The sequence below is a fragment of the Photobacterium sp. GSS17 genome (assembly GCF_028621875.1).
GTDB lineage: Bacteria > Pseudomonadota > Gammaproteobacteria > Enterobacterales > Vibrionaceae > Photobacterium > Photobacterium ganghwense.
Map to the genome: position 1 here is coordinate 1268497 of NZ_CP117518.1, position 230686 is coordinate 1499182.

General features: G+C 49.0%; 181 protein-coding genes, 2 tRNA genes and 1 pseudogene (2 of these 184 running past the window's edge). 87 read left to right on the forward strand and 97 right to left on the reverse strand.

Going from position 1 to position 230686, the window contains the following annotated elements; genetic code table 11:
- The 3 genes in view from PGW97_RS22215 to PGW97_RS22225 are tightly spaced (at most 35 nt apart) and all read right to left on the reverse strand, a layout consistent with a single transcriptional unit that may run on beyond the window.
- Positions 1-260, reverse strand: the 5' end (the start) of a protein-coding gene (locus PGW97_RS22215) for a GntR family transcriptional regulator (protein WP_047886126.1). 436 nt of this gene lie to the left of the window's left edge; only the first 260 of its 696 coding nucleotides appear in the window; its start codon is at positions 258-260; the stop codon falls past the left edge of the window.
- A gap of 35 nt (positions 261-295) precedes the next feature.
- Entirely contained in the window at positions 296-1768 is a 1473-nt protein-coding gene (locus PGW97_RS22220) for a chlorohydrolase family protein (RefSeq protein WP_273859856.1), read from the reverse strand.
- Positions 1765-2961, reverse strand: a complete 1197-nt coding sequence (locus tag PGW97_RS22225; RefSeq protein WP_273859857.1) for an amidohydrolase family protein — start codon at positions 2959-2961, stop codon at positions 1765-1767. The genes PGW97_RS22220 and PGW97_RS22225 overlap by 4 nt, the downstream gene beginning before the upstream one ends.
- Before the next feature lie 369 nt (positions 2962-3330).
- Here PGW97_RS22225 and PGW97_RS22230 point away from each other — a divergent pair, with 369 nt between their 5' ends.
- The 5 genes from PGW97_RS22230 (at position 3331) to PGW97_RS22250 (ending at position 8855) form a co-directional block, all read left to right on the forward strand.
- The gene (locus PGW97_RS22230; RefSeq protein ID WP_047886129.1) at positions 3331-4905 is read left to right on the forward strand and encodes an ABC transporter substrate-binding protein; all 1575 of its coding nucleotides are present in this window, start codon (positions 3331-3333) and stop codon (positions 4903-4905) included.
- 20 nt (positions 4906-4925) lie between these two features.
- Positions 4926-5891 (forward strand): ABC transporter permease, encoded by a 966-nt coding sequence (locus tag PGW97_RS22235; RefSeq protein WP_217391308.1) that lies wholly within the window; start codon positions 4926-4928, stop codon positions 5889-5891.
- 99 nt (positions 5892-5990) lie between these two features.
- A complete protein-coding gene (locus PGW97_RS22240) occupies positions 5991-6881 on the forward strand; it encodes an ABC transporter permease (RefSeq protein ID WP_047886387.1) in 891 nt (296 codons plus the stop codon).
- Positions 6882-6886: 5 nt separating this feature from the next.
- On the forward strand, positions 6887-7873 hold the full coding sequence (locus PGW97_RS22245) for an ABC transporter ATP-binding protein (RefSeq protein ID WP_047886131.1): 987 nt from the start codon (positions 6887-6889) through the stop codon (positions 7871-7873).
- Position 7874: 1 nt separating this feature from the next.
- Entirely contained in the window at positions 7875-8855 is a 981-nt protein-coding gene (locus PGW97_RS22250) for an ABC transporter ATP-binding protein (protein ID WP_273859858.1), read from the forward strand.
- Between the two features lie 169 nt (positions 8856-9024).
- Here PGW97_RS22250 and PGW97_RS22255 read toward each other — a convergent pair whose 3' ends face one another.
- Genes PGW97_RS22255 through dsrO form a run of 3 tightly spaced genes read right to left on the reverse strand, consistent with a single transcriptional unit; the run spans position 9025 to position 14132 of the window.
- Positions 9025-12153 carry a tetrathionate reductase subunit A gene (locus PGW97_RS22255; protein ID WP_273859859.1) on the reverse strand — a complete coding sequence of 1043 codons (3129 nt, stop codon included), beginning with the start codon at positions 12151-12153 and terminating at the stop codon, positions 9025-9027.
- Positions 12154-12165: 12 nt separating this feature from the next.
- Positions 12166-13323 (reverse strand): NrfD/PsrC family molybdoenzyme membrane anchor subunit, encoded by a 1158-nt coding sequence (gene nrfD / locus PGW97_RS22260; RefSeq protein WP_273859860.1) that lies wholly within the window; start codon positions 13321-13323, stop codon positions 12166-12168.
- Positions 13320-14132 (reverse strand): sulfate reduction electron transfer complex DsrMKJOP subunit DsrO, encoded by an 813-nt coding sequence (dsrO, locus tag PGW97_RS22265; protein ID WP_273859861.1) that lies wholly within the window; start codon positions 14130-14132, stop codon positions 13320-13322. The genes nrfD and dsrO overlap by 4 nt, the downstream gene beginning before the upstream one ends.
- A gap of 322 nt (positions 14133-14454) precedes the next feature.
- Between dsrO and PGW97_RS22270 the strand changes: the two genes are divergently transcribed.
- The gene (locus PGW97_RS22270; RefSeq protein WP_443147142.1) at positions 14455-16536 is read left to right on the forward strand and encodes a sensor histidine kinase; all 2082 of its coding nucleotides are present in this window, start codon (positions 14455-14457) and stop codon (positions 16534-16536) included.
- Positions 16533-17135 (forward strand): response regulator transcription factor, encoded by a 603-nt coding sequence (locus PGW97_RS22275; protein ID WP_217391314.1) that lies wholly within the window; start codon positions 16533-16535, stop codon positions 17133-17135. Before PGW97_RS22270 ends, PGW97_RS22275 begins: the two co-directional genes overlap by 4 nt.
- A gap of 34 nt (positions 17136-17169) precedes the next feature.
- Here PGW97_RS22275 and PGW97_RS22280 read toward each other — a convergent pair whose 3' ends face one another.
- Entirely contained in the window at positions 17170-17472 is a 303-nt protein-coding gene (locus PGW97_RS22280) for a putative quinol monooxygenase (protein ID WP_047886137.1), read from the reverse strand.
- A gap of 126 nt (positions 17473-17598) precedes the next feature.
- Between PGW97_RS22280 and PGW97_RS22285 the strand changes: the two genes are divergently transcribed.
- Positions 17599-18477 carry a LysR family transcriptional regulator gene (locus tag PGW97_RS22285; protein WP_273859863.1) on the forward strand — a complete coding sequence of 293 codons (879 nt, stop codon included), beginning with the start codon at positions 17599-17601 and terminating at the stop codon, positions 18475-18477.
- Positions 18478-18618: 141 nt separating this feature from the next.
- Here PGW97_RS22285 and PGW97_RS22290 read toward each other — a convergent pair whose 3' ends face one another.
- Positions 18619-19266, reverse strand: a complete 648-nt coding sequence (locus PGW97_RS22290) for a glutathione S-transferase family protein (RefSeq protein ID WP_217391316.1) — start codon at positions 19264-19266, stop codon at positions 18619-18621.
- Positions 19267-19378: 112 nt separating this feature from the next.
- On the opposite strand from PGW97_RS22290, the gene PGW97_RS22295 reads away from it, so the two are divergent.
- Positions 19379-20221, forward strand: a complete 843-nt coding sequence (locus PGW97_RS22295) for a LysR family transcriptional regulator (protein WP_273859864.1) — start codon at positions 19379-19381, stop codon at positions 20219-20221.
- A 235-nt stretch (positions 20222-20456) separates the two neighbouring features.
- Here PGW97_RS22295 and PGW97_RS22300 read toward each other — a convergent pair whose 3' ends face one another.
- On the reverse strand, positions 20457-21656 hold the full coding sequence (locus PGW97_RS22300) for a type III PLP-dependent enzyme (protein ID WP_047886140.1): 1200 nt from the start codon (positions 21654-21656) through the stop codon (positions 20457-20459).
- A gap of 780 nt (positions 21657-22436) precedes the next feature.
- On the opposite strand from PGW97_RS22300, the gene PGW97_RS22305 reads away from it, so the two are divergent.
- Positions 22437-24365: an ATP-dependent nuclease gene (locus PGW97_RS22305; protein ID WP_273859865.1), complete on the forward strand. Its 1929-nt coding sequence runs from the start codon at positions 22437-22439 to the stop codon at positions 24363-24365.
- The gene (locus tag PGW97_RS22310) at positions 24362-26008 is read left to right on the forward strand and encodes a UvrD-helicase domain-containing protein (protein WP_273859866.1); all 1647 of its coding nucleotides are present in this window, start codon (positions 24362-24364) and stop codon (positions 26006-26008) included. Before PGW97_RS22305 ends, PGW97_RS22310 begins: the two co-directional genes overlap by 4 nt.
- A gap of 328 nt (positions 26009-26336) precedes the next feature.
- On the opposite strand, the gene PGW97_RS22315 is transcribed toward PGW97_RS22310, so the two are convergent.
- From PGW97_RS22315 to PGW97_RS22325, 3 genes are all read right to left on the reverse strand, one after another.
- Positions 26337-28934 (reverse strand): family 20 glycosylhydrolase, encoded by a 2598-nt coding sequence (locus PGW97_RS22315; protein ID WP_273859867.1) that lies wholly within the window; start codon positions 28932-28934, stop codon positions 26337-26339.
- 291 nt (positions 28935-29225) lie between these two features.
- Positions 29226-30473, reverse strand: a complete 1248-nt coding sequence (locus PGW97_RS22320; protein WP_273859868.1) for an MFS transporter — start codon at positions 30471-30473, stop codon at positions 29226-29228.
- On the reverse strand, positions 30466-32043 hold the full coding sequence (locus PGW97_RS22325; RefSeq protein ID WP_273859869.1) for an ABC-F family ATP-binding cassette domain-containing protein: 1578 nt from the start codon (positions 32041-32043) through the stop codon (positions 30466-30468). The genes PGW97_RS22320 and PGW97_RS22325 overlap by 8 nt, the downstream gene beginning before the upstream one ends.
- A 625-nt stretch (positions 32044-32668) precedes the next feature.
- Between PGW97_RS22325 and PGW97_RS22330 the strand changes: the two genes are divergently transcribed.
- The 3 genes from PGW97_RS22330 to PGW97_RS22340 all read left to right on the forward strand — a co-directional run bounded on the left by PGW97_RS22330 (position 32669) and on the right by PGW97_RS22340 (position 36441).
- Complete coding sequence (locus PGW97_RS22330; RefSeq protein ID WP_273859870.1) at positions 32669-33604, forward strand: LysR family transcriptional regulator; 936 nt, start codon at positions 32669-32671, stop codon at positions 33602-33604.
- A 220-nt stretch (positions 33605-33824) separates the two neighbouring features.
- The gene (locus PGW97_RS22335; RefSeq protein ID WP_273859871.1) at positions 33825-34934 is read left to right on the forward strand and encodes an NAD/NADP-dependent octopine/nopaline dehydrogenase family protein; all 1110 of its coding nucleotides are present in this window, start codon (positions 33825-33827) and stop codon (positions 34932-34934) included.
- A gap of 100 nt (positions 34935-35034) precedes the next feature.
- The gene (locus PGW97_RS22340; protein ID WP_273859872.1) at positions 35035-36441 is read left to right on the forward strand and encodes a YfcC family protein; all 1407 of its coding nucleotides are present in this window, start codon (positions 35035-35037) and stop codon (positions 36439-36441) included.
- 278 nt (positions 36442-36719) lie between these two features.
- Here the strand turns inward: PGW97_RS22340 and PGW97_RS22345 are convergent, their stop codons facing one another.
- The gene (locus tag PGW97_RS22345; RefSeq protein WP_273859873.1) at positions 36720-39089 is read right to left on the reverse strand and encodes an FdhF/YdeP family oxidoreductase; all 2370 of its coding nucleotides are present in this window, start codon (positions 39087-39089) and stop codon (positions 36720-36722) included.
- A gap of 401 nt (positions 39090-39490) precedes the next feature.
- On the opposite strand from PGW97_RS22345, the gene PGW97_RS22350 reads away from it, so the two are divergent.
- From PGW97_RS22350 to fdhD, 4 genes are all read left to right on the forward strand, one after another.
- Positions 39491-39622 carry a hypothetical protein gene (locus PGW97_RS22350; protein ID WP_273859874.1) on the forward strand — a complete coding sequence of 44 codons (132 nt, stop codon included), beginning with the start codon at positions 39491-39493 and terminating at the stop codon, positions 39620-39622.
- Between the two features lie 371 nt (positions 39623-39993).
- Positions 39994-40893, forward strand: coding sequence for a bestrophin family protein (locus PGW97_RS22355; RefSeq protein ID WP_273859875.1), 900 nt, complete (start codon positions 39994-39996; stop codon positions 40891-40893).
- Between the two features lie 143 nt (positions 40894-41036).
- A complete protein-coding gene (locus tag PGW97_RS22360; RefSeq protein WP_273859876.1) occupies positions 41037-41933 on the forward strand; it encodes a LysR family transcriptional regulator in 897 nt (298 codons plus the stop codon).
- A 47-nt stretch (positions 41934-41980) separates the two neighbouring features.
- Positions 41981-42844 carry a formate dehydrogenase accessory sulfurtransferase FdhD gene (gene fdhD / locus PGW97_RS22365; RefSeq protein WP_273859877.1) on the forward strand — a complete coding sequence of 288 codons (864 nt, stop codon included), beginning with the start codon at positions 41981-41983 and terminating at the stop codon, positions 42842-42844.
- A 248-nt stretch (positions 42845-43092) separates the two neighbouring features.
- Here the strand turns inward: fdhD and PGW97_RS22370 are convergent, their stop codons facing one another.
- A complete protein-coding gene (locus tag PGW97_RS22370) occupies positions 43093-43971 on the reverse strand; it encodes a mechanosensitive ion channel domain-containing protein (RefSeq protein WP_217391331.1) in 879 nt (292 codons plus the stop codon).
- A gap of 524 nt (positions 43972-44495) precedes the next feature.
- Here PGW97_RS22370 and PGW97_RS22375 point away from each other — a divergent pair.
- A complete protein-coding gene (locus PGW97_RS22375; protein WP_273859878.1) occupies positions 44496-45776 on the forward strand; it encodes a mechanosensitive ion channel family protein in 1281 nt (426 codons plus the stop codon).
- A gap of 263 nt (positions 45777-46039) precedes the next feature.
- Here PGW97_RS22375 and PGW97_RS22380 read toward each other — a convergent pair whose 3' ends face one another.
- Positions 46040-46606: a 4Fe-4S binding protein gene (locus PGW97_RS22380; protein ID WP_273859879.1), complete on the reverse strand. Its 567-nt coding sequence runs from the start codon at positions 46604-46606 to the stop codon at positions 46040-46042.
- On the reverse strand, positions 46606-47187 hold the full coding sequence (dmsD, locus tag PGW97_RS22385) for a Tat proofreading chaperone DmsD (RefSeq protein WP_047886156.1): 582 nt from the start codon (positions 47185-47187) through the stop codon (positions 46606-46608). Before dmsD ends, PGW97_RS22380 begins: the two co-directional genes overlap by 1 nt.
- A 409-nt stretch (positions 47188-47596) precedes the next feature.
- Between dmsD and PGW97_RS22390 the strand changes: the two genes are divergently transcribed.
- Genes PGW97_RS22390 through PGW97_RS22400 form a run of 3 tightly spaced genes read left to right on the forward strand, consistent with a single transcriptional unit; the run spans position 47597 to position 51522 of the window.
- Positions 47597-50050 (forward strand): DmsA/YnfE/YnfF family dimethyl sulfoxide reductase, encoded by a 2454-nt coding sequence (locus PGW97_RS22390; RefSeq protein ID WP_273859880.1) that lies wholly within the window; start codon positions 47597-47599, stop codon positions 50048-50050.
- A gap of 10 nt (positions 50051-50060) precedes the next feature.
- Positions 50061-50675: a DMSO/selenate family reductase complex B subunit gene (locus PGW97_RS22395; RefSeq protein WP_047886158.1), complete on the forward strand. Its 615-nt coding sequence runs from the start codon at positions 50061-50063 to the stop codon at positions 50673-50675.
- Position 50676: 1 nt separating this feature from the next.
- Positions 50677-51522, forward strand: coding sequence for a DmsC/YnfH family molybdoenzyme membrane anchor subunit (locus PGW97_RS22400; RefSeq protein ID WP_273859881.1), 846 nt, complete (start codon positions 50677-50679; stop codon positions 51520-51522).
- A gap of 178 nt (positions 51523-51700) precedes the next feature.
- Here the strand turns inward: PGW97_RS22400 and PGW97_RS22405 are convergent, their stop codons facing one another.
- The 6 genes from PGW97_RS22405 to PGW97_RS22430 form a co-directional block, all read right to left on the reverse strand.
- On the reverse strand, positions 51701-52300 hold the full coding sequence (locus PGW97_RS22405) for a hypothetical protein (RefSeq protein WP_273859882.1): 600 nt from the start codon (positions 52298-52300) through the stop codon (positions 51701-51703).
- 276 nt (positions 52301-52576) lie between these two features.
- Complete coding sequence (locus PGW97_RS22410) at positions 52577-53335, reverse strand: carbon-nitrogen hydrolase family protein (RefSeq protein WP_273859883.1); 759 nt, start codon at positions 53333-53335, stop codon at positions 52577-52579.
- 105 nt (positions 53336-53440) lie between these two features.
- Positions 53441-53890 (reverse strand): GNAT family N-acetyltransferase, encoded by a 450-nt coding sequence (locus PGW97_RS22415; protein ID WP_053061890.1) that lies wholly within the window; start codon positions 53888-53890, stop codon positions 53441-53443.
- Positions 53891-53908: 18 nt separating this feature from the next.
- On the reverse strand, positions 53909-54538 hold the full coding sequence (locus PGW97_RS22420; protein WP_273859884.1) for a LysE family translocator: 630 nt from the start codon (positions 54536-54538) through the stop codon (positions 53909-53911).
- Between the two features lie 205 nt (positions 54539-54743).
- Positions 54744-55754 carry an NAD-dependent epimerase/dehydratase family protein gene (locus PGW97_RS22425; protein WP_273859885.1) on the reverse strand — a complete coding sequence of 337 codons (1011 nt, stop codon included), beginning with the start codon at positions 55752-55754 and terminating at the stop codon, positions 54744-54746.
- A gap of 396 nt (positions 55755-56150) precedes the next feature.
- Positions 56151-56966, reverse strand: coding sequence for a substrate-binding periplasmic protein (locus PGW97_RS22430; protein WP_217393487.1), 816 nt, complete (start codon positions 56964-56966; stop codon positions 56151-56153).
- Between the two features lie 468 nt (positions 56967-57434).
- Here PGW97_RS22430 and PGW97_RS22435 point away from each other — a divergent pair, with 468 nt between their 5' ends.
- Together PGW97_RS22435 and ppsA are read left to right on the forward strand one after the other, a co-directional pair.
- A complete protein-coding gene (locus PGW97_RS22435) occupies positions 57435-58961 on the forward strand; it encodes a YfcC family protein (RefSeq protein WP_273859886.1) in 1527 nt (508 codons plus the stop codon).
- Between the two features lie 198 nt (positions 58962-59159).
- Positions 59160-61727: a phosphoenolpyruvate synthase gene (gene ppsA / locus PGW97_RS22440; protein ID WP_273859887.1), complete on the forward strand. Its 2568-nt coding sequence runs from the start codon at positions 59160-59162 to the stop codon at positions 61725-61727.
- Between the two features lie 180 nt (positions 61728-61907).
- Here the strand turns inward: ppsA and PGW97_RS22445 are convergent, their stop codons facing one another.
- From PGW97_RS22445 to PGW97_RS22460, 4 genes are all read right to left on the reverse strand, one after another.
- Complete coding sequence (locus PGW97_RS22445; protein WP_047886165.1) at positions 61908-62816, reverse strand: iron-sulfur cluster-binding protein; 909 nt, start codon at positions 62814-62816, stop codon at positions 61908-61910.
- Positions 62809-63870: a 4Fe-4S dicluster domain-containing protein gene (locus tag PGW97_RS22450; protein ID WP_047886166.1), complete on the reverse strand. Its 1062-nt coding sequence runs from the start codon at positions 63868-63870 to the stop codon at positions 62809-62811. The genes PGW97_RS22445 and PGW97_RS22450 overlap by 8 nt, the downstream gene beginning before the upstream one ends.
- 1 nt (position 63871) lies before the next feature.
- The gene (gene fdhF, locus PGW97_RS22455; RefSeq protein ID WP_273859888.1) at positions 63872-66037 is read right to left on the reverse strand and encodes a formate dehydrogenase subunit alpha; all 2166 of its coding nucleotides are present in this window, start codon (positions 66035-66037) and stop codon (positions 63872-63874) included.
- A gap of 94 nt (positions 66038-66131) precedes the next feature.
- The gene (locus tag PGW97_RS22460) at positions 66132-66974 is read right to left on the reverse strand and encodes a formate/nitrite transporter family protein (protein WP_273859889.1); all 843 of its coding nucleotides are present in this window, start codon (positions 66972-66974) and stop codon (positions 66132-66134) included.
- A 334-nt stretch (positions 66975-67308) separates the two neighbouring features.
- Between PGW97_RS22460 and acsA the strand changes: the two genes are divergently transcribed.
- From acsA to PGW97_RS22485, 5 genes are all read left to right on the forward strand, one after another.
- Entirely contained in the window at positions 67309-69096 is a 1788-nt protein-coding gene (gene acsA / locus PGW97_RS22465; protein ID WP_273859890.1) for an acetate--CoA ligase, read from the forward strand.
- Positions 69093-70076: a pyruvate dehydrogenase (acetyl-transferring) E1 component subunit alpha gene (gene pdhA, locus PGW97_RS22470; RefSeq protein ID WP_047886169.1), complete on the forward strand. Its 984-nt coding sequence runs from the start codon at positions 69093-69095 to the stop codon at positions 70074-70076. Before acsA ends, pdhA begins: the two co-directional genes overlap by 4 nt.
- A 115-nt stretch (positions 70077-70191) precedes the next feature.
- Positions 70192-71199 (forward strand): alpha-ketoacid dehydrogenase subunit beta, encoded by a 1008-nt coding sequence (locus PGW97_RS22475; protein WP_047886396.1) that lies wholly within the window; start codon positions 70192-70194, stop codon positions 71197-71199.
- Positions 71199-72614 (forward strand): dihydrolipoamide acetyltransferase family protein, encoded by a 1416-nt coding sequence (locus PGW97_RS22480; RefSeq protein WP_273859891.1) that lies wholly within the window; start codon positions 71199-71201, stop codon positions 72612-72614. Before PGW97_RS22475 ends, PGW97_RS22480 begins: the two co-directional genes overlap by 1 nt.
- Positions 72611-72865 carry an acyl carrier protein gene (locus PGW97_RS22485; protein WP_047886171.1) on the forward strand — a complete coding sequence of 85 codons (255 nt, stop codon included), beginning with the start codon at positions 72611-72613 and terminating at the stop codon, positions 72863-72865. Before PGW97_RS22480 ends, PGW97_RS22485 begins: the two co-directional genes overlap by 4 nt.
- Positions 72866-72907: 42 nt before the next feature.
- Here the strand turns inward: PGW97_RS22485 and PGW97_RS22490 are convergent, their stop codons facing one another.
- Positions 72908-75631 (reverse strand): cation-transporting P-type ATPase, encoded by a 2724-nt coding sequence (locus PGW97_RS22490; protein ID WP_273859892.1) that lies wholly within the window; start codon positions 75629-75631, stop codon positions 72908-72910.
- A 665-nt stretch (positions 75632-76296) separates the two neighbouring features.
- On the opposite strand from PGW97_RS22490, the gene PGW97_RS22495 reads away from it, so the two are divergent.
- Positions 76297-77358, forward strand: coding sequence for a linear amide C-N hydrolase (locus PGW97_RS22495; protein ID WP_273859893.1), 1062 nt, complete (start codon positions 76297-76299; stop codon positions 77356-77358).
- Between the two features lie 690 nt (positions 77359-78048).
- Here PGW97_RS22495 and PGW97_RS22500 read toward each other — a convergent pair.
- Positions 78049-79221: a phospholipase D-like domain-containing protein gene (locus tag PGW97_RS22500; protein WP_273859894.1), complete on the reverse strand. Its 1173-nt coding sequence runs from the start codon at positions 79219-79221 to the stop codon at positions 78049-78051.
- Between the two features lie 381 nt (positions 79222-79602).
- On the opposite strand from PGW97_RS22500, the gene PGW97_RS22505 reads away from it, so the two are divergent.
- Entirely contained in the window at positions 79603-80736 is a 1134-nt protein-coding gene (locus PGW97_RS22505; protein WP_273859895.1) for a hypothetical protein, read from the forward strand.
- A 220-nt stretch (positions 80737-80956) separates the two neighbouring features.
- Here the strand turns inward: PGW97_RS22505 and PGW97_RS22510 are convergent, their stop codons facing one another.
- The 3 genes from PGW97_RS22510 to PGW97_RS22520 all read right to left on the reverse strand — a co-directional run bounded on the left by PGW97_RS22510 (position 80957) and on the right by PGW97_RS22520 (position 89629).
- Positions 80957-87346: an ATP-binding protein gene (locus PGW97_RS22510; protein WP_273859896.1), complete on the reverse strand. Its 6390-nt coding sequence runs from the start codon at positions 87344-87346 to the stop codon at positions 80957-80959.
- A 349-nt stretch (positions 87347-87695) separates the two neighbouring features.
- Positions 87696-88430, reverse strand: a complete 735-nt coding sequence (locus PGW97_RS22515; protein ID WP_273859897.1) for a hypothetical protein — start codon at positions 88428-88430, stop codon at positions 87696-87698.
- Between the two features lie 782 nt (positions 88431-89212).
- Positions 89213-89629 carry a hypothetical protein gene (locus PGW97_RS22520; RefSeq protein WP_273859898.1) on the reverse strand — a complete coding sequence of 139 codons (417 nt, stop codon included), beginning with the start codon at positions 89627-89629 and terminating at the stop codon, positions 89213-89215.
- A 552-nt stretch (positions 89630-90181) separates the two neighbouring features.
- Here PGW97_RS22520 and PGW97_RS22525 point away from each other — a divergent pair.
- Together PGW97_RS22525 and PGW97_RS22530 are read left to right on the forward strand one after the other, a co-directional pair.
- A complete protein-coding gene (locus PGW97_RS22525; protein WP_273859899.1) occupies positions 90182-90427 on the forward strand; it encodes a hypothetical protein in 246 nt (81 codons plus the stop codon).
- Positions 90428-90505: 78 nt separating this feature from the next.
- Positions 90506-90889, forward strand: a complete 384-nt coding sequence (locus PGW97_RS22530; RefSeq protein WP_273859900.1) for a hypothetical protein — start codon at positions 90506-90508, stop codon at positions 90887-90889.
- 477 nt (positions 90890-91366) lie between these two features.
- Here the strand turns inward: PGW97_RS22530 and PGW97_RS22535 are convergent, their stop codons facing one another.
- From PGW97_RS22535 to PGW97_RS22550, 4 genes are read right to left on the reverse strand one after another with little or no spacing between them, the layout of a single operon-like run.
- The gene (locus PGW97_RS22535) at positions 91367-94282 is read right to left on the reverse strand and encodes an AAA family ATPase (RefSeq protein WP_273859901.1); all 2916 of its coding nucleotides are present in this window, start codon (positions 94280-94282) and stop codon (positions 91367-91369) included.
- Complete coding sequence (locus tag PGW97_RS22540; RefSeq protein WP_273859902.1) at positions 94282-94737, reverse strand: ABC-three component system middle component 1; 456 nt, start codon at positions 94735-94737, stop codon at positions 94282-94284. The genes PGW97_RS22535 and PGW97_RS22540 overlap by 1 nt, the downstream gene beginning before the upstream one ends.
- Entirely contained in the window at positions 94730-96052 is a 1323-nt protein-coding gene (locus PGW97_RS22545; RefSeq protein WP_273859903.1) for a hypothetical protein, read from the reverse strand. The genes PGW97_RS22540 and PGW97_RS22545 overlap by 8 nt, the downstream gene beginning before the upstream one ends.
- Positions 96049-97005, reverse strand: coding sequence for a ComEC/Rec2 family competence protein (locus PGW97_RS22550; RefSeq protein ID WP_273859904.1), 957 nt, complete (start codon positions 97003-97005; stop codon positions 96049-96051). Before PGW97_RS22550 ends, PGW97_RS22545 begins: the two co-directional genes overlap by 4 nt.
- Positions 97006-98088: 1083 nt before the next feature.
- Here PGW97_RS22550 and PGW97_RS22555 point away from each other — a divergent pair.
- From PGW97_RS22555 to PGW97_RS22560, 3 genes are all read left to right on the forward strand, one after another.
- A complete protein-coding gene (locus PGW97_RS22555) occupies positions 98089-98724 on the forward strand; it encodes a recombinase family protein (RefSeq protein WP_273859905.1) in 636 nt (211 codons plus the stop codon).
- A complete protein-coding gene (locus PGW97_RS25230) occupies positions 98725-99057 on the forward strand; it encodes a recombinase family protein (protein ID WP_443147128.1) in 333 nt (110 codons plus the stop codon).
- A gap of 75 nt (positions 99058-99132) precedes the next feature.
- A complete protein-coding gene (locus PGW97_RS22560; RefSeq protein WP_273859906.1) occupies positions 99133-99570 on the forward strand; it encodes a hypothetical protein in 438 nt (145 codons plus the stop codon).
- 89 nt (positions 99571-99659) lie between these two features.
- Here the strand turns inward: PGW97_RS22560 and PGW97_RS22565 are convergent.
- Positions 99660-99750 (reverse strand) — tRNA-Ser (locus PGW97_RS22565).
- Positions 99751-99964: 214 nt separating this feature from the next.
- On the opposite strand from PGW97_RS22565, the gene PGW97_RS22570 reads away from it, so the two are divergent.
- A complete protein-coding gene (locus PGW97_RS22570; RefSeq protein WP_053061894.1) occupies positions 99965-100312 on the forward strand; it encodes a hypothetical protein in 348 nt (115 codons plus the stop codon).
- A 138-nt stretch (positions 100313-100450) separates the two neighbouring features.
- On the opposite strand, the gene PGW97_RS22575 is transcribed toward PGW97_RS22570, so the two are convergent.
- A complete protein-coding gene (locus tag PGW97_RS22575) occupies positions 100451-101374 on the reverse strand; it encodes a DUF808 domain-containing protein (protein WP_047886173.1) in 924 nt (307 codons plus the stop codon).
- 336 nt (positions 101375-101710) lie between these two features.
- On the opposite strand from PGW97_RS22575, the gene PGW97_RS22580 reads away from it, so the two are divergent.
- Genes PGW97_RS22580 through PGW97_RS22600 form a run of 5 tightly spaced genes read left to right on the forward strand, consistent with a single transcriptional unit; the run spans position 101711 to position 106427 of the window.
- Positions 101711-102862: a cytochrome c oxidase subunit II gene (locus PGW97_RS22580; protein ID WP_273859907.1), complete on the forward strand. Its 1152-nt coding sequence runs from the start codon at positions 101711-101713 to the stop codon at positions 102860-102862.
- Positions 102862-104664: a cytochrome c oxidase subunit I gene (gene ctaD, locus PGW97_RS22585; RefSeq protein ID WP_047886175.1), complete on the forward strand. Its 1803-nt coding sequence runs from the start codon at positions 102862-102864 to the stop codon at positions 104662-104664. The genes PGW97_RS22580 and ctaD overlap by 1 nt, the downstream gene beginning before the upstream one ends.
- Positions 104664-105308 (forward strand): cytochrome c oxidase subunit 3, encoded by a 645-nt coding sequence (locus PGW97_RS22590; RefSeq protein ID WP_242551915.1) that lies wholly within the window; start codon positions 104664-104666, stop codon positions 105306-105308. Before ctaD ends, PGW97_RS22590 begins: the two co-directional genes overlap by 1 nt.
- An 11-nt stretch (positions 105309-105319) precedes the next feature.
- Positions 105320-106015 (forward strand): heme-copper oxidase subunit III family protein, encoded by a 696-nt coding sequence (locus PGW97_RS22595; protein WP_273859908.1) that lies wholly within the window; start codon positions 105320-105322, stop codon positions 106013-106015.
- Positions 106016-106064: 49 nt separating this feature from the next.
- Entirely contained in the window at positions 106065-106427 is a 363-nt protein-coding gene (locus PGW97_RS22600; protein WP_273859909.1) for a cytochrome C oxidase subunit IV family protein, read from the forward strand.
- A gap of 297 nt (positions 106428-106724) precedes the next feature.
- Here the strand turns inward: PGW97_RS22600 and PGW97_RS22605 are convergent, their stop codons facing one another.
- Positions 106725-107282, reverse strand: a complete 558-nt coding sequence (locus PGW97_RS22605; RefSeq protein ID WP_047886177.1) for a hypothetical protein — start codon at positions 107280-107282, stop codon at positions 106725-106727.
- Positions 107283-107482: 200 nt separating this feature from the next.
- Here PGW97_RS22605 and PGW97_RS22610 point away from each other — a divergent pair, with 200 nt between their 5' ends.
- Positions 107483-107674, forward strand: a complete 192-nt coding sequence (locus PGW97_RS22610; protein WP_047886178.1) for a hypothetical protein — start codon at positions 107483-107485, stop codon at positions 107672-107674.
- A 191-nt stretch (positions 107675-107865) separates the two neighbouring features.
- Here PGW97_RS22610 and PGW97_RS22615 read toward each other — a convergent pair whose 3' ends face one another.
- The gene (locus PGW97_RS22615; RefSeq protein WP_047886179.1) at positions 107866-109122 is read right to left on the reverse strand and encodes a D-amino acid dehydrogenase; all 1257 of its coding nucleotides are present in this window, start codon (positions 109120-109122) and stop codon (positions 107866-107868) included.
- Between the two features lie 197 nt (positions 109123-109319).
- Here PGW97_RS22615 and PGW97_RS22620 point away from each other — a divergent pair, with 197 nt between their 5' ends.
- Complete coding sequence (locus PGW97_RS22620) at positions 109320-110258, forward strand: LysR family transcriptional regulator (RefSeq protein ID WP_217393416.1); 939 nt, start codon at positions 109320-109322, stop codon at positions 110256-110258.
- A 216-nt stretch (positions 110259-110474) separates the two neighbouring features.
- Here the strand turns inward: PGW97_RS22620 and fhuB are convergent, their stop codons facing one another.
- The 4 genes from fhuB to PGW97_RS22640 all read right to left on the reverse strand — a co-directional run bounded on the left by fhuB (position 110475) and on the right by PGW97_RS22640 (position 116503).
- Positions 110475-112460, reverse strand: a complete 1986-nt coding sequence (fhuB, locus tag PGW97_RS22625) for a Fe(3+)-hydroxamate ABC transporter permease FhuB (protein WP_273859910.1) — start codon at positions 112458-112460, stop codon at positions 110475-110477.
- Positions 112460-113380: an iron-siderophore ABC transporter substrate-binding protein gene (locus PGW97_RS22630; protein WP_443147143.1), complete on the reverse strand. Its 921-nt coding sequence runs from the start codon at positions 113378-113380 to the stop codon at positions 112460-112462. Before PGW97_RS22630 ends, fhuB begins: the two co-directional genes overlap by 1 nt.
- 119 nt (positions 113381-113499) lie before the next feature.
- Positions 113500-114282 (reverse strand): ABC transporter ATP-binding protein, encoded by a 783-nt coding sequence (locus PGW97_RS22635; RefSeq protein WP_273859912.1) that lies wholly within the window; start codon positions 114280-114282, stop codon positions 113500-113502.
- Positions 114283-114394: 112 nt separating this feature from the next.
- A complete protein-coding gene (locus PGW97_RS22640; RefSeq protein ID WP_273859913.1) occupies positions 114395-116503 on the reverse strand; it encodes a TonB-dependent siderophore receptor in 2109 nt (702 codons plus the stop codon).
- Between the two features lie 341 nt (positions 116504-116844).
- On the opposite strand from PGW97_RS22640, the gene PGW97_RS22645 reads away from it, so the two are divergent.
- The gene (locus PGW97_RS22645; RefSeq protein ID WP_047886183.1) at positions 116845-118689 is read left to right on the forward strand and encodes an ABC transporter ATP-binding protein; all 1845 of its coding nucleotides are present in this window, start codon (positions 116845-116847) and stop codon (positions 118687-118689) included.
- Positions 118690-118821: 132 nt separating this feature from the next.
- On the opposite strand, the gene PGW97_RS22650 is transcribed toward PGW97_RS22645, so the two are convergent.
- The 4 genes from PGW97_RS22650 to PGW97_RS22665 form a co-directional block, all read right to left on the reverse strand.
- Positions 118822-119844: a phosphotransferase gene (locus tag PGW97_RS22650; protein WP_273859914.1), complete on the reverse strand. Its 1023-nt coding sequence runs from the start codon at positions 119842-119844 to the stop codon at positions 118822-118824.
- Between the two features lie 768 nt (positions 119845-120612).
- On the reverse strand, positions 120613-121182 hold the full coding sequence (locus tag PGW97_RS22655) for a nucleotidyltransferase family protein (protein ID WP_273859915.1): 570 nt from the start codon (positions 121180-121182) through the stop codon (positions 120613-120615).
- A gap of 163 nt (positions 121183-121345) precedes the next feature.
- Positions 121346-121771 carry a bifunctional diaminohydroxyphosphoribosylaminopyrimidine deaminase/5-amino-6-(5-phosphoribosylamino)uracil reductase RibD gene (locus PGW97_RS22660; protein ID WP_273859916.1) on the reverse strand — a complete coding sequence of 142 codons (426 nt, stop codon included), beginning with the start codon at positions 121769-121771 and terminating at the stop codon, positions 121346-121348.
- 218 nt (positions 121772-121989) lie between these two features.
- Positions 121990-123549 (reverse strand): methyl-accepting chemotaxis protein, encoded by a 1560-nt coding sequence (locus PGW97_RS22665; RefSeq protein WP_273859917.1) that lies wholly within the window; start codon positions 123547-123549, stop codon positions 121990-121992.
- Between the two features lie 386 nt (positions 123550-123935).
- Here PGW97_RS22665 and PGW97_RS22670 point away from each other — a divergent pair, with 386 nt between their 5' ends.
- Entirely contained in the window at positions 123936-124406 is a 471-nt protein-coding gene (locus PGW97_RS22670) for a Dps family protein (RefSeq protein WP_273859918.1), read from the forward strand.
- Positions 124407-124710: 304 nt separating this feature from the next.
- Here PGW97_RS22670 and PGW97_RS22675 read toward each other — a convergent pair whose 3' ends face one another.
- The 4 genes from PGW97_RS22675 to kdgR form a co-directional block, all read right to left on the reverse strand.
- On the reverse strand, positions 124711-124881 hold the full coding sequence (locus PGW97_RS22675; RefSeq protein WP_273859919.1) for a hypothetical protein: 171 nt from the start codon (positions 124879-124881) through the stop codon (positions 124711-124713).
- A gap of 65 nt (positions 124882-124946) precedes the next feature.
- A complete protein-coding gene (locus tag PGW97_RS22680) occupies positions 124947-125660 on the reverse strand; it encodes an exonuclease domain-containing protein (protein ID WP_047886190.1) in 714 nt (237 codons plus the stop codon).
- A 5-nt stretch (positions 125661-125665) separates the two neighbouring features.
- Positions 125666-127531: a DUF294 nucleotidyltransferase-like domain-containing protein gene (locus PGW97_RS22685; protein ID WP_273859920.1), complete on the reverse strand. Its 1866-nt coding sequence runs from the start codon at positions 127529-127531 to the stop codon at positions 125666-125668.
- An 83-nt stretch (positions 127532-127614) separates the two neighbouring features.
- Complete coding sequence (gene kdgR, locus PGW97_RS22690; RefSeq protein WP_207103816.1) at positions 127615-128397, reverse strand: DNA-binding transcriptional regulator KdgR; 783 nt, start codon at positions 128395-128397, stop codon at positions 127615-127617.
- A gap of 259 nt (positions 128398-128656) precedes the next feature.
- On the opposite strand from kdgR, the gene kduD reads away from it, so the two are divergent.
- The 8 genes from kduD (at position 128657) to PGW97_RS22730 (ending at position 136076) form a co-directional block, all read left to right on the forward strand.
- Entirely contained in the window at positions 128657-129418 is a 762-nt protein-coding gene (gene kduD, locus PGW97_RS22695; protein WP_047886193.1) for a 2-dehydro-3-deoxy-D-gluconate 5-dehydrogenase KduD, read from the forward strand.
- A 27-nt stretch (positions 129419-129445) separates the two neighbouring features.
- A complete protein-coding gene (locus PGW97_RS22700; RefSeq protein ID WP_207104259.1) occupies positions 129446-129964 on the forward strand; it encodes a YgjV family protein in 519 nt (172 codons plus the stop codon).
- 14 nt (positions 129965-129978) lie between these two features.
- A complete protein-coding gene (locus PGW97_RS22705) occupies positions 129979-130299 on the forward strand; it encodes a cupin domain-containing protein (RefSeq protein WP_047886195.1) in 321 nt (106 codons plus the stop codon).
- Between the two features lie 172 nt (positions 130300-130471).
- Positions 130472-131113 carry an RpiB/LacA/LacB family sugar-phosphate isomerase gene (locus PGW97_RS22710; protein ID WP_047886196.1) on the forward strand — a complete coding sequence of 214 codons (642 nt, stop codon included), beginning with the start codon at positions 130472-130474 and terminating at the stop codon, positions 131111-131113.
- 340 nt (positions 131114-131453) lie between these two features.
- A complete protein-coding gene (locus PGW97_RS22715) occupies positions 131454-132383 on the forward strand; it encodes a sugar kinase (RefSeq protein ID WP_273859921.1) in 930 nt (309 codons plus the stop codon).
- Positions 132384-132610: 227 nt separating this feature from the next.
- Entirely contained in the window at positions 132611-133249 is a 639-nt protein-coding gene (locus PGW97_RS22720; RefSeq protein ID WP_047886198.1) for a bifunctional 4-hydroxy-2-oxoglutarate aldolase/2-dehydro-3-deoxy-phosphogluconate aldolase, read from the forward strand.
- Positions 133250-134035: 786 nt separating this feature from the next.
- Complete coding sequence (locus tag PGW97_RS22725; protein ID WP_217393327.1) at positions 134036-135013, forward strand: DUF1852 domain-containing protein; 978 nt, start codon at positions 134036-134038, stop codon at positions 135011-135013.
- A gap of 28 nt (positions 135014-135041) precedes the next feature.
- Entirely contained in the window at positions 135042-136076 is a 1035-nt protein-coding gene (locus tag PGW97_RS22730) for a methionine synthase (protein ID WP_047886200.1), read from the forward strand.
- 198 nt (positions 136077-136274) lie between these two features.
- Here the strand turns inward: PGW97_RS22730 and PGW97_RS22735 are convergent, their stop codons facing one another.
- Together PGW97_RS22735 and PGW97_RS22740 are read right to left on the reverse strand one after the other, a co-directional pair.
- Positions 136275-136802 carry a hypothetical protein gene (locus PGW97_RS22735; RefSeq protein WP_047886201.1) on the reverse strand — a complete coding sequence of 176 codons (528 nt, stop codon included), beginning with the start codon at positions 136800-136802 and terminating at the stop codon, positions 136275-136277.
- Between the two features lie 296 nt (positions 136803-137098).
- A complete protein-coding gene (locus tag PGW97_RS22740) occupies positions 137099-137986 on the reverse strand; it encodes a LysR family transcriptional regulator (RefSeq protein WP_273859922.1) in 888 nt (295 codons plus the stop codon).
- A 134-nt stretch (positions 137987-138120) separates the two neighbouring features.
- Here PGW97_RS22740 and PGW97_RS22745 point away from each other — a divergent pair, with 134 nt between their 5' ends.
- Positions 138121-138639 carry a lactoylglutathione lyase family protein gene (locus tag PGW97_RS22745; RefSeq protein WP_217393324.1) on the forward strand — a complete coding sequence of 173 codons (519 nt, stop codon included), beginning with the start codon at positions 138121-138123 and terminating at the stop codon, positions 138637-138639.
- A gap of 105 nt (positions 138640-138744) precedes the next feature.
- Here the strand turns inward: PGW97_RS22745 and PGW97_RS22750 are convergent, their stop codons facing one another.
- The gene (locus PGW97_RS22750) at positions 138745-140502 is read right to left on the reverse strand and encodes a sodium:solute symporter family transporter (RefSeq protein ID WP_273859923.1); all 1758 of its coding nucleotides are present in this window, start codon (positions 140500-140502) and stop codon (positions 138745-138747) included.
- A gap of 127 nt (positions 140503-140629) precedes the next feature.
- Here PGW97_RS22750 and PGW97_RS22755 point away from each other — a divergent pair, with 127 nt between their 5' ends.
- Both PGW97_RS22755 and PGW97_RS22760 read left to right on the forward strand, forming a co-directional pair.
- The gene (locus PGW97_RS22755; protein ID WP_047886204.1) at positions 140630-141325 is read left to right on the forward strand and encodes an oligogalacturonate-specific porin KdgM family protein; all 696 of its coding nucleotides are present in this window, start codon (positions 140630-140632) and stop codon (positions 141323-141325) included.
- Positions 141326-141338: 13 nt separating this feature from the next.
- Complete coding sequence (locus tag PGW97_RS22760; RefSeq protein WP_273859924.1) at positions 141339-143564, forward strand: right-handed parallel beta-helix repeat-containing protein; 2226 nt, start codon at positions 141339-141341, stop codon at positions 143562-143564.
- Here PGW97_RS22760 and PGW97_RS22765 read toward each other — a convergent pair.
- Complete coding sequence (locus PGW97_RS22765; protein ID WP_273859925.1) at positions 143545-143796, reverse strand: hypothetical protein; 252 nt, start codon at positions 143794-143796, stop codon at positions 143545-143547. The two genes, PGW97_RS22760 and PGW97_RS22765, sit on opposite strands and share 20 nt — an antisense overlap.
- Positions 143797-144333: 537 nt before the next feature.
- Between PGW97_RS22765 and PGW97_RS22770 the strand changes: the two genes are divergently transcribed.
- Positions 144334-146112, forward strand: coding sequence for a sodium:solute symporter family protein (locus PGW97_RS22770; protein WP_047886206.1), 1779 nt, complete (start codon positions 144334-144336; stop codon positions 146110-146112).
- Positions 146113-146175: 63 nt separating this feature from the next.
- Positions 146176-147342, forward strand: a complete 1167-nt coding sequence (locus PGW97_RS22775) for an oligogalacturonate lyase family protein (protein ID WP_207103822.1) — start codon at positions 146176-146178, stop codon at positions 147340-147342.
- 180 nt (positions 147343-147522) lie between these two features.
- Here the strand turns inward: PGW97_RS22775 and PGW97_RS22780 are convergent, their stop codons facing one another.
- The 5 genes from PGW97_RS22780 to PGW97_RS22795 all read right to left on the reverse strand — a co-directional run bounded on the left by PGW97_RS22780 (position 147523) and on the right by PGW97_RS22795 (position 152368).
- Positions 147523-148779, reverse strand: coding sequence for an aromatic amino acid transporter (locus PGW97_RS22780; protein ID WP_047886208.1), 1257 nt, complete (start codon positions 148777-148779; stop codon positions 147523-147525).
- Between the two features lie 127 nt (positions 148780-148906).
- Positions 148907-150373 (reverse strand): tryptophanase, encoded by a 1467-nt coding sequence (tnaA, locus tag PGW97_RS22785; protein WP_273859926.1) that lies wholly within the window; start codon positions 150371-150373, stop codon positions 148907-148909.
- 345 nt (positions 150374-150718) lie between these two features.
- Entirely contained in the window at positions 150719-150793 is a 75-nt protein-coding gene (gene tnaC, locus PGW97_RS25235) for a tryptophanase leader peptide (protein WP_084712641.1), read from the reverse strand.
- A 436-nt stretch (positions 150794-151229) separates the two neighbouring features.
- Entirely contained in the window at positions 151230-151733 is a 504-nt protein-coding gene (locus tag PGW97_RS22790) for a YgjV family protein (RefSeq protein WP_207103825.1), read from the reverse strand.
- A 167-nt stretch (positions 151734-151900) separates the two neighbouring features.
- Positions 151901-152368, reverse strand: a complete 468-nt coding sequence (locus PGW97_RS22795; RefSeq protein WP_273859927.1) for a YpsA SLOG family protein — start codon at positions 152366-152368, stop codon at positions 151901-151903.
- Positions 152369-153274: 906 nt separating this feature from the next.
- Here PGW97_RS22795 and PGW97_RS22800 point away from each other — a divergent pair.
- From PGW97_RS22800 to PGW97_RS22815, 4 genes are all read left to right on the forward strand, one after another.
- The gene (locus PGW97_RS22800; RefSeq protein WP_207103827.1) at positions 153275-154357 is read left to right on the forward strand and encodes a YkvI family membrane protein; all 1083 of its coding nucleotides are present in this window, start codon (positions 153275-153277) and stop codon (positions 154355-154357) included.
- Positions 154358-154532: 175 nt separating this feature from the next.
- A complete protein-coding gene (locus PGW97_RS22805; RefSeq protein ID WP_047886214.1) occupies positions 154533-154769 on the forward strand; it encodes an RNA recognition motif domain-containing protein in 237 nt (78 codons plus the stop codon).
- A gap of 367 nt (positions 154770-155136) precedes the next feature.
- Positions 155137-155349 (forward strand): transcription antiterminator/RNA stability regulator CspE, encoded by a 213-nt coding sequence (gene cspE / locus PGW97_RS22810; protein ID WP_047886215.1) that lies wholly within the window; start codon positions 155137-155139, stop codon positions 155347-155349.
- Positions 155350-155743: 394 nt separating this feature from the next.
- A complete protein-coding gene (locus PGW97_RS22815; RefSeq protein ID WP_273859928.1) occupies positions 155744-155875 on the forward strand; it encodes an adenosine deaminase in 132 nt (43 codons plus the stop codon).
- 400 nt (positions 155876-156275) lie between these two features.
- On the opposite strand, the gene PGW97_RS22820 is transcribed toward PGW97_RS22815, so the two are convergent.
- Both PGW97_RS22820 and PGW97_RS22825 read right to left on the reverse strand, forming a co-directional pair.
- Positions 156276-157541 carry a RidA family protein gene (locus PGW97_RS22820; RefSeq protein WP_217393317.1) on the reverse strand — a complete coding sequence of 422 codons (1266 nt, stop codon included), beginning with the start codon at positions 157539-157541 and terminating at the stop codon, positions 156276-156278.
- 771 nt (positions 157542-158312) lie between these two features.
- Positions 158313-158403 (reverse strand) — tRNA-Ser (locus tag PGW97_RS22825).
- Between the two features lie 308 nt (positions 158404-158711).
- On the opposite strand from PGW97_RS22825, the gene PGW97_RS22830 reads away from it, so the two are divergent.
- The 7 genes from PGW97_RS22830 to PGW97_RS22860 all read left to right on the forward strand — a co-directional run bounded on the left by PGW97_RS22830 (position 158712) and on the right by PGW97_RS22860 (position 167992).
- A complete protein-coding gene (locus PGW97_RS22830) occupies positions 158712-161156 on the forward strand; it encodes a M9 family metallopeptidase (protein WP_273859929.1) in 2445 nt (814 codons plus the stop codon).
- Between the two features lie 443 nt (positions 161157-161599).
- Positions 161600-162322 carry a YebC/PmpR family DNA-binding transcriptional regulator gene (locus tag PGW97_RS22835; RefSeq protein ID WP_047886218.1) on the forward strand — a complete coding sequence of 241 codons (723 nt, stop codon included), beginning with the start codon at positions 161600-161602 and terminating at the stop codon, positions 162320-162322.
- A 291-nt stretch (positions 162323-162613) separates the two neighbouring features.
- Entirely contained in the window at positions 162614-162946 is a 333-nt protein-coding gene (locus PGW97_RS22840) for a hypothetical protein (RefSeq protein ID WP_273859930.1), read from the forward strand.
- A 247-nt stretch (positions 162947-163193) separates the two neighbouring features.
- Positions 163194-164840 (forward strand): diacylglycerol kinase family protein, encoded by a 1647-nt coding sequence (locus tag PGW97_RS22845; protein ID WP_273859931.1) that lies wholly within the window; start codon positions 163194-163196, stop codon positions 164838-164840.
- Positions 164841-165159: 319 nt separating this feature from the next.
- Complete coding sequence (locus PGW97_RS22850) at positions 165160-165357, forward strand: hypothetical protein (protein ID WP_047886221.1); 198 nt, start codon at positions 165160-165162, stop codon at positions 165355-165357.
- Between the two features lie 157 nt (positions 165358-165514).
- Positions 165515-165949 (forward strand): thioredoxin TrxC, encoded by a 435-nt coding sequence (gene trxC, locus PGW97_RS22855; protein ID WP_047886222.1) that lies wholly within the window; start codon positions 165515-165517, stop codon positions 165947-165949.
- Between the two features lie 207 nt (positions 165950-166156).
- Complete coding sequence (locus tag PGW97_RS22860) at positions 166157-167992, forward strand: hybrid-cluster NAD(P)-dependent oxidoreductase (protein WP_273859932.1); 1836 nt, start codon at positions 166157-166159, stop codon at positions 167990-167992.
- Positions 167993-168108: 116 nt separating this feature from the next.
- Here the strand turns inward: PGW97_RS22860 and PGW97_RS22865 are convergent, their stop codons facing one another.
- Together PGW97_RS22865 and PGW97_RS22870 are read right to left on the reverse strand one after the other, a co-directional pair.
- Positions 168109-168705 carry a copper resistance protein NlpE gene (locus tag PGW97_RS22865; RefSeq protein WP_273859933.1) on the reverse strand — a complete coding sequence of 199 codons (597 nt, stop codon included), beginning with the start codon at positions 168703-168705 and terminating at the stop codon, positions 168109-168111.
- A 155-nt stretch (positions 168706-168860) separates the two neighbouring features.
- Complete coding sequence (locus tag PGW97_RS22870) at positions 168861-170267, reverse strand: tryptophanase (protein WP_047886225.1); 1407 nt, start codon at positions 170265-170267, stop codon at positions 168861-168863.
- Positions 170268-171025: 758 nt separating this feature from the next.
- On the opposite strand from PGW97_RS22870, the gene PGW97_RS22875 reads away from it, so the two are divergent.
- Both PGW97_RS22875 and mepM read left to right on the forward strand, forming a co-directional pair.
- Entirely contained in the window at positions 171026-171226 is a 201-nt protein-coding gene (locus PGW97_RS22875) for a hypothetical protein (RefSeq protein ID WP_047886226.1), read from the forward strand.
- A 759-nt stretch (positions 171227-171985) separates the two neighbouring features.
- The gene (gene mepM, locus PGW97_RS22880; protein ID WP_047886227.1) at positions 171986-173299 is read left to right on the forward strand and encodes a murein DD-endopeptidase MepM; all 1314 of its coding nucleotides are present in this window, start codon (positions 171986-171988) and stop codon (positions 173297-173299) included.
- Between the two features lie 81 nt (positions 173300-173380).
- On the opposite strand, the gene PGW97_RS22885 is transcribed toward mepM, so the two are convergent.
- From PGW97_RS22885 to PGW97_RS22910, 6 genes are all read right to left on the reverse strand, one after another.
- Entirely contained in the window at positions 173381-173632 is a 252-nt protein-coding gene (locus tag PGW97_RS22885) for a hypothetical protein (protein WP_273859935.1), read from the reverse strand.
- 11 nt (positions 173633-173643) lie between these two features.
- A complete protein-coding gene (locus PGW97_RS22890) occupies positions 173644-175218 on the reverse strand; it encodes an ATP-binding cassette domain-containing protein (RefSeq protein WP_084712630.1) in 1575 nt (524 codons plus the stop codon).
- Between the two features lie 62 nt (positions 175219-175280).
- Entirely contained in the window at positions 175281-176792 is a 1512-nt protein-coding gene (locus PGW97_RS22895) for an aldehyde dehydrogenase (RefSeq protein ID WP_273859936.1), read from the reverse strand.
- Between the two features lie 11 nt (positions 176793-176803).
- Positions 176804-177679 carry a 4-hydroxy-tetrahydrodipicolinate synthase gene (gene dapA / locus PGW97_RS22900; protein ID WP_273859937.1) on the reverse strand — a complete coding sequence of 292 codons (876 nt, stop codon included), beginning with the start codon at positions 177677-177679 and terminating at the stop codon, positions 176804-176806.
- Positions 177680-177836: 157 nt separating this feature from the next.
- Positions 177837-179282 (reverse strand): Na+/H+ antiporter NhaC, encoded by a 1446-nt coding sequence (gene nhaC / locus PGW97_RS22905; RefSeq protein ID WP_273859938.1) that lies wholly within the window; start codon positions 179280-179282, stop codon positions 177837-177839.
- A gap of 159 nt (positions 179283-179441) precedes the next feature.
- Positions 179442-180701 (reverse strand): NAD(P)/FAD-dependent oxidoreductase, encoded by a 1260-nt coding sequence (locus tag PGW97_RS22910; RefSeq protein WP_273859939.1) that lies wholly within the window; start codon positions 180699-180701, stop codon positions 179442-179444.
- 177 nt (positions 180702-180878) lie between these two features.
- On the opposite strand from PGW97_RS22910, the gene PGW97_RS22915 reads away from it, so the two are divergent.
- Positions 180879-181880 carry a 4-hydroxyproline epimerase gene (locus PGW97_RS22915; protein ID WP_273859940.1) on the forward strand — a complete coding sequence of 334 codons (1002 nt, stop codon included), beginning with the start codon at positions 180879-180881 and terminating at the stop codon, positions 181878-181880.
- 56 nt (positions 181881-181936) lie between these two features.
- Positions 181937-182587: a GntR family transcriptional regulator gene (locus PGW97_RS22920; RefSeq protein ID WP_107193894.1), complete on the forward strand. Its 651-nt coding sequence runs from the start codon at positions 181937-181939 to the stop codon at positions 182585-182587.
- 125 nt (positions 182588-182712) lie between these two features.
- Here PGW97_RS22920 and PGW97_RS22925 read toward each other — a convergent pair whose 3' ends face one another.
- The gene (locus PGW97_RS22925) at positions 182713-183342 is read right to left on the reverse strand and encodes a DsbA family protein (protein WP_273859941.1); all 630 of its coding nucleotides are present in this window, start codon (positions 183340-183342) and stop codon (positions 182713-182715) included.
- Positions 183336-184202 (reverse strand): MBL fold metallo-hydrolase, encoded by an 867-nt coding sequence (locus tag PGW97_RS22930; RefSeq protein WP_273859942.1) that lies wholly within the window; start codon positions 184200-184202, stop codon positions 183336-183338. The genes PGW97_RS22925 and PGW97_RS22930 overlap by 7 nt, the downstream gene beginning before the upstream one ends.
- Before the next feature lie 143 nt (positions 184203-184345).
- Here PGW97_RS22930 and PGW97_RS22935 point away from each other — a divergent pair, with 143 nt between their 5' ends.
- On the forward strand, positions 184346-185233 hold the full coding sequence (locus tag PGW97_RS22935; RefSeq protein ID WP_273859943.1) for a LysR family transcriptional regulator: 888 nt from the start codon (positions 184346-184348) through the stop codon (positions 185231-185233).
- 306 nt (positions 185234-185539) lie between these two features.
- Positions 185540-186478 carry a bile acid:sodium symporter family protein gene (locus PGW97_RS22940; RefSeq protein ID WP_273859944.1) on the forward strand — a complete coding sequence of 313 codons (939 nt, stop codon included), beginning with the start codon at positions 185540-185542 and terminating at the stop codon, positions 186476-186478.
- 225 nt (positions 186479-186703) lie between these two features.
- On the opposite strand, the gene PGW97_RS22945 is transcribed toward PGW97_RS22940, so the two are convergent.
- Both PGW97_RS22945 and PGW97_RS22950 read right to left on the reverse strand, forming a co-directional pair.
- The gene (locus tag PGW97_RS22945) at positions 186704-187465 is read right to left on the reverse strand and encodes an SDR family NAD(P)-dependent oxidoreductase (protein ID WP_047886238.1); all 762 of its coding nucleotides are present in this window, start codon (positions 187463-187465) and stop codon (positions 186704-186706) included.
- Between the two features lie 178 nt (positions 187466-187643).
- On the reverse strand, positions 187644-188192 hold the full coding sequence (locus PGW97_RS22950; RefSeq protein ID WP_273859945.1) for a TetR/AcrR family transcriptional regulator: 549 nt from the start codon (positions 188190-188192) through the stop codon (positions 187644-187646).
- A 387-nt stretch (positions 188193-188579) separates the two neighbouring features.
- Here PGW97_RS22950 and PGW97_RS22955 point away from each other — a divergent pair, with 387 nt between their 5' ends.
- Entirely contained in the window at positions 188580-188810 is a 231-nt protein-coding gene (locus PGW97_RS22955; RefSeq protein ID WP_273859946.1) for a hypothetical protein, read from the forward strand.
- A 56-nt stretch (positions 188811-188866) separates the two neighbouring features.
- Here PGW97_RS22955 and PGW97_RS22960 read toward each other — a convergent pair whose 3' ends face one another.
- The 5 genes from PGW97_RS22960 to PGW97_RS22980 all read right to left on the reverse strand — a co-directional run bounded on the left by PGW97_RS22960 (position 188867) and on the right by PGW97_RS22980 (position 194559).
- A complete protein-coding gene (locus PGW97_RS22960) occupies positions 188867-189961 on the reverse strand; it encodes a class I SAM-dependent methyltransferase (protein WP_273859947.1) in 1095 nt (364 codons plus the stop codon).
- Positions 189962-190390: 429 nt separating this feature from the next.
- Positions 190391-191194 carry a 2,5-didehydrogluconate reductase DkgB gene (gene dkgB / locus PGW97_RS22965; protein ID WP_273859948.1) on the reverse strand — a complete coding sequence of 268 codons (804 nt, stop codon included), beginning with the start codon at positions 191192-191194 and terminating at the stop codon, positions 190391-190393.
- Between the two features lie 120 nt (positions 191195-191314).
- Positions 191315-192424 carry an alkene reductase gene (locus PGW97_RS22970; protein ID WP_273859949.1) on the reverse strand — a complete coding sequence of 370 codons (1110 nt, stop codon included), beginning with the start codon at positions 192422-192424 and terminating at the stop codon, positions 191315-191317.
- A 27-nt stretch (positions 192425-192451) separates the two neighbouring features.
- Positions 192452-193576, reverse strand: a complete 1125-nt coding sequence (locus PGW97_RS22975) for an alkene reductase (protein ID WP_273859950.1) — start codon at positions 193574-193576, stop codon at positions 192452-192454.
- A 101-nt stretch (positions 193577-193677) separates the two neighbouring features.
- A complete protein-coding gene (locus tag PGW97_RS22980) occupies positions 193678-194559 on the reverse strand; it encodes a LysR family transcriptional regulator (RefSeq protein WP_217392344.1) in 882 nt (293 codons plus the stop codon).
- Between the two features lie 205 nt (positions 194560-194764).
- On the opposite strand from PGW97_RS22980, the gene PGW97_RS22985 reads away from it, so the two are divergent.
- Entirely contained in the window at positions 194765-195283 is a 519-nt protein-coding gene (locus tag PGW97_RS22985; protein ID WP_217392345.1) for an outer membrane beta-barrel protein, read from the forward strand.
- A gap of 408 nt (positions 195284-195691) precedes the next feature.
- On the opposite strand, the gene PGW97_RS22990 is transcribed toward PGW97_RS22985, so the two are convergent.
- The 3 genes from PGW97_RS22990 to PGW97_RS23000 form a co-directional block, all read right to left on the reverse strand.
- Positions 195692-196069 (reverse strand): hypothetical protein, encoded by a 378-nt coding sequence (locus tag PGW97_RS22990; protein WP_207103845.1) that lies wholly within the window; start codon positions 196067-196069, stop codon positions 195692-195694.
- A 742-nt stretch (positions 196070-196811) separates the two neighbouring features.
- Positions 196812-198158: a lyase family protein gene (locus tag PGW97_RS22995; protein WP_273859951.1), complete on the reverse strand. Its 1347-nt coding sequence runs from the start codon at positions 198156-198158 to the stop codon at positions 196812-196814.
- A gap of 80 nt (positions 198159-198238) precedes the next feature.
- On the reverse strand, positions 198239-199744 hold the full coding sequence (locus PGW97_RS23000; RefSeq protein WP_273859952.1) for an aldehyde dehydrogenase family protein: 1506 nt from the start codon (positions 199742-199744) through the stop codon (positions 198239-198241).
- A gap of 238 nt (positions 199745-199982) precedes the next feature.
- Here PGW97_RS23000 and PGW97_RS23005 point away from each other — a divergent pair, with 238 nt between their 5' ends.
- Positions 199983-200861: a LysR family transcriptional regulator gene (locus PGW97_RS23005; protein WP_261603575.1), complete on the forward strand. Its 879-nt coding sequence runs from the start codon at positions 199983-199985 to the stop codon at positions 200859-200861.
- 115 nt (positions 200862-200976) lie between these two features.
- Here PGW97_RS23005 and PGW97_RS23010 read toward each other — a convergent pair whose 3' ends face one another.
- The 8 genes from PGW97_RS23010 to PGW97_RS23045 form a co-directional block, all read right to left on the reverse strand.
- Positions 200977-201993, reverse strand: coding sequence for an aldo/keto reductase (locus PGW97_RS23010; protein ID WP_273859953.1), 1017 nt, complete (start codon positions 201991-201993; stop codon positions 200977-200979).
- Between the two features lie 12 nt (positions 201994-202005).
- A complete protein-coding gene (locus PGW97_RS23015; protein WP_261603571.1) occupies positions 202006-203595 on the reverse strand; it encodes a BCCT family transporter in 1590 nt (529 codons plus the stop codon).
- A 648-nt stretch (positions 203596-204243) separates the two neighbouring features.
- On the reverse strand, positions 204244-204684 hold the full coding sequence (locus PGW97_RS23020) for an SAM-dependent methyltransferase (protein WP_273859954.1): 441 nt from the start codon (positions 204682-204684) through the stop codon (positions 204244-204246).
- A gap of 6 nt (positions 204685-204690) precedes the next feature.
- Positions 204691-204885, reverse strand: a complete 195-nt coding sequence (locus PGW97_RS23025; protein ID WP_273859955.1) for a hypothetical protein — start codon at positions 204883-204885, stop codon at positions 204691-204693.
- A gap of 522 nt (positions 204886-205407) precedes the next feature.
- Entirely contained in the window at positions 205408-206133 is a 726-nt protein-coding gene (locus PGW97_RS23030) for an amino acid ABC transporter ATP-binding protein (RefSeq protein WP_157038327.1), read from the reverse strand.
- A gap of 19 nt (positions 206134-206152) precedes the next feature.
- Positions 206153-207100 (reverse strand): amino acid ABC transporter permease, encoded by a 948-nt coding sequence (locus PGW97_RS23035; protein WP_047886251.1) that lies wholly within the window; start codon positions 207098-207100, stop codon positions 206153-206155.
- Positions 207101-207173: 73 nt separating this feature from the next.
- The gene (locus PGW97_RS23040; protein WP_373689514.1) at positions 207174-207950 is read right to left on the reverse strand and encodes a transporter substrate-binding domain-containing protein; all 777 of its coding nucleotides are present in this window, start codon (positions 207948-207950) and stop codon (positions 207174-207176) included.
- Positions 207951-208789: 839 nt separating this feature from the next.
- Positions 208790-209122: a tRNA-binding protein gene (locus tag PGW97_RS23045; protein ID WP_047886253.1), complete on the reverse strand. Its 333-nt coding sequence runs from the start codon at positions 209120-209122 to the stop codon at positions 208790-208792.
- 183 nt (positions 209123-209305) lie between these two features.
- Between PGW97_RS23045 and PGW97_RS23050 the strand changes: the two genes are divergently transcribed.
- Entirely contained in the window at positions 209306-210310 is a 1005-nt protein-coding gene (locus PGW97_RS23050; RefSeq protein ID WP_273859956.1) for a substrate-binding domain-containing protein, read from the forward strand.
- 381 nt (positions 210311-210691) lie between these two features.
- On the opposite strand, the gene PGW97_RS23055 is transcribed toward PGW97_RS23050, so the two are convergent.
- Together PGW97_RS23055 and PGW97_RS23060 are read right to left on the reverse strand one after the other, a co-directional pair.
- Positions 210692-212041: an MFS transporter gene (locus PGW97_RS23055; RefSeq protein ID WP_443147144.1), complete on the reverse strand. Its 1350-nt coding sequence runs from the start codon at positions 212039-212041 to the stop codon at positions 210692-210694.
- Between the two features lie 108 nt (positions 212042-212149).
- A complete protein-coding gene (locus PGW97_RS23060; RefSeq protein ID WP_273859958.1) occupies positions 212150-213220 on the reverse strand; it encodes a cellulase family glycosylhydrolase in 1071 nt (356 codons plus the stop codon).
- A gap of 274 nt (positions 213221-213494) precedes the next feature.
- On the opposite strand from PGW97_RS23060, the gene PGW97_RS23065 reads away from it, so the two are divergent.
- Positions 213495-214535 carry a LacI family DNA-binding transcriptional regulator gene (locus tag PGW97_RS23065; protein ID WP_273859959.1) on the forward strand — a complete coding sequence of 347 codons (1041 nt, stop codon included), beginning with the start codon at positions 213495-213497 and terminating at the stop codon, positions 214533-214535.
- Positions 214536-214676: 141 nt separating this feature from the next.
- Here the strand turns inward: PGW97_RS23065 and PGW97_RS23070 are convergent, their stop codons facing one another.
- The 4 genes and pseudogenes from PGW97_RS23070 to galE form a co-directional block, all read right to left on the reverse strand.
- Positions 214677-215798: a galactose-1-epimerase gene (locus PGW97_RS23070; RefSeq protein WP_273860648.1), complete on the reverse strand. Its 1122-nt coding sequence runs from the start codon at positions 215796-215798 to the stop codon at positions 214677-214679.
- Positions 215799-215985: 187 nt separating this feature from the next.
- Positions 215986-217149: pseudogene (galK, locus tag PGW97_RS23075) on the reverse strand (galactokinase); the annotation flags it as partial.
- A gap of 125 nt (positions 217150-217274) precedes the next feature.
- Positions 217275-218366, reverse strand: a complete 1092-nt coding sequence (locus tag PGW97_RS23080) for a UDP-glucose--hexose-1-phosphate uridylyltransferase (RefSeq protein ID WP_273859960.1) — start codon at positions 218364-218366, stop codon at positions 217275-217277.
- 79 nt (positions 218367-218445) lie between these two features.
- A complete protein-coding gene (gene galE / locus PGW97_RS23085) occupies positions 218446-219456 on the reverse strand; it encodes a UDP-glucose 4-epimerase GalE (RefSeq protein WP_273859961.1) in 1011 nt (336 codons plus the stop codon).
- Between the two features lie 389 nt (positions 219457-219845).
- Here galE and ebgR point away from each other — a divergent pair, with 389 nt between their 5' ends.
- The 6 genes from ebgR (at position 219846) to PGW97_RS23115 (ending at position 229384) form a co-directional block, all read left to right on the forward strand.
- The gene (gene ebgR, locus PGW97_RS23090; protein ID WP_047886259.1) at positions 219846-220832 is read left to right on the forward strand and encodes a transcriptional regulator EbgR; all 987 of its coding nucleotides are present in this window, start codon (positions 219846-219848) and stop codon (positions 220830-220832) included.
- A 596-nt stretch (positions 220833-221428) separates the two neighbouring features.
- Positions 221429-224704: a beta-galactosidase subunit alpha gene (locus PGW97_RS23095; protein WP_273859962.1), complete on the forward strand. Its 3276-nt coding sequence runs from the start codon at positions 221429-221431 to the stop codon at positions 224702-224704.
- A gap of 2 nt (positions 224705-224706) precedes the next feature.
- Positions 224707-225195: a beta-galactosidase subunit beta gene (locus PGW97_RS23100; RefSeq protein ID WP_207103855.1), complete on the forward strand. Its 489-nt coding sequence runs from the start codon at positions 224707-224709 to the stop codon at positions 225193-225195.
- Between the two features lie 256 nt (positions 225196-225451).
- Positions 225452-226888, forward strand: coding sequence for an amino acid permease (locus tag PGW97_RS23105; RefSeq protein ID WP_273859963.1), 1437 nt, complete (start codon positions 225452-225454; stop codon positions 226886-226888).
- A gap of 318 nt (positions 226889-227206) precedes the next feature.
- Complete coding sequence (locus PGW97_RS23110; RefSeq protein WP_273859964.1) at positions 227207-228280, forward strand: S66 family peptidase; 1074 nt, start codon at positions 227207-227209, stop codon at positions 228278-228280.
- Positions 228281-228901: 621 nt separating this feature from the next.
- The gene (locus PGW97_RS23115; protein ID WP_273859965.1) at positions 228902-229384 is read left to right on the forward strand and encodes a peptide-methionine (S)-S-oxide reductase; all 483 of its coding nucleotides are present in this window, start codon (positions 228902-228904) and stop codon (positions 229382-229384) included.
- A 120-nt stretch (positions 229385-229504) separates the two neighbouring features.
- On the opposite strand, the gene PGW97_RS23120 is transcribed toward PGW97_RS23115, so the two are convergent.
- On the reverse strand, positions 229505-230686 hold the 3' portion of the coding sequence (locus PGW97_RS23120; protein ID WP_207103858.1) for a DEAD/DEAH box helicase. The gene runs 297 nt beyond the window's last position; 1182 of the gene's 1479 nt are visible here — the last part of the coding sequence; the start codon falls outside the window, past its right edge; it ends in the stop codon at positions 229505-229507.

The window sequence follows — 230686 nt, forward strand, 5'->3', positions numbered from 1 at the left end:
TCAAGAATAAATCGCATATCCATTATGTCGCGCGCTTCATCACGGGTTGGCGAAGCAACCACGGCCCCCTTATTGGGCTGTATTTCAACGAGCCCGACCAGAGACAACTCACGTAGCACATCACGAACCGTTGCCCGGCTGGTTGATAAAGCCTGAGCCAGACGGGTTTCTACCATTCGAGTTGATGGAGGCAGTTTTAAAGTAACAATGGCGGTATAAATGTCAGAATATACACGTTGCTTTTCGTCTGTCTGGCGCACGTTAACTCCTCGCATGGTAATGTCCATGATTGCTTTTATTGGCGGCGATGAACGGGCAGTGAAGGAGGAAAAATTTCATCCAATGACTGAGAGCCAAATGCCCGTTCCGGGTAGGTCGATTTAAAGTAATCAAACTGATGCTGAGCTTGCTGGTGCAATAAGGCCATGTCCCATTCCTGATGGGTTAATTTGCCATCCCACACTCGGCGCACACCGTTGACTATGACTCCCTTAATATCTCGCCCATTCCCGTTGATCACCATGGTTGTGATTGGGTCAAAATTTTGACCAGTATATATGTTATTGAAGTCAAAGATAATCATGTCGGCGGCACTCCCTTCACAGAGCCGTCCCAGATCATCCCGCCCCAGCGCTTTCGCTCCGCCCAAGGTGGCCATATTGTAATAATCAAGGGCCGAAGCCTCAGTAATGTTGCTCTCATTAACCCGGCTGAGAATACAGCCAATGTGCATGTTCTGGATCATATCGACCGGGAAAGTGTCCGTTCCGAGCGATAAATTAATGCCGTGTTGCTTAAAGCGGGAAACACCTGAAAAGTATTTACCATGACGCCCTGCAACCAGCGGACAAATCACTGCACTGGCACCACTTTCACCAATCAGCGCCAGCTCATCATTGACCCTTGCGTCTGTCGGTGTCAGCCCCCCCAGAAATTGCAGGTGAGGCAATAAAAGATGCCTGCTGAGCAAGCCCGCTTCTGCCATATATTCAATGGATGATTTCCCCTGATGGAGACGATCAATCATTTTCAGTTCGAACTCGCCCTGACAGCTATGTAACCGCACCGGGCACTGTAAATCTCGCATGGCACGGGCCGTTTCCTGCAAAAGCGCAGGCGTACAGCCTTCAATTCTATCCGGCGCTAACACCCCCTCAATTGTCTCCGGGTAATCGGCACGCAGACGCTCGATATAGTGAATTGCCTGACGCAGGCCGGAGAGCCCCTTCGCTTCGTCAAACATCATGCTGACGCTTTCGTCCGGGTTGACCACCCCATAACCGGACATATACGCAGGGCCGAGAAAGGCACGGATGCCTGCCTCAACGGCAATATCCGCCGTACGCACAAACTCGTCATACGTCTCTGCCCATTCCCGGTACAAAATCGAAGTGATCGGCATTACAGTCGTAATGCCGTTGAGCAGCAACATGTTGAACGCGTACCGCTTATTAAAATCCAGCTGCGCATTACTGTAGGTTTCGCGCCGCTGCCAGGCAGACGAAGGCAAACGTCCCTTCTTCCAGCCGGGTTGGTGGTCAAAAGCCAACACCGTGGAGTCAAGGTCGACAATGGCATCCAGATCGATAAACCCGGGGCCAATCAAGACATTGCCCAAATCGATAGAGTCATCCACGACGCCCGGATAGTCATGGCCCACAAACAGAACCTTGCCGCCCTGCTCATAGACAATCTGGGCATCTTCGTAGAGACAATGGGCACCGTTCTGATAACCGACAATCCATTTCGCACTCAGCCGGGTGATCATTGTGCCCCTCCTACCCACTCGCCATTATTGACAACACAGCGTCCTTTTCTGAAGACGGTTCGCTGCGCTGGCTGGGAGACAATTGCTTCGACAAAGTTCTGACCTTTAACCAGGACAAAATCGGCATCAGCCCCTGGGCGCAGACCGTAATTTTCCAGACCCATTAATTGAGCCCCACCCTCAGTGATGGCGTACAATGCCTGCTCCAGCTCCTTATCTTTTCGCCAGCGGTATTTCAGCCCCAGAAACATTGCCCGTTGTAATAAGTCGGCATTGCCATACGGGCTCCAGGTATCTCGAATGCCATCATTGCCCGCACTGATAATAACCCCATGCTCGCGCAGCAGCTCAAATGGCGGGACTGTTCGATTCGATGGTGCAGTGGTGGCAATACGAATATCGTTTTGCCCCAGCAACGCAGCAAGTTTTCGCTGATAACCGTCATCAACCTCGCCAAGGCAGAAAGCATGGCTGATCGTGACCATGCCCTGCATTCCCGTCGCCTGAACACGTTCTGCCACCAGCTCCACAGAAAAGGCACCTAGCTCACCCGCTTCATGAAGGTGTAAGTCGATACCTTTGCCATGCTTCTGGGCTAACTCAAATAAACAATCAATATGGCGAACCGGATCGCGTTCAAAAGAGGAAGGATCAATCCCGCCTACCAAATCGCACCCCATCATCATGGCTTGGTCCATCACATCATAAGTGCCTGGTCGACCTAACATCCCGCTTTGAGGAAAGCACACGGTTTCTATCTCAACTAAACCACGCAGCTTTTTTTTGGTGGCCAGCACGCCTTCTACATGCCGGCACCCCATTTCCGTGTCCACGTCAATGTGGGTGCGGATATGGGTTGTTCCCAAACGCAAGTATTCTTTTGCAATGCGCTCCGACTGTTGCTGCGAGTCAAAGGGCGTTTCTGCTCTGAACCGCCGTTCATTTTCTACAATTGCCTGAAGATCTCGAGGAACATCGTTTTCATACCACTCCATTCCCCACAGCGTTTTATCAATATGTGCATGCCCGTCAATCAAGCCCGGCAGCATAACCAGCCCATCGGCATCCAGCACAGTGTCTGCTTCGACATTGATCAGTGATGCTATCTCAGCAATGCTGCCGTCTTTCACCAGCACATCACTTTTGTGCTTGGCCGTCCCTAGTTGTGCTTGTTTGAGTAGTAAAGTAGCCATCGAGATCCTTCCCTTCTGAATTGTTAACTTTTAATCATCATATTGCCAACAATCCTAGATAGTCAATCAAACAAAACAACAAAATAAAACGCATTGTTAACAATCAGGAAATCCATTGCATCTTAGAAGACATTAAACCAAAGAATACAAAAACAATATAAATCAATTAATTAAATAAAAATCAGATACCCAAAAAGAATCCGACATCTCTTATTGATATAAAAAATCATTATTTATTGTTGATTGTTACAGCATCCATTGCTAACAATATTATTACAAGCAAAAAACATTTCGTGTTGAGCTTGCTACAAAACATCCCGCTCAGAGGTAAGGGAACTCTCAGCTAACCAGCGCTATAAGGATATTGCGATGAAAAAAACGATGCTTACTCTTGGCCTTACTGCACTTTTCAGTCAGGCCGCAATGGCAGAAAATTCACTGGTCTGGACCCAGTCCATTGATATCCCGACCCTGGATCCCTACGCATTCGCGTCTACGTCAGCCTTAGCATTTCAAAACCACATCTATGAAGGGCTGGTGCAGTGGGATGACAACTTCAACATTGCCCCGGCACTGGCAACAGCCTGGACACAGGTGGATAACGAGACAATTCGCTTTACCCTGCGCAAGGGCGTCACGTTCCATAACGGCAACCCGTTTAATGCTGATGATGTCGTCGCGTCGATTGAACGCGTCACCCACCCTGATTCCGGGATCCGCGGGAATGCCTCATCTGTCGTCAGCGCCCGAAAACTTAGCGACTACGAAGTGGAAATCAAAACCACGCCTTCATCACCGATTGTGCTCAATGAACTCACCGGCGTGCTCATCATGGACAAAGAGTGGCTGACCGCCAATAACGCATTGATGCCAAGCAGCATGAGCCTCGGCACTGAGAGTTTCGCAACCAACAACGCCAATGGTACCGGGCCGTTCATTCTGGAAAGCCGTCGCCGCGATGCTCAAATGGTGTTGAAAGTGAACGAAAAATGGTGGAACAACGCTCAGAAGCAGCACAACATCGATAAGGTGGTGTTCAAACCCGTCTCTTCGGATGCCACCCGCCTGGCCGGATTAATGTCTGGCGAGTTCGATATCACCACCGATGTCCCTCTGCAGGATCTTCCTCGGCTGGAAAAAGATCCGAAGCTGACCGTGAAAATTAAGCCGTCTTTGCGGGTGGATTACCTGAGTTTCAACATGGCAGATTCACTCAATGCAAAAAATGACTTTGACGCAAATCCACTGAAAGACATTCGCGTCAGACAGGCGTTGGTTCAGGCGGTCAATCGCGATGTGATCGTGAAGAAAATCATGCGAGATATGACGGAAGTCGCCAACACCTATGTCGCCCCTGGGATTGCCGGCTACGATGCCTCTTCTCAGCTTGAATTACCCTACGATCCGAACAAAGCGAAGCAGCTATTAAAAGAAGCGGGATACCAGGATGGCTTCAATATTGCCTTCGATTGTGTTCAGGGGGCGTATATTAATGCTGAGCAATGGTGTCAGGCCGTGCAGCGCTATTGGGCAAAAGTGGGCATCAATGCCAGCCTGAACATGCACCCTCGCAGCACCTACTCCACCATCCGCGACCAGGGTAAAACGGACATTGCCGTGCTGGGATGGGCCAACCTTCCGTTAATTGATGCGTACAGTATCAACCAGCAACTCCTGCACTCCAAAGACAACGGCATCTATGGCGCTTTCAACATTCCGACTTACCGTAACGACGTAGTCGATACCTACATCGAGCAAGCCTCTACCGAGCTGGACAAAGACAAACGTGTAGCCCTGATGGCTGCTGCGCTGAAACAAGCACAAAACGATTTGCCTTATATGCCACTGCATTTTGAACCGGTTGCCTGGGTAACGTCGAAGAAACTGTCCATTACGCAGCAGTCGGACAACGTTGTTCGCCTGTGGAAAGCACAGATCCAATAATCTAGATAGGGTAATTGCTTATGATTGCTTTCCTGATCCAGCGTTTTTTACAGGCCTGCGGACTAATGATGTCCGTGGCACTGATTGCTTTCGTGATGTTCCAGTTTGTGGGCGATCCGGTAGACGGCATGCTGCCGGAAAACGCCACCCAGATTGAAAGGGACGAACTGAGAAACAAGCTGGGGCTAAATGACTCGGTGCTCACTCAGTACACCCGATTTGTCGGAAATATCGCCCAGGGTAACTTCGGGATTTCCTACTACAACCAGAGTGATGTGTTTTCACTGATTGCCGAGCGGCTGCCCGCCACACTGGAACTGGTGTTTGTCGCTGTGGTGATGTCACTGGCTATAGGTATCCCCTTGGGCGTGTGGGTCACTTTCTCGAAAAATCGCGTGATGACTTCGCTGGTGCAAACCTTATCACTGGTGGGTGTTTCATTACCCAGCTTTGTCGTTGGGATCCTGCTAATCATTGTCTTTTCTGTCTGGCTGGGCTGGTTCCCATCACATGGCCGCGGGGAAATTACCGAGATTGGCGGTTGGTCTACCGGACTTCTGACGGTCACCGGCTGGCAATCCATCATCCTGCCGGCAATGTCACTGGCTCTGTTTATGATAACCATGGTGATGCGCCTGCTGAAAAGTGAAATGCAGGAAACCCTCCGCGCCGATTACATCAAATTTGCCAAAGCCCGCGGCATTAAACAACGCAGCATCCGTTACAAGCATGTTCTGAAAAACTCTCTGCTGCCCGTCATTACTGTTGTCGGACTGCAGATTGGCGGTCTCATTGCCTTTGCCGTGGTGACAGAAACCATCTTTCAGTGGCCGGGAATGGGGCTGTTGTTTATCCAGGCGGTCAACTATGTCGACATTCCGGTGATCTCCGCCTATCTGGTTTTTATCTCGCTGATTTTTGTCACGATCAACACCGCCGTCGACATTATTTATCAATTTGTTGACCCGCGAATGAGAGCGAAGTAAGGGAGCGTTATCATGGAAAAGATTCACTCTGGTACCGCGGCTGCAGAACAACGCTCACCGCATTGGTTCAGCCGGTTCAAAACACAATGTCACACCTTTATGGACAGTGATTTTGTGTACAGCTTCACCCAATCCAAACTCACGATGTTTGCCGCCGCATTGCTGTTAGTGTTACTGCTGGCCGGGAGCTTTGCGACACAATTGTCGCCTTACAATCCGTTTGATACGACCGCGTTTGATCTGCTGGATTCTGAGCTGCCGCCAGCCTGGGAAAGCGAAGGCGATCCGCGCTTCACTCTGGGCACGGATATTCAGGGGCGTGATGTGTTATCCCTGATCCTTTATGGGCTGAGAGTGTCCCTGATTGTGGGTGTGATCAGCGTCTTTTGTTCCATGCTGCTGGGCGTCAGCCTGGGGGTCATCAGCGGTTACGTCGGCGGAAAAACCGATGCCCTCATTATGCGGGTAGCCGATGCCATGCTGAGCTTTCCGACCATTATGTTTGCCCTGCTGGTCAGTGGTGCGGCACGCGGTATTTTTCCTCAGGACATGCATGGCGACATTGCGGTTTATATCATAATTTTCTCCATCACTCTGACGGGCTGGATGCAATACGCCCGTACCGTCCGGGGCTCAACCCTGCTCGAAGGCAACAAAGAGTATGTACAGGCTGCGAAAGTGATGGGCAGCAGCACCGCCCGCATCATGTTTCAGCACATCCTGCCGAATGTGGTCAGCCCGGTTCTGGTTATTGCGACACTGCATCTGGCACTTGCGGTCCTGACCGAAGCCACATTGTCATTTCTTGGGGTTGGTATGCCACCGAACCAGCCTTCTCTGGGCACATTGATCAATGAGGGCAATCAATATCTCTTCTCCGGCCAATGGTGGGTTGTCGCGTTTCCTTCCCTCACTCTGGTGCTGATTGCCTTGTCCGTAAACTTAGTCGGCGACTGGTTGCGCGATGCACTAAACCCAAAATTGAGGTAAGCGTTATGGAAGACAGACAAACCATTTTATCGATCCGGAATTTAAGTATCGAGTTTGTGCACCGAAAAGGAAATTTGCAGGCCATTCGCGATGTGTCCTTTGATATGTACCAGGGGGAAATTTTAGGGGTAGTCGGCGAGTCCGGTGCCGGTAAATCGCTTACCGGTTCGGCGATTACCGGTCTTCTGGAGCACCCAGGCCGGATTAAATCCGGCTCTATCCATGCCAACGGGCGACGCATTGATAACCTTGACGAAGAAGCCCGCCGTCAGATGCGGGGAAAAGAAATCGCCGCGATTTTTCAGGATCCGCTCACCAGCTTGAATCCGGTGCTGACCATTGGCGAGCAGCTGATAGAAACGATACAGACTCACCTTCCGCTGAGTGAAAACGAAGCCAGGGAAAAAGCCGTCAACCTGATGAAAGAAGTTGGTATTCCTGCTGCCGAGCAGCGGATTGACCAATACCCGCATCAGTTTTCCGGAGGGATGCGTCAACGGATCGTTATTGCCCTTGCCTTATGCGTCGATCCTCAAATCATCATTGCCGATGAGCCGACCACCGCGCTGGATGTTTCGGTTCAGTCGCAAGTACTGCAACTGCTCAAACGTCTGTGTAAGCAACACGGTGCGACTGTCATGCTGGTCACCCATGACATGGGCGTGATCGCGGAAGTGTGCGATCGAGTGGCGGTAATGTATGCCGGAAAACTGGTTGAGTTAGGTTCAGTACGGGATGTGTTAAAACGGCCTCAGCATCCCTACACCATCGGGTTGATGAATTCTATTCCTCGAATTGGTGAGAAAAAACGCTGGCTGGAACAGATTCCCGGCGCAATGCCACGTTTGAATGCCTTACCTGACGGATGCAAGTTCCATCCGCGTTGTACGCATTGTCAGGCTGGATGCCTGTCCAGTGAGCCTGAGTTAAACCTCACTGGCGCGTCGGCTGTTGCCTGCCTGTTTCCACAAAACCAGCATGAGGCCGCATGATATGAGCAATGCTTTGATTGAAGTACAAGATCTGCAAATCAAATTCGATATTTCAGCGCCTCTTCTTACTCGCCTGTTGCAGAAGAAAAAGAAAACATACGTACACGCGGTGCGCGGCATTGATTTCGAAATCAACCCGGGCGAAACCTTCAGTCTGGTGGGTGAGTCCGGCTGTGGTAAATCCACCGTCGCACGGTTATTGTCGGGGTTGTATGAGCCATCCGGCGGCCGGATCCACTTCAAGGGCCATGACATGGCAAAAGTGGACAAACGGACAATGAAGGAGCTGAGAAAAAGCTTTCAAATGATCTTTCAGGACCCGTTCGCCAGCTTGAATCCTCGCTGGAAAGTTGAACGCATTATTGGCGAGCCCTTAGAGCTGTTTGGGCTCTTACCGGACAAGCAGGAACGCAAACAACGGGTTGGCGAACTGCTACGCCAGGTGGGGCTGAGCGAAAATGACATGACTAAGTTTCCACACGAATTTTCAGGTGGCCAGCGCCAGCGGATCTCCATTGCACGCGCTTTGGCGAGTGAACCAGAGTTTCTGATCTGCGACGAGCCGACTTCCGCTCTCGACGTGTCTGTCCAGGCTCAAGTCCTGAACATCATGAAAGAGTTGCAGGAAAAACTGGGGCTGACCTATTTATTCATCAGCCACGACATGTCGGTTGTCTCCCATTTTTCTGACCGTGTTGGGATTATGTATCTGGGACAGCTGGTTGAGGTCGGCAACGTCGACGAGATTTTCGAGCAGCCCAAACATCCGTATACCAAGATGCTGATGGACGCGATCCCGTCGATGGATGAAATCAACAAAGAGCGAACACCGGTCACTGGTGAAGTGCCCAACCCGTTAAATCCACCGTCAGGGTGCGCATTCCACCCGCGCTGCCCGAATGCCACTGCGCAGTGTTCTCAAGAAGCGCCGGTGCTGGTCAAAAACACCAGCGGGCATGCCGTGTCCTGCTTTAATGTTTAATCTATAGCTGGATGTAGCAGAATATAGCGGACGCGTCGTGAAACAATAAAAGCACTGAAGCAAACCACTTCAGTGCTTTTTTCTGCCCTATGACCGCATTCGAACTTTATAGCCATCGCTTTATGGCAGCAATGTTATGGCATCGGCTTTCTGACCGCCGACTTAAGCGTCAAGCTCTGCGGATTCGTGCCGGCAGCGCTTGTCGGGCTGCTGCACCAACCACCCAGTCAAGCAAGACACCCGGCCCTTCTCGGGTGGGATCGATCAACCCTATATCGTTGATATTCACGCCGTCCGCACTTTTCATTTTCACCGGTTGCTGCTTATCCCCGATCCAGTGCGCCCGTTGGCCCAGCTCGGTGTGACCAAAACCATGTTCAAACCCCAGCGTTCCCCGGCCAATCCCATCCACTACCATCGCTAACGCTGTCGTGCTGGCTCCCGGTGTTTCAATCACGAAGGTATCTCCGGTCTGAATACCGGCCTGCTCAGCATCTGTCGGATGCAGGTAAACCGGATTAACACCTTTGATTGAATTCAGGCGTGGCGACAAGTTTGACACCGCACTGTGAATGTTCGATTTAAAGTTCGTCAGCCTGAACGGCCATTCAGAGGTCGGGTATTGCGCCTCCAGCGGCGTGCCGTCGCTGAGCTTTTGCGGATACCAGGCCGGGCAACCACTATAGAACTCTCCAGTGAGGGTATTACGCGATGTACCGACTTTTTCGTTCCAGATCGCAACCGGATTCTGCCATTTGTGCTTCATGAGTGATTCATTGTAGGCTTGATCGGCATTTTCAAATCGCCCACCGCGTGACAGCACAAAGGCCACTTTTTTCAGCTCCTCCGGTTTGAGCGTATTCTGCATTGCCGGCAGCAGGCGCTGCAGCCCTGACCAGAGCACATCTTCCGCGCTGACATCCGGCACCCCGCCCTTCACATACGCCAGATTGGCCGCGGAGCGCAAATAAAAATCTTCCGCATTGTGAATGTCATGCCACTCCCCCCGTGCATCCACAATCGCCTTGTCACCAAACCCGCCCAAGGCCATTTTTTTCGCCACATCAATGATGAAGTTTTCCAGATTGATAGGGCGGCCATCTGGTGTTTTGTCCGTTTTCGCATCAACAATCGGCCAGCGGGCCGTGACGGCTTTGGTCGGTACACCATGCCAAGGCACGGTCATCCCCCAGCTTTCGTAAGTTACCGTATCCGGCACGATGTAATCCGATAATGCAGTGGTTTCATTAATAAACGCATCGACAGAAACAATCAGGCCAAGCTGCTGCGAATCTTTGAGCTTTGCCTCCAGCAAGGTTTTCAAACCGGGCACCCCATAAATCGGGTTCGCCATATGGTTGATCCACGCCTTGGCACGATACGGATACCCGTCGATAGCCGCCGATAAATGTTCGGTCAGCAACGGCGCTGAGATCGGGTACCAGGGCGCACGGGTGGGATAAGGGGACTCCCCTGCCGCGACCCGACGCTTGTACTCGCTGGTTTTGTGATACGGAAATTTACTGCGGGACAAAAACACCCCTTTAGGCGCGACTTTGCCGTCAAAACGGGTGAAATCATAACGCGGCCCCGCCGCGGAAGTCGGATAGCCGCCGGCTTTGGCCATCGCCCCGCCTTTGCAATTGATATTACCGATCAGCGCGTTGAGCATGACGATGGTGAAGGCATTGTAAAACCCGTTGGTGTGCATGTTCCCGCCATGAGTATCGACGACGGCCTTCGTGCCATGACTGGTGAACCGTTCTGCCAGCTCGATAATTTGTGCTTTGGGAATGCCACATTGCTCACTATAAAAATCCAGATCGTATTTAAATGCCTCTTCTTTTAAACGCTGCAACGACGACTTCACCCGGACTTCGCCCTTGGTTGTCATGACTGTCTGATCGACAAACAGTGCCGCTTCTCCGTGTTGGGTATGAGCAGACAACGTACCAGTGTGCGCATCAACCACCACAAACGGATCGGCCTCCGAACGAGGCTCGCCGTCAAACGGCAGGCTCAGCGCGGGCGAAATCTTCAGGTCAGGCAACGTAGCCAGATCAGATACGCGCAGGAAACTGCCATGCCGAGGATGAGACTCATCGCTGATCACCAGGTGAGTCGCATTACACCAATGTGCGGTACCGGCCCGCTGCATGGCATTTTCCCCCGGCTGCGCCAGAAACTGATGGTTATATCGGTTGTTGGCAATGATCCACTGCATCATCCCCAGCACCAGCGCCGAATCCGTGCCGGGCTTGATCGGAATCCAGTGGTTATTGTCCCCGGCCGCCAAACTTGAAGATCCGGCAGGCAAGCTTGGCGTGATCACCGTGTATTCGAACTTACCGCTGGTGCGCGCCTGCGTCAGCTGACGTGCCTGCCGTTTGAACGGGTTCCCGGCCTGCGCCGGGGACATGCCAATAAACATCACATATTCCGCATGCTCCAAATCCGGTTTCAGGTGGGAAAACTTGTCGAGATCGTTCATAAACGCCCCTGAACCGGCGCGAAAGGCGTAGCCACAGTACGAGCCATGATGACCAAAATTTCGGGTGCCATAGCTGTTAAACGCAAAACGTTTCAGGATATCGTCCCGTCCTTCGTTGCCGGCATTGGTCACCAGCAACTGGTTCGCCTTAGGACCGTATTCCGGGTTATCCGCATCCACTGGCGTGTCGAGGTCGCGAATGGCCCGCAGGCCGTCCACGTGCCCTTCCCCAAATAAATCTCCACCCTCAACAATTTCAGTGATCAACTGCTCATAGCTGATCGGCACCCATTTGCCCTCGCCCCGTTTCCCGGCACGTTTCAGCGGCTGAGTGATCCGATAAGGACTGTTGCGGATTTCGATCATCCCGTTACCCCGGGCACAGGCAGTAGAACGGCCTTCAAGCCCGGCTTCTCCTGCCAGTCCGAGATAGGCGTCTTTAACCGGTGTCTCAAACGGAATCTGCTGATGATGCGAAAGCGGGTGATACGGGTTCCCACCAATACGCAAAATCTCATCCGTGTGGTTATCGATCCTGACCCGCAACCCACATAGCGTCCAGCAGCCAAAACACATTGACGGTGCCACTCGCTGGTTAGGGTTCGCGATCAGATTGCCTTCTTTCGTGGTGTGGTATTCCGGCTCCAGTGAGTTACCGTGATGGTCATGATGGGTTTTCTGCCCTGCCGTACCTTCAATCGCCCCTTCCACCATGTGTTTGGCCGTGGTTGCGTAACCGGCAGCAAAAGTGCCTAGCCCACCGACCGCCAGGCCCGATTTCAATAACTGACGACGTTTGTTATCCATAATCACATCCTCTTACTTCTGATCCGGGGAGACGGGCACGGGTTGACGTGGCTGAAGCAATTCAGAAGCCAGTAAAGCCAGGGCCAGCCACAGCCCGAACATACCGGCAATCCCCAACAGGCCATTCCCGTCCAGCGGTAAATGGTAGGGATAAGGGCCCACATCGGCTTTTGGGATCGTCTGCACCTGCATCATGGTTACCCAGCGGGTGAACCACCCGGCCAGCAAACACACCACAGCGACCAGCCACAGACGGCCTTTTTCATAAAAACGACAGGTTTGTCGCTGTCCTTCCATTACTTGTCTTGATGCTGGGCTTGTTGCTGAAGCACCTGTTCGTAACACACCCAGCGCCAGAATCACACAAGCAAACAATGCGGCAGCCAGCACAATCAGGCTGGTGAGCCAGTGCGGGTCTGAAAAGAGCGAAAAGGCGGGATTGTTCGATGCCCAAATAGGCACCAGTAACAACGCCAGCAGGCCACTTAGCATCATTGTCTGGCGGTAAAGACGCAGATCTGAACGGGTCAGCTCATCTCGTCCGGCGGAGGGAAACAGCAGCCAGATAATCAGCGAAAAACCGACCGCCCCCAAAAATGCCGTCACAAACCACAGTACCGGTGACGCCGGTTGGTGCCATAACGGCCGACTGGTCACCACAGCAATTTCAGCGCCGGTATACAAGGCAATAGACAACCCTGACAACACTGTGCCGCCAGCACTGAACAGCATGACTGAACGGGAAGTCTGCCACTGTCCCAAAGCTAACTTGCCACACTGAGCCAGAACCTTATTCGAGTTGCGTTGCAGGGCGATCAAATCCGGTCGCAGATATAGCCAGGTGGTGACAATGGCCAGTCCGGTAAACAGTGGAAGTAGTACCGCTCCCAACGACATCCATGACCAAGGGGTAAAGTGGGGGTAGAAATGCCAGGCACGCCCCGGCTGGTGCAAATCGCCGGTTAACGCAAGGGGACCAACAATCGCCCCGATCGCCATCGTCAGTGCCAGTGCGGCGCGCAGACGGTGACTGGTATGATTCTCAAAGGCCAGTGCAATAAAAAACATGATGGCGGCAGCATACGCCGAGCCGATATAGAAAAAATACTGCACCGCCCACGGCAACCAGGCAATGGCCTGTGGTGGCACCAAGATTTCGGTGATATTCATACCTGATCTCCTTGTGCTTGTTCTTGCGCTGCGTGTTCTTTCGCAGGCGCATTGTCATAAACCCGAGGCTCATAAATCGCCGCCCTGCCATGGATGTGACTGGTAAAGCGCTCATTCATCCCGAGATAGAACACATGCGGCTTGGTGTTTTCTTCTGGCTTGAGCACCTTTAGATCATCTTTATGGGAAGAAAGCAGGCGGCTGACGGTACTGTTGGGGTCGTTCATATCTCCGATGATCCGTGCACCACCTACACACGTTTCCACACAGGCGGGTAACAGCCCTTTTTCCAGACGATGAGCACAGAACGTGCATTTGTCCGCAGTCAGGGTCTCTTCATTGATAAAACGGGCATCGTAAGGGCAAGCCTGAACACAATACGCACAGGCCACACAGCGCTGGTTATCGACCATCACAATGCCGTCCTCTCGCTGAAACGTGGCCTGCACCGGACACACCGCGACACAAGGGGGATTGTCACAATGGTTGCAAAGACGAGGCAGCATGAACGACTTCACGTTTTGGGTGATGGTAGAGCCATCATCCAGCGTCACCTCATACTGTTTGACTGTGGTCCGGAACTGGCCAATGGGTGCCTGATTTTCAATACTGCACGCCACCGTACAAGCCTGACAGCCGACACATTTACGTAAATCAACCACCATTGCGTAGCGTTTCCCGACCATGCCTTTACGATCGGGCTGGTTGTTATTGCGAATAACAGTGGTGGCCGCCGAGGCCCCAGAGATCGGTATCAGTGCCGCCCCCGCAGTCAGAGCACTGAGAAAGCGTCGTTTGGTGGAATCCATACATCACCTGCCTGAAAATACGTAGAGAGTTCAGGGGTATTGTCGGCCTTCCATCACTGGGCTGATATTGTGGTTTTCCACATACCCGAAGCAAACTTGATCCAAAACAAATGAGGTTTTCACGGTACTGCTGGTATCCTAACGCCAAACCCAAAACATCCCGAAAAAGCGGGATGCAATAACAGGTTACCTGTTTAAAAAGCGATTGCAGTTCAAGATCATGGAGTGATGGATGACAGTCTGGAGGGCAAATGGTTTCTCTGCCAAAAGCCAGCATCAACAACCGGCTACGCGCTTTTCAGCCAGGCGCATTCTTGCCTCGCTGTCGTTCGTGTCGGTCTTTTTATTCAGTTCTTTCTGTTCGCTTTTAGCCGTTGCGGATACCTCCGATGTTTCTGCCATTCACTCATCAGAGCCAGAATTTGAGTCAAAAGCTGAGTCAAAGCGGATAATCGAAGTCGGCGTGCTGGCAATTCGCGGACACCTCTACGCCGAGCAGCGCTGGCAACCCACACTCGACTGGCTGGAATCGCAGATTCCTGACACCCGGTTTGTGCTACGCCCGCTGGATCTGCCGCAAATGGCTGCGGCCGTTGAAAGCCAGCACATCGACCTGGTACTGACCAACCCGGGACAAGCCGTCCGACTGGGCCGACAATATGCCCTGTCGTGGCTGGCGACCTTATCCAGCACAGCACCGGTGAGCCAGAACCACGGTATCGGCTCTACACTGGTGGTACGCAATGACTCCCCCTATCAACGTTGGGAAGACATTGCTGGTCACCCTGTTGCGGCCGTTGCTGAGAATGCTTTTGGCGGGTATCTGACCCTGCGTTACCAAATCACTCTGTCTGGCGGTAATCCGGATGAGTTCTTTGCCGACGTACACTTCCTCGGATTTCCCATTGATGCCAACCTTTACCAGCTTCGTGATCACACGGTCGAGGCCGCAGTGGTACCTGCATGCCTGCTAGAAAACATGGTAAAAGACGGGTTACTTGAGCCTGATGCTTTTCGGGTGATCAACAATCGTGCGCCCGATGGCTTCCCTTGCCAGGTTTCAACGGCGCTTTACCCCAACTGGTCGTTCGCCAAAACAGAGCGCACTTCTGCCAGTCTGGCAAAACAAGTTTCCCGTGCTCTCTTGGCGATGCCTGCAGACAGCCACGCGGCGATTGCGGCCGGCGCTTCCGGGTGGACGTCCCCCGTCAGCCTGCTGGCTATCGACAAGCTCTATCAGGAACTGGATATTCACCCGCTTCAGCAGCCTTGGTGGCAGGAAGCCCTGCGCTGGCTAAAAGCACATCAGGAATGGGGATGGGGGCTGATCATGTTGATCGTGTTCCTGAACGCCTACCATTTCTGGCTGGAATACCGCTTCAGCCGCAGTCAGAAGTCGCTGGAAACCGCCCAGCTTCGTCTGAAAGAAAAAAGTGATCTGCTGGAACATGCCCAGCGGGTCGCGATTGTCGGCGAGTTGGGTAGCAGTTTGGCCCACGAGATCAACCAGCCGCTGGCCGCTATTCGCAATTACAGCGAAGGGGGAATGCTGCGGCTGCAAAAACACAAGCCACATGAAGAAATTATTCCGGTGATGGAGAAAATTCAGGAGCAGGTAGATCGCGCCGATGCCATCATTCGCCGCCTGCGTACGTTGATCCAAAAACGCAGCGTCGATAAAACGTCCTGTGATATGGAATCGCTGATCCACGACACGGTTGCCCTGCTGGCATTCCGGTTGAACAAACAAGGGGTGACCGTGTCACGCACCTGCCAGGGAGCTCCCCGCGCGCTGCTCATCGATGCGGTAGGCATTCAGCAGGTGCTGGTTAACCTACTCAACAATGCGATGGATGCCTGTGAAGAAGCGACTTCAGAAACAATGATGACAAGCGATACCGTCACCTATACAAACATTAATACCAATATTGAACCATATATCGATGCAGTCATTGATAAGAAAAATGACACGAAAAAAGGCACAAATAACGGCGCAGTGCTTTCTGTCATCACTGAGGGCGTCCAATCAGGCGATGCTCTGTATTACAGAGCCCAAATCGAAGTGTGCACTAACTATATGCCTACCGCACTACGCATTCAAATCATCGACAACGGCACAGGGTTACGGGCAGGAAGTCAAGAGAACATTAGTCGCGCCTTTAACAGCAGCAAGCCAGACGGACTGGGGCTGGGACTGGCTATTTGCCGTGACATTATTGAAGCACACGGTGGCGAACTGACACTGGCTAACCGCGAGCATCAAGCCCCCTCGACGTTTCAAGCAGAAAGGGCAACTCAAACAGATCAGGCGCCTCAAGGCTGTATCGCCACGATCACCCTACCCTATGACGGAATTGCTATGGCTGCCACCCATTCCACCTCACAAACAAGGAGTGTTTCATGACCACAACATCCTCCGTTTTGCCCGTGTACGTTGTCGATGACGATGAGTCAGTTCGGGATTCGCTGGCTTTCATGCTGGAAGAACACGAGTTCAAGGTCACGACCTTCGAAGACGGTCAGGCATTTCTGGATCGCGTTAACCTCGCTCTGCCAGGCTGCGTGATCCTCGACAGCCGCATGCCTAAGCTCAAAGGCCAGCAGGTCCACCAGCTGCTACGTGAGAAAAACAGCCCTTTGGCGGTGATCTACCTGACCGGTCACGGTGATGTGCCAATGGCCGTAGATGCCATGCAGGCTGGCGCGATTCACTTTTTCCAGAAACCGGTCAAAGGCAGTGAACTGGCACAGGCAATACGGCACGGCTTTAACGTTTCGCAAACCAGTCAGGATATGACCGACGCAAAATCGGCCTATCATTCCCTGACTGAACGCGAAAAAGATATTCTGCGGCTGATCATTGAGGGCAAGCGCAATCAGCGAATTGCCGATGAACTGTGTATTGCGGTCAGAACCGTGGAAGTCCATCGCGCCAGTTTGCTGAAAAAGTTCTCCGCCAAAACCGTCGCCGAGCTGGCTTACCTCTATGGCCAATTAGTGTGAATCTGCACGGTGAGATGGAAACATGAAGAGATAGTTAGATCGTCACGTGCCGACAACCTTCGGAGTCAATAAACAGCACGTCAAAGATGCCGCCGACAACACAAGCTCTCAGTTGAGGGACATACTCTTTGACGTGTTCTGCTGCCAAGTGCTGGTTTAGGTGCGCTTGATCAAGCCAGCGCTCAATCGTGACAAACTGTTCACCGTCTATATAAGACTCATACTGTAAACAACCGGGTTCATCAGGTGCGTATTCATATTGCAAAATAGCCGCAACACGCCGAATGTCACCCATTTTCTCTTCAATAACTCGCGCTTTTACGATTGCTGTAATCATCTCGCCACCTTAATTAATTTATATAAAAACAACTCATTACGTAGCGACAATAACAACACGGGACACCTGTCATGAAAATCGAAAAAAAGATATAGTCGGTATTCCAGACCGGAATAGGCTGACACAATGAAACCTCAACTCCCCTCCACCTCAGCACTGCAAACTTTTGTCGTTGTGGCACAAAGCCTCAATATTTCGGCGGCGTCTAAAACATTGTTTCTCACGCAAGGAGCCGTCAGCAAACAGATCAAAAATCTGGAAACACAGCTCGATAAACCGTTATTTCATCGGGAGGCGCGTGGGCTTCGGCTTACGGCGGCAGGACATGAACTGTTACCCATCGCACAAGAAGTAATTAAAACGCTCACGGCATTCGTGGAACCTCCATCAACGACCATCAACCACATCAACCTGTGCGCGCCGGGGTGTGCCACGTCCTGGGTCCTGTCAAAAATTGGCACGTTTAATACCGAACATGCTGATATCTTCGTGAATCTGACGTCTAGCTATCAGCATGACGACAGTAAAAGCTTAGATGACTTTGACGCCAAAATTGTTTTCGGCAAAGCGTTATCATCAGAACTCTATGACTATCAATGTCTATTTGAAGAGTGCCTGATTCCGGTCGTAAGTCCCGTGTATTTAGCCGCCATGTCCAAACCGTCTCCGGCTCCCCGCGTGTTCCTGCACGCCCACAGTAAAAAGGATGACTGGGCGCGTTGGCAGAAAAAATATGGTGATGGCATAACCGGCGCAAATACCTACTTCTCGACATTAGAACAAGTCACGCAGGCCGCGTTGAAAGGATTCGGGATTGGGTTATGCGATTGTCGGCTGATACAAGAGGAGCTGGAAAGCCAGCGCTTAGTGATTTATTCACCCGAGACACTTCTCACGGGCAACGAGTATTATCTGATGACGGAGAAAGTCACCTCCCAGTCAGACAGAAATGAACCAATCCAGCAGCTGTGTAACATTTTGATGGCTCCTTCAGCGAACCAATGACGCTTCATGCCATCACCACAGCCACAACCACAACTACAACTACAACGACAACCGTATCAATGGCAGGCCATAAAGATGAACGGCTCATCACTGAGCCGTTCGCGGTAATACCAGTTGAAGCCTTCTACTGGCTCTCTGGTTTTATACCGGCTCGCCGGCTTCATCCTCAGCGACAATATCCGTCTCCAGGCTGGCTTCCGCTAACCAGCGCTGTATCGCCTGACTGTTGAGTACCCTTTGCTGATACGCTTTGGCCTGAGCAGACAACGGAATACCGTACGTTTGCATGCGCAATGCAACAGGGGCATACATCGCATCTGCGATAGACCACTCACCAAACAGCCAACCATCAGGATAGAGCGCCATTTGCTCTGACCAGATCGCATCAATGCGAGCGATGTCATTGAGTGCCTCTTGGCTCAGTTCAACTTTTCGGCTTGCCCGGCAGTTCATCGGTAATTCATTACGCAGACTGAAAAAGCCTGAATGCATTTCTGCTGAAACAGCACGCGCCTTGGCTCTGTCTTTGGGTGAACGTGGCCAGGCTTTGCCCTCCAGGTAGGCTTCATTAACGTATTCCAAAATGGCGAGTGAATCCCATACCACCACCTCATCGTCGATCAAGGCAGGGACTTTAGCGGTTGGGGTAACCTCGGCCAGTGATTGATAAAACCCCTCACTGAACAGTTTGAGCTTCACCACCTCTACGTTTAGATCATTCTGTGCAAAAATAAGCCAGGCACGTAACGACCAGGTTGAGTAATTTTGGTTTCCAATAAAAAGTTGCATCTGAGCTCCCTGCGTATTGTCTGAGTGTTTGCAGAGTAAGGGATTGTTTTCATAAGCACTAACGGATAGTTTTAATAGCACATATTAATAAAAACGATGGATTGCCGCCTGAATGGACATTGATGCACTGAGAAGCTTTCTTGCTTTTGTTGAAACCGGCAGTTTTACTCGCGCAGCGAAGCAGATTCACCGCACCCAATCTGCATTCAGTGCACAGATGCGAAAACTGGAAGATGAGCTGAGCGTCAGCCTGTTTGTGAAAGAAGGCCGAAACCTCGTCTTAAGCGAAGCGGGTTTGGCGCTGCGTACCCATGCCGAGCAGTTAGTCGCATTGCACAATAAAACCCTCAAGCAAGTAAAACGCTACGAGAACAAACGCTCGCTTCGGCTCGGTTGTCCGGAAGACTACAACGATATCATCCTGCCTAAAGTGATTCGTGTGCTTAAGCAAGCCGAACCCACCTGCTCTATTAAGGTTTACAGCCAGCCGAGTGTGACGCTGAGAGAATGGCTCGATGAAGGCAAAATCGACGCCGCGATTCTCACCCGAGCACCCGGTAGCGAAGAAGGCCATTGGCTGATGCACGATCAGGGGGTCTGGATTGCAAGCAAAGAGTATGCATTGGATGACTCCAAGCCTGTGCCTCTGGCCTTGTTCCAGACAGACTGTAAGTATCACGCCGCCGCAATCGACGGCTTAACCAAGCGGGGCACGTCCTATTTGTTGCTTGCCTGCTGCAACACCGCATCCGCCCAACGGGCGATTGTCAGGGAAGGATTGGCGATTGGTGCCATGGGCAGGCTCAGCGTCACTGACGATTTGCGCATTCTCGACAACATGCCCCCTCTTCCTGCGGTAGATATTGCGCTGGTATCCGGCGTCTATCCCCATCCTTTGCTGGATAAAGAGTCTCTTGAAAGAATGACTTTAGACTTATCGTCATCTGTTATCTGAAAACAACATCGGAATTTAGCGCATGAAGGCAGTACATAAATGCTGTGCTTAAAGGCTGTGCTTAAAAGCCGGGACAAGTTCAGCATGAAAACGGGTCAGCTAAGCGCAAAAGCAATCACACACAAAAAAAGCCCTCACCAAGGTGAGAGCTTCTCTGGATTCGTTAGCCGATTAATCAGTCACTGATCTGCAATCAGGCTTAGCAATAATCCGTTGCAATCAGCTATTGATTGACTCAGCCAATCATACGTTCGCTGTTCTCAGCATGCTCGTTCAGCAGTACTGTCTGCGCACGTTTGAAGAAATTAAAATCGGTCGCTGTCGCACTGGTGTAAGCCCCCATCATACGGCCAACCACCAAATCACCATTATCCAGTTTCGGCAGCATGATATTTTCAGCAATCACATCAATGCTGTCGCAGGTTGGTCCGGCCAGCACGCTTGGTACATACTCGCCTTCCTGTTTCAGCACCACCAGCGGGTACTGAGCATCATCAAACATCAGCCCGCTGAACGAGCCGTAAATACCGTCATCCAGGTAGTACCACATCTGACCTTCACGCTCGGCCTGTCCCATAACGGACGCCACACTGGTGACAGACTGCGCCACAATAAAACGTCCTGGTTCAGCCAGCACCTGAACAGTCTCAGGCAACTCGTTCAGCGCTTCGTTGATTGGCACGCAGAACTGATCAATAGGCATCACCTGCTTAGAGTAAGAAACAGGGAAACCGCCACCGATATCCAGCGTACTCAGTGCTGGCAGACCACGTGCAACCACTTGCTCCATCACCGTTTTACAGGTGCGAATGGCTTCAACATATTTTTGTGGATTCGTGGTTTGTGACCCGACATGGAATGACAGGCCTTTAATGCGAATATTCCATTCTTTCGCCATTTCGATAATGGTCAGCGCCTGTTCTGGTGAACAGCCAAACTTTTTCGACAAATCAGCAAACGATTCTGAGTTACGGAAGCTCAGGCGTACCAACAACTCAACGTCATTTTGATACGCTTTGAACTTCGCCAGTTCATTAAGGTTATCGACAACAAACACATTGCAGCCATAAGCCAGCGCATCACGAATATCAGCGTCACGCTTAATAGGATGTGTGTGAATTGTGCGTTCGGCAGGTACACCTTCCTGCGCGACCAACTCAACTTCACCACTGGTTGCCAAATCAAAGCTTGCGCCTTCATCCAATAGCGTTCTGACTACTGCCGGATGCGGCAGAGGTTTTAACGCAAAGTGAAGAGTCACTCCCGGCAACGCATTGTGCAGCGCACGGTACTGCTGGCGAATCACGTCGCAATCAAGCAGAAGTAACGGTGCACCAAATTGCTCTACCGACGATGTAATTAATTGTGTTTCGTCAGCAGAAAGCGCCTGAGAAGAAAAAGATTGGAAATCCAGAACAGAATGAGCGTGAGCCATTGCAAGTCTCCAGTACATAAGCACTTTTCATTTACATAGTGATGAAAAGTGGAGCGTCAAAAAAAGCGCAGTTGCGCAGTCAAAGTCACTCTTGGATAGTTGCTCTATCGCCTTGCCACAAAACATGATGTGATGTACTCGGATTGGCTATCATCAAGAAGCAGCGCGATAGTAAGGTCATAAAGTTACTGGTGCAATAAAAAATTAGGGCAATGAAATCAAATTTTTTTTGTTGTGAAGATTGGGTAATTTTATGGTTTGGTCGGAGAGCTTTACTCACATGTTGATGTTGTTTTTAGTTGATGAAATCACATCACTTTATCAAGCTTTGTATGTAATGAAACTGCGGTGAAGCTTTATCAGTAATTGGGATAAGGTGTCGGAAAGTAATGATAACATCCTTCTTCATCGCTTCGGATTATTAATGCAAATGAATAAGGTAAGCATACTTTTAATGGGACGAATAAGTACGCTTGTTAAAGGCTATAAGGAATAATTTGGATTAGTCTGAACTCAAGCTGTCAGAGTTCAAATTACGATGAATTTGAATCCGACAGGTTGCTCTAACTTGCATCTGCCCCATTGCGAGTCAGCATCATAAATTTAGGCTAGGTGTGATACACACTAATTGACCAAATTTTAGTAATGCTACAGAGTGTCTATAAAAATCAGGCCTTACCAGTTTTGTTCTGAGCCTGATAATATCGTAGAGCTAAAAGATGGAAAGCCATTCCAGATCTTTATAGAAGAAACTCAATAAATTCGGAGTTGGGGACAAGGATGAAACTGCACAGTATTCGGATATCAAATTTTCAAAGTTTTGGTGCAGAACCAACAGAACTGGCACTGGAAGATATTACTTATCTGATTGGCCCCAACGGCTCAGGTAAGACTGCTGCACTCCAGGCTTTGTGCCGACTGTTCGCATTTGATCCATCATTACGCCGTATTCAGCGCTCAGACTTCCATGTCCCGCACGATGAACAAGAAGCACCCGAAGAAAGGCAGTTATGGATTGAGGCGGACTTTGTGTTCCCCGAGTTGGAGGGTGAAGAAGATAACTCAACCGTTGCTCCCCATTTCAGTCACATGCGCCTTGATGACCCTGATGGAATTCCTCGGGTACGGTATCGCCTAAGTGCCACTATGGGCCTAGATGGGGATATTGATGAGACTTTTGTGTATGTGCTTGAAGCTAACCCGGACGGTTCACCTCTAAATCCCGAAGCAGTTCCCAGATCAGAACGAAATCACATACAAGTCCACTATCTTCCTGCAAGAAGAGACCCTACAGACCACATTGCATACGGAACGAGCGCGCTGCTTGGCCGATTGCTACGTGCCGTGAACTGGGAAAATGAACGAGAAAAGGTCAAAGGGTTCACCGACCAGATTAGCGAGAGTTTGGCTGCTAATCCATCGGTCAATGCTTTAAGTGCCCACCTGAAGAAAACATGGATCACCCTTCATAAAGGTAGCTACTTTACAGATCCCAAGATTACTTTTGTGGCATCTGAGATCGAGGCGTTGCTTCGTCATTTGTCCGTATCATTCTCGCCTGGACATGATGACAATCTTGTCGATTTTTCTCGACTCAGTGACGGTCAGAAGTCGATGCTCTATCTATCGTTGGTTCTCTCATCTCAAGCTGTTGGTCGTGCTGTCCTTGCCGGTGAGGACGACTCTTTTGACCCTGAAAAGTTGCGTCCGCCAGTCTTCACTTTAATAGCCCTTGAGGAACCCGAGAACAGCCTCTCACCTCACTATTTGGGAAGAATTGTTAGCGCTCTTAACTCAATGACGAGCAACGAAGATGCTCAGGCCCTAATTGCTACGCATGCTCCGTCGATGTTGCGACGTGTCGATCCGGAATATATTCGATATCTTCGACTTACCGAAACTCGGCAATCAAAAATTACGAAAATCCAATTGCCCTCTAGAAAAGATGAAGCGCACAAGTTTGTACGTGAGGCTGTCCAAGCATTCCCTGAAATCTACTTCTCACGTTTGGTTGTTTTGGGTGAAGGGGATAGCGAAGAAATAGTGTTACCACGTATTTTCAGTGCGAAAGGGGTACCTGTTGATGAATCTGCGGTGACGGTTGCTCCCTTGGGAGGACGACATGTTAACCATTTTTGGCGTCTGCTATCTGCACTTGAGATTCCATACATAACGCTTCTGGATCTCGATGTATCAAGACATAATGGTGGTTGGGGGCGTATTAAATATGTAAATGACCAACTGAAAAAGTTGACCCCAGCTCATGCATTACCTGATAAATGGAGAATTTCAGCTTGGAATGATGAGTCTATACCTATCCGAACTCACTTTTTTTTTGAAGATGGTACAAAGGATCTATTTAAAGAGCTGGAAAAGAAATATATATTTTTTTCTGAGCCGTTAGATTTAGATTTTTCAATGTTATTAGCCTTTCCTGAACAGTACTCTAAGGAAAACTACAAGGCACCTACTGTTTCAACTGTTAAAGCGGTTCTTGGAAACTCTCATCATAATCCTAAGCAATATTCTCTAAAAGAAAGAAAGCTATTTAATACTTACCATAAGCGATTCAAATTGGGCAGCAAGCCCACTGCGCATATAGATGCTTTGGCTCAAATTAGTGACAAGAATTTACTGTCTAATATGCCAAAATCATTTGGGCGGCTCGCTGATGCCGTTATTGCCAAGCTCGCGGAGCTTCCGGAGTGATATCTATAGATGCATGGAAGCCAGCTGATGGGCTAACGCTTGAACCCAATGCATTGCTGGCTGCGAAGGAACAAGAGAACTGTCTTGCTCTGACGGCGGGGCCAGGCGCGGGCAAGACGGAAATGCTTGCACAGCGAGCTGACTTTCTCCTACGAACCGGGACCTGCCCTTATCCGAAAAGAATACTCGCTATATCTTTCAAAGTTGACGCCAGCAAAAATTTGAAGGAGCGAATCCAGCGACGCTGTGGACAAGTACTAGCTTCCCGTTTTGATAGCTACACATTTCATGCGTTTGCAAAGCGTATTATTGACCGTTTCCGAGTAGTGCTTACTGGTAATGATGCTCTGGATATGGATTATTCGATTGGCGAAAGAAAAGTCACAAGAAGGCAAATTACATTTCATGATCTTGTGCCGCTAGCAATTCAAATTCTCAAGGCCTCTGCTGTCGCAAGAAATGCCATACGCCAAACTTACAGCGATGTTTTCTTGGATGAATTCCAAGACTGCACGGATCAGCAATATGAACTCGTTAAGGTAGCCTTCCAAAGTACAAGCATTCGTCTTACCGCTGTCGGTGACACCAAGCAGAAAATCATGGGATGGGCAGGAGCTTTGGACGGAATTTTCCAAACGTTCGCTAAGGATTTTTCTGCCGTACCACTAAACATGTACCGAAACTTTCGTTCAAAACCACGCCTGCTTCGGATGCAGAACGAGATAATTCGTGTGCTTGATCCAGCTTCCGTTATGCCTGATCACCAACTTGCTGGTGAGGAGGGAGAGGTTTTCGCATGGCAATTCGAGAATGCACAGGGGGAAGCTGAGTATTTGGCCGATTTGATTGCCGGGTGGATAAGAAATGAAAAGGTTCCGTTGTCCGAAATCGCCGTATTAGTGTCCAAACAACTAGATCTTTATGCCAACCACTTGATGACGGCATTGGAAGTTAGGGGAATACCGTACCGGAACGAGCAGGATATGCAGGATATTACTGTCGAACCTGCCGCAAGGCTTGTTGTTGACTATTTGTCCTGCCTCTATGGCCAGCGAGAGCCCAAAGCTTGGATTCGGCTTATGAATCAATTGATTCCCTTTGCTGATGATGAGGTGCAGTCTAGCGCTAGGCAAAGCTTCCAACGCTTCTTCAAGGAGCAGAGAAAAATCATCACCATGACCGAGCTGTTGGATGAGCCGTTTTCGGGATGGTGGGATTCTGTGTGTAGGTTTCTGAAGAAAATAGGAATGGAGAATCTTGTAGCTCTCTCGCCTGACTATGAGTCACATGCTAGGTTAGGTGAAGTTGTGAGAGATACCAAAGCGCACATTGAAGAATTGCTTGAACTTACCCCCGATTTGCCTCAAGCCTTGACTCGTTTCTCTGATGATCAGGCTGTGCGTATTCTGACTATCCATAAGAGCAAAGGATTGGAGTTCGACTCAACGATAATTATGGCCGTTGAGAACGAAATATTCTTTGGGGATCAAGATGCTAATCGGTGTGCTTTCTTTGTTGGTGTATCCCGTGCCAAGCGTCGGCTTGTTCTTACATACGCAAAAGAGCGGGATAGACCTGCTAATTATCAAAAAAGATGGGATAAAACGCGAACTCCTCAAGTCGAATATTTTGGCTACGTATAGCCATTCTGTAGTGGTCAAGTAAAACTGACCACAGGTTTAGAGCTTTTCCGTGCTTTTGGTAATCTGAAATCCTTTCATTAGAGCAAAAGTCCTAACATGCTTTTGTCCAAATGTGAGTTACGTGATGTTAAGTGCAAATTGTACGATTAGGTCACGCTACATAAACAATATTGTCTGATCGGGTAATTTAGTAAATATGATTGTTCATTGTTAATGATAACTATCTACTCCTACCCCCATATTGAGCGCTACCTACGCAGCTTCCTCTATGTATCAAAAAGCCCGAACGTATGTCCGGGCTATTTCGTTTCAACTAATAAAACGAACCTCAGTGCAGTTTCGCAATGCGGCTGCTGCGTTCACCAGATACAGTGCGAAGCCATACACGGCCAGTGACTGACGGTGGATTCTGGCTGCTGTAGGCTTGCCAGCTTGCTCCCTGATCCGTGGAGTACTGGATCGCCAGCCCCGGGAATGGGGAGTTGGCCAATAGCACACCCTGCTCTAACTTCGCTCCCGGTACTGGCAGGTTAAAAGCAATACCGTCTTGCTCAAGCATCGGGAACAGACGTTGGCCCAGCAGGTTCGCAAAGCGGTTATAGTCCTGGTCACGATAAGTCACATCTGCCGCCTTGCCTGCACGATCATCCGCTTCCCAACCGGCTTCGTGCCAGGCACGCTCGGCCATCGCAATCAGGCGCGGGAAGACCATACCTTCATACTGAGATTCTGTGCGCACGGTTTCAGCCCACAGTGAGCTTTGGATTCCTACGACATTTTCCGGATGAACCAGCTTTTTCGCATCATCCGCGGCCGATGCCAGCACTTCTGCTTTACTGATCGCGACACCAGCGCGGGTGAAATCAGCATTGGCATACACGTCATCAGGCATGTAACCGAATGTCTTACGGGTGTCGATAAAACGTGGTGCCCAGTAATAACCACGTTCAGCCGGATCCGGCTCATATGGATGGTCAAAGTACAGGTGAGTGGCGTGGTTGAGTATTACGTTAAAGCCGTTATTCGCCAGCTTGTAAGCGCGATCGGCCACACCCCATTCCCAGATATTCTGCCAGGCATTTCCGGTCACTTCCGCATTTACCATCGCGCTGCGTGGATACACTTCGCCATGCATCAGGCCATCTTCCCAGCCACCTAAGTTGAGGCCGTATCCGGCGGTAATCGCAGAGATACGCTCAACAAAATACTGGCTTAACTGATCAGCGTTGGTGATTCCTTTGTCATTGCTGGCAAAGAAATCTGCACAGGCCGGGGAATTTTTCCATGCTCCGGCAATCTCATCGCCACCAAAGTGGAAGGTTTTTAACGGCTGGATACCGTCATGCAACGCAACCAGTTCTTTAACGACCACATCGGCAAAGTTAAAGCCGGATTCCAGACACACGTTGATGGCGTTATCGGTGAACATCTGAACAGACAAATACTGCGTGGTATCCTGCGGATCACTCAGCAGGAACTCCGCCGCTTCAGCGGGTTTGTTTTCTGCCATCAGGCGATGATAACGAGCTTCCATCGCTTTGATTGCGGCATGGGCGTGGCCCGGCATATCAATTTCCGGAATCACGGTAATATTGCGCGCTTTAGCGTAGGCGAGAATCTCACGATAGTCCGCTGCGGTGTAGAAACCGTCTGATTCTGGGGTGCCTTCCGGCCCTGCGCCAAGGAATGGCATCAGGCAGGTACGCTCATCCGGGTCGTGACAGCGTTTTGCGCCAATGTCCGTTAACTCCGGCAGTGCCGCAATCTCAATTCGCCAGCCTTCGTCATCGGCCAATCGTAAATGAAGCGTGTTCAGCTTAAACCGAGCCATTTGATCCAGCAGGCTCAGGATATTGTCTTTACTGCGGAAGTTACGCGAGGTATCAATCGAAAAGCCTCGGTAATCAAAACGTGGGGCATCGCTGATTTTCACGGCCGGAACGATCCGGTTATCAACCAACTGCAACAGTGACTGAGCGGCATAAAAGGCACCGGCGGCATCGACAGCATGAATCTGAATGTGATTTTGTGCCGCATTGACATTCAACTGGTATGCTTCACGCCAGCGAAGTTTATGGTCTTGCAACACCTGCCCCCAGCCGACTTTAATGGTCTTGGCTGTTTGTGGTGACCAGGGCACTGCGTTGAGACCCAATTGTTTGGCAAGGTATTCCGCTTCCACTTCATAACCCGCGTCATAAACAACGCTCCAGCTGTCATCCAGGCTGACCTGCCCTTCACCCAACACCAGCTCAGTCGGTGCGGGCACAATGCCTACCGGGTTAACCAGCGCCGTGAGTTCTGCGTTGCGTTCAAAACGTTGTGCTGGGGTAAAAGGATCATAGTGGTCTGTCAGGCTCGCGGAGTCGTAACGTTTCCATTGCTTGGCACTGGTAAAATCCGCCACAAACGGTAATTCTTCATCCGGTTTCACCGGTACCGAACCGGCTACCGAGTTACTGGTGCTTTTAATCAGTGCCGTCACCTGTACCCCCTGATGCTCAGAGGCAAAATACCAGTTTGGCATGACATCCGTTTTTGCTACTGCCCAGTCTGAGCCGTCAAAAACGATATCCAGTGATTGTCCGGCTGCCAATCCTTTAAAAGCTGATGTAGGCGACAGTTTGAAGATATCGCCGTTAATATGACTGATAGTGAACTGGTCACTGTACACAGTCGGGATTTGGCGGATATGGCTGAACCAGATAGACCAGCCAGAGGCCGGCAGTTCGGTTTGTCCGGTATTATTCAGCGTGATTTTGCCGCGGAATGTACGCCATTCATCTTGCGTGTTATCCAGAACGTGATACGAAAGATCAACGGTGTCACCTAACTGATTGATTTGCTGTTGAGTCAAAGCCAAAGCATGGGAAGAGCACAACGCAGCCCCAACGGTGAGCGCGATAGCAGAAGCAGTCCAGTTCATCTTTTTTCCTTATTTATTTCACACAGTGAAATAAGAATATGACTCCATAGACATACATCAACTTCGACAAGCATACGCAATTTGTTTTTTATACAGCCTTCGAGTCGCTACAAGAAATGGCCTGCCATTTCTTGTGATGGTTACAATTCAGAGGGCAAAAGATCACACTCTTCAGTTCAGCGAAGAATCCGATTCAGCACATATGGCAAACCTGCACCTAATAAAAAGGCGGCTGTCTTTGCAGAAAGCCGCCTTGGACGTTATCGGGTTATGGATTCGCTCTGCTGTCGTTTATTCGGTGGCCGAGGTCTCCATTGGCCGCTCTGCCGGTTTCAATGCAATAATGGCGACAGAAAACAACACCGCAGACAAAGCGGCGACCCATCCGGCCCCTTGCGTGTAAGCAAAACCAGCAGTGCCCGACCAAACGGCAACGCCAAGGTGCATCATACTCATGCCCAATGCCATCAGTGCACCTCGGTGGCGTTCAGAAAGCTGCGAAATATGATTTTGCAGGGCCGGAGAGCCAACTCCCCCAGCCAGTGACCACGCCACCAGCAACAAGGTAATAGCCCACCAACTCGTCTGTTGCTCACTACTGAGTTCCCCGAGCGGACTAAACAGGCAAACACTGCTGAACATGCACACCATCAGCGCACTCCGCATCACAGCACGACCGCTCCCCAACCGCTTCATTGCATGAGATGTGCCCATGTTCCCCAGTACACTGACGACCCCAAGTCCCGCGTACATCATGCCTGTCCATCCGACAGTCAGCCCTTCTGTATCTCGCAAGTGTTGCCCTACCAGATTAAAGACCCCGATGCCGCCGCCAAGGCCAAACCCCATGGCCAGCAATGCACCCAATGCTCCCGGAATCAACAGAGGGCGGAAGCTGGCTTGCCTAGGTACTAACAGATCGGGTACTAACAAATCAGGCACAGAAGCCGTTGCAGATAACGCCGATACGGGCGGTGTTGCTTTCCGACTGACCAACAACAGTAACAGCGTGACCAACCACGCCGCACAGCCCAGCCCAATGAACGCAAATCGCCAGGAATGAAACGCCGTCAGTAATGCGCCGATCCCCGGGCTAGTGATCATTCCCAGCGTCAGCCCCGCCTGTACCAGCACGATCTGTTTCATTGATTTTGATCCCGGCTGATCCCCGGCCAATGCGAACGCAATCGGCAGCATGCCTGCACTGGCTAATCCGGTCATAACCCGTGTCGCCAGCGCCAGACCAAAGTGATCCGTCAATCCGGTCGCCACCGACGACAGGCCAAACAAAGCACAAGCCGGCAGGATTACCTGTATGCGGCCAATCTTGTCTGACAATCGACCAAAGAACGGTGCCGCAAAAACAATGGCCAGGCTGTAAGCCGTAATGAACAAGGTGATCCGCTCCGGTGCAACGCCGAGGTCGTCCCCGACAGGTGCCAGAATCGGCCCCAGCAGCAACTCGTCGGCCCCCACCAGAAACGCCACCATAAACAATACAAAAGGCATTAATTTTTGGTTATGGTGACGATTAACCATGAGTAGCCTCCTGATGCTCACTGATCTGGTGCTTATGCCCCAGCCGCGAAATATCCAGCACCCTGTCCGGCCAGCCGCTGACAAACTCAGACTCGTGGGAGACAATAACCACAGTACCTTGATAACGGATCAGTGCCTCTTTCAGCGCCGATTTCACATCCACATCCAAATGTGTAGTCGGCTCATCAAGAATCAGCACATTGGTGTTGGTCACGGCCAGACAACACAGTTTGACTTTGGTCTGCTCCCCGCCGCTCAGCGTTGCCAGCGCTTGCTGTGCTTTGCGGCCAGAAATCCCGAACTGCGCCAGTTTCTGACGCGCCGTTTTATCATTCAGTGCCAAACATGCCGCCCGTACAACCTGCAGCGGTGTGCTATCGGGATAACGCCAATTCAAATCCTGGGCAAAATAGCCCCACTGGATCCCTTTGGCGGTTTCTACCTGTCCCGCCAGCGGTGTCACTTCCCCAATCAGGGTTTTCAACAATGTCGATTTTCCCAGGCCATTGAAGCCGGTGATCGCAATCTTCTCACCACGCTGAACATGCAGATTAATAGCGGGTAACAACGGATGCTGATATCCAATGTGCAGGTTGTGAGCCACAATAGCGTGCTGGGCATTGAGCGGCGCAGAGGCAAAGTTCAGCACCGGAGTCAGTTTGTGCCCAGGCCTGTCCAGACGCTCAATTTTCGCCAGTTGCTTCTTACGTCCGTTAGCCATTTTGGCATTCACCCCAGCACCATTTTTGGCAATATACTGCTCCAGTTTTTGGATCTCGCGTTGCTGCGCATCAAACTGTTTGGCCTGATTGCTCAGCTCATGTGCTTTCTGCGCCATCGCCTTGGCATAATGCCCCTTGTATTTGCGGATTTGCCTGAAGTCGATGTCGCAGATGCCATTTGCAATCTTGTCGAGAAACGCCGTATCGTGCGACACCACCATGAAAGCTCCCCGATACTGACTCAGAAACTCACCCAGCCAGGTGACGTGATCGGTATCGAGGTAATTGGTTGGTTCATCCAGCAGCAACACATCCGGTTGTTGCAGCAAGAGTTTCGCCAGCATCACCTTATGGCGCTGGCCACCGCTCAAATTTCCCATAAGCGTACTCAGACCGAAGCAGTCGATCCCGAGCCCATTTGCCACTTGCTCAATGCGGTGATCCAGACTGTAGAAATGCTCTTTCTCCAGCAAAGACTGCAACTGCGCCGCGCGGTTCAGCAAAGATGCCGAAGCATCCGTCGCCATATCGGCATATAAGGCCATCAGCGCCTTTTCAGCCTCAAATAACGTTACAAATGCCGAAGCCAGATAAGCGTGAATCGACAGGGTCAGATCAACCTGCGCATGCTGATCGAGATACCCGACGATCACGCTGGGTTGCCAGCTAATGTCGCCCTGATCCGGCAAATACTCCGCCTGCAGCAATTTCAGCAAAGTACTTTTTCCTACCCCATTGTTTCCGGTTACACCAAGGTGCTCACCAGGATGAAGCGAGAAATTTGCCTGCTGATACAACAGTTTGTCTGCCACCTGATAAGTCAGATTTTTAATAGTTAATAAGCTCATGTTTTTAAACCATAAAAAAGGGGCCGGATGCATGGAATGCACCGGCCCCGAGGTTACTCTTTCGATTAAACCTTGTACCTGAATCGCTCACTGACGAATTTCAGATACAAAAAAGCCGGTGATGAAGCATCACCGGCCGACTCTCTCTACCTGTTTCTCTTACTGAAATCAGATGTTGTCGTACAGGTAACCGACAGGTGCTATAACACCTGCGCCCAATACGCACATGACATCTGATGAAGATTCAGGTTTATCAAGCTCCGAGCAACACTTCATCGTGTATCTGCGCGGAGCGACGTCTTCTAAGGAAGTTCTTAAAAAGAATGTACAACATGGTAGAGAGCTGTTTAAAAACAATTGGCGGCAAATTAGCCTAATGACGATAGTGATGTCAATACTTAAGGCGGTAATGATAAGTGGGTACAGAGAAGTCACCGAAGCTCATGAGTACATCACAAATCAAGCGTATACGTGCGGATCAGCCCAGTCTGTCCAATTCAGAGGTTGATGACACAGGCAAATTGGGGAGGCAATCACTAAAAACCATTGCCCCTTACGGTGTTACTGCTTATAACTGACCCTTTATTGTGTTGCGGCCAAAGCTCGGCCGCTTTTGTGGCAAAGTATGAAGTTAGCTCAGCTCAATGCGTTTAAAGCCGTCGTGGAATGCCAGACCGTAACCGCCGCCGCAACGCGTCTTAATCTTAGTCAGCCCGCCGTCAGCAGATTGTTAGCCGCCCTGGAAGAAAGGCTGGGGTTCAAGCTGTTTATCCGCAAAGGTAACCGGCTTGAACTCAGTGATGAAGGGGAAGCATTTTACCTGGAAGTTGCCAAAGTTTTCGACGCCGTATCCGGGCTGGACCATGCCGCAAATTCCATCCGCTCCCACCATTTCGGCAGCCTGAATATTGCTGCCATGCCGCTGCTGTCAAACGCGTTTCTGCCCCGTATCTTGGCGAAACTCCTGACCAATGCACCGCAATTAAAAGTTGGCTTTAAAACTTACCGCTCAGAGGAAGTCATTCGCCGGATACAAAGCCAGACGACCGATATCGGCTTTGCATTTGTGGATGAATCTCTTGCCGGTGTGAAAGCGCAGAGAGTGGAAAGTGAATGTGTTTGCCTGCTACCTGCCGATTCACCGCTGGCCTTGCTTGCGGTGGTCGACATTACCGACCTGGCCGGGCACATTCTTATCCGCCATGAAAAAGATGTTACCCAGCGTCGGATCGACGCCCTGCTCCGCCGGTACGATTTGGCGACCAGAGAACAAATCGAAGTCTCGCTGGCCAGCACGGCGGCGGCACTGGTTCGGGAAGGCGTAGGAATTGCCATCACTGACCCCTTTACGGCCTACATGGAAGATGAGCATCCGCAAGTCGTGATGCGGCCGCTGGCTTTCAGCCTGCCGTTTGAGTTCGATATTCTTTACCCGGCGCTCAAGCCTATCCATCGCCATGCGGAGCAGTTTGTTGAGCAGTTCATGCTGCAGGCTGATCAAATGGACATTCGCCTGAAAATTGGTCCAATGCGTGATCTGAATGAATACCACCCCGGCTAGGTCTTAAACAGACCTTGGCCGCTTCACTTCACACTAACGCGCCTGTGGGTGATAGCGGCCTCACTCAAAGCAATTATCAACAAATCAAATAGTTAAGAACATGTCACACACAGAGTATTACTTTTTTGCATAGTGGTCGCCACCTTGCTCATTGGCGGCTGAATACGGTTCTTCCCTAGTCTGGAACACGGATAAACCAGATAACAAAAAGGAAGAACCTATGAACCCTCGTGTCTCTGTCATCGGCTCAGGTAATGCCGGTCTGACTGCGGCGTATCACTTCTCTCTGCAGGGTGCGAATGTGTGCCTGTATGGTGCGCCGGGCTTTGATCAGCCGCTACGGGACATCGAACAGCAGGGCGGCATCCGTGCGCTGTCCCGCTACAACGATGTGCCACTGACCTATGCTGGCTTTCAGCCGATCCACACCATCAGCCGCGATCTGGCCGAAACCATCGCCTTCAGCGATTTGCTGATTTTACCCGTCCCTTCCTTTGCCCAGGAGCCCCTGTTCACTGAGATGCTGCCACACCTCAGGGATGGCCAGATTATCATGCTGATGCCGGGCAACTATGGCTCACTGGTCCTGAACCGCATTAAGCAGGAGCAAGGTTACGGCAGCCTCAACATCACGTTTGTCGATGCCATTTCAATTCCGTGGGCAACCCGAATTGTCGGCCCTGCTGACATCGCGATTCTCGGAATGAAAGAATTTCTGCCTGTGGCGGCTTTTCCTGTCACACAAACCGAAGCGGCGATAACTAAGCTGCAACCTGTTATGCCTCTGCCTTTGAAACCCTTGGGGAACGTGATAGAAGCCGGGTTAGAAAACATTAACTTTGGCGGCCACCCCCTGTTGACCACCCTCAACATGGGATTGCTGGAGAACTTTGACGGCCAGTTCAATTACTATAAGGACTGCTGCTCCGTCTCGACGGCAAAAGCAGCGGCAGTGATGGAAGCTGAACGGCAGGCCGTGGGCCAAGCACTTGGTCTGACGCTGCAACCGGAACTGGATGCCATGAACGCCCTGTACAACATGGCGTGTGAAAGTGTGTACGAAGTGAACCGCACGTCAGAGACCCACGGTAAACTCAACAGCGCGCCGAATTCCGCCAGCAACCGCTATATCACGGAAGATGCGGCTTATTTGCTGGTGCCGTGTTATGAGCTGGGACAGTTGGTAGGGATCGATACCCCCATGGTGACCTCATGCCTGCACATCGACAACGCCTATAACGAAACCAACTATTTCGAGACAGGCAGAACGCTGAAAAAAATGGGACTGAATAACCTGTCTGCACAGGAAATCATGGATTTCGTCGCGTAAACGCATCAACAACATGCGACGGATAAGATTGCACAACAAGAGGCGAGCAACGCCCGCGTGATGGGGCTACGGCCCCATTGAAAGATAAGAGGACACCCTTATGACAAAACTCAAATTTCCCTCTGCCTACACCATTCTGATGATACTGACCGTCCTGATGGCGGTGCTGACCTGGGTCATTCCGGCCGGACAGTATCAGATGGAGAAAAACGAAACGCTCGGGCGCATGGTGCCGCAGGTTGGTACGTACCAGATCGTCGATGCGAATCCGCAAGGCATGGTCGAAGTACTGATGGCTCCGATTCAGGGTTTCTATGACCCGAGCAGCTATGCGGCACGGGCCGTCGATGTCGCCCTGTTTGTGCTGGTGATCGGCGGCTTTCTGGCGGTGGTTACCAAAACCGGCGCCATTGATGCCGGTATCTCAGGCACCATGAAACGACTGGCCGGGCGGGAAAAATGGATGATTCCGATTCTGATGGGGCTGTTTGCGCTCGGCGGCACCGTATATGGCATGGCAGAAGAAACCATTCCTTTTTATGCCCTTCTGATCCCGGTCATGATTGCAGCCGGGTACGACAGTATTGTCGGGGTCGCAATCATCATGGTGGGGGCCGGTATCGGCTGCCTGGGCTCAACAATCAACCCATTTGCGACGGTGATCGCTTCTAATGCCGCTGAAATCAATTTTATGGATGGCTTTGCCCTGCGTGCGCTTATCCTCGTGCTTGGCTGGCTGGTCTGTGTGATTTATGTCATGCGCTATGCCGAAAAAGTCAAACAAGATCCTGCACAGTCTATTGTCGCCCACCAGCGCGAAGACAACCTCAGTTACTTCCTGCACAGTAAGCAGCAACAAACACCTGAGCTGACGACAACCCGCAAAGCGATTCTGGCAATTTTCGGCCTGACGTTCGCCGTCATGATGTGGGGTGTCTCAGTTGCCGGTTGGTGGATGGCCGAACTGTCGGCGCTGTTTATCGGCGCGAGTATCGTAGTCGGCTTTGTCGGCCGGATGTCAGAAGTAGAAATCACGGACAGTTTCGTCAACGGCGCAAGGGATCTGCTGGGTGTGGCATTGATCATCGCAATTGCCCGGGGGCTGGTGGTCGTCATGGATAACGGGAATATCACCCATACCATCTTGCACTATGCCGAAGGTCTGTTGGGCGGGCTGAATGATATTGCGTTCATCAATGCGATTTACTGGGTGGAAGCGGTGCTTTGTCTGGTGGTGCCATCATCCTCCGGTCTGGCGGTACTGTCGATGCCGGTACTGGCCCCACTGGCCGATTTTGTCGGGGTCGGGCGTGAACTGGTAGTAACGGCTTATCAGTCTGCTTCCGGATTACCGAATCTGGTGACACCAACCTCCGGCGTCGTGATGGGCGGCCTGGCAATCGGGCGGGTGGCTTACTCTTCCTGGCTACGCTTTATTGGCCCACTGATTGGTATGCTGACCGCTATGGTGATGGCATTGCTCAGTATTGGGGTTGTTATTAGTTAGTCGCGACGAATAAATCGCTTGTGGTTAATCGCTTTTGAAAAATCACGCTCGGATAAAGCTCTTGATCAAACATGCGCAGTTAACAGCGCGCGGTAACCTCAGTCCGGACGGTTTGATTCCAAGCTAAAACGTAAACGTTAATAAACAAAAAGCCTCCGTTATCTGAGTCGATAACGGAGGCTTTATCACAAAGTGCTTTACCACAAAGTGCTTTACCAGCGCATTTTTTACGCTAAAGCATGCTGTAGTAAGCAAACCGGCTTCAGTAAGAAACGGGTTTACGCTGCTGTGCCGGGTTCTGCTTTTGTCGGGGTAGCCGTTTCAAAAGTAGCCGTGGTTAAGATGGTCTGGCTGGGTTTCGCTTTCTCAATCTTGATTGCGATAAACTTCGAAGTAGGTGTAAAGGTACGGTCCCCGTAACTTTCCAGTGGTACCAGTGGATTCGTTTCTGGATAGTAGGCCGCCGCCTGCCCTGCCGGGATATCGTAAGCCACCAGCACAAAATCAGACACTCGACGCTCACGCCCGTCGTCCCACAGCGAAACCAAATCTACTTTTTCGCCCGGCTCAAAACCTAAGCGGCGAATATCCTCTTCATTGACAAACACCACCTCACGCAGACCAAACACGCCACGGTAACGGTCATCCAACCCGTACAGTGTGGTGTTGTACTGATCATGCGAACGCATGGTTTGCAGGATCAGATCCGGCTTGTCGCCTTTTTCCAGTACACCTTCGTTGACCAGCTGTGTTGGCAGTGCCGCTGCACTGAACTGCGCCTTACCGCTCGGCGTGTTCCAGATCCGGTTAGCCGCCGCGTTACCCAAGTGAAAACCGCCCGGATGCTTTAATTTTTCATTAAAGTTATCAAAACCGGGGATAGTCTCCGCGATCAAATCACGGATCCGGCTGTAATCGGCAATGGCCCAATCCCAGTCAATCGGATGGTTACCCAACGTCGCCTTGGCGATACCGGCTAAAATTGCCGTTTCAGAACGCAGCATCGGCGAACGCGGTTTTAGCTGACCATAAGAGATATGAACCATGCTGAAGGTATCTTCGACTGTCACGCCCTGCGGCCCTTCCGCCTGCATGTCGATTTCAGTCCGTCCCAGACAAGGTAAAATCAGCGCATCGCGCCCGGTCACCAGGTGAGAGCGGTTCAGCTTGGTTGCAATATGGACCGTCAATTCACAGCTGCGCAGCGCACGGTGCGTTCTTGTCGTATCCGGCGTGGCCTGTGCAAAGTTTCCGCCCAGTCCGATAAAGACCTTGGATCGTTGCTCTTCCATAGCCTGAATCGCCTGAACCGAATTGTGGCCATGCTCACGTGGCACGCTGAATTTGAAACGTTTTTCCAACGCATCCAGCAACGCTTTTGGCGGATGCTCATTAATGCCCATGGTACGGTCACCCTGCACATTACTGTGGCCTCGAACTGGCGACAAACCCGCGCCCGGTTTACCGACGTTACCGCGCAGCAGTTGCAAATTCACCACTTCCTGAATAGTCGGTACAGAGTGACGGTGCTGAGTCAGTCCCATCGCCCAGCACATCACCACTTTGTCCGCCCGGCGGTACATCCGAGCCAGCACCTCAATCTCTTCAATCGTTAAGCCTGATTGCTCAACAATGTGGCCCCAACTGGTTGCATCCACAGCGTTCAGGTATGCATCCAGCCCTGTGGTGTGCTTGTTAATAAAGGCGTGATCAAAAACCGCAGGCTCCCCGTTTTCCCGCGCTTCCCGATCCCAGTTAAGCAGGAATTTCGCCATACCACGGAAAACAGCCATGTCGCCGCCAAGCGCCGGACGGAAATACGCCGTATTGGTTGGCTCTGAGCCATTGCGCAGCATTTCAATCGGATGTTGTGGGTGCTGGAATCGCTCCAGGCCACGCTCTTTCAGCGGGTTCAAACAGATCACCTGAGCACCGCGTTTTACCGCTTCACGCAGCGGATCCAGCATTCGCGGATGGTTAGTACCCGGGTTCTGACCAATCACGAAAATGGCATCGGCCTCTTCGAGGTCTTTAAACACCACCGTGCCTTTACCTACCCCAATAGTCTCCGACATGCCAAGGCCACTGGCTTCGTGGCACATATTTGAACAATCAGGGAAGTTATTGGTGCCGAACGCACGGACGAATAGCTGATAAATAAAGGCGGCTTCATTGCTGGCTCGACCCGATGTATAGAACTCGGCTTGATCCGGAGAGTCAAGATGATTCAAATGCTGAGCGATCAGTGCATAAGCCTCTTCCCATGACGTTTCTACATAGCGATCAGTTTCTGCGTTGTAGCGCATTGGGTGAGTAAGCCGTCCTTGATATTCCAGCCAGTAGTCGGTCTGGTTGGCAAGCTCGGACACACTGTATTTCGCGAAAAAGTCCGGGTCCACCAGACGGCCGGTGGCTTCCCAGTTCACCGCCTTGGCACCGTTTTCACAGAAGTTAACCATGCCATTTTCAGGCGATTCACCCCAGGCACAGCCCGGACAATCAAACCCGCCATTCTGGTTCGTTTTTAACATAGTTCTGAGGTTACGGAATGCGTTCTCACTGCCCAGCCAGCTTTTCGTGACACTTTTCAGGGCTCCCCAGCCACCAGCCGGTGCGTTATAATCCCTGATATGTTCTTTTTGACTCATGAAGTTGCTCCTCAGTGGGGAAGAACAATGAACGAGACAGCAAGTATTCTGAACCTGGTACAGACACCGGGCGTTTGAATAAAAACGGGTTATCAGAAAACGGGTTTTTCTCAAACGAGCTGTGAATCGCTCATTGATAGTTCGGTACAAACAATTGCGACAAAAATGCAGACATGCAATTACATTGATCTGCATCAAAGATTATTGAGTTTGTGAATAACCGTCCAATTGAAAACATTTACCCCATCATAGATATCATCTATCACGGCGTTTTAGTCCCTTTAAAATCCATACCCACACTGATTAATAACCTTATTATTTTCAATTAGATATCTAAGTCCGCCCCTTGGGCGGGCTAACGACTTACTCCATCTTCGCTCCCGCTTTGAACAGGACTCAAAATGGCGTCAGGCACGTTTCTCCTTTTCATCATCGATATGGCTTATCACTTATCTAAAATTATTGATGTCTTACTAGAACAAGCGACTGATGGCCGCGGAGAAATCCCGCAAAACATCCTGTCAGACCTGTAAATCAACGGACTTAATCGTCAATAGATGATATCTATCACACCATAAAAACAACTGATTTGACCGAGGATATAGCCATCCCTATTCTTGATTTAGATCAAAAATACAACGCGTTTTTCACCGACTCTGCAAACGACGTGTAAGAAAGTATTTCAGCGCGGTCAAGAAAACATCGAGCAGCTGCAAAGCTGCAAAGCTGCAAAGCTGCAAAGCTGCAAAAAAGCATACTCGATAATCCTACTTCGTACTTTCTTTCTGTGTGCACAGTGATAAACAGAATTTATCCAGAACACTTTTTATTTAGATTATTTAGACACGACCTAAAAGAATAAATAACTGCCTGAAGCAAGAGTACAGCCGAGAACGAAACAGATATGATTGTTCATTCCAAACCCAACTTATTCAATATCCTGTTCTCTCTGAAAGGCTCGATTGCGAAACGTATTGCCCTGCGCAGTTTTATGGTGACGGTATTAGCCGCATTGATTGTGCTGGTTGAAGGCTTGCTACCGGCATTTTTTACCCATGTGAACGCAACACCGTTCACCTTATTGGGTATCTCACTCTCTATTTTTATGAGTTTTCGCAACAATGCCTGCTACGGGCGCTGGTGGGAAGGACGTCAGGCGTGGGGTCATGTGATCACCGAAGTTCGCTCCTTTTCGCGGGCCAGCGCCGTGATTCCAGACAAGGCATTACGTGAAACATTACTCAAAGAGCTGTGCGGTTACACCCATGCACTCAGCGCCAAGCTTCGCGGGGATGATGAATTTGAAGCAGCACGAAACTGGCTGTCGCAACCCCGGCAACGATACGGCCACAACCTGTGTGACGGCATTTTACGGGTGATCAGCGAGCGCTGTTCAAAACTGGCCACGGATCAGATTATCAGTGACTGGCGCTATGTCACGCTTGAAGAGCGACTGCAGAAGTTATCGGAAGCCCAGGCAAGCTGTGAACGAATCAAAACAACCCCGTTGCCGTTTCCGTATACGCTGTTGTTTCATCGCACCAACTATATCTTTTGTATCTTGCTGCCGTTTGCCATGGCAGAGCCACTTGGCTGGATAGCCCCGATTTTTACCACCATCGTCAGCTATACCTTTTTTGGTCTGGACGCTATCGGGGATGAACTTGAAGATCCGTTCGGCCGTGAAGAAAACGATCTGCCGCTGGATGCCATGGTGCGCACGATAGAACGCGATATTCTTGATGCCCTGGGCGCCACAGATCTGCCACCTTCGCTTCAACCGGTGGACTATGTACTCAGCTGAACCTGAACACAGGTGCCATATGTACATGTACAGAAATAATAAAACGAATAAAGATCCGAAGTGATTTAAGTCAGCTCTCACAAGATTGAAGAAATAAAGCGCCTGAGCCTAAGCACAACAAGACGCTGAAAATAGGAAGTTTCATGGATATTAAACAGCTTAAGTATCTCATCGCGCTCGATAAGACCCGACACTTCGGGCAAGCCGCCGCATTGTGCCATATTACGCAGCCGACCCTGTCGATGCGCATCAGAAATCTGGAAGATGAGCTCAACTTGGTTCTGGTCGAACGCGGTCAGCGTTTTGAAGGTTTTACCGAGGCCGGTGAAAGAATCCTGGCCTGGGCTCGTACCGTACTGACAGCACATGACGGCCTTCAGGCAGAAGCGGCTAACTGCCGCGGTCAGTTGGTCGGTAGCCTTCGCCTGGGTATGGTTCCACTGGCAAGCCAGAATCCGATGCAACTCCTGAAACCGCTGTCCCAACGCTATCCCGAGTTGCGTTTTCAACTGTTATCGATGACTTCTGAACAGGTGATAGATGGACTGAATCGTAACCAGCTGGACTTAGGGCTTTGCTATCTGGATCAGGTCGATACCACGCACTTTGACGTCATCAAACTCTCAGCCACCAGCATGGGGTTACTGCATGACGTCCGACATTTTGCGTTTCCTGAGTCCGAGCTCACCTGGGACGGTCTTGACCAAATCCCTCTCGGCTTGCTGACCAAAGGAATGCATTACCGCCATTCCATTGATATCCGATTCAGCAGTAAAGGGCTAACCCCCAATATCGTTGTCGAGGGTGATTCTACATTCCAGCTTATTCAGGCCGTTAGCGCGGGTATGTGCTGCGCCATTATGCCGCTTAACAGCGGGCTGGAGGATCTGAATGATTACCTGCGAATCGTGCCCATTGACGGTGCCATTGTGCAATCGCCCATCGGCTTGCTGATGCGGCGTTCTGAGCCTCGCTCAGCGCTGGCCGAAAAATGCTTTGCAGAAGCACAGGCCATTTTTGCCGCTGACTGCACGCTGTAACACTCAGGCGTTTCCCGTTACGACCAGGACTTAAGGAAAACATCATCATGACTGATTCTGCGATAAACCTCATCGATATACCGGACGTCAATTCTGCCCCGCCCTCGCCAGATACGTTCAGCTATCAAACGCTGGGGGATGAAAGCAGCGTTGGCCATTTTGCGCTGGCGAGTGAATCAGCACTGTCTATCAGCTACAACGGTATCAATCAGGCCGTCATGATGGTGACACCGGGAAATATCGAAGATTTTGTCAAAGGCTTCAGTTTAAGCACCGGTATCGTTAATTCTTTCAGTGAGATTTACGATATTCAGTTATCGGCCGCCTGCGAGTCACACCACGCCGCCGTTGAGATTTCCAATCGATCCTTCTGGGCACTTAAGAGCCACCGTCGTCAGTTAGCCGGTACCAGCGGGTGTGGTATTTGCGGCGTAGAAGCGTTGGAGCAAGCCCTGCCGGATCTTGAACCCTTGCAGCCGGTCACTCCGCCGGATGCAACGTTGTTTGCCGGTTTGCGGGATCGTATCAGCGAAGCCCAAATTGTTGCGCGTAAAAGTGGCGCTTTGCATGCGGCCCTGTATGCCGATCGGAGCGGTGATATTGTGCTGTGCCGGGAAGATATCGGCCGTCACAATGCACTGGATAAACTCATTGGCGCCATGGCAACGGAGCGGATTAATCCCCGCGAAGGGTTTGCTGTGATGACCAGCCGGTGCAGCCTGGAGCTGATCCACAAGGCCGTGCGCGCCCGTATCGGGACGCTGGTCACCCTCTCAGCCCCTACGGCGCTGACTGTACAATGGGCACGCAGGAACCACCTGAACCTGATCCACCTGCCGCAACATACTGCGCCCCGGCTCTACAGTCCGGCGCCCGAAATGCTCAATCGAAATGTGGTGTCATTCAGGTAAGCGAGAGGGTTATTCAGGGTAGATGACTCAGCCAATACTGCGGCCAGAGCTATGCGTTTAATGCCGTGATGCTTTCTCAGGTACGCACATGAATGTTACTTTTGAAAGTGCCCCGGTGACATAGCCCAAAGATTAAATAAAACACTGGCTTTTTAATATTTGGAAAAAAGGCAGATATAAAAAAGGCGACAACTGCCGTTGCCGCCCGATGATCGTAAACCTTAAACTTTTAAAGCCTGACGTCAGTATTAGGCGTTTTTAGTCAGGGGTTGAGGCTCAGTGTTTAAGTGAACATCCATTTGTGGATATGGAATCTCGATACCGTTCGCTTCCAGTGCTTCCTTAACCGCCATATTCAAATCCCAGGTAACCGGCCAATAATCCGAGCGCTGTACCCAAGGACGTACCACCAGGTTCACTGACGAATTTGCCAACTCTGTTACCCCGATCACCACCTCAGGATCTTTCAAAACACGAGGATCGCTTTCCACTGTTTCTTTCAGAATCTGTTTCACCTTCTGCAGATCCGCTTTGTACGATACACGGAACACGAAGTTGATGCGGCGGGTGTCGTATTTAGACACATTGGTAATCGGCCCGCGCATGATAGAAGTGTTTGGCACCACTACCATTTTGTTGTCCGATGTTTTCAGTACTGTCTGAAACAGCTGAATCGATTGAACCGAGCCAGCAACACCACCCGCTTCAATGAAATCTCCGGATTTAAAAGGACGGAAAACAACAATAAGTACACCGGAAGCAAAATTAGACAGCGATCCTTTCAGGGCCAGACCAACCGCCAGGCCTGCGGCCGAAATAACAGCAATAATGGAGGCAGTCTGAATACCGACTCGGCTTAGTACCGCGACCAGCACCATGCTAAACAAAGCGTAACGAATAATGCTGCAAATAAAGGCGCTGACGGCATCATCAATTTTGTTTTTTTGCAAAATTTTGGCAACGTTATTCGAAATTACTTTCGTTACCATGTTGCCCAAAAACAAAATGATGATGGCAGAAACAATATTCACACCATATTGAATAAACAAGCCAGAATGCCCAATCAACCAGTCATTAACCTGATTAATATTTTCAGCAAGCGGAATATTTTTTGACTCGACAGTCATCCTATCTCTCCCGAATAAACCGGATAGTTGTTAATATTATGTTTATCTTTCACTGCGGTAATTACATTACAAATACATGTGTCAGATTTTTCGCACGATATAGTAGTTTTGATTAATGTCAAAGAGGTTAAATGTAACTTGCGATGAAAAATTGACACTCACCTGACAGAAGAGCCATCCGGATGGATACAGGCCAGCGTCCCCTGTTCCCGCAGTCTACCAGCTTGCATTTTTCCGCTGGCATATACCCGCATTTTTAACATGTCTACTGACAAATCACTGGGGTGACACGGAGTATTTCAAGATTGTTAAAAACAAGCAAGAACCGCCTCAATTCATATATAAACATTGCTATATAATTATTGGGTAAATATCTCAACTTTGAACATTATTTAATTTCACTTATTACATTCCATGCTTTCTATAAATAATGTCAGGGGTTGTGTCTGATATATACGCGTAGTAGTCTTTTCCCTAGCATAAAATCAAACCTAAACGATTACTCTTATAATCTGGAGACAATTATGTTGCAGTCAATCGAAGACTGGTTCAGTCAATATAATATTCAAATGTCGCAGCTTACCCAACTTGCCGAAGCGTTGGGGTTGATTGTTCTTATCGCGGTGATCATTCACCTTGTTCTGCACCGTGGTGTAGTGTCATGGCTTAAGCGACGCGCTGACAAATCACAGGCCATCTGGCACCACGCGTTATTTAGCGGCAACCTGTTCAGTCGTATTGCTTTGCTGATTCAGGGGATCGTGATTGGGATTCAGGCCAACCTGTGGTTGTCCCAAGACAGCGCCGTACGGGAAGTTCTCCTGACGTTAGTTAACCTCTGGGTGGTCATATACACCTTGCTGACGTTGTATTCTTTGCTCAGTGTGCTGGAAACCCTGCTTGGGCGTACTCAGGTAGGCCGCAATCTGCCGTTGCGAGGCATTATTCAGAGCATCAAGATTGTCCTATTCGTTATTGCGGCCCTAATGTTCACCTCGATTTTAATCGGGAAATCACCGGTGATTCTGCTCAGTGGTTTAGGTGCAATGACCGCAGTCATTATGCTGGTGTTCAAAGATCCTATTCTGGGGCTGGTTGCCGGTGTTCAGCTATCAGCCAATAAAATGCTGAGTGTTGGGGACTGGCTGGAAATGCCGAAATACGGTGCTGACGGTGACGTGATTGATATCAGCCTGACCACAGTGAAAGTCCAGAACTGGGATAAAACCATCACCACCATCCCTTCTTATGCGCTGATTTCAGATTCCTTCAAAAACTGGAAAGGCATGACCGAGTCCGGCGGACGACGCATTAAACGCCATGTACTGATTGATGCCACCAGCGTGCATTTCCTAAGCAAAGAGGAAATAAGCCATTTAAACCGGGCACAGTTACTGGAACCTTATATCAAACACAAAGTGAAAGAGATCACTGACTACAATGCTCAACACCATGTGGACGAGAGCTGTTGTATCAATGGCCGCCGTCTGACGAACCTCGGCAGTTTTCGAGCTTATCTGGAACGTTACCTGCGCGCTCACCCTGAAATTCGCAAAGACATGACGTTAATGGTTCGCCAGCTTGCTCCTAGCCATGACGGTATCTCCATGGAGATTTACTGCTTCACTAACACTACGGCCTGGGTAGAATACGAACGCATTCAGGCCGATATTTTTGACCATTTATATGCGGTTATGTCGGAGTTTGATTTACGTGTGGCGCAAGCCCCTACCGGCAGCGATTTCCGCCACTGGCACCAAGAGAAAGCCCAGACCAGCACACTGGCCAAAGTCAGTAATGGCTAAAAATTTCATCACGGTCATCTACCGACTCAAAGATTAATTTCTAAGCGGCTCACACATCCCTCTGCTCACCCCGAACAGAGGGATGTTTTTTTAAGCACTTAATGTTTGAATAGCAGAGAAAAATTAAATCCAATGGATTATCCCAATAGAACCATAAAGCAAAGATATCGCAGAGTTATAACAGAGAGCATTTAGTTAAGTGAGTAAAGCATTGGCGTTTAAAATACTCTCTTTTTAATCATTAAATTTATTACGCTTTAAATTTAGTACGCTTTGAGGCGCAACTGAATAGCCCCCTGATAACACGCAGTACGGCATTGCCCGCAACCATCACAAAGCGAGTCATCAACCTGGGGGATCTGGCCATAAGATATGCTGATCGCCTGCTGCGGACACTGTTCAGCACAGGCATGGCATGCACCAGACATGCGATTTGCGCACCCATCAGAAAAGTACGGTCTTACTCCGATATCCCGACAGGCAGAAGATAACGCGGGGGTCGGACACACTCGTTGGCAGGCACCACACTGACTACAGTCATTATATTCCAGGTTAAGCTGAGGAAATTCCTTCTCCTTCTCAATCACGCCATTAGGGCACGCTTGTTTGCACAGGTCACAAGACTCACAAAACTCAAGGAACAACACTTCATCGACCGCCCCGGGAGGGCGAGGTACCGTCCTGATCACCAGCGGCACCTCATTATGCTTTGATGCTTTGCGCGCACCGGCGAACAGCCCCCGAAACAAACCACGCCGGCTGACGGTGTAATGCTCAAGACACGCCTTGTAATACCGCTCGTCCCTGCCGGGATCAGGATGATTGCTCATCAGAAATACACCTTCAGGTTCTCCGCAGTAATACCCCGTTCTTCCTGAACCAGCTGTAGCCACTGCCGGGCAATATCCGCTAACAAGCAATAAGTCTGAGTCCGGGCATGTTCCTGCACCAGCGTCAGATACCGGTAAGCCCAAGGTAACAGGTGGGTTTGCAGCAACCTATCCACCGACAGGCCATCCTGCTCATCAGCCAGCTTTGCCAGTGCCATCAGCATGAGTCCGAACTGGTCTTCCGGCTCTCGCATACCCGTATCCAACGCCAGTTGGTTATCTTTTAAAAAGTGGCGGAATCGGATGGTCGATTCCCCGAAAATTACCTGCTCTCGGTCCAGATACACAGAGCCCCATGGCGGTGCTGGCATCACGTCACAGCCTTCAAACAGCTGCTGAAAATCGTCGGCCAGTTGCGCTGCCGATTCCTGTTCAATAGCCACCAAGACGGGGGCAAAAGGACTCTCCTGCCATCCTTCACTCTGCCGTAACGTATGGCACATCAACTGATTATTTTTGTGTGTAACCGGATAATAAAACAGGCTGCCAAGCAGTTTTGCAATGGTGGCAATATGCTCCATAAATACAGGCTCTCCATCCCCAGGTTTGTGTCGCTTGTAATTGTCACCCGGCCTTATCAGGCAGTGTAATCAAGCAAGTTATCAGCTAATAACTTAGCCTAAGAGACCCGACAGTAACTTGTTTTAGAACAAAGTTAGCCTTTTCACGCGACGACTTTCCTTTTCCCGATAACCTTCTTAAACAAGGAAGCAAACACGAACGGTTATCACTTATAACACATTGATGTAGAGGCACTATTTTTCTTCTATCAGTGATCGGTTTCACATTACTTATTGATACCTGCCCGGTATACGTACTTTCTGTATGGTTTATTGACAAACAACAAGGTTAAACGTTTTCCCTTAACGACAATCGATAACAGGAACTACCACCAAAGTGGTGTGTGTGCGTTGCAAAGAGTGTCGTGTCATGAAATCAAAACTAAAACAGCTATTGGCACCTAAGTTCACCCGGCGGGACTTCGTCAAATCAAGTTCAGCGCTGGGGAGCCTGGCCGCCGTAGCCAGCAGTATGAGCCTGCCATTCAAGTCCAACCCTGCCCTGGCCGCATCAGAGCCTGCCTCTCCTCAATCTGAAGAAAAAGTCGTTTGGAGTGCCTGTACGGTTAACTGCGGCAGCCGTTGCCCGCTACGTATGCATGTTGCGGACGGCGAAATCAAATGGGTCGAAACCGACAATACCGGGGATGATACCTACGGTAGCCACCAGATTCGGGCCTGCTTGCGAGGCCGGTCAATGCGCCGCCGTGTCTATAATCCTGACCGCCTGAAATACCCGATGAAACGGGTTGGCAAACGCGGAGAAGGAAAATTCAAGCGGATCACTTGGGAAGAAGCGTACGACGACATCGCGAACAGTCTGAACCGAATCCGCAAAGAATACGGCAGCGAAGCCATTTACCTGAACTACGGTACCGGCACACTGGGCGGGACTGTGACCAAATCCTGGCCGCCGGGCGGCACCCTGATTGCCCGGTTAATGAACCTGACCGGTGGGTACCTTAACCACTATGGCGATTATTCCACGGCGCAAATTGCGGCCGGTCTGAACTACACCTACGGTGGTTGGGCAAACAACAACAGTTTTTCTGATTTAGAAAACACCAAACTGATTGTGCAGTTTGGTAACAATCCGGCTGAAACCCGCATGTCAGGTGGCGGGCTGATCCACCACCTGATGGAAAGCAAAGCGCGATCCAACGCCAGAATGATCATGATCGATCCGCGTTACACCGACACGGCTGGTGGCAGGGAAGATCAATGGATCCCAATTCGTCCCGGTACCGATGCCGCGCTGGTTGCAGCCATCGCACACGTGCTGATCACCGAAAATATGGTCGATCAGCCGTTTCTGGACACATACTGTGTCGGCTACGATGCGAAAACCCTGCCGGCTTCCGCCCCTGCCAATTCAGACTATAAATCGTACATTCTGGGCCAAGGTGAAGACGGCATTGAGAAAACGCCGCAATGGGCCTCGCCGATTACCGGTATTCCGGTCGACATCATTGTCAAACTGGCCCGCGAAATCGGTCAGGCTAAGCCATGTGCCATTTTCCAGGGCTGGGGACTGCAGCGTACCGCCAATGGCGAGCTGGCATCCCGCGCGATTGCCATGCTGGCACTGCTGACTGGTAACGTAGGCATCAATGGTGGCGGCACCGGTGCCCGAGAATCGGACTACAACATCCCGTTTGTCCGCTTCCCGATCCCGGAAAACCCGGTCAAAACGGCCATTTCTATGTTCCTGTGGACTGACGCCATCATTCGTGGCCCGGAAATGACGGCCATCCGAGATGGGGTTCGTGGTAAAGACAAACTCGATGTGCCAATCAAGTTTATCTGGAACTACGCCGGGAACTGCCTCATTAACCAGCATTCAGACATCAACCGCACTCACGAAATCCTTCAGGACGACAAAGCCTGTGAAATGATTGTTGTGATCGATAACCACATGACGTCGTCCGCTAAGTACGCCGACATTGTGCTGCCGGATTTAACCACCTCCGAGCAGGCGGACTTCTGTATGGATGGAAAAGCCGCCAACATGCCTTACTTCATTTATGCCGATAAAGCCATTGAGCCGCAGTTTGAATCCAAAGGAATTTACGAGATTTGTACCGAGCTGGCCAAGCGGCTTGGCGTAGAGCAGGCCTTTACTGAAGGGCGTGATCAGGAAGGTTGGCTACGTCATCTGTACCAGTTGACCCGCGAAAAAGATCCGTCGCTACCTGACTTTGAGACTGTCCGTAAACAGGGCATCGTCAAACGTCGCGATCCGAACGGCCATTACGTCGCATATAAAGCGTTCCGTGAAGACCCTCTGAATAACCCACTGAGCACACCGTCCGGGAAAATCGAAATCTATTCTGAGCGGCTGGCTGAAATCGCCAAAGAGTGGGAGTTACCGGAAGGTGATGTGATTCACCCGTTGCCGATTTATGCGTCAACCGCTGAAGGCTGGGATGATCCAGCGCGCAGCCAATTCCCGCTGCAGCTGACCGGTTTCCACTACAAATCACGCTGTCACTCAACCTACGGTAACGTCGACATCCTGAAAGAAGCCGCCCGGCAAGAGATGTGGATTAACCCGATGGATGCCGACTCCCGCGGGATCAAAAACGGCGATCTGATCCGTATTTTTAACGATCGCGGCGAAGTGCATATCAATGCCAAAGTTACCCCTCGGATGATGCCTGGCGTTGTCGCCTTGGGTGAAGGGGCATGGTATGCGCCGGATGGTAAGAAAGTGGATCACGGAGGTTGTATCAACGTTCTGACAACTCAGCGTCCTAGCCCACTGGCAAAAGGCAATCCACAGCACACCAACCTAGTGGAAGTGCAAATGGTGCAGAAAGCATAAGGTTTAAGCCATGAAACAATACGGTTTTTATATTGATTCAAGTAAATGCACCGGCTGCAAAACCTGTCAGCTGTCGTGCAAAGACAACAAAGATCTCAATGTCGGCGTTAACTACCGCCGTGTTTATGAATACAACGGCGGCAACTGGGTCAAAGAGGGAGACACTTTCCGCCAGGATGTGTTCTCGTACTATTTATCAATTGCCTGCAACCACTGTGATGAGCCAGCCTGCACCAAGGTGTGTCCGTCCGGTGCCATGCACAAGCGGGAAGACGGCTTCGTGATCGTCGATGAAGATGTCTGCATCGGCTGTAAATACTGTTCAATGGCCTGCCCTTATGGTGCGCCACAGTATAACGAAGAAAAAGGCCACATGACTAAGTGTGACGGTTGCTACGAACGCGTGGCTGAAGGGTTGGAGCCGATTTGTGTCGGTTCATGCCCACTGCGAGCCCTGGAGTTTGGCCCTATCGCCGAACTGCGAGCCAAATATGGTTCCAATGCTGACGTGGCACCATTGCCGTCGTCACTGAAAACCAAACCAAATATTGTCATCAAACCGAACCGCCATGCGCGCCCGACCGGCGATCAAAGCGGCTTCCTGGTCAATCCGAAGGAGGTATAACATGGCTTGGCATGAATGGCCGTTGATTCTGTTCACGGTACTGGCACAAACCGCTGTTGGCGCATTTTTGCTGCTGGGGGCGGTGATTCTGGGCAACAAGCTCTGCGTCGGGGTTACTGGCCGCCTGCACAAAGGCATGTTCTTTATTTGGGTATTAATGGGGCTGGGATTTATGGCCTCCACCATGCACCTTGGCAGTCCATTGCGTGCTTTTAATGCCCTAAATCAGGTCGGTAGTTCCTGGTTGTCGAATGAGATTTTCACCGGCAGCCTGTTCTTTGCCCTGGGGGGTGGCTACTGGCTGTTGGAAATCCTCGATAAGGGGGCACAAAGCCTGCGTAAAGTTCTGCTTCTCGCAGCAATGACCGTTGGTATCGTCTTCATGTATTCCATGATTAAGGTGTACCTGATTGATACCGTGCCTACCTGGAACACAGTGTACACCCCACTGGCTTTTGTGCTGACCACCATCATCTCGGGGCTGATTTTTGGTCACCTGATTCTGGCAAGCGCGCAGCACAAATTAGCAAGGCTGGATAACGCGCTTCCGCTGTTTGGGGCAATTGCCGTGGCAGTCAGTCTGGTGGCAATAATCAGTCAGATGCTGAGTCTGGATGCAATTCACAGTGCCGTCGTCAGCGCTTCCGAGCTGATCCCGAATCTGGCTCAGTTACAGATCCTGCGGGTCGGCTTACTGATTGGAGCCCTCGCAGTGTGGTTTATTCCTCGTCTGATGAATAGCCGTCCGGGAGTTGCGATCATCGCGCTCAGCTTTATCTTGGTGCTGTGTTCAGAACTGATTGGCCGCGGGGTCTTTTATGGTCTGCATATGACGGTTGGCGTGTAAGACGTGATTGATGACAGGCCCTTATAAATAGGGCCTGTTTTTAGAATAAATATGGGCGGGTATTTACGTATTTATCCTTCCAGACTTTGCCTTCGTCTCTAATGCTTCTTCCTAACTCTTCATTCCTAATGCTTCATACCTCACTTCTTTAATTGATATCCGTTGCAACATTCATCCTTTAAATTGAATGCTTATAAAACAGAAGATAAGGCGCAAATGACAGTAGTTTTATTGGGAATATCACCCCATCAATGATCACAGTCACCGGAGTGATTGATATTTTTCCTGCTTTCACTATTGCTGAATCTGGAACTACGTTCTTTATATTAACGACAATGGGTTTTTCCAACACGTCAAAGGGGAAATCGCCTTCAATCTCATATCGCTTAGCTTCAAAGTTGAAGCCTTTTGACTGATACTTTATTTCGCCTTTATCGTTGGTTTCCAGTACATTTAAGTCTATATATTTATTGATAAGCTCTTTGTCAGAAAAGTCTGAATAATGTGGCGTTGGGTAAGTAGAATACGGTTTAATTAAAAGCTTGCCTTTAACCAGACCGCCTTCGACTAGCTTTAAGTCAAAAATTTCAAGATTAATATCAATCTCTCTGCTTGCTTTCGCATAGTCACACAGCAAGTCATCACAATTAATCACATAGCTAAACTGTTCTCCCAGAATGAGCAACATTGACGCTTTCTCATCGACATAGAATCCCTTGATCTTCTCCTGATAGGATGACTGTTCCCATACAGATTCCGTAAGCGACTTAGATTCCAAAAATTCCCTGTGGGAACAACCCGCTATAAGAAATATGAAAACGCATACCATTACTTTACGAAACAATCCCACTTTTATTTTTCCTTTCAAAAACGACTTTTTAGAATTAAGAGCGAAACAATCAAACCACGCACAATGCACAATGCACAATGCACAATGCACAATGCACAATGCACAATGCACAATGCACAATGCACAATGTTTCAGCAACAGAATGCCGAAGCAACCGAATTACAAGGAAAACACAAGCAAAACCGGTTACACGTACCAACCCTTTTAGGTACTTTGCTGAACTTGAGCGGCGTAAACCTCATGTCCGTTTATTGAACACATGACCAAACAGTACTCTTTTGATGCAGAACTCAGTACAACGTCACCGCTAGCATTCCAAATGGTGTTGTTCCCACATGCAGACCAACCGCCTGTCGAAGATATATGATTGCTTAACAGAACCGGAAAACGGTGTTTTGATGCAATGTGGGACAATATTTTGGCATCAGCCTCAAAGCCCGAGTCCGAAATTAACGCACTGGCGATGTAAATGTCGGCACCCAACATTCGAGCGTTGAGTGAATGCGCTGTTGATGAGAAATCAGCACATATGGCAAGCCCAATTCGATGACCTTCGACATTGAAGACATAGTCCTCGGAACCTGACGCGCAAAACGTCCCTTCCCCTTCATGCAAATATTGCTTTGAATAAAACTCAATGGTTCCGTCGGGAAAGCAAATAACCGCGCCAATTGTCGGTTTGGCTGAGATTTTTATGTTAAGAGGACAACCGGCAATCACTACGATGTCATTTTCAATTGAAGCTCGGGATAACGTAGAAAAATGCGGTGATTGCGGGCTAAAAGCCAGTTCTTGAGCCAAATCAAGTTCATATCCAGTTAATGATAATTCTGGAAATACGACGACATTCGCGCCGTACAATGAAGACTGCGCAATCATAGTTAGATGGTTGGAAAGATTTTCAACCACATTTCCTTTTACGACCGGAATCTGAGCCAAACTTATCCTGATGCCAGTTTTCAACATTTATCCTTACTTTGTTGCCGTGACCATTCAATGAAAACAGTGCATTCCCCCGTCCACGGGTTCAAGTCTGTTAAAGAGTAAAACAACATAAAAGCCGCCACATTACAGCGGAATGAAATACGAGGTAAAACAACCTCCGTGTATTTGCCTGATTTCCACTTTACTCGCCCGACGTACCAGACTGTCATACTTTGGACGCGTACTTAGCAGGTTCAACACCACTTCTTTGTGTCCCATACTTTTCGCCTTGTCGAGCAACACCCTGAAAACCGAAATACCAGCCCCCCAATAACGCTGCCGCAATACAATGGCGACTTCGTAGTCATCACCGTCTGGCTGGATTCCACACCATCCGGCTAACTGACCGTCAACGTCAATGGCGCGGATATAACAGCCTTTGATGGCATTCATTTCAGCTTTACGGCTTACCCACTCGTAAGCCGTCTGAACCGTAAACAACTCATGTTTGATTAAATGCGCCCTGACCTCACACTCATTCAGCATGGCGACAAGTTCTTTTGGTGGAACATCACACAGATCAATAAATGTCACACATTGCCTCATACTCTGTTAACCACGATTCACCGACGCCAGTAAAGCACCCGCCCCGATAAACCCACCTCCCGTAATACGGTTAAACAACCTCGCCTTACCTGAACCGAATACCCAGGACGATGACTTTGATCCCAGATAGGCATACGTCAGTAACCAAGAAAGTTCTAACGTCACGAAGGTCGCCGCAAAGACCAGATACTGAGTCAGCATCCCCGCAGAAGGATTAATAAATTGTGGAAACAATGCCGTAAAAAACAGGATAGCTTTGGGATTACTGGCACCGACAATAAAGCCACTGACGTAGTGCTGCGTAAATCGAGTTTGGCTGTCACCGCACATCGTGACCGGCTCATAACTGTCCTGGGATGATGTCAGTGCTTTCACTCCCAGATAAACGAGGTAAGCCGCCCCAGTCCATTTCACGATATTGAACACCAGTTCAGATGAAGCAATCACCATCCCCAGCCCAGTAAAAGACAAAGTCATTATGGCTGTGATAGCAGTTAAGCTGCCCAAAGCGGTATATGCCCCCGCTTTCCAGCCCGAGGTCACGCCTTTGGTCATGCATAAAAGAGAACTGGGGCCGGGTGAAGCCGTTAAAACCAACACGGCTAATGCATAAACCATCCATATTTCAAGTGTCATCTGGAAACTCCTTTTCCATAGATAACCCACTAACCTGTGAGATATTCAATAACGTGATACTAAAGCCAATGAACCTCTGTTTACAGCCTTTAGCACTGACTTTTTTCGTTTGTTAATTGTTCTCTTAAAAAGGTCTTTTGAATAAGTCCTCTTATTCGCTCCTTTTCAATAGTTTTTTGTGAATGGCCATCTCCGAATTGCCCTATCAGAACAACTGTTCACTGATGAGCTGTGCTTCCGCTTCCGGGCTTAATTGCTCATGTTGAATATCATCGGGAATCATCTTCGTAATATCAGTGTGACCTATCCAGTCCATTATTCTTGATATTGTGTCACTCATTTCACTGATCCTGAAACCACATGACACGGCCTTGTCGTGAGAGATATTCATGTAAGACGCTTCATTACTACCTTTGGGCCGAAACAGTGGCAGCTCCCTGAACGTTAAGCCTGCGTTCTTGATTATTTGATTGTTTACCCACACACCGTGTTGAATACCCAGCAACTGCGAAAACGCTCGCCAGCTTATTTTATGTCCCGCCAGATTAAATTCACCGAGATACCTGTTTTCACTGACTCGTACAATAAAGCTGGCGACATCGGTAACATCAACAACCTGAAGAAAATCATTGCCATCACCGGGCAACATCACTGGCTGATTCTTGGCACGTAACAACCAGTAGGTCATTCTTCCGGATAGATCGTTAGGGCCAACCATCACCTGAGGACGAAGTATGGTATTTCGGCCCTCAAATATTTCATGCACAATAGACTCGCAAGTCACTTTCAACGGGCCATACGTTTCATTGTCGACACGTGTGATATTTTCATCGATCAGTGAATATCTCTCACTGCTTTCATTAATCATGTGCTCAGGGGATGGCAAAAATGCACGAACGGCACTGATATAAATGTAATGCCGGACTCTGTCACGCAACCAAGTAGTGCTTTCCCGTACCTGTGGTGCGGTGTAGCCGCACAGATCAATACAGACATCCCAGCAGTCGTCTAACACCTTTAGAGCGTCAATGCCCTTATTCCGATCGCCATAAAAATGCTGCACATGCTTCAGGGTAGCCATGCCAGCAAGGCGATAGCCTGGTGATTCGGCGAATAACCCGCGGCTAAAAACGCTCACATTATGGCCCCGAACAAGGCACTGCTGAGCGACTTGCGCACCTAAAAAACCGGTGCCGCCTAACACCAAAATGTTCAATTGACCTCCTTGTCTTGCTGACGTCTCATACCTGAGCCGCTTATGCATAGCACGTAAATAACTTGAATGAGTGGCTCAAATATCTGACTCGATATTCGGTTTTTTCATGAACCAAAGCAGGCCACAAACATAGCTAAGATTTAAGCGCCGCTCACTGAACCCATTTATTTTCTGATAACCCAACATTTCACCGAAAAATAGGCTGTTTTCTGAGGAAGATTTTGCATCGATAAAATCTGTGTCATCAATAAAAAGCTGTGTCCTCAATAAAAAGCTGTGCCATCGATAAATACCATGTCACCGATGAAAGCCATATCACCAATGAAAGGCATGTCATAATTAAAAGCCATGTTGCACACACTGCATAACCTACAGTGTGTGCTTACGCTTTAAAAATCACTTATCGCCGCAGACCGTCGTTTCTAATTGAACCTCATACTCTTCCAGCAGTTTACCGTACTCTCCGCTTTGGCACATCGCTTTGAGTTTACTGTTGAAAGCTTTCATCGCAGATTCGTCTTTAAAACTGGCAGAGAAATTAGTTACAGCGGGAAACAAACTGTGGTGGACAACCTCACCGTCAGACGGTTTAAGGGCTTTAGTGAAATAAGCAAAGATATTTCGATCGATAATCGCTACCTGTTGGCTCTCTTTCCAAAAATGTGCCACCTGCTCCGCCTGATCGGAGAATTCATGGTAATTTTTCCGGTATTCAGACTCTGGTGAAAACAGCTTTTTAAATTCATCACCCAATTCAAGATAAGCGTTTTGCCAGGTCAACACCTGATATTTTTTTAGATCGTCCATGTTGTTTATATCAAGGTTGTCAGATTTTTTACTGATGGCAAAGTTTGCAAACGAGATGAGCGGGTCGGAATAAAACACATCACTGTTATCCGTGTTATCCGCAACCACGCCAATAGATACATCCGCCTTTTGCTTTTGCACCGCGTCTTGCAGTTGACTGTACGGCATCTGCACAAACTCAACAACATACCCATCAAGGGCTTTTTTGACGATATCGACTTCCAGCCCAGTCTTTGCACTGTCTGAGACATAAGGTGGCATATCCGTTGCGATAGCCACCGTCAGCTTGTGGTGATCAGCATAAGCATAGGAGGCAGAAAGCATGGCGAGAGCCGTCAGTGAACAGAGCAGAAGTGGTTGATTAGCATGTACCCGTCCGGCTGGTTTTGCTGTTCGAGTTTTCATTGTGAATAACCTCAAAACCTAAAAGGTACTTTCAAGTGTAACAGTTAGCAGTCAGCCTGCTGGATTTTGAGGCATCCTGCCAGCGATATGCCGGCAGGTCATTGATTATACGTCTATCTTGATTTTCTTTTTTACTTTTATTTATTTTTTATTACATGAAAACAGTATTGATATCCGATACGTATATTTTTAAATATACGTATCAATAAGAATCATTATTTTAATTTCACATTACAATTTTTTGTTTATATATATTCACACCACAATAAAAAAACTGTAAACGAGAATATAGTTATCATGCTTTATTCAATCCATGGATATTTAATCGGAATAATTAGCTAATTTATTCCTATTTTCATCTTGTTTAATTTGTGATCACCGCTGTGTTATTACAATTTGCAACATAATACTTTAAGTGAATAGGTTGAATGATTTTTTATCTAGCTATTCGGCTTAGAGGAAATTCTTATGCTACTAACAAAAGAAAGAACCAGAACATTTCAATTCCCTACTGCATTCACCATTTTATTTGCGATCACGCTTTTTGCTATCGGTCTTACCTGGATTGTCCCGGCAGGATCCTATTCCAAACTGTCTTACGATGCTTCTCAAAATACTTTGCTGGTCGAGAACCCTCAGGGCGACGTCACCATCGTACCGGCCAATCAGGAGGAACTAAAAAAACGACAAATCAATATCGGTATCGATCAATTCGTTAACGGAACAATACGCAAGCCTATCGCTATTCCCGACACTTACGAAAAGCTGGAGCAATCCCCCAAAGGCCTCAGTGACATCGCTATCTCCATGGTGGAAGGGACGGTGGAAGGTGCCGATATTATTGTGTTTATTTTGATTCTCGGGGGCATGATAGGCGTCATCAACAGAACCGGGGCATTTAATGCCGGACTGGTCACCCTGTCAGAGAAAACCAAAGGCAGAGAGTTCCTGTTTGTCGCATTGGTTTGCATCGTCATGGCGCTCGGGGGCACGTCCTGTGGCCTGGAAGAAGAAGCCGTGGCTTTCTACCCCATTCTGGTTCCGATTTTCCTGACCTTAGGGTTTGATTCGATCGTGTGTGTCGGCGCCATTTTTCTGGCTGCCTCTATCGGTACGGCATTTTCAACCATCAACCCATTCAGCGTTGTTATCGCATCCAACGCCGCGGGGATTTCTTTCACCGAAGGGATTGGCGTACGGACGTTCGGCTTAGCCGTGGGTATGGCCGTTGTCATTGGCTACTTGTACTGGTATTGCAAGAAAATCAAAGCGGATCCGTCATTTTCTTATACCTATGAAGACCGTGACGCTTTCAGAGAGCGTTTCCTCAAAGGCAAAGATCTCAACGAGAAAGTCCCTTTTACCCTGCGCCGCAAAATTATTTTAACCCTTTTCGCCATCGCCTTCCCGATGATGATTTGGGGCGTGTCAACACAGGGTTGGTGGTTTGGCCAAATGGCGGCTTCTTTCCTGGCTATTGCCATTGTGATCATCTTCATTTCCGGTTTGAGAGAGAAAGAAGCCGTTGAAGCCTTTACCCAGGGCGCTTCAGAACTGGTTGCAGTCTCCCTGATTATCGGGATGGCCCGCGGCGTTAACATCATTCTTGAGCAAGGCATGGTGTCCGATACCATCCTCGCCTGGGCATCTGAGCTGGTTGCGGGTATGCATGGCAGCGTGTTTGCCGTGTCTCAGATGTTTATTTTCTTCCTGCTGGGTCTGGTGGTTCCGTCATCATCCGGGCTGGCGGTACTGTCGATGCCGATCATGGCACCGTTAGCCGATACCGTGATGATTCCGCGTGACATCGTTGTCTCTGCTTATAACTGGGGGCAATATGCCATGTTGTTCCTGGCGCCAACTGGGTTGGTACTGGTGACCCTGCAAATGCTCGATATTCCCTTTAACAAGTGGGTGAAGTTCGTATTGCCTATCGTGCTCTTCCTGCTTGGCTTTGGTTCATTGCTGCTTATCGCTCAGGTAATGATGCTGTAAAGCAGACTGCGACTTAGCTGCCAGATGCTTAGAAATAGCAAGCCGCAGGCAGCCCATCAAAAACACTAAAAAAGCCCACGTTTAATGTGGGCTTTTTGCACGATTAAAAAAAATTGCACCTAAAATAAATGAGTCCCTGTCGACGAGTCCACGCCCCGGGTTATGTATGAGCGCCAGAGCGACCTGAAGGAGAGCAGCATGGCATCTGATCATCAAGCTTCTGAACATCAATCCCCAGAACAACAATCTCCAGAGCAACAAAATCCGGAGTCTCACGCTTCCGCCATTCAAAGTACCGCCCAATCAGCCATTTATTGGTATCACCAGTTGCGTACCACCGACATTCCTTATGTCGGCGGTAAAAATGCCAGCTTGGGCGAAATGATCAGTCAATTAAAAGACGCCGGTATCAGGGTTCCCATTGGCTTTGCCACCAGCGCCCAGCTGTATCGCGATTTCCTGGCACAAAATGGCCTCGATGAGCCCATCTCACGGCTTCTGGCTGATATGGATACGGGGAATGCAACGCTGGCAGAGACAGGGGCTAAAATCAGGATGCTGATCGCCGAGGGCACATTCAGCGACGAGCAACAACATGCCATTACTGAAGCCTATCAGCAGTTGTGCGAGCAATTGGAGATACCCGATGTCAGTGTTGCCGTCCGAAGCTCAGCTACCGCGGAAGATCTGCCTGACGCCAGCTTTGCCGGGCAACAGGAAAGCTATCTCAATATTCGCGGTCAGGCGGACGTTCTGTTGGCCTGTAAACACTGTTTTGCCTCGCTCTATACTGACAGAGCCATTGTCTATCGTCAGGAAAAAGGGTTTGCACACCAGCAAGTGGCACTCTCCGTCGGGGTGCAGCAAATGGTCGAATCCAAAGCTGCCGGGGTGATGTTCAGTTTAGATACCGAAAATGGTTTTCCTGACGTTGTGATGATTAACGGCGCATGGGGACTGGGCGAAACCATTGTACAGGGGAGCGTCACACCGGATCGGTTCATGGTGTACAAACCGCTGCTTGAGGTGGCAGGAAAACGCCCCATTATTGAAAAACAGCTGGGGGATAAGCTGCAGAAAATGGTGTATGCCCCTGAAAGCCATGCGGAACGCCACACTGAAAGCCAAGATAACAACCAAGCAATCAGTAAAGTGACTACTGAAACCTTCAGCAACATCACGGGTGCAACCCAAACACTAGCCACGACAGAACAAGAGCAAAACACGCTCGTGCTCACCGATGATGACGTACTGCAGTTGGCTCGCTGGGCGGTAATCATTGAACGCCATTACGGTTGTCCGATGGATATGGAATGGGCAAAAGACAACCACGGACTGTATCTGGTTCAGGCCCGCCCCGAAACAGTGGAGTCACAAAAACGCCAGGCCGTGCTGGTGAACTACAGCCTGAAAGAAACATCGACCCTGTTGCTGGAAGGGGCCAGTGTGGGTAGTGCAATCGCCACCGGGAACGCATTTCTTATCACAGATCCGCGTGATGTCGACCAGTTTCCGGACGGAGCCATTCTTGTCACCGAACGCACCGATCCGGACTGGGTGCCCTTAATGCGAAAAGCCGCAGGGATTATTACCGATACCGGCGGCCCCACCAGTCATGCCGCCATTGTCAGCCGCGAGCTCAAAGTACCTGCAATTGTGGGAACGGGATGCGCGACCCAAACGCTGAAAACCGGTCAACCCGTCACACTGAGCTGTGCCGGTGGTGCCGTCGGAAAAGTGTATAACGGCATCCTGCGTTATGACACCCAACAGGTCAATCTGGATGACATCCCCCGTACCAACACCGCCGTCATGATTAACGCGGCAATGCCGGATGGCGTGTTTCGCTGGTGGCAGTTACCGGTTGCCGGCATCGGCCTGACCCGTATCGAGTTCATCATTTCAAGCCAGATCCGTGTTCACCCCATGGCCTTGATCCATCCTGAAAAAGTCACAGACCCAACCATCAGCCAGACAATTGCCCAGCTCACCCATGGTTACCCCCATCAGCCGGATTACTTTATCCATAATCTTGCCATGGGAGTCGGAAAAATCGCGGCCTCACAATACCCGCGCCCGGTCATTGTCAGAATGTCTGATTTTAAATCCAATGAATACCGAGGCCTGCTGGGGGGAGAGTTTTTCGAACTGAACGAAGAAAACCCGATGCTCGGCCTGCGCGGTGCCTCTCGCTATTACCATCCGCTTTACCGTGAAGCGTTCAAGCTCGAATGCCAGGCCATTGTCGAGGCCCGCGAAGTGATGGGCTTTGACAATATCATTGTGATGATTCCGTTTTGCCGAACCACAGGTGAAGCCGACAAAGTGCTGGAAGTCATGGCGGAAGCGGGGCTGAAACGCGGAAAAAATGGCCTGCAGGTGTATGTAATGTGCGAAATCCCTTCGAACGTCATTCTGGCTGACCGTTTCGCCCAGCGTTTCGACGGGTTTTCCATCGGCAGTAACGACCTCACTCAATTGGTCCTGGGCATTGACCGGGATTCCGCTGAGCTGAAACCTCTGTTTGATGCCAGAGACGATGCGGTCAAAGACATGATTGCTCAGGTCATCACCGTCGCGCACCAGTATGGCTGCAAAGTGGGCATCTGTGGGCAGGCACCGTCGGATCATCCTGAATTTGCGGAGTTTTTGGTAAACTGCGGCATTGATTCGATTTCCCTGAATCCCGATTCCGTCGCCAGAGGCTGCCAACAAATCGCCTTGGCGGAAAGCAAACGCCAAAACGTCAAACCACCAGAAAATTAAGCCACCACAAACATAATCACGGCAATAAACAAGACAATAGACAGGACAATAGACAGGACAATAGACAACACAATAAACAAAAGCTGAGTCACAACATGATAGCGGTTATACACATCGGGTCACTTCGTGATAAAACCGCTATCATTGATTACTTGTTAGTTATTAGCTATTCGCTATTCGCTAATAACTGTCAGGCAGGTGCTGCTTCAACTGATCCCAGCGGAATGTAGGGCCATCCGTGCAGACGTACTTATCTTTCAGGTAACAGTGCCCGCAGGTCTGCAGGCCGCAGTGCATGCGACGCTCAATCGACAAATAGATCGCCGATTCCGCAATACCACCGGCAGTCAGCTGTTTAGCTACTGCGAACATCATCGCCTGGGGGCCTGCCAACAGTACCACATCCGGCGTTTCATCAAACTGACTGAGCACCATCGGCAGAATATCAAGCGGAGTGCCAGCATACTCATTCTCACCGGTATCGATATCGCCGTCCTCAATGGTATTGAACACCTGAACAACCTGCTGCCAGTGTTTACGCTCCGGTGTCAGCATCTTCGCCTGACGGCTTCTGGCACCATACACCACCATCAGTTGGGTGTATTCCTGTTGCGCGATCAACTGATTCACCACGCCGACCAGCGGTGCGAGGCCACAGCCGCCTCCCACAACGAGTACCCTTTTATTTATCACCTCTGCCATCGGCCAGCCCTTGCCATAGGGCCCGCGGGCGCCCAGAATCTGCCCCGCTTCAAGTTGAAACAAGGCGGAGGTGACGCTGCCCATTTTTCTGACCAGCGCACGAAATGTCCCCTGCTGATCCGGAAGCTGAGTAAAAGTAAACGGCGCTTCGCCAACCGCAGGCAGACACAACATAAAAAATTGTCCTGTCTGGGCTTTCATCCAGTCACTTTGCCGCGCCGATACTGGAGATTCAGTTCCTGCTTCTTCAGATTCGGCTATTCCAGAAACCTGAGATTCAGGATTATCAGGCTCTGGATCTAACAGACGAAAAGTGAAATGGCGCGTGTGCTCGCCATCCTCATAGAAATCAAGCAGACGAATAGCCATTGGCGTTAGGTTATGCATCTTTGACGATCCTCTTCATGACCGAGTGAACCCCAATCACTCCCGGACAAGTTTGCTCGCAGCGTCCGCAACCGATACACCCATACCGCCCGAATTCCGGCACAAAATCATGACTGAATTTGTGATACCAGAAGCGTTTTACCCGATCACCCGCCTGTTCCGACGGGTTATGAAAACTGGCTTCGCGCTGAAACCCTTCGTACAGGCAGGAATCCCAGAATCGCACCGTTGAGGATTTCACCCCGTTGGGTTCCCCACCTTCAGTTCCCGTCTCAGGTGAGTTGATGGCGGCTGCCGGCACCATCACCTTTGTCTGGGTTCCGTAACAAGAGCATGTCGGGCACAAGGTCGTACATCCGGAACAGGCAATGCACTGCACCGCCACCTGCTGCCAGAATGCATCAGACGGCAAATCGCGGTTCAGTTTATCAATGCCTTCCAGAATATAGGAATGATCGCCAAACTGATGCTCGCACTGACTCAGGTTATCCCAGCGCTGCTTTTTGTCATCGCTCGAGGCGGGTGTCAGCGTCAGCCCATGCAGGGCAGCGTTCCCCCGCTCAGACACCACAATCAGTAACCATTGGCTGTTTTCAAGCGGGTGCAGAATCAGATCAGCGGTGGTATCCCTGACACCCGGCCCGGCATTCACCAGATAGCAAAACCCCTGCTGGCAAGGTTGCACACAATCTATGCCCACCAGCAATGCCTGTTGCCGTCGAGCCTGATAGTAAGGGTCTTCTTCAAAAAAGATATCCTGATAGTGGATAGCCATCAGGTCGCAGCTTTGCACTCCGAACAACACAAAGGGTTCCGGTTGCGGAATGGTTTCGCGAAAATACTGCCCGTCGAAAACATACAGGGTTTCCTGCTCCGTAAAGAAAAAGCCCTTGGCTGAACTCTGCGGCAGCTTTGACACCAGTTCCCCGTAAGGTGCTTGCACCACATGCTGCCAGCTGGTATCACCGTCGTTGTCGATGACCTGATAAAGTTGGTAGGACTGAGCTAAATGCGCTTGCAGTTCATGAAGTGAGTCGAGCAAATACTGCTGCATATTATGGCTCCTCCAATAACCGATCGATGTCTTTGGGCTCCTGTCCCGGAGGCAGAGGCTCGACCGATACGGCACATGCTTTGAGTTCCGGCATCTTAGTGACAGGATCCTGAGCGGTGTTTGTCAGCTGATTCGATGGCGCTTCCCGAAAGTGGTATGGCATGGCCACCAAGCCAGGTGGTACATCGTCAGTGATCATCGCACGTGTCTCGATATAGCCACGACGCGAGCGCACGCCAACCGGCGAGTAGCGATGTATGAGCAGGTTTCGGGCATCTTGCGGATTGATAAACAAGAGACCGGCCGGGGTTTCCCGTTCCAGAAGTGGCGATTTTCGGGTCATGGATCCGCAGCCGTAGTGAAAATGCAGCCGGTTGGTGGTCAGAATAAGCGGATACTGGTCGTCAGGGGGCTCATCCACCGCAATCTGGTGTACCGGAATCAGTCGGGCTTTGCCAATCGGAAACGTAGTTTGATGCAAAATGGCCGTCCCTTCCGGCGCACTCTGATTGCAGGGCCACTGCAGACCGTGTGCCTGCTGAAGGTGCGAATAGCTCATGCCCTGATAGGACGGAGTCAACGAGGCCATTTCGTCAAACACCGCTTCACTGCAGCTCCAGCTCAGGGCCTGACTCCCCAGTTTTTCCGCCAGCGCTTTCAGCCATTGCCAGTCACCCATCGCAATTCCGGGAGGCGACAAGGCCGGAGCAATATGCTGAACCCGCCGTTCACAGTTGGTAAAAGTCCCCTCTTTTTCGGCAAAAGAGGCAGCCGGTAAAATATAATCGGCCAGTCTGGCGGTTTCGGTCATGGTCAGCTCTGCCACCACCAACAGCTCCATCTTTTTCATGGCGGCCCGGACATGGTTCTGATCCGGATCCGTTACCACCGGATCTTCACCAAAAATGATCAGACCACGAAATGCCCCAGCCAAGGTTGCTTTGGTCATTCCCAGTGATGTCAGACCGGGTTGTAACGCAATTAGCTGGCCCCAGCCTTGTGCAAATTTACGCTGCGCCGTGGCATCGGTAACTGCCTGATAACCGGGGTATACATTCGGCAGACAGCCCATATCACACGCGCCCTGCACATTATTCTGTCCGCGGAGTGGATTGATCCCGGTGCCGGGGCGGCCAATCTGGCCACAGACCAACGCCAGATTAGACAGGGCAATCACGTTCTGGGTCCCGCTGACAAACTGGGTAATGCCCATTCCATACAGAATCATGGCTGTTTTGGCCTGACCATACAGTTCAGCCACGGCTCTGATCTGCCGGGCACTGACCCCGGTACTGTTTTCCACCGACTCCGGCGTAATGGTTTCCACGCTGGCCGCCAGCCCCTCAAAACCTTCACAGCGCTGATGAATGAAAGAGGTATCACACAGTTTCTGCTCAATAATCACATGCAGCATGGCATTAATGAGTGCGATATTACTGCCGGGTTTCAACTGCAGATGAATATCGGCCACTTTTGCCAACCGGGTTACCCGGGGATCAATCACCACCAGCTTTGCTCCGCGCTGCCGGGCATCAAAAATTTGCCCGCCCAGCACACTGTGATTTTCTGTGGGGTCGGCACCGATGACAACAATCAACTCCGTCTCGAAGATGTCTTTCGTGCTGTTGGTCATCGCCCCTGAGCCTAAAGTCTGTTTTAATCCGGCCACCGTCGGGCTGTGGCAAATGCGGGCGCAGTGATCGATGTTATTGGTGTTGAGGACGGCGCGGGCAAATTTCTGCGCGGCATAATTGTCTTCATTAGTGGCGCGGGCACTGCTGATGACACCCATGGCATCATTGCCCGATTCCGCCTGAATATCGCGGATCGCTTCGCTGATCTCACTCAGGGCCTGATCCCAGCTGATAGGATAAAAGCGATCCTTTATGCGTTTGAGCGGTTCCGTGATGCGGTTGTCCGGCCGGATAGCATAAGCCGTGCTCCAGCCTTTTTCACACAGTTTTCCGCGGCTGATGGGATGGCTCTGCTGGGGCTCAACCCCAACCAGATTGCCCCGCGCATCCACTTTCAGGTTGATCCCGCAACCGACGCCACAAAAGGGGCAAACGGTTTTCACTATGGAAGTGGCCGTCGTCGCACAAGCCATCGTTGAAGCCGCTGCCTCAGAGACAATCGCTTTAGATGAAGCCGCCTTAGAGAAAACCATGGTCGCTCACAATCAATCAGTGGATTCTGACATTGAGTATAGCCACACAGTTCTGAGGGAATTGCCGCCAATACCCGCGTTTACCCTGAAAACATTACGTCTTATCTGACGGTAATACCGGTTTTCTCAGGTAAATCATGTAATAAACCAGCCCCACCAGCACGCTTCCGCCAACCAGATTTCCCAGAATCACCGGAATAAGATTACCGATAAACCCCAGCCAGCCTACAGCGTCAGTAGCCGTTGCTGCCGCCGTACCAGAAAAAGCCTTGATACACATGGCCAGTGGAATGAAAAACATATTCGCGATACTGTGCTCAAACCCGGCAGCAACAAAAGCCGAAATCGGAAAAACAATGGCAACCGCCTTATCCACCACACTTCTGCCAGCCATGGCCATCCAAATCGCCATACAAACCAGAATGTTACACAGCACGCCGCGAAAAAAAGCGGTCCAGAAAGGTAAGCTGCATTTTGCCTGTGCGATTTGCAGATAACGCTCGGCAATCACGCCGTGGTTCAGCTCGGTGTGTCCCGACACATAAACCAGCACGGCCAGCCCTGCCGCCCCAATGAAATTTGAGCAAGCAACCACCAGCCAGTTCCTGAGCAACTCTGTGGTCGTGATTTTGTTATCGGCCCAGGCCATCGCAAGCAGGTTATTACCGGTAAATAACTCCGCACCGGCTACCACCACCAGCAACAGGCCCAGTGAAAACGCCAGCCCGCCGAGCATTTGACTGGTGCCAAACCCCAAATTAGCGTCCGACTTTATCAGCACAAAATACAGCGCCCCTAAGCCGATAAACGCCCCCGCCAGAACCCCCAGCATGACCATCGACAACAGCGGCAGACGCGCTTTAGTCACGCCTATGTTGTCAACCTTTTCGGCAATTTGCTTTGGAGAAAAAGCATCAAAGCCATAAATATCTGCCATCTTTCATTCTCGCTTCAGTCATGAGAGAGCGATTTACTGGTCGCTGTTCAGGTTGACTCTCCAGGTTGCAATGAGCAGCGGATACCCCTTCGCATACAGAGTGTAGCCTCCCGGCAGGTAATGCCATGTCTTAACAAGAAAGCCGGCTCAATTCTCGACGAAAACATTCCAGATAAATCAATTGGTTGACCTGACCGATTATTTTCTGTCTCACCGAATCCACGTATTCTTGCAGCGAAACACACTATTCTTATACCCAGCAGTGAAAGTGACACCTGCAGCAACACCGATTGCCAGCGTGAGATCAGCATGTCGTGAACAGGGGGAAACTGGAATGGCGGTACCAATCATCAAAAAATCCGCTGATGCGGCCTCTGCCAATTTATCCGACTATTTATCCTACTATCAACGTGACTGCCTCGACACAGATTTCACCCTCGAGCCTGATGACTCAACAGGCAGTAAACCCACGCTGAAACACCTGCCGGATGGCGGGCTGAATATCTGTTTCCAGGCACTGGACAGCCATCTGACTACCCATGTCGCAGATAAACTGGCACTCCGCTGGATCAGCAAAAATGATGAAATACTGGAATACAGCTATCGTGACCTGTGCCAACTGACCAGTCGGTTCGCCAGCGTACTGCACCGTTTAGGTTTACCGCCCGGAGCACGTATTTTCAGCCTCTCCGGGCGACGGCCAGAGCTCTATATCGCCGCGCTGGGCACCTTAAAGGCAGGTTGTGTGTTTACCCCCTTGTTTTCCGCCTTTGGCCCCGAGCCTATCCGCTCAAGGATGGAAATCGGCGAAGCGCAGGTCCTGCTGACCACGCAAAGCCTTTATCAAAAGAAAGTCAAAACGTGGTGTCACGAACTGCCCCACCTCAAAGCCATCCTGTTAATTGATGGTGAACCAGAGCCCGACTCAGGCTGCTATCGCCTGTCCGACCTCATGCAACAGGCCGATCCCGCCTTTCCCTGCGTCAGCACGCAGCCGGAAGAGATGGCACTGCTGCATTTCACCAGTGGTACAACCGGCAAGCCCAAAGGGGTGATTCATGTCCATCAGGCGGTAGCCTATCACCAGCTGTCGGCGTACTGGGCGCTGGATCTGAAACCGTCCGATATCTACTGGTGTACAGCCGACCCGGGCTGGGTAACCGGCACCTCCTACGGCATTATCGCGCCGCTCTGCCTGGGGGTGACGATGATCATTGATGAAGCCGAATTTGACGTCGAACGCTGGTACCACATCCTGCAACACCATCAGGTTACAGTGTGGTATACCGCCCCGACCGCCATACGTATGCTCATGAAAGCCGGGGCGGCGATTTGCCGGAATTACGACTTATCCGCCCTGCGGTTTATCGCCAGCGTGGGCGAACCGCTCAATCCTGAAGCCGTTTTATGGAGCCAGACAACGCTTCCGATCCCGTTCCACGATAACTGGTGGCAGACCGAAACCGGCGGCATCATGATCGCCAATACCGCCAGTCAGGACATCAAACCCGGCTCGATGGGCCGGCCGCTACCCGGCATTGAAGCGGCGATTCTGGGACAGAACGACGATGGTTCCCGGTCCGTCATCACCACGCCGATGGAAGTCGGCGAACTTGCACTGAAGCCGGGCTGGCCCTCCATGTTCCGCGGCTATCTGCATCAGGAAGACAAATACCGCAGCTGTTTCAGTAACGGCTGGTACCTGAGCGGCGATTTGGCCATGTGCGATGCAGACGGCTACTTTTGGTTTGTCGGTCGCAAGGATGATCTCATCAAATCCTCAGGCCACTTAATCGGCCCATTTGAGGTTGAAAGCGCCCTGATGGAACACGAAGCGGTCGCCGAAGTCGGGGTCATCGGCAAACCCGATCCTGTCGCAGGTGAGATAGTTAAAGCCTTTGTCACCCTCAAAACCGGGTTTGAACCGGACGAGGCGATGCAAAAAACGTTGCTGGGTTTTGCCCGCAAACGGCTGGGAGCGGCAGTTGCGCCAAAAGAAATCGTTTTTCGCCGCAGCCTACCAAAAACCCGAAGCGGAAAAATCATGCGCCGGTTGCTCAAAGCCCGGGAGCTGGGGCTGCCTGAAGGCGATACCTCTACACTGGAGTGCGATGAACAATGACCAGCAGACTCCATATCAACCGAGCCCATTTACTGCAGCAACTTAAGCAAATGCTGCGCATTCGCCGTTTTGAAGAAAAATGTGCCGAGCTTTACGCTCTGGAGAAAATTCGTGGTTTTCTTCACCTTTATATCGGCGAGGAGGCCATTGCTGTCGGCATTATGAGCGCACTCAGCCGCGATGATCAGGTCGTGGCCACCTATCGTGAACACGGGCACGCGCTCGCGCGCGGCGTCAGCATGGGCAGTATTCTGGCTGAAATGTACGGTCGCACCGCCGGATGCAGCCGCGGACGCGGAGGCTCCATGCATCTGTTTGATCGGGCAACCCATTTTTACGGCGGCAACGCCATTGTTGGTGGCGGCCTGCCGTTAGCAACCGGACTGGCCATGGCCAATAAACAAATGCAACGGACAGCGCTGACAGCCTGCTTCTTCGGTGAAGGTGCGGTAGCCGAAGGGGAATTTCATGAAAGTCTTAACCTGGCAGCGTTATGGCAACTGCCGGTACTGTTTATTTGTGAAAACAACCGCTATGCCATGGGAACTGCCCTTGCCCTGTCCGAATCTGAAACCAACATCGCTCAAAAAGCGCGTAGCTATGGTATCGCAGCCGCACAGGTGGATGGCATGAATGTGGTCAATGTAGAAGCAGCCGCCCTTGAAGCCTGCGACTACATTCACAAAGAACAGAAACCCTATTTTCTGGAATGCCAAACGTATCGCTTTCGCGGTCACTCCAGTTTTGATAGCCAGCTCTATCGCGAAAAAGAAGAAATCGCACTGTGGGAAGAAAAAGGACCGGTGAAGCAACTGGTGCAATGGATGAGAAACAACAGCCACCTGCTGGATAACGAACTGGATGAGCTGGAAAAAGATGTGGAACAAGAAATTCAGGCCGCCGTCCAATTTGCTGAAGCCGGAGCCTGGGAACCGATAGAAGACTTGGCTCGGGATGTCTATAGCCCACAAAGAAAGTGATGACAGGGCACCAGCAAATGCTCACAGCCCGTACAGAACGTGTTGATGAACGTGCTGACGAACTAGCTGCCGAGTTAAAGACCACAACAGCAGACCGGAATACAGGGGTAAACCCATGCTCTCAGACACAAATCCAGAGACAAGCTCAGAAACCATGAGCTACCGTGAGGCATTGCGGGCCGGACTGGTCGAAGCACTCACACAGGATCGGCGGGTTTTCCTGATGGGTGAAGATGTCGGGCGCTATGGGGGCTGCTATGCGGTCAGCAAGGGGTTGCTTGCTCAGTTTGGTGCTGACCGCATCATCGATACTCCGCTGTGCGAATCCGGTTTCGTCGGGGTCGGCATTGGCGCGGCTCTCGGCGGGATGCGACCCATTGTCGAAGTCATGACCGTCAATTTCAGCCTGCTGGCGATGGATCAGATCGTCAATACCGCAGCCACCCTACGTCATATGTCAGGTGGTCAGTTTAATGTTCCTCTGGTTATCCGCATGGCTTGCGGTGCCGGCAGACAGCTTGCCGCCCAGCACTCACACAGCTGGGAAAATTTCTACGCCCATATTCCCGGCCTGAAAGTCCTGAGCCCGGCGACGCACGGTGATGCGCGGCATATGTTAGGGCAGGCGCTGGCTGATCCGGACCCAGTGCTGATTTTCGAGCATGTCATGCTGCTCAATGAACCCGGCGCCGTGCCGGATTCGCCGGATGCCCCGATGGAAAAAGCCCTTATTCGACGTCTGGGCTCCGACATCAGCCTCATCAGCTACGGCGGTAACCTGCACAAAGCCTTGACGGCCGCCGAGCAACTGGAACAGGATGGCATTTCAGCCGAAGTGGTGGATCTGCGCTGCCTGCGCCCGCTGGACAAATCAACGCTGCTGGAAAGCGTTCGCAAAACGCACCGAGCTGTCATCATTGATGAAGGCTGGAAAACCGGCAGCCTGGCAGGCGAAATCAGTGCCATCATCATGGAGGACGGATTCTGGAGCCTGGATGCCCCGGTCAAAAGAATCTGTAGCGCGGAAGTCCCTATCCCCTATCCTCAGCATCTGGAGCAGGCGGCCCTGCCTCAAGTCGAACAGATTGTTGCCGCCGCCTTAGCGACGATGGATGGCCGCTGATGAGCAGCCAGTCATTTGATATTGTGATGCCTTCACTGGGTGCTGACATGCGAGACGGCACCCTGACGGAATGGATGGTGGCCGAAGGTGACCATGTCAACAAAGGTGACAGCATCGCCGTCATTGAAACCAGTAAAGGCGCTATTGAGATGGAAAGCTACCACAGCGGAACCATCAGCAAAATTCTGGTGCAGCCGGTCATCAGTCTGCCGGTCGGATCCATCCTAGCCCGCATAGAGGCTGACACGACAGAGGCTGGCACGCTGCCGACCGCCGAACCGGTTATGGCGCCGCCCGATATACCTCAATCGGAGACGTCTCAACCGGAAATACCGGAACCGCTTTCACCGCAGGCTTACGTCTCTGAAGCCAGCATCTCTGGGCCCAACGTTTCTGAACCCAGCATCTCCGAGTCCTCCGTCTCTGGGCCTTGCGTCTCCGGGCCTATCATGGCACAACCTGCACCATCAGAGATCAGAATTTTGGCCTCCCCCGCAGCCAGAACACTGTCCCGTCAGCACGATCTGGATTTAGCAAGCATCGTCGGCAGCGGGCCGATGGGGGCCATCTTGCTGCGGGATCTCAACACCGCACATCAAGTGGCATCGGGCTACAACGTCGAACCAACCGCTTCTGCTCAGCAAACTGCCGTGCCTGCTGCGATGGCCACCGCAGCAGGCCCTTCAACCCAGAGTGTTGAAAACACCGCCTCCCGTGACCGCCGCGACAACCGGGATCCGGCCGCGATGCGAGCAGCAATCGCCGCAGCAATGGAAAAATCGAAACGGGAAATTCCCCATTATTACCTGAGCCTGGACGTGGATCTTACCCGTACTCAACAATGGCTGAATGAACAAAACGCCGGGCGTGATCCCGAACACCGTCTCCTATTGCCTGCTTTACTACTCAAAGCCATTGCAACGGTTCTGCCTAACTTCCCATCTTTAAACGGTTATTTTCAAAATGGTGAGTTCAAACCTGAGAAAGCGGTGCACATCGGGACGGTAATCAGCCTGCGTGAAGGTGGGCTTATGGTGCCAGCTATTCATGATGTCAGCCGGCTCTCGGTCGATGACACCATGCTGGCACTGCGCGATATCAGCAACCGGAGCCGTACTGGTCGCCTGCGCAGCTCTGAGCTGACCGACGCCACAATCACCCTGACCAGTATCGGTGAGAGGGGCTCTGACAGTGTGTTTGGTGTGATTTACCCACCGCAAGTCGCGATTCTGGGCGCGGGTCGTTTACGCCAGACGCTCCAGGTCAGAACCGATGACAAGGGTTACAACCAAATCGCTATCTGCGACACCATGACGGTCACGCTCAGTGCCGACCACAGGGTCAGTGACGGCATACAGGGGGCGAAGTTTTTACATGCCCTGTCGCAGCAATTACAAAAACCGGAGCAGCTATGACAACCAACGGCAATAACGACAACATCAGGGACCTGGTCATGCAGGCTATCCAAAACATTGCGCCGGAAATCACCGAAAGCGATATTGATCCTGATGAAGATCTGCGCGAGGAATGCGACCTCGATTCAATGGACTTCCTCAATCTGCTGGATGCCCTGAAACGAAGCTGCGGCGTCAGCATTCCGGAGTCTGACTACCCGCAAATCAGATCGTTCTCCGCTTTGGTGAATTATCTGAACGCGCGCACCTGAATACGATTCTCTGAAAAAATGAGAGTTACTGGACGCAGCCAATCAAGATCTCGGCGGAAGAAAGCCGGTACGAATATCATGCAACAGCAAACGAAGTCGCTTTTCAATTTCGATGATTGCAAAAAACACCACTCCGACAACGACAATGATCACCCCGTCCCAGAACGGCACGGCCTCGGTGGCAAAGAGCGCCTGCAATGGCGGCAGATACGTCATGGAAAACTGTGCCGCCGTGACACACACGATTGTTGCCCAAACCACTTTGGTTCCGACAATCAACTCCCATTTCAATGACGTGCCATAAATATTTCGGATAAAAAACAGATGGAAGATTTCCATCACCACAAGCGTATTCAGGGCAATGGTACGCGCCAATTCGACGGAATACGCCTGCTCAACAGCATAGGCGTACATCCCGAACACTCCACCAAGCAACAAGAGTGACACAAAAATAATTCGCCATGCCAGCTCACCATTCAGAATGGGCTCATACCGCGGTCGCGGCGGTCGTTGCATGGTGTTCTTTTCTGTCGGTTCAAACGCCAGTGCAATCCCAAGGGTGATCGCAGTGATCAGGTTCACCCAGAGGATCTGGATCGGGGTAATCGGCAGCGTCATACCAAACAGCAGCGCAACCACGATCGTCAGCGCTTCACCGGCATTGGTAGGCAAGGTCCAGCTGATGACTTTCTTGATGTTGTCATACACCGTTCGCCCTTCACGCACAGCGGCAACGATTGATGCAAAATTATCATCAGCCAACACCAGTTCCGCCGCTTCTTTCGCGGCTTCACTGCCTTTTCGCCCCATGGCGATCCCGGCATCGGCGCGCTTGAGTGCAGGTGCATCGTTGACGCCGTCGCCGGTCATCGCAATCGTCAGGCCATGCGACTGCAGTGCCATGACCAACCGCAATTTGTCTTCCGGACTGGTGCGGGCAAAAATGTCGGTTTCCGTCACTGCCGCCGCCAGCGAGCTATCGTCCATGCCAGCCAGATCAGCACCGGTTAACACCTTGTCAGGGTTCTGCAGCCGGAGCTGTTTGGCAATGGCCGCCGCGGTCCCTTTGTGATCGCCGGTGATCATTTTTACGCGGATCCCGGCGGTTTGGCATTCAGCGATCGCAGCAATGGCCTCCGGGCGCGGCGGATCAATCAGCCCGACCATACCAATGAAAACCAGATCCTGCTCAACATCGGTAAATTCCAGCACGGTATGCTCCGGCGGTACCGGTTTGACCGCAAAGGCAAGTACGCGCTGTCCCTGCGACGCAATATCCTCTGCCTTCTCATGCCAGTAGCCAGGGTCAAACGTTTCACTGTCGCCCGCGACCGTCCGTTGCCGGGTACACATCACGAAAATCTGCTCTGGCGCTCCTTTCACTGCAATAAACGCGTGGTTCTCGTGGTCATGAATCAGGGTCGCCATAAAGCGGTGTTTGGCATCAAACGGAATCACATCGGTTCGCATCCATCCTGACAGTTCGTCGGTGAGATCAAGACCGAGCTTGCCACTCAGTGCCAGCAAAGCGCCTTCCATCGGGTCACCCAATACCGCCCATGCACCGTCACTGCAATGCAGGGTCGCGTCATTACACAGCGCCGCCACTCTGCCAATTTCATCCAGAATAGCGTGCTCGCTCGCACTGACTGCCACCTCATTTAAGCGGATTTCTCCTTCCGGCTCGTACCCCACACCATCCAGGGAAAAGACGTGCGATTCCGTTACTACGCTCACCGCCATCATCTCATTACAGGTCAGAGTGCCGGTCTTGTCCGTGCAGATCACCGATACTGCGCCAATGGTTTCAATCGCAGGCAAACGCCGGACAATCGCATTGCGACGCGCCATGGCCTGTACACCTACGGCCAGCGTGATAGTCAGTACCGCCGGAAGCCCTTCCGGGATAGCCGCAACGGACAAGCCAACCACAGCCATGAACATATCGGAAAATGCAAAGTTTTCGACAACATACCCAAAAACCAGCAGCACGGCGGCAAGCAGCAAAATGAGGGCGGTTAACCAACGTGCGAACACATCCATTTGCCGGAGCAGCGGGGTGGTTAAGGTTTCAACGGTGGAAAGCATACCGCTAATCCGGCCAAGCTCAGTGCTAGCACCGGTGGCCACCACCACTCCCCATCCCATCCCGCTGGTCACCAGTGTACCGCTGTATGCCATGCATACCCGATCACCAAGCGGCGTGCTGGGCGCAACGGCATCAGTGTCTTTTTTCACGGGAACAGACTCACCGGTCAGTATCGCTTCCTGAATTTGCAACCCGTTGACCTGCACAAGTCGCAAATCGGCAGATACCTTGTCACCGGCTTCCAACAGCACAATATCACCCGGCACCAGTTCTTCCCCATCTATGGAACGGCGGATACCCTCCCGTCGCACCGAGGCTTTCAGCGCCAGCATATGGCGGATGGCATCCATTGCCTCTTCGGCCTTCCCCTCCTGAAAATACCCGATAACCGCGTTCACAATAACAACAGCCAGAATAACGCAGGTATCGGCAATGTGACCCAGCACCGCCGTCATCGCCGCAGAGCAGAGAAGCACGTAGATAAGAATATTGTGAAACTGACGCAAAAAGCGGAGAAAGGGATGCTGTCGAGGAGGAGCCGGTAAGCAATTGGGACCATAGGTATTGAGACGCTTCGCTGCTTCATCAGAAGACAGCCCGTCTCTGTTTGCGTTCAGGGCATCAATCGCATCTTCCGATGCCATCTCATGCCATAACTGGTCAGCTTTATTTTGCATCTCTTCAGTAATGATGTATTTCGGCGCTTAGCTCACCTGATAATCATGAACCAAATCGTGAAGTCACATCATTCCTTTCTTGATACACCTGGCTGTTGAGTCACCTGGCTGAGACACAACACAACTAACAAACACCCAGCAAGCATTTGAAAAAACAGAAAAGAGGGTGTATTGCAAGAGAATCTAAAATTCACTGTCTCACCCCAATAACGGCAGGCACGGTTGAGCACTCAAGTGAAATAACTGTAGTACTGAGGTAGAGATAGAGGCAGCAACACCGTGAGATCACAGATAAAGAAAGACAGCATCCTTTCCTCACTCCCGATCCATACCACGAAGACTGCTTTTCATTGGACGGGTACGGTTTTATTGACTGACTTTCCTAAAATGACTTAATTGAAATCATTTTAATAAAAATGATAGATCACTAATTTATATTTCTTTTTTAAAAACAAACCCACTTTAAAAAACAGGTATCAAGCCATATTAAATAACTGACTATTCTCATATTTATTTTATACCGTAAACATCTATCAAATTAGGAAGATAAATTAAAATCAATCTTCTTATTTCAGAGAATTAAATCTCCCATTTATGAGTTTGGTTCGATACTCTAATATATGTAAAAAGCTGCCCTCAATTCACAATTCTTGCCAGAGGATACAATGAATAACATCAGAAAAGTCCTGATGGGCATTGCCCTTACCCTAGGGACAGGAGCAATAATTAATACGGCTCAGGCCTGTACCCGGGTGATCTACAAAGGAACAGAGAACCTGGTCATGACAGGAAGAAACATGGATTTTAGCCTGCCCATTCCGGCCAATCTGTGGCTGTTTCCAAAAGGAATGGATAGAGACGGTAGTGTGGGCCCGCATTCTGTTCAATGGAAGTCAAAATATGGCAGTCTGATCGCCAGTTCTTGGGATATAGCCACAACAGACGGAATGAATGAGAAAGGGTTAGTCGCGAATTTGCTGTGGTTACTGGAAAGTCGCTATCCGGAGTCAGCACCTTCGTCAACTCATCCTGGTTTGGCTATTTCGATGTGGGCGCAATATGTGTTAGATAACTTTGCAACAGTTGCTGAGTCAGTAGAACAATTATCAAAAGAGTCATTTGTTGTCGTCACTGACATGATTCCGGGCACACAGAAAATGACTACGGTGCATATGTCTATCTCGGATGCCACGGGTGACAGTGCCATTTTGGAGTATATTGACGGGAAACTGGTGATTCATCACACCCCCGATTATCTCGTCATGACAAACGATCCTCCATACTCTGAACAATTAGCAATTCAGAAGTACTGGCAAACCGTTAGCGGCTCTGATTTTATGCCGGGTACGGTAAAATCATCCGATCGATTTGTCAGAGCGAATTACTTTATAAACAATACCCCAAAAACGGATGATGAACGCGTGGCGACAGCTGTTCTCATGAGCATCATGCGTCATACCTCAGTACCGTATGGCTATTCCATCGCGGGCCATCCGAATTTATCCAGCACTCAATGGCGGGTCGTCGCCGATCAGACAAATTTACGATATACCTTTGAAACAGTTCTCTCACCCAACACTTTCTGGGTAGATTTGAAACAGTTGGATTTTTCCGAAAGCAGTTCGGCAAAAATGCTGGATGTCTCATCCGGCCAAATCTACGCGGGCGAAGTCTCAGCACATTTTCATGACGCCAAGCCCTTTAAATTCCAAGGACTGGCTCTCTAAGAGCTCAGAAAAATTGGATTTGTATGGGTTGGATGAGCCAAATTTCAGATACAAAAAAGCCGCTGTTAAACAGCGGCTTTTTTTAAATGTGGCGGAGAGAGTGGGACGAGTATGGGCACTGGGAATACACAGTGCAACTTAAATAAAACATTATGAATCAATAATTTAAATCATAATTGTATTGATAATATTAAGTCTTTTTAACATTTCATCATTCCTTTACACCCTCAAATCTGCCAGAGGGTGTTTTTACTTTAACGTAACACAATGTACTTACCAATAGCCAAAAGGACTATGCAATAAATACTATCTATACTCGAGTAAAATAATTAAGTGCGCCATAGGAAGTGGTTTGCACTCGTCATGGTGCTAGAGTTCGTTTTCTTCTACTTCCTACAGCTTCATATATTTATTATTTACCCGTATAACTTTGTCCAAAAAATTGGCTACACCCCGAACTTTTCTTTGGTCATTGAAACGGCCTATTCAATGATCTCTAAGTTCTGGTCGGTAGGCGGGTAAACATAGTCTTCATTGATGCCAAAACGTTCATCAAGAATCTTTAGGATTTTGACTTTAATTCTTTGGCGATTTTATATATACGACGACCTCGGTAATAACTATCGCTAGAGGCTGTGTTGAACTTTAAATGTGGATGCCCCTATTTTAGGGTAGGTTTACAAGTCGATCTTATCTGACAACCCAAACAGGAGCATTGTCAAATTCTAGAAGCTGGATTTGATTAACTTTTCCTTGTAGTTGCTCTCCAATTAGGTCAAATTCACCATGGATCTTCTTTGGTTTAAAGGCTTCCAAGATATAGTTCATCAACGAAGAACTTTGACTGTTTTTGGGAGCTTCTATAAAGTTCTGTAGCTCTTCTCGTAACTCCTTTGTCACCCTGCGATCAACCCACTTTATAATGTTACTTCGCCAAGGAACAAACTCAGGCTCTCCACCATAGAAAGATAGCTGCAGTTGTGCTTTATAATCTCTGCCTCTATCATTTATAGATATCTCCAGCAGTACATTGAATTTATTGGAGACTTCGCTAATTACTCGAACTTTGTAGTATCTAGTAGAAATATTAGATGGAATAGTCATCTCCAACTCACTAAAAGCAAGTGAAAGACTTCTCTCATTCATGCGAACAAAGTATAATTTATAGTTATTATTCGCATCTAGCAAAGTCATCCATTCAGTTTTTGATGCATCAAGACCTTTTGATTCGACTAGTTCAGACAAATTACCACCATCAGCCAGTTTTATATAACCAGAATCAATTCTGGCATCTTTCCACCCTTCATGTTTAGAGCGCCTAGCAATGTTCTTCTTTCTCCGCCTATGATTCTTTTCTTTGCAATATGCTTTGTATTTTTCCAAATTTTCTTCAATAAATTTGAGCTCAACACAATCAATATCAATTGCCTTTTTTTCCCATGAGCTTAACTCTTTCTTAGCATTTTGAAACTCCAATTCAACAAGGTCAGTATTATCAAAAATTGCTGTGATTTCCTTCATAGTAAAGTGACTATTATTTGTAAAATTCTGAGAGCCACAGGATATAATACGCCCATCTACGACAAGCACCTTGGCGTGAAGGTCATCAATAGCTTTAACTCTATACTTATTTTCTTCCACTACCTTTTTTAAAGCTTCAAATGCACCTCTTGATGTATAATACTTTCGCTCATCAAGAGTTGTTACGATTGTGACTATTAGCGCTGAGTTATCACGGTCACAATTATCCAATATATCAAGTAGAAAACTATCCCAATAAGGAGCAAAAATCGTAACCGATTTTTTCGCTTCTTTTACCGCTTCGCTCCAGTTTACATAAACACTTTCTGCCTTTAGTTGCATTAATATTCCTTTCAAATCCTCTATAGCTCTAATATAGATTGAAAAATTATCACAAGGTATTAAAACCAATATATATTAAACTGCAAACCATATTTCATTTTAATACGCATAACTTTGCTCTATAACTCAGATATACTTGGATATCAATATAACCGAAAGCGCTAATAAAATCTCGAATTAGATACCAACTTTGAGCGTATCCACTGCAGTACAAAGGCTTTAAGCACAAAAAATGAACATAAGTAAGCGATGACGTTCTATGTTAATACTTAGAAAAGTCGAAAATAAGCATTCTTACAAAAAAATACACATTTGAACTATGATCGCAATGGTGCATTGCAAATTGGATGCCTTTACATTAACTGTACAAAGGGTCATACCATGAACTATAAATTTAAAGGATTAATACTTATAGCAACTGCAAGCGTAGCTTTCACTAGCAACGCCAAGGAAATCAAAATAACTACTTGGAATACTGAGCACCTGATGTCTGAAGCTCGTTTTTTAGAGTGGAAAAAATTTTGCGAACCACTTGGCTGGCCAGACTCAAGAGACAAATCACTAACTGATGAAATCAAGGCCAAACTCAACTCAAAACCATCATATTTAACATACTGTAATGCTCTAAACGGATTACATTGGGGCAAAGTTCAATCCAAACCTGTTCATGATATTGCAGCTCATAAAGCAAAAGTGCAGGCGTTAGAAGAAGCATCAAGTAAATTGCAATCAGATATTTACTTCTTTCAAGAAGTTTCTGATGCAATTGCAATAAAAGAACTATTAAACAACCCAAGCTATGAAGTCATAAGCTCATTTGAGCTTCTTAAGAACATATCACTTCCCCAAAATGTTGGAGTTGCCTACAAGAAGGAGCTGTTTGATGCTCGCCCCCAAATAACTTTGAATAAAACTCTTATGGTTGAGCATAATGACCGAAAAGTACGCCCTGGAATTGAATTGCAGGGCGTCATCGGAGGTAAACCGGTTGTATTCCTTAATGTACATATGAAGGCTAGCTGCCGATGGAACCCTTTAGATGATAAAAAGGCAGATTGCGAAACATACGCACGCCAAGTACCAAAGTTAGAGACATGGGTAGAGGCACAAACTAAGGCTGGAAATTATTTTATACTGCTCGGAGACTTTAATCGTCATTTTGTTAGGGATATGACTTTCGAAGCTAGATCAGACGGTGGCTCAGCTTCGAATATCCCGTCCGGCACATCTAAAACCCGCTCGATGCTAAAAGAAATAAATGACAGTGTTCCGAATGGCACAAACTTATACTATACAGCCAACCATTTTGATCCTCCATATAAGTCTTGGGATTGCCATAAAGATATTGATAGATTTATGATTAATGAGAGCTGGGCCCGTTTGCTTTCGGTGAGTTACATTTTCGAAACTACAGACCTAGGTCTCGGATCCTATGGATATAATTATCCTGGACATGACAAGAATAAAGTTCAACCTTCAGATCATTGCCCTATCACACTTAAAGTTGCACTGTAAAAGCTGAGGGGGGGCTTTGCCCCCCTCAATTCGCTTAACTGTACTGGTGTGATTACCTAGATTAGTCAGCATGCAATCTAGCAACTATCAAAGTACAACACTAACGCAATCAAAAGTAACATTAGATTTTGTATAGAAGGCTAAATTGCTTTCTATCTATACTCAATCGATGTTCTCCATATATATCACGTCGAGAATTGAGCGCATACGTTTAATCAATTCAGAAAACTTTAACCAAGCAAATTTTGTCGTGCCAATCCATGTCATATTCCGGCTTATATTTATCAATTGTCCGAGATAACTTTATCCGTGCAAACACATCAAGATTGAGTTCAGATGCTAACTGCCGTAGAAGGTTGACATCAACTTCTAAAAGAAAACCCGTAGATTTTGGTTCGTGTCTCCTTCGACCTTGATCGAACTCTTCTTGCCATTCAGTCGCGCGACTAAATATGGACTCTCCTAACTGAGCCCCTAAGTAATCAAGAGTACTTTCCGCATCAGGAAAACAATCCTTCCAAATTCCAGAAAGGGCTGCAATTTCGCAGGTGCGTCTACCTCGAAAGTTACGAGATGAGGAAGAGACTAAAGGCATGCTCAATTGTGAGCGAGGGCTTTCACGCCAAGGCAGCTCAAATCGGTAAGCATTGCGGTCACGAATCCGTGAATGCTCAAAGAGATAATCAAGCATATCTTCGGGAATTTTCGCCCCAGCTTGGATTCCGAACAATTCGCTTTGGACAATACATGCTCTTTGAGATTGACTGCCTATCTCACCACCACTACGTTGCTCTGTGTACTCAAACAGTCGGATAAATCCATCCTCAACCCTAAGAGCGGCCTCAACGCTAGCATTAATATCAATGAAGTTGATGAAGCCTGAGTCATCATCAGTTCGACTCAACCAGTCTACCCTTGTGGGGCGGGAGAACGATTTTACTAAACTATCAGTGGGATCTCTATGCCTCAAGATATCTGCATCTCCTGTGAGATACTCCGGATCAATCTCATGAGCTGCTATTAGCCGAATAATAGCCTTATTCACAGATGATCGGCATGCTTCATCAAAAGATGCGGCTATCTCAAGATTATCAAAGTTTGTGTTAATATTATGCTCTCTATGTACGGAGTATTCCTGTTCCAACCCTTGTTGAGCATTGTTGTAGATATCATCCAGAATTCTTAATGCTTCTGAATGTAGTAAGCGTGGATCGTCGCAGCCTTCCGAAAGAAGATTTAGTACCCAATTCTGGTAAGGGGTTAAACGAACTCTCGGGAGCTCATCGCCAACGATTTGAGGCTTAAGAGGAAGGACAATGCTAGGGCGATCGAGCAATGCCCATGCTTTACTAGCCAGAGGATGTTCTGGACGGTTTCTAAGTTCATCTCGGCTAAGTGCCAACGCAACAGTTGTGCTAAGGTTGTAATGTTCTTCTTTAGTAGCCTCTTCCTGCAACCACGATGCCCAAAGTTCTACGAGATCAGGACGTAATCTGCCCAACGAGTCAAGCATTGAGGCCACATACTCACGCTGCCCACACGAGAGTGTTGGCCAATGCCTTTGTAAACTTTCGATTAAATCAGCTCTTTTACTAAGCAATTCTACCAAAGCTTCGACGCTCAAAAGTCGAACATCTATCTCTGGATATCGAAGAAGGGCCAAAAGATAGCTAATAGCCTCTTCCTCAAAACGCAACTCTTCATCAGCGGTTATCCAGCATGATCCCAAAGGTTTTGATGTCAGTCCATCTGTAAGGCGTCTATTATGCAAAGCCCATGTTTCATATAGTACTACTCCATCGATAGCCATCGCTGTAGACATAGTTTTAACTAGGCTTCCGAGCCTATAAATCAGTGATACAGGATATTTATTATACTGCTGTCGGAAGCTATTAAGAATCAGGTGACAGGCTTTGTCGGTATCAAGGGAAAGGGCGAGATTACATATGTCATTTTTCAGTTTCCCGTGTTCGAAGAAAATAGTTGCTATACAATCAGTAGCTTCTTCAAGTAATTCAAAAGCTAATGATGGATTTGCAAACTTGTAACGTTTAGCTACTTCAACTAGAGCAAGCGCACGTGCATCTGATGTCAAATTTTTGCGAGCAAAACTCAGCCAATCAGATAATTGATTGAAAGACGTATCCTGAATCCACTCTGGGAGTCTGTCCTCTAATTGACGTTCAATGGAATAACCAAGACTTGATGGTCGAAATAGGCTGTCAAGCCAGGTATCAAGATCAAACCCCTCTTCAATAGGCGCAATAGTCTCCTTTTTCACACCAATAAGTAATGCGAACTCATGGACTGTATCATGAACCAGTTCTTCAACTGCTCTGCGCGAATGGACTTCATCAGCACTCAAAAGTTCAACTATTCTTTGCTCAAACGATTCGAGAAAGTTATCAATATATTGCTCAAATTCTGATGGAATTGAATTCAGCGATGTGACATTGAGTAATGCTTGTAGCCAATCATTTCTCTCCTGAGTCAACTTTCTCGCTATTTTTTTCTTTCGCTCTTCTAGTGCTAGGTCTTCCAAACACCTTGTAACTTCCGAAATGTTGTCTGGAGCCAGTTTTTCTAACACAGACTTAATGCTATCTCTGGAATCATCAAAAACATCCTCTATCTCTTGACACTCTGCTTGTTTTTCATCTTCGCGAAACGTCTCCTCATCTTGTTTGGCAAGTTCATTGTCAGAGTGATTAGCATTTCGCATGATGGCCAAGTCGCTAAGTAGGTGTGGAAGCTGCTTTTCTACTAAGAAAACTTGTCGAGCAAATTGATAAGTCTCATCAGCTATCTGGTATTCCTTCTGCTCTAGCAACGCTGCAAAGAACTCTTTCATAGCTGGAGCTGTTTCATCATTGAAATGGTTGTGGTTTTCCCAACGGGACATCGTTTTCAGGATGGCGAGCAATAGCTGTTTATCTAATGATTTGTTTGTGACAAGCTTTAATAGCACGCCTCGAAGCGCACGTTCACGAAAGATCAACGACTCCTCTTCGACTAATCCCCTAAATACCAAGGCGGGCTTCCATTGCGCTACCAACTCTAAAAGCCCTTCTATAGCAATAGCTACTTGCTTACCTGCTCCTGTATCCTCAAGATGGTGAGCTAATTCGAGCTGTTCATTAAGACGCCGAAGACTTCCTGATGGATCCTGATTATGCGCAATCTCTAACGGAAGGAATATTTCACTGAACTGATAATCTTTGCGGTAGCCTACACCACATGCGATTTTAGAAATTTCACTCCAAAGCCTAACCGCTTCGTCTCTAAAACCGCAGATTCCCCACGCCTTGGCAGACTCTATAAATGAAGACGTGAGAACCATCGTTTCTTCGTCTTTTCTAGCTACCGTTTCGACGACTTCAAGGAGTTTGCGCTTCGTTTCATTAATACCATCCGCCGAGTTTTTTGCCAGCGACCTCACCAAATTACGAGTTGCTATTGAAAAGCGCTCACACATACAGCCATCTTCCGCCCCCAACCAGTAGATTGCCAATGCTATTTGACTCTTATGGTCAAGAAATTCTACAGCATAGTCCCATAAATGCTGGTATAGCTCATGCGCATGGTCATAATAAAGGTAACTATGATAATCATTAGTTGTAGCGAAACTATCTACGCTTATCGATAGTTGGTTACATAAAGATTTGAGTCTTTCCAGGTTATTAGCCGAAGGTGGATTACCAACTGATTGTACCCAAAGTTCAGCCAATGAAATTAAAGCATGGTTAATGTCCGCAACAGGCCCTGTTAATCCTACGCACCGAGAACGAAGTAATGTTGTTCCATCCGTTCTGTTTAATAAGAAACCTCTATATTCAGAGAATGCTTTAACCAACGCCATGTTGAACTCGTAGTTTTTGTCCAACTTTTTTGGCGCTGCAGGAATGGAAATGGTCTCAACCATTGCAAAAGGAATGCGATGTCGTGCAAGCTGAACCTGAATCCAGAACAAGAAGCCTTTAGGAAGGCAATCTAGCTGAAGGTTTTGTGAAGTGCTGATTGCATCTGTTACGGATTTAGCCTTTGCAAAGGCTACTGTAAGTGCCGCTTCAATTGCAACGTGAAGAATGCTATCTGAAAGTTTCAGGCTAGCCAAAGCTATCAGCTTGTCAATCAAGCAGTGTTCTGCGAGACTTTTAATCACTTCCAACTGCAAATTGAGATTGAGTTTACTATTCTCAGTGTCGTCGGCTGCGTCTATCAAATGACTTGTTTCAGTTGTTGTTTGCCAGCGTAATTGGCTGATTTCTTTTAATAGTTCAGCTGGCTCCACAACCAAACTGACTATGCGATAAATTTTGGCTGTTGCCTGGTAACTATTTCTTTGTCGGTTAGAAAGTGCTTCTCGAACGACTGAGGCTGGCAACAAACGACCAAGTCGACTCTCATAATGTGCTGCAAAAATTGCAAAATCTGAGGGTGAAATTAACGAGCGCTCACCGTCCCATACAGTATTGAGTGCAGCATCCGATAGTCCAACATCTAAAAGTGTCGTCGCAATATCAATAGGTTCAAGATCAATATTTTGTTCTATCAAGCCTGCCTGCTGCTTCAGCAAACCAATTCGAATAAATGAATGAAGGTCTTGGGCTTGAATGCTCGCTTTCCAAACGAGATCTAGATTTTTTTGGATCTCGGGTAAAGGTCGATAGAACTGCCAAGCTCGATTTACCCAATCGTTGTCACAAGCCTGAAGTGCCTCTTCATATAGCCCTAGCTCCAATAGATGGCGAAATCTATTACGCCAGGATTCGTCAGTTGTAGGTTCGCTTCCATACCAGTCCAATATTGCTCGTGTGATCTCAGGTCTTAGTTCGGAGGTTCGTTCACTGACAAACTCTGTAAGACTAGCGTGATTTATCGTAAATCCTTTTGCTTCCGATTCTTTAAGTACATAGCGGATAGCTTGTAACTTGTGTTTAATTTCACCGAGGGCTAAAGGGCGGTTGACGCTTGCAAGTAGAATTTGAAGAAGCTCAGCTGTTGTATATTCTTCACGCACAGCCAATATAGCCAGCAAATACTTTGTATCTAAATCTGAAGTCCACTCTTGCCACATGTGGTCGTGATAGTGGTCTATCTTTTCACCACGAAGAGTAGGTGTTTGCTGCAAATATCTATCCTGCTCAGTGGCTGTCATGTCGAATAGTTTTTTTGCTAAATACTCGAGATAGATTGGAACCCCTGCAGAAATAGTGACTATTTGATCTAATAATGAGTCGTTATGCTCAACACCTCTAAGTGCCATGAATTTAGATATTTGCCATCGTTCGAATCGCTTGACTTCTATTCGTCTAGTTGGTTGCTGCTTGAGATGGCTAATGATGGCAGGGGGAAGAGCCTGCTCATATCTAGTTGAGAGTATAATCAGGACGTTGTCTGGTAGGTGTCCATCCAAAACGCTTGTCAAAGGCTTAGACAACAGAGATTGGCGAGTTTTTCTATCCACATGATCAATGCCATCGACAAGAAACACGACCCTTTGGCTACTTTCAGAAAGCTCTTTCAGCCAAATGTTCAGTAATTGAACCGATGCCGTCGAATAGGGTTTTGAGAATTTAAAATCCGGGAAAGCATCTTTAAGCCCTAAACATACTGAACGGACGAAAGCCTCTTCTTGTAGTCGGTCGTTTCCTATTACTTTTTCATTGGGAATAAAGCAATAGTATCCAAACTTGATGCTTGAATTGGCATTAAGATATTTTGTGAGGGCTGTTGATTTCCCTGCTCCAGGTTCACCAATTACAGCAATGAAGCCTGAAGATAGGCTATCCAATGCATTATCTAAAGCCTGAAAGAGATTGGGAGTAGGAACCCATAAAGCGTCGTCGACAGGATACCTATGATTCAGGCGCTCTGCAAAGCGATCCTCAAGGCCTAAAGCCTCCAAGACAAGAGACGCGGTTATCTGTCGGCTTCCTATTGACCAGTTCACACATCTATCCAGCAAGGTTCCGAATTGTTGTTGCTCAATGCCTAGTTGATGAAGTCTAGCCTTTACGCGGTGGGCGACAGTGTCAATATCATCTTGCCCTAAAGTGAATCGCATTGATTTCAAAAACGCAGCAAAAACTTCTCCGTCGGTGATACCCGATGCACCCTTTAGCTTTTGGATAATCTGCTTGTAGTCAGAATACGAATGAATAGCGTCAATCTTCGTACCTGGAGGACTTAATATGTATGGAGTGTGAAATTCAGTGATGAATTGCTTTAAACTGCGTTCAAACCCTTGTCCAGGTTGCTTCTTGATACCTTCTCTACGAGTGGACAATAACTCTACAATTTTCTCACCATGTTCGGAGCTAATTTGCTGGTATCCACGTGCCAACTTTAACCACAGAGAACCACCTTCCTCTTCTGCTACCAAATTTGCGAGAGTAAATGAAGTTTCCTGCTCTTTTGTCCACTTGATTTGGATGAATCGGGAGCCTGTGTCTGTGTCGATGATAATGTCATCAATGTGTGGAGCTCGGTCGGGATTTTCTAAAGTGATACTTCGTATGTTTGAGCCAATATCAATCAACTCAAGAAGATGTAATGCAGCAACTAGGTTCTGATAATAAAAGCCTGCCTGCGCCTCACTTCCTGCCATAAATACTCCCAAAATCATTCAACAATACAATGCAACTGGCTGATTATAATACAGTCATATTATGAATCGTTATTTTTTATGTGATGAAGATGTATTAAATGACCGAAGGAATGCCATGAACGACATGAAGGCTAAGTTTGATGGAGAATTGTGTCGAGAGAACTCCCAAGGTCAGGTTCAACATCCTCTAGAATCACTTCCCTCTCAAACACTTTTTTACATAAGAAATTATAATCAAAACGCAATATTACCACGCAAATAGGCAATACCAGCAAATAGGCTGTACGTTTTGTTCGTGACTCATCTGCGAACCTGTCATTTTGAGTATGAGTCACTACACCTAAGTACTCTAACTTGGTTCGTTCGGGTTAGATAACTTTCGACAAGTCCATCCCATTGCTCTGCACGCATTAACGATGTGCTTTGGCTGTACCTCATTTTCATCAGGAACTTTTGGTGAAAGTCCCCCCGCAAGATCTCTATCAACTAGCAGGACAAGTCGTGAGCAAAACATATCGTGCTTCTTGTTAACTAGGTATCGACCAAACCGTGTCTTACAGTATATTTTTTCTGTCATAGCGACACCTAACTTTGTTCGGTTAGCCCATATATTAGCTACCGCCCATAAGCAGATAAAAATGATGGTCATCGCAAGTGCAATAAAATAGCTTTTTAAGCTCGCCCCTAGCTCTCTATTTATCGAGAACAGTTCGATGGACGAAGCCAAGATTAAAAGCGTGGCTAGAGTCCAAATAAATCCTGGAAAAATCGTGAACCCTGCATGAACAACGGTGTATCTTTTAGACTTTAATGATTGAACAAAACTTTCGAGCTGTTTACTTTGCATCAGTGAAAGTGACCCAGGCTTTTCTAGGAGTATGACTTGATCATTTGCATCAATAAATTCAGCTAAGGAAATTTCCCTTACTTCATCTGATGTAGTAGCGGTGCTTTTTGTTGCTTCTAATACCGTATTATGACTAGTTGCGATTGCAACATGGCTCCAGTCGCTCCTTGTAAGCATACAAATAATGCGACTTCCTAAAGAGTCACTTCTTGATGCAAGAATGTCACCTGCTTTCACCTTAACTCCTTATTATCAAACTCCACCTATTTTGATCGCTCCAGATCAGCAACTCAAGCTATATTATCAGGTTAAGGCTCAAGGAGCACAACAATAGCTTTATACCGCCTTCAACCAGGCCGCTCACTGGCGCTTGAACCCGAAATTTTGCTGCTTGATAAACCTGCGGCCTCATTGGATCCTGAAACGACAGCACAAATAGAGGAACTCATTATCCAACTGGCTACACGGTATACCATAGTTATGGTTTCCCATTCAGCACAGCAAACAAAAAAGCTAGCAGATCACATCAGCTATTTTGAACATGAAAGAATTGTATGACCAATATAAACACTCCCGCTAAAAGTAATACTTGTAGTGTTTTCCTACAGTCATTATTCATTTCCGACTTCTAATGTACATCATTTGCAAATACCATCGGGTAGAGAACTCAACCATTTGAGTCTCTAAGTGCACTTAATTGCTCAACCTTGGTGCCTGATGAAAAATAAACTTGTGGGTTACAAATGACACTATGAAGAGTCCGGTCACCGTTCAAGCCAACAAAACCTTGAGCGTGAGGCAAGAGTACATATGTTGAACCAGATGCCTGTGGCCATACGAAACAGCCATCATCTCTTTTGATCATTTCGTCCAGATTGTCAGTTCCCGATGACATACGACATTGATCTTGAAACCCATATTTTCCACGCCATGATACGAAAAGCCGGTATGAAACCTCCCCCCTCTGGGTAAGCCGCAAAATTATCCATGCATCTGGCTTATGAAGCCTCGATTCAGAGTCAGGTGTAATAACTATCATAGCTATCTACCTCATCTAAGATCTCCACAGGATTAATAACCAATCCATCCTCACTAACCTTCAATTTCAGCAGAGAAACCTCTAGTCCAGAAGGCGCCATATCAAAAGAATTGATTGTTCTTTGGAGAATAGCTGCCCCGTAGACATTGTGACGCTGATACCCAAATCGACTGAGGTGGTACGTAGAACCGCTCAACTGCTCTGATACAAACAAGCCGATTGTTGCATCATATATCAGGTTAAAGTCTTCAGCACCAGGTGAAAGGCGCCACGAATCGCCATCAAGATACCCGCCACTCCATATACACAACACTTTATAGGAATGAGCACCGTTGTTGTTAATATGGAAGATCGTCCATCCATCTGGTGTATACACACGCCCGTCAGGTTTAATCATAATGCGCCTCGCACCCATCCTTTATAAGTAGTAGAAAGAGCATTCATTTGATAGCCTTTTTATATCTCTACCTTCTTTAAGTTTTCCAGACATTTCACGTGCTTTAACAGCTGTTTCCAAAACACATAAATTGTTTCTCGTGCATCATCGACATCAACAAATAAATACGAAATCTGGATTCGAGAAGGCTGAAAACGACCACAGCAAGTCTGATGTACACACAATTGAAATGATAATTGAAGATCAAATAAATCAGATTGCTTGGGTAAGGAGTAAACCAGCCTCCGAGCTTGCCCTTGCTGGGAAAAGACTATTACCAGGGCTAACAATCGAAAATCATACCAATTCGTTACGAGCTGACTTTGGCTGACGTAAAGGCCATATTCATGCATCACAAGTGTTAACTCAATACCATCTGGCACAGTGAGCGTATGTTCAAGGTTTAACACATTTGGTGTATGCATATTGGCTGCCTCCAATTGCGATTCTTCAATTTATGAACCTATACTGTATGAAAATACAGTATAGAGTAAATTATGAGGTTGCACAGAAATGGCTAGATATCACAATCTGAAAATCAAGCTGACTCCACGATACATTGAAGCCCTCCATGAACTGATGGAAGCTGAACTCGAAATGATGAAAGATCAAGATAAAGACTACAGCGAGTGCTGGGCCTGGGGCATCTGCACCGTCGGCAACTTTTCAAAACCTAACCACCTCAACCTTAAATTTGGTGATGAGGCCTCTAAGCCGAAAGGTATGAAAAAGAGAACATGCGTCCGGGAAAACTGTTAGCTCCCCCGTACAAGGGGGCGCGAAGGCATCCGATTCCACAATTATCGAAAAAGTTAGCAATAATAACGAGGTTCTCACATGAAACATATCGTTCTAAACCGAATTAAAACACCAGATGGCACAGTTTTGATCAGCAGGCATCGACACGACTATGTCACTCACATTGATGCAAACGGCGAAACCTACATGGTCGATGGAGGAACTGACTATCTACGACGAAACGTTAATACCGAGCCATTTGAAGAGCAATCCATCTACACTGATGCACCTCACGATGAAATTCGACAAGGATTTTTCTGGGGTACCAGAGGCAAAGATGGTAATCAACCGGTCGAATTCAAACCTTTAAAGGAACTAGATACTGCTCACATTGAGGCCATTATTCAAACACAATCACACTTACCTAGTTGGAGAATTGAAGTTCTCAAAGCTGAATTGGCATTTCGCAAGAAGAACAGCTAGGCGTCACGCCTGATTGTTCGCTCGACGTTGTTAAATTATCCTTGTAAACCCAGGCTTTGTCCCAATAGGCTTTGTTTTGTCCCCAAACAGCGGGTTAAGGGCACAGCAATTTAAACATATAGTGTGCACGCTAAGCCTCAATTTAATGTTCCCAGAGGCATTATATTGAGCTCAGCAAATAATTGTGCTTTGTACTCAGTCTGTCTATTTATGCCCTTTTACAGGTATCGTAACTCATACTTGGACATTTTCGTGTTGGCAGATTTACTAAATTAGTGAAAGACGGATTAGCTAGCCTATGGCAAAACATAACTAGCAAAAGGCAAGACCTGACCCCATTCCCTTTGCAATAGGAGGGGGAAGAACGCTGCGTGATAAAGTTGCGAAATATTTCATTAAACTAGTTGAAGAAGAGCGCATGAACCAATGACTTGGCTTTGTTCAGCGCTCTAGCAATGAGAAATTAAACTATAGCATTTACAGGCTTATATATTTTGTTGGATAACGTATCTCAGGTAACTTCTCTCTAAACAAATTGAAAAAGCTACGATTATGAGTTGTAATTATTATTTGCTTTTTAAATCGTCGTGCAAATATTTTACACAAATCTATTAGAGCATAGCTGTTTAAGTCATCCATACTTTGCACTGGATCATCAATTACTATTGTATTGATAGCATTGTCGTCGAATTCTCTCGCATGATCCGCAAGGAAGATGCATATGGATAGTATGTTTATTTGCGCTTCGCTCAAATAATATATAGGAGTATTGTTATCATTAATTGAATTAGCCCTTGCTTGGATATATATCCCTTTGTTATTTCCGTTCAAGTCTACTTTGAAAGAAATCTCATCATACTTTAGGTGAGGTTCAATATACATAAACATATCATTAAGAACCTCACTATTAATGCTTTCACTAGCAAGTAGAGAGAAATATCCCATTGTATCATCTAAAGCACTATTAACTTTTCCTAAATTTACTATACCAGCGCTCAACTCTTCTCTTTTTGTAGCAAGGGATTTCTGACTTTCTACAATACTCTCTCTAATCCCACTTACTTTTTGAGATGTCATTATGTTAGATAAATATGAATCAAACTTATCTTGAAGCAAAGAAATTTGGTCTATAAAACAAGGTGTTTCACTAATTTTGTAAGAACTAATTCTTGATTTAATATGATTATAATTAGATCTAATTTCTTTTTTATTATTTGTAGTTCGACTTAGAACCTCTTGCATAGAGTTGTCTTGAGTAAAACCTGCACCTATCCTAAGTTTTAAAGTAGCATCTTCGATCTCTTTTAATTCAGAATCTGCAACAGAGATTTTTTTGCCTAGATTATCTAAACGACCATTAAGGTTATTTTTCCTAAACAAGTAAACATGGTTTAGCTCTGATATATGAAGAAGCTCTTCAATATTACAACCAAACTGACTTAAGCAGTTCTTACTTAACGCTTGAATATTAGAGTTATTATCATCCAACTCACTTTTCTTTTCAGAAATCAAGTTATCAACTTTAGCAGACCAGCGTTTATATTTATTATACCTTTTTGATTTCAATGAAATCCTTATTTCTAGATTTTTTTTGATTTCATATACCTGTTGTAATACATCATTGATATTAACGCCTTCATAATTAACATTAAAATCACTCAGCAGTGAATATAAATTAGAAAGTTGATTTCTTCTATCTGTAAGCTTTGAAAGCTTTTCATTGATAGCTATTTTTTGTTGAGAAACTTTATAATCAATATTCTTTTTAATGTTATCAATTTGTTCTACCAAGAGTAACTTTTGATTGTTCAGAGTACTTATAGCACCTTCAACTAAGCTTTGGGATTCTGATTCTAAACTTTCAACTGACTCAATTAACTCATCAATACTACCGTACTTTGTTCCACAAGCAGGACAGCTACTTAACTGCTTTTCATTTATAACTTCAATAACATAAGATTTAATTAGCCCAAGTTTTTCTTCAAACGTTGTTATCTTTTTCTTTTCTGATTCCAGATCAGTAATTTTAGAGTTTAAATTAGCTAATTCCAAAGACTTAGTTTTAAGGCTAGTTACATCGATATCATCTTTGTTTTTTTCAATATAAGACGCTCTTGTGAGCGATACTTGCTTTTCATTCTCAGACTCAATTTTACTATTTACCTTAGCAATAAAAGAGTCTCTGCGAATTATTTTCACTTCATTTTTATCACAACCACCAAAAACTGATGAAATAGAACTAATTACTAGCCCAATATTATTCTGCTTTTCAATGAGTATAGAGGGTTCATTCAATCCAAGTGCAAACTTTATCTCTGCATTAAGATCTACAAGTTTAGATATATAACTAGTACAATAGCCTAAGTTGAATTTTAACTCTGAGTATGATTTTAATTTACTGTTTATAGCAGCTATATTGCTAGGCTCTAGAAACAAATCAGTACTTTCTTTCTTATTCGTTAACTCACTTCGGCTTCTTTCAAGAACTCTGATTTCATTTTTTTTCTCAAGTGCCTTACCATCAAGATGCATTATCTTAGAAGCTAAGATTTGCTCTTTTACTGCTCGCTTGAAATCTGACACATCAAATGAAATAAGTTTTTCCTTTAAAGATACAAAGGATGAAGATAATTCAGTAAAGTATGAGACAATCTCAGTAAAAGTCTTATTTGATAAGTTCTGATATGAGCTATAGTTAGCCTTAAATAATTTATACTCTTCAGAACTAGTGAAGTTTTTGTCTTCAATAAAGTCATATTCTAATTCTTTAATATCATTTTCGTATGACTCTATCTGTTCCTCTATATAAACAATCTGATTTTTATTTTTTGTATTAGAGTTTTCAATCTTATTTTTAAGCTCATTCAGCTTGTCGTATACTTCAATATCCTTAGGGTTACTTTTGTTACTTACTAAAGATTTAAATAGTGCACCACTACTCGCTCCATACGAAAATTTACTGATAGTACCTTGACTTAGAATATTATCTACAAACTTATCTGAATTATCTATAGTACTTTCTTCTATACCTTCACAATAATCGTTATTTCTATTTTGCTTAGGTTTCGTTTTTCTCTTAATAATAGAACCATTCTCTAATTCTATGGAAACTGTAGCATTTTTCTTCGTACTTTGCCTATTTTTTAAGATATTACCTTCTTTAGGGTTTTTATTACGAGCGTTATTTTTAGATATGATACTATCCAGTCTGGAGATCTTGCCTGTAGTTGCCCATTCAATACCTTCAATTGCGCTCGTCTTACCAGTACCATTAGGAGCATAGATCACTACAATGTCTGCAACGTTGTTGTCCACTTCAAAATCTAGCTCTAGACTTCCAGAGAATGCCCTGAAGCTATCAAAAGAAACCTTCTTTATTTTATTTGTACTCATTATTTTACGGCCATTAAATCAAATACTTCAGGGTGTTTTTTCTTAATTAACTCTATTAACGATAATGAACTAACCTTTCGTTCATTCTTTGTGTTATAGAAAACTAACTCTTTTATACTTGACTCAATATCACTTACGTTACTTCGAGCTATTTTCCTACAACAATAAGTATCAGATTGAATTTTCTTTCTTGTTTCAATGTCAATTTCATCAGTAGAACAAAAAACAAGAAGTAAGTTACTAGCAGAAACTTCATCTAGGAGATTAGATTGAAAATACAATGCTGTTTGAGTTGTTATATCACTCCAGTTACACTTTATATTTTCAGAGTTTGATTGATAACAGAGAATTATATCTCCTTCATCACTGAACAATAATATGTCATTGTCTATAATAAAGCTCTTTGCTGCATCCTTATCTTCAAAATCCAAAGAACTATAGTCAATATTATTCATACTTTTTAACCACCTCGATGATTTCATTTTTAATCAAAGATTTATCATATTCCTCATCATAAAATTCATTTTCAATATGGCTAACGATCATTTCAACTAGAAACTTAATGTTAATCACTGAGAATTTCATCCTGGATTTTTTTATAGGCTCTAAAAAGTTTCTCAATCTACCTTTTTCCAGAACAGATGCAGATGTATCATAAAGCTCAGGTATTCTACCTTCAGCGTAGTTCGATATAACTCTTGAGACCCTTTTTTTTGTTAAATATTTCAAATCATTATTATCATTAGAATATATAATTAGAACTATAGAGTTTGAATACTCGAAGCTATTCTCTTGTCTTATTAAATTGGCAACAAGTTTATGCTTTTCTTTAAAGTCAGTAACATGAATTGTAAATATCCTTTCACTTTCGAAGTTAGTAGGATTCAACAAAACATCTGACAACTCTTCATCCATAATCATGGATATTATTCTTGTATGAATATACGACTTAAGAGATTCTAAGTTTCTTAATAAAGATAAATGTTGTGTGTTTTTCGGTTGATCATCAGGCAAATAAAAATACTTACACTTCTGAAGCTCTTCTAGGTCTAGATACTTTAATTTTTCTAAAAAATCACCATCCAATATATATTGAATAATTTTCTCATCTAAGACTTCACATGATTTCTCGACAATTTCATCTATGGTGTTTTTACATTTTATCTCTTCTTTTATTAAACTAGGTAATGAATCAATGACTTTAATGAGTTTTGTTCCTAGTATTCTTTGATATGAGAAACTTTCATCAAACGAATCAGTAATTATTCCTTTTAAATATATGGTATCGTTAGTAACTTCGAAAATTGGCCCACCGGAGAAACCTTCTATATTATCCTTATCTGAATAAGTTGGAAGATTTTCATCAATCCTAAAGAACATTTTTTCTTCTACATTTAAAATGGTTCCTTGATGCTCAATAGACTTATGTATCGATGTTTTAACCAAAGACTTTGGATAACCTAATATCCAACACTTTGAATCATGATTCATTTTTATTTTTTCATCTATACACAATTCGATATTATTGTTGCACGCTATATTTATCTTAATGATTGAGACATCGAACTCTTCCAACGAACAAACAAATTCAGAATCAAGTAGCTTTTTATTTGAGTCATACACCTCGATGTTGTCTACATCAATATTATGTGTAGCTGTGAGCACATAAGAATGTTCTGTTAACCCTAAATTTAGCCAAACTCCACTTCCTTTTAGCTTTGACTTAACTTGCACAAGTGCAGCGTGCAAATTACTAAGATCAACATTCATAGATTAATCCTCGTCCCAAACTCATACTCAACGAAATCTAACTCAATGTCTTTATTCATACGCTCACTGTGTACCCAACTTCCCTTTGGTACATAAACTTCTGAATTCTTGAAGTTATTTTCAATCAGCGCGATAGTGAAATAGTTCGGGTATGAGGATTTGTTTCCAGGTATCAAGTATTTGTTTGATGGAAAGCTTGTTAACAGCTCTCTGTTGATATTGAACTTACTTCCGTGATGGGGAACTTTGAAAATATCTACGGGTGTTTCGCCTAAGCCATCCTTAATAATTTGGCTTGGAGTACTGTCACCACAAAATAACATTTTCTTCTCATCGCATGTAATTAAGCACACGATGCTGGACAAATTTTGTGGTTTGCGATCTTCCTTGTGTTTCTCCTCAATTAGTTTTTCTTTGTCATACTCTTCATCTTCGTCATGACCAATATTCGTTTTTAACCAATTTTCATGATCTAGTTCCAAAGCACACTTCGTAGGAGACAATATATCTATAACAATGCCCTCGCCAAGGTTGAACTGATCACCCTCAACGGCTTGAGTAAAGTTGATGCCTTTTTTGATAATCAACTCTAGAAGTTGGTTCCCTTCCTTGTAGCCACACTGAGTTTTCTTATCTTTAACTAACTCTGGCTCGACAATGCTGTTCGGAACATTGAACAAGACACGCCTCACATTGTCAGCGTTAACATTATCGCTTTCGAAGAACGCTAATAAGCCATTTACATGGTCTATATCGACGTGAGTCAACACTACAAGGTCAATAATGTCCCCTTGTTCGAAAATTTTTTCTATCAGCTTAAGTGCTTGTCTACCATCTCTCTTAAGACCTCCGTCTATTAATATGTGCTTGTTCTGATTCTGGCTACGAAAAGTCAAAAGAAATGAGTCTGCATTGGACTCTGTTAGAGTAGTTAGTTCTATGTTGATAGTCATGGTCACTGTATAGCTTTTGAAAACACTATCAGTAATTTACCACAGTTGCATATTACGTGTGTATCTAAAACCACACCATGTGTGTTGAATAGCACGCGGTAGACATAAAGAAATCGACCAACGCTAGCCTTCATTTCTTTACAAGCAAGGAACCTTGGGGTCAGGTCTTGCTTTTTGCCTGACATTAGTTCAAATATTGCAAAAAATCGCGTATTCGAATCCGGGTAAGGAGCGGTGCTGACATGTTTTGGGGCACAAGCTTCTCAGAGCATCGAAAACCTATTTGGCCCTAATAACCTGACTCATTTATTGTGACAAATATGAATCAGCCTTTGCTCGACGATTCCATCATAGGTGAGCTAGATATATTGCTCTAGCTATGGTGTTGAGAACAATGAAGTCGAGATGAACAGCTATTGTATGCCCCAAAACCTATAGACCTATAGACCTATAGACCTATAGACCTATGAGCATTAATTCCTCAAAAAATTCCGCAATGCTTATAGAAAATTTTCCACTAATAAAAAACCAAACCATAACTAGTAATTATAAGCATGGTTAAATAAAAAAACCAATATATTAAAAAGTTAAATAACTAATACATAATTTTATATTAGTATTGATATATTTAATGCTACAGAAACCATAACCTAATTTATCACATTAGTCCACAACAAATTAATTATTGAACAAACATATACCACATCTACAGTTATTAGATATATCCCGAACGATACATGAGGTTTCAAATGAAAAAAGACTTTGTATTTGAAAGCAAAGAGTTAAGAGTTAAGAGTTAAGAGTTAAGAGTTAAGAGTTAAGAGTTAAGAGTTAAGAGTTAAGAGTTAAGAGTTAAGAGTTAAGAGTTAAGAGTTAAGAGTTAAGAGTTAAGAGTTAAGAGTTAAGAGTTAAGAGTTAAGAGTTAAATTTATATTAACCAGCACTTACAACAAAGCAATTATTGACACTGTTAGAGACAATTTTGACGATTTTCAGAAGATTCTTTTAACGAACATTAATGACGACAACTAATGATTTATTCATAGTTTCCACAATACAAACATCCAGTAAAAAGAGTGAAAAATGAAAGTAATAGCTTACATTAGAGTATCATCAAAGCACCAAGTTGAGTACGGTGATTCTTTAGCAGGTCAGGAAGAAAGTATAAACAAATGGGCAAAGAACAATGGACACACCATTGTTAGAAAATATATAGACGCCGGTTCTTCTGCTTATGATGATAGTCATCGACCACAATTTAATTTGATGTTGAGAGAAATTGATAAACAGAGCTTTGATTGTGATGCGATAATCGTATATGGCCTATCTCGCTTTTCAAGAAGTACCATTTCGCAAGCATCAGCTCTCTCAATCTTAGAGAAATATAAGATTAGAATTTTTTCTATTGTTGAACCACTTCCTGAAGACTATATGACATATAAGTTATTGCTTACTATATTTGGTTTAATAAATGAAATGCAGAGCAAAAATAACTCAGACACTGTTTGCGATCGTCTACAAGGTACGGCTGATAAAGGGTATTTCACTGGAGGAACTATCCCTTATGGCTATGAATCAGTACACGTTACAGATGAGTCGGTGTTCAGAAAAAAACTTGTAATCAATGAAGAAGAAGCAAAAGTCATAAGGAAAATCTATGAATTAGCAACAAAAGGTAATACCGGTAAAGGATGGGGGTTGAAAAAAATAACATCATAATTGAATGATAATGCCATCCTCAATCGAGGTAATTATTGGAAAACGAGCACTATTCATCGAATTCTCCACAATACTATTTATTACGGGGAAAGGATTTATGGAAGAAAAAGAGTTGAGCGCCGTGGAAAGATAAACCCACCACCTACTATAGTAAAATCACCTGCGATTATATCAAGAGAAACATTTGACAATGTTAATCGCAAATTAAAATCTAGAGATCTCAAAAACAACAAGGATAAGTCTATAAGATCTAACTCTCTTTTAACTGGAATAGTCAAGTGCGGAATATGTAATTCAAACCTTGTTATTACCACAGGTAAAAGTGGTAATTAAAAATACTATACATGTGGTAATAGAATAAGGAACAGTGTAAATTCTTGCCGTTGTAAAAACATCCCAAAGCATAAGTTGGAAGATATTGTAAAGCAATCACTATTAGATAACATTCTTATAGAGAGTGTCATCATAAAAATCCTTCATGATCTAAAAAGAATTATACGTGCAAATGACACAAATGAAAAAGAATTAAAGAAACTTAACGCTCAATTAAAAAGCAAACAAAACAACTTAAATGTTTTTTATGATAATTTACTTTCAAACAAGGTTGAATTTGATGAAACAATAAGAATTTTTATCAACTCTGAACAACAGAAACTAAATGATATAAAAAATGAAATTGACAGAATCGTTTGTTCAAAGCAAATTACTTATAAAAACTTTGGCATCAATCAAATTAGAAATTTTATTAAATCGGTTAGAGGCTTGCTCATTTCTACCGACTCAGAACTCACTAAGTCATTTTTAATTTCACTAGGGATGGAGGTGATAGTATACCCAAAGAGGTGAAGGTGAAGGGAAGCCAAGTTGCTCTTCTTCATCTTGTATCAAGCACAAAAAAGGGCACCTCTGATGAGGTGCCCAGATTCGTTACTGTTTGGCGGAGAGATAGGGATTTGAACCCTAGATACGCTATAAACGTATGCCGGTTTTCAAGACCGGTGCTTTCAACCACTCAGCCATCTCTCCGTAAGTGCAGGCATAGTAATGGAGTCCGTTCAGGTTGTAAAGGCACATAGAAACCAAGTGATTACTTAGCCGCCACCAAGGGGACATTTGTTGATTTTTGCTTCATTTTGTAAATAGACACTGGCAAACAGTGACCAACATAGCGCATATTAATTGAAACGAATCATGCTTGTTATGCCAAGATGACGGATAAATTCAATGATAAGGAGGAACAATGTCCCTCGTTCAAGCGACTCTGACGCTCCCTGCACATCTTTTGCCTGGCGGCATTGAACCGGAGGCGTCCGTATTTGGCTTCCGTGAAGTCAGCAGACACCATCTTGAAGCCGATATAAAGTCCGGTCTGACGCGATTTATTTTTATGCATCCCATTCCAGAGCTGGACGAAAAGCAATTTGATCAGGCCGCAGAGCAATTTATGTGGAGAATGGCGAAAGGCACGCCTTATCAGGTTGATAAATCATTTACCAAGCCAGCACGCCATGAATGCCGCAGTTTTTTCTACAAGAAGAATGCGCTGTTCATGGAAGAGGCGTCGCTGGAATCGATTCTGACGAAATAACCGGTAACTGGGTTAAAGCCTTTCTCCAGACACCCGCTCAGACATTTTCTGCTTCTTTTATGCGGAGCAAATAAACAAGGCGCTCATTTTGAACGCCTTGTTTATTGGATAGAGGTTATTGAATCAGTTTTATTGTACTTATTTGGCCGCCACGAATGTCGATTTCAGACGGCTGAACATCTTAACAACCACCAACACAACAGCCCCACTAAACAAACCCACAGCCGCGTTAACAAACGCCGGTAACATCCAGCTACCGCCCGGCACCACCGATGCCCGCTCAGCCAGATGGTCCAGAATAATGTGCGAGTGTGGCATGCTGTGCACCACAATGCCTCCCCCGACCAGGAACATGGCGATAGTGCCCACAACGGCCAGCGTCTTCATCAGATATGGCGCTGATTTTATCAGGCTGTTGCCGATCCCACGCTTAAACGTTCCCGGTTCACTCCGTTTTTCCAGATACAACCCGAGATCATCAAGCTTAACAATGCCGGCCACCAGCCCGTAAACTCCGATGGTCATAACGATAGCAATAGCACTAACCACAAGCACCTGGGTCAGAATAGGCACCTCCTGCACCGTCCCGAGGGCAATCACGATGATCTCAGCAGAAAGGATAAAATCCGTACGGATTGCCCCCTGGATCTTATTGCGTTCGAATTCAACCAGATCCTCAGCCGCATCCATCATCTCCAACTGATCAGACTCTTCAGGGCGAGCAGGGTGCAGCACTTTTTCGAGCACCTTTTCGAAGCCTTCGAAACACAGAAACAGCCCCCCCATGAGCAGCATCGGCATGATCAGCCAAGGCGCAAAGGCACTGATGAGCAAGGCTGCAGGCACCAGAATGAGCTTGTTCCGAAACGACCCTTTGGCCACTGCCCAGACGACAGGAATTTCTCGTTCAGCCCGAACGCCAGCCACTTGCTGTGCGTTCAGGGCTAAGTCATCACCCAACACCCCTGCTGTTTTTCGCGCCGCGACCTTACTCATGACTGCGACATCATCCAGTACCGTTGCGATGTCATCTAACAGGGTTAATAAACTTGCTCCAGCCACCAGACACCTCAATATTTATCGATCTTACTGTTTCTAACCATAGGGCCAGTTAGCCTTTCGTGGCGGAAAATCGTTCAGTAGAAAAGCATCCCGACAGGCCCTGATAAGCGCCATCCTGAAAGGCCAACACACCTTAGTGAACAATTTATTTTTGCTGATTATCTCGCGATGACAGCAAACGCCCACTAAAATGTAACAGGATATTACCATTATTTGTTTATGTAGCTAGACATAAATTACCTGACTGCTCATTGGGTTATGTCACTTTAGGGGTTCCCAGTTAATCATAAGGCTCATTGCCAAGGACACAGCTGGCTTGTGCGAGGTTTTGTGCCTATGGCAATTGCCATTGCCCTGATTGTGATTGTCATAGCTTCAATCGCATTCCACTTCCTCAGCCCCTGGTGGTTAACGCCTGCTGCTTCAAACTGGGGGGAAATTGATGACGCCCTGACACTGACTATTGTCATTACCGGGGCGTTTTTTATCGGCATTAACCTGCTTATCGCCTGGTTAGTGATTCGCTTTCGCCATCGTAAAGGCCACACTTCCTCTTATCAGCCGGATAACAAACGCCTGGAACATTGGCTGATAGGACTGACTACCATAGGGATTATCGGCCTGCTGGCTCCGGGCCTGTTCGTTTACGCCAAATTTGTCAGTGTGCCGGACGACGCTAAAATCATTGAAGTTGTGGGGGAGCAATGGAAATGGAGCTTTCGTTTTCCCGGCGAGGATGATCAACTGGGAAAATCCAGTATCAGTTTTGTCTCCCCCGGCAACCCGCTGGGGCTGGATCCGAATGATCCGGCTTCTGCCGATGACAAAATCATCGTCAGCCCTGAACTGCATTTACCCCTTTATACCCCGTATAAGGTGCTGCTCCGCTCCAAAGACGTGCTGCACGATTTCAACGTTCCTCAGTTTCGCGCCAAGATGGATCTGGTGCCCGGCACCGTGAGCCATTTCTGGTTTACCCCGACCCAACGCGGCACCTTTGACATCCTCTGTGCGGAGCTCTGTGGTGTCGGCCACTTCAACATGCGAGGCCGGGTCGTGGTTGAAGACGATGCGGCATTCGGCCGCTGGCTGGCACAACAACCAACCTTTGCCCAGACGCAGCAGCCTAAAGAGGCTGGCGAAGTAACCGATCTTGTGGCAATGGGCAAAACACTGTCTGAAGTGAACGGATGCATCGGCTGCCACAGTCTGGACGGTAAACCCGGCGTGGGACCAACCTGGCTAGGCTTATACGGCAAAACCGAAACGCTGTCGGACGACACGAACGTCAAGGTCGATGACGCCTATCTCAGAAAGTCGATCCTCAATGCCAGTGCCGAAATCGTCAAAGGGTTTCCGAGTATTATGCCGGTTTACCAGTTCTCCGATCAGGAAGTGGATGCCCTGATTGCCTATATCAAAGCGATTTCTGCTCCGCCGCCTTCCGGGGAACCGACAGGCAGTAACCAGTCAGAAGGAGCCGAGTAATGTTTGACACCAGTGACTATGCCCCCAAAGCTCATCCCCAGTCCTTCTGGACAAAATACGTCTGGAGTCAGGATCATAAAGTGATTGCGATTCAGTACTCGCTGACCGCAATCGCGATGGGTTTTATCGCATTGGTGCTGTCATGGCTGATGCGTCTGCAAATCGGCTTTCCCGGCCAATTTGATTTTATTGATGTACATACTTATTACCAGTCACTGACCCTGCACGGGATGATCATGGTGGTTTACCTGCTGACGGCCCTATTTTTAGGCGGATTTGGGAATTATCTGATACCACTCATGGTTGGCGCGCGAGACATGGTATTCCCGTTTCTCAACATGCTGAGCTACTGGTTCTATCTGGTTGCGTCACTGATTCTGGTTGCCAGCTTTTTTGTCTCTGGCGGCCCGACCGGCGCAGGCTGGACGCTTTACCCGCCTCAGGCCATTTTACCCGGTACACCCGGTACCGATTGGGGCATCGTGCTGATGCTGATTTCTCTGGCGGTCTTCATCGTTGCCGCGACGATGGGCGGCCTGAACTATGTCACGACGGTTTTGCAGGCGCGTACCCAGGGTATGACGCTGCTGCGCCTGCCGTTAACAGTATGGGGAATATTTACCGCATCTGTGATGGCTTTATTAGCGTTCCCTGCCCTGCTGGTCAGCGCCATCATGATGCTGTTCGATAAACTGCTGGGCTCCAGCTTTTTCATGCCCGCCGTCATTTCCATGGGACAACAGGCCGATTACGGCGGCGGCAGCCCGATTCTGTTCCAGCACCTTTTCTGGTTCTTCGGCCACCCTGAAGTTTACATCGTTGCCCTGCCCGCGTTCGGGATTGTGTCTGATCTCATCAGTATTCATGCCCGAAAAAACATTTTCGGCTATCGGATGATGGTGTGGGCCATTGTGGGTATTGCAGCGCTTAGTTTTATTGTGTGGGCACACCATATGTATGTCAGCGGGATGAACCCGTATTTCGGTTTCTTTTTTGCGACCACAACGCTGGTGATTGCCGTTCCCACCGCAATCAAAGTCTATAACTGGCTGCTGACACTGTGGAACGGTGATATTCATCTCAGCCTGCCGATGCTGTTTGCCATTGCTTTTATGAGCACCTTTATTATCGGGGGGCTGACCGGACTGTTCCTAGGTAATGTGGTGGTCGATATTCCGCTGTCTGATACCTACTTTGTGGTGGCACATTTCCATATGGTCATGGGGGTTTCCCCGATTCTGGTGATTTACGGCGGTATCTATCACTGGTATCCCAAAGTCACCGGTCGCATGCTCAACCCGGCACTGGGACATATCCACTTTTGGATCACCTTTATTGGCACTTACGCCATTTACTTTCCGATGCACTACCTCGGCATCATGGGCATGCCCCGCCGGTATTACGCCTATGAGAATTACACCTTTATTCCGGAGTCTGCCCAAAGTCTGAATGCATTCATCACCATTGCGGCGCTGGTTGTCGGCGCTGGCCAGCTGATTTTTCTGTTTAACATGTTCTGGAGCCGAAAATACGGCAAAGTCGCTGACAGTAACCCGTGGAAAGCCACCTCACTGGAATGGTTCACACCACAAACCCCACCCGGCCACGGCAACTGGGGCGATTCTCTGCCAGTGGTGTATCGCTGGGCGTACGATTTCAGCGTGCCGGGTCATGACCGAGACTTCATTCCGCAGACAGAACCGCAACACCCCGTTACGGAAAGTCCTGAGCCAGAATCCCCCACTGCAGCTTCAAAAGGGGGTGGCCCGGATACCCCCGTCAAAGCAAATAAGGAGCGATGATGGCCAATCCCGATTCCAAACCGGCATCTTCACCGCAGTCTAAGCCCGAAGTAACAATGCGACTGGCGACGCTGACCACAGACCCGGATGCGCGGTACATCCCACGCGGCATCACACCTCCCGCATCCACCGGACTGTGGGTACTCATGATGGTCATAACCGTGATGTTTCTGCTGTTTACCGCCGCTTACCGGATACGCATGACCCTGCCTGACTGGCAGACGCTCAATGAACCGTGGCAGCTTGGCATCAGCACTGCCATGCTGGTGATGAGCTGTATCACCATGCATTTGTGCTACCGCCAATCAACCCTACTGCCTTCTCTTCGTGCGAGCATTACCCTGCTGAGGATGACCGTCCTGTTTACACTGGCATTTATCGCCTCACAGTTATGGGCCTGGCAGTCTCTGATAGACAGCGGACTGGGAGTCAGCAGCAATCCGGCCAGCAGTTTTTTTTATCTGTTAACCGGTATGCACGGACTGCATGTGCTGGGCGGCCTGCTCGCCCTTGGCTGGGTGGTCTGGCAAGCCTTTCGCGGTCAGCGTAACAAACTGAACCCGGCGCTTCGACTGTGTACCCGCTACTGGCATTTTCTGCTGTTCGTCTGGCTGTTTCTGCTCGGACTGCTGCGCTTTACCTGAGGATTCCCATTATGAATGAACCTGCCTCCCGTACGGTTAACACAGACACATTGCCCGGCGACGGTCAGTGGGCGTCCATTATTGAAGATTATGCCGGTGATAAGGCGGTATTTCACATCTCGCCCATGAAAGCCATGATGTGGATTTTCCTGCTCAGCGACATTTTCGTCTTCAGCTGTTTTCTGGTCGGGTATATGTCAGTACGGATGACCACCACAGATCCCTGGCCGTTGCCCAGTGAAGTATTCGCCCTGACCATTGGTGGACAGTCGATCCCGCTGATCCTGATCGCCATCATGACCTTTATCCTGATCACCAGCAGCGGCACCATGGCGATGGCGGTGAATTTCGGATACCAGAAACGGCGGGAAATGACTGCCCTGCTGATGGTGTTCACTGCTCTGCTCGGCATGAGTTTTGTCGGTATGCAGGCCTTTGAATGGAGCAAACTAATTGCAGAAGGTTTCCGTCCCTGGGGGAATGAAAGCGGTGCAGCCCAGTTTGGTGCCAGTTTCTTTATGATCACTGGCTTTCATGGGTTACATGTCAGTGTCGGGGTCATTTATCTGCTAACCGTCGCCTTTAAAGTGTTACGGGGTGACTATGAGCGGCGGGGCAATTACGAGATCGTCGAAATTGCTGGTCTGTACTGGCACTTTGTAGATTTGGTCTGGGTATTCATCTTCGCGTTGTTCTATCTGTGGTGATACCCGCTTTCATCGAATGTTAAACCCGGTCCGGCAGCAAGGAGGATGTATGTACCATACCACTTCGCCAACCGAAACAGGTTCCGGCCACACCGCTCAGGGGCAGCGACACCCGATTGGCATCTACCTGAAGGTCTGGCTGATGCTGTTTTTTCTCAGCACCATGTCCTACCTGGTGGATTATTTTCATCTGGAAGGATTGTTGCGCTGGAGCCTGATCCTGCTGTTTATGGCACTGAAAGCCGGGCTGATCGCCGCAGTATTCATGCACATGCGCTGGGAAAGGCTGGCACTGGTTTATACGATCTTTCTGCCGCCGCTGGTATTGTTGGTATTAATCGGCCTCATGGCGACTGAAGCTGACTACATTTTCCAGCTCCGCGAGTTTTTCTTTACAACATTATCAGGCTGAACACTCTTAGCTGAATTCACTCTGACACTTAATATCAGAGGCATTGTCGATATCATCGCCGTCATCGATATTCGAGATGAAATCGATATTAGAGGAAACGTCAGAAATCCGGAATGACCTCGCGGAACCCACAAAAAACTCCCCCAGCAAATAGCAGGGGGAGTTTCTATTTGTAAGCTCGTTGTACGTAATCTGGTTGATTCTAACAATCAACGGCTCCTAACAATTAATTCTATCTAACAATTAATTCTAACTACGAATTACGTCTGGCTCACCAGTCGCATCTACTTATCTACTTTACGGCATCACATGCAGAAACCTGTCCCAGCGGTTATGCAGTGAGACCAACCATCGCGGTGGCGATTTACCGGTACCGGCAGGCTGCAGCTTATTATGCGCCAGCGTTACGTTCGCCAGCGTCAACTCCTGCTCGGGCTCAACGTCCACCATCAGAACATGGCGACCGGATTTCAGCACCTGCTTGAATTTCCTGAACTGATAATGCAGCTCCTGAAAACCAAACAGCCCGCCTTCCCAGGTAATAAATCCCAGTACAACAATTGCCAACATAATAAACGGCAACCAACCTACGGTGTCGGTCACGCCTGACATATACGCAAAAAATAAAATCAGCCCGGAAGCGGCTACCCCAATAACAGCTCCAATTTCCGTTGAATGAATCACATCATTGCGCAAAAAAGATTTCACCGGATGCAGGTGATGATGGCTGGCAACCTCGGCATCATTGTCGGTAAGTACGTGGATTTGTGAAGAGCCTATCCCGCTCAGTTCTAATTCATATTCCACTAACTCAAGGTCGTCTAAGTCATCGCTAATGTAAAAGACCCGAATCATTTCGGCCTCCTGACATTTCGATATTGACGGGTGTGTTAATAATTTTACTACATTGACGTCAAAACGTATGGGCAATCTGCCTCTTACTAGTGCCGATTCACCCTGACATTTCCCTGACATTTCTGGCGAAGATCACCGTTTACAATATGTGCTGACAACATACTGAAACCAATGGCTCTTATCCATTACAGGTAATGACAATGAAAAAAATGGCGATGTTTGCAGCAATGCTGATGGTGCTGACAACCACAGGCTGCCAACTGACACATGTTGAAGGTGAAGTTGACGGCGTTAATATTCGCGCAACCACCAATGATCGTGATTACGGCGGTCCACACAGCCACGGTGGCGGCTTCTGCCCTCCGGGCCAAGCCAAGAAAGGCAATTGCTGATTCTTGCCCGCCAAAAAATAAAAAAACGCTGGTTAAGGTAACCAGCGTTTTTTTGTATGGTCGTTATCACGGACGAGATAGAAGCTACGATCGAAAGCTACTCAAAAGCTACTTTCGTATGATGCATCAGTGAATACCACTGACGCATCACTGCAACATTAACCGCGTTAGCTTCTTAATACCCCATCAGCTTAGTTAGCGTAACGGGATACATCCAGACCTGTTGAGTCGATATCTGTTTGCTTACCGCTCACGATGTCAGCCAGCAGACGAGCAGAACCACACGCCATCGTCCAGCCCAGAGTACCGTGACCCGTGTTGGTGTACAGATTCTTGATGTGCGTTTTACCGATAATTGGGGTACCGTCCGGCGTCATTGGACGCAGGCCAGTCCAGTATTCCGCTTTGCTGATATCGCCACCGTTCGGGAACAGGTCACTGATAACCATCGCGATGGTTTCTTTACGCTTCTGTGGCAAGTTGTAGTTAAAACCAGCCAGCTCTGCAGTACCGGCAACACGAATACGGTCATCGAAACGTGTCATCGCTACCTTGTAAGTTTCATCCATTACCGTTGAAACCGGTGCTTCGCTTTCATTGGTAACAGGCATTGTCAGTGAGTAACCTTTAACAGGGTAAACTGGCAGTTTGATACCCATTGGTGACAGAAGCTGCGGTGAGAAGCTGCCCATTGCAACAACATAGTTGTCGGCTTTCAGCAGACCTTTGTCGGTGTGAACGCCACGGATCTGACCGTTTTCTTCCACCAGACGCTCAACTTGTGTGTTGAACAGGAATTTCACACCGGCTTTTTCAGCCATGTCAGTCAGTTGCTGACAGAACAGGTAGCAGTCACCCGTTTCATCGTCAGGCAGGCGAAGACCACCCACCAGCTTGTGCTTCACGCCTTCCAGACCTGGTTCCACAGCGATACAGCCCGCCACGTCCATTTCTTCGAAACGCGTGCCGCTTTCAGCCAGTACTTCGATGTCTTTCTTCACAGCTTCCAGCTGAGCTTCGGTACGGAACACCTGCAGCGTACCTTGCTGACGGCCTTCGTAATTCAGATCGTGTGATTTGCGCAGGTCAATCAGGCAGTCACGGCTGTAGTTCGCGATGCGCAGCATACGTGATTTGTTCACCTGATAGTGACGGTAGCTACAGTTCACCAGCATTTGTGCCGCCCAACGGTACAGCTCAGGTGACGCTGAAGGTTGTACTTTAAACGGCGCGTGTTTTTGCATCAGCCATTTGATCGCTTTGGTCGGAATACCCGGAGCAGCCCACGGCGATGAGTAGCCGTAAGAAATCTGGCCGGCATTAGCAAAACTGGTTTCTTCTGCGCTGCGTGGCTGACGGTCGATCACAGTCACATCGTGACCTGCCTGACGTAAAAACCAGGCTGATGTCAGACCGACAACGCCACTACCTAATACGATAACTTCCATCCCTTTCCTCACTTATGGCTGATTCTTATTGGTATAAATGAAAACGAGTGAAGAATGCGGGATTTACATTTCCCTAACAATCGATATTATTTAACAGCAGTATTTAGTTTTTCTAAAACCTTTAAAATCCGGATTCTGTTTGTCTTACCCAGTCAGTCAAACAAACCCATAAAATCTATCAGGAATTCGTCTGACACATGAAAAGCGCCACATTCGCCGGACTGGCAACCTTCGAGGCCGTAGCCCGTCACGGAAGCCTGACTCAGGCTGCGAAACAGCTGCATTTAACAACCGGGGCATTAAGCCAGCAGATCAAGCTGTTAGAACAGCGGTTAGATTTAACTCTGTTTGAACGCCATTCACGCGGCCTGACCCTGACGCCGGAGGGGAAACAGCTGTATATGGTGGTCAATAACAGCATTGAAGCCATCGAAAAAGTGCTGGAGCAGTTGCAAGGGCCCTCGCAGAGCAATGAAGTACGGCTCAAGCTCACACCGTCATTTGCATTTAAATGGCTGGTGCCGCGATTGCAGGATTTTTATCGCCTGCATCCTGACATCAAGGTACTGACCTTTGCCGATGGCGCGCTGGTTGATCACCGAGATTCCGGTGTCGATCTGATCATTGATTACTGCCAGTCTGCCAATGCACCGGCAAAGGCCAAACTGTTGATGGAAGAGTATCTGGTACCGGTGATGAGCCCGGATTATTTTTCCGGCGCTGACTGGCATCTGCCTAAAAGCTGGCAGAATGTCACCCTGCTGCACGATGCGATGCCGTGGCAGGGAGCCGATAAAGACGATGAATGGCGTTTCTGGTTTGACAGTCAGGGCTGGGCCTACGAAAACACCCAGGGGCACTATTTCAACCGAACCGATATGGCAATGGCTGCCGCAGAGGCCGGGCTGGGTATTGCCATGGCTCGACGGGCGTTGATCAGTCCATCCCAAGTCCAAACTCAGGTGAAAACACCAGAGCAAGCGACATCCGGCACACGCAGCTCATTGGTTTCTCCGTTTGAGCCGGTGCCTGCACAAGCCGGATACTATCTGTTTCAGCACCGTACCAACCCGGCGATTGATGCCTTCTGCCATTGGCTGAAAGGGGTGGCATCCGACGCCGGATTAAGTGACTAAGCCCCGTTTACTCTGCAGAATTTCGGATTGTGTTGCCGAGCTGTGCTGTCGGGTTGTACTGACATCGTAGTACTGACATAGCACTGCTCTGGAACCTGTGTCACCGGATAAAAAAATGGCTCCGTCTTACGGAGCCATTGTCTGTAACGTCGCGACGTAAACACTTGACGTCGAGGTTTAAGATACCAGTTTCAGGTAAAGCTTTCAGAAGCCCAATCAGGTGTGGCTACGCCCCCGGATCAGCAGCAACAGGAAGTAACTGCCACCTATCACAGACACCAGCGTACCTGCGGCGATCTGCATAGGGTACAGCATCACTTGCCCCAACCAGTCAGCAAATACCATCAAGCAGCCTCCCACCAGCGCCGCCACCGTCAGTTGTGACTTCACCACTTTTGCCCCCAGCATCACTGCCATGTGAGGCGCCAGCAATCCGATGAAGGCCACCGGCCCCATTGTCGCCGTCACCGATCCGCACAGCAGCGCCACCACACCAAGCAGAATCACACTGGTCAGTTGCACATTCAGCCCTCGTGCAGCCGCAAACTGCCGCCCGGCGGAAATCAGCGTTAACCAGCGGGATGTCGCCAGCGTGAAGGCTGTCAGAGCAGCCACTACGGCCATCAACAGCAGGGCTTTCTCCGGCGTTACCCGGTAGGTTGACCCTGCCAGCCAGCTGATGATGCTGTAGCTGTCTTCCGTTCCCCGAGCCAGGGCAAACTGGACCAGTGCTTCAATCAGCGCACTGACGGCAATTCCAATCAGAATCATACTGGACGGGGCAAACTGATGGCGTCGTCCCAGCAGCAAAATCACAGCCAGTACCGCCATACTGCCAATAAATGCAGTCAGCGATCCGGCGGCAAATATACTGTTGCCGAGAAAAATACTGCTGGCCACCAGGGCAAACGTCGCCCCTGCAGAGATCCCGAGAATATCCGGGCTGGCAAGCGGGTTATAAATCAGCCGCTGCAAAATGGTCCCGGCCAGGGCCAACCCGACACCAGCACACAATGCAGTCAGCAACCGCGGCCAGCGCAGTGCCCACTGATAGTCCCCCGGTAACGCAAAAGAAGCACCCGACTCGGCGGGATGGTATGTCAGGCTCAGCGCCGCCAGCCCGAGAATCATCAGACCCAGCACAGGAAGCGTTGCGGTTGCCAGCCGATCACGGCTTGGCGGGAGTTTGATCGACAATTGATCTTGCGCTTTGAGTTTGCGCCGGGCAAACCAAATCAGCGCCGGTGCGCCGATAGCAGCAGCCGTTGTGCCACTTGGCAGAGCATCCGTTGTCCATTGGCTCAGCCAGAGGGCAGCGCTGTCAGTGAGCAGGAGCAGCAGGCTACCGAGAAACATACTCACCAACAGCTCAGTACGCGGAGTACGAGCCCCTACTGCGCGAGCTATGTTAGGGGTCAACAACCCGATAAAACTGATCACGCCTACCGCAGTGATTGAAGCCGCCACCAGCCACAATCCCAGTCCGATCAGCAGGATAAACATCGGGATCACGTTCAAGCCGCGAGCTGCTGCTCCCTGATGACCTAACCGCATCAACGTCAGTACCCGCGGTGCGAACAGCAGGATCAGCACCGACACCGTCAGCCGCGGCCATAGCCATTGCACCCACTCCCAGCCATTCTGGGTTAAATCACCGGCTCCCCAGATAAACACATTCTGCGCATATTGCTCGTTAAGCAGAATGATGGCTGTCGCCAAGGCACCCAACAGGATATTCACCACCATTCCGGCCAGTACCAGTGGTAAACCGGTCATATTACGCGGCCCGGCAATGGTAATGACCAACAACAGCGCCGACATCGCCCCGACCATCGCCGCCAGTGCCTGCAAATCGGCGGCATTATCAGGAAACCAGACATTCAGAATAATCAGCGCCAGCCAGGCACCGGAGGAGGTTCCCAGCGTCAGCGGCGAGGTCAGTGAATTCTGGGTCAGCTGCTGCATCAGGCTGCCCACCAGCCCCAACATCGCGCCCACCATCACTGCCATCACCATTCGCGGCAACTGAGCGTAAACAAAAGCAAAATCGGCAAATTCTTCCGCCGGTGTACCAAACAGCAAATCAATCTGTCGAGCCAGTGTTACATCATTGCCAATTTGCAGACTGCCTGCAGCCAGCAGGCCCAGGCCCAGGCCCAGGCCCAGCGTCAGAAATGGCACATAAGTCATTGAACGAGACATTATTTCGGTGCGATCTCCAGCAGGCTTTGTGCCATTCCCTCGCCGATATAGCGAATCGACATCGCGCCGCCATAATTCCAGACCGATGGCACACTGTTAACATGATTCAGACGTACAAACGGCATCGCTTTCCACAGTACGGATTTCTTCAATGCCTCGGCATCATTAAACGGCTCAAAATACAGTACATAACCATTGCCGACATGCTGTAAATCGGTAATCCGCTTTTGCACAATGCCCCATTCCGTCGCAGGCTGCGGCAAGGCCGTTTGCAAGCCCAGCTTCTGCAACGCGTATTCGGTGGTGGAGTTCTCACCGTAGATGTACACCGAGGTCTTGTTGGCAAAGCGCATCGCCGCCACTTTTGGCAACGGTTCACCAAATGCCGTGGTCAACTGGGTTTTCAGCTCTGCAAAACGGGCATCCATCGCGGCCAATTTTTGCTCCGCCAGCGTGGATTTACCCACCGCTTCTGCGATGTAGCGGTAGTTCTGAATCGCCATTTCGGCGCTGTTGGTCTCTTTACTGTAAGTGCTGTAATACAGCACTGGCGCGATGCTTTCCAGACGCGGGATCAGGTCTTTTTGCGGGGTCGCCGCCAGGATCAAGTCCGGCTTCAGCGCGGCCAACTTTTCCATATTCGGCTCAGCGCGGGTGCCAAGATCGTCCACCCCATCAGGCATCGCAGGCTTGACCACCCACTCGCCGTAATCTTTGATATTTGGCACGCCAACCGGCACAACATCCAGCTCCAGCAGCTGCTCTGCCAGATCCCAGTTCAGTGCAACAATGCGTTTGGGCGGAGTTTGCAGCTCATGCTGTCCCCGGCTGTCTGTCACAGTGATAGCAGCGACGCCCGGCAGGCTCATCAGACAGCCCGTACCGATCACCGCAGCCCTGATGTACCGGTTCAGCCGAATCCGTGACGGAAAAAATCGCGACGAGTAAAAACGCGACACAGATAACCATGAAGAACGCGGTCCACCGGCTGATTTTGAGGCTGAATCCGAGCCTGTGAGGGAAAATAGAGAAGTAAGCATTAACATACCACGGCTACCTTATTGGATTGTGACGATGCCGCCGGAACAGGATGATCAATCAGTTTGATGTCAGTGCCGTACAGTTCAGACAGCTGTGCTTCACTCAGCATCTCGCGGCTCGGGCCGTTAAACACCACTCGGCCCTGCTTCAGCGCCACGATGTCAGTGGCATAACGCAGTGCCAGATTCAAATCGTGCAGGATCACGATAATTCCACAGCCAGTACGGGTATTGAGGTCGGCCAGTAATGCCATCAGCTGGTATTGATGACTGATGTCCAGCGCCGAGGTCGGCTCATCCAGAATTAATACCGGCGACTGCTGAGCGAGCAACATCGCGACCCATGCCCGCTGGCGCTCCCCGCCGGACAGCTGATCCGCGAGACTATCAGCAAAAGGCAATGTCCCGGTCTGTGCCATCGCCTCGTTGATAATGTCATTGTCCTGTTTCTGCCAGCGACCAAAGGTACCCCGCCACGGGAAACGCCCTAGCCGAACCAGCTCCCGAACGGTCAGTCCGGCTACTTCCGGCAGTTTCTGCGGCAAGAATGCGATTTCGCGGGCCAGTCCTTTAGCTGACAAATCAGTGAGAATGTGCCCGTTCAGGCTGACGGTACCGGCATCCGGAGCTACCTGCCCCGACAGCAGATTCACCAGCGTCGATTTTCCGGAGCCATTGTGGCCAAGCACCACCGTCAGGGCATCACTTTTAATGTTCAGTGTCTCGATAGCCAGGATATCCCGACCATCGCGATGCATACGTATATTATTCAGTTCAAACATGGTTCAGTCTTCCCCCAAAAAGGCTGTTACTGAAATAGGCAAGCCGAGCCGGGCAAAACACCCGACTCGGCTTAGTCATTAACGCCAGATATGATCGGCGCGCTGAAGTTCATTACCAACGGTAATTCAGGCTGGCCACTACGCGGCGTGATTCACCGTAGTAGCAGTAGTAATCGCAGCTCGATACATACTCTTTATCGGTGATGTTGTTGATGTTCAGCTGTGCCTGCCATGCACGGTTGATGTCATACTGCGCCACCGCATCCCACAGGGTGTACGCTGCGACCTGACGATGACTGCTCGCCGGATTGTCCACCGTCGTGCCGACATAGCGAATGCCACTGCCCAGGCGGAAGCCTTCCAGACCGGCTGAGGTGAAATCATAGTCAAACCATGCCGAAGCCATATGACGAGGAATCATCCCAGCACGCTGTTTGCCTTTACCGTAGGTTTCATCAGTACGTGCATCGGTATAGGTGTAACTGGCGGTCAGTTTCAGGTCATCGGTAATGTACCCGACCCCTTCCAGCTCCACGCCTTTAGACTTCACTTCCCCGGTCTGGGTTTTCACCCAGGTGTTCGGGTTTGTCACCAGCGCATTTTTCTCTTCCAGATTAAACCAGGCCAGGTTGATGTAACCGTCAAACGCATCTGGCGTATATTTCACACCGACTTCGGTTTGCTTGCCTTTCAGCGGTTTATAGAGTTCGTTCGTGGCTGTGTCGATAGTGGTCAGCACTTCAAACGATTCTGAGTAGCTGACATAAGGCGACATACCATTCTCAGCCAGGTACATCAGACCGGCATTCAGCGAAAACTCGCTGTCGTAACGCGCTTCGCGGGTATCGGCCGTGCCGTTTTTGTTCTGTGTTTCGACGTAGTCAAAACGGCCGCCAACAATACCTACCCACTGGTCATACAGACGCATCTGATACTGGGCATACAAACCCGCCTGCTGCTTACTGATGCGGCGATCAATCGCCGTATTCGGGTCAATCGGGGTAAAGTTGCCGTATTGCGGGTCAAACGCATCAATGGTGCCGAAACTGTAGCTGTCCAGCTCTTTGCCACTGTTGCGGTGCGATTGCAGATCGAGGCCAAGCAACAGAGTCTGCTCGGTATAATCGCTATACCAGCGCCCTACCGCTTTGTTGTCCACGGTGAAACTTTCGGTATCACCATCGCGGAAAACTAGACCACGTTGCAGCGTAGTCGATGAATCGCTCGGGAAAGCATAAGTACTGCGCAGCAACAACTTGTTGTAACCGTATTTGGCGTTCTGAGCGAACTCCCAGGTATCGTTAATCTGGTGATCAAGCTGGTAGCCCAGAGAGACCTGAGTACGACGGTAGCGATCATAATCCGGCTCACCCATATTAGTGCTTGGATCGATTTTCCCAAACGGCGTGTCAATCAAGGTACCGTACGCCGGGAAGAAACCGTTGGTCGGCACTCCGTCGTCATACAGCACGCTGGCCAGCAGGGTCAGCGTGGTATCGGCAGAAAGATCAATCGCCAGGCTTGGCGCGAAGTAGTAACGGGTGTTCTCCGTGCCGTTCAGCTCACCGTCGCCGTCTTTGAACATACCCACGATACGAAAACGCATATCATCGCGGCCATTCACCGAATCGGAAACATCAATGCCAACCTGTTTGTGGTCTTTGTTGCCAGCCTGAACATTAATTTCCCCGCGCGGCTCGTACGTTGGCTTTTTGGTGACCGCATTGATCACCCCACCCGGAGGTGCCTCACCGTAAAGGATAGAGGCCGGGCCTTTGAGCAGCTCAACCCTGTCGAGACCATAAGGTTCAATCATCCAGCCGTAGTAACCGTCTTTGAACAGACGGCTGCCATCGAGATACGTTGCCGCATCAAAACCACGAACCTTCAACCAGTCTGTATCGTTATCTGCACCGTATGGCGCCGACAGCACACCCGCGTTATAGCGAAATGCTTCATCCAGCTTCTGAACCTGATGAATGTCCAGATCGTCCCGATTGACCACAGAGACTGAAGTCGGCGATTCTGCCATCGGCGTGGCCACTTTCAACGCCGAGGCTGTTACCACGATGGTTTCATCAGGTGCCTGAGCCTGCTCACTGGCCTGCGCGACAACCGGTGTACACAACACAGCCAGTGAAAGGGGAAAAAGAGGTGCCTGGCAGGTTTGCTTGATCAGGCGGGCAAGTTTGCTTTGCATCGGAAGAATTGTCGGCGACATCCGTTTAAATACCTCGAAATACTACACGTAATAAATATGGGAATTATTATCATTAGTATTATGTGGTTATTTTGCGGTAAAATAAATGCCTGAAATCAACTCTTTCATATTTAATTAATACTTATATTAATAACACTGCATAATGGCAATTTTTCGTATTTAGCACCAATATTTTGCCTCTAAACCCTATTATAAAAGTGGACAAACTCCGGTTTTTATCTTTATTAATTATTTAAAAATAAAGACTTTTTTATCTTTGGTAATTGTCAGATAGAATACCCTCTTCAGGCTGAAAACCGAGCCTGTCTGAATGCTTTTCCAAACAATGGATAGATGAAAATATGTTCAAGTTTTTTGAAAACTTAACGGCGGCTTTTCCCCGGCAGGAACCGCAACAGCCACCCGGCAGCCTGTTTGCGTTCTGCCGTCATTACACGCGTGGGTTTGAGCTTCCCCTGCTGGCCATGTCGATACTCAGTGCGCTGGTTGCGATTGTCGAAGTTACCCTGCTGGGTTTCATGGGCCGGTTGGTTGATATGCTGGCCAACCACAACCCGGACACACTGTGGGCAGAAGAAGGCTCAACCATCATGATGATGGGCTTTCTGGTGATCGTGGTAATTCCGGTGCTGGCATTCTGCCACTCAATGATCATGCACCAGTCACTACTCGGTAATTATCCGATGTCGATCCGCTGGATGGCACACCGCTATCTGCTGCGTCAGAGCGTGTCTTTCTATCAGGACGACTTTGCTGGCCGTATTGCCACCAAAGTGATGCAAACAGCACTGGCAGTGCGTGAAACCGTGATGAAACTCGTCGATGTACTGGTGTATATCAGTGTGTATTTCACCTCGATGATCATCATGATGGGTAACTCCGATTTTTACCTGATGCTGCCTATCTTTGCCTGGCTGTTAGCTTATATCGGTATTCAGTTCTATTTCGTGCCGCGAATGAAAAAAGTCGCCACAGAACAAGCTGATGCCCGATCGTTAATGACAGGCCGTATCGTTGACAGCTACACCAATATCGCAACGGTCAAACTGTTTTCTCACACAAATCGTGAAATGGAATATGCCGAGCAGGGTATGCGTGGCTTCCTGAAAACAGTTTACGGCCAGATGCGTCTGGCGACCTGTTTTGTCCTGAGTGTTGATGCCATTAACTACCTGTTGCTGTTTACCGTGGCGGCAGTGTCAATTGGCCTGTGGATGAACGCGGCTGTGACCGTCGGCGTGATTGCTGTCGCCATCAGTATCGCTCTGCGTATTCAAGGGATGTCGAAGTGGATCATGTGGGAAATCGGGGCGCTGTTTGAAAACATCGGTACCGTTATTGATGGCATGAAGACACTGTCTAAACCTATCGCGATTGAAGACAAGCCCAATGCTCCGAAACTGAACGTCAATCATGGCAGCATTGAGTTTGACAATGTCAGCTTCCACTACGGTGAAGAAGAAGGCGTTCTGGAGAAACTCAACCTATCCATCAAACCGGGTGAAAAAGTGGGCCTGGTGGGTCGCTCCGGGGCCGGTAAATCCACCCTGGTCAACCTGCTAATGCGTTTCCACGACGTCGAGTCCGGTGCCATTAAAATTGATGGTCAGAACATTTCCGACGTCAAGCAGGACTCACTGCGCAGCCAGATTGGTATGGTAACGCAGGATACTTCATTGCTGCACCGCTCGATCCGTGAAAACATTCTCTATGGTCGCCCGGATGCCACCGAAGACGATCTGCTACGTGCCACACGTCAGGCGCATGCTCATGAGTTTATTGAGAGATTGTCAGATCCACACGGCAACGTGGGGTATGACGCTCAGGTAGGTGAGCGCGGGGTGAAACTCTCCGGCGGTCAGCGCCAACGCATTGCCATCTCGCGGGTGCTGCTGAAAGACGCACCGATTCTGGTGATGGATGAAGCAACGTCGGCCCTGGATTCGGAAGTCGAAGCGGCGATTCAGGAAAGTTTGTACAAGCTAATGGAAGGCAAAACAGTGATTGCAATTGCTCACCGCCTGTCGACCATTGCAGAGATGGATCGTCTGATCGTGCTGGATAAAGGCAAGATTGTCGAAGAAGGCAGCCACAAGGCACTGCTGGAGAAAAATGGCCTGTACGCTCAGCTGTGGGCACATCAGACCGGTGGCTTCATCGGCGACGTGCTGGAAGAAACTGCCTGAAAGCCCTTTTGCCAGTATCGCGATGTTGAGGCTGAGTCTCGCCAATCGAGCGCGCTAAGCTGACTCGGTAAAAAACCCACTGCCATGCAGTGGGTTTCTTTTTTTCATCTCACCACAAAAACACCCGGCAGATCATCTGGACCTTCTCTCGCTCCCTGCATTCAGGCTTTCCTTTATCCCTACCTGTTCCAAGCCCAGACGGGTCAGGTTTTCAGTATAAGGATTTATCTTCCAGTGGCCGGGGCTCCAGCCTTTCACAAAGCGCTGAAAGTCAGCCCAGGCGACACTGTATAGCGGCCGCCAAGCCGCCTCTATCGCCTCGCTGTCTAACGCTGGTTGATGGCGTTCGACAGCTGCTTTCAGACAGGAGAAATAATGTTCCAGATATTCCGCTATCTGGATGTCGTTTTCCTCAAAGGTCAGAACGCTACTCAGAAACAGGCACACATCCTTCATCCCGCAACCTTTACCGACATATTGGAAATCAACCGCGGCAACTTTGCTGTGATCGGGTGTAAAGCAGAAATTTGCCAGTTTGGCATCGCCATGTACCAATGTCTGGTACGGGCAATCTGCCAGAGCACGATCAATACACTCAGCCGCCGCTTTTAACATCGGATCGTCCAACGCCTCCCATTCATCCGGACGCGTCGAGAGATGCCAGTAGGTCCCAGTCTGCCACAACCCGGCTGGCTCCTGCCCCATAAACCGGGCATGAAACTCGGCCAGCCAACGCAGGCAAGCAAAAATCGCCGGTCTATCTGCCTGTTTCAGCACTCTGGAATAACCAAGGGTATGTAAGTCTTCCAAGACCAGCAAGATTTCATCCCCCTGTTGTGAAACGTACAGGCACTGCGGAACCGGACTTTCGGGAGAGCACTGACTGGCATAGTGGCGATACCAGTTCACCTCAGCCTGATAAGAATCCAGCTTTCTCTGATGCGATACCGGTGTGTTCCAGCCTCGGGGATGAGATTCCGGCTGAGGCAATCGAATATGCTTCACAATCACGGATGGCCATGCCCCGCCTTGTAGGGTGGCTCGAAACAATTCCCCGTACCCTCCCCACAAAGACTGAATGATAGCTGTTTGTCTGATTGCCTCAGCGCCCAGCGCTGTCACCACATCAACGTTGACCGACTTTGGTATTTGCATGCTGTATCACTCTGTTTTTCCCGCTCGCCAGCTTACCATAAGCGACTATCAACTTGCCGTTCGACGTAGCGTCATGGGTTCGGCATGGGTTCGTGGCATTGAATTTAATCGCATTCGCTTCACTGTTTTTGGTATCAAGACCTTGGGAATAAACAGACTCAACGATGTTAAATTCAAACCGTACCCAGTCAGCACGTATTCGGCACCGTCTTATCAAGAAATCGGCTAACTCAGGTAAACGCAATACGTTCCGCCACCCAAAAAGTGACACCGTCACCATGTCACTTATATCTGGTATCAACATCGCGATAGCAGTAGCTGTAGCAAAAGCGGCTGGGGAAATATTGGCGCGCAAAAAACCACATCCCCGACTTTATTTATATGGAGGGTAAATTAATCTGATTTGCGCTTATCTGGGAATATCCAACCGCGCAATCAGACTTTACGGTTGAGTATTCAATCTATTCTGAAGAACAATCAATCTATTCTAAAGAACCATCAATTTATAATATTGAGCAATTTTTTGTATTACGAAAATATAAAGCGTTGGATCTTGGTGAAAAAGCATTCGCGCCATTTATCTTTTTATCTGGTTATCTTTTTATTTCCAGAACACGGGCAGAAAATTGGCAGACTGGAGTGCTCATGGATAAAACCGGTACTTTGAAATTCTGGCGCCAGAATAGTCAGCCAGGTTATCGGCGACAGGTGCACTCTAACAGAAGCAATAGACATTGCTCGGTGAATACATGTTATGGCTTTTGACGCTCAAGGCATCGACTCAACAATTTGCAATTTCGGCCACAGTGTTAGCCACCGTTTGTCCCTGACCCGTTGTGCAAAGAGTGCGTGAGAACGTTTGGGATTAGCCGTCAGGTGCAAATTGAACAAAGAATCCCACCCGAATGCGGCAATCAACTCATAGTCATGCCGATTGATTTTTCTGATGCCCACCGCTGTTTCTTTTTCCGGCCAATACGATAAAGCGTCAAGCGTACTGGTATAAGGTATATCACCGTTGCGACTGTGCATTTTCGCCTGATTACGTACTTGCCAGTTGACTTCAGGCATCATTTTCCGCAACCTGCTTTCAAAGTCTAAATAGGCAACGTCACACTCTTCGGTTGAGTCGAAATAAACAACATCCAGATCGTTCAGGGCGGTTGAATACTCTTTCTGATGAAGATGATCCCACACCAAATTTCGTACAAAACCGGCAGCCAGATAACATTGCGGCAGATCCAGTTGCCAAACACAATCGAGCGCTTTGACCCGGAGTGAATCGCGTTTGATCATAAACAGTAACTGCTCCTGATAGCCATGTTCAGAATTACCCATCAATACTTTTCCCCTTCCACTTCTTTGCATTAAAAGAATCATCGGCAGTTCTACTGATAAGCCAGCCAGACTCATAAGCAACACATTTCATTTGAGGATACGAGACTCTTCATGGCATGGCATGGCATGGCATGGAATGGAATGGCAAAACACAGTACCGCACTTATGCGTGGCCGAGATAAGGCGTCAGGAATTCTGAGACAGCTTCACCGCACAACCCGATATCCACTCTGATACCGGCAGTTCTGAGAATGTCGATGCCCTTCCCACTGTTTCTTGGATCGGGGTCGAGGATGGCTACCACAACATGCTTAATCCCGCTCTTTGCCAGCATATGAGCGCATGACGGTGTTCTGCCGACAAAGGCACAAGGCTCGAGCGTGACGTAAGCCGTTACGCCTTCCAGCGAGCCAGTGAAAGCCGCACATGCCTCAACTTCAGCATGGTTACCGCCAATTGCCTGAGTATAGCCTTCAGCAACGATAACTCCCTGCTTCACCAGCACACAGCCAACCGGAGGATTGGGGCGACACAGCGGAAGTGCATTGCGTGACACTTCCAATGCGCGCAGCATAAATACGTCGTTCATATTCGTGGTGTTCTCTCTGTTAATGATAAAAAAATAGCTTCCTGTAAGCGAGACAGAAAGCTATTTTCCGGGTCGGAAGCATCAGGCCAGCACAGGTCACGATAGCGCAGGCGTTACCAGAGAACCCCCTGGCGCTTAATGCCTGAGCGATAAACACCTTAGCAATAAATGCCTTAGCTATTCACACCTGGTCGTTTGTGCCTGAAGTTTATGCTCGGCTAGATTTTAAACGCGCCGACATGATGGTCAAGCACCTGAGACAGCTCTGCGAGCTGCTTGCTGGACACTTCCAGCTCCTGGCTGGCGCTGAGCCCGTCTTTGACCAAATGACTGACCGTATCCATGTTCATATTAATCTCATTGGCCACCGTGGATTGTTGTTCCGTTGCCGTCGCGACCTGAGTATTAATATCCAGAATAGTCATGACCTGACGGGAAATTTCTTCCAGCGCCTTACGTGCCAGCTCTGTTTCGCTCGCCCCTTCCTTAATCAGCGATTTACTGCTTTCCATCGACGTCACCGCATTTTGTGCTTCCGCCTGCAACTGATTAATCATCGCATTGATCTCATCCGTAGACTGTGCCGTTTTCGTAGCGAGATTGCGAACCTCATCAGCAACAACAGCAAAACCACGGCCAGCGTCACCGGCCCTTGCCGCTTCAATGGCAGCATTCAGAGCCAGCAGATTGGTCTGTTCTGAAATACCGCGGATAACCTCAAGGATAGAGCCAATCGATTGTGTTTTATCCGCCAGAGTCAAAATTACACTCGAGGTATTATTCATTTCGGATTCAAGGTTGCTGATCGCCGTAGTCGATTTTTGCAACGTTTGATAACCAGACTGAGTTTCGTTATTCGCATTGCTGGCTGCATCTGCAGCACCAGCCGCATTGGAAGCGATTTCGTTTACGGTCGCGATCATTTCATTCATCGAGGTCACCACCAGCATGGTTTGCTCGTTTTGTTCCTGACCTCGTTGCAGCGCATTTTGCGACTGCTGACGCAGCGCTAAGGCCGATCCGTTGAGCTCAACCCCGGTATTCACCACCTGCGAGATAATTTCATGGACTTTATTCACAAAGGTATTGAATGCAGAAGAAATTTGCGCTACTTCATCATTCCCTTTCACCGGCAGGCGCACCGTCAAATCACCATCACCTTTAGAAATGTCCTGCAGGGCATTTTTCAGCACTGAAAGTGGCTTTAGCAGTCGACCCAGTAATCCGGAAAGCACAACAACACACAGTAAGAAAATGGCAACAATAGAAATCAGCTGATACGTGATGATCCCGTTAGTCGCCTCGCTGACTTCCGTGATGGGAATACCGATATCTAACGTCCCGTACAGCTGTCCATTGACATAAATTGGCGACATGATGTCGAACACCCAGACTTTCTGAACATCGGCATACCATTTTGAATACTGCTGAACACCTTTGGTCGCGCCGTCTATGGTATAGCTGTCGTCATACACCTTATTGAGCTTTTGTTTGTCACTGTGCGCCACGGCTTTCACATGACTATCAATAACGATGGCATAGCTGATGTCAGAGCGCTGCTTCAGAGAATCAACCAATGCCTGCAAATCGGCTTGCGGGCGATCAGAATGCTCCAGAATGTATGCCGCATTTTCAGCCAGAAATTCAGCCTGAACCTGAGATTTATTTAATATGATTTCGTCGATTTTCTGGCTGGAAATAAAGTAAGTCGAAGCCATACTCGCTATGACGGCAATGCCGAACATAACGCAGACTACCAGCAGGATTATTCTTTTCATTCTGAGTGTCCCAATGCAACTGAGTGGATTGATCATTTTTTGAGGAGCCCTCCTAACCGAGTGCTATCTCATTGATCTTATAAGTGACTAAGTGGTCACTATATCTGAACAATCTGCCGTAACTTTAATGCCAGTTTATAAATTTGTGTCATTGTCCCCTTTTCCATGCAGTGCCTCAGATGAAAAGTGTGATCTTCCATACATCTGTTTGCGCACGAAATTTTTGATGGCTTAACGCCACTCCCTCACACATCCATAGTTTTTGCCTATCGGAACAATAATTTCAATCGATTTCTCAAATAGACACATCCACCGTAATCTAACCCCATATCCGATACGGAATAAGCATTTACTGTCACATTCGATTGCAACAAGCCGGAGGACATATGGAAAAGAATCTGATTGGCCTGAACAAAACTGAAGCGAAGGCACTGACTGACGAACTGAACAAGCTACTGGCGGACTATCAGGTGCTCTACATGAACGTTCGCGGATACCACTGGAACATCAAGGGGCGCGATTTCTTCGAGCTGCACGCAAAATTTGAAGAGATGTATACCGATCTGGTGGTGAAGGTGGATGAGCTGGCTGAGCGTATTCTGACTCTGGGCTCGCAACCGGTTCACGGTTACTCAAAATACCTGGCATTGTCTGATATCAGTGAAACACTGGATGTCACTGAAGGGACTGCGGCGATTAAACATGTGCTGGCGGCTTACCAGACCCTGCTGGTTAAACAACGGCAGATTCTGACAACGGCCAGTGAACTGGGTGATGAGGGTAGCGTCGGACTGCTGAGCGATTACATCAGTCAGCAAGAGAAAGAAACCTGGATGCTGAACGCTTACCTGCAGTAAGCCTTATCGCTGATGCGTCAACGTAACCACTTGACGAACTGCGGCTATAGCTGAACCTTTGGTACTGCTGAGCTATTGCGACTACTGAGCTCTGGCTACTACTGAACCATTTGAACCATTTGAACCAATGCAACAACTGTGTCACTGCAACATCTGAACCACTGCTTATTTGCACACAGCTTTCCTAGCAGCGATTCAGCGGCACTAAGTGCCACCATACTCATGCGCACCGGCACACCTGAGCCTTACGACATGCCAACCTGCTCAGGTGTCCTTTTGGGCTGACCCAGACCGTAATCAGGGGTCAGCCTTTTTTTTCTTTTTCTTTTTCTTTTTCTTTCAATGCATTTATCTCTATCCATTGCAACTGCGGGTGCAACTGTTTTTGCTGGCTGAGTTTGCTGTTAGCAATCCGGGCTCTTAATGAGGCCAGATGCAATATCTCAACAGAGCCATATCGCACAACCAAAGCCAATCGCCTCTCCTATTAGTCGGTTTAGCAAAGAAAACGGGCGCCCGTATTCGCACGAGAAGAGGCCATTAGTGCACCATCAACTTACAGAGTGAAGCTGTTGCCAGGTCAGGGATTTTTCTGTACTGCGCCAGGAACAACTCCGCGCAGGCCAACGCATCAATGGCTGCTGAGTGCCCATGGTACGCGGGCAGTTTGTAGGTTTCGCGCAAATCGGATAGCTGGAAACTCGCATGGCCACCGGTCTTGCCTCGGTAGGTCCAGAGTTTCTCAATCAGCAGCGTATCGAGAATAACGCACGGTAAGGTGGTTGACTGATAACGGGTACGAAAGTAGTGCTCAAGAAAGCCCTTTTCAATGCAGGCACCATGAACGACAACAACTTTGCCCGCAATGGCACGAAATAAATCGCTCATCCCCTGATCCAGGCTCACCCCATTTTCCAGCAGTTTCGGGGTAATGTGGTTAACCTCGGCACTGACTGCTTTTACAAACTGTCCGTGCCGCACAAACAGCTCGGCAGATTGTTCAACCGCAATTTCGTTCAGCGTCAGCGGCACAAAGCCAATGCTCAGGATCTGGTCATTCCCCGGTTCGACACCGGTTGTTTCAAAATCCAGCGCCACAAAAGACACATCTTCCAGCCGACTGCGGATATCCGGTAACGGCGTTGACAGATAACGGTTCACCCCTTCCGGCCAGTGCGCATCAATATGAATCGATTGCCGATGTTGTTCCGGATTGGGTTTCTTGGCCAACGATGATTTTAGTTTGCGTAACATACAGCTTATCCTTTCAGGTAACGCAACTTGGCGACATCCTGCATCTCATTGATAATTTTGAACGCATCTTTCAAATGCTTGCGCTCAAAACTACTGAAGTTGTCCGGAGCAATATGATTATTCGGCTCTTTGCCGGCCTTGATAGCCTGCAACTGGTGTTTGAATCTGACCTGAGTGATAAACCGGTATGCTCCTATAATATTATCGCAGCTGTCCTGCGACATCGCGCCCTGCTCGGCAGCATATCGGAACCGCTCTTCAGTCCCAGTCATTGACCCGCCGGCTGACAAGCTGAATATCCGAGCCAGATCAATAATAAGGTTAAGCGCATACTTCTTGATATTGAGGGTGTTACTGTTTTCTCCCCCTTTTTCCAGCACCAGATTATTGAAGATCCCCAGTGGCGGCTGCGTTTCAATGGCGTCTTTTACCAGTGCCGGAATGAAGTTATGACTGCTCTGGATCCGTTGATGCAGATAGTGCTGCATCTGCTCGACCAGTTCGCCATTACCGTAAATCGCCCGAACCTCCAGAAACACACTGATACTGAGCAATTTGTTGTATTCAGGGCTGTTCACCCACTTCTGATAATACTCTTTCCAGCGTGACAATGGTTGGCACCACTTCGGTGAGGCCGCCATGTACTTACCGTCACACAACGGGTAGCCACACGCGGCCAACCCGTTACAGACCCGCATCGCGAGATGGGTGAAATAGAGTTTATCCTCTTCTTTGACAACATCGGACAGAACGATAGCACTGTCCTGATCTGACAACATGTGGACTTCATTGCGGGCATGAGAACCCGCGACGACCCAGGCATAATCACAGGGTGGCGGGCCAAGCAGTTCTTCCGTCAGCTGGATGATCCGACGCGTGAAAGCGTCCATGATCATCGACATCACCCGACCTTGAATCTCAGCGCTGACGCCACTTTCGACCAGTGCTTCAAAAATCGATTGGCGTTCATCACGGAGTGAAGCCAACGCATTGACTGAGCTGGCATACTTGATTTTTTCAATCAGAAACAGAGCCTGTGTGCGGTGGTTATGTACCAGGTGCGAAGTGGTCAGCAGACCGGTGACCTCGTTGCCTTTCACCACCGGCAGACAACGGATGTTGTATTGCAGCATCAGGGATACCGCCTGAATGACTTTATCATCACTCTGAATCAGTACCGGCGACTGAGTCATCACGGTACTGATAGGCTGACGGGTATCAATGCCGGTCGCCACGACACTGCTTGTCATATCACGGTCGGTGACCAGCCCGACAATCTCATCGCCTTTTTTCACTACCGCGCAAGAGCTGCGCTCGCCGCAGCACATCCGACGCGCCACTTCCTGTATCGGAGTGTCTTCTGTCACGATAGTAATGTTTTCACTGGCGATTTCCCCGACCCGCCGAAAGAACAGACCTTTCTCTTCCTTGCGGCACACGTCATTCACTGCAGAATGCAGACGCACTTGTGCCTGACTGGCAAAGTAATTTTCAAACTCGGGGTATTCGGAGCAAATCCGCTGTAATTCCTGATGCGGGATAAGGTACAACAGCGAATCTTCGATCGCTTGTGCCCGGTAGCCATCTTCAGCATTCGTCATCGGCTTGAGGAAAGTAAAACCAAACTGATCCTCGGCACCAAGACGTGCGCGAAGTTCGCCGTTTGAACGACGCTGCTCAATCGCGCCGGTTCGAATGATGTAAAGAAACCGCTGCGCACACTGCGCGCTGAATTCAATTTCTTCGCCATGAGCCAGGTATCGGACTTTCACAACCTTTGACAGTGCTCGCACCAGGGCTTCAGGCAGTTTATCGAACGGATCAATGGTGACCAGAAAGTCAAAAATATTGCAGGTCAGTGATGTTCCCATACTCTTATCTCACAAAATTGAAACAGCGTTTCGATGGTTTGATTAACGGCAAAAAAAGCAGCCTAGCGGCTGCTCCTCTTAGCTTATGCCGGGTAATCGTGGTAACCCAGTTGCTCTGAAATGTTTTTTCCGGCCTGTTGCAACATGCCAACATAGCTCGACAAACTATCCACATCAAAACGAATCGTCGGGAACGACATCGACAAACCAGCAATCACATTTCCGAACCGGTCATAAATCGGTGCCGCAATACAACGCAGACCCGGCTCCTGCTCTTCATTGTCTTCCGCGTAATGGCGCTCTTTCACCATCACCAGTTCTTCAAGCAACTGGTCCACATTTTCCAATGTTTTTTCCGTGTGCTTAATAAACTCAACACCGGCCAGCGTGTCTCGCACAAACTGCTCATCACGTTCTGCCAGCAGCACCTTACCAATAGCAGTACTGTAAAGCGGGTTACGGCGACCAATACGAGATTGCATGCGCAGGTTGTAGCCTGAGTCGATTTTGTGGATGTAAATAATGGCATTTTCATCCAGCGCACCCAGGTGCAATGCTTCATTCGTTTGCTGGGAAATAATGCGCATCTCTTTATCTGCCAGTGCGATAAGGTCGACGTATTCCAGCGACTTTGAGCCAAGTTCAAAGAGTTTCAGAGTTAGCGAGTACTTATCTGCCTCACCTTCCTGAGCAACATATCCCATTGACTTCATGGTCTGCAGGAAACGGTAGGTCGTGGCTTTTGACATCATCAGGCGCTGAGACAGTTCAGACACCCCAATCTCTTTTTGTTCACCCAAAGCCTGAAGGATATTAAAAACCTTGAGGACGGAAGAAACCGCTTCAGGCTGCGTTGACTTTTCCATTATTGATCCTTTCTGTGTCCGATTGCTGGTGATTATACCTCAAGATGCATCATGAACCAGATTTTTTAAAATCGCTTTTCAATATTTTGAAACCGCTCACCCCTTCATAACCCGAAAAAGCAGATCTCCATCAATATTTTTAAAACGCTTTTTCAATTTTATTTGTGTGAGGTTTCTTTTTGTTGCTATGGTTACCTCAACAACAGTGATGGCTCCCAGCGAGAAAGTCACTACCGACGAAAATAGTGAGGAAAACCGTATGACTCTTGATTCATTTAATCTGCAGGGAAAAGTAGCAATCGTAACGGGTTGTGATACAGGTCTGGGCCAGGGTATGGCACTGGGACTGGCGCGTGCAGGCTGTGACATCGTGGGCGTAAACATCACCGAACCCACTGAAACAATGGCAAAAATTGCAGAGACTGGACGTAAGTTCGTTGATATCCGCGCTAACCTGATGAAACTCGATGACATTCCGTCAATTGTCGATCACGCGGTCACTGAACTGGGTCGTATCGATATTCTGGTAAACAACGCCGGTATTATCCGCCGTAATGATGCCATCGAATTTTCTGAGCAAGACTGGGATGATGTCATGAACATCAACATCAAATCTGTGTTCTTTATGTCTCAGGCGGTAGCCAAGCAGTTCATCGCACAGGGTGAAGGCGGCAAAATCATCAACGTGGCTTCTATGCTTTCCTTCCAGGGTGGTATCCGTGTTCCTTCCTACACTGCATCAAAAAGTGGTGTGATGGGGATTACTCGTCTGATGGCCAACGAATGGGCGAAGCACAACATCAACGTGAATGCTATTGCACCGGGCTACATGGCAACAAACAACACCGCTGCGCTACGTGCTGATGCAGATCGTAACCAAGCGATTCTGGAGCGTATTCCTGCTGAGCGCTGGGGTACACCGGAAGACCTGCAGGGCCCATGTGTGTTCCTGGCGTCTAAGGCGTCTGATTACATTAACGGCTACACCATCGCGGTTGATGGCGGCTGGCTGGCACGATAAAACCGTAGCAAGTCTGGTAACAGGGATATAACGGTGGATATTTCATTCGCACAGGCACTGGGTTTTGTCAGCTTTGCTCTGGGTATTTCGACCTTCTACCAGAAGGATGATCGAAAACTGAAAATCGTCATGCTGATTTTCAACCTGAACCATCTGGTGCACTTCCTGTTACTGGGCTCGCTGGTGTCGGCGCTCAGTGCCCTGTTATCGGCACTGCGTACCGCGACAGCCATTTATGTTTCATCCATCAAAGTGGCTGCTCTGTTTATCAGCATCAGCCTGATCAGTGGCGTCTGGCTGGCTGACAACCTCTGGGAGCTCTGGCCAATATTGGGCACTGTCATCGGCACTTATTCTGTGTTTATGCTGAAAGGCATCGCGATGCGGTTGGGCTTTCTGGCTGGGGCAACTTGCTGGCTGATCAACAACCTGTCCATCGGTTCTATTGGTGGATCGCTGCTGGAGATGACTGTTATCAGCGTCAATATCATCACGATTTACCGGCTTCACCGAGATCGACAGCAACAACCGGCGCTGAACAACTAAATTGTAGGTAAGACATGTTTGTATTTAATGATCAGATTGAACTGGAAGACCTCGGCAACGGTATTACCCGTAAGGTTCTGGCTCACAGTGACAACATGATGGCCGTTGAAGTGCGCTTCGACAAAGGCGCTGTCGGCACTATGCACAGCCACCCGCACGAGCAACTGACCTATGTCCTTTCTGGTGTGTTCGAGTTCACCATCGGCGACGAAACGAAGATCGTCAAAGCCGGTGACACCATGTACAAAGAGCCGAATATTGAGCATGGCTGTGTGTGCCTGGAAGCTGGTGTGCTGATTGATAACTTCACACCAATGCGCAAAGACTTCTTATAAGACGTAATTGTGTAAAAAGACTTTTGTAAGAAAGCCGGTTGCAAGTTGCAAGAATAGACAGTGAAAAACAACAGTGTCAGAAAGCACTGTTTACAACGCTCTCAATGAACGGCTTTCGGAAATAGCTATCAATAACCGAATATTGAATCGCAGTACGACTGCAGGAGAAACCATGAAAATTGCACTAATGATGGAAAACAGCCAGGCCGCGAAAAACGCCACTGTGCTGAATGAACTTCAAACCGTGGTAAAAGCGAATGAGTACCCGGTCTATAACGTTGGTATGAGTGACGAGAATGATCATCACCTGACTTACATCCACCTGGGTATCATGGCCAGCATCCTGCTGAATTCAAAAGCGGTTGATTTTGTGGTTACCGGCTGTGGTACAGGTCAGGGCGCAATGATGTCTCTGAACATCCACCCAGGCGTAGTGTGTGGTTACTGCCTGGATCCATCAGATGCATTCCTGTTTAATCAAATCAACAACGGTAATGCACTGTCTCTGGCCTTTGCCAAAGGCTATGGCTGGGGCGCGGAACTGAACGTTCGCTATATCTTTGAAAAAGCGTTCCTGACTGGTGAACGTGGTCAAGGCTACCCAATCGAGCGTGCTGAACCTCAGCAACGTAATGCAGGTATTCTGAACGAAGTGAAAGCCGCTGTGGTGAAAGAAAACTACTTGGATTCACTGCGTGCTATCGATCAGGAACTGGTGAAAACCGCCGTTTCCGGTGAGCGCTTCCAGCAGTGCTTCTTTGAAAACTGCCAGGATGCAGAGATCGAAGCCTACGTTCGCGCTCTGCTGAACTAATTTATCGCATTCTATCCAGCGATACTGAACAACGGGAATAACGAACAAACCGGTCTTTACAGGCCGGTTTTTTTATTCTGCTCAGCCAATCGAATTAGGATTTTCGCGTTTTCTGCGATCGCCAAATCGACCACTGTCTGATCCTAATTGTCTGCCGGGCAGCGATATACCGTTTAATTGTGAGTCGGGCAAAAGCGATTCCATGCTGCAAACAGATTGCTGCAAACAGAACGCTGCGAACCGATCACGCTCACATTTTTTTGAACCGTTGTTTTATTTTTATTTTCACAAGTTTTCAAAACGGTCATAATAGCCTCAAGAAATGTTCAGGAGACATCCTATGAATCCAATTAGTCGAGTGGCCATCATCGGTGAGTGCATGGTCGAGCTGAAAAAAGTCGGTGATACCATCACTCAGGGCTTTGGCGGCGATACCCTCAATACTGCGGTTTACCTCTCGCGCCTGACTCACCAACAGGGCATTACGACGTCTTACCTAACGGGGTTGGGGCAGGATCCTTTCAGTGCTGACATGCTGTCGGCGTGGCAAACCGAAGGGCTGGATACCTCAATGGTGTATCTATCCTCCGACAAGCTGCCGGGGATTTATGCCATTCAGACCCGTGATGACGGTGAGCGCAGTTTCTACTACTGGCGCAATGACTCTGCGGCTAAATACTGGCTGCGAGAGCAAGATCCCCAACATCTGCTGAGAGATTTATGTCAGCATCAAATGGTGTACCTGAGCGGGATCAGCCTGGCAATTTTGCCTGACGATGGCCGTCGCACCTTGTTTGAACTGTTGACGGCTTATCGCCAACAAGGTGGCATGATTGCGTTTGATAACAACTACCGTCCGGCTTTGTGGTCCTCAGCAGAGCACGCCCGGGCATGTTACGCCGAGATGCTCGCCCTGACAGATATCGCTTTCCTGACCTTCGACGACGAAGTCATGCTTTACGGCGATGAGCAGGAAGATCAAGCCATTGCGCGTACTCAGGCCTTTGGCGTAAAAGAAATTGTGGTGAAACGCGGCGGTGAAGATTGTTTGGTGATTAGCGGTCAGCTCTCTATCGCGGTCACGCCACCCCCTGTCGCCAATATCATCGATACCACAGCGGCGGGAGATTCATTCAGTGCCGGCTATCTGGCTAAGCGCCTGACTGGCGGCAGCGAGCAAGATGCCGCTCTGGCGGGACATATTGTTGCCGGTCGAGTCATCCAGCATCGCGGGGCGATTATTCCCAAAGATGCCATGCCCGAGATTTGAAGGTAACAAGCCTTACAAGGCACACACTCTGACTCGAGAAAAATCTGGCAGCGACAGATTTGAGCCTATACCCCCAATACATAAAACGTAAAAACGCATGGTGAGATTAACAGGCTGACTTTTATCTTATTTCTGTTAATGAAATGCATTTTTACGAAGAACACGATTTAAGACGAGCACTATTTAAAACAAGTGCTTTTCAAAACAAGCACTATATGGAGAGGATTATGTCTAACCAAGACGCTTCAGGATTAAACAGCCAACTACGTGACATCAAAGTTGTCCCTGTTATTGCCATCAAAGATGCCGGTAAAGCGGTGAAGCTGGCTCAGGTATTGATTGAAAATGGTCTGCCTTGTGCTGAGGTGACCTTCCGTACTGAACAAGCGGCAGCAGCCATCAGAAACATGCGCGATGCCTACCCGGACATGCTGATTGGTGCCGGTACTGTACTGACGACTGAACAGGTCGATCAGGCTATTGAAGCGGGCGTAGACTTTATCGTCAGCCCGGGCTTTAACCCAACAACAGTGAAATACTGTCAGCAGCGTAACATCACCATCGTACCCGGCGTAAACAACCCTAGCCTGGTTGAACAAGCAATGGAAATGGGACTGCGCACTCTGAAATTCTTCCCGGCGGAACCATCTGGCGGCACGGCGATGCTGAAAGCCCTGACGGCTGTCTACCCGGTAAATTTCATGCCGACAGGCGGTGTCAGCCCGAAAAACGTCAAAGACTACCTGGCGATTCCATCGGTTCTGGCCTGTGGTGGCACCTGGATGGTTCCCAACGACCTGATCGACAATGAGCAATGGGATGAACTGGCAACTTTGGTAAAAGAAGTCGCCCAGATTATTGACTGATCTCGGCTATACCGTTCACCAATGAGTGGCAAGTCGGCGACGAGAGGTCGACTTGCATACCCCCTTAAATTAACTCCTGATTTTTGGTTCCTGATTATTAGTACCTGTTTTGCGCCTGTGTTCATCTCCAGGCGCTTTTTTTTAAGTACGAAGATTGGCCTAGTGTGAATTGCCCGCTTCAGGATATCGTCGCTGTATGGCCGGACGGCTTATCCACCGCGTTTTGCCTCCCTCCCCCTTTCCCATCGTCAGATTGCGCGATACAGGCGACCAGCCTTATCCCACTTTGCCACATTCTCATCCTTCTACGGAGTTGCTGCACTTGGAAACGTCGCCGATGTATCTTCTATTCGCCGCCGCTCCAGTGTGTTTTCGGTAGCCGGTGGCGTTCTTCTTCAATAAACGCCCTACGTCGAAAACAATCAACACCACTCTCTGCCTTATTCTCAGCGCTGTGGTTATCACACTTTTCAGGTGAGGTATTCACGAAAGTACTCACCGACAGTGAGGTATCACAATGGAGTAAAAAGCACTAATGAACACTGCTTTTTTATTGGAGTATGAATATTTCTCATGTTCAATATGAAGTAAAACCATTTTTATAAATTTAACCATCCAAGTATAAAAAACACATCGCTCATAACTCTAGATAATATTGACGTTAAATATCAAATCAGTCTTTTGAATCAAATTCTAAAAGACCAAAAACGTCGAAAAACTGAAAAAGTACAGAGAGAGCAAGAAAGTAACTCAGGTTTAAGCTCAGCCATTGGATGGATGATTACGATGAATAAAGACTTTACATTTACAATTAATAGTGTTGTTTTCGATGAGAATTATCATCCTTCAGATAGCACGCGTATCACCACCAATTTTGCGAACTTGGCGAGAGGTGAAAGTCGCCAATCAAATTTGCGTAACGCTTTAAAGATGATTGATAATCGCTTTAATGCTTTGGCGAACTGGGATAATGCCAGCGGCGATCGTTATTCCGTTGAACTTGAAATTATTTCAGTTGATTTGGATATTGAAGGCAGTGGTCAAACTTTTCCATCGATTGAAATATTGAAGACAAATATTTTTGATCGAAAAACTAACGAACGCATTGAAGGCATCGTAGGCAATAACTTTTCTTCTTACGTGCGAGACTACGACTTCAGCGTTTTGCTGCTAGAGCATAATAAAAACCAACCTAAATTCAGCATTCCAGCAGGCTTTGGCGAACTTCATGGCAAATTATTTAAATGCTTCGTTGATTCAGACACTTATAAAGAGGCGTTTAGTAAGCCACCGGTTATCTGTCTGAGTGTGTCGGATAGTAAGATCTATCATCGCACTGAAAATCATCATCCTATTTTGGGTTTTGAGTACCAGCCTAATGAGTCGTCGTTGACTGAACAATATTTCAAAAAGATGGGCTTACAAGTTCGCTATTTTATGCCAGAAAACAGTGCCGCTCCTTTTGCCTTTTTCTTCTTTGGTGACTTATTGAATGATTACACCAATCTGGAGCTGATTAGCACGATCAGTACGATGGAGACATTCCAAAAAATTTACCGACCTGAGATTTACAATGCCAATTCTTCGGCTGGGAAATGCTACCAACCGAATTTAAAGAACCTTGACCATTCAATTACTCAAATTGTTTATGATCGCGCAGAGCGTAGCCAGTTAGCGGTTGAGCAAGGGAAATTTGCTGAGCAGCACTTTATCAAACCATACCAAACGATTCTTGAGCAGTGGTCTGCCAACTACCCTTTGTAATTAACTCAAATAGACAAAAGAATTTATTATGAAAAAACTATTACCGACTTCAACCTCTGGCAGCTTACCTAAACCGACTTGGCTTGCTCAACCAGAAACACTTTGGTCACCTTGGAAATTACAAGGTCAAGAATTAATTGACGGCAAACATGATGCGTTGCGCGTGTCATTACAAGAACAGCAACTGGCTGATATTGATATCGTGAGCGATGGCGAACAAACACGCCAACACTTTGTGACAACGTTTATTGAACACCTTAGCGGCGTTGATTTTGAAAATCGTAAGACGGTGACAATTCGTAATCGCTACGAAGCGAGTGTCCCGACGGTGGTTGGCCCAGTTTCGCGTCAAAAATCAGTATTTGTGGAAGATGCCAAGTTCTTGCGCCAGCAAACCGATAAACCGATTAAATGGGCCTTACCTGGGCCTATGACCATGATCGACACCTTGTACGATGATCACTACAAGAGCCGTGAAAAACTCGCTTGGGAATTTGCCAAAATTCTTAATGAAGAAGCGAAAGAGCTAGAAGCGGCGGGTGTGGATATCATCCAGTTCGACGAGCCAGCCTTTAACGTGTTTTTTGATGAGGTCAACGAGTGGGGTATCGCGGCGCTGGAACGCGCGATTGAAGGCCTGAAGTGTGAAACGGCTGTCCATATTTGTTACGGCTATGGCATCAAAGCCAATACCGATTGGAAAAAGACGTTAGGCTCTGAGTGGCGTCAATACGAAGAAGTGTTCCCTAAACTGCAAAAATCGAACATCGACATCATTTCACTGGAGTGCCACAACTCTCGCGTGCCAATCGAACTGCTTGAACTGGTTCGCGGCAAAAAAGTGATGGTCGGGGCGATTGATGTGGCAACAAACACCATCGAAACCCCGGAAGAAGTCGCCGACACGCTGCGCAAAGCCCTGCAATTTGTCGATGCTGATAAGCTTTACCCTTGCACCAACTGCGGTATGGCACCTTTGTCTCGCGAAGTCGCAAGAGGTAAGCTCAATGCGTTAAGTGCAGGAGCAGACATTATCCGCAAGGAACTCTCGGCGAAGTACTAACTCATATATTGAAATGTGGCTGGGTTACTATTTTGATTTGATTGGAATCGATTCCTACGGTCAAATCAGTAACCCATCTATTGATGACAATTGTTCATACTGTTTGTTGATAGAACGTCTACTCAATGACAGCATCACAGTACTTACGCGTTTTGCTGTAAATATGAATGACAACGCCCCCTATGATGCCAAAGCATTTTACCCGACATGCTCAACGATCAATTGCGCCACCTCATTTTCCGATAAGTCGGTATTATCGATAGACAGCGTATTTTTATGCTCAATCCCCTTGAACGCCATTTTGGTAAGCACTTTTTCGAGTGAATGCTGACAAGACAATTTATGTGAATCCGCTCTTTCTTCCGACATTACACGCTTGTATAAAGCCTTGTGAACAGGATTTAAGTGAATCGGATAAACGTCAATCCCCTGCTTGATGAAAAAGGCCAGGTACTTTTGTATTTCTTGTGCATCACTTTCTGAACATGTCATCGACGTCATTACCAAATGCGTGACGCCCAACGCTTGCGCTTTTGCCAGAACAATTCTTCTTATCTGATTTGTAAACTCACAAAAATCCTTTTCGCCAAATGCATCGTAAATGGAAAGGCTCAGATCAACCGTTAAATGATTGTGGAAGAGTTTATAACCAAAATCCTCACTGAGTTTTTTCGCGACCGTTAACTTCCCTGCTGCGGGAGGACCATGTAACCACACCACTTTCATACTGCTATCCTTTGCTTTGCTTTGCTTTGCTTTGCTTTGCTTTGCTTTGCTTTGCTTTGCTTTGCTTTGCTTTGCTTTGCTTTGCTTTGCTTTGCTTTGCTTTGCTTAACAGAACTGTAAAATCACACAGCCATAAACGCAGACCAGCCAACGATAAAAGGCGCCAATGACTAAGTCTGTTGCGACCTGACGATGGTACCTAAGAAACTACTGGTAGGAACCCCTTCGTTAAGAGGAGTATCCATGATTACCCATGGTGTGAAAAAGCTTATTAACCGCTTCTGTTTTAACATCGTTTACGAGAGCACCGCAAAAAGTAACTGGCAAACGGTTTGGTAACGTTGGGGTAAATCTCGGTTACGTTTTTGCACAAGATATAGCGTTTCTTTCACTGTTTCAGCGGGTGTGGCAATATGCAGATGTGCTTTACCGGAGAAATTTTCCACCGCGGTTTCCGGCAATACCGTAAAACCCAGCCCTTTAGCGACGGGGAGCAATATCTGGCTGAGTTGATTAACGTAGCCAGCCTTGGGTAACTCATCCACATTGATTTTTCCAAGCTCTTTATCTCCGCATAAATCAAAGTACAGGGATAAATAATGTTTGGCGTCCGGATGACCGATTAACCCGCAATTAAACAGTAAATCAGGAGTGATATCTTCACCTTGATAGTGTTCCGGCAGTACCAGACAGAGGGCTTCATGACCAATAACCTGACTATGGTACAGATCATGATTTGGTATGTGAGTCACAATGCCTAAATCGATAACGCCGGACTGCACATCGTTCAATATTTTATGGTTGGGTGCCACTTCAAGATAAATACTTAATTCGGGATGCTGTTGCTGCAACGACAACAGCTGCGGATACAGCATTAGCGCTAACGCTCCCGAGCATGACAGCTTACATTGGCCCGAGTAAGGATTATCAAAGCTCAGGTTTTCCATCAGGTTTGCTTCTTCCTTGGCCACTTTCAGCGCGTACTCATAAACCAGCCTTCCCTGCTCAGTCAGCTCAAAGCTTTTATTTTCCCTTTTGATCAGTGAATGGCCACAGGCGGCTTCGAGTTTCTTGATCTGCTGACTGACCCCAGGCTGTGTCATGTGCAGCTTTTCCGCCGTTTGGGTGAAGTGGCCGACATCAATCAAGGTTTTGAATGTGTGTAACCAGAGTGGATTGAGCATGGCATACACTCACTTTGATAACAAAAAATTATTATAATTAGAATTAATGATAATTTCTAATTCTAGGTTACCGAGCATATATTTACCCCATCGAAAAGAGTGTCTTTTCTTAAACAGATTCTAATGAGGTGTTTATGTCTGCTCCAGCTGCTATGCCATACCCAAGAACCTTCTCTCATATTGGTATCTCTGTCCCGGATCTTGAGGCGGCAGTTAAATTTTATACGGAAGTGCTGGGTTGGTACTTGATCATGGAACCAACTGAAATTGTTGAAGATGATTCCGCCATTGGTGAAATGTGTACCGATGTTTTTGGTGCCGGATGGGAAAAATTCCGCATTGCGCATTTATCGACGGGTGACCGTATTGGGGTTGAACTGTTTGAGTTCAAAAACCAGGAGAACCCGGAAGATAACTTCGAGTACTGGAAAACCGGTATCTTCCATTTCTGTGTGCAGGATCCGAACGTAGAGGAATTAGCGGAAAAAATCGTCGCGGCAGGTGGCAAGAAACGCATGAAAGCCCCACGTTACTACTACCCGGGCGAAAAGCCATATCGCATGATCTATATGGAAGACCCGTTTGGTAACATCCTTGAGATCTATAGCCACAGCTATGAACTGCATTACGCGAGCGGTGCGTATAGCGGCTAAGAAACCGCAAAAACGGTTCTGACAGTCACGGAAGTGTTTGCCCCTGAATTCGTTCTCCCAACTTAGAAGGCGAACACTTCCGCTGCTGCTACTTGCTCGTTTGGCTCAGTGCAAAACGGCCTTAGGGCGATTTTTCGCACTTAGCCCCCAGCCACACAACATAATCAGTCCCCCTATCCCCAGATAGATCAATCTCGCAGATACGACAGGCTGAATGAATGCGACACCCGCCACTATGACGCCAAGCGACAGTCCTATCCGACCAAGGTATTGCCCTTGCCGATGATCAACCATCGCCTGCTCAGACTTCGTCATAGGTCGGTTAAGGCGTGCCATTAGCGTGTCTGGCAATACAGATGCCTCAGCATGGTCTGGCTCACGGTAAAACAGCCGGGTACTGATAAAGAAGCCGCCGGTAATCAGCAGGTGAACCAATAATGTGCTGACAATCGTCAGATCTTTTTGCTCACGTACCGTAAACGGTGTGTCGCCAAATAAAGGCTGTAAGTGGTTCACATCAAATACCAGCATCATAAAGGCCGAAACCAGCATACCAACCAGAATGGTTGCCCAACCTGACCAGCCAGGTGTTCTGAGGCAGACAAGGGCCAACAGCGAAGGAATCGACAACGGCATCTGCACAAATGCACTGAACATCATCATGATGTCAAACAGGCTGTAGGCTTTGACATTGGCCAGCAACATCGCGGTTGCACAGGCAACCACCCCGCTCATCAGGGTCGACCATTTCCCGACGGCCAATTGCTGGGCATCTTGCGCCCCCGGACGTATCACAGATAGGTAAACGTTTTTAACGATAATACCGGCATTGCGGTTTAAGGCCGCTGTCATTGGAGCAATGGTTGCAGCAATCATGGCTACCAGCACCATACCCAGCAGCCCCTGCGGCATGTATTTATCGATATAATACAGGTACGCGGCATTGTTAGCCTGCGCCCCCAGACTCGGGTAATTAGCCTGCAAATCCACCGCCTGCGCCGACACAAACCACGCCGGAGCAAACCACAGCAGAGGCGCGATCAGAAATAGCATGCCCGCCAAACGGGCAGCTTTTTCTGCTTCCCGCTCATTGACGGTCACCAGAAAGCGATAGCTGCTCAAGGCATTATTGGTGCTCATGGTTTGTTGAACTAACATGGCGCAAGCCCAGAAGGCGAACACCTGCCAGTACGTTATCCCCTCTCCCATCACAGCATTTCGGGTCATATGCTCACCCAGCGCTGCAAAGCCACCGTGGGCATCGATCAATTTGTCCGTCGCGGTCATCCCGACTACAACGGTAATCGCCACCAACAGGATCAGTTGGACGACATTGGTGGCTGACACAGTCCATGCGCCGCCACTGAGGGCTATCACCGTGACCACAGTACTAATACCGATAATGGTGACAGACAAGTCGAACTGAAAAGTGGCAGATACAAATGCACCCAGCCCGTTCAGCCAGATGGCACAGGCAATCAGGGTGATCGGAAAGCTCAGCCAGGTATAAACCTGCTCTGATACTTTGCCGAACCGCAGCTTGATCACCTCCATCGCAGTCTCGACCCGCAAACGGCGATAGCGACCGGCAAAAAATGCCGCCGAAACAAAAAAACCCAGAGCATTTCCCCAGAAAACAAACATGACACTCAGGCCGTCTTCGTAGGCTTTTGCGGCAGCTCCGGTAAACGTCCAGGCCGAGAACTGAGTCATGAAAGCGGTTGCACCTGCCATCCACCACACCATGCTTCCCCCGCCCTGAATGAAGCTACTGCTACTGGTTGCAAACTTTTTAAAGGCCATCGCGGCGATCAGAATGAATACGAAATAGCCAAACACGACACCCCAGTCTAACTGCGTCACACTCTTCTCCTAAAAAAATTAAAACACCATTTCAATGATCACATTTCCACGAAGTGACCCTTTTCCTCGGCGTCGCTTTCATTAAATTAAAACACCATTAACCACAAAACAAAATGGTGTTTTAAAAATGAAGTTCAGAATCATTCCTCTTGCTGTCCTTTTTGCCCTGGGTACATCTTCTGCGTTTGCCGCCCAACTGAATTTGCGCCATGAATACGCACCGGATCGCGATGGTGACGAGCACCGCGATCGTATTGCGATTTCCCATCGGTTCGAAAACCAGATCGGTTTCAGCGTTGAAGCCAAGTGGGGCTCCAAGGAAGGGGGATCATTTCTGGAAAACGATGATGTCGTTTCCAAAGGGCACGAAGTGGGTGTGAGTTACAACTACAAAGTGAACGACAAGTTCAGCCTTCAGCCAGCGTTTCAGATTGATTCCAACTCATCGTCTTCCACTTATAAATTCAATCTGCGCGGCGGCTATCAGGTAACCAAAGAGTGGGATGTCGCAGCGCGTTACCGTTACGGTTACAAAAATACCGACAACTCCCACTACAACCAGGTAAACCTTTACACCAACTACAAATTCGACTGGGGTAAGTTAGGGGTAGATCTTGAATACAAAGACCTGCAAGGCGATACCGGCGGATGGAAAGACAAAGGCACCGATCACCTGTTCAGCTTCGTGGGTGAATACACCAAGCTGCAAAGCGGCTGGGTCCCTTTTGGTGAGATAGCCTTCATTACTTACGACAAAGACAAAGACGGCTATAAGGATGATTACATTCCTCGTTACCGTGTCGGCCTGAAATACAATTTCTAAGCAGGGGAAACTTATGAAACCATCAACTTTAGCCCTGTGTCTGGCGGCCGCCTTATCTTCTCAGGCTTACGCACAGGTTCCAGACGCAAGCCAGCTGGTGTGGAAAGCCACCACATTTGGCCAGTCGACGGATCTGAACTTCGGTTCGACAATTCTGCCGGATAAAGTCGGCGTCAATCAGGTCACGATCAACGGACAGGCCGTACAGCCTGGTCCGGTTGCAGACAGTGTGACCATTGAAAGCCGGGGCGGTAAACTGGCGAACTCCCATGAAGGACTGACGTTCTATTACACGGAACTGCCGACCGACGTGAACTTTACGTTGTCTGCCGATATTACTCTCGAGCAGCTTGGCCCGGAAACCGGCGCGACACCCAATCGCCAGGAAGGTGCCGGCATTATGGTTCGCGACATTCTCGGGGCTGAACGTCAGGTTCCACAACCGGAAGGCCATGAGGAATTCCCGTCAGCATCCAATATGGTCATGAACCTGCTGCGTTCCCATACCCGTGATAATGATGGCATGGTAAACATCAATGGATCATACCGGGAAGGCGTCTATCAGCCGTGGGGCACTGCCGGTAATCGCCTCAGCCGGGTGGACTATCTGGAAGGAGTGCCGTACGGGGCAGAACACACTTACCGAATGAGCCTGACACGCACCGACAATGGGTTTACCGTCAGCTATGGCCAAGGCGAGGAGGCACAGTCCTATGAAGTCAAAGGGGCCAACGCCAATATTGTTGAGATGCAAAACCCGGACAGCCAGTTCATCGGCTTCTTTGCCTCCCGCAACGCTAAAGTCACGGTGAGCAATGTTGATCTGGCGCTATCACCAGCCAACACCATTGATGCGCCAAAGTTTGCGGCCAAAGCCACACCACTGGTTTTTGAACTTGCCTCTTCCGCGCAGTCAGCCACCAGCTTGTACCCGGTGCAGGCGCGAGCCAATTACACCGGGGTTTTCACAGTCCAACACAACGGCAAAACCGTTGCCGAACAGCAGGTCGCAGCGGGTGAACTATTCAGCCAGCCAGTGACTCTTGCTGATGGCGATAATACGTTTGCCGTTCAGTTTACTGCGCTGGAAGGGCCAAACCGCACGCCTAAAACAGAGCGTTTCAGCGTTACTCACGTTGCACTGGACAATCCGATGACGCTCTATGTCAGTCCGAAAGGTCAGCCGACCGGAAATGGCTCGGAATCGCAGCCGCTGGATTTAGCCACCGCGATCACGGTACTTCCGGCAGGCGGCACTATTGTACTGGCCGATGGCGATTACCCGGCCATTACCCTGCCGCTATCAGCCAGTGGCACGGCAGAGCAGCCAAAACATCTGGTTGCAGGTGGCGATAATGCCCGCTTCACAGGAGAAGTGCTGCACCAGGCCCACTACTGGCAGTTGAAAGGGATAGAAGTTGCCGGAGCCAGCCTGATTGTACACGGCAGCCATAACCGCTTTGATCATATCGTCACGCACAGTGCACCGGACACTGGTTTCCAGATCACCTCACCGGAGAATATCGGCCGCGCGCTCTGGGCCAGCTATAACACAGTGACTGACAGCGAAAGCTATAACAACATGGATGCCTCACAGATCAACGCCGACGGCTTTGCCGCAAAAATGCGAATCGGTGATGGCAACACCTTTGTAAGATGTCTGTCGCATCACAACGTGGATGATGGCTGGGATCTGTTTAATAAGGTCGAAGACGGCCCGAACGGCGTAGTCACGATTCTGGATTCCATTGCCTTTAACAACGGACAAACGCTGAGCGTGAAAGCCAAAGGCGGCACCCGGGGGAACGGCTTTAAGCTCGGGGGCGAAGGAATGCCTGTTGCGCATGTCATTCGTAACAGCCTGGCCTTCAACAACAGTATGGATGGCTTTACCGATAACTTTAACCCCGGCTCGCTTGAGGTCAGCAACAATACCGCCATTGATAATAAGCGGTTTAATTACCTGTTCCGCAAGAGTCCCTATGCCAGTGACATCCCGCAGGGGACATTTACTGAAAACAGCTCTTACCGCTTCCATGTGCCCAGCCAATATGATGATGTCATTCACAGCTACCTGGCAAAAGACAACGTCTTCATTGTTGACGGCCACTCCGCATCCGAAGAGCACTCATTACCGGCAGCACGGCTGAAAGCCCTGAAGCAGGCGTCGGCTGTTGATGATGGTTCAGCGATATCGGGTAAAAAAGAAGCACTGGCCCTTAAAGCCCTGCTGCAATAACTAACCGGTTCTGCAAACCATTAATGATCTCTGCCTGTCTTACGGCGCCATCGTAAGGCAGGCATTTTTCTATCGCAGGCTTTGCCTTACGGCAGTTTGCTGATACGACTTTCGTTTTGATGAGGAGTTGTTGCTTTTGCTTTTGCTTTTGCTTTTGCTTTTGCTTTTGCTTTTGCTTTTGCTTTTGCTTTTGCTTTTGCTTTTGCTTTTGCTTTAACAGGCTTCCTAGCATCACCGCCTTGATCGCAGCTTTTCTGTGGTTTCTTAACTCTGCCTCATCTTTTCTGCTGTCTCAGATTCTCGGTCTTACACTTTGCTTTTATATGCGAATCTTTCCCAGCCTCGCTTTTAGGCGTCATCCCTCCCCCATCTGATCTCATCCTGCGAACTCATCTTACAGGTTCATTCTGCTCATCTTGCTACCGATATAGGTATGCATGAACATGCACTTAACCCCTAACCTATGCAAAAACATCCACCTCCTGTTTGTTTAACAAATTGGCCACTTCATGCCAATAACTCAGGTTATTGTTCAAAACAACGATACTGATCAATATTTATAGTGCAAAAAGTAGCCAGAATTGAGTTTTCTCTTAATGAAGCAGGCAAGCGAGCCGGATATGACGATGAATAAAATCATCAAGTGATAACGATCACACTATTACACCAAAAAGACAAAATGAACCGTTGTTTCGATTTTTATCACAGAACAGCGGAGTTTTTGAACCTATACTGCACGTAAATTAAAACGGCGTTTCGAGGTTCTAAGATGCAATATGATTATCTAGTCATAGCCGGCTATTTTGCCCTGATGGTGGCGATTAGTTTGCTATTCAAAAAGATGGCCAGTAACAGTACCAGTGATTACTTCCGGGGCGGAGGCAAGATGCTGTGGTGGATGGTAGGCGCAACCGCTTTCATGACCCAGTTTTCAGCCTGGACCTTCACCGGTGCGGCCGGTAAAGCCTTTAATGATGGCTTTGCTGTCCTGGCGGTATTTATCGGCAACATGGTGGCGTATGCGTTAGCTTACTTCTACTTTGCGCGTCGCTTCCGTCAAATGCGAGTAGATACCCCAACCGAAGGCGTCAAACGTCGTTTTGGTGGCGTAAACGAACAGTTCTTCACTTGGGTGATCATTCCTCTGAGCGTGATCAATGCCGGTGTGTGGCTGAACGGTCTGGGTGTATTTGCCTCTGCGGTATTTGATGCCGACATCGTAACGACCATTTGGATCACGGGTCTGGCTGTACTGGCTATCTCTCTGCTGAGTGGGGCATGGGGCGTGGTTGCTTCTGACTTCATCCAGACTCTGGTGGTCGCGGTTATTTCTGTCGCCTGTGCCGCCGTAGCTCTGTACTTTGTGGGTGGCCCGAGCGAAATCATCGAGAACTTCCCTGGCGGCTTCATCATGGGTCCGGATATGAACTATCCGCTGCTGCTGGTTTGTACCTTTATCTTCTTTGTAGTGAAACAGCTGCAAAGTATCAACAACATGCAGGAATCTTACCGCTTCCTGAATGCAAAAGATTCGAAGAACGCAAGCAAGGCCGCGTTGCTGGCGCTGGGTATGATGATTGTTGGTGCCGTGATTTGGTTCATTCCACCTTGGGCTTCCGCCATTCTTTACCCTGATGCAGCAACGCAGTATTCAGCACTGGGTGCGAAAGCGGGTGATGCGGTTTACCTGGTGTTCGCTCGCGAAACCATGCCTCTGGGGACTGTGGGTCTGCTGATGGCCGGTCTGTTCGCCGCTACCATGTCTTCAATGGACTCTGCGCTGAACCGTAACTCAGGCATCTTTGTTCGCAGCTTCTACGCACCAATTATGCGCAAAGGCCAAGCAACCGATAAAGAGCAGCTACGTGTGGGCCAGATCGCGTGTCTGGTTAACGGTCTGCTGGTTATCTTCATGGCACAGTTCTTCAACTCACTGAAACACCTGAGCCTGTTTGACCTGATGATGCAAGTAGCCACTCTGCTGCAGTCACCGATTCTGGTACCACTATTCTTGGGTGTATTGATTCGCAAAACACCAAAATGGGCACCATGGGCAACGGTTGTCTTCGGTATGCTGGTCTCTTGGTCTGTGGTTGAATTCTTCACCCCAGCGAACGTGGCAAGCTGGTTTGGTATCGATGAACTGACTCGTCGTGAAGCGGGTGAATTACGCACTATCATTACGATTGCTGCGCACCTGTTCCTGACAGCGGGTTTCTTCTGTCTGACCACACTGTTCTATAAAGAAGAGAAAGACACCAACAAAGCTCAAGCAGATGAATTCTTCAAAGATCTAGACACTGAATGTGTTGCAGAAGAAGGCCAGGACATCGTTGACCGTATGCAGCGCAACAAGCTGGGCGTGCTAGTGATGTATATGGCGGCTGGTTTGTCTCTGATGGTGCTGATTCCTAACCCACTGTGGGGTCGCCTGCTCTTCCTGGCCTGTGCTGCGGTTATCTTCGGTGTCGGTTACGCCCTGAAGAAAAGTGCCCGGCTAAACGAAGACGCTACTTCACCGGCAACCATCACCACAACCGTTCAATAATTCAGACATACGCAACATCAGGCTGCTGACTTCCGTCAGCAGCCGTTCACAGGAGATTTTACTATGGCCAAAGGTGACATCATTTCACTGGCGTTCGAATCATTCATTGACGACGACACTCAAGTGAAGGTAACCCGCCTGACCCCTACCGACATCACTTGCCACCGCAATTACTTCTACCAGAAGTGCTTCACCAAGGACGGTAAAAAGCTCTTGTTTGCCGGCGATTTTGACGGCAACCGCAACTACTACCTGCTGGACTTAGAGACCCAACAAGCGACTCAGCTGACCGAAGGGAAAGGCGACAACACATTCGGCGGCTTTATTTCGGATGATGACCAAACGTTCTTCTACGTCAAAAATGAGCTGAACCTGATGAAGGTCGACCTGACGACGCTGGAAGAAACCATTATTTACACCGTGGATGATGAGTGGAAAGGCTACGGCACCTGGGTAGCTAATTCAGAGTGTACTAAGCTGGTCGGGATCGAAATCCTGAAAAGCTGCTGGAAACCACTGACCGATTGGCAGAAATTTCACGATTTCTACCACACCAATCCAACCTGCCGTCTGATCAAGGTCGACATTGAAACCGGCGAGCTGGAGGTAGTACACCAGGATGATGCCTGGCTGGGTCACCCTATCTACCGCCCGTTTGATGATTCCACAGTTGGTTTCTGCCACGAAGGGCCGCACGATCTGGTGGATGCACGGATGTGGCTGGTCAACGAAGACGGCAGTAACGTACGCAAAATCAAAGAGCACGAAGAGGGCGAATCATGCACGCATGAGTTCTGGATTCCGGACGGCAGCGCCATGGCCTACGTATCTTATTTCAAAGGCCAGACCGAACGTGTGATTTACAAGGCCAACCCGGATACGCTGGAAAACGAAGAAGTGATGGTGATGCCACCTTGTTCTCACCTGATGAGCAACTTTGACGGCTCACTGATGGTCGGTGACGGCTGCGATGCGCCGGTTGATGTGGCCGACGGTGACAGTTACGACATCGAAAATGATCCGTTCCTGTACATCCTGAACACCAAGAAAAAGACCTTTGCTAAACTGGCAAAACATAACTCTTCCTGGGAAGTACTGGATGGCGACCGTCAAATCACGCATCCACACCCATCATTTACCCCGGATGACAACGGCGTACTGTTCACCAGTGATTTTGAAGGTGTCCCGGCGGTGTATATTGCCGAGGTTCCTGAGGAGTTTAAACACTAAGACCGCACTTCCCCCTTTACGCCTCTCCCTCTGGAGGCGTGGCGGTCAGCCTGTTTTCTGTTCCCGAAAAACAAAGCCTTTGCACTGCAAAGGCTTTTTTCATTTTCAGTGCCGCCACCTTGGCTCGCGCCGAATCAGGCCCAATCGCGATGAAAAGTCATCAACCGAGCTTCAGCGACCTCAGCCCCTGAATGCAGGCAGCCATCCGAACATCGACAGGAAATGGAACAGTGCAGTGATAATGCCAAAGCCCATCACCAGAGCAATCATACCCTGTCCACCCGGCGCCCGGAATCCCGATGGCACGGCAACGCCAGTGACAGGCATTTCCCCCACGGCCACCCCGCAAGCCTCCGCTTCACGGCATTTTTTCACCAGTAAAGCCGGAACAATGCAGGTCCAGACCGTTGCCGCCGCCCCGGCATACCCTATCGCAACGACAAAACCGAACGGAAACAACAGAGACATCACCAGCGGTGGCAGAAAGGTCACGCCCCAGGTTTTTACGCGACCCATTCGGGTGTCTTCAAAATTGAAAAAGTCGGCCAGAAAATCAAAGACCCCCAACCCGACGCCAATAAACGAAGACAGAATTGCAGCCATAGAGAAGGTATTTATGGCACGGGAAACATTGTCCGATTCAATCACAGATCCCAACGCCGACAGCAGTACATCTACGTTGCCTCCCTGCTCGATCACCGGACCAAATTCACTGCGTGGCAAGTTGCCAAAAATGCTGAACAACCAAAGGAAATACAAGCCAAGCGCAATCAGAGTGCCACCCAGAATGGCATTTTTCGCTTTACGTTCATCACCGTAATAGGCACGCATGGAAGAGACTGAATGATGGTAGCCAAATGAGGTAAGTGCCACCGGTAACATGGCCATGGCATACGGGGCGTACTGGGTTTCCGCACCAACGGAATCAAACAGCACAGTCAGATCAACCTTCAGGGCCAGACCTGACACGCCAAACACAAAACTCAGTACCATAAACATAATCAACAGCACAGAAATTCGGTCAACGGCCCGGGTCGAGTGCCAAACGAAAGCGGAAAACACCAGCACAAACAAGATTGAGGCCAGTTGGCTGCTGATCCCAAGCATGTCTTTGAGAATCAGGCCCGATGACGTAATGTAGGCATACAATAAAATCCCGCCGACAAAATACACCATCAGGTTATTAAACAGATTAACTCTGTCTCCCAAAATATCTTTCGTTACCGTATTAAATGATACTTTCAGATCATAGCGTTGAAATGCTTCCAGCAGCATCCAGCCAGAAATGGTCATGACCAACATGGTGAGGGTAATCGCGAACACGGACCACAAGGTCCAGGCACCGGCGCCAGCACTTGGCAGCCCCAGCATACCTGCGCCGACACAAACACTGGCGATAATGCAGGATCCCCCCAGTATAGACGGACTCTTATTCATCTTATTGTCACTCTTAAATTACACGTTATGGATAACCGACACTGGTCGGCATTTATTGTTATTAGATTAAAAACAGAGATAAAAAAGAGCGCGATCCCACCGGGATACGCGCTCTTGTATGGACCAGTTAAACTTCTTCAAGCTCTCTGGCTGGAACCTGCTGGCTGACATCCACTGGCTCGACTTCTTTCAGCCGTGCGGTAAAGTGACGCAGTACCGGCGGTTCATATGTAAATTCCAGCCCTTTCACATTCGCGGCATTGGCTTTGACCTTTTCAAACGCTTCAATGATGAAATCCATGTGCGTTTGCGTGTAAGTGGCACGAGGAATGGTCAAACGTAACAGTTCGGCCGGGCACGGTAACTGCTTGCCGGTCGCCGGATCACGCCCTTGCAGCATTGAACCGATTTCAACCGCACGAATCCCCGCAACTTTATACAGTTCACACGCCAGTGCATGAGCCGGGAACTGCTCAGCCGGAATATGCGGCAGCAACTTACCGGCATCCACAAATGCCGCATGGCCACCTGCCTGTTGGCATACGACACCAATGGCTTCCAGGCCATCCACCAGATACTGCACCTGACCAATACGATATTCCAGCCAGTCCTGACGCATCGCATCATGCAGCCCTACAGCTAAGCGCTCCATCGCACCGCCTTCCAAACCGCCGTATGTCGGGAAGCCTTCCTGCACAACACAAAGGGTGCGGCATTCGTTGTACACATCCAGCATGGATTCATCTTTAAAACACAGCAGGCCGCCCATCGGTACCATGGCATCCTTCTTCGCCGACATCGCCAAACCGTCTGCATACTTGTAGCTTTCCAGGGTGATCGCTTCGATGCTCCAATCCTGATAGCCCGGCTCACGCTGCTGGATAAAATATGCATTCTCAGCAAAACGGGCAGAATCCATAATGACCGGAATATCGTATTTGCGAGCGATTTCGTACACGCCTTTCAGGTTGGCAATCGACACCGGTTGCCCCCCTGCAGAGTTACAGGTGATGGTGCTGACAATGTAAGGAACATTGTCTGCGCCTGCTTCCAGAATGGCCGCTTCCAGTTTCTCCAGATCAAAATTCCCTTTGAAATCTGCATTAACACCCGTATCAAAAGCTTCTTTGATGTAGACGTTTTTGGCAACACAGCAGTTAACCTGAGTATGCCCTTGGGTGGTATCGAAGAAGTAGTTCGACAGAGCAACCATTTTGGTGCGATCCAACCCTTTTTCTTTCTCACGTTTTTTTATCAGGACCGGGATATAAATCTGCTCAGCACCTCGTCCCTGGTGTGTAGGAATGGTCAGGTCATAACCGAAGATTTCCTGCACAGCATTAGCCAGCGCATAATAGCTACGGCTACCACTGTAAGCCTCATCACCACGCAGCATCGCCGCTTGCATATTTTGAGTGACGGAGCCAGTGCCACTGTCGGTCAACAGGTCAATAAATACATCTTCACTGTCCAAAAGGAACGGGTTCATACCGGCTTTTAATATAGCCTGATCACGATATTCACGTGTAGTACGCTTTACTGGCTCAACAACACGAATGCGAAATGGTTCAGGAAGATGTTTAAAGTTTTCCATGATGTTTTCCTATTTTAAATATACAGTGACCCTGTACTGAAAAATAAACAATCAGCACTGAGAAAATTTTCAATAAAATCTTAGGGTGATTACGAAAATAGATGGCGTAATACCCAATAGATGATTTGGTATGATTTCTGTTTATTTAATATCGGATGTAAAGTTTTCAAAAAAATACATACTGATGCATATATTCATATTAGAAATGAACATCAGGCGCATCAGCCTCAATGCTGAAGCCTATAAAAACAGACACAACAATGAGTTACACAAAAGCCAAAGGCACTTTGACTTTACAACAGATATAGAACAAACAATCGCGTACAGGCCGTACGCTAAAGAGGCTTATTTAGCAGGAAAGAAGAAGGCAATTTTATGATCGAGGGTAAACCAGTCACTCAGTATCATTAATGTATCCATAACAACACCTATTTGAAATAAATGATTTCAAATGAAAGAGAATCCAATTTTCTTATCAACCATTATGTACAAAATTATTAAAACGTCTTTACCAGTGTTATTAAATTGAGATATTGATAACAAAAAATCGGCAAAACGAATATTTATAAAATTTATCGCTGACAAAAACACTATCGGTTAGTTTCACGACTTTCCGATAATAAATAATGTTCACTATAAGCATGGAGTTATCACCACCCTGTGCCTATCACAGCGCGATCAACCGCTGGCTATTAACCACACGTCTTTAGGCACAAGCACAAGCAAAAACAATAGGCAAAGAGCCACAGTTAAGAAGATAGAGATAAATAGATGTATAACAAGAGAGATACAAAAAGAGTAACCGCCAGGCTCATGGCTACCTGAACTGAAACACCTGCACCAACGTCGCCCAGCACTAAGCAACAGCAGGTTTGCGCAGATAATACCGATAGTAACCTAGCAGGTTACTGCTGATAAAGAGGACTTCCATCACCACAGCTGTCGGTGAGCCAACTAAATAGTTATGTAGTAACCAAAAGCTGGTGCCAACAATCATCAACTCTCGCAGGCGTTTATCATCTTGACTAAAAGCCGCCACGGTCTGAAACACCGAACCCAGGCAGCTAACCACGCTGGTGATTCCGGAAAAAGTGAAGCCAGTTGCAAGCACTGACGCCAGACAGAATAAATATTTCAGTCCGGAGGAGGTAGTGAACATGCTGACCAAATAGCGAACCGTTGCAATCCCCATCAGGCAAGCGGCTGTCCATTGCTCAAGTAACACAAAATGGCTGGAAATCAAAACGCCGGCACAGAACAGGCACGCAACAATATGCTTTCTCTGCTTGAACTGAAATGACATCAGGTCAAAGACAATCGCAACCGCCACCAGAATCTGAGAAATAAGGAATAGCGACACACAGCCTCCTGCGACAGTTTTCCCGCGGGAAATGCCGCGTTACGTTGGATAGACACTCACAAAGACGCTACCGTATCTCATAACTTACGGTAAATGAAACCACTGACAGCATTATTTTGCGTGTCACCGATCACGAAACGGCAAGTACTGCCTTTATGCCCTGTTATTCAGCACACGACATAGTGGTCGATCAGGCATTCGATCGTGTTTTTGACAAAGGCGTACATCTCTGGAGAACGAGACTGGCTTGGCCCCGCAACGTTCAGCACCTTCACGTCATGACGAAGCGTAAAGGAGTGGAGTACCTTAGCCGCAGTGTCGGCCGAGACCAACGACGTATCGATTAGCTTGTATGGCGTTTTGCTTTTTATACACAGATACAAGGTTAACTCACTGCCACCGAGGACATCCGAGTCGTAGAAAATCACCGTTGCATCAGAATGTTGAATATTTGCTTTGGTTCGTTGCCGATAGCCCCCATCCACTTCGATCAATGGATAGACCGTAGGATCCAAATTGATCTGTGACTCACGCCCCTGGGGACAAAAACCGCCAACCGGAAACTGTTTGCCGATAGCCGCATCCAAAGCTCCGATATCAGCCCCCGACTGGCCACCACTTATTATTTTCTTCATTCACTACCTCGCAATGCAATCCACCCCTTGCACGGCTACCCTATACGGTGCTTCAGCACAAACACTGATGCGGTCAGCCGTCCATACTCAATACAGAATCAGATGCAAACTCAGTTAGAGCCTCAAAGCAGAACAACAGGATCCCGTATCGCCCATCCCTCATTTTTGAAAGTCTTGGTGTCACACCAACTTTCTCCAATACCACATCCTCATTAAGATGAGCGTTAAAGAGGATATGTCGGCCAGAATATGCAACCGAATTAGATAAATCTTATCCGAATAACACAACCAGACTGCCCGTCCGCAACAAAAAGCCATCCATTTCAGAGCCAGATATTCTCTTTTTAACAAGTACAGATTACTGGACAAAACTGTAAATCAATTAGGTAGTTAAACAAAACCACGCTTTTATCACATCTAAATACCAGATACGCAACCGGCTCTTTGCCTCGCATTACCCACCTGATAGACAGCGATTAAACATGGTTTATTAGCACCACTGAAAAATGAATAAATATTGAATAACACCACCGATCTCGAGTTTAGAAAAACTAAACACAGAATAAAGAAAAACTAAAATAAAACAACTAAACTACTGATTTATATGGATTTATACATAGAATAACCACAAAAATAACAATGTTAATTTAGTCAAAGTAAAAAAAGGCGATATTGATATACTTAAAAAAATGCATTTTCAAGCGATTTTATAACTCTTTGGTAACCATCCGCCATCGATCACAGATAGCTCACCATATGCTGCCTTTTTACTAACAAGTATGATACTTGTTTCCCCGTTGTTTTAATTCTGTTTAAAACATTAACAACTCTGAAACCCTAGAAACTACAAATAAGAATAAACACTAAGATTGGTTGATTAACGACCAACGAGGAGACAAGAAGGTCATGTGGAACATACTTAAAATCGCAAGTGCATTTATCGGCATTATTGTCGGAGCTGGATTTGCTTCAGGGCAGGAAGTATTACAGTACTTTACCAGCTTCGGTCACTGGGGAACGGCAGCAGCAGTCGTCGCGACAGCACTCTTTGCTTATCTTGGCATGATGCTGACAATGCTGGGATCCCGTACTCAAACAATGTCGCATAAGAAAGTGATTTATCAAATCAGCGGCCGCGTGGTGGGTATCATTGTCGACTACGTTATCATCTTCACTTTGTTTGGTGTGGGTGTGGTAATGATTGCAGGTGCCGGCTCACTTCTTAACCAACAATTTGGTTTACCCGCTTTTACCGGTAGCGTCGCACTGACCGTACTGGTCGCTTTGACGGCGATGATGAATGTCAACCGCGTCGTTGCGATTATTGGCAGTATCACCCCATTCCTGATTCTGGCACTGATTGTCATCTGTGTTTACAGCGTACTCACCATGGACAAATCCTTTGATGAGTTGGCACCAGTTGCAGAGAGTGTTCAGTCCACCCTGCCACACTGGTTTGTTTCAGCCATTAACTATGTTTCGTTCAACCTGGCCGTAGGTGCTGCAATGGCACTGGTCATGGGCGGTGCAGAAAAGAATGAAAAAATTGCTAAACTCGGTGGTCTGGTTGGTGGGGCCGGTGTAGGTGTACTGATTGTCCTGAGCCATCTGGCTCTATTCTCGAAAATTGATCTGATCGCTGACTACCCAATGCCACTACTGAAAATCATCGATATGATTTCCCCAGCACTGTCTACTTTCATGACATTCATCCTGTTTGGCATGATCTTTAATACCGCTGTCAGCATGTTCTACGCCTTCGCTGCCCGGTTTGTATCCATGAAAACCAAGAAGGCCAACCAGTTTATTTTTGCCACGCTGGCTGTCGGCTTTGTTGCCAGCTTCGCAGGCTTTACCCAGTTGGTTGCCATCTTCTACCCACTGATTGGTTACCTGGGGCTCTTCTTGGTCGGCGCCCTGATTTACGCACCATTTAAACTACGAAAAGACGAAGCCAAACTGCAGCGTCCGGCGTTTATTACTGACTAATCTCAGCGCACTTTCGCTGCAACAACTCACTTTCCCCTACAAAAACCGCTGCATATGCAGCGGTTTTACCTCATTCATCTTCGATTAATCTTTGCCCTAAGGTGCAATAATGCTTGGACGCCCACAAAATTAACTGCGAAAATGACATCGTCATTCCTTAGTAGACATTAACATCATGAAACTTTTAGTTCGCAACCTATCACGTTCCACCACAGAGCAAGAAATTCGTGTTTTATTTTCAGAACATGGGAAAGTTACTTCATGTAATCTGGTGCTAGACCAAGTTACAGGCAAGTCAAAAGGATTCGCTTTCCTTGAAATGCCCAACCAAGATGAAGCTAAAGCCGCTATTGCCAAACTAAACCTTACCAGTTTTGCCAAAAGCACAATTCGGGTAAAAGTAGCGAATTAATAAACAAGGCCGTTTGGTGCAGAAAATCAGCGCCAAAAGCAACACCTATGAAAACCATCAGACTAGAAACGTAGACTCTAGTCTGTTTTGCCCTTTACGCTTAACGAACAGCAAAAGTATCTCTTTTTTATTAAAAATATCTATGTGATAAAAAAGAAAATATAACTAGCTATTTTAAAATCTACCTGTATAGTGTGCTTTGGCTCTTAGATAAAGAGTTGTTAATGTCACATTTAGTGCAAGTTTCTTCTCAGATAACTTTCGATACCCTTCGTATAGACCTGCGTCAACTTTCTCTTCATAGATCATTCAATAGCTTATGCTATCAGCCGCATACTAATTTAATTATAAAAACTCAGAGGTATCTATGTCTGATAAATTGACTGGTTCAGTAAAATGGTTCGATGAAACTAAAGGTTTTGGTTTCATTACTCAAGACAATGGCGGCAAAGACGTATTTGTACACTTTAAAGCAATTGTTTCTGAAGGTTTCCGCTCTCTGCAGGAAGGCCAGAAGGTAAGCTACCAGGTTGAGCAAGGCCAAAAAGGTCTGCAAGCCGTTCAAGTTGTTGCTCTGTAAGCAACCAACTAATTAAAAATGGTTTAGCTTATTGTTTAGGCTAAACCATCAACTCAAAAAGGAAAACATGTCCAGACGTACAGGTCGACAACGGCACTGGTACCAGCTAACACGTACCAATAAAACACTTTTTAATCAGGAAATAAATCATTAAAGTAAACTTTCATCTACTCGCCGACAACAAATCTTGGTCCGCTGAATTAAATCAGCTCAATAGTGATATACTTCAAAGACATATCCACCCATTCATTGCTATCAGCGCTTATCTTCTCAACTTTGAATACTGCGAACAAACGCAATCCGGTTCGATTCTGTCTGAGAAAGGCTTAAAAGTAGGCATTTTTACCGTTTCCTAATCACACTCAATCACCCCTGTTAATGTTGGAAAATCCAAATGGCTAAAAAAACCAAAGCAAATGATAAACAAGAAAAAGCCCCCGACAATTCACAATCACAACGTCAAACACCCAGGCGTATTGAAGATATCCTGGAGCAACGTAAATTTGATAAACAATTTGAATTTTAAAATTTAAACCTGTTAAATATCATCAGTTTTTTATTCAACAGACTGAAACCACCAAGAAAGTAAAACTTATTACGTTTCAATATATTAATAAAATATCACTGGTTTTATTTTCAAAAAATATGGCGCTTTTAAAAGTCCCTTATCTATCTGGTATCAATATTTTAAATTCAATTTTAAGACAGCAAGCATACTGCTTCTCTCTTTTAAGGTGTTTTTTGAAATCGGACTGACTAATGATAAATAGTCACCGCCCTACTCTGTTATGAGCACTAGTCATAAAAAAAGCAGGGTTTTACTTTTGACGATGACAAGCACCGTCAAAAGTAAAACCCTGCCCAATTATTGAGGCTCAGTTCAGAGGTCAGCTACTGAGATTCTCTCAGCAGCGATCAAGTCCCCGTTATGCCTGAGGTGGGGTACCTTCACCGTTAGAAACCACGGCATCAATTTGTACCAACGCATCCATCGCAATTTCAGCGACACCAACAGTTGTTCTTGCTGGCAGTTCGCCCTCAAAGAACGTCGCGTAGATTTCATTTACCGCCTCAAGATCAGCGATATTCTTCAGCTGAATGTTAACTTTAACAATATCGTCCATAACGTGGTCAATACTTTCCACGATGGCTTTGATGTTGTTCAGGCACTGTTCTGCCTGCTCTTTAGCACCACCAGCAACAAATTCACCCGTTGTAGGATCAAGCGGTAATTGAGCAGCAATATGGTTGTAATGAGAGAACGCAACCGTTTGAGTATATAGTGCGCTTAGTGGCGCATTTTCAGTATTGTTTGCTTTGATAACGATACCATGTCGGTCTTCCACCTCTTGTGGTGGTGTGCCATCACCATGTGACACGACAACATCAATCTGGACCAGAGCATCCATTGGCAGTGCGGCAGCCGAGACGATGGTACGGGCAGGAACATAAGCCACTGTTCTCGCGATCGCCGAATCTGGGAAGAACGTTGTATACACTTCGTTAACGGCATCGATATCAGCAAGGTTTTTAAGGAAAATATTTGCTTTAACAATGTCGTCAAAAGGAACATCGATACTTTCTAAAATAGCCTTGATATTTCTCAGGCATTGAGCGGCTTGTTCTTTCACACCACCAGCAACAATCTCACCGGTTTTCGGATCGACAGGCAACTGAGCTGAGATATTGTTGTAATGAGAGAAAGCAACGGTATGTGTTGAAACTGCACTTTTTGGTGCATTATCTGAGTTTCTGGCAAGTTTGATAAGGTCACATGGCTCTTGCGGAGCAGTCCCTTCACCGTTAGAAATAAGTGCATCCATTTGCACTAATGCATCGCCCATTGGCAAAGCGGCAACAGCGACAGTGGTACGGGTTGGAAAATAATTCTGGAAGAAGGTGGCGTACACTTCATCGACTGCATCAATATCTGAGATATTTTTCAGGAAGACATTGATCTTAACAACATCGTCCATCACATGATCGATGCTTTCCACGATAGCTTTAATATTTTCCAGGCACTGCTTCGCCTGCTCTTTTACGCTGCCGACAACGATGTTACCCGTTTTTGGATCAACCGGTAGCTGCGCAGAAATATTATTATAATGAGAAAAAGCAACTGTTTGTGTAGATACAGCGCTTTTTGGCGCATTGTCAGTATTTCTTGATAGTTTAATGATACCGCCAGTCATATCGAAATTTATCCTTATTATTGGTTCAGAGATTCGTATCTATCTTTATTAGATTTATCTGATTAAATGTTTAAAGCGAGGCAATAGTAAGTGAATTAATTTCAGGCAAATGTGATAGACATCAAAGTATTTTCTCGCGACAATGCTCACTTAATCAGGATAAATAATCACTTTACGACTAATTATCCGCAAAAACTGAAATAATCTGGCTATAAAAAACATTTTTTTTCGAATGATTCGTCAAAGGTGAATATTATCTCAGTAAGCCAATTACGCTATCAGACCAATTTTGCCAAATTCTGATAATTTGTTCACACTACGACACTGAAAATTTATTGATCCCCTTTATCAATGTGTCTTTTCCTTCGTTTAAACTGCATAAAATCCCCGAACATTTTCCCTGATTTTTTAAAACAAAGAATGCAGTGATTTATAAATGAAATTATATGCTTATACCTTTAACCAGACGTTATCTTTTAACACCAACTTTATAACTTTTCCGTTACACTATAGATGACTGTATTGCAGACTGTCCCCACGATTCCCAAAATATTAGCCATGACATATTCCGGTATGAATAACATTTAAAATCTGAAGAGATAGGAATGTTTACGATAATAAAAATAAATAGATTGGTTATTCTCAATAGAGAGATCGTCTAGGAATAACTGATAGCGGCAAGAATGAGCACGACATTACGGTTGAACATCGTGATGACTTTAAAACGGCAGATGCAAAAAAGCCGCTGTAAACAGCGGCTTTTTTAGAATGTGGCGGAGAGATAGGGATTTGAACCCTAGATACGCTATTAACGTATGCCGGTTTTCAAGACCGGTGCTTTCAACCACTCAGCCATCTCTCCGTAAGTGCGACGTATACTAATCTCTCCTGGAATAGCTGTAAAGCCTTTATCTTTCCCATGCCGTCCAAGCGCCTGATTTTACATCAATCAGCCTCTTCCCCCATCACATTGAATACGCATAGAACAGTCTATTTTTCAATGCGTTAAAACAATCTATGCGACGCTTTTTCATCACAATTTACTGCTGCTAACGAATTCTGTTTATTTCGGAATCAATCTCTTAGTTTCATATTCACCAGAGTGCATTTTAACTTTCTACTGGTATAACACCCCGCTTCAAATTATTTAAAAATCATAACGTTATAAACATGAAAAAGAATTTATTCAGACATTCAACATTGGCTGTGTTGATCGCTTCAGGATTATTGGCCCAACCGGTTCTCGCCGCACCGACCTGCCAGATAAACAAAATCAATACGGCCGAACAACCGTTCACAATTATTGAGCGGGCAGACAACGAATGTCGTAACGACTGGTTTTCAGCCCCGCCAGATACTCTGAACAGCTTGTTCAGTGAAGCCACCATTCAGCAAGCGCAACAGCAACTTCATCGCCATGTCCAAGGCTACCGAGGCGAAGATGTTCAGGCACTGGCGATCGAAAACCTGGGGGAGTTCATTCGTGCCGCCTACTATGTGCGTTACCAGCATCAGCGCCAATATGGCGACTATTCTGAGGCTCTGGACCTGTCTCTGGCTCATACCATCAATACGTTTCTGCTTTCCCCGTACGCCGCTCTGACCGGTGAGCAACAAATCGGCGCGCTGAAAAGTATGACAACCATGGTGGATAATATCCGTCAGTTACCATTAACCATGGCCAATCAGTTACCTTTACTCGACCACTTTACCCGTCAAACTGCAGATAATCTGCAGTTTGTCGAGGCTCTGAACAACCTGTTCCGGGCAATGAGCGGGCACATTAGCATCACCACGTTTTACGATGATCTGGCCGCGCACCCGGAATACCTGACTCAGTTGCATCAGTTTATCCTGACCAATGATTGGGCGCTGGAGACTCGTGCTGATTTTATTGTGACCAATGCCGCCCGTGAAATGGGACGCTTGCTGGTTACACCTCATGCTGATACCCGTCAGCAAGTCCTGACTATTCTGGAAGACTTACTACACCGCTACCCACTGGGCGGAAAGAGCGACAAAATGTGGGTCGGCATCGCGGAAATGATTAACTACTTTGCCCCGGAAAAAGCCGCCGAGCTGGGTCTGACTAATGCTAAGCGCGATCTGGAAGCAAGCATGATGCCGCTGCGTTTTGCCTGCGACGGCCCGGCGATCATTCGCGCTCAGGCGATGACGGAAGCGCAGGCAGCAGAGGTTTGCCATATCCTGGCAGATAAAGAAGCGTATTTTCATCAGGTGGCAGCGACAGGCAATCAGCCGGTGGCTGATGATTTGAACAGCACGGTAGAGGTCGTGGTATTCGACAGCAATGCAGATTACGTCAGCTACTCCAATTTCCTGTTCGGTAACACCACCAACAATGGTGGTCAGTATCTGGAAGGAAACCCGGCAGAGGCCAACAATCAGGCCCGCTTTATTGCCTACCGCAACGAATACGCTGACGGTTACAGCATCCTCAACCTGGAACATGAATATGTGCATTACCTGGATGGACGCTTTAACTTACACGGCGATTTCGGTGATGTCCTGCGCCACGGTCATACAGTCTGGTGGCTGGAAGGTTTTGCGGAGTACATGCACTACAAGCAAGGTTACAGCGATGCCATTGCCCTGGGTCGGTCCCAGACATACAGCCTGACAGAAGTACTGGCTACCACTTACGATCATGATGTCAATCGTATCTATCGCTGGGGTTATCTGGCTGTCCGCTTTTTTATGGAAAACCACCCGGGTGAAGTTAACTCGCTCTTGGCTCTTTCCCGTCAGGGACAGTTCCGCCAATGGGCAGACACCGCAAAAGCGCTGGGTGAGCAATATAATGAAGAGTTCCGTCAATGGCTGCTCACGGTTGAAGATACAGGCTCGAACCCGGATAACCCAGGAGAACCAGAGCAGCCAGGTGGCAAGGACGTGTCAGCACTAGCGTTCAATACGCCAATCACCCTGGCAGGCGAACGACATAGCGAGCACCTGTTTTTTATTGACGTTCCACAGCACACCACCAGTATGAAATTGGCCATCTCCGGTGATGGCGATGCCGACCTGTTCGTCAGCTACAACCGGGTAGCCCACTATTATGATTACGATGAAACCGCCTTTTTTGATGGCAGTAATGAACTGCTATCTCTGACCGCAGAGGAAGATGGCTTTATCAAACCGGGTCGCTACTACGTGAGCGTCTCTGGACGGGAAGCATTCCATGCCGTTACCCTGACTGCGTCCGCTGAAATCAATGATCCGGCCGATCAAGGTAACCAGCAACTACCGCAGGGTGAAGACGATCTGACCCCAGTGGTATTGCAAGCCGATCAGCCGCAAACATTCAAGGTTCACGCCCAGCGTTACCTGGCCGTTCCTGTTTCAGAGGCAGGCCAAACCGTCCGCGTCTGGGTGACACCAGTCAATGCCACTGAATCGTCTTCACAAAGTGATGTTAATCTATACGCCGCTCAGGCTCACTGGCCGACCACCGAGACCCATGATCGGGCATCGGCTTACTCCGGCAGTCAGGAGTATCTTGAACTGACCGCAGACAAGGCCGGGTATATCCATCTGCTGATGACAAATCAGGGCCACACTGCCGAAGTCGAAGTATACGTCGCAGTGCAGTAGGTCTGTTGTTCACCAGGACTTAGCGCACAACCACAGTATTGAGCCAGATGCTTTCCTGCTCACAGGCATTGTTCACCCTCGCTGAAGGTAATTCGCGTCAAGCCACAAAAACAAAGGGCTGCCAGTCAGCCCTTTTATCCTCATCAGTGAGCAGGCAAAGCTCAAGAGCCAGTCATAACACTGCCGCGTAATCTGATGGAAAAAACAGCATCAAATGATGAAGAAACAACCAAAATCAAACTACGCATTCCGGCGTATTTTTCATTTCAGATATCCAGCACAAAAAAATCGAATTTTGGGCTGTCAGTCATTCCTTCAAAACCGCCTGGTTTCGTTGAAAATAGCCGCATTCCGCGATGATTATTTCTAGCCAATTCGCCTTTCTTACTGGTAAAATCCGCCATCCAACAGAAATCCCAATATTCTAGAAGAGAGTGATTCCTATGGGACGCAGTTTCGAAGTCCGTAAAGCCTCGATGGCGAAAACACAGGGCGCAAAAATCAAAGTTTATTCAAAGTACGGTAAAGAAATTTACGTCCTTGCGAAAAACGGCGGTATTGACCCAGACAGCAACCTTTCTCTACGTCGTCTGATCGAAAAAGCGAAAAAAGATCAGGTACCTGGTCACGTTATCGATAAAGCTATAGACAAAGCTAAAGGTGGCGGCGGTGAAGACTTCGCAACTGCTCGTTATGAAGGCTTTGGCCCAGGTAACTGCATGGTTATCGTTGACTGTCTGACAGACAACAACAACCGTACTTACATGGACGTTCGTCAGGCATTCGTGAAAAACAACGCGAAGATCGGTGCCCCAGGCGCTGTAGGCCACATGTTTGAACACCAGTGTGTATTCCAGTTTAAAGGCGACGACGAAGAAGTTGTGCTGGAAAACCTGATGATGGAAGACATTGACGTGTCTGACATTGAGTGTGAAGACGGTGTGATCACTGTTTTTGCTCCTCACACTGAATTCTTCAAAGTGAAGAATGCACTGGCAGCAAGCATGCCGGATATTACGCTGGATGTGGAAGAAATCTCTTTTGTTCCTCAGACCATGACACCACTGTCTGGTGATGATGTTGCAGCGTTTGAAAAATTCCTGGATGCGCTGAACGATTGTGACGACGTACAAAACGTTTACCACAACGCCGAAATCGAAGAATAATCAGTTGTTACACTGACCATATTCGCTGAGATCCCCCGCAAGGGGGATTTTTTATGCCTGTTTCCCGGCACCTCACTTTGCCTCTGATTTAATCCCCCCTCGCTTCCTCGTAGTTCTAACAGATTGAAATTTACATATATTTGGCTTCTCTATGACCTGAATCTGACTTAAATGGGGATAATTTTAATTTGTGTCTTCCACGATAGGTGCTATGCCTAGAGGAAGCTACAAAAAGAAAAAGCAATAATGAAAGAGCCAACAACAAAAAGCAGCCAAGCCGGAGGAAACACCATGCAGCCTACCAACCGTAAAACCCTCGCTACGCTATTGGTACTGATCTTAAGTGCAGGTATTGTCGCTTGCGGCGAACAAAAAAGCGCCGAAGAAATGGGTAAAAAAGTCGACGAAACCATGACTGACGCGGGGAATGCTATCGAAGATACCGCTGAAGATGTCAGCAATAAAGTCGATGAAACCATGACTGACGCGGGGAATGCCATCGAAGATGCGGCTGAAGATGTCGGCGACAAAGTCGATGAAGCAGTGACCGATACCGGCAACGCCATCGAAGATAAATGTGAAGAGATGAAAGAGAGCATGAACGCAGAAAACCCAGACTGCTAACCCGTTCATCTGTTCTGATTCATGTCAGGCTCCCTGGCCACCTGCGCCAGGGAGCCTTTCTGTTACCTGCCTTTTCGGGTTCACAGTACAGTTGCTAACAGTAAGTACAGTGGTTAACACTATGGATAGCCCCCTGATGAACCCAAGGGTGAAAGAGTGAAACGGTAAACCAAGCGGCCGGCTTTTTGTAACATCTGTTGTCTTCGCTCGCTGCGACCCTTGCATGGTATTGCCAGAGGAGTTTCAGATGCCTATTGCGATGTACTACATGACAGGCTGTATCGTTGCATTATTTCTGGCGATGGTCTGTCCCTGGTGGTGGATAAGCCTGATTCTGATATGGGTGGCGCTGTCGCTGGGACTGGTGGCAATCGCCTATATCAAAAACAATGGCATGATATTCCACAAACGCAGCGATGGCCGGATCCCCTGGCCAGTCAGGGTACTTTTCTGGCCTTTTATGCTTGGGGTGTATCTGTATAATCGCTTGATACGTACCCGCTCTTCCTCCCCAACCCTACAAGAAATCGAACCTGGCCTGTACGTGGCCGCCAGACTGACTCCTATCGATATGGCCGCGTTACGCGAAGCCAATATTGGTGCCGTACTGGACGTCACGGCAGAGCTTGAAAGCCTCAACTGGTCAGCGATGGATGAAGGTATCAAATATCTTAACGTCCCTGTACTTGATCATGCCTACCCTGATTTTGCCTCTCTGCTGCAAGCCATCCGCTGGATAGATTCGCAACGCCGACAGCAACGACGTGTTGTCGTCCACTGCGCTCTGGGGCGTGGCCGGTCGGTGATGGTCATGGCCGCTTATCTTCTTGCCCGTACCCCCGGCAGCAGCCTGGACGACATCATAAACCATATTCAGTCAGTCCGACGGTATGCCCGCCTGAACCGAAATCAGCGCCACGCGCTGGAAGCAGCAGCCAACCAGAAAGAATTCGTTCTGAGCAAACCAAGTGCCTGGCTGATCGCCAACCCGGTTTCCGGTGGCGGCAAATGGCCGCAATACCGGGGTGAGATTCTTGCCACTCTGGCCCCACACTTTGTACTGACCGTCCGTGAAACCACGGAGACCCTGAGCGCTACTGAGCTGGCAAAAGAAGCGCTCAATGCCAACCCTGAGATTATTATTGCCGGCGGTGGCGACGGAACCGTGAACGAAGTGGCCGCCGTGTTAGTTGGCAATCAGGTACGATTTGGGATTTTACCGCTGGGCACAGCCAATGCCCTGTGTCATGCACTGTGGGGGATACGGGCTAAACTGACTCCGGTCTCCCTGGCCTGCGATGCCATTGTTCGCGGCGAGGCCCATCATGTGGATGTCGCCACCTGTAATGATCGCATTGCGCTGTTGATTGTCGCCGTCGGCTTTGAGCAACAGATGATCGAATTTGCCAACCGCGATGCCAAAAATGAGCAAGGACAGGTTGCTTATCTCAAAGGGTTCGTGAATGCGGTAACTCAAGGAACGCCTTTGACCCTGAAAGTTCGTTTTGATGACGAAGATGAACAAGTATTGGAAACCAGCAGCATGGTGATCGCCAATGCCGCCCCTTTCAGTACGGTTCTGGCTCAGGGTTCCGGAGCACCGGATATCAACGATGGAAAGCTTGACGTCACCTGGATTCCCACCTCTGATAACCTGAGCACCCATGTCCTGTCGATCACCGAGTTAGTGCTTGCCGGTCTTACCTCAGAAAAGCTTGGTGGGCTGACCCAACACCGCCAGGTCACTTCCCTGACGATTCATCACCCCGAAGGGCTGAACTACGTTATTGACGGCGAACTGTTTCAGGATGACGTCCTGCAGATTGCGGTACGTCCTGACGCCCTGCAAATTCTGTCACCCAAACCAGAACCTGGTGACGAGCTGCATCTGTAAGAAAAAACAAAAGGTCAGGAAATAAGAGGTGGATCGCACAAAAAGCAATCAACACCGTGAATACCCACGGAATATTATGCGCTTTCAGGCCAAATACGACACCGGGCAATAGCAGGAAAATTTTGATCTCAAGCGGAGAAATATTCGAGGGCGGGAACCATCAACACTACTCCTGTTCTCTCTAAACGAAAAGCAAGTTTTCATTGTTTTTGCACATTTTTGGGATGTATCACAAAGTCGATTTTATCGGCTTAACGCTGTGAAAAACCTTTGATAAAGATAACTCGATCCTGACGCAACGTTTCTTTAGGAGGTTATTGTGTCTATCAATTCTATCGACCACAGCGAAATGTCTGACGTGGCATCAAAATGGGATTTCAAAGATGAAACGGCTTCCCATATCTCTCAGACCAAGCGCCAGCAGGCTGAAGCACGTCGCCGAATTGAACTGCTACGTGATATTCGAGCAAGCGGCCTGACCATTGAAGAGGCAAAGGAACTCGGACTTATCCATTAACCTGAAACTACGTGCCATATACACCCGAATACAGAAACAGCCTGACCGGTCATAACAACGATAGAGATTTTCTATCACACTAATCTGTTATTTCAGCTTTTCTAATACCTGGGTAGTCGTTACATTAGTGCGCATAAACACCGAATGGAACGCAACTATGACTACAATGACTACCCGTTGTCCTCATTGCAACGCAATGAATCGTATCCCAACTGAACGTGTCAATGACGTGGCCAACTGCGGCTCTTGCAAAGAACGCCTGCTTGACGGCAAACCGGTCGAAGGCACTACCGAGAACTTTCTGACTTTGCTGCAAAGCGACAAGCCGGTAGTCGTAGATTTCTGGGCACCGTGGTGTAACCCGTGTGTCGGCTTCGCGCCAATCTTTGAAGATGTGGCAAAAGAGCGGAATGGCGATGTACGCTTTGTGAAAATTGATACGGAATCCCAGCAGGCGCTGGCAGCGCAATACCGTATTCGTAGTATCCCGACTATTATGGTTTTCAAAAACGGCCAATTAGCAGACACCATCAATGGTGCCTTACCTAAAGGCCAGTTTGATCAGTGGCTAAACCAAGCGCTGACCAAGTAACCAACCGGACAAGCCGCATTTATTTACCGTGCTGTACATCAAGAGAGCGGTAGATCTAGAGAGCTTTCCGTTTAAAGCGCTTTACACTCACTGAAAAGGTGCCTGATGGCACCTTTTTGTTATCTGCTCTCTATGCCACTGGTTGCCCTTTTGCTAGAGTGACGCTCATAGCCCCGCCTTTATCATTACAATTACAAGGACGAATCTGTGAGCAAATCAGCGTCGGCCGTACTCAGCCAGATCAATGTTTACCCTATCAAATCCATTCGTGGTCTGAGCCAGTCGCAAGCCTGGGTCGAGAAACAGGGAATCGCGTTTGACCGCCGTTTTATGGTCGCCAAAACCGATGGTGGCATGATTACCGCACGCAAATACCCGCAACTGGTCAAAGTCACCGCAGCCCTACAACCGGATGGTCTGATACTCAGTTACCCGGACACTGCCCCTCTGCGCCTCAGGTACGCCGAGTTCACGATGGTGGAAACCCCTTCCACCGTATGGAAAGACACGTTTCCGGCCCACCAAACTACCTCAGAAGCGAATCGTTGGTTCAGTGAACTCATTGGCGAGCCAGTGCAACTGCTCTATACCGGAGAGCAATCCCAGCGTATCCGTCAGAAAGTCGGCCATAACGTGAGTTTTGCTGACGGCTATCCGCTGTTGATTATCAGCGAGGGATCTCTGGAGGCCCTGAATGCACGCAGCCCCCAGCGTCATACCATGGATCAGTTCCGCACCAATTTAGTCGTCTCCGGCACAGAGCCGTTTGCGGAAGATGGCTGGAAACGAATCCGAATCGGTGAGGTGGAATTTGAGGCCGTCAAGCCGTGTGCCCGCTGTATCCTGACCACAGTGAATCCGCAAACCGGACAATTAAATGCCCAGAAAGAGCCGCTCAACACGCTGCTGAAATTTCGCTCTGACGGCAGTGGTGACGTGTACTTCGGGCAAAATCTGGTGGCGCTGAATGAAGGTATCATTCATGCCGGTGATACCATTGAAGTATTGGAGACCCAGACCAGACCGCTTTACCCCGATAATTGCACGCCATCGCTGACACTCACTTGTGTTGAACGGGAAGACATTGCCCGGGATTTTTGTACCTTCTGGCTGGAGCCAACCAAGCAACAAACACTGCCCGCATATCAGCCCGGCCAGCACCTGCCACTGCAGGTAGAGATCAATGGCGAATACGTTTCTCGCCGCTATACGCTGTCGTCCAGTCCGTCCCGCCCTGGCCGCTATGCCATCTCGGTTAAGCGGGTCAACGATGGTCGGGTTTCAAACTGGTTACATGACAATCTGCAGGTTGGCGACACGCTGGTTGCCGAGTCACCAGACGGCAGTTTTCATCTTGGGCCCCATACCGACAAGCTTTTGTTGTTGTCTGCCGGGAGTGGCATCACTCCCATGATCGCGATGCTGCGTTATCTGGCCGATCATAATCAGATCAACGATGTGGTGTTTTATCATCAGTGCCGCAGCGAAGCGGATATTCCGTATCAGGCAGAACTGGCAAAACTGCAGTCTGAACACCCTGCACTGAAAGTAACCATTGCATTAAGTCAGCCAAATAACAGCTGGCAGGGGATAACCGGTCGATTCAGTGCAATCCACCTGGATCATATCCCGCATCTTACAGAGCGTCAGGTGTTCGTTTGTGGTCCTAACCGTTTCATGGACGATGCCAAAGCCTTGCTGCTGAACGCCGGACTGGCGGAAGAGCGCTACCATCAGGAATCCTTCGGTGCGATCCGTGGTGGCGACGAGGCGACCGCACAGAAACACACTGTGACAATCAGCATTGATGGCCATTTATTTCAGGGCCATAACCAGGCCACCTTGTTGGATCAGGCTGAATCTGCCGGGCTTGGGATCGCCAACAGCTGCCGGGCTGGGTTCTGTGGTTCATGCAAAATGACGCTGGAATCTGGCACGGTTGACCAGCCGGACGTCCCGGCCTTGCTGCCGGGTGAGAAGGAGGCCGGGAAAGTACTGGCCTGTTGTTGTATTCCGTTAAGTGATGTTGAATTGGTCAGCTAACACGCCAGCCGTTTCAGGTTCAGGTTCAGGTTCAAAAACCACATAAAAAAACAGCCACCCAAAAAGGTGGCTGTTTTTTCAGACTCCGTTAAAGCACTTTACACGCTGATCTGCGCTTACTGCTTTTTCAGGATATAGTGGCTTTCCAGATCGCCGGTGATGCGGTTACCTTCCAGATCCAGGCGGAACAATTGATTTTCGCCGACAAAATACTGCACCGCAGAATCAGAAATTCCAGGCAGCGCGATAGTGTTACCCGCGGTGTTCCAGTTGAACGTACCTTCGTGTTCAAAAGCACCACCGTCTTTACCCAGGTACATTTCAGTCAGGGTAAATGTACCATCGTCTTTAATCACCAGCTCAGTCTTAATACCTTCACAATCTGCACATGGCAGAATACCGGTATACGTACCAGCCCAGTCCAGCGAGTTACGCGCGTTGTGTTCCATGTCCGCCACCGGTTCACTGCTTTCGCCGGCTTTCATTTCGTCCTGTTCGCCCTCGGCCACCACATCAGCCGGTTGCGCAGCTTCAGCTTCATTGCTTTCTGCCTTATTTTCAACCTGAGTCATGCCCTCGGTTTGAACTGCTTGCTCTTCAACCACGGTAGCGGTTTCGCTAGCAGGTTGAGCGGCGGATTCTGGTGAGGCTTTTTGATCACATCCCGCCAGTACAAAACCAGCCACTACCAGTGCAAGTAAGGTCTTATTCATTGTGTGTTCCTTATTAGCAATCTTTCTAAGATGGGTATCATTGTAGACTGCCCTCTGTGTGAATAACGTCATCCCAAGGTCAAGGTTCAGTCAAAAAACACCATTCAATATTCACTCAAAATCACCTTGCTAATCACAAGATAGCACATTGTTATTCAGTCAGTTAGCGGTTTTAAGCGAGCAGTAAAATGCCGCAGGACCGGCGGTTCGTAGTCAAACTCCAGCCCGCGAATTGAGCTTGCCTGCTGACAAACGGCAATCAGTGCATCGGCGACATAATCCATGTGGTCATTGGTATACACCCGGCGCGGAATGGTCAATCGTAACAATTCCAATGGCGACGGTTTCTGTTGACCAGTGCTCGGATCTCGGCCCAGAAGCAATGACCCAATTTCAACAGCCCGCACACCCGACTCAAGATACAGCGCATTGCACAAAGCCTGTGCCGGAAACTGCTCTGCCGGAATATGTGGGAGCACCTTTTTCGCATCCACAAACACGGCGTGCCCACCGGTCGGATACTGGATCGGCACGCCGCCCTCACGCAGCCTGTCACCCAGGTATTTCACCTGGCTGATACGGTAATGCAGGAAGTCTTCGTCGGCAGCCTCATAGAGCCCGCGGGCCAGTGCCTCCATATCCCGCCCGGCCATGCCGCCGTAAGTCACAAACCCTTCCATCGGAACGCAGCGGGTACGGACAGCCTGAAACAACTCTTCATGATCCCGGATACAACAAAGGCCGCCGATATTCACCATTGGGTCTTTCTTGGCTGACATTGTGAGGATATCGCCATAACGATACATCTCACGGATAATCTCCAGCAAAGGCTTCTCGTCATACCCCTCTTCCCGCTGCTTGATGAAATAAGCGTTTTCACAGTAACGGGCGGAATCTATCACCACCGGAATATCGTAGTGCTGGGCCAATGCGTAAACGTTGCGCATATTGGCCATGGATACCGGCTGCCCGCCCGAACTGTTACAGGTCACTGTCGTAATAATGGCGGCGATATTCACAGAGCCGTAATGCTGAATGGCGGTTTCGAGTTTTTCGAGATCAAAGTTCCCCTTCCAGTCATCGTAGACTTCGGTGGAAAACGCTTTTTCAGTTACTAGGTTTATCGCTTTTCCGCCGCACATTTCAATATGTCCGGCCGTTGTATCAAAATGGTAATTGGACAGAAAAACCGCCTCTGTGCCTCCCCTGACTTTGCGCATCCGTTCAATCAGGCAGGGAAACAAAATCTGCTCGGCTCCCCGCCCCTGATGGGTCGGCACCACCAGCTTGTACTGAAAAAAGTGCTGAACGGCATCACACAAGTTAAAAAAGTTCCGGCTACCGGCATAGGCTTCATCCCCCAGCATCAGCCCGGCCCACTGAGTATCACTCATTGCACCGGTACCGGAGTCGGTCAGCAGATCGATATACACATCTTCACTGCGCAGCATAAACGGATTATAACCCGCCGCTTCCAGGGCCAATTGGCGATCCGCTTCTGTGGTCATGCGAATTCGCTCTACCATTTTGATGCGAAAAGGTTCAGGGACACGCTTGCTCATAGTGGCTCTCCAGCTTTGGAAAACACGCAGACAATCCGGTGATCGGATCAAGGAAAAATAGGTAGTGAAAACATCGACGGTGCCGCAATCAGCCGACAGCAGGAAAGTTATTAGTCAGACGAAAATCAATATTGAACCAGGCAGAAAGCACCAGCCGTATCGCGGGCACCCTGGTACGTTGCAACAAGGTATTCTCAGCCATCCTGCAGCACCCTGCGGAAACAAAACTGACCTAAGTATAGTCAGCTGTTCATAACAAGCCTGATATCAACTGGCCTTGTTCTTCTGGCATAAATTTTTTCAAACAAGGCTTTACAGCCCGACAGATTACAGATAATGTGCTCGGGTCTGTTGCTCAGACCGAGACATAATTTTCGAAGAACACGCCTCACTTCTCGCCAAAGTAAGAAGCACCTCCAGAAGATTACACCACACATCCCACTACACACTGAGTTGCAAGTGTTTCGTAGTGATGAGTCAGCGAGTTAGGTGATCTCCTGACGGGTGAAACCAAAGGTCGATGAGTAACTTAACCAGCGTGATGCTGAAAACTATTACCGCCGCTGAACCCTCTCGGTGTTCTCCACTTTGTTAAGGAGAACGCGAATTCAACAAGAAAACGAATTCAGGAAGAAAGTCAGCTCAGTCGGCGTTTACTCAACGTAATGACCACAAGCCAAAAGCAAGTGACCTGACCAGACGATTAACGTCTATGGCAAATAGTCCGAATGCAGTGCTTGGGTAGAAAGGACAACACCATGATTTCACAAACCGGCATTATCCGTAGCTACAACCCTTTTAACCAAACTGGCCTGATCACTTCAGATTTAGGTGGCGACATCCGCTTTAGCGCCGCTCAGGTATCTGAACAAGACAGTCCGGCATCTGGCAGTCTGGTATCATTCATCCTGGATGACTCAGAACACACTCTGCAAGCGGTAAAAATCCGCTTCATCTGACTCGCCCAGCTAACTGGACGAGGCCAATAAAAAGTGACAATACCGAGGCAAGGGCTTATAACCTTGCCTTTTTCATTTCTGGCGACCGACAATTATCAATCCGATATCCCTTCATTCCCTCCCACCTTACCGATTTTTACATCACTGCCCGCAATCTCCTGCTCAGCTTGAGCGGATTCTTCTGACTGACTTTTCTGATAGTTATGCCTGTCTTTTTTCTGCTTTCTGTCAGCACTTTTTTGTATTTACTGGTTAACATTCATATCGTTATCCACTACGCATTACGCCGCCAACTGCTGCCACTTTCAAAAGTAATCCATTACAAAAAAGCCAACCAACAACCAATTCGCTCAATTTTTAATCAAGAAAAGCGGGCGTAATTCACAGAAAAGCATGAAAAATGGAAACGCGTTTTTACTTATATCGTCAGCATAAAGTCAGCCAATTGTCAGCGCTGTGTCAGGCATGGCTTTTTAATGCTTTTATCAAGTTTTCAGAACAAAAGGCGGGAAAAGTGCAACATACCTCACACTTTAGGTATCTTTTACACTGTGAAACTGAATTTTATGTCATTAAGGAAACAATTTGACAATTTGCTTGTCTGTATATGGCAAACTAATACAAAAAATAAATGAATAAATAGTCAATACAGACAAAAGAGGGTGATTCATGCTAGGTATGGCGACTTCCATTTTTTCTTTTTCCCATACCTGCCGCATTAAAAGCCTGCCAACAAATAAAAACGACGAGTTCTAAGATATGCCAATACACAACGCGACATTGCCACGGAGATGGTTGTCGACCAAATACATCGGGATTGCCAGCCTGTCACTGATTACCATGGCGGTGTTCCTGAATAACAGTCAAACGACTAATCGTACAATTCCACTGAACCTTGTCAGTTCGTCCCCATGGACACCCAATGAAGATGCACTGACCACAACCACCATTGAACCACCCCGCTACGCTTACACCATTCAGAAAGGTGACACCCTAAGCGAAATCTTCTCCAGGCTGAACATCCCATTGAACACTGTTCAACAACTAATGGAAGCCGATTTAAACCACCTGAAAATCGACACCCTCAAACCAGGTAACAGCATGCGCTTCTGGCTGGCTGACGATCAACGGCAACTTAAGCGTCTTGAGCTCGAATTTACGCTGGCGCAAAAAGTCATTTATGAACGTCTGGATGATGAAAACTTCAATGTGGAAGAAATCGCTATTCCGGGTGACTGGAGTGATGTGATTGCCAATGGTGAAATCCACGGCAGTTTTGCTAACTCAGCCAAAAAAGCCGGTCTAAAAGCCACGGAAGTGCATGAAATCACCAGCTTGCTGAAAGATAAGCTCAATTTTTCTCGCGATCTTCGTGCCGGGGATAAATTTGAAGTGGTGGTGTCCCGTCAGTCGGTTAAAGAAAAACTGACCGGGCAGCATGAATTGCGGGCTATCCGTATCCATAGCCGTGGCCAGACCATTTCGGCTTATCTGCACAGTGATGGTAACTTCTACGACGCCAAAGGCGACAGCCTGCAACGAGCCTTCATGCGCTATCCATACGCCACCAACCAGCGCTGGCGAATCAGTTCCCAGTTTAATCCTAAGCGCCACCACCCGGTCACCGGACGCGTTGCGCCACACAATGGTGTCGACTTCGCCACCCCGCGTGGTACACCTGTACTGGCAACCGGTGACGGCGTTGTTGTCCAAACTGTTAGTCACCCGTACGCTGGTAAATATGTGGTCATCCAACATGGAACCAACTACAAAACCCGCTACTTGCATAACAGTAAGATACTGGTCAAGAAAGGACAGAAAGTCTCACGTGGCCAGCGTATCGCCCTGGCGGGCAGCACCGGTCGCGTTACCGGCCCTCACATTCATTATGAGTTCCTGATTCGTAACCGTCCGGTGAACCCATTGACTGCCAATATCCCTATGGCCTCTTCGGTGCCAAGCAAGGAGATGGGACAGTTTAAAGAAACGGTCGCGATGTATAACACCATGATGAAAGATGATCAGAAGGGAATACTTCGCCTGGCTAAAAACAACAACCAGCCCAAAGACTGATAACCAGAGCTTTATCGCGGTAACCAGGATCAAATAGCATCTACGGGGAGATCTCTTTTCCCCGTGGGTGTTTTTGCTTGTTTACTGCTCACGGATGATGGTCATCAGTGATAAATAGCGGGGGCAGATGGCGTGTTTGATCACGCACTTCAATGGCTTCTGTTGAGGTTGAGGTTGAGGTTGAGGTTGAGGTTGAGGTTGAGGTTGAGGTTGAGGTTGAGGTTGAGGTTGATAATGAGAACCTAAGCCCACAGCCAGAACAACATTTACCAAGCAAAAATCCAGACGGTAAATGGAGGTATTGCCGGAATAACACATTCCGACAATTTCCATACCAGACAACCCTATACAGCCGAGATGACAACGTCATAACGGCTTTTTGTCATGCCTGTTATTTCGTTATCCGTACCGTTTTGTGGACTGTCTGAGCTCTCTGATTTAACAATAAAGTCGACATAATTCCGGATGGCCGGTAGCCGATCTTCATCATGGTGGGACACATACAATAACTGGCTAAGCTGATCGCGGGCAATCATATTCAGCACCTGATAGACCAGTTTACGATTAACGAAATCCAGCCCCTGATAAGGCTCGTCCAAAATCAGCAAGGCAGGCTGTTTGATGAGCGCCCGGCCAATCAGCAACAGTCGTTGCTGCCCATAGTCCAGTTCGCGGAAACCCGTGTGCGCATCATCTGACATTGCCAGAATTGCGAGCCAGTCATGGGCCTGCTGAATTTGTTTTTTCGATGGTGAATCATACAGCCCAATCGAATCGAAAAAGCCTGACAGTAGCACTTCCAACGCACTGCAGCTAACGCGATACTGCAGATGCAACGCTGAGGAGACTACCCCGATTCGCCGTTTGATATCCCAGATACTTTCGCCGCTGCCACGGCGATACCCCAGCACGCTCATATCATTGGCATAACACTGTGGATGGTCTCCCAGAATCAACGCCAGCAAAGTGCTTTTTCCGCAGCCATTCGGCCCCCTGATCTGCCAGTGCTGACCCGGTTCTATTCGCCAGTTCACCGCCTCGAAAATCTGCCGATCAAAGTATTCCACTTTTCCGTTTCGCAGCTCCACCAGCGGCTCGTCTCTGGTAACAACCTGTTGTCTCTCCTGATGCCGTTGGCGAATCAGAGCCATGACCTCATCGCTACGTTGCGTAGACAATGCCTCAAGCTGACGCAGCACCGGATGATGGCTGAATTCTGCCACCGTCATCCCTTCACTTAAACTGACAGTACTCAGGGCACCAGCCGGACCACGCTTGCTGCTGCCTTGGACATTCATCGTTTGTTCAGTGAACATGGCAACATGGGTGATGCAATCAGGAAGGTGCATTTCGCGGGCACTGATCAAGACCAGCGTCATTTGCTCTGACAAGGTATTCAGCAACGCTGACAGCGCCGTCTGGTGAGCGGCATCCAGTCCGTCATAGGGGTCATCCAGCACCAGTAATTCGGGTTCAGTTGCCAGCGCCCGCGCCAACATCAGACGACGGGTTTCCCCGGTCGATAACTGGCGAAAACCACTGTGGCGTAAATGCTGCAAATCCAGCTGTGCCAGCAAAGTCTCCAGTTGCTCCGGCGAATGGCAACAGTCAGCAATCAGATATTCTACAGTGTGGCCAAAGTCGATCTGATCAATGTAATCCGTCTCCTCTTGCGCCAACTCCTCTTCCAGCAATGCCTGCTGAGAAGCCAGCGACACCACGCCCACTCGCTGAGGTATACCAGTTACCGATCCGGAATCCGGCACACGTTCACCACTGAGGAGTTGCCCGAGTAACGAGCCGAACCGGGAATACGCTGAGAAAATCATCCAATGCTGACCAGGTTCTATACGCCAGTTATCAACCTGCAGCCGGCCATGTGGCACAGCCAACAGCAAATCTGTCACGGCTATCGACATCCTTCACTTCCTTATGAAAAAACGGTTTGATATCCATTAATACCAAACCGTCTGACCAAGCTCTAGTTCTGCAACCAAATTGTCTTGGTTTGCAGATACTGATCAAAGGCCTCCAGCCCGTTGTCCCGGCCGCCGAACCCGGACTGCTTATACCCGCCGAACGGGGTCGCGATACAGCCTTCGCTGAAACAGTTCACCGAAACGGTCCCGGCTTTCAGCTGACGTGACACCCGGTGCGCACGGCGGATATCCGCGGTATACAGCGACGCTGCCAACCCGTACTGACCATCATTGGCCAGGCGAACCGCCTCTTCCTCCGAATCAAACGTGGTGACGGCCAGAATCGGCCCGAACACTTCCTCCTGAAACAGGGCCATCTCCGGCGTGACATTATCGAAAATGGTCGGCTCGACAAACAATCCGGCACCGATGTCCGGCGTGCCACCGCCATGAACCAGCGTCGCCCCTTCCGCTTTCGTCCGTGCCAGATAGCCACGCACTTTTTCAAAATGCGCCGGCTCAATCATGGGACCGATGCTGACCTGTGGATCTTGCGGGTCACCCAATTTCCAGTTATCCAGACTGGCTTTAAGTTTCTCGACCAAAGCATCTTTAATGCTGGTATGAACCAGAAGACGAGAGCCACAACTGCAGTTCTCACTCATGTTCCAGAACGCAGCATTGAGCACATCATCGACAATCTCATCCAGACTGTAGACATCCGGGAAAATGATCTGCGGACTTTTACCGCCGCACTCCAGCACAATCTCTTTCAGGTTGCTTTGAGCCGAGTATTGCAGGAACAACCGACCAACTTCGGTGCTGCCGGTAAACGACACCACATCCACATCCGGATGCAGCCCTAGCGGCTGGCCGACTGCCTCCCCCAGACCGGTCACCAGTGACAGTGTCCCTTCCGGGACGCCCGCTTCATGCGCCAACTGGACCATACGATAAGCACTCAGGCTGGTTTGCTCGGCCGGTTTCACAATCACGGCATTGCCTGCCGCCAACGCCGGGGCAACTTTCCAGGCAAACATCTGCGCCGGGAAGTTCCACGGCAGCACAGCCCCAACCACACCAATCGGTTCTTTGACAATCAGCCCCAGGGTATCGCTATCCGTCGGCGCTATTCGGCCAAATACTTTGTCGATGGCTTCGGTGTACCAGGCAAAGGTGTGAATGGTCTCCGGAATATCGGTATTCAGGCACTCGCTGATCGGCTTACCGGCATCAACACAATCTAATGCTGCCAACTCTTCGCTGTGTTCAGTCATCAGCGCCACCCAGCGTTGCAAAATGGTCTTACGCTCGCCCAGTGGCAGCGCAGACCATTCTCCGGATTCGAAACTGATGCGGGCCGCTGTCGCTGCCGCGTTAACCACCTGTTCATTGCCCGCTTCGATCTTGCCGATTGTTTTACCGTCGTAGGGACTCAGAGTCGCAATGGTTGCCCGCTCACCCGACAAGCCGGACACCAGACAACCCGCAAACAACTCGCCACACTCTGCGGCGGCAAACACCTGCTCTTTGGTTAAAGGCACTGTAGATACAGACTTATTTGTTAATGGCATCGCGGAACCTCCTATTGAAGAGCGGCATCAAGCAGTTGAAGAAAGGCTTTTTGATCTTCATCGCTGATTGGCAGCAGAGGCGCACGGATCGCGCCGACGTCTTGGCCACGGTGAATCAGTGCCAATTTGGCTTTCTGGTTGTAGTCGGCCGATTCCTGGTTCTGAATCACCGGCAGCAGTTTCGTCATAATGGCACGCAGCGCGTTGTAATCACCGATTCGCGCGCATTCCAGCATCTGCACATGTGCTTCAGGTAAGTAGTTAGCCGCACCACCGATCCAGGAACGCACGCCCCAGAACAGATAATCCGCGCCCTGATCGTCAGAGCCACAAACCACGGAGAAATTATCCAGGTTGGCATTAATCAATGACAACGCACGGGTAAAATCACCGCTGCTTTCTTTGATCCCGACAATATTCGGATCACGGCTGAGTTCAATCACGGTGTCGACCTCAATCTCAACACCGGAGCGCGCCGGGAAGTTATACATAATGATCGGCAAGCCGACTTCCTGGCTCACTGTCTGGTAGTGAGTAACGATTTCGCGCTGCTGCGGCAAACAGTAAATCGGCGGTGCCAGCATCAGCGCCTGATAACCCAGGGCTTTCGCCTGCTCCGCTTTTCGCACAGAACCCTGGGTGTGGGTATCATTCACTCCGGCGATCAGCAGGGCGCGATCCCCGACATGTTCGGCGATAAAAGTGAGTACCTGCGTACGCTCCTCATCACTGAAAGCGTAGTATTCCCCGGTCGTCCCACAGGCTACAATCCCGGCGACACCGGCCTCCAGCTGCCAGTCCAGCAGCTTGCCCAGCGCATCAAAATTAACCTTATTCTCTTCCGTGAACGGGGTCACTACAGGAACAAAAATACCGTCGAGTTTCATAACTATCTCCTTGAAATGTCAGGCCGGACTCCTGGCCGGCCCCAGTAAAATGATGCAGAACATCAGTAATTTGGTTGCGTCTAAATCGTGTTTTGAACATTCAGAGTCTCACCTCAGCGCCTCACTCAGGGTCTCAAGCTGAGCCTCGTTCAACGTCTCAGGATGCGGGTTCAGCCTTGGCTGGCTGAGCCGCGGTGTTTGTCGCCTCACCGGTCGGTGCAGTCCGCCAGATGGCAATATTGGCGTACCCGTAGAACACAGAGATGGCGAGCACCAGGAAGTGGTACCAAAGGAATGGCAGGTAACCGAGTGTTGACACGCCGAGGGTGGTTGCCATGAACACCCCACCATCTGACCATGGCACCATCGGTGTGGTCACCGTGCCGCCCGCTTCGGTATTGCGCGACAGCACGCGTCGGTCAATCCCCTGTTGGTCATAGTTTTTCTCGGTGATGGTGCTGGCGGTAATCAGCGACACATACGCCGCGCCCCCGAAGAAGTTACCGAAGAAGCCACCCAGCAGGGTCGACAGCGTGAGACGTCCGGCATTGTTTGCCCAGGTCAGGAAACGGTTACAAATCACTTGCAGAACACCGATTTGCTCCATCAGACCACCCAGCCCAAGAGCAAACAGGATCAGGGCAATCACTTCCAGCATCGACAGAATCCCGCCACGGTTAAGCAGCGTATTCAGAAAGTCGACTTCTGAATGCATGGCATTGCCGACATACACCGTACGCACCGCATCCAGCGTCGGCATGCCCTGCGCCACGATGGCACAGACAATTCCTAGTACAGCGCCGAAGGTGATAACCGGAATCGACGGCATCCGGCGCGACAACAGCAGGATGACAACGGCGGCTGGCAACAACAACCACGGAGAAATCGTAAAGTGCTGCTCCAGAGCGACCATTGCGGCGTCTGCGCGGCTGGTGTCAACATTGCCATCGATATAAAAGAAACCGACCAGAAGGAACAGAACGAAGGCAATCAGGCACGCCGGGCCGCTGACATACAGCATAGATTTGATGTGGTCGATCAGATCCACTTTACACAGCGAAGCGGTCATCACCGTGGTATCTGACAGCGGCGACATTTTATCCCCCACGTAGGCGCCACTGATGACAGCACCGGCGACCAGCGGTAAAGGTATCCCGAAGCTGTGGCCAATCCCCATCATCGCGATCCCAGCCGTGCCCGCGGTACCAAACGATGTCCCGGTCGACAACGATGTCATCGCACAAATCACAAATGCCGCAGCCAGAAAAATATTCGGGCTCATGACACTCAGGCCGTAGTAAATGATGCTGGGAACAATGCCACCGGCAATCCACGAGCCAATCAACGCCCCGACAGTGATCAGAATCAGCACGGCTTCCATACCGTTATGGATCCCTTTAATCAGCCCGGTCTGCATCGCATGATAGGATTGCCCGAGCCGCAGGCCGAGCCCCATGACAAGGAACCAGGTTGCAAATAGCGCAAGCTGAATAGGCAGCGACAAGACGTTGAGGAACAGGAACATGACGGCAATAAATCCCACCATCAAACCGACCACCTCCATACTGGTCGGCAGCCGGATAGCACTAGAGTTGGAACGCATAACATTCTTCCTTTTGTTAGTCGTAGTAGTGTTTGCATGAGCCACTATTTCTTACTGCCGCTCAGTATCAGCCTGCAGAGAAATCAGGAGCTTCAGTTTTATCGTCGTACAGCGTGGTTTCGGCTTGCCTCATCCGGACGTGACTGCGTCACATTCAGATCAGGCTGTGCGAAATCGGCTCAACCGGTATGGGCTGAGATCCAAAGACGGAGGTTGGTTCAGAGCCAAGTCTCTGATTGCCTGCGCGGTGACAGCAGCCTGTGTCAGCCCCAGATGATGGTGCCCTAACGCCAGCATGACCTGCTGTTTGGGCCCGACAGCATCGATAATTGGCAGTGAATCTGGCAGTGACGGCCGAAACCCCATCCACGGCGTCGAACCGGCCAGATCCAGCGGGTGTTCAAACAAGCTGTCACCCAGTTCAGCCAAACGGTGAGCACGTTCCATGTTGGCAGGACGCTCCAGTCCAGCAAACTCCACGGTGCCCGCCAGGCGCAAGCCATCGGCCATAGGCGTCATAATGAAGCGGCGCTCCGCTGAGGTCACCGCCACCGGAATACGGTGCGATTCATTAGGCAGCATCAGGTGATAGCCGCGCTCGGTATCCAGCGGAATATCCGTATCAGTCAGCTTGAAAACCAGCGAGCGGCTGTGCGCACCAGCGGCAATCAATACCCGTGGAACGGTCACAGTGCCGCGAGAGGTATGCAGCTCAACGCCATCCTCGGTCAGGCAACCACCCTGAACGTCGAGCTGACGACATTCCGTGCCGAGCGCCACGGCAGCATCCACCAGTGACTCCACCAATTTCAGCGGATCAATCACATGGCTGGTTTCCGGAAATTCCAGCGCCCCCAGCACCGTTTTCGCCAGCCCCGGTACTTTTCGATGTACCTCAACCTGTGAAAGCGGCGTCACGACCACACCGTTTTGCGCCAACGTCTTCGCAAACTGGTGCAATGCCTGACCGGTTTTCTCCTGTTCAAAGACCAACAGTGATCCCTGGTGATGCATCAGGTCAGCCGCGTCAATGTCACCAAGCAGCGCTTTCCACGCATCAAGGCTGGCTTGGTTAAGCTGTATCAGGCCATGCTGGCTACGAGCCTGAGCTCCGGCACGCATATTGCTGATTAGCCGGAGCATCCAGGGAAGCAGACGCGGCAGATAACGCCAGTCAATCCGGAGCGGGCCAACCGGGTCGAGTAACATGCTCGGGATCTGCGTCAGGATCGCCGGGTTCGCCAGCGGCGTGATTTGCTCGGTCGCAATGTGCCCGGCATTACCGTATGACGCCCCTTGTCCCGGCGCTTCTTTATCCAGCAGCAACACCTTCAGTCCGGCCTGCTGGAGGCGGTACGCGCAGGCACAACCGATAACGCCGGCCCCGATAATCGCAATGTCGTGATCCATCTTTTCCATTTGTGATCTCATTCCATTAATTTTGCGAGCATGTATATTGTATACAATATACACTAGAGAGGTGTTGTTAATTCAGCCAGCGCTTTAAAGCTGTTTTGTGATCGGGATCGATCCGGCGCTGAATCGCCGACTTTCGGCTACACTTTATAACTGCGTAATTTCAAGGAGATAGAAGTAATGCGTGAAGGAACGTTTTTTTGTATTGATGCACATACTTGCGGGAATCCGGTTCGCTTGGTGGCCGGTGGCTATCCGAGCCTGAACGGGAAAACAATGAGTGAGAAGCGGCAGGATTTTCTGGAACACCATGACTGGATTCGCCGCGCCCTGATGTTTGAACCACGCGGCCACTCAATGATGTCCGGCTCGATTCTCTACCCGCCGTGCAGCGACAATGCGGATGCGTCAGTCCTGTTCATTGAAACCAGCGGTTGCCTGCCAATGTGCGGACATGGCACGATCGGCACGGTCACCAGTGCGATCGAGCATGGCGTTATCCAACCCAAAAATCCGGGCACCTTGATCCTTGATGTACCGGCAGGACAAATCCGGATCGAGTATCAGCAAAACGGCAATAAAGTTGAGAAAGTACGGATCTTCAATATTGCGAGCTACCTCGCCCACCGTGATGTGGTGATCGAGGTCGAAGGACTGGGTGAGCTGACGGTGGATGTTTCCTACGGCGGTAATTACTACACAATTATTGAGCCGCAGAAAAACTTCCCTGGCCTGGAGCATTTCACTGCCGATCAGGTTCTGCACTACTCCCCCAAAGTGCGGGATGCCATTAATCAGGTTGTAGACTGTGTGCATCCGGATGACCCGACGGTGCGCGGTGCCAGCCATGTGCTGTGGACGGGGACGCCAACCCAGCCGGGTGCCCATGCCCGTAACGCAGTGTTCTACGGTGATCGCGCGATTGACCGTTCCCCTTGCGGTACCGGTACCAGTGCCCGTATGGCTCAATGGGTTGCCCGTGGCCGCCTGGGTGTCGGCGATGATTTCGTGCATGAGAGCATCATTGGCAGCCTGTTTGAGGGTCGTGTAGAATCCCTGGCAAAGGTAGGGGATTACGATGCCATCATGCCAAGTATTCAGGGCTGGGCTAGAGTAACCGGCCATAACACGATCTGGGTCGACAGCGAAGATCCCTATGCGTATGGCTTTGAAGTAAAGTAAAATAAAACCGGCCGCTGTCATGGCGGCCGGTCTGAATAATGATAAAAGGAGTTACCTTGCAGCCCAAAACACGTACCCAATATGTTGCTGATGCGATCCGAGGCAAGATCCTGCGGGGTGAAATCAAAGGGGGTGATCCCCTGCGTCAGGACGCACTGGCAAAAGAATTTGATGTAAGCCGTATTCCTGTACGTGAAGCCCTGCTTACCCTGGAATCTGAAGGTCTTCTTGAGTTTCGTGCTCACAAAGGCGCTTTTGCGACTGAGCTGTCAGCAGACAAGATTCGTGAACTGTTTGAACTGCGGGTGCTGCTGGAATGCCACATGCTGGCGCATGCGATCCCACTGATGACAGATGCAGATCTCGATGCCGCTGAGGCGATCTTGCAAGAATATGAAGAAATCTTAAATACCGGCAGCCGGGTTGATCACTGGAGCAACTACAACTTTGCTTTCCATAAAGCCCTGTACACCCCGGCAAACCGCCCGGAAACCTTGCAGCTGATTACTCAGCTTAATACCCAATCAGATCGCTATATCCGCATCCAGCTACTGCACACCGCCGGGGTGGCCAAAGCAGAATCAGAGCACCGCGAACTACTGACTCTGTGCCGCGAGCGCAACATTGCTGCCGCCTGCGATTTGCTAAAGCGTCACATTGATGTGTCTGCCGAAGACATCATCGGCCTGCTGTCCAAGCAAAAATAAACAATAACAAAGCCAGCAGATTTGCTGGCTTCATTACCTGATTCACAACCTGATTTACACCGCGCGCATTTCGTTGTCTGCCACCTTAACAACACCCATTCGTGACAGACTCACCGCACGCGGGTTCAGACTGACAACACTTGTGTCAGATACTGCTGCCAGTCTGCCGGACGCCGATAAAATTGGTTCAGCGGCAGCTTTTTCCAACGGCCGTGTTCACGTTCAATCATCAGAGTCGGGAATCCACCTACCTGGTGTGTCTGCATCAAGGAGTGGCTCTGGCTAATCACTGAAGTCAGTACCTGATCGGCTCTGGCCATTTGCTGTAGCCAACTGTCAGAGGGTGCCCCCATCGCAACGGCAATGGCCAGCAACGTTTCCAGTTCATTCACATTGCGACCCTGCTGATAATGGGCGCTCTGAATCGCTTTCAGCATCGCAAATGTGTCCAGTCCCATGTCTTTTGCCACCAGCAACGCTCGGGTCGGTAAGTAGGAATCCAGCACGACCGGCTCAGCACTTTGCAGACGATTTAAATAACGGTCACCAAAAACCTGTCCGGTTTCCTGCCCAATACGCTGATCGCTCTGAATAATATGCTGGCGCATGCCGGTTTCTAACAGCCGGTTGTCGAGCATGCCACCGGGATGGTAGTGCAGTTCAATGCCCGGATGCGCCGCCACTACCTCCAGCAGTGGCGTGGCACCGTAACACCAGCCGCACATAGGGTCATAAAAATAATGTGCCTTTACCATTTCATCTCTCCCATGTGCACTTTGGCACCAATGCTCAGTGCCATCGGCAGCGCGGCATCCGGATACTGTGCTGTCATTTTACTGATCAGCGCGTCGCTGTTTTTGCTTGCCTGTTTTTCCGCTTTAAAAGCTTGTAAGTAACGCAGAGAAAAACCAATGGTGTCGGCATTTAGCTTGGTGCCGGCTTTCATGTGACCCGGAATCACGATGTTCGGTTGCAGCGCCTGAATGTCTTGTAGCTGCTCAGCCCAGGCACGTTGCATGGCATCGGTCTGTGCATCAGCCATCCACAGGTGAACGTTGCCATAAACGGCCACATTGCCTAATACTGCCTTGCTGGATGGAATCCACAGGTATGGACGGTGGTCCAGTTCACCTTTCTGGCTATGAATTTCCACTTTGTAGCCGTCTACCGTTAAGGTATTACCGGTAAACGCCGTCAGCGTCACCGGATGAACTGGCGCATTGGCTCCCATCTTCGGTCCCCAGTAAGCCAGCTTACCGGCCAGGTTTTCTTCAATCGCTTTTTTCACGCCCGGCGTGGTCAGGATTTGCGCTTCCGGAAACAGTTCATGCAGCACTTCAGCTCCGAAGTAATAATCCGGATCAGCCTGACTGATAAAAATCGTTTTCAGCTCTTTACCGGAATCCAGCACCTTGGCGGCAATACGCATTGCATCGGCTTTGGTAAACCCAGTGTCCACCACCATGGCTTCGTGCTCACCATATACCAGGGTTGAGTTCACATGGAAACTGTTGCCATCTGCGTTATACACGTCCAGCGTCAGTGGCGTGCTGGCATTCGCTGTAGAAGAAACCGCCAGTAGCAGTGAGGTAGCAAGTAGAGTGGGCTTGATCATGTCTGTCTCCGAAAAAGTCTGTCGATTGTTATTCGATAAAGGATGAAGATTGTCTTTAAGGTACGAAGGAGATAATAGAGATTTGATCTGTTCGGAAAAACGCCCAATAATGAGCATGATTATTTCATAAAACGAGCAAATAAATGGACCGACTCACCGCCGCCAAAGTATTTGTCGACGTGGCTTATTCCGGCAGTTTTACCGCGACCGCTGATCGGCTGGAGATGTCACGTCCCATGGTGACGCGTTATATCGAAACCATGGAAGACTGGCTGCAGACCCGCTTGCTGCACCGTACAACCCGTAAGATTTCGCTCACGACCGCCGGGGAGCGCTGCCTGGCAGAGGTCGAGCTGTGGTTACACGCAGCCGAGTCACTGACGTTCGTTTCCCGCGACTCTGGTGCACTGAGCGGGAAAATACGGCTGGCAGCGAGTATGTCATTCAGCCATTCCCAGCTTATTCCGGCCATTACCGGCTTTATGGCCGAGCACCCGAAAGTGGAAATTGACATTGATTTGCAGGACACCACCTCGGATCTGATTGCCGAGCGGATCGATCTGGCGATTCGAATTGCGGCCAACCCCGATCCGTCACTCATTGGCAAACCCATTGGCCGCTGTGCGTCAGTATTGGTTGCCTCTCCCGCTTATCTGGCGGCTTCACCAGCAGTGGTCAGCCCGGAAGATCTCGCCCAACAGCGTTGCCTCGGCTATAAAAACTTTGAGCAGCATGTCTGGCATCTGAAGCGCGGCGATGAACATACTTCAGTAAATGTGCAGTGTCAGTTAACGGCCAATGAAGCGACGACCCTGCTGGAAGCCGCTCGGCACGGTGCAGGCATTGCCATGCAACCGACTTATCTGGCTAACAGTCTGATTCAACAAGGTCACCTGACGGCTGTGTTGCCCGAGTGGCAACCAAACGACATGGCCATCTATGCCTTGTACCCGTCCAGAAAACACCTGTCCCCCACAGTCCGTGCGTTGATTGATTATCTGGACGCCTATTTTCAGGTAAGTCGGTGGTAGAACATTTCGTTCATCATGAGGAGCCAGGAACCTGTAGCCTGGCGTCTGTAGCTGAATTGGGCATTGTCAGCACGTCACTGGGCAGAACAACGAGACACAGAGCACGCAAAGCAGCCCGTCGCGCATGAAGATGTGTTGATACAAGCATTATTAGCAGAAAGATTGGGCGGTGAGTACCGCATATTCGGCGGGCTGTGTGTCTGTAAACATCATTTTCAGCACATCATCGCTTATTGCCGACGGGTGCTATGATTTTCATTTTGCATATGAAATATTCCTTTGATTAGCAACGTTAAAGGAATAACCATGTTAGACAGAATTACCCAACTCTTTCCGGTCTGGGCCGTCGCGTTTTCAGCGCTGGCTTTCTTTCAGCCAACCTTGTTTGTTGATCTGAAAAGTCAGATCGTCCCGCTACTTACCATCATTATGCTGGCCATGGGGGTCACACTGGCACCCCGTGATTTTGCCAATGTCGTGAAGAAAAAAGCCGCCGTTGGTATTGGTGTTGTGTTGCAGTTTGTCATCATGCCGCTGGCAGCACTGCTGATCAGTTACTTGCTGGATCTGAGCACAGAATTGACCGTTGGTATGGTGCTGGTAGGCAGCGTTGCCGGCGGCACCGCGTCAAACGTTATGGCGTTTCTGGCCAAAGGGGATGTGGCTCTGTCCATTTCCATGACAGCATTATCGACACTCATTGGCGTGGTACTGACTCCACTTCTGGTCGCGCTGTTGGTTGGCCAGACGGTCGACGTACCTGTAGGTGCCATGCTGCTGAGTCTGGTAAAAATCGTGTTGTTACCGGTTGCCATCGGGCTACTGTTCAACACGCTCGCCCGCAAACAGGTCGAAAAAATTCACGCCGTCCTGCCGCTGATTTCCATGGTCGCGATTGTGCTGATTATCGCTACTGTGGTCGCACTGAATGCCGATAACCTGAGTAAAATTGGGCCGTTAGCCGCCGTTGCAGTTGTTTTACACAACAGTATTGGCCTCATTGCCGGTTACCTCTGCTGCCGTCTGATGCGTTTTGACCGGGCGGTATGTCGCACCGTCGCACTGGAAGTCGGACTACAGAACTCCGGCCTCGCCACTGCACTGGCAATGAAGTTCTTCACACCGGCTTCTGCAGTACCCGGAACGATTTTCTCTGTCTGGCACAATATCTCAGGCTCTTTGCTGGCTGGATACTGGGCAAAGCGTCAGGATACCCCGGAGAAACCGGCCCGCTCAGCGGCATAATAGTAAGCACGCCATTCAGCCAGCTTCCGGAAGTCACTCGCTGAAAGCAGAAAAACAGGGAACGCAAATTGCGTTCCCTGTTTGCTTTTTTGTTCGTCGCCCTATCCTCTCACGAACTGACCAGTGCGGGTCAGCGCCCGCTTACCGCAGGCTGACTGCTCGCGTTCAGCTCTATGATCTAATCTAAGCTCTAAGCTCTAAACTCTAAGCTCTAAGCTCTAAGCTCTAAGCATTAAGTGGATATTTGAAGTTAGCGAACCCGTCATCGGCAAACACTGTGGTGCCATTGATGCAGTTAGCCGCATCAGAAGCCAGAAAGGCAAAAACGTCAGCAATTTCTTCAGGTTGAGTGAATTCGTCGCGCATCTGTTCTTTGCGGATATGTTCCCACAGACCAAACTCTTTGTACTGACGTAACATTGGCGTATCCACTCGACCCGGCGCGACCGCAACAACCCGGATACCGTGTGGAGCCAGCTCCAGTGCCGCACATTTTGTCATCATATCAACGGCGGCTTTACTGACGTTGTAGGTGAACGTCATTTCCGCCGCCATAGTGCCATACACAGATGAGGTATTCAGAATGACGCCTCGCTTTGATAACGCAGTAAATTTGCGCCCGCCAGCAAGGATCCCGTGGTAAACCCCTTTCTGATTCACCTGGGTGATCAAATCAAAATCTTTTTCCGGATCATGTTCCAACAGATTTTTTGCCATCCCGATACCGGCGTTATTGACCACCACATCCAGAGTGCCAAATTCGGCAACGGCAAAGTCCAGCATGGCTTCGACTTGTTGATAGTCCGTCACATCGGCGGCGAACCCTCTCACTGCCGCACCAAAATCACCGGCAACCTGATTGACCTTTTCCTGATCCATATCGACCAACACCACGTTGGCACCTTGCGCCACAAACTTTTGTACGATGGTGTAGCCAATACCGCCACAAGCGCCAGTAACGACCGCGACTTTTTCCTTCAAACTCATAATGATGTCCTTTCTATGTTCACGTCGGATGAATAGCTGTAACAATGTAATTTATTTGTTTTTACATTGTTAATACTCACCATAGAAAGCTGAACTTGCGCTGAACGGAAAAATATAAACAGGTGTTTAATTTATTGGCTGACAGCTAAATTACTCGCCAGATTTATCGGCAGGATGGCTAGGTCAATACGCTGACGCATTGCAGTTTGTTTCGCAAAGTAGCAAGCATTGTTTGAAGTAATAACTCGGTATCCGACTCCGGTTCATTGAGCCCCATAATCAGAGTCATGAAATACAGCTCCATCATGACCTGAGCCCGGGTCTCATCATAACCCTCTTGTGTTTCAAACAGTCGTTGTTTGAATTCCTCAATTTGCGGATTGAGCTGCTCTTGATGCCAGATCACTTCTTTGAAAATTTCTCGGCTGAACTCACGATGACGGAGATAGTAGCCATATAGGTAGCGGGCATAATGGAGTAATCGCTCTCCCGGTAACTGTTGTTCGTCGCTGGCGGCAGCCTCGGCGATCACCATGTCGACCTGCCGTTCAACCCCGGCTTTAAGCAGGTCGAACTTGGTCGGAAAATGGGAAAACACAGTTCCGGCCGCCACACCAGCGGAGGAGGCAATTTGCCGGGTTGTTGTCTCGGCATAACTTTGCTGTTCAAACAGTTGCCAGGCTTGGGACAAAATTTTATCGCGGGTTTGCTGTTTTTTCGTCGTCACGGTCAGATCCTCTGCTTTGCCATTATTGTACCTGATGACAGGCAGGACGAAACCCCGTCTGGTTCAAGCCTTGTCCCCTCTCATTTCATGAACTTACTCCTGATCAGTCACGACCATGCGGCCAGTATCCATAATTGCTCACAGACCTGTGCAACCCAATCGCTATTAACGCATAAACAGTTATCACCCCATAAACAGTTATCACCCCGTAAACGGTTATCCCCCCATAACATCTCGTTCCTCACAGAGATCACGCATGTCATAAACCTAACACACCTCACAGATGGCCCATTGAAAAATGAGCGTGCTCATTTTATATTAATTGAGCGCGCTCAATTATCAGTTAAAACCTGAACCTAAAAACTTACCTGCACCAGGAGAAAAAGCATGATTAACCTGTTAATGAACATCCGTCAGCCACTCAAATACCTGCTGCTTGCTGTCGGGCGCTACACTATTTACCTTCCGTTTCAAATGCTGTTCAGCTATGTCGTCGGACCGATCCTTGCTGTGATTCTGATGGTGGGCGGGATAGCCGTGTTGATGTTGATTCTGGGATACGAAGACGGGATCAAGGTCTTTCGTCACGAGTGGTGCCAGTCAGGGGCGTTGATATAGGGGGCAGGCACTACAGCCTGAGACCTCAGGAAAAACCAAGGTCTCAGGTTCGCTGTTTATTTACGGACGATGTACCAGTTGTTTTGGATATCGTGCGCCAGTTCATTTTTCACCACCGAACTGAAACCAGCACGCTCCAGGTATTCCCTGGCTTTTTCTTCACCCCACATAGCGCCCAGACCTTCCCCCCCTTGCGCCAGAGAAACAGTCATGCAGTGCATGCAGGAAATGGTGTAAAGGAAAGTGCCAATCGGGTGATCAAGGTTATTATGCACATGGCTGGAGCCTTTAATGTCCTGCATCAGGTAAATGCCGTCAGGTTTCAATGTCCGGCATATCCCCCGAAGCACATTCAGCGGTTTGGCCTGATCATGCACGGCATCAAAGGTAGTGACGAAATCAAACACGTCAGGTTGTGCGCGTTCATCGAAGTTACTCAGATCACTGGTTTCAAACTCAATATTGCGCAGATTCCTGGCTTTTGATTCTGCTCTTGCATAATCGATGGCTTCGCGGGAAAGATCGACCCCCAAAAACTGGCTGGCAGGATACAGCTCCGCTAACCGGTTCATGATCCGACCGCGACCACACCCGACATCCAGTACCTGAATACCACCCGCTAACTGGTCAGCCAGCCCCGGTACCAATGGGACGATATGTGTTTCCAAGTTAGACAGCACCGACTGATTGCTGTCTTCTGCCATCACTTCATGAAAGCGCGGGTATTTTTCATAGGGGACACCGCCGCCTTGCTTGAAGCAGTCCACAATATTGTCTTCAACCCCTCCCAGTAATCCGATGTACTGTGCGAAGACGGCCAGATTATCAGCACCGGCGGCACGGGTGACCAATGAGGCATGTTCGGCCGGCAGCCAGAAACGGTTAGTCGCCGGATCGACCTCGACGACCCCGGCGGTTGTCATCGCTCCCAACCATTCCCGCACATAGCGTTCATTCAAACCGGCACGTTCCGCAATGGCCTGCGATGACGCGGGTTGATCCAGTTGACTCATCACATCGAACAGACCGGTTCGGTGACCAATGGAAACCATCAGGCACATTGCACCATTGTTGAGTGCATTCACAAACTGGTCGCCAAAGACTTCTGCTTTCTGGGGGTTAAAGGCAGCATTTGTATTGGTTGTCGCCATGATCGACACCTCCTTCAGCGTCTGATCTGACCGGATGCTTCATGCCTATCGCTATTTCAAAGGCATGACACGGGAACTTGAAATGCAGGGTAAAGCAGGCTCAGCCAATCAGGCGCATTTTGATGCTTCATTTAGCCTTCATAAAGCATAGGGGTGATGCCGTTCGTCCCTTCTAACAAAAAAGGATAAATACGATTTAGTTATTACCAGCCTTACTAACCCACGCAGATAACCACGTTGGGCTTCATGACACCAGATTCAGCGAAGATACTGGCAGAAACAGGACGAAACAGGACGAAATGATCCAGCAACGGCTTATTCAAAAGACAAAACAACCTGCCGACAAGCAGGTTGTTTTGAAGGTAAATGACACTCAGCGCCGCTATGCACCCAACATCATCTTGCGCCAGCTAACTGACCCGATTTCATTCAATCCCAGTCAGGCGCAAAGTCCGGATTCGCCAGACGATAGTCACGATCTAAGGTCGCCATGCTGGCCATATCCTCCGCATCCAGTGTCAGGGTTGCAGCAGCCAGATTGCTTTCCAGATTAGCCGCTTTGGTCGACGACGGGATCGTGACAAAGTCATTCTGACGCATCCAGGCCAGCACAACCTGCGCAGCGGTCGCTGTGTGTTTTGCCGCAATATTCTGAATCACGGCATCTTTCAGTACGTCACCATAAGCAAACGGCATGTAGCCAGTCACCGTCACACCATGCGTTCGGCAGCAGGCGACGACCTTACGGTTTTGCAGGTAAGGATGCACCTCAACCTGATTAGTCAGGATCTCCCCCTCCCCCAGAATGGCGATCGCCTGCTCCAACTGGGCATTGGTAAAGTTCGAGACACCAATATGTTTGACTAATCCCTTATCCTTCACCGCTTTCAGCTCAGCCAGATATTCTGCCATCGGCACCGCATCATTTTTCAACGGCCAGTGGATCAACAACAGGTCAATGTACTCTGTTTGCAGCTTTTCCAGGCTCTCTTCGACGCTGGCAGCAAATGTGGCTTTTGCCAGCTTGTCGATCCACACCTTCGTGGTCAGAAAAATAGCGTCACGATCAACGTCGGAATCCTGAATCGCCTGCCCCACTTCCGCTTCATTGCCATAAATTTGCGCGGTATCGATATGGCGATAACCCAGCTCAAGCGCGGTCAGTACTGACTGATACGCCACATCATCTTTCAGACGAAATGTTCCGGCACCCAGCATTGGCATCTGTAACATGTTGTTCCCCTTAACTTCTTCTTTGTCGGTGTAATAATGTATGACTGAAACGGTTGTACGCCTGACGTTCTTCATCGTTAAAGGCATACGCAGCGCTACAAACGTCTTCAGCGTGAGCACTTACTCGGCGTTACAAACAGCGGGCTGGTAACGCGGATAATCAATGTATCCCTCTGCACCACCGCCATAGAGGCTCAGCCGGGCATCGGCATCAAACTCCGCCAACGGCCAGCTATAGCGGAAACGCGCCACCAGATCCGGGTTGGTGACAAATGGCGTCCCGAAGGCCACCAGATCAGCGTACTGCTTCACCAGCAACTGTTGCGCACTTTCTTTGCTCTGTTTACCTGCCACCATCACCGGGTTCGGATAAACGGCACGCACTTGCTGTCGGTAGGACTCCGGCACATCGGTGTACCGCGAGATATTTTCCGAAAAGTGAACATACGCGAGATTCATTGGTGCCATTTTTTCCAGCGCGTTGAGGATGACATCGGCAATTTCCGGATCGTCATCTCCGAAGCCTTCATAAACATGCGGAGACACCCGAACCGCCACATGCTGGCCGCCAATCGCATCACTGACCGCCTGCAGGGTATTAACCAAAAACCGCATCCGGTTGTCTTGGCTGCCACCGTACTCATCGGTTCGTTGGTTGCTGGCCATACGCAGGAACTGATCAAACAAATACCCGTGTGCAGCATGAATTTCTACGCCATCAAAACCGGCCGCCATGGCGTTTTCTGCCGCCAGCACAAAGTCATCTATGGTCTGCTCGATATCTTCACGCGTCATCGCCCGTGGCTCGCTGGTTTCCACCATGCCAAAGCCACCTTCCGGTAATGGGCCGAAAACCTGATCCGGCTCTTTGATGGCCGATGCTGAAACCGGCTGCTCGCCTGCAATATCGTGATGACTACGGCGTCCTACGTGCCATAGCTGAATAAAGATTTTGCTGCCTGCGTCATGGACAGCCTGAGTCACTTTCCGCCAGCCGTCGATATGCGCCTGGGTGTAAATACCCGGCGTTAAGGAATAGCCTCGGGCTACCGGCGAAATCGGCGCGCCTTCGGTAATGATCAGTCCGGCATCGGCGCGCTGTTGATAGTAGGTGGCCATCATTTCGTTCGGCACGTCACCCGGCTGCGTAGTACGGGAGCGAGTCATCGGTGCCATCACAATACGGTTGCGCAGTGATAACCCGTTGCCATTAAAAGATTCAAATAGCATGTTGTTTTTCCTTTGTTCCCGTTTCACTCACTGACTGGCTGACTCACCATAAACCGGGTAATCAATCAGCCCTTTTTCACCACCGCCGAATAAGGTAGTCGGGTCATGCTCTGCCATCGGGTAGCCATGCAGCAGACGGGCGGGCAGATCCGGGTTCGCGACAAACGGGCGACCGAAACCAATCATGTCAGCCATCCCCTGTTCGATTGCGGTGTTGGCTTTTGCAGCCTGATCGCGCGGGGTAAAATAACGACCGGCATAAATCAGTACCCCGTCAAACACTTCACGTACTGCTTGTTTGAACGTTACCGGTGTATCCGGCGCATCGTCCCAGTCCACTTCTGCAATGTGCAGGTACACAATGCGATGACGATTCAACCGTGCCGCTGCGGCGGTATACGTCGTTTCGGGATCAGCATCCACCGTGCCATTGAGGGTTGTAAACGGCGCCAGACGCACCCCCACACGCTCAGCGCCAATGGCATCCACCAGCGCACCCACGACTTCATCGAGAAAACGCAGGCGATTTTCCAGGCTGCCGCCGTATTCATCGGTGCGGTGGTTTGATTCAGAATCGATAAACTGATTGACCAGGTATCCGTTGGCCGCATGCAGTTCGATGCCATCAAAACCGGCTTCGATAGCATTGAGCGCCGCCTGACGGTATTCCGCAATGACCTGCGCAATATCAGCTTTCGTCATGGCTCGGGGCTCCACCACATCGACAAAGCCCGGAGCATCAGTGCCGTTATCAATAAACACTTTGACGTTCTCGGCTTTTACCGCCGAAGCAGAAATCGGCTGATGCCCACCAATGTTGTCTGGGTGCGTCACCCGACCGACATGCCAGAGCTGAGCAAAAATGGCGCCGCCTTCACGATGAACAGCAGCCGTTACTTTTTGCCAGCCGGCAATCTGCGCCGGGCTATAAATACCCGGCGTCCAGGCGTAGCCTTTCCCCATGGGCGAAATCTGGGTGCCTTCTGAAACAATTAACCCGGCACTGGCGCGCTGCGCGTAGTAAGTGGCCATCAGATCATTTGCGACATCGCCCGGCTGACTGGCGCGAGAGCGCGTCATTGGCGGCATCACGATGCGGTTTTTTAACGTCAGGTTACCGAGCGTAATAGGTTGGAAGAGTGATGTGCTCATTGATTCTGTCCTCAGTAGGAATTGAGGGCATAGTAACAAGTGGCACGCTGGATATTGAGCGCAGTTATCACAAATGATTTTTGTGATAACTGCAATAATCGCTACAGCGACAGACGTGGCTGGATGAACTCAATAAAGGCAGAGATGCGTCTCGCGACCGAGGAAGATTTGTAATAGACGGCATTGATTTGCTCGCGCCCGGTATTGCCGGTTTTGATCGATTCGAACAACGGGATCAGCCGCCCTTGCTCAATGTCTTTTTTCACCATAAACCCCGACAGACAGGCAATACCATTGCCTGCCAGTGTCAGTTGCCTTACCAGTTCACCGTTGCTGACAGCAATGGTCGGCTCAATTTCCACCCCACCCGGCAGCGGCCATCGGTTCAGATTTTTCGGGCTATTAAAGCCAATTAAGTCATGCCCTTCCAGCTCATCGGGATGATGCAGGCAACCGCGGCGGGACACATATTCCGGTGAGGTCACGATATAGAGTTCGCTTTTACCAATAGGCCGGGCATGCAGGGTGGAATCAGTCAGCTGACCGATCCGAATTGCGACATCAGTTTGTTTTTCCAGCAGGTCAACAAACCCTTCATTCGAGGTCAGTTCAAGCTGAATATCCGGGTACGCTTCACGAAATGGCTGAATCAGTGGGACCAGCTGGTGAAACAGAAACGGACTGGCGGCATCCACCCGCAACCGGCCTTTGGGCAGTTCACCACGGCTGACGATTTCTTCTTCCGCCTGTTGCAATTGTCGCAGCCCGGCACGCACCGTTTTGACAAACTGGCGGCCTTCATCGGTCAGCTCTACCCGCCGTGTAGTGCGGTTCAACAGTGATACCCCCAGCTGAGATTCAATTTTACTGACGGCCCGGGAAACCCGCGCAATCTGAATATCGAGCACTTCCGCCGCCGCAGAAAAACCGCCACTGTCGACCACCGCAAGAAAAATTTCCAGATCATCCGATCGGGTACGCATGAGAGCTCCAAAACAAAAACAGGATTTTCTCATTTATAGCAAAAGTCAGCCCGGATTCCATCCTTTACAGCGATGACTCGCCCTAGCCGTGCCATCCGCTACAGCGGCTAAAGAAGTGGTTCGACCTTACGGTGATCTTAAGAAAAACACAGAAGTTTTATGACAATGTGTCACAATTTTATGGGGGAGCTGGAGTGATGTCATAATGTTTAAACGGGTTTGCGTTGCCGTACTGCTATCAACAACACCGTTATGGTCAACTGTCGCCTGGTCTTCAGACTATTTCACCGGGGCGCATGGCGACATTGGGGTTATTGCCATCAACGGTAATGGCTTTAAGACACACGGCATGGAACTCAATATCGGGTATGACTTTAATGCCTTCCTCTGCATGAACCTGTCTGTTGCCTATGCCAAAGACGATTTAGCGGTAGATTACCTGGGCACCGGAGCAAATCTCGAAGTCGGGCTGCCGTACCGTTTACACGATGAACTGACGATAAAGCCCTACGTAATGTTCGGCGGAGTGTACAGCGACACCAAACTGACCGAAGAAGTATGTACTAACGGCGAATGTAACTTGATTCGGGAAAACAAGACCGATACCCAGGGAGTATTCGGACTCGGTGGACGCTTCGTTTTCATCAACCACATCAATGTCAATTTCAGCTACCAGTTCTCACAGCTTGATCTTATCAGCCTACGGATCGGACTGAAGTTCTGATACGGTGCAGATAACACGCTGTTCATCCGCAAATTACCCCCGAGACATATTCTCGTTCAACTTAATCTCGTTCAACTTAACCTGGCTCAATACAGTTGAGCTGTCATGCTTAGCTGTAGACGCTCACGCTCGATCTTACCCATTCGCAGTGAGTCACACTTGGCAGGTATCGTCACTCACAACCGGACACAACCGCGTTAGTTCCTGGCTAAATTCGCCTTTCATGGGTTATCTCAGGTATGGAAGGTTGCGACAGGAAAAAGTAACAACTTCCCTGTACTTGACGACAAACCGCAGAAACGAAAAAGACGTTAGCAAACCTTACTCTGCTAACGCCTTTAATAAAAAGAGCATCATGTTACGTATAACGCACATGTTTAAGTTTGATTATTACGCTTGGTTTAACTCTTAACCAACGTCGCAATCAGTACAATTTTGTAGTGCGATTTCGTGTTCAAAGACTGCTACATCGTTACCTTCGGCCAGCAGCTCAGCAATTTCATCCGCAACTTCTTGCTCATCATCCGCTTCAACTTGATCCGCCAGTTCTTCTTCCGAGTAACCGTAGAAATTCAGCAATAAGTACTCACGCGCTTCTTCTTTAGTCGTACACGTAACGTTCACCGAAAAATCTGCCTCAACGTTACCTTGCGCGAGAATCGCAGCCACTTGCGCTAAGACATCTTCTTTCATCGCAGGCGTTAACCAACCAAGATCAGTGCTAACCGTGGTTTTTTTACAGCTAAAACAAGGGAATTGATGAAAGTAATATTGAAAATCAGTCATAGATAATTTCTTCTTTGGGTGTTGAATAGCAAGATTATGCGCGTTTTCCAGCAAAATACTATCTTAATAGACATTGAAAGCTGGGTGATCGTGGCCAATATGACACTTGGCGCACAATGAAACAGAACTTACCAATCAGCGAATGCAAAAAGCATGGTTATAGGCTCAGCGCTCTCAAGCGAATCTGTAGTGGCCTAGAAGATTAATGGACATAACTAAATTAGAGTGAACGCATGATATCCTAACCTTCGCATAAGTTAGATTTAGGCAAAAAGAATTAGGCAGCGTGTTTGAGTGATCTTATTGATAACTACTATCTTCAAATAATAAATATCAAAATTTGCTCAATAAAAGCGGTAACAACCATCGCCATAGAGGAATTCAAGCTTTTTAAAGGGAGTATGAAAAAAGCGCTCAGACACAGAGCGCTTTTAGGGTATATCTATCGAGTGGCTTGCCACCCTTTGATGCACGTTTCTAACTCATAAAAATTGCTCTACGACCAACCGATGACCGATCGTTATCCTAAACACCGTACTCTTGCCGATTTTTGTTTTATCGGATAACCACGACACCCAATTTTGTGTAAGAAGAAATAACTTTATTCCTGATTGATAAAAAAAAGTTTGTGGTAACCACTTCGAATACAGCGAAAGTAAGCCCATAAAGTGAACTTTGATTGAAAGCCGTCATTCAAGTGATGCAGCGCTTTTTCTTCGACAGGCATACGTACGGCACCTGATCATTTATCAACCGTTAGAGATATTAAATATGCCTTCAAGGCGTCTTTATCACTGTTTAGCTGTTTCACAAGTGTAGAAGTTTCCTTATAGCCCAGCCTCTTTTTCAGCTCAATCACGGTCGGGATCAGCGAATCAACATTCTGCTTATTCGTCTCGGGATGAAGCCGGATCCCAATCACGCATTGATCGGCAAACACCGCCACACCTTTGGTCAGGTGATCAACGGCATCGAGCAGGTTGGTGATCACCAGCATGCCCCAGGGTGTGTAGTCCAACTCACCGTGGCCATGACTCAGCTTCACCGTCGTACAATGCCCAATCGACTGCATCGCACACTGCACCATGAACTCCGGAATGGTCGGATTCACTTTCCCGGGCATGGCACTGGAGCCCGGCTGCACAGCCGGCAGTACAATTTCCGCCAAACCGGTTTCCGGCCCGGACGCCATCAAGCGGATATCCTTGGCCATTTTGACCAAAAAGCCCGCCAGGTTTTCCACTTCTGCCGCTAAGGCCACCTGCGCATCCAGTGACTGGCTGCACTGATAGAAATTACAGTGCCGGGTGTAATGCCCGCTGGTGGTCTGGTTCAGCGCCTCGATACACTCGGCCGCAAACGCCGGGGAGCAATCCCCTGCCCGGCCGATGATGTTGGCACCGAGATTCACTGCCAGCAACCCATCGCAGGCCCGAGTCAGTTTATCGCGATACGATTCGACAGAGGCCAGCATCCCGCCCCAAAAATCGGCAAAATCAATCGCCACCGCGTCCTGCAGGCAGGTCCGGGCAATCTTTTGCTGCCCCCGGTGCTGCCGTTGCAGACACTTCAAGGCATGTTCGAGCCGGTGCATTGCTTCAATCAATGACAGACCTTCGGCGCGCGCGGCAAGATGACAGGCGGTTTGCAAGGCATCGCTGGTCGAGTGGTTGAGATTGATGTGATCATTGGGGTGCGCCGGTGTATAGCTGCCCGGCGGCTGGTTGTAGAACTTGCTGTTGACCAGATTGGCAACCACTTCATTGAGATTCATATTGGTGGAAATCCCGCCGCCGCCGTGAAAGGCATGGACAGGGAAAAGCGCGGGGGAAAAATCCTCCATCAGGGACTGGCACACAATCTCAATGTTCATCCCCAACACCGCATCCAGCTCACCATGGTTCCGGTTCACCCGGGCCGCGGTTGCTTTGACCGCCAGCAGCCCTTTAACGAGCGCCGGATAATCACCCAGGGTCTTCTGCCCCGCGACCGGGTACAAGTTCAGGGCGCGCTGGGTTTGGGCGCCGTAAAGCGCATTTTCCGGCACCGGGATCGGGCCGATCCCGTCCGTTTCCGTTCGAAATGTCATCTCTTTTCCCCCCTAACAGTCAGGCGCGACAGGGCTTTGCCGCGCCTTTGGTTTTTTGGTGACAGTTTCAGACTGGCGAATCAATCGTCGCCGTGATACACCCAGATACATTTGGTCTTGGTGTAGGACGACAGAGAATGAATCGCCATTTCCTTGCCCCAGCCGCTCTGGCGGAAGCCGCCAAACGGGCTACTCAGGCCGTAACAGCCATAGCGATTGATAAAGAACATCCCGGCATCAATCTTATTGGCCATGCGGTGGGCCCGTTTGACATCCGCAGTGTAGACGCCGGCTGCCAGACCGTAAGGGGTCGCGTTGGCAATCTCGATCGCTTCCTGCTCGGATTCAAAGGCAATACAGCACAGCACCGGGCCGAAAATCTCTTCCTGGGCAATCCGCGCAGTCGGCGAAACCCGCGAGAATATCGTCGGACGGATGTAGAACCCCTCAGCATTATCGCCCGTGGTATCGCGATAACCACCGGCCACCAGCTCGGCTTCCTGCTTGCCAATCTCGATGTACTGCATGATTTTGTCGAACTGAGCCTGGTTACACTGCGGCCCTTGCTGGCTCGCCGGATCAAACGGGTTACCGCACTGAACGGCTTCCGCTTTGGCAATGAGCTTTTCAACTACCTGATCGTAAATTGATTCCTGGATCAGGAAGCGGGTCGGCTCCGAACATTTCTCCCCTTTGTGCGAGAACATCACGGTAAACGCGCGATCAATGGCTTTGTCCAGATCCGGCGTATCGGCGAAGAAGATACACGGCGACTTGCCGCCCAGCTCCAGCGTAGTGGCCTTAAGGTTCGACGCTCCGCTGTTCTGGATGATCTTGCGGCCCACCGGGGTGCTACCGGTGAACGAGACTTTGTGGATATGCTCGCTCAGGGTCAGATGGTTCGAGGCTTTGCCATCGGCCACCAACAGGTTCAACACGCCGGCCGGCAGATCCAGATGCGCGTCGATCAGTTCAAACAAATAGATAGCAGTCAGCGGGGTGAACTCCGACGGCTTGAGGATCACGGTATTGCCCATCGCCAGCGCCGGCGCCAGTTTCAGCGCCGCCTGATACAGCGGGAAGTTCCAAGGCGCGATCAGCGCGCAGGCACCCACCGGCTCCTGGCTGGTAAAGTTGAGGTAGTCTTTATCGACCGGCGACGTTTCCCCGTAGTATTTGTCGGTCCAACCAGCGTAGTAATCGAAAATATCGGCGCAGGTCGGGATATCATCAACCAGTGACTCCCCAATGAGCTTGCCGTTGGCCAGTGTCTCCAGCACCGCCAGCTGCTCGGTATGGTCGCGAATGAGCTGGGCAATCTGGCGCAGGATATTCGCCCGCTCCGTCCGGCTGGTTTCCTGCCAGACACCGGATTGATGACATGCGTTAGCGATCTGCGCGGTTTCTCCGACCAGTTGCTCCGAAGCCAGCGCAATTGAACACAAGGTTTGCTGGTTACTCGGGTCAATGATCTCCCACGCCAGCTCAGCGCTGCCGGACACCCATTGGCCACCGACATATTGCTGCTTTTCTTTTCCGAGCCATTCCTGCGCCCATTGTTTTGCCTGTGCCAGGGTCTGTTCCATCTTGCTTTCTCCTCATCCGGCATTGCCTGTGTAATAAACAGGTTCAATATAGTGAGTTCACATATCCGCAACAAACGAGTCTAAGTCATACCGGAATGACATATAATCATGCCCCCGGCACCTTCAAAGGGGCTATGTTTAACACACTGATCTCTTTGAACTTCTCAAAGGCATGTCTCCCACTGCACAGCGATGGCCGACCCTGTACGTACTCATTTTGTGATGAAGGATAATTCGCGTGAGAACACTTCCCCCGCTCAATTCACTGAAAGTCTTTGAAGCCGCAGGCGAGTGCCTGAACTTTACCCTGGCCGCCAGAAACCTGAATGTCACCCAAGGTGCCGTCAGCCGACAGATCCGCCAGCTGGAAGAGTACCTGGGCGTCAGCCTGTTTACCCGCACGCCCGGCAAGCTGGGACTGACTGCCGCCGGACTCGAACTGCTCCAGGTCATTCAGGGGTCCTTTTCGGAAATTGAGAAAGAAATCGCGTCCATTCGCGATCCGAACTTGCGCCAGCGACTGACGATTCTGGCCCCGCCGACCTTCTGCTCGCGCTGGCTCAGCCCGCGGATCGGCAGTTTTGCCCAGCTCTTTCCCCAGTACGAGTTGCACCTGTATACCGACAAAGAAGAAGGGGTCAGTTTTGATCTGGAGATCTGTTTCGAGGAAATTAACCGCCATCTCGAAAAAGATCGCATCCTGTTCGTCGAAAAGTATATTGCGGTGTGTAATCAGGACCTGCTGTCTGATTGCATGAAGCTGGAGCAGAATGCCCATCGGATGCTGCATATCCGCCATAAAGGCGATCACCTGCCCAGTTGGGCCGACTGGCTGGCGGCGGCCGATATTCCCCTGCCCGCCGGGCACCCGCCCGGGATCACCATGAGTACCCAGGAGCAGGTGATCAACGCGGCTATTGCCGGCAGTGGCTATGCGATTGTCGATCAGAATATGGTCGATTTTTCACTGAAAAGCGGGGCGTTGATCCAGTTCAGTCCGCTGCAGGCGCGCAGCCGCTACGGCTACACCCTGAAAGTGTCTCCCGCCAAACTGGGGATCGGCAAGGTGGATAACTTCTGCGAGTGGCTCAAAGACCGGGCGCTGGATTTGTTTTGACCTGGCCTATTTAAAGGGGAGCTCTCGTTTCAAATACAAATCAAACCACGAAAAAAGCCCCGGCGAAACCGGGGCAAAAGAGAGGGTAACTCTGAAATCACTATCCAAGCGGGGCTTAAGCAAACAGACCTTTTGCCGGACGCGGGTCGCGTGGGATCCGTTTCCCGGCCGTGTAATCATTAATCAGATCACACGGGGTGTAGTTGCGATCCAGCTCATACAGCTCTTCCTCAGTCAGTCTGGTTTCCAGCGCGGCCACCGCACTGTCGAACTGGGCTTGGGTATCCGCCCCCACCAGCATGGAAGAGACCTGAGGTTTGGACAGCACCCAAGCCTGCGCAATCTGCGCCGGCGTGCAGCCCCGGTGCTCTGCCACTCGGGCCACCGACTGGGCAATCTCAAACGAGACTTTGTCGTTGTACATTTCGGTGGTAAAGAAGTCGGTCTGATTGCGAGTCGATTGCAAATCATTGGTCAGAATACCGCGCGCCAGCGGGCTGAACACGGACACCCCGATTCCCTGATCCATACAGAATGGGATCATTTCCCGCTCTTCTTCCCGGTAAGCACAGTTGAGCTGCAACTGCATGTTAATCGGCTTCGCCCAGCCATTGCGCTCACACACCTGGAGGATTTTCGCCAGCTGCCAGGTGTACATGGTTGATACCCCGATATAGCGCGCTTTTCCGCTGCGAACAATATCGTTCAGTGCGCCCATGGTCTCTTCAATCGGCGTCGATGTATCAAAGTAGTGCAGCATGTAGATGTCGACATAATCCATGTTCATCCGCTTGAGCGACGCGTCAATCGAGTCCATGATGTGCTTACGTGAGTGACCGTAGCCATTCACATCATCATTCATGGCATAACCGACTTTGGTGGTAATGATCATGCGGTCACGCTGGCCAATCCGGTTCAGCACATTACACACCACCTCTTCCCCCGCCCCTGTGGAGTAGAAGTCCGCCAGGTCGATGAAGTTCACCCCGTGATCCAGTGCATGACGGATAATCGGCTCACTTTCTTTTTCATCGAAGATCCAAGGTTTCCACGCTTTCGATCCCATGTTCATGGTGCCCAGGCACAGGCGGGAGACGCGAAGCCCTGATTGTCCAAGTTGTACGTATTCCATGTGAAATCCTTGTTATTTACCAAATAATGAAGCGATGTTTCGCGTGACGTTGGTCGCCGTGTCGGGCTCTGTTGCGGGCTCGAGGATCGCTTTCCCGTCGACAACCTTAACCATAGAAATCAATTTGATGAGTGACAGTCCGGCGCCAATCACAATCAGCATCCCGGGCAGGCCGGCCAGATTGAACAGCATTTTCACGGCATCGACGCCGATGTAACTGGCACTGATCCAGGCAACGAACGCAATCGACAGGCCCCAGAACGCTTTGATCCACAGCGGCGATGTCAGGTGCTCGGCATCGGTGCCTTCCGTGCACAGGCCGCCAATGGCATCGGTGTTGGAGTCCGCCGCCGTAATGAAGGTAATGAAACAGACCAAGACAAACAGGGTGCTGACAACCGAGGACAGCGGGAACTGGTCAAACAGCACGTAAATGACGGAAGCAAAACCGGTTTCCTGATACGCGCGGTACAGCTCGCCACCCAATAAATCGTCAAGGTAAATCGAGGTACCGCTGAAGGTACTGAACCAGAAGAACCCGAACAGACACGGCAGGATGACATTGACGATGATGAACTGACGCACCGTGTAGCCGCGGGCAATTTTGCCCAGGAACAGTGAGGTCAACGGTGCCCAGGCAAACCAGCTGGCAAAGAACGCTACCGTCCACCAGCCCGGCCATTGGGAGTGACCGGAAGCCCCGGTGACCATGTTGCGCTGGAAGAACTCTGACAGATAAATCCCGAAGGTTTCCACGCCCAGTGACAGAATATAGCTGGTCGGGCCGAGCAGGAAGATGAATGCAATCGCCCCAAAGTAAAACCAGGTATTAATGCGCGAGAGGATCTGGATCCCGCGATGCAGGCCGGTCGAGGCTGAGAACAGCGCCGTACCGATGATCACCAACGCAATCATCCCATACATCACCGGAGACGTGGCCAGCCCCAGCGTACCGGTCAGACCGTCGCCGATCACTAGGATCCCGGACGTGAGCGTCGCAGACATCCCCATCACCACGGCGAACAGTGCCAGGCCGTCAATGGCATCACCGACCGGTCCGTCGATCAGTTTGCCGACAAACGGACGCAACATGGAGCCGATGGAAAACTTCATCTTGAGGTTATACAGCGCCAACGCAAACACCAGACTGGAAACGGTATAAATACAGTAAGGGGTGATCGTCCAGTGTACGAAAATGGTCGACATGGAGAACCGCACTGCGGCCGCAGAGTGGGGTTCGATATTTAAAAACTCCGGCGGATTGTAGTAGTGCACAATCGGCTCTGCCACTGACCAGAACAGGATCCCCATCGCAATGACGGTGGTCAGCGATACAGCAAACCACTTGAACGGCGAGAGGATTGGCGTGGCTTCTTCACCGCCGATTTTGACCCGGCTGATCGGTGCAAAAAACACATACACCACCAGCATCACCGCCAATACCGCCGAGAGCGAAAAAAGCCACGACAGATCGTCGATGATCAGGTTATTGATCGCCGATGTTGTTTCAATAAAAAACGCTTTATCCTGCACCGTGAAATACACCGTAATCAGCATGCAGACAAATGCAGGGTAAAACGTCAGTGTTCTGAGATTCTTCATAGACATTCCTTGTTACCTGTTGTTCACCATGGAGAACATTTTTGTAACATTTCAGCCCTAAAGCGAATGAGTTTAACTCATGGCATAATGAGTAGAGCGGCAACAAGTAAAGATGAAGACATTAACCTATTGAATAATAGAGTTTAATAACAAAACAACCTCTGATAAATCTCATGTAAATACGCCATTACGTCACTATTTTTTAAATTCCCAGAGAAATATCAACGCCACCGTGAATACTAATACAGCAGAATGAAATAAACTTTACCTACAAGAGAGCGTGGGCTAAACACTTAGTGTAGTTTCGCTCTTTCTTGAGAAAGTCATTATATAACCTAATGCATTAATAAATTTCAGATAATTTTTGATAAGGCAAAGCCACATAAATATGAATGAGCAATAAGTTCAACGTAACTTAGGGGCAAGAATAAGTCAGCATTGAGTAAACTGACTTAAAGATGGATAAAAGTAAGTTAGAAAAGTTGCTATAACTCGTCTGGTTGATATTGGAAAAAGTACCTTGAAGCCACAGTCGTTATGCCTTTTGTATTTTTATTAACCACCAAGACCTCCCATCAAATAAACGCGATCCAACTTCATTCGCTTCATTGATAAGAATCTCTACAACTGGTTGAGAGAACTCATATCTCAAATACGATTCATTAGCAATCCATGCGTGATAAACAGTAGCCCAGAACTCTGCCCCCCCACTCTTTCAATAAGTTTTGATTGGTTAAAACCAGTACTAGTCAAAATTTTGCTCCAAGTTGTACCCAGACGTTTTAGTTTTGGTGAGTCAGGCAAAGGTTCCCGGGTAGTAAAAATAAATTTTCCACCATCGTTTAAACACCGATGTACATCAGACAAAACTGCATATTCATCACTTGCAAATGGTAATGCATCAACACTTATTACCATGTCAAAACCACCAGATATGCTTCTGATGTCATCGAATGAAGCAACTTCAAATGTCACCATTTTAGCCAATCCATGTTTCTCCGCTCTATACCTCGCGAATTGAATTGCTGCCACGGTTCGGTCTAAACCAACAACAGGACAATCAAACTCTTTCGCCAACCAAATACTCAAACCACCTTAGCCACAGCCAAAATCCAAAATCCAAAATCCAAAATCCAAAATCCTCTTAGGCTTTAACTCTTTTAGTTGCACTAATAACTCTTTTGTACAACTACTGTAAGGTTGAATATCTTGCGGATAGATTTCTTCTGCGGCTTTAACCCATAGGGAATTAAAAAATGTATTTTTGAGTCTCTCTTCGTAGCTATCCATGCTCTCTCTCCGAAATATATTTTTATTCGTTATTAAATGACGTTGAGCCGCTTTCACTGTCGCAATGATGCAATGATGCAATGATGCAATGATGCAATGATGCAATGATGCAATGATGCAACCATTTCGTAGCACTTCAATTTATAATCAATAAGCTAGTGAGAAGAAAAGGAGATTAGATTGCAAAAAATCTAACACTTTTAGAAAGGATAACTTCTAAACTCTTTCGGATAAAGTTTTGGTAAGTCAAATTCGTATAGTCAGGGATTGGATGGGCATTAGCTCTAAGTGGAAAAGGGGCAAAACTAATCTAGAGCGGCCTACCAAATCTAGTCGCATCGAGGAAACGATACAGACAGATTTCATACAGCTCTGCGCTTCTTTCTGAATTTTTTCACGTTTCTTTATAGCGGCGATGACTTACAAGTCAGTAGACAAGGGCGGACAGACACATTGCTGTCCGCTCTTGGTTTTTTTGAGGGTGTCATATTGAAGCGCTTCATAGGCCAGCAGAAAACTGACTTACAGAAGCTTGGATAAGAACTGCTGTAGGCGTGGGTGCTTAGGCGTATCAAAAATATGCTCCGGGGTATCCCCGACCAACAACTCGCCGTCTTCCATAAACAACACCCGATCAGCCACTTCACGGGCGAAGCCCATTTCATGGGTGACGACCACCATGGTCATCCCGTCTGAGGCCAGATCTTTCATCACATCCAGCACTTCACCGACCATTTCCGGGTCGAGTGCAGACGTTGGCTCATCAAACAACATCACATCCGGCTTCATTGCCAGCGCCCGGGCAATCGCTACCCGTTGCTGCTGACCACCGGAGAGCTGTGACGGAAATACATTCATTTTATCGCCCAGCCCCACTCGCTTCAGCAGCTTTTCTGCTTCAAGCTCAACCTCCGCCTTTTTTCGCCCCAGCACTTTTTCCGGCGCCAGCATGACGTTGCCTTTCACCGTTTTGTGGGGGAACAAATTGAACGACTGGAACACCATACCGACATTCGCACGCAGATCATTGATGTTGGTGGTTTTGGCATACATGTCCATCCCATCCACCTGAATCGCGCCGGATGAGATCACTTCCAGTTGGTTCAGTGTGCGCAAAAACGTTGATTTCCCTGAGCCGGATGGCCCGATAATGACCACGACTTCACCGCGCTTGATGGTCGCGCTGACATCTTTCAGAGCATGGCACTGGTTGGGATAAATCTTGTTCACGTTCGTCGCGACGATCATGTCATCGCCTTGATAATTTCTAGTCACTGCTTGCCAGCCTCTTTTCAATCCGTTGAACACCCCACGACAAACTGGTTGTCAGCACCAGATACAGTCCCGCCACCACAAACCAGACTTCAAATGTGGCGAAGCTACCGCTGATCACTTCCCGCCCGGCTTTCGTCAGGTCGGTAATGGAGATCACCGACACCAGCGAGGAGTCCTTAATCAGCGTAATAAGCTGGCCAGCCATTGGTGGCAGAGTCCGCTTAAAAGCCTGTGGCAAAATCACATACAACATCGCCTTGGGATAGCTCATCCCCAGCGAGCGGGCGGCTTCCATCTGCCCCGGCGGAATGGATTGGATCCCGGAGCGGATAATCTCGGCGATATAGGCGCCGGTGAAAATCGACAGGGCAACGACACCCGCGGTGAACCGCTCCAGCTCAAAGATGGTGCCAAGGAAAAAGTACACAATGAAAATCTGCACCAGCAGCGGCGTACCCCGTATAATTTCGACGTACAGAAATGCCAGATTCTTGCTCACCGGATTATGAGAAATGCGCATTAACCCGGCCACCAGCCCGAGAATAATGGCAAAAAACAGCGACAGCACCGATATTTTCAGCGTGACCCATAACCCCAGTGTGACCGGGCCAATCGTCCACTGGTCACTGCGTGCCAGCACGTCACCTTCAAAAACCAGATCCCCCTGCTGAACCAGCCGCTCATCATATTTTGCGATGTGCTGGGCATCGTCGCTGTAATCAAAATTAATGGTGATGGAATTATCCGGGTTGATCACTGCGGTGCCGTCACCCTGTGCCCGATATTCCTGCGGGGTTGTATCGACAATGAACGGCAGCACCCGTTGCCATTGCCAGTTGTAATTTATGCTTTGTGATGCCTGGTAAATACCGAGCATCAGTGCACCGACGATGACTACTGAAACAAGGTGCCAGAGCCAGCGGTTGGTCGTCCTAATCATATACATCTTCCTTAGGCGTTGGGAGAACAGAACACTGACGGGGAGCGGCTGACCAAAGCCAGCCGCCGTGGTCTTACTGCACCTGGCTCAGCCAGCTGTCGTCTTTAAACCACTTGTCATAGATACGGTCGTAGGTACCGTCGCCTTTGATTTGACGCAGGAAGTTGTTGAGGAAGTTGAGCATGTCAGAATCGCCCTGCGCAATTGCCCAGCCGAGAGGCTCATAAGTGAAAGGCTGCTCAAGGTGCACCACTTTGCCCTTATTCTGAGCCGCGTAAATGGCGTTAAACGGCATGTCATAAATCAGTGCATCTGCTTTACCGTTGGCCACTTCCAGCGCAGCATCGGCCTGCGTTTCAAACACATTCAGCTTGGCTTTGCTGAGCATACGTTTGGTCGCCTGCTCGCCTGTCGTCCCCAGTTTGGTCACTACGGTGTACTGGCCGTTATTCAAATCTTTATAGCTGGTCACTTTGCCTTCCAGCTTAGGATTCAGCAGGATGCTCTGACCAATCACGATGTACGGATCAGCAAAGTTCACCCGCATGTTACGCTGGGCGTTGATGGTCATCCCTGCGTTGATCATGTGGCACTTGCCAGTCAGCAGCGTCGGAATAATCCCGTCCCACGCGGTGTTCACCGGTACATATTTCACTCCCATCTGACGAGCCATCATCTTACCAAGATCGATATCAAACCCGACGTAAGAGCCATTTTTACTCTTCATTTCAAACGGCATATAACCGGCATCGAAACACACACGCAGCTCGCCTGATTTAGCAATATCATCCAGAATCGGGCCGGCCGAAACCGATGCAGAAGCGCTTATTAATGCACAAGTGGCAACCATACCATTTACAAATTTACGTACAGACATCCTTGTATCCTTCTTATGAGTCTAATTGCAATGTATCACGCTGATACTTGCTTGGTTATAACAAATAAAATCCCGTTAACTCAAACACAATCGAACAATAAACCACCAACTCGAACCCACCAAGCCAATACCAAATCAGCATATTGTGGTTAGTAATAAATCAAATTCAGTACAAAATTTTCACATTAAAGACAAGACTAGCACACCAACCCGTGAGAATAAAAATTCACAAAGTATGATTTTTTAGTTTAATTTGCAAAACCAAACACTGTTTGGGACAAACACAGGAAAAAATCGGGAGATCACCAGAGAAAGAACTCAACGCAGGAGCCAAGAAGCAGTCGAGCCATAAGACAATCGAGACATAAACCAAGTCAGCGGGAGAGCTCAAACACCCGTTAAGCTTTAGGTACGATGGACAAGATGGGTACTACGAGCACGATGAGCAGCACAACCTAGCGAGAGTAACGCTGGCCATAAAGATCAGTGCTAACAGAGCACTCACAAAAAGAACACGGTCAAAAAGGCCGATGTTGAACAGGGGACGGATGTTGAGGGATTTAATGAAAAGAGACGACTTAAAAGGGCATTACTGAAAAAGACATGCCGACAATACATAGGAAAATCAGCAGGAAAATAAGCAGACTTAAAAAGCCCTGGTTTATAAAACACTAATTGATAGAAAACTGGTTGATAGAAAACTGGTTGATAGATAACTGGTTGATAGAAAAGGGTTAATAAGACACTCACCCACTCACAACTGCTAAGGGCATGTGCCCTTAGCAGCAACACCCCTCAGCATCAGGTTACCATTACACAATTTTCACACCGGCAGGCATAGCGCGCTCAGGGGTCAGCAAAACACTTTCCGATTCATCATCAGTTTCTGCACACAGCAGCATGCACTCAGACGTTTCGCCTCGCATCTTGGCTTTTTGCAGATTACACAGCACGACAACCTGTTTGCCCATTAACTCGTCCTCGGTGTAGTACGGTACCAGGCTGGTAACGGTCTGTAGGGTTTGCTCACCCACATCAATCTGGACTATATAGAGCTTGTCGGCATTGGCATGGCGGGCCACTTCAATGATCTTACCGACACGGATATCGAGTTTGGCAAAATCTGAATACGCAATCTTTTCCATTGGCTTGCTCCTGACAAAGTAAAACAAAAAGTAAAGTTTAGTAAAGGATAACGTTTACATTAGCAGAAACTGTAGATTTCATAAGTGGTAAAGATCGCATTTACACCAATTACTCTGATCCCTCATTGCCATAGTTACACATAGGGTGTTTAATTGCTGCCAACAGCATGGCAGAGGTAAAACATGGCAACGATCAAAGATGTTGCCCGCGAGGCCGGGGTTTCAGTCGCCACCGTCTCAAGGGTGATCAATCATTCCCCTAAAGCGGGCAAATCATCCATTGAAGCAGTTACCAAGGCGATGAAAAAGCTGGGATATCGCCCGAATGCTACCGCCAGAGCCCTGGTCAGCCAAAGTAGCAATACCGTCGGCGTCCTGGTTGGTGATGTGTCCGATCCTTTTTTCGGCACTATGGTCAAAGCCGTGGACAATGTCGCCCGGCAAAACGGCAAACATATTCTGATTGGCCATGGCTATCACAACGCACAGGATGAACGTCAGGCTCTGGAATTGCTGATCAACAACCGCTGTGATGCACTGGTCGTGCACGCCAAAGGCTTATCGGATGAAGAGCTGTGCAGCTATGCGCAGGAAGTGAAAGGGTTGGTACTGATCAACCGCCACATCGAGCAAATCGCCGATCGTTGTATTTCTCTGGATAACTTTAAAGGGGCGTATCTGGCCACGGAGTTTTTGATCCGCCACGGCCACCGCCACATCGCCTGCATCAGCTCTAACCATGATATTGAAGATGCTGATGCACGCATTCAGGGCTACCGGGCAGCACTGCTCGCACATGATATCCATCTGCCTGAAACCTATATCGCACGCGGAACGCCGGACAGTGAAGGGGGTGAAGCGGCAATGACCGAGCTGCTGACCAAGTCAGTCACAATGACGGGGCTGGTAACATACAACGACAACATGGCTGCCGGGGTCATTTCCGTCGCGCAGGAAAACGGAATACCTGTCCCCGACAAACTGTCTATTGTCGGGTTCGATGACGGTTTAATCGCCCGCTATCTCTCCCCGCGCCTAACCACCATCCGCTACCCGATTGAAATGATGGCCGAGCATGCCGCCACGCTGGCACTGCAACTGGCGAAAGACGCCCCTCAGCCCGCCGGCGCAACCATGCGGTTTACCCCGACCGTGGTACGGCGTGATTCAGTTGCCCGGGTGGGGTAAGTCACCGCACCGGACTTCTCACAGGCCATACGATTAAGGCTTCGAAGATCCCTCCCCAAAATAGAAACAAACAAGACAGAAACCACCAAGATAGAAACAAGCCGCCCTGCTAAGCAACGTTCATCGCAGGCTGGCTGGTTTATTTTTTTTTGGGGGGGGGTAATTTTATGTGCAAAGAACTCTTTGGCATTGAGCTTTGGGCGATAAAAATACCGCGGTGTAAAACTCAGAGAATCCTAGAGTCATGAAGGGTGTGAGGAATAGTGAGGAATGACAAACAAGGAATAAACAGTAAATCATTAAACAGCAGGAAATAAGCCGCGTGGCAAAAACAGTGAGGAGAACATCATCGATATCCCCCTCACTCTGTGACTCAGGCGATCAGCTGGTCACTTCTTTCATCGGACGGGATTCAACCCTTACCCCTTCAGCAAATTCTCCGCGACTCAGCTTATCCCGTAAAATGGCATGCTGATCTTCTGTGAAGGTGTAACGCGACATGATAAAAATGCGTATCAGTGCGCCCAACGCCGGTAACAGCGCAATACAGAAGAACAAGCCGTTTAATGCCGTCTCTGTCTGCTGAGCATTGGGCACATAGTTAATCATCGTCAGCACAATACCGGTTAACCCGCCTGCTACCGCCACCGACAGCTTACCGGTGAAGGTTTGTCCCGAGAAAGTAATGGCCGCCGTGCGCTTCCCGCTGTGGTAGTAAGAATATTCAACAGTGTCGGCAATCATGGCGGAGATCAGCGGGTTCGTCATCATGAAGATGGCGGTGATCACAGACAGCCAGACCATCACGACCGTTGGATTATCGAAGCCTGACAGATAGAAACCGATCCGCGCTACAATCTCCAGAACACACAAAGCGATAAAAATATCCCGCTTTCTGAAACGCTTGGTCAGCATCGGTGTCGCCAGACAGGCAATCGCGCTGACCAGAGTGATCGTACCTATTAGGGAAACCAGTCCGGCATCACCCAGGTTGTAGGTAAAGAAGAAGACATACAGCCCGTTGACCATGTTAAAGAACACGTTCATGAAGAAGGCGGCCAAAATGATAAACAACGGTTTGTTCTTGCGAACCGCCTGGAAAGTCTGCTTGAGGGTGACTTTTTCGCAACCGGATGTTTTGACCCTTTCTCGGGTATTGTAAAAACCATTCAGCATAAACAGCAGCCCCGCCAGCATCAGGACAAGCACTGCCGGAAGATAGCCCTGATCAGTACGACCATCGGCAAAATAGGCACTCAGCTTAGGAAAAATCACCAGTGTCGCGCCAATCCCGGCATTCACCCCCAGCATGGCACAGGTCGCCGCTTTGGCACGCTCCTGCGGTTCATCGGTCATGACTGCGGACATTGACCAGAATGGCACATCCGAGATGGTGTATAAGGTTCCCCATAAAATATAGGTAATACCGGCATACATCACCTTGGTCGAGGTATCGGCATCAATATTGTAAAACGATGCGACCGTCACCAACACAATCAGGAAAGGCGTAAACAGCATGTAGGGGCGGAATTTGCCAAAGCGTGATTCCAGCGTATCCATGTAACCGGCGATTAGCGGATCATTGACCGCATCCCACACCCGGGCAATCAGGAAAATGGTACTGGCGGCAATCGGCGATATGCCGAGAATATCGGTGTAAAAATACAGAATAAAGGAGCCGACCAGGCCAAAGCTGAAGCATTGACCGACGCCATATCCAAAATAGGACATCAGCTCCCGGTGGGTCAGTGTATTGGGTACAGTTGTCATCTTCACGTCTCTGTTTTGTGCATTATATTTTGTCAGCCAGCCCGTTACGCAGGACCGGCTCACACCCTGTTATTCCACTTCTGCGAGTGTTTTTATCAATGTCACTTCCGATTCGTCATAAGGCTGCCCGTTTTCGTCCAGCAAATCGTGGAACCAGCAACGGGCATAATTACTGTCATTACGCTTAATTTCAGGCCACGGCAGGTGCGTTTGTGTTTTCCCTTTCACCAGCCCCCACTGATAGCAGCCAATCCCCATATCTTTGAAAAGCGGGAGCTGTTCATGCAGGTGAGACTCCGCATGACGCGCGAGCCACTCAGTGCACATCATCGGGCGCTGATACGCTTTCACGACATCGACCGCCCGATGGAACAGGTCCAGCGGCAGATAGGCATGAAACGTGATGATGTCTGACAGCTCCATGGCACGGCGATCAGTCGGATGTTCGTAGACCGGCAGCTGACGATCCAAAATACTCGGGGCATGCCACGCACCGACGGTCAGCGGTTGAGTCGGGTTGATATCTCGTGCCCACTCGAAGGCTTTTTCCATCAGCGCATGGCTGAAGCGTTCCATTTCTTCATCGAATGCCACCTCACCGTCGGTGGTAAAAATCATCCGGTTGGTTGGCTCGTTATAGAGATCCCAAATAACGATGCGAGAATCGTTCTGGTAGACCGAAATAATGTCCCGGACGTAGTGCTCCACTTCATCCCAACGTGCCATATCCATCACAATATTCCGGCCAGGGCTGGCGGCGGCCTGACTGTTGTGCAACTCCGGTACCGGGGCTTTCTGTTCTCCCAGATACGGATGGTCTCCGGAAAAACCGCAGTCATCCATCAGGGTCAGCATCACTTTGATCTGGTTGCGTTCACAGATATCGAGGAAATGATCAATGCGCTGATGGAGTCCATCCCGGTCAACCTGCCAGACAATAAAAGGTAAATTGGTACGCAGTGTGTTGTAGCCCACCTCCGATGCCCAACGCAGTTCCTGCTCCATAACAGCCGGGTCGAAACTGTCGGCTTGCCACATTTCCGTCCAGTTCACGGCCGTACGCGGTAAGTAATTAAATCCTCTCAGCCAACCATGCTGAGCCTGCCATTGCCATGCGCGTTCTTCAGACCACTTTTGCATTTCATTACCTCTTTCACGATGCGATCAAACGAATGAACCAGCCAATAAATATATTAGCTAATAATATTAGCTAATATATTTATTAACCCGCTGACCACCAGTGTCAAAGAAGCGGCTTGTGCGATCAGTCACATTGATCAGCCACCATAAAGATCAATCTGTGATCCTTATCAGACAGGATTCAGAACAGTAAGGAAGCAAGACGGGGAGAGAGTGCAATCTGTACCACAATTAGCTAATATCTTTAGTCAAGATATTACCCAGTACCGTCATCATGAACAGAAACAAGAAAGTCACCATGAGTGACATTGCGACCGAGGCGGGCGTGTCTCAGTCAACCGTGTCGCTCGTACTCAATCATTCGCAGTCAGTCAAAATTGCAGAGGCTACCAAACAACGAGTGTTGCAGGCCGCGAAGACACTCGGTTACCAAAACAAGAAAGTTGCCCACGCAATGGGACGGCCGAAGAAAATTGCTTTTGTCCTCAACGGGCTCACCAGCTACGACCCTTTCATCGATGCCATTAATGGTGCACGGGAAGAAGCCTGGGAGAATGATTATGTACTGGTCACCTTTAACTACAGCCATGATGAAGTGCTGGCGTCTCAGATCGAATCCGAAGTGAACAGTGGCGATTATGCCGGGCTTATCTATGCCTCCAGTATGACCCGGCACCTTGAACACCAGCGGGTACAGGCCACGATTCCGACGGTCTTGCTGAACTGCGTGAGTGAGAATCATGACACCACACCGGCTATTCTGCCGGCCGATATGATCGGGGCTTACAAAGCCGTGCAGCACTTGACCCATCAGGGTTACCGGAAAATCGCGATGCTGGCCGGTGAAAGTTGGATGCAGGCGGCGATACAGCGCATCGACGGCTACCGTCAGGCGCTGATTGATGCTGACATCATGCCCAACGCACGTTATATACGGGAAGCGAACTGGTCGTTGAAAGAAGCGTACGAGCAGACAATCGAGCTGCTTGAGCTGGATACCCCGCCTGAGGCTATTTTCTGCAGCAGTGATTACATGGCCATGGGATGCTATCAGGCCATTGCAGAAAAAGGACTGAAAATTCCGACAGATATTGCAGTGGTGGGTTATGACAACCAGCAAATAGCTTCTGAGAGTTTTCCGGCGTTATCCACCGTCGAACTCCCTTATGCCGACATGGGCAAACAGGCGGTGGAAACGCTGCTGGCGCTGCTCAATCAACAGCCCATTCTGTCGCAAAGACGAAAAGTGGAAGGCGAGCTTATCATCCGCCGCTCTTCACAGCGGCCGACGGCCACGCCCTCAAAATCTGATTAAATCAAATGCCCGGCGTAAGCGTTCACTTACACCGGGCATTTCTGTATTTTGTAACGACTCACTTTCGGCGACTAAGCTTCAGCGACTAAACTTCAGCGGCTCAACTGCGGCGGCTCAACTTCAGCAGCTCAACCGCAACGACTAATAGATAAATCGGTAGACGGTACGGTGCTGATAAGGTTCACCCGCAAGCAAAATACCGCTGCAACTGCCCCATTCCGGATGGTTAGGTCCGTCCGGCAGGTACTGCGTTTCCAGCGCCAATCCGTCATGTTGCTGATACTCATAATGCTGAACGGCCATGTTCTCTTTGTCAGTCTCAATATCGTCCTCTAAATCAGCTGCTGCAGCGTCATGCACCGCCGCGCTGTTCTGAGGAAGCGCTCCCGGCGTGCCCGCCAAAAAGTTGCCAGCGTAAAACTGCACAGCCGGTTTTGTCGTCGCCATCTGCATAGTCACTCGCTGATCCGGTGAAATCAGCGTAGCGACAACAGCCTGACCATCGCAGCGCGTGGCATCAAACAGCCAGGCATGATCATACCCGCCAGCGGTGACCTGATCCGGCTCTGAGAGAAAATCCCGTCCGATGGTTTTCCGCTGCGTGAAATCAAAACTGGTTCCCTGAACCGCCAGATGCGCTCCCGTGGGGATCAAATCAGGTCGTGTCGGCAGGTAATAGCTGGCGTGCAATTGCAGCTCATGATCCAGACTTTTAGCCCCAGAGCCCGCTCCGGCCAAATTGAAATAAGCATGGTTGGTCAGGTTGACGGGACAATCCTGATCGCCTTCAGCCTGATAAGAAATCTCTACTGCATTGTCGTCGGTCAGGCGGTAGGTAACGGCGACCTCAAGATTACCGGGATACCCCTGATCACCGTTTTCGGAATACAACCGGAACGTCACGGCTTGCGCGCTCAGCCCGGTAATATCCCAACGCCGCTTATCGAATCCGAACTGCCCACCATGCAGTGAATTCCCCCCTTCATTGGCGCTGATCCTGAACAGCACACCGTTCAGACGAAACTGGCTGCCGCCGATACGGTTCGCATAACGGCCGACAATCGCACCAAAGTAGGCACTCTGCTGCAAGTGCGCCGCCATGTCCGGCGAGCGAAGCAGCACTTCTCGGCACTCGCCATTGACGGGCAGCGTGCAGCTCAGCCAAGTCGCCCCGATATCCATCAGTGACACGGTCATGCCGTTTGGGTTCGTGAGATGAACCACCCGGGCAGGTTGCCCGTCAGCGGCAGGCGAGCGGGTCATCGCTTGCTCCACGGCAACCAGATAGCTTGAGGCCGTGGTGAATTCAGAGGCCGAGTCGCAAGTTGAGCCTGACGTCAATAAAGATGTTGATAATGAAACCTGCATCGCGTTACTCCTGTGCCGCTGCCACTGAATCAGAGGCGGATACATGCGCCGTATCAGCCGCGGATTCAAGGTTCACACATTCCCCTGCGCCATTTTTAGCCTGGCAGACATACACGGAAGCCTTCAGGCCAGTTTCTTGCGGGTAGCGAGTGCTAACTGCAGCTATCACGTCATCCACCCGCGCCGGCGGCATCAACGCAACCACACAGCCGCCAAAACCGCCGCCTGTCATACGCACACCGCCCTCTTCACCAATCACGGCTTTAACAATGTCGACCAGGGCGTCAATTTCCTTCACTGTGATCTCAAAATCATCACGCATAGACGCGTGAGACTCCGCCATCAGTTGCGCCATGCGAACCCGGTCGCCATGACTCAGAGCCTGCGCCGCTTCGAGCGTACGGGCATTTTCCGTGATCACGTGTCGCGCCCGTTTGACCACCAGCGGATCCACCTCTGCTTGCGCCGCTTTCTGAGACTCAAGCCACGCCTCAAACTGCGCAAGAGAAACATCGCGCAGGGCTTTCACTCCGAAAATCTTGGCGGCGGCCTCGCACTGTGCCCGGCGAGTGTTGTATTCACTGTCGACCAGTCCGCGTTGTTTGTTGGAGTTAATGATCACCACCGCCATGTCTTCCGGCATTGGAACCGGTGTGGTTTCCAGGCTGCGACAGTCAATCAGAAGGGCATGATTGTCCTGCCCTTCCGCCGAGATCAGCTGATCCATAATGCCGCAGTTACACCCCACAAATTCGTTTTCAGCCTGCTGGCCATTGAGCGCTATCTCAGCTTGGCTGATCTCAAGGTTATACAGCACTTTGAAGGTCTGGCCGATCACCACTTCGAGCGCCGCAGAGGAACTCAACCCTGCTCCTTGCGGCACATTTCCGCTGACCGCGATATCGACACCGCCAAGCTGAAAACCACGTCCCAGCAGGCATTTGACTACGCCACGGATATAGTTCGCCCACATTTTTTCAGGCTGAAAGGAAATATCCTGAGTCAGGTCAAATTCATCCGTGTCGTTTCCATAGTCAACCGCCACCACCCGAACCCGGTTGTCATCGCGTTTGGCTGCGGCCACAACGGTCTGGTAATTGATCGCGCAAGGAAGCACAAAACCGTCATTATAATCAGTATGCTCACCAATCAGGTTGACCCGCCCCGGCGCCTGCACCCAATGTGTAGGGGCATAACCCAGAACCTGAGAAAACGCGTTATTTACTGTGTGAATAAGATCAGTCATACAAAAATTCTCTGCTACATCGTCGTAAAATCTGACGGGCTGAAATCAAAAAATGCGTTAAAACAGCAATGCTTAAAAACAAAAGTGCTTTACATCAAAAGCATGAATAACAAGAGTGCGGTCGTTTAGCGGTTATCCGCATCAACGGCCTTGTAATGCACATCGGACACATCTCGCAATCGCTGGGCGGCCTGCTCGGCCGTCAGATCACGCTGAGTTTCAGCCAGCATCTCGTAGCCCACCATAAATTTTCTGATCGTTGCACTGCGTAGCAACGGCGGATAAAACAGGGCATGCAACTGCCAGTGGTCTGTGTTGTACGTATTCGGCTTGCCTTCCGGGCCATTGGCTTCAAAAAACGGGGCATAATGCCACCCCATGGAATACGGAAAAGCACACTGAAATAAGTTGTCATAACGGCTGGTCAGTTTCTTGAGTGCCAGAGCCAGATCATCACGCTGTGCGGCATTCAGCTCACTCATGCGGCGAATGTGCGTTTTAGGCAGTAACAGGGTTTCAAATGGCCAGGCAGCCCAATACGGTACCACCGCCAGCCAGTACTCCGTTTCGACCACAGTCCGGGCGCCGTCCTGCATTTCGGCCTGAACATAATCAAGCAGCAGGTTGGTGCCGTGTGCCTGATAGTACGTTTTCAGGTTATGGTCTTTACGCTCAATTTCGTTCGGCAGAAAACTGTTTGCCCAGATTTGACCGTGCGGGTGAGGTTGAGAGCAGCCCATCGCCTCCCCTTTATTTTCAAACGCCTGTACCCAAACATACTCTTTACCCAGCTCTTCAATCTGGGTATCCCAGGTATCAATCACGCCACGCAGGCTTTCCAGTGACAGTTCCGGCAGGGTCTTGCTGTGATCGGGTGAAAAACAGATAACCCGGCTCAGGCCGCGTACCCCTTGTGTCTTAAACAGCGGATTGTCGGATGGCGGAGCATCCGGCGAGTCCGTCATCAGGGCGGCAAAGTCGTTGTTAAACACATAGGTTCCGGCATAGTCCGGATTCACATCCCCCGATACCCGGGTATTGGTTGGGCACAGAAAACAGCCGCTATCGTAAGCCGGTAGCGCTTCTGTGGACGCTTTTTCATCCTGACCGCTCCAGGGACGTTTGGCCCGGTGAGGGGAGACCAGCACCCATTGCCCGGTCAGCGGGTTATAGCGACGATGCGGATGATCAACAGGGTTAAACTCAGTGTGTGTCATTTCGGGTTTCTCTCAGGCTAGGCGATTCAATAAAGAGCTGGGAAGCCAATTCATCAGGAAAAAACGGCAAAGAAATCGGTCAGTACCCTTGTGGGTTCTGTGACTGCCAGTGCCAGATATCTGCCGCCATCTGGGCTACCGTCCGGGTGGCCTTCCAGCCCAGTTCACGTTCGGCTTTGCCTGTATCTGCCCAGCACTCTGCGATATCCCCAGGACGACGCGGACAGATTTCGTAGGGAATCGGCTGCTGCGAAGCAAGGCGAAATGCCTCGACCATCTCCAGCACGCTGGATCCTTTCCCCGTGCCAAGGTTGTAGATATGCAAACCGGGTTGCTGGCCGACAACTTTGAGTGCGGCGAGATGACCATCAGCCAGATCCATCACATGGATGTAATCCCGCACCCCGGTTCCGTCTGGGGTCGGGTAGTCGTTGCCAAAAATCGACAGGTGATCCCGACGCCCGACCGCCACCTGCGCAATAAACGGCATCAGGTTATTTGGGATACCCTGCGGATCTTCTCCCATCGTGCCAGAGGCGTGCGCGCCAACCGGGTTGAAATAGCGCAGCAATGTAATGCTCCAGTCATTTTCGGCGGCATACAGATCCGACAGGCACTGCTCGACCATATATTTACTGCGCCCATACGGGTTCGTGGTTGCGCCGGTCGGTGAATCTTCGGTGATCGGAACACTATCAGGATCGCCGTATACCGTCGCTGATGAGCTGAAGACCAGCGATTTCACCCCGGCTTTTCGCATGCTGCGCGCCAGCACCAACGTGCCGTTTACATTGTTGTCGTAGTATTCCAGTGGCTTAATCACCGACTCTCCCACCGCTTTCAGTCCGGCAAAGTGAATCACCGCTTGAATGTCGTGAGCTGCAAACACCGAATCCAGAAAAGCCTCGTCCCGGATATCACCCAAATGAAAATCAGGTTGGATACCTGTCAGCGCTTCAATCCGTGCCAGCACCTCAGCTTTTGCATTACTCAGGTTATCGACGATCACTGGCGTTATCGCCGCTTCCGCTAACTGCACACATGTGTGGCTGCCGATATACCCCATGCCGCCGGTCACTAATACTTTCACGCCTCACCTCTTCCGATTGCCGTTTATTCGCGATATGACAAAAGTCTAGCAAGCCGTTATAGGATCGATCCGTGATCAAACACGCAGAGTGTAAACGTTTCCACAAATTCCATCAAATGTCATCACTAAGCCATCAGAGATCATCGCTTTAGTGAAAGAAGTGCATTATCCCAGAGCAACCGTTCGCCTGAAGCGGTACGCTAACCACAAGGACTACCAGGCCATACCCGACGACGGACGACGACCTCCGGCCACACACAGCGGCATTTTGCGGTCAGTTTCCACCGGTTTACTAAAAAATCGTGCATCCGGGATCGGATTGTTTACAATGGGGACGGTAGATTCATGACGACTTCCGATAAGAAGCTTGCCAACAGGAAAGAGTAACAATGGCAACACTGAAAGATATTGCGACTGAGGCGGGGGTATCGCTGGCCACCGTTTCCAGGGTGCTCAATGACGATCCCACCCTGAATGTCAAAGCAGAAACCAAGCACCGTATTTTCGAAATTGCTGAAAAACTGGAATACAAAACCATCAGCGCCAAGAAAAATGTGCAAGGCAAACACCAGCAGCACCACTTTCTGGCCATTTACCATTACCCGCAAGCTGCGGAAGTGAATGATCCGTACTACCTGTCTATCCGCCACGGTATTGAAACCCAGTGCGACAAACTGGGGATCACCCTGACAAACTGTTATGACGGGGTAATGGATAACGCGCCGCACAAGGTGTCAGGCGTTCTCCTAATCGGCAGAAACAAACCTGCCGTCCTCAAACAAGCCAAGAAGCTAACCGACAATATCTGTTTTATTGATTGCACGGATCTCGACGGCATTTACGACTCCGTCGATATTGACCTGGCGCGTATCAGCAAAGAAATCACCGACTTTTTTATCGCACAAGGCTATGACCGAATTGGCTTTATTGGTGGCGAAGATGCGCCAAACACCCCAGATATTCGGGAAATAGCATTTGCTGAGTACGGTGTGCTGAAAGGGGTGGTCAGCCCAGACGATATTTATCGCGGTGATTTTTCCAGTGCCTCTGGTTACGATCTGGCAAAAACCATGCTGGAGAAAGGACACTGGCCGCAAGCGCTGTTTATCGCTTCCGACTCGATTGCCATCGGCGTGTTGCGTGCAATTCACGAGCACGGTCTGGCGATTCCCGACGATATTGCGCTGATTAGCGTCAATGATATCCCGACCGCCAAGTTTACCTACCCTTCCCTCTCAACAGTGCGTATCCACTCCGAGATGATGGGAATTCAGGGGGTCAATCTGCTTGTCGAGAAAAACCGTGATGGCCGGACATTACCCTTGCAGGTCTATGTGCCGAGCCAGCTGAAACTGCGCGATACCACACGTCAGTAAACCAATACGGTAAGTGATTAAGGCGTACCCTGTACGCCTTTAAACACGCCTGAACAAACTACAAAGACACCATGTAACGAATTGATAAAATTCGTATTTATACGATCTTCCGCGCCCTTTTAATGCCCCTTTTTCTGCTGACATCACGGTGCGTTACCTGACCGTTCGCCTTATCATTCAACTCTCCACTTACTGTTTGCTCATCTTGTCGCTCAACTTGCCGCCCACCTCGTCACTCGGTTTATTGCACTAGCTGTTGTTGCGTTGAGCGCTTAGCCGCGCCTGTTTTTCGGTTTTTCAAGGGGCGTAAAACAAGGCAGCGTCTGAACAGTACCGAAGGACAACTGCACCAAAAAACCAACAGCCCGGTTTTTCTTTAACCGGATCACACCCTCTCGATAAATCACTCATTAAATCGTGATCAAGTTAAAGTAAAACGTTTTCACTAATTCTATTTAGTAAAAGTTTTACTAATATATTTTCCAGGACGCCTGATCAAAGCTCCCGGCAGGAATGCCTGTCTTTTAACAGCCCAATGACATCCATACCAATAACAACACCTAGCCATACCGTAGGCATAATAATCAGGAGGCCACGTGAACAACTGGGAAAACTTCCATTTACTGCATGAGAACCGAATAGCACCTCGCGCCTATTTCTTCTCGTATGATTCGCAGGACACTGCCCGTACCTTTCAGCGCGAGCTGAGTCAGCGCTTTATTTCATTAAGCGGTCAGTGGCAATTCCGCTATTTCTCCCACCCGCTGCTGGTACCGGAAGATTTCTATTCTCAGGAGATGGAAAACTGGGGCCACATCACCGTTCCTAACATGTGGCAAATGGAAGGCCACGGACACCTGCAGTACACCGATGAAGGTTTCCCGTTTCCGATCGATGTCCCGTTCGTCCCGTCCGATAACCCGACCGGTGCCTACCAGCGTACTTTTACCCTCGATAGCAACTGGCAGGGCCAGCAGACCATTATCAAATTCGATGGGGTGGAAACCTACTTTGAAGTGTATGTAAACGGTCGTTATGTCGGCTTCAGTAAAGGCAGCCGCCTGACCGCCGAGTTTGATATTTCTGACTTTGTAACGATCGGTGACAACCTGCTGTCCGTGCGGGTCATGCAATGGGCAGACTCTACCTACATTGAAGATCAGGACATGTGGTGGACAGCTGGGATCTTCCGAGATGTCTACCTGATCGGTAAACATCCCGTCCATATTCAGGATTTTTTTGTTCGTACCGATTTTGCCGACGATTACCAGAGTGCCACTCTCAGCTGTGCATTGACGCTTGAAAGTCTGCTCGCCGAACCAACGACCGGCTACACCCTGAATTATGCCCTGTTTGACCAGCAGCATTGCCTGGCTGAAGGCAACCTCAACAACGTGTGTCCGACACCTCATGGCCATGCTCAGTTTAAGATCGCAGTGGAAAACCCAACCCACTGGAGCGCTGAAACCCCTTACCTGTACCACCTGCTACTGACCCTGAAAGATCCTCAGGGCAATGTGCTGGAAATCGTGCCTCTACGCGTGGGCTTTCGAGATATCAAAGTGCGTGATGGCCTGTTTTACGTCAATAACCACTATGTGATGCTGCACGGGGTAAACCGACACGACAACGACCACCGCAAAGGCCGTGCTGTCGGCATGGACCGGGTCGAGAAAGATCTGATCCTGATGAAACAACACAACATCAATTCTGTCCGAACCGCGCACTACCCGAACGATCCCCGTTTTTATGAACTGTGTGATATTTACGGGCTGTTTGTGATGGCCGAAACCGATGTGGAAACGCACGGCTTTGCCAACATCGGCGATCTCAGTCGGATCACCGACGATCCCGAGTGGGAAGCCGTATTCGTCGATCGCGCCGTACGTCATGTTCATGCCCAAAAGAACCACCCGTCGATCATCATGTGGTCACTGGGCAATGAATCGGGCTATGGCTGTAATATCCGCGCCATGTACCATGCCACTAAAGCCATTGATGACACCCGTTTGGTGCATTACGAAGAAGACCGCGATGCCGAGGTCGTTGACGTGATTTCCACCATGTACTCCCGGGTTCAGCAAATGAACTACTTTGGCGAATACCCGCATCACAAACCGCGTATTATCTGCGAGTACGCCCATGCTATGGGCAACGGGCCTGGCGGACTGGCTGAATACCAGAACGTGTTTTACCGCCATGACCACATTCAAGGGCACTACGTTTGGGAATGGTGCGATCACGGCATTCTGGCCTGTGATGAAAATGGCAAAGAGTACTATCGCTACGGCGGTGACTATGGGGATTACCCTAACAACTACAACTTCTGCATGGACGGGCTGGTGTATCCGGATCAGACACCAGGGCCGGGTCTGAAAGAATACAAGCAGGTTATTGCGCCGGTTAAAATCCGCGTGAAAGACATTCGCCGGGGCATCTTTACGGTAGAGAACAAATTCTGGTTCTCGACTTTAGATGATCACACCATCACGGCCGAAATCCGCGCCGAAGGCGAGACGCTGAAAACGTTCAGTTTCAAAGTGGAAGCCTTGGCAGCGAATAGCAGCCGCGACATTACCCTGCCGGAACTGGCAGAAGATGCCATGGTTGTGCTCAATAGCCAGTCCCTGCTGATGACTGGCCAAGTAAGCAATTCGGGTGACAGCGGTTCGAAAAGCAGCAACGGGGAGAAGCCCTATTTACAGAATAGCTGGCTGGATGAGCGCGAAGCATTCATTAACTTCACCATTCGTAAAGACAGCCGCACCCGCTACAGCGAGCCCAACCATCCTGTCGCGGTTTACCAGTTCCCGCTGAAAGCCAGCACCGCGCCACGCAAAACACTCTGTCAGCCAGCACAAACAGGGCTTCAGGTTACGCACAATCGCCTTACCGTCGAGATCACCGGTCAGCACTTTGCACTGTGCTTCTCCAAGCTCAACGGCAAACTGACTTCATGGATTGTCAATGGGGAGCAGCTTATTGCTGCAGAGCCAAAACTGCATTTCTTCAAGCCGATGATCGATAACCACAAGCAGGAATACGAAGGGCTGTGGCACCCGGCACATCTGCAGATCATGCAGGAGCATTTCCGCACTCTGGATGTCGTTCAGCACGATGATAGCGTCATCGTGGCGGTCACCAGCATTATTGCCCCACCGGTCTTTGATTTCGGTATGCGCTGTACCTATCGCTACCAAATCACGGCGGCAGGTCAGCTCAATCTCGAACTGAGTGGAGAAAAATACGGTGACTATCCGCATGTGATTCCAGCCATCGGTCTGGATCTGGGCATCAGTCGCCAGTTTGATCAGGTGCAGTATTACGGTCGCGGTCCGGAAGAAAACTATCCCGACAGCCGCCAGGCAAACCTGATTGATGTGTACCAGAGCACGGTTGCTGGTTTATTTGAAAACTACCCGTTCCCGCAAAACAACGGTAACCGTCAGGACGTGCGCTGGGCCGCGCTTACTGACCGCCATGGCAGCGGATTACTGGTTAAACCCCAGCAGCCTATTCACCTCAGTGCCTGGCTGTATACCAGCGAGAAACTTCATCAGGCACAGCATACCCATGAATTGCAGGAAAGTGGCTTTATTACCCTGAATATTGACCACAAAGTGCTGGGCTTAGGCTCGAACTCCTGGGGCAGCGAGGTGCTGGACTCATACCGGGTCTACCTTGAGGATTTCCGATTCGGTCTGACGCTTGCTCCTGTTAATACCGGCAATTGCCGTGCTCAAAACCTGGCGGCGTTCGACTTCGGCCGTGACTTTTTCACTGCCATCGATGTACCGCCGCAGGGTAAATCCGGCAGCGATACACGCTCAGTTCAGAAATCGCAGCTCACTGCTGCCACCGTGGAGGCATAACCATGATCGTTTTAGACAACCTGACGCAATTTCAGGCCATCTACCACAAAGGCCGGAAATGGCAACGCTGCCTGGAAGCCATCGCCAACAGCCACCAGCTTCGTCCGGGCGTTATGCACTCGGTGGGCGATTCACTGGTGTACATGGTTCAGGAAAGTGCCGAGCCGGTATCAGACGCTTTTCTGGGTCACCGCCGCTATCTGGATGTGCATTACTACCTGAGTGGCAGTGAAACCTTTGAAGTTGCGGATAAATCAGCGTTAAGGACGCTTGAAGCCTATCAGGATGAAACCGATCGCGAATGGCTGGCTTGTGATGGAGAGAAAGGCGAAACAGATGAAAAACCTGAAATGCGCCATGTCAGCGCCGGACAAATCGCCATTTTCGATAACACCAAAGCTTACCGATTCTGTGGCGCATCTGAGGGGCATCCGGTACGGAAAGTCGTCCTCAAAGTCACCATTGAAGACGGCTATTTCCTGAATAAATAACAAGTTCTGAGATACCAGCAACACCGAAAGCTATCGCTACTGAATATCGCTACTGAATATTGCTACTGAAATATAGCACCTGAACTGTAGCACCTGAACCGTAGCGATTTAACCGTAGTGATTTAACCGAAAAGCACCCGGCGCGGCATCTGCCTCGGTGGTCCGGGAACGAAACAAAAAAACAGAGAGGGACAGGTATCACAGTTACCCAGTTCCTCCTTCCCTACAATACCGACGTGATTCACTGGAGAACCCTATGTCTGAATCCAAACGTAATACGCTCGGCAAGTTCGGCTTATTGTCGATGACTTTTGCCGCCGTTTTCAGCTTTAACAATGTCATTAACAACAACATCGAAATCGGTCTGGCTTCGGCGCCGATGTTCTTTCTGGCAACCATTTTTTACTTTATTCCGTTTTGCCTGATCGTGGCGGAGTTCGTTTCCCTGAACAAAAATTCGGAAGCCGGTGTGTATGCCTGGGTCAAAAGCTCTCTAGGCGGACGCTGGGCATTCATTTCCGCCTACACCTATTGGTTCGTGAACCTGTTCTTTTTTACCTCGCTGCTGCCGCGCGTTATTGCGTATGCCTCTTATGCGTTCCTTGGCTACGAGTACGTGCTTACCCCGTTTGCGACCACTTTCCTCAGCATGCTGCTTTTTGCCTTTGCCACCTATGTTTCAACCAACGGAGCCAAAATGCTGGGGCCGATTACGTCGGTCACTTCCTCACTCATGCTGCTACTGACGCTGTCTTACATTCTGCTGTCCGGCGCAGCGCTGCTGGGTGGTGTCGAGCCTGCTGACCCTATTACGGTAGAGGCGATGATCCCTGATTTCAGCTGGGCATTTCTTGGCATTACAACCTGGATTTTTATGGCTGCCGGTGGCGCAGAATCTGTTGCCGTGTATGTCAATGACGTAAAAGGCGGATCTAAATCTTTCGTCAAAGTGATCATTCTGGCCGGTATCTTTATCGGGGTGCTGTATTCGGTCGCTTCTGTGCTGATCAATGTGTTTGTGGTCAGTGACGACCTCAAATTCACGGGCGGCTCAGTTCAGGTTTTTGAAGGCCTGGCAACCCATTTTGGCCTGCCTGAAATTCTGATGAACCGCTTTGTCGGACTGGTTTCTTTCACCGCCATGTTTGGCTCGCTATTGATGTGGACAGCTACACCAGTGAAAATTTTCTTCTCTGAAATCCCGTCCGGCATTTTTGGTGAGAAAACTGTCGCGCTGAACGAAAACGGCGTACCGGCTCGCGCAGCCTGGATCCAGTATCTGATTGTTCTGCCGCTAATGATTATCCCTAGTCTGGGTTCCAACACTGCACAGGATCTGATGAACACAGTGATCAACATGACTGCTGCGGCTTCTATGCTGCCACCACTGTTTATCATGCTGGCCTACCTGAACCTGCGTCTGAAGCTGGATCATCTGGAACGCGACTTCAAAATGGGCTCACGAATGACCGGGATTGTGGCGGTCTCTATCCTGATTGGTATTTTCACCGTCGGCTTCCTGGCATCGACATTCCCGACCGGTGCCGACATCATGACCATCATCTTCTACAACGTCGGCGGAATTGTGATTTTCCTTGGCTACGCGTGGTGGAAATACAGCCAGTACGAGAAGACGTTATCAAATGAGGAGCGCCTGGCGGAAGCCAGCCCAGCCGCTCTGGCTATCGATTAATGTCGCCGTCACTTCTGGTGAGTTAGTCATGCAGCCCCTTCCTAAGATGGAAGGGGCTGTTGCATTTGACCAAACCCAGTTATACCCGTTCTGATGCCGTTGCTTTTAAAAACAAGACGTTGCATATTGTCATTCTATCCGCTTCAGAAAAACGTTCGCATCGCAGTAAAAACGACATGGATAAATCACCCATTAAACAGGCCACAACCAGAATAGCCTGACGGGAGCGAGACCGGAACCAAATCATACCTATCGTTGAGCAGCACCTCGTGCGCTGCAGCCTCAATGGACCCGACAATGACAGCTTCAGGGATAAGCATGACAGAGACAAACTTCATACCGCACCACACGTTATACCCCCGCCCCTTAGCGGCTGGCAGCAAAATTGCCGTGACGGCTTTTTCCTCCGGCGTAGAAGCAGAGTGTCATCCGAGGTTGAACAAAGTGCTGGCGAACCTCAAAGCACAAGGATTTGACGTCATTGAAGGCCAGTGTCTGCGACAAAACATTAAGCACGCCAGCGCCAGCAAAGCACAACGCGCACAGGAGCTGATGCGGTTCCTGTGTGACGATTCCATTGATGCCGTGATGCCTCCCTGGGGCGGCGAGCTGGCAATGGATATCCTGCCCCTGCTTGATTACGACCGTCTCCGCACCGTGCGTCCCAAATGGCTGGTTGGGTTTTCCGATGTCAGCACCGTATTGACCGCCATGACCACCAAGCTGGGCTGGGCTACCGTTCACACGGCCAACCTGATGGAGATGCATCCTGATGAGGGCTGTGCATTCGTAACCAGCGTGATCCCCTATTTGAAACAAGAAGCCGGGGCCAGCCTGCATCAGCAATCCTCCACCGCCTATCAGATTCATGGCGAATCGTTTGCTGTCAATCCGGATACGATCCTCAAGCCTTGCGAGCCGACCTATTGGAAACTGCTTGGCAAACAGCGTAGTGCCGCTTTTCGCGGGCGACTCATTGGAGGGTGCTTTGATATCCTGCACCACCTTGTCGGCACAGAATATTTGGATCTCAACGCATTGGATCGGCGCTTTCAAGGTGACGGTATTATTCTCTATCTCGAAAATGCAGAGATGTCACCAACCGATCTATACCGCGCCCTGCTTAGCCTGAAATACCGGGGGGTCTTCAGCAAAGTCAACGCCGTGATCTTTGGCCGCAACGCGTTTATCTCTGATTCTATGGCCGCCGACGCCAATCAGGCCATGACCTCAGAAGAAGCCCTGCTGTCAGCCCTTGACGATATCGATATTCCTGTCGTGTACGATGCCGATATCGGTCACTTGCCACCGAATCTGACCCTGTTTAACGGGGCACTTGCCGAAGTGGCTGTCGATAACGGGCGGGCAACCGTCACCCAGTACCTGAAGTAAATCCGCAACCAGACTGGCAGACGCCCCCGACGCCAGCTGGTAGCAAGCATTAGATATTAGTCGGTCTTAGATTTTCGGTGATAGATATTCGGTGATAGATATTCGGTGATAGATATTCGGTGATAAATATTGGGTGATAGATATTGGGTAATAGTTTTTGGGTAATAGTTTTTGGGGATTCAGCGGGCTCTGGTTAGCCAATGTCCAGCCAGCTTAAAAGCAGGGGCATGATACATGCACGAAACCAGTGACACCGTTTTCGGGAACAGATCAAAGTGGAACCGTTCCCAAGCAAGGGCAAAAAAGAAGTCAGGACAAGCCTGACTGCAATAATGACAGGGTGAAAACACCACATGTCTGAATTGTGATTGTTCGTTATACGCTCATGAATGAGCAACACCGATTCTATTACGTCCCCGCCTGATACCCAACCGGCTTTTTGGCATAAAAAGCGAGCGATCACGGAAATCAAACAACCCAGCGAAATTTCTGTGATCAACCGCTGATCACCCTTCGATATAACCAGGTTCCGTGAGGTTGAACCAGTTTTGCGTTCATCTCTGCAACCAAGTTTGTTACAGTTTTTCCTATCTTTGACTCTGTTTATGCTAATCATCTGAAATGGAAGAAATCTTTTTTGCCGGTGGCTGTTTGTGGGGCGTTCAGGAGTTCATGAAGCACCTGCCCGGCGTCATAAGCACCGAAGCGGGCCGAGCCAACGGCACAACGAACACGACCCAAGGCGAGTATGACGGCTATGCCGAGTGTGTTCGCACCCAGTTCGACCCAAGCATGATATCGGTTGAGCAGCTGATGGACTATTTTTTCGAGATCATCGATCCCTACAGCGTGAACAAACAAGGACAGGATGTGGGAGAAAAATACCGCACCGGTGTTTACAGTCGCCATCCGGCACACTTAGAAAAAGTGCAAAATTACATCCTTGCCCGAGATGATGCGCGTTTGATCGCTGTAGAGGTGTTACCGCTGCACAACTATGTCAAAAGTGACGATGAGCATCAGGACAGATTGACCCTTCACCCTGAAGATCACAGCTATTGCCACATCCCGTTTGATCTTTTGCATAAATACAAAAAAACCTAGCAGGCAGAACTTCGAAGAGCATGACTGCCGACCACAAAAGCCGGTATAAAAAAACCGCTGTCATCACAGCGGTTTTTTGTTTCTGTTACTGTCTGTCCGGCCCAAGCCCGTCAGGTAATGTTACGCCGACTGCGGACGCGGCTGACGACGCTTTGCTGCTTGCGGATTACCGCCTGGCTTTTTGCCCGCAGGTTTACCCGGTTTAGCAGCACCCGAACGCGATGAACCTGGTTTGGCACCAGCGGCATCTCGCGCTTGCCCTTTTGGTTTGCTGTTGCCTTTAGCGGCACCGTTTTTCACTGGGCCTTTCGCAGCCCCTCGGCCAGCGCCACCATTGGTGCGACGTTTTGGTTGCTGTCCGGCTTTAGATTCCTTACCCTCAGCATTTGCAGCACCTGGCGTTTTTGGTTTTTTCGGCTTCTTCGGTTTAATTGGACGCGTATCCAGTTTCGATTCCGGTACGGTATTGGTTGCCTTATAGCCGTCCAGTTCAACACGCGGAAGCAGTTCCTGAATCAAACGCTCAATCGCGAACAGTTCTGGCGCTTCTATGGCAGAGACCAAAGAAATGGCCTTACCGGTTTCTCCCGCACGGCCGGTACGCCCGATACGGTGTACATAATCTTCCGCCACTTTTGGCAGTTCAAAGTTCACCACCTGAGGCAACTGAGGAATATCAATCCCGCGAGCAGCGATATCCGTCGCCACCAGCACCCGAAGCTCACCTGACTTAAAGTTGGCCAGCGCTTTGGTACGAGCCCCCTGGCTCTTGTTGCCGTGAATTGCCGCAGCCGCCAGACCTTCTTCAGTCAAGAATGCAGCCAGTCGGTTTGCGCCGTGCTTGGTACGGGTAAAGACCAACACCTGCTGCCAGTCACCGTCTTTAATCAGCTTAACCAGCATTGGCGCTTTCTTTTTCACGTCCGCCGGATAAATGCACTGCTCAACCGTTCTGGCTGTCGAGTTTGCCGGGTTAACCGAAATCTCAACCGGATTGTTCACCAGCCCCTTGGCCAGCGCTCGGATTTCATCAGAAAACGTGGCAGAGAACAGCAGGTTCTGGCGCTTCGCTGGCAGCAAATCAAGAATTTTCCGGATATCGCGAATAAAACCCATATCCAGCATGCGGTCTGCTTCATCCAGAACCAGCACTTCCAGTTGATCAAACTTCACCGCTTTCTGCTGATACAGATCCATCAAACGACCCGGCGTAGCCACCAGTACATCAGCCCCTTTGCGCAGACGCAACATTTGCGGATTAATCTTCACGCCACCAAAAACTACTGCACTGTTCAGCGGCAG

Excerpts from the sequence above, each read along its gene's own strand:
- PGW97_RS22600 (WP_273859909.1), top strand. The coding sequence starts at position 106,065 with ATGTACCATACCACTTCGCCAACCGAAACAGGTTCCGGCCACACCGCT.
- PGW97_RS22590 (WP_242551915.1), top strand. The coding sequence starts at position 104,664 with ATGGCCAATCCCGATTCCAAACCGGCATCTTCACCGCAGTCTAAGCCC.
- PGW97_RS22725 (WP_217393327.1), top strand. The coding sequence starts at position 134,036 with ATGAATAAAGACTTTACATTTACAATTAATAGTGTTGTTTTCGATGAG.
- PGW97_RS23110 (WP_273859964.1), top strand. The coding sequence starts at position 227,207 with ATGACAGAGACAAACTTCATACCGCACCACACGTTATACCCCCGCCCC.
- PGW97_RS22290 (WP_217391316.1), bottom strand. The coding sequence starts at position 19,266 with ATGCAACTTTTTATTGGAAACCAAAATTACTCAACCTGGTCGTTACGT.
- PGW97_RS22220 (WP_273859856.1), bottom strand. The coding sequence starts at position 1,768 with ATGATCACCCGGCTGAGTGCGAAATGGATTGTCGGTTATCAGAACGGT.
- PGW97_RS22830 (WP_273859929.1), top strand. The coding sequence starts at position 158,712 with ATGAAAAAGAATTTATTCAGACATTCAACATTGGCTGTGTTGATCGCT.
- PGW97_RS22800 (WP_207103827.1), top strand. The coding sequence starts at position 153,275 with ATGTGGAACATACTTAAAATCGCAAGTGCATTTATCGGCATTATTGTC.
- PGW97_RS22275 (WP_217391314.1), top strand. The coding sequence starts at position 16,533 with ATGACCACAACATCCTCCGTTTTGCCCGTGTACGTTGTCGATGACGAT.
- dmsD (WP_047886156.1), bottom strand. The coding sequence starts at position 47,187 with ATGGAGCATATTGCCACCATTGCAAAACTGCTTGGCAGCCTGTTTTAT.
- PGW97_RS22760 (WP_273859924.1), top strand. The coding sequence starts at position 141,339 with ATGAAACCATCAACTTTAGCCCTGTGTCTGGCGGCCGCCTTATCTTCT.
- nhaC (WP_273859938.1), bottom strand. The coding sequence starts at position 179,282 with ATGCGTTCCAACTCTAGTGCTATCCGGCTGCCGACCAGTATGGAGGTG.
- PGW97_RS22915 (WP_273859940.1), top strand. The coding sequence starts at position 180,879 with ATGCGTGAAGGAACGTTTTTTTGTATTGATGCACATACTTGCGGGAAT.
- dkgB (WP_273859948.1), bottom strand. The coding sequence starts at position 191,194 with ATGTTACAGATGCCAATGCTGGGTGCCGGAACATTTCGTCTGAAAGAT.
- PGW97_RS22605 (WP_047886177.1), bottom strand. The coding sequence starts at position 107,282 with ATGATTCGGGTCTTTTACATTAGCGATGACTTAGACGACCTTGAGTTA.
- dsrO (WP_273859861.1), bottom strand. The coding sequence starts at position 14,132 with ATGGATTCCACCAAACGACGCTTTCTCAGTGCTCTGACTGCGGGGGCG.
- tnaA (WP_273859926.1), bottom strand. The coding sequence starts at position 150,373 with ATGGAAAACTTTAAACATCTTCCTGAACCATTTCGCATTCGTGTTGTT.
- PGW97_RS22540 (WP_273859902.1), bottom strand. The coding sequence starts at position 94,737 with ATGAATAATATTGACTATAGTTCTTTGGATTTTGAAGATAAGGATGCA.
- PGW97_RS22930 (WP_273859942.1), bottom strand. The coding sequence starts at position 184,202 with ATGATCAAGCCCACTCTACTTGCTACCTCACTGCTACTGGCGGTTTCT.
- PGW97_RS22995 (WP_273859951.1), bottom strand. The coding sequence starts at position 198,158 with ATGACATTTCGAACGGAAACGGACGGGATCGGCCCGATCCCGGTGCCG.
- acsA (WP_273859890.1), top strand. The coding sequence starts at position 67,309 with ATGGCGGTACCAATCATCAAAAAATCCGCTGATGCGGCCTCTGCCAAT.
- PGW97_RS22335 (WP_273859871.1), top strand. The coding sequence starts at position 33,825 with ATGAACCCTCGTGTCTCTGTCATCGGCTCAGGTAATGCCGGTCTGACT.
- PGW97_RS22225 (WP_273859857.1), bottom strand. The coding sequence starts at position 2,961 with ATGGCTACTTTACTACTCAAACAAGCACAACTAGGGACGGCCAAGCAC.
- PGW97_RS22240 (WP_047886387.1), top strand. The coding sequence starts at position 5,991 with ATGGACAGTGATTTTGTGTACAGCTTCACCCAATCCAAACTCACGATG.
- PGW97_RS22870 (WP_047886225.1), bottom strand. The coding sequence starts at position 170,267 with ATGAGCAAGCGTGTCCCTGAACCTTTTCGCATCAAAATGGTAGAGCGA.
- ctaD (WP_047886175.1), top strand. The coding sequence starts at position 102,862 with ATGTTTGACACCAGTGACTATGCCCCCAAAGCTCATCCCCAGTCCTTC.
- PGW97_RS23050 (WP_273859956.1), top strand. The coding sequence starts at position 209,306 with ATGGCAACGATCAAAGATGTTGCCCGCGAGGCCGGGGTTTCAGTCGCC.
- PGW97_RS22280 (WP_047886137.1), bottom strand. The coding sequence starts at position 17,472 with ATGATTACAGCAATCGTAAAAGCGCGAGTTATTGAAGAGAAAATGGGT.
- PGW97_RS22865 (WP_273859933.1), bottom strand. The coding sequence starts at position 168,705 with ATGAATAAGACCTTACTTGCACTGGTAGTGGCTGGTTTTGTACTGGCG.
- PGW97_RS22450 (WP_047886166.1), bottom strand. The coding sequence starts at position 63,870 with ATGCAGCAGTATTTGCTCGACTCACTTCATGAACTGCAAGCGCATTTA.
- PGW97_RS22430 (WP_217393487.1), bottom strand. The coding sequence starts at position 56,966 with ATGAAAACTCGAACAGCAAAACCAGCCGGACGGGTACATGCTAATCAA.
- PGW97_RS22805 (WP_047886214.1), top strand. The coding sequence starts at position 154,533 with ATGAAACTTTTAGTTCGCAACCTATCACGTTCCACCACAGAGCAAGAA.
- PGW97_RS22740 (WP_273859922.1), bottom strand. The coding sequence starts at position 137,986 with ATGCTCAATCCACTCTGGTTACACACATTCAAAACCTTGATTGATGTC.
- PGW97_RS22485 (WP_047886171.1), top strand. The coding sequence starts at position 72,611 with ATGACAACCAACGGCAATAACGACAACATCAGGGACCTGGTCATGCAG.
- PGW97_RS22780 (WP_047886208.1), bottom strand. The coding sequence starts at position 148,779 with ATGAATAAGAGTCCGTCTATACTGGGGGGATCCTGCATTATCGCCAGT.
- PGW97_RS22685 (WP_273859920.1), bottom strand. The coding sequence starts at position 127,531 with ATGGGAACATCACTGACCTGCAATATTTTTGACTTTCTGGTCACCATT.
- PGW97_RS22615 (WP_047886179.1), bottom strand. The coding sequence starts at position 109,122 with ATGGAAGTTATCGTATTAGGTAGTGGCGTTGTCGGTCTGACATCAGCC.
- PGW97_RS22945 (WP_047886238.1), bottom strand. The coding sequence starts at position 187,465 with ATGAGTTTGAAGGAAAAAGTCGCGGTCGTTACTGGCGCTTGTGGCGGT.
- PGW97_RS22550 (WP_273859904.1), bottom strand. The coding sequence starts at position 97,005 with ATGACTATCAACATAGAACTAACTACTCTAACAGAGTCCAATGCAGAC.
- PGW97_RS22660 (WP_273859916.1), bottom strand. The coding sequence starts at position 121,771 with ATGAACGACGTATTTATGCTGCGCGCATTGGAAGTGTCACGCAATGCA.
- PGW97_RS22820 (WP_217393317.1), bottom strand. The coding sequence starts at position 157,541 with ATGACTGGCGGTATCATTAAACTATCAAGAAATACTGACAATGCGCCA.
- PGW97_RS22970 (WP_273859949.1), bottom strand. The coding sequence starts at position 192,424 with ATGCTATTTGAATCTTTTAATGGCAACGGGTTATCACTGCGCAACCGT.
- PGW97_RS22960 (WP_273859947.1), bottom strand. The coding sequence starts at position 189,961 with ATGGCGACAACCAATACAAATGCTGCCTTTAACCCCCAGAAAGCAGAA.
- PGW97_RS22710 (WP_047886196.1), top strand. The coding sequence starts at position 130,472 with ATGAAAATTGCACTAATGATGGAAAACAGCCAGGCCGCGAAAAACGCC.
- PGW97_RS22765 (WP_273859925.1), bottom strand. The coding sequence starts at position 143,796 with ATGCTAGGAAGCCTGTTAAAGCAAAAGCAAAAGCAAAAGCAAAAGCAA.
- PGW97_RS22770 (WP_047886206.1), top strand. The coding sequence starts at position 144,334 with ATGCAATATGATTATCTAGTCATAGCCGGCTATTTTGCCCTGATGGTG.
- PGW97_RS23115 (WP_273859965.1), top strand. The coding sequence starts at position 228,902 with ATGGAAGAAATCTTTTTTGCCGGTGGCTGTTTGTGGGGCGTTCAGGAG.
- PGW97_RS22990 (WP_207103845.1), bottom strand. The coding sequence starts at position 196,069 with ATGACTGATTTTCAATATTACTTTCATCAATTCCCTTGTTTTAGCTGT.
- PGW97_RS22635 (WP_273859912.1), bottom strand. The coding sequence starts at position 114,282 with ATGTTTGAACTGAATAATATACGTATGCATCGCGATGGTCGGGATATC.
- PGW97_RS22895 (WP_273859936.1), bottom strand. The coding sequence starts at position 176,792 with ATGCCATTAACAAATAAGTCTGTATCTACAGTGCCTTTAACCAAAGAG.
- PGW97_RS22580 (WP_273859907.1), top strand. The coding sequence starts at position 101,711 with ATGGCAATTGCCATTGCCCTGATTGTGATTGTCATAGCTTCAATCGCA.
- PGW97_RS22645 (WP_047886183.1), top strand. The coding sequence starts at position 116,845 with ATGTTCAAGTTTTTTGAAAACTTAACGGCGGCTTTTCCCCGGCAGGAA.
- PGW97_RS22245 (WP_047886131.1), top strand. The coding sequence starts at position 6,887 with ATGGAAGACAGACAAACCATTTTATCGATCCGGAATTTAAGTATCGAG.
- PGW97_RS22595 (WP_273859908.1), top strand. The coding sequence starts at position 105,320 with ATGAATGAACCTGCCTCCCGTACGGTTAACACAGACACATTGCCCGGC.
- PGW97_RS23040 (WP_373689514.1), bottom strand. The coding sequence starts at position 207,950 with ATGGTTGCCACTTGTGCATTAATAAGCGCTTCTGCATCGGTTTCGGCC.
- PGW97_RS22235 (WP_217391308.1), top strand. The coding sequence starts at position 4,926 with ATGATTGCTTTCCTGATCCAGCGTTTTTTACAGGCCTGCGGACTAATG.
- PGW97_RS22475 (WP_047886396.1), top strand. The coding sequence starts at position 70,192 with ATGCTCTCAGACACAAATCCAGAGACAAGCTCAGAAACCATGAGCTAC.
- PGW97_RS23105 (WP_273859963.1), top strand. The coding sequence starts at position 225,452 with ATGTCTGAATCCAAACGTAATACGCTCGGCAAGTTCGGCTTATTGTCG.
- PGW97_RS22650 (WP_273859914.1), bottom strand. The coding sequence starts at position 119,844 with ATGCAAATACCAAAGTCGGTCAACGTTGATGTGGTGACAGCGCTGGGC.
- PGW97_RS22885 (WP_273859935.1), bottom strand. The coding sequence starts at position 173,632 with ATGGAAATTGTCGGAATGTGTTATTCCGGCAATACCTCCATTTACCGT.
- PGW97_RS22435 (WP_273859886.1), top strand. The coding sequence starts at position 57,435 with ATGCTACTAACAAAAGAAAGAACCAGAACATTTCAATTCCCTACTGCA.
- PGW97_RS23100 (WP_207103855.1), top strand. The coding sequence starts at position 224,707 with ATGATCGTTTTAGACAACCTGACGCAATTTCAGGCCATCTACCACAAA.
- PGW97_RS22910 (WP_273859939.1), bottom strand. The coding sequence starts at position 180,701 with ATGGAAAAGATGGATCACGACATTGCGATTATCGGGGCCGGCGTTATC.
- kduD (WP_047886193.1), top strand. The coding sequence starts at position 128,657 with ATGACTCTTGATTCATTTAATCTGCAGGGAAAAGTAGCAATCGTAACG.
- PGW97_RS22520 (WP_273859898.1), bottom strand. The coding sequence starts at position 89,629 with ATGATTAAACCTGACGGGCGTGTGTATACACCAGATGGATGGACGATC.
- PGW97_RS23055 (WP_443147144.1), bottom strand. The coding sequence starts at position 212,041 with ATGTCCTATTTTGGATATGGCGTCGGTCAATGCTTCAGCTTTGGCCTG.
- PGW97_RS22935 (WP_273859943.1), top strand. The coding sequence starts at position 184,346 with ATGGACCGACTCACCGCCGCCAAAGTATTTGTCGACGTGGCTTATTCC.
- PGW97_RS22665 (WP_273859917.1), bottom strand. The coding sequence starts at position 123,549 with ATGAAAAGAATAATCCTGCTGGTAGTCTGCGTTATGTTCGGCATTGCC.
- PGW97_RS23065 (WP_273859959.1), top strand. The coding sequence starts at position 213,495 with ATGAACAGAAACAAGAAAGTCACCATGAGTGACATTGCGACCGAGGCG.
- PGW97_RS22495 (WP_273859893.1), top strand. The coding sequence starts at position 76,297 with ATGAATAACATCAGAAAAGTCCTGATGGGCATTGCCCTTACCCTAGGG.
- PGW97_RS22670 (WP_273859918.1), top strand. The coding sequence starts at position 123,936 with ATGGAAAAGAATCTGATTGGCCTGAACAAAACTGAAGCGAAGGCACTG.
- PGW97_RS22295 (WP_273859864.1), top strand. The coding sequence starts at position 19,379 with ATGGACATTGATGCACTGAGAAGCTTTCTTGCTTTTGTTGAAACCGGC.
- PGW97_RS22315 (WP_273859867.1), bottom strand. The coding sequence starts at position 28,934 with ATGAACTGGACTGCTTCTGCTATCGCGCTCACCGTTGGGGCTGCGTTG.
- PGW97_RS22980 (WP_217392344.1), bottom strand. The coding sequence starts at position 194,559 with ATGCGTACCCGATCGGATGATCTGGAAATTTTTCTTGCGGTGGTCGAC.
- PGW97_RS22510 (WP_273859896.1), bottom strand. The coding sequence starts at position 87,346 with ATGGCAGGAAGTGAGGCGCAGGCAGGCTTTTATTATCAGAACCTAGTT.
- PGW97_RS22535 (WP_273859901.1), bottom strand. The coding sequence starts at position 94,282 with ATGAGTACAAATAAAATAAAGAAGGTTTCTTTTGATAGCTTCAGGGCA.
- PGW97_RS22545 (WP_273859903.1), bottom strand. The coding sequence starts at position 96,052 with ATGAATGTTGATCTTAGTAATTTGCACGCTGCACTTGTGCAAGTTAAG.
- PGW97_RS22490 (WP_273859892.1), bottom strand. The coding sequence starts at position 75,631 with ATGCAAAATAAAGCTGACCAGTTATGGCATGAGATGGCATCGGAAGAT.
- PGW97_RS22890 (WP_084712630.1), bottom strand. The coding sequence starts at position 175,218 with ATGTCGATAGCCGTGACAGATTTGCTGTTGGCTGTGCCACATGGCCGG.
- PGW97_RS22320 (WP_273859868.1), bottom strand. The coding sequence starts at position 30,473 with ATGGTTAATCGTCACCATAACCAAAAATTAATGCCTTTTGTATTGTTT.
- PGW97_RS22325 (WP_273859869.1), bottom strand. The coding sequence starts at position 32,043 with ATGAGCTTATTAACTATTAAAAATCTGACTTATCAGGTGGCAGACAAA.
- PGW97_RS22875 (WP_047886226.1), top strand. The coding sequence starts at position 171,026 with ATGATTTCACAAACCGGCATTATCCGTAGCTACAACCCTTTTAACCAA.
- dapA (WP_273859937.1), bottom strand. The coding sequence starts at position 177,679 with ATGAAACTCGACGGTATTTTTGTTCCTGTAGTGACCCCGTTCACGGAA.
- PGW97_RS22835 (WP_047886218.1), top strand. The coding sequence starts at position 161,600 with ATGGGACGCAGTTTCGAAGTCCGTAAAGCCTCGATGGCGAAAACACAG.
- PGW97_RS23080 (WP_273859960.1), bottom strand. The coding sequence starts at position 218,366 with ATGACACACACTGAGTTTAACCCTGTTGATCATCCGCATCGTCGCTAT.
- ebgR (WP_047886259.1), top strand. The coding sequence starts at position 219,846 with ATGGCAACACTGAAAGATATTGCGACTGAGGCGGGGGTATCGCTGGCC.
- PGW97_RS22755 (WP_047886204.1), top strand. The coding sequence starts at position 140,630 with ATGAAGTTCAGAATCATTCCTCTTGCTGTCCTTTTTGCCCTGGGTACA.
- pdhA (WP_047886169.1), top strand. The coding sequence starts at position 69,093 with ATGACCAGCAGACTCCATATCAACCGAGCCCATTTACTGCAGCAACTT.
- PGW97_RS22390 (WP_273859880.1), top strand. The coding sequence starts at position 47,597 with ATGAAATCAAAACTAAAACAGCTATTGGCACCTAAGTTCACCCGGCGG.
- PGW97_RS22500 (WP_273859894.1), bottom strand. The coding sequence starts at position 79,221 with ATGCAACTAAAGGCAGAAAGTGTTTATGTAAACTGGAGCGAAGCGGTA.
- PGW97_RS22775 (WP_207103822.1), top strand. The coding sequence starts at position 146,176 with ATGGCCAAAGGTGACATCATTTCACTGGCGTTCGAATCATTCATTGAC.
- PGW97_RS22720 (WP_047886198.1), top strand. The coding sequence starts at position 132,611 with ATGTCTAACCAAGACGCTTCAGGATTAAACAGCCAACTACGTGACATC.
- PGW97_RS23025 (WP_273859955.1), bottom strand. The coding sequence starts at position 204,885 with ATGGATAGCTACGAAGAGAGACTCAAAAATACATTTTTTAATTCCCTA.
- fhuB (WP_273859910.1), bottom strand. The coding sequence starts at position 112,460 with ATGTCTCGTTCAATGACTTATGTGCCATTTCTGACGCTGGGCCTGGGC.
- PGW97_RS22620 (WP_217393416.1), top strand. The coding sequence starts at position 109,320 with ATGAAAAGCGCCACATTCGCCGGACTGGCAACCTTCGAGGCCGTAGCC.
- PGW97_RS22840 (WP_273859930.1), top strand. The coding sequence starts at position 162,614 with ATGCAGCCTACCAACCGTAAAACCCTCGCTACGCTATTGGTACTGATC.
- PGW97_RS22975 (WP_273859950.1), bottom strand. The coding sequence starts at position 193,576 with ATGAGCACATCACTCTTCCAACCTATTACGCTCGGTAACCTGACGTTA.
- PGW97_RS23010 (WP_273859953.1), bottom strand. The coding sequence starts at position 201,993 with ATGGAATACGTACAACTTGGACAATCAGGGCTTCGCGTCTCCCGCCTG.
- PGW97_RS22530 (WP_273859900.1), top strand. The coding sequence starts at position 90,506 with ATGAAACATATCGTTCTAAACCGAATTAAAACACCAGATGGCACAGTT.
- PGW97_RS23045 (WP_047886253.1), bottom strand. The coding sequence starts at position 209,122 with ATGGAAAAGATTGCGTATTCAGATTTTGCCAAACTCGATATCCGTGTC.
- PGW97_RS22795 (WP_273859927.1), bottom strand. The coding sequence starts at position 152,368 with ATGAAGAAAATAATAAGTGGTGGCCAGTCGGGGGCTGATATCGGAGCT.
- PGW97_RS22285 (WP_273859863.1), top strand. The coding sequence starts at position 17,599 with ATGAAACCTCAACTCCCCTCCACCTCAGCACTGCAAACTTTTGTCGTT.
- trxC (WP_047886222.1), top strand. The coding sequence starts at position 165,515 with ATGACTACAATGACTACCCGTTGTCCTCATTGCAACGCAATGAATCGT.
- PGW97_RS22355 (WP_273859875.1), top strand. The coding sequence starts at position 39,994 with ATGATTGTTCATTCCAAACCCAACTTATTCAATATCCTGTTCTCTCTG.
- PGW97_RS22230 (WP_047886129.1), top strand. The coding sequence starts at position 3,331 with ATGAAAAAAACGATGCTTACTCTTGGCCTTACTGCACTTTTCAGTCAG.
- PGW97_RS22555 (WP_273859905.1), top strand. The coding sequence starts at position 98,089 with ATGAAAGTAATAGCTTACATTAGAGTATCATCAAAGCACCAAGTTGAG.
- nrfD (WP_273859860.1), bottom strand. The coding sequence starts at position 13,323 with ATGAATATCACCGAAATCTTGGTGCCACCACAGGCCATTGCCTGGTTG.
- ppsA (WP_273859887.1), top strand. The coding sequence starts at position 59,160 with ATGGCATCTGATCATCAAGCTTCTGAACATCAATCCCCAGAACAACAA.
- PGW97_RS22330 (WP_273859870.1), top strand. The coding sequence starts at position 32,669 with ATGAAGTTAGCTCAGCTCAATGCGTTTAAAGCCGTCGTGGAATGCCAG.
- PGW97_RS23000 (WP_273859952.1), bottom strand. The coding sequence starts at position 199,744 with ATGGAACAGACCCTGGCACAGGCAAAACAATGGGCGCAGGAATGGCTC.
- PGW97_RS22985 (WP_217392345.1), top strand. The coding sequence starts at position 194,765 with ATGTTTAAACGGGTTTGCGTTGCCGTACTGCTATCAACAACACCGTTA.
- PGW97_RS22525 (WP_273859899.1), top strand. The coding sequence starts at position 90,182 with ATGGCTAGATATCACAATCTGAAAATCAAGCTGACTCCACGATACATT.
- PGW97_RS22340 (WP_273859872.1), top strand. The coding sequence starts at position 35,035 with ATGACAAAACTCAAATTTCCCTCTGCCTACACCATTCTGATGATACTG.
- PGW97_RS22745 (WP_217393324.1), top strand. The coding sequence starts at position 138,121 with ATGTCTGCTCCAGCTGCTATGCCATACCCAAGAACCTTCTCTCATATT.
- fdhD (WP_273859877.1), top strand. The coding sequence starts at position 41,981 with ATGACTGATTCTGCGATAAACCTCATCGATATACCGGACGTCAATTCT.
- PGW97_RS22940 (WP_273859944.1), top strand. The coding sequence starts at position 185,540 with ATGTTAGACAGAATTACCCAACTCTTTCCGGTCTGGGCCGTCGCGTTT.
- PGW97_RS22705 (WP_047886195.1), top strand. The coding sequence starts at position 129,979 with ATGTTTGTATTTAATGATCAGATTGAACTGGAAGACCTCGGCAACGGT.
- PGW97_RS22610 (WP_047886178.1), top strand. The coding sequence starts at position 107,483 with ATGAAAAAAATGGCGATGTTTGCAGCAATGCTGATGGTGCTGACAACC.
- PGW97_RS22735 (WP_047886201.1), bottom strand. The coding sequence starts at position 136,802 with ATGAAAGTGGTGTGGTTACATGGTCCTCCCGCAGCAGGGAAGTTAACG.
- PGW97_RS22640 (WP_273859913.1), bottom strand. The coding sequence starts at position 116,503 with ATGTCGCCGACAATTCTTCCGATGCAAAGCAAACTTGCCCGCCTGATC.
- PGW97_RS22570 (WP_053061894.1), top strand. The coding sequence starts at position 99,965 with ATGTCCCTCGTTCAAGCGACTCTGACGCTCCCTGCACATCTTTTGCCT.
- PGW97_RS22395 (WP_047886158.1), top strand. The coding sequence starts at position 50,061 with ATGAAACAATACGGTTTTTATATTGATTCAAGTAAATGCACCGGCTGC.
- PGW97_RS22305 (WP_273859865.1), top strand. The coding sequence starts at position 22,437 with ATGAAACTGCACAGTATTCGGATATCAAATTTTCAAAGTTTTGGTGCA.
- mepM (WP_047886227.1), top strand. The coding sequence starts at position 171,986 with ATGCCAATACACAACGCGACATTGCCACGGAGATGGTTGTCGACCAAA.
- PGW97_RS23070 (WP_273860648.1), bottom strand. The coding sequence starts at position 215,798 with ATGACCCGCTCGCCTGCCGCTGACGGGCAACCTGCCCGGGTGGTTCAT.
- PGW97_RS22400 (WP_273859881.1), top strand. The coding sequence starts at position 50,677 with ATGGCTTGGCATGAATGGCCGTTGATTCTGTTCACGGTACTGGCACAA.
- kdgR (WP_207103816.1), bottom strand. The coding sequence starts at position 128,397 with ATGGAAAAGTCAACGCAGCCTGAAGCGGTTTCTTCCGTCCTCAAGGTT.
- PGW97_RS22350 (WP_273859874.1), top strand. The coding sequence starts at position 39,491 with ATGGCGTCAGGCACGTTTCTCCTTTTCATCATCGATATGGCTTATCAC.
- PGW97_RS23015 (WP_261603571.1), bottom strand. The coding sequence starts at position 203,595 with ATGAAGAATCTCAGAACACTGACGTTTTACCCTGCATTTGTCTGCATG.
- PGW97_RS22655 (WP_273859915.1), bottom strand. The coding sequence starts at position 121,182 with ATGGGTAATTCTGAACATGGCTATCAGGAGCAGTTACTGTTTATGATC.
- PGW97_RS22845 (WP_273859931.1), top strand. The coding sequence starts at position 163,194 with ATGCCTATTGCGATGTACTACATGACAGGCTGTATCGTTGCATTATTT.
- PGW97_RS22480 (WP_273859891.1), top strand. The coding sequence starts at position 71,199 with ATGAGCAGCCAGTCATTTGATATTGTGATGCCTTCACTGGGTGCTGAC.
- PGW97_RS22445 (WP_047886165.1), bottom strand. The coding sequence starts at position 62,816 with ATGCATAACCTAACGCCAATGGCTATTCGTCTGCTTGATTTCTATGAG.
- PGW97_RS22380 (WP_273859879.1), bottom strand. The coding sequence starts at position 46,606 with ATGAGCAATCATCCTGATCCCGGCAGGGACGAGCGGTATTACAAGGCG.
- PGW97_RS22360 (WP_273859876.1), top strand. The coding sequence starts at position 41,037 with ATGGATATTAAACAGCTTAAGTATCTCATCGCGCTCGATAAGACCCGA.
- PGW97_RS22925 (WP_273859941.1), bottom strand. The coding sequence starts at position 183,342 with ATGGTAAAGGCACATTATTTTTATGACCCTATGTGCGGCTGGTGTTAC.
- PGW97_RS23060 (WP_273859958.1), bottom strand. The coding sequence starts at position 213,220 with ATGCAAAAGTGGTCTGAAGAACGCGCATGGCAATGGCAGGCTCAGCAT.
- PGW97_RS22345 (WP_273859873.1), bottom strand. The coding sequence starts at position 39,089 with ATGAGTCAAAAAGAACATATCAGGGATTATAACGCACCGGCTGGTGGC.
- PGW97_RS22815 (WP_273859928.1), top strand. The coding sequence starts at position 155,744 with ATGGCTAAAAAAACCAAAGCAAATGATAAACAAGAAAAAGCCCCCGAC.
- PGW97_RS22730 (WP_047886200.1), top strand. The coding sequence starts at position 135,042 with ATGAAAAAACTATTACCGACTTCAACCTCTGGCAGCTTACCTAAACCG.
- cspE (WP_047886215.1), top strand. The coding sequence starts at position 155,137 with ATGTCTGATAAATTGACTGGTTCAGTAAAATGGTTCGATGAAACTAAA.
- PGW97_RS22300 (WP_047886140.1), bottom strand. The coding sequence starts at position 21,656 with ATGGCTCACGCTCATTCTGTTCTGGATTTCCAATCTTTTTCTTCTCAG.
- PGW97_RS23030 (WP_157038327.1), bottom strand. The coding sequence starts at position 206,133 with ATGATCGTCGCGACGAACGTGAACAAGATTTATCCCAACCAGTGCCAT.
- PGW97_RS22460 (WP_273859889.1), bottom strand. The coding sequence starts at position 66,974 with ATGGCAGATATTTATGGCTTTGATGCTTTTTCTCCAAAGCAAATTGCC.
- PGW97_RS22375 (WP_273859878.1), top strand. The coding sequence starts at position 44,496 with ATGTTGCAGTCAATCGAAGACTGGTTCAGTCAATATAATATTCAAATG.
- PGW97_RS23035 (WP_047886251.1), bottom strand. The coding sequence starts at position 207,100 with ATGATTAGGACGACCAACCGCTGGCTCTGGCACCTTGTTTCAGTAGTC.
- PGW97_RS22955 (WP_273859946.1), top strand. The coding sequence starts at position 188,580 with ATGATTAACCTGTTAATGAACATCCGTCAGCCACTCAAATACCTGCTG.
- PGW97_RS22505 (WP_273859895.1), top strand. The coding sequence starts at position 79,603 with ATGAACTATAAATTTAAAGGATTAATACTTATAGCAACTGCAAGCGTA.
- PGW97_RS22255 (WP_273859859.1), bottom strand. The coding sequence starts at position 12,153 with ATGGATAACAAACGTCGTCAGTTATTGAAATCGGGCCTGGCGGTCGGT.
- PGW97_RS22715 (WP_273859921.1), top strand. The coding sequence starts at position 131,454 with ATGAATCCAATTAGTCGAGTGGCCATCATCGGTGAGTGCATGGTCGAG.
- PGW97_RS22250 (WP_273859858.1), top strand. The coding sequence starts at position 7,875 with ATGAGCAATGCTTTGATTGAAGTACAAGATCTGCAAATCAAATTCGAT.
- PGW97_RS22420 (WP_273859884.1), bottom strand. The coding sequence starts at position 54,538 with ATGACACTTGAAATATGGATGGTTTATGCATTAGCCGTGTTGGTTTTA.
- fdhF (WP_273859888.1), bottom strand. The coding sequence starts at position 66,037 with ATGGTTTTCTCTAAGGCGGCTTCATCTAAAGCGATTGTCTCTGAGGCA.
- PGW97_RS22370 (WP_217391331.1), bottom strand. The coding sequence starts at position 43,971 with ATGACTGTCGAGTCAAAAAATATTCCGCTTGCTGAAAATATTAATCAG.
- PGW97_RS22680 (WP_047886190.1), bottom strand. The coding sequence starts at position 125,660 with ATGTTACGCAAACTAAAATCATCGTTGGCCAAGAAACCCAATCCGGAA.